The organism is Priestia sp. SIMBA_032 (assembly GCF_046535215.1).
Taxonomy (GTDB): domain Bacteria; phylum Bacillota; class Bacilli; order Bacillales; family Bacillaceae_H; genus Priestia; species Priestia aryabhattai.
Genome location: NZ_JAWRXD010000003.1, coordinates 345170 through 575855 on the forward strand (window position 1 = coordinate 345170; position 230686 = coordinate 575855).

Below are 230686 nucleotides of genomic sequence, written 5' to 3' on the forward strand. Positions count from 1 at the left end.
CTTTGTTGATTTGAGGCTTTAATTCGTTTAATGCCTCTTCAGCGCCTTTTGGCTTCATCGCTAGAATAAAAACGTCAATGTCATCTGTTTTCAGCTCGCTGCGCTTTACTGCTTTGATACCATATCTATTTTCAAGTTCGTGCAGTCGCGCATCATTGCTTCGATTCGTTACGATAATATTTTCAGTGGGTAATTTCTTTGCATTGACCATACCAGAAATCATCGCTTCTGCCATTGATCCAGCACCTAAAAAAGCAACTTTTTGTTTTTGATCCATCAAATCTCCCCTGTCATTTGTTCGTATTTTTGTTCTCGTTTCTTTCAACGGTTCCTATAGTAACATGCTGAAAAAGAGTGTCAAGTTGAATTTAACCGTTTTTTTCCTCCTTGAGCGTATAACCTTATGCGCATGTAAGCGTAAACAAAACTTTTTTAAATATTTTTTTCTGCAAAAAAAACCGATTTTTTTTATAAAAATACGTTTATATAAAGAAAATCGGGGCATATTATATAGTTTGGACTTTAAAATTTTTTGCGAAAAATAGAGGAATTTTGAAAACGTTATTTGAACAATATAATAGGTTTGCTAAAATGAACCTATGTACCAGCATCTTGGTTTTTTTTTGAAAAATTTACTTTTGATGTAAACCACACCGTGCTGTCGACATTAAAATAAACAAAACGACATACAATCTAGGAAGTATCGAAACATTATTGGAGGTTCTATTATGAAGAACAACTCGTTTTCTACAGTTCCATCGTCTTCAGAAGGAATAGAGAAACAGGATTTACACGTTGTGGGAATTGGCGCTTCTGCCGGAGGGTTAGAAGCTATTGAGCAGTTTTTCGCTAATATGCCTTCATCAAATGGAATGGCGTTTATTATTGTGCAGCACCTTTCCTCTAAATATAAAAGTTTTATGCCAGAACTTTTAGCAAAAAAAACAGGAATGAATATCAAACTGACACAAGACGGGATGACTTTACAAGAAGACACAATTTATTTAAATCCTCCCCATCATTATGTGACGGTTGTGGATCATACTCTTCACCTTCGTCCTTATGAAAAAATTGATCAGGTAAAGTATCCGATTGACGCCTTTTTTCATTCTCTGGCTGCTTCAAAAAAACACCGGTGCACAGCCATTATTTTATCGGGCAAAGGAAATGATGGAACAGGAGGAGCAAAAACGATACGAGAGTGCGGCGGAACTGTACTTGTACAAGATGAAAGCACAGCAAAGTACAGAGATATGCCTCTAAGCGCTATTGATGCCCACCTTGCTGATTATATTCTTTCTCCTGCTGATATGCCTGACCTTGTGCAAACGCATGTCAGCCAAACTGAATTTACATATAATGAAGAAACGCTGCAATACATTTATTCATTAATAAAGAAGAAAACAGGCATCGACTTCTCTATGTACAAAAAAAACACGGTGCTGCGACGACTTGAAAAGAGAATGGCCTTACTCGATCCGCCCTCTCAAACGATGGAAGAATACCGGGACTATTTATGTAAAGAAGCCGAAGAAATCGTCGAACTGCAGCGAGACTTGCTGATTGGAGTGACGCAATTTCTTAGAGATAAAGAAGCATTCTCTATTATTGAAGAACAAGTCATCCCTCAATTAGTTGAAAGAAAGATTCATAGTCAAGAAGATGAAATCCGCATCTGGGTAGCAGGTTGTTCTACTGGTCAAGAAGCATACACGTTAGCTATTTTGCTTCATGACTATTTATCAACAATCAACCGTTATTTCGATGTCCGAATCTTTGCTACGGACATCGATCGTCATGCAATCAAAAGAGCGAGCCAAGGCATTTATGAAGAAGCGGAAGTTCATTCCTTCTCAGCAGCTCAGATTAATGAATATTTTGAGCAAACAAAACACGGTGGTTATCAAGTAAAAAAAATAATCAGGAAAATGATTGTTTTTGCCCCGCATAATATAGGAAAAGACTCGCCTTTTGTAAACGTTGATTTAATTAGCTGTCGAAATATGATGATTTACTTCCAAGCTGAACTGCAGCAGCGCATTTTGTCTCTTTTTCATTTTTCTTTGACAGAAGAAGGCGTACTTTTTTTAGGGCCTAGTGAAACAACGGGAAATTTGTCTGATTTGTTCCGCCCTATCAACAGTAAGTGGAAAATATTTAAGCGTTCAGGACAGCCCAGCCGACAAATTACGGGAGCTTTTAATCTTTCAAAATCCAACTTGCATGAAGGTGATTTTTCTAGCGTACCGCTGCCAAGTCAACTTTATAAGCCGCTTCCTTCACTCAAACTAGATGAGATGTATCAGTCAATGATTGATCACTTTATGAGCCCTTGCCTTGTATTAAATGAATACAACGAAGTGATCTTTTGTTCAAAAGAAGCGACTCAGCTTATTAACGTTCCTGTTGGAAAAATCAATTATACAATTTTTAAAATGGTTCCCGTTCACGTCTCTTTAGCCATTGGAGCAGCTATTAAACGCGTCAAAGAACAAGGTATGAGCATATGCTGTCAGCACATTGAGTTTGTCATAAACAACGTTCAGCGCCGTTTTAATATTACGATATCAGCTCTTCCAACAAATCACTCTCTTTACTTACTTATGTTTGATGAACAGACAGATAGTGCCGTTATTGATAAGGAAGAGCCCATGTTTCTTAATCAAACAAGCTCTATTAGTGAGCTTGTAGTAGATTTAGAGCAAGAGCTTCATTACACGCAGCAGCATTTGCAAACAACGATTGAAGAGCTAGAAACAGCAAATGAAGAGCTAAAGTCCACGAATGAAGAACTGATTGCTTCCAATGAAGAGCTGCAGTCCACAAATGAAGAATTGCAGTCTGTTAATGAAGAGTTAATTAGTGTTAATAATCAGTACGAGCGAAAGATTGAAGAATTAACGGACTTGAATAATGATATTGATAATTTATTAATCAGTACCACTATTGCTACCATCTTTTTAGACGAGCAGCTGAATATTAAATTATTTACGCCGGAAACGAAAACAGTGATCAACGTTCTTCATCAAGATATCGGAAGACCTTTCTTTCATATTTCGCATAACTTTAGATATGACCATCTAATCGAGGACGCAATGCACGTTTTAAGAACAAATAATACCCTTCAAAAAGAAATTCAAAGCTACGATAACCAATGGTATAGCATGAAAATGATGCCTTATCGTACGAACGAGAATTTAATTAACGGTGTAGTTATTACGTTTATTAATATTACAGAAATTAAACGATCAAATGAAGAATTGGCTATTACATCATTTGCAGTAGCTCACAGTCCTACGGGCATTTTTATTACCGACCATCAAGGTAAAATTAAGTACATTAATCAAAAATTCATGGAGCAAAAGCATGCGCCGCAAGAAGTATTTGGGCTGCACCTCTATGACTTATATACAAAAAAGCTAGGCGTTAAAAGATTCCCTAAGATTTGGAATGAAGTATATAGAGGAGAAAAATGGAACGGAGAAATTTCCTACGTTCAAGAAGACGGAGAAACCGTTTGGGAACAGTTAGCCTTAATGCCTGTTAAAAATGATCAAGACGAAATCATCCATTACATTGGGTTAAGCGAAGACATTTCACAGCGCAAACAGTCGGAAATGATGCTCAAAAATTCAGAGATGCTGTCAGCACTTGGACAGCTGGCTGCCGGCATTGCCCATGAAATACGAAACCCTCTTACATCATTAAAGGGCTTTTTACAGCTTATGATGCAAGAAGAAACGTATAAAAAAGAATATATGGATGTCATGATGTCCGAATTTAACCGCTTAGAACTGATTATTAGCGAACTGCTCATTCTAGCCAAACCCGAAGTCGTAAAATATGAAAATAAGCAGATAAATTTAATTCTTCAAGACGTATGTACACTTCTGCATACACAGGCCATTCTTAAAAACATTACTATTTCAACAGATTTTGAAGAAAAATTACCTGTTGTTCATTGCATTGAAAAAGATATGAAACAAGTATTTATCAACATGGTGAAAAATTCTATTGAAGCGATGGATGACCCTGGGTCTATTCTGGTGGTATCTAAATTTGATCCAGATACAAATCAAGTAGTCGTCCAAGTGATAGATGAAGGAAAAGGCATGCCGAAAGATCGATTAACACGAATTGGCGAGCCTTTCTATACAACAAAAGAAAAAGGAACAGGATTAGGATTGATGGTGAGTCATAAAATCATTAGTAATCATAAAGGAAGCATTTCGTATGATAGTGAAGAAGGAAAAGGAACAACAGTAGAAATTCGATTGCCGCTTTCTTAATGTACTTTGTTCTTCTGTCTTAAACAGTCAAGCTCCTGATTAATTAAATCTTGAATGTCAAACAAATGTGTAGAGACCAATTCAATATATTCTCCTTTTCCTGCTTCAATTACGTCGGAGCGGATAATACTCAAGAGGTCTTGAATGGTTAGCACATTTGTTTTCATTTCTCGAAAATGACGCTGAAGATCAACTAGCTGCATTTTTTTCGCCGTTTCTACATCTGTTTCCCTGACTGAAAAATTTTGGCTTACTTGTGATGAGTCTTGCATAAGCATAGAGCGAAACTGTTGAAGAGTTGATTGAACACTCGTCATATGCTCGTGAATAGGATAGCAGAAAACAGCGTGCAGCGAATGATAGGCTTCAGGCTTAAAATGAAAATCAAAAAGAGCAACCGGGTTAGAAAACGTGCGCATATTTACTTCAATTTGCACTTCTTCCTTTCCCTGGAGTGCTCTTTTTACTTTTTCTTGACTGTCTTCATCAACTAGATCTAAAAAGTTCTGAACAGGCGGGAAATTTTTCGTGACGCTTGGTGTAAATTCAATTATTTCGTTGTCTTTATTAAGTAAAAACATTGGAACCGGAATGTGTTGAATCGGCAAACTGATCATATTTCTTCCCCCATTACTAACATTTTATCTTGCGTCGAACTTTCTTTATTGTTGATTAGAAGCCAGTCTTTAAAAGCTTGAATATGATTAATGAATATGGTTTTTGAAGATCCTGAAGCCGATAAGTCATGCGTATTGAGAAGCCTTCTGCCTACTAATACAAGAGGACTTTGCGGCATGTTTTCAATCTCAGCAATGTATTTTTGTAAATCAGGCAGCAAATGCACTTGTGAGACGGACAACCATACTGCATCAGGGTCCCACTTCTCGATACTTTTTAAAGCGAACGGTAGCGGCAAATTGGCTCCTAAGTTTTTCACTTCCCATCCATGTTCTCTCATAAGTCCTGCAATCATTTTAATGCCTAAGTAATGCTCTTCTCCTTCAATGCAAAAAAGAAGGGCCCGATTACGCTGAAGCAATTGCTGCTGTGAAAGCTGAAAGCGAGTTAACACATAGTCACAGGCTGCAGTAGCCAAATGCTCGTCCGCGACTGAAATTTTATTTTCTTTCCACCTTTTCCCTATCTCATACATCGCTTCTGTCAGAAACATATATACGTCGGTTGAAGAATGACCTTCTTCTATATATAGCAATGAGCAGCCAGCTTTTTTGAACGTCTCCTTCTAGCAAACAATCAGCTAAAGCCGCTACATTACGAGAGTAAACGATAAGATCACGCCCTTTTCCTAAAGTTACAATAAATCTCTAGGCAAAACTTCCTTTTTGCACGATGGACAACATGCGTAGACGCCTTTATTTTCATCATAATCTACGTTCATCGGCTGCTTGCATGCTTTACATACAGCATGTACGTAGTTTAAATATTTTTCTACTAATAAACGTGTTGCCCCACTTGTTTTCCCGCAATAATAGCAAATAAACCTTACTTTTCCTTTTTTTGTTATCTCTACTTCTCGCATATGCTGACAGGACTCACAGCGATCCCAGCTGCGAAGGTAATCGCTCAAAGAATATTGTGGTTTATTTGTTTCTATATACATTTTTGTTTCTTGATTTCTTATTTTATCTTCCGTAAAGTCAATTGACCGAAGAAGCTGTTTAGCACCTAGCTTTGACTCAATTCTAGCTGCCATAAATGCTTCATTCTTTCCGCCATAAGGCATATTGATCCATATAGTGGATTCATCGATAATAAGCAGTGACATCGGAACAGGCGATGAAGTGATATGAGCACCGTCAATTCGAACTTCTTTTGGTTCACGAGTAAGAACGGTCACTTCTCCTTTAAACGAATGTAACATATCCCGTATTTCTTGAGAGACAAGGGAAGCATAAGGAATACACAATAAAATCTGCTGCTGAGCTTGATATAAGTCTTTTTTTAACTGACTGCTGTTCGATGGATGGTACCAAACCAATTTAGGATGCTGAATGACTTCTTTTAAAAATTGCTGAGGTTGGTATACTTTTTGACTTTCGTTAAAGTGGTTGACCAATTTCCATAACGCTCGCTCTTTTGGTACACGCTGCTGGACAAACGACTCGTCTGAAAGCATCATAAACTTCCCTTTTGAACGCGTCACCGCTACATTTACTAATCGGTCGCTATTTTCATTTGTTAAAAGTAAACCTGGTTTCGACTGCGGCTTTGTATCGACCGTATCAAAAATCATGATATCTCGTTCTGCGCCTTGAAATTTGTGTACGGTTGCTGCAATTATACCGCTAGCTGGTTCAATATCTTGAAGAAATGCATTGACCAATTTAGCTTGAGACTTATAAGGAGTTACATAGCCAATAGTAGCCGAAGAAGCTTTGCGTGCCCGCAGCATCAAACTTACCGCCAAAACAGCCGTTATCACATTGTAGCGTGAACCGGAAACAACATCTCGCATAGCGGAAGCATGCAACTGACCAATGTTAAGCATAAGCGCTGCTTCATGAGCAAACGGCCGGCTGCTTGCTACTGCTTCTCGACTTGTTGTGACAGATGGATGGTCCCCTACTCGATTGCTGTAAATATAGCGATTTGTAAAAGCGGAGATATCTTTATGCATTCTTCTTTGCTTTGTCAACATAAAAAGATGCGGGTGTATCTCACCGCTTTCTACTTGCTCTACAAGTCCTGTCTGCTCAAATAAATCTCGCTGCAGCCACTTCTTCACTTCGGCATGAGAAGATTGAGATACCGGGGGAAGCTGTTTAAAATCGCCGCATACGACAATTCGTTTTCCTAACGCAGCTGCAAAAGCAATTTGCGGTGCATATGCCATGCTAATTTCGTCTACCACAACCATATCAAATTCACTTTGATAAAGTAATCGGTCAATAGCCGCTTTTGATAAGGTAGTGCCTACAATATACGCTTGATTAAAAACATTTTTCTCCGCTTCAATCCACTTGTTACGAAGGGCGTTTAGCTTTTTGTTCACTTGCTGAAGCTGGTGAGCTCTATTAGGATACCTGCTTAAGTAAACTCGTTCTTCTTGTAGCTCCCGCATCTCCTGAGCTAAATCCGGATCATCTTCTCCAATGACTTCTTCTACTTTTATATTTTCTAAGCCGCTGCTTTTTGTTGCTCCGTATCGAATAAGTTTTCCTTTTTTCCAAGCTTCTTTCTTTTTTAACTGACGTGCAGTTTCTTGCAGTAAACCGTCCACCGCTGCATTACTGTGAGATAATAAAAGAATCCGCTTTGATTTCCGGTAATAGCTTGCCGCGATTTTGGACAGCGTATATGTTTTTCCCGTTCCAGGAGGCCCCCAAATATAAGTAGTACGGTTATAACGCGCGCGCAGCAACACTTCATGAAGAGCATTCTTAGACGTATACTCCTTATGACGAACAGGACTATTACCTCTCATAAGACGTTTGATTCTCACTATTTTTTGCTTGTAATCTTTCGCTTCCGTGAGTCTATCAATAAGAGCCTGCAATAATTCCCATGGTTCGTTATATATATCGAGTTCGTCTACTTCTTGTCCAATAAACGCATCTATTTTAAGGTACAAATCAAGCCCTTCTGTTCCGATAACTTCTCCTTTACTTTCTTTATGCTGGTGGACAAGGCGTACCTGAGCTCCATCAAAAAGGTATAAATCGGCTGTGCGTTCAAACCGGTAAAGATACGCATCTCCCTGCTGCCCTAAGTATTCTCCTTTTCCTACCGTATACTTTTCTCCGCCGTGTTTCTTCATATAATTAATCTCAATTGAAAGTGCGCGCACCCATGCTTTTAAATATGAAGAGATAGAGCGTTTTTCCATAGATGTCTAACTCCCTTTTCATCCGTTCATTTCTAACTTGTCTATTCTATCATGTCATTTGAATATAGCATAGCTTCTTTCTTCTTCATTTTTATAAAAGCAGAACACCTTTTTTGCTATTCTATCTCTCCAGATAAATTAAGACTTTTTTCATCATAATTGTAAAAAAAACGCGTTTTTTCTATAACTTTAGACGTATTGTTACAAACTTGTAATATAAAACCTACCATTTTGTCATGAGTTTGTTACATATTGCTGATAGAATAAGAGACAACTATTGGAAATAAAGGAGAATTATTAGATGAAAAAACACATTTTTACATTAGGGGCCACAGCTTTAGTATCAATTGGAATTGCAGACGCAGCATCGGCTGACACAGACACACATAAAGTAAAAGCTGGAGAAACGTTATTCAGCATCTCAAAGCAGCATAATGTAACAGTTGAAGACTTAAAAAAGTGGAATGGTCTTTCTTCGACATTAATCTATGCAAACCAAACATTACAAATTGGATCTACATCTACTGACTCTTCATCTAGTTCAACTCCAACTACAACATCTTCAAATCATACATATACAGTAAAATCAGGTGACACGCTTTATCGTATCGCTAAAAACACCGGTACTTCTGTACAGCAGCTAAAAGATTGGAATAACTTATCTAGTCATTTAATTTATGTGAATCAAGTATTAAAAATAAGCGGAACAGGAACAGTTTCGTCATCACCTTCAGCACCTGTACAAGAAAAAACAAACGAAACGCAGGCATCCCCGGCTCCTAGCAACAGTAAAAGCTACAAAGTTCAGCCTGGAGATACAATGTGGAGCGTAGCACAGCGACACGGCATTGCAATTTCTCAATTAAAACAGTGGAATAACTTATCGTCTAATACGATTTACATTAATCAAGTGCTACAAGTAGGCGGACAAGCTGCAGCTCAAGCAAAACCATCAACGCCAGCGACTACTGCTCCTTCAACACCGTCGACTTCAACGCCGGCACCTGCTCCAGCGCAAGAAAGTAAGTCGGTTTCGAAAGAGATTACAGTTGAAGCAACAGCCTATACTGCTTACTGTGCGGGCTGCAGCGGAATCACTGCTACAGGCATCGACCTAAGGTCAAATCCTAATCGAAAAGTAATTGCAGTTGATCCTCGCGTGATTCCATTAGGTTCTCGCGTATACGTAGAAGGTTACGGAGAAGCAATTGCTGGAGATACTGGCGGTGCGATTAAAGGTACTCGCGTTGATTTATTTATGGCATCTCAAAGCTCAGCTTTAAATTGGGGACGCAAAACGGTAAAACTTCAAATTTTAGATTAATCACTAAAAGCAGAAGCGTGTTAATCGCTTCTGCTTTTTAATTTTTTTTCAAACATAATCATATCGATAGCTTGCAGGCCATTCTCGTAAATCGGTGGAACGTACTGCAAAAAGAAATTCTTTTTGACACCCCTTTGATAAAAGCCTGCCTTTTTATAAAATGCTATGTTTTCAAGACTGGAGTCCGCTGTTCCTACAATCATTTTAGAATAATGGTTACCTTCATACAGTACTTCTAACTTTTTAATAACTTTGCTGCCGATTCCTTTTCCTCTGTATGCTTCTTTTAAACCGATATTCTTTACTTCTACTGCCGATTCCTCTTCATCGATGAGGCACTGCACAACTCCTATTTCGCTCTTTTCATACACAATGGTAAATAAAGAACCTTCATTTATATACGACTTCACCACTTTTTCGTCTTCATCCCCTATTAATAGCAGGTTTAAATAGGAAGCGCGCCGGTCTTTATCAATTTCAATAAGATCGATACACATTTTCATCCTCCAAAAAATAAGTCAATAATATTGCTGCCTCTTGAAGATGATTTATTATATAGCTCTGAATACCCGCAGCTCGTGCAATATACCACTGTAAAGTGATTGTGCTGAACATCTAAGTATCTAGACAGTCCCGTTCCCGTTGTAGCAATTTCTTTTGTTTTTGCTTCTGTATGCCCGCATTTTATACAACCGTTTTTCCCCATTGTCGTACTCCTTTATAAATAAAATAACTTCTTATTTATATAAACGGACAGAAAAGGAAAAAGTTTCGTTTAATTGATAAATAAAGGAAAGTAAGAAACCGCATCTCCAACAGAAGATGCGGTTTCTTACTTTTAATATCGACGAGATGACTGTACACTCGATTTCTATAACAGCAATTCTCTTTTCATAATTTCAACGTTTTTCTGATGACATTGTGCGGTGAAGTCAGAGGGAAACGCCAGTTTATCATTCAGCTTATCGAGCGCTTCTTTACTGTCTTCTTTCACTGCAGCGTGCAGTTCGTCTAAATAAGAGCTGGCCATCTCCACTCGTCTTTGAATTTCAGCTCGGTGATGTGTCGTTTTCCCGTGCCCGGGAACTAGCGTTAGATTTTGGTGCTTGGCTAAAATATGTCGCGCAGTCGCAAGCGTGTCGCGGTAATCGTTTACACTTTCATATATGTACGGATATTCAAAATCCGATAAATAATCCCCTGCAATCCATATCGAATCATCGACAATCATAAATAGGCCATCGTTCGTATGACCTTTTGCAAAATAACAGGTAATGGATGTTTCACCTAAAGCAATGTGCTGTTCATTTTCGGTTACCACAATATCCAGCTCCGGGAATATAATATCATGAGATCTTTTTATATAATAGTCATGATCAAACTGCTTAATCATTTGAACTTTTTCTTCTTTGTCCGGATGATGTTCTAAAAATTTGCTGCCGATAAAGGTGGCATTTAATTCTAAGAAAGCGCCATATCCAATGACGTGATCAAAATCTCCGTGAGTAAAAAACACGTACAGGTTGCGACGATTTAAGATCTCTTGAACATGCTGTTTAATTTCATTAATTTCGTGAGGAAGCCATGTTGGATCAACAACAATGACACAGTCTTTTGTTTCAATCACTGCAGATGTTGTTTGAAATAGCGCGCTTTCAAAAACCGTCATTTGCTCCGTTTTATATTGAATCATCGAGAACAGCTCCTTATTTTTTCTATCACCTTTATTATAGCGGAAATAGAAAGGTAAGGGCGCGTATGACGGTTTATAAAACGAAACTATGCAAGATGTGATAAAATGCGGAACCAGCCAAATAATGAAATCCAAATAGGAATACTAAATAAGGTTCCCCAAAATAAACCTTTCAAAAAGTTCCCTTGATTCATTCTGATATTCCTCACCTTCATCGTATGTTGGTTCTTAGTCTAGCGCAGCTTAATGAAATTTTAGTGAAAAATAAAAAAAGAAGCAGCAGCTTCTTTTTTTATTTATTATAAAATTGGTGATCGTACTTAATTTTCGGCAGCTCGCGTACTTCCTGCGACATTTCCGTTCCGCACATCGGACAGTTATAATCAACCGTAACAAAATCTTCTCTCATCCACCCATTACATGATTCAGATTGACACGCATATACAGTCGTATCCATCATTTGATCTACTTCTTCTTCTACGGCTTTTTTTGCAAAATACATGTGCACAGCTCCCTTTTTTTCTTAGTATATGTAAAATTCCCATTTTTTATTTACGGCTTGATTACTTTTTCATCCGGCGTTATTGGACACCACTATTTAATTGTGTATAATTAAATAAAAAGCAATAGACTGGAGGCAACATGAATGGAACAACTTTATAAGCAGCTGCAGCTAGAAAATCAGCTTTGTTTCTCAATTTACGCCACGTCTCGAGAAATTACAAAGGTGTACAAGCCGCTGCTCGACAAATTAGGAGTAACTTATCCGCAGTATTTAGCCCTTCTTGTTTTATGGGAACATGAAACACTCAGCGTGAAAAAAATGGGCGAACTTTTGTATTTGGATTCAGGCACTCTTACTCCTATGCTAAAAAGAATGCAGGATCAAGAATTAGTGATTCGTCAGCGTTCTCATGAAGATGAGCGCGTTGTTTTTATTAGTTTAACCGAAAAAGGAAAAAACTTACGTGATAAAGCTTGTCATATTCCAGAAGAAGTTTTTAGTATGACGAATAAGTCACAGGGAGAATTAGAAAAACTGAAAGAAACCCTGCAGGAGTTATTGCAATCATTGCATACGTACAATCAAAAATAGACCATATAAAATTGCACATAAAAAAACGCCTGGATTTAAGAAAAATCCAGGCGTTTTTTTATTTACTCAGCCGTTGTATTTAACGTTACGTTAACATTTCCACGCGTTGCTTTAGAATACGGGCAGAATTGATGTGCATCTTCTACTAGCTTCTCAGCTACTTCTTGTGAAACGCCTTTAATATGAGCGTTTAACACCACGCCAATTTTAAAGCCATCATCAGTGTGGTCTTTTAGTAGACTTACTTCTGCAGTAATAGACGAATCAATGTCTTTTTTTTGTTTCTTAGCGATTAAATTTAAAGCACCGTCAAAACAAGCAGAATATCCTGCCGCAAACAGCTGCTCGGGATTTGTTCCTTCTTCTTTGTTATTTGGAGAAGGATTTACAAGGGTTAAATCAATAATACCATCATCTGATTTAACTCGACCCTCTCGGCCTCCAACCGCTGTTGCTTTAGATGTAAATAGTACGTCTGACATAAGATCACCTCATAGATTATTTTATGTAATTTCATTGCAGACAATCAAAAAAGTCGCAATCAAATTCATTTTGTAATCACTTTGATTACCGTGATAGTAATTTACTTCCCCTTCTATAATGAGTGTAAACCTATTATTTTATACAAAAAAAGAGAGTTACCTCTCTTCTTTTCCTCTTTGTTTTTTTAAACCGCTTTGAATAATGTTATCTCCATATTTTTCACGCAAACTTTCGACTGCTTTGTATAAAGGCTCTTTTTTTGCTTGTTCTCCGTATGTAAACAAATCCAGCTGTTCTTCTTCTTGGAGCTGGTGGCTCACTTGAAGAGCTGCTACGCCCAATAAACGAATCGGTTCTCCGTTCCAATGCTTTTGAAATAATACCGCACTGTAATGAAAAAGATCGTTTTGCTCGCTAATTGCTTTTGAAATAGTTTGGCTTCGAGTAATGGTTTTAAAATCACTATATCGTATCGTTAGTTGAATCGTTTTGCTTACAACTTTTTTCGCTTTCATACGAGAGCTTACAGAATGCGATAGTTTATTTAAAATAGGCAGAACTTCATGTTCATCTACTGCATTTTGAGATAGCGTCGTAGAGTTTCCAATAGATTTAAACTGTGATTGGCGATCAGGGTTCACCTGTCGATCATCTTGGCCCCGCGCTCGGTCTCTCATCACTTCTCCTTTTACTCCGAGAGTTTGCTTAAGAAGACCGGGAGCGGCGTTTGCTAGATCACCGACCGTCACAATCTTAATCGCATTTAGCTTTTCAGCTGTCTTCTTACCGATTCCGTTCATTTCCTCTACGGCTTTTGGCCAAAGAACTGTTTGAACATCTCTTTTTCGAAGGACGGTAATTCCTAAAGGTTTTTGCATATCACTTGCCGTTTTAGCTAAAAATTTATTCGGTGCGATTCCAATTGACACAGGAATTTGCAGCGCCTGTATTAAATGCTGCTGAATGGACTTTGCTATGTCAAGAGGAGAGCCTAATTCAGCACAGTTCGTAATATCCAAATAGCCTTCATCAATTGAAGCGGGCTCTAAAAGAGGTGAAATGGTTACTAAATAATCAAACATGTTTTTGGACACTTGGCGATATAATGGAAAATTAGGTTTTATAACAACCAGCTCGGGGCATTTTCTTTTCGCTTCCCAAAGAGGCATAGGCGCATACACTCCGCGTTTACGAGCAATATAGTTACAGGTTACAACAATTCCTCTTCGTTCTTTTGGATTGCCAGCAATAGCAAGAGGCTTATCTTTGAGCGTATGATCATGTGCGGTTTCAACAGATGCATAAAAAGCATTGGCATCAATATGAAGAATAACTTTGCCGTTTTTAGGGTACATCATTTTCATACTATCACCTCTTTCTGTATAATTAATCCCCGAAAGAAGAACGTACATTCTTATTTATTATAACTCTTTTTTCCTAAGTTGTGCGCACCTATACTTTATTTTTATTTTGAGCGAACACTGTGTGTCACTCTCTCGTATTCTAATGAAGAAAGGAGGAAGAAAATTTGATTGATCAGCTTATCGGAGCCATTAACCAATTAGGCTACGGATATTTCTTTTTTATCATTTTAGTCGGAGCCAACCTTACTCCGATTCCTGACCCGGTATATATTATGCTTGCAGGCAGTCAGGCTACGTCTCCATCCGTTCAGTATATTCCAGCTTTTATACTTACCTACAGCGGCATGATGCTTAGCTTATACCTTAAATTTTTGATAGCCAGCCTGTTTTCAGCTCAGGCGCTTGCGCTATTAAAACGCCCGCGATGGGAAAAGAATGTCATGAAAGTTGAGCGAACGATTCAAGAATATGGATCTCACGCCATCATCGCAAGCTACTTTTTACCAGGAATGCGGCATGTGATGCCTTTTTTTCTCGGAGCAAGCGGAATGAAGCATCGTCATTACATTAAAGTCTCATTTTCTTTTGGTTTCATTTGGACGCTCGTTTTATTTATTTTCGGTTCCTTTTTTAATACGACATCTTCTTATACTGATGTGATTGAGATCACTTTAGCTTTTTGTGCGATCAGTTTGATTATCTATGCCGTCCAAAGAAGAAAAATACGAAAAAAACAGCAGTAGTTTGTGTAAAAAAGTTCTTTTTCACAAACTGCTGCTGTTTCATTTATATTAAATGACTTCATTATATTCCTTCACAAAGTATTTGCGCGCGCGGTAAAGAGCAGATTTTAACGTAGTCATCTGCATATTTAATAACTCGGCAATTTCTTCATATTTAAATCCTAATCCATATTTTAATAGAAGCAAATTGCGATACTTAGGATTCAATTGATTTAAAATCGCCTGACATTCAGCCGCTTCTTCATTTCTAAGGACCTGCTGAATAGGCGTATACATAACGGGTTCTTCTTTGTAAGAAGACGTATAGCGGTCTTTCACCATTTTACGCCTTCCTAAGTCACAGCGTTTATTTAATGCGACGCGAAACATCCAAGCTTTTATTTTTTCAGGATCGACCATTTCTTGTTTTTCTAAATATTTTAATGCTACTTCTTGCGTAATATCTTCGGCGTCTTGTCTATTCACACCATTTTTTAATAAATAAGCCAGCACCTGATTTAAATAATCTTGTAATTCCTCGCCGCACATAATAAGTTCTCCCTTGTTATTTTAGTTTTTCTTTTAGTTCGTTTGGCAGCTCATTTTCATTCAACATGTAAACCTGAGGAGTATCTACTTGATCTTTGTAATAAAAAGCAACAAGATAATCTCCCGTGTCTCGTAAGTTCGCATGTTGAAGAAGTGTTTCTACCTGCTGATTATTTTTTACTTTAATTGCTTTCTCATCCTTCGTTAGAGATGTAAACTCTTCTTGAAGACGATAATCGTTTTTAAGATGAGAAGAATTTTTAAACACTTCGGTTTTTTCTACGTCCTTTGGCATGAGACGAGCACGTTCATATAAATGCTCTTTTTTCAGCCATGCTTCTACTTCGCTATAAGACTTATCCCAAGATGCAGTTTGTACGTACTGTCCTTTTCCATCCATAAACTCAATTGAAGCCCAGCTTTCTTTTGTGCTGTACATTTCATCAAACGTTTCGTTCATCATCGACTGTTTGACTACGTGTATAAGTTCTTGTACTTTACCTGGATTTGTAATGTTGATTGAATTTGACTTTCCTGAAACAGAAAAACTCACGCTTTTAATTTTATCCATATTTTTTGTTCGTAAAAGCGGATGGAAATTTTCTTTGTATTCTTTTGTTTCTGCAATTTCTTTATAAAAAGCTTTATAGTCTGAAAATGGAATAAAGTATTCTCGGACCATTTGTTTTCCATTTTTTAATTTATAAGCAAATACAGCCATTTTACCGTTTCTGCTTTCTATTTCACTTTGTTTATCAGGATCCAGCTTCTTATCTTTAGATGCTGTAATTTGTTTTTGCAGCTGACGAACGCTCTGAATCGTTTCTTTGCTTGTATAGTAATATGGAGCTTCATAATAGCCATTCATTCCATTTGCATAGTTTTCAGGTTTATCAGTCAATGGATATATATCTTCATCGAAATATACACTTTCAATCTCTGAAGCTGCTGGCACTTTAGTAGAATAGCCAAACACATCTAGATGAATGATGAAGCCCACAATAGCTGCAGCTATAACAAACCCTAGATACCCTTTCCATTTCGTAAAGATGCGCCACGTTTTATTTAAAATAATTTGAGCAACTGTATAGCCTATTAATGAACCAATAATATAGCCCACGACCATCCATGAAAATTCACCTTTCATACTAATAAAGTAAAATCCGCCTAACATGAGTGAACAAGCAGTTACTCCGTATACGAATACCGGTTTTAACCAGCTAACTGAAATGGTTTGCGTAGCAGCTTCTACTTTTCTTTTTTGGTAGGTGATTAAAGCAATGATGTAAAATAAGACAATGAGTCCAATATAGACAAATGCACTAGTAGAAAAGCTTTTATGAGCTACCATTTGCGCTACGTGTGAAAATGGAACAAGGCTGTCAACATTTTTGTTCACGTAATAGTCATACGCATAGCCGTACCAGTAAAACTTTACATTGGATATAGCTAAATAAGAGATTCCTCCGGGTAGAAGAAATAGAACGTATAAAAAGATTCCTTGAAGGACAGACATGCCGGTGAACATTCCCGCTAAAACAGTTCCAGTCAGCACAAATAAGTTAATTAAAATACTGTAACCGACCCAGCTTAGAACATCTCTTGTTGTATAAACATTCTCAACCGTTAAAACTCCTTTAACAGCAAAAGTAACGACTCCCGTAATTAAAATAGGAACAACTAAAACCAACGCGCCGAGAAGCATATTTTGATGAAAAAGCGTAGAACGTTTAATTGGTAAACTATGAATATAGTCAGCCGCAATCTTCGTTTGTATATATCTAAATAGGAAAATACCAAGTAATACTGGTACAACAAACATAAACACAAATTCCAGCCCATCCAATACGTTAAATAACGTGTCTGGTTTCTCTATATAAGGCTCTACCTTGCCTGTGAAAGTGAAAATCAGTTGTAAAGGTAAAGCGAACAGCAGTACTAGCAAGTATACAAGCCCAATCCATCCCACATTTCTCATGGATTGAATCCACATGCCGCGGTTAAACGATGATGTTTTCGATTGCATAACCCACATCCCCCATTTCATAAATAAAGATTTCTTCCAGCGTAAGTGGCAAGATGTCAAAAATTAAAGGCTTATACGATCGGACTTTGTTGACTAAGTGATTTTCTTTTCCTCGAACAATACAAAGCAAGACGCTTCCTCGTTGTTCTTGATATAAAATGTCTAGCGTGTCATAAAGCGCTAGCGGCACATCTCCTTCAAATGCAACTTGAATTTTGTGCACGTCTGATTTTAAATCATCCAGCTCTTTTTCAATTAATAATTGACCGTGATGCAAGATGCCTACATGATCACACAGATCTTCCACTTCTCGCAGGTTATGTGACGAAATTAAAATCGTCATTTCCCGTTCTGCCACGTCTTGAACAAGGAGGTTTTTAATTTTTTGCCGCATTACCGCATCTAAACCGTCGAGCGGCTCATCTAAGATAAGTACATCAGGCATAGCAGACAGCGCTAACCAAAAACCTACTTGTCGCTGCATTCCCTTGGACATTCTATGTACCTTTTTATGTAATTGAATTGGGAAAGCTTCTTTTAACTTTTGAAACCGCTCTTCGTTCCAAGTCGGATAGACGCTTCTATAAAAAGACGCTAATTGCTTAATCGTTGTTTGAGGGAAAAAGTAAAGAGAATCTGGCATAAAAATAAGACGTTCTTTTAAACCAACGTTTTCAAACACTTCCTCACCATCTATTGCGATTTTCCCATGATCTTGCTTATAAATACCTGCAATGATTTTTAATAGCGTTGTTTTTCCTGCCCCGTTGGAGCCAAGCAGTCCGTAAATAGATCCTTTTTTTATAGAAAGCGTGACGTCTCTTAGAGCTTCCATTTCTTCAAACTCTTTTTTTATCGCCTTCAGTTCAATCACTATCGCTTCCTCCTTTTACTGCTTTTTCAGCCTGTGAAATAAGTGATAGAATTTCATCTTTATCCATCCCTAAATACATAGCTTCTGCCAACAGCTTTACTAATTCTTCTTTCATCTTTTTCACCTTCTCGTTATTTAGTGTATCAACTTGAGGCGTTACAAAACTTCCTTTGCCTGGAACTGAATAAATATAGTTTTGATGTTCTAGTTCACGATACGCTTTTTGAATTGTATTTGGATTAATCGTTAATTCTTTTGCTAACAGCCGAACAGATGGAAGCTTTTGATCGGCCTTAAAGACTTCATGAATAATAAGCTCTTTCAATTTATCTACTAATTGCTCGTATATCGGCTTACGACTACGAATATCTAAATCGAACATAGTGTCTGCCTCCCTTCATCTACCCAAAATCATGATGTGTGTACTAGGTGTATTAACTGTATTACTTATCGCATTACAGTTAATATTATAGTATGTTTTTTGGAAAAAACAAGTACTTTTTTTACTTTTGTTACAAATAGATGACAAAAAAGTGTTTAATAGCTTTATAGATGAAATGCAAATAGCTGTAAATAAATTGCGCGGGCTGCCTTTGTTATAAGCCAAAGTACTCCTTTAAATCAGCACCTCATTTTGTTTTTCTTACCTAGATACCTCTAGTTATTACCATAATAATGTTTTATAATGTTTATAATTAATTTTTTTAATATAAAAGGAGCCCTACTCTATGTACTATGATGCATTAAAGACGTTTGTTTCTGTTGTAGAAGAGCAAAGCTTTACAAAAGCTGCGGAAAAATTAATGATTTCACAGCCAAGCGTAAGCGTACACATCAAAAATCTTGAAAAAGAATTTCAAACTTCCCTGTTCCTGCGTTCACCTAAAATGTTAAAAATCACACCCAGCGGCGAAATTTTATACGATCGTGCTAAACAAATGATTCAAATATATGAGCATACGAAACGAGATATTTATGAACACCATCACCGTGTCAAAGGAATGCTAACGATTGGCGCCAGTTTTACGATTGGCGAATATATTCTTCCTTCTTTTTTAGCAAAGCTTCGTGAACAGTATCCTGATATTGATGTAGAAGTAACTATCGGTAATACAAAGGAAATTGCTCAGCTTGTTCGTCATTTCAAAGTAGATGTAGGACTTATTGAAGGACACACGGAAGAGTCCGACTTACATATTCAGTCCTTTATGGACGATGAACTTGCCATCGTTGCGTCAGTCGATCACCCTTTAGCTCAGCTTAAAAAAGTAGAAATTGATGATTTACAAAATCAGCGGTGGGTAGCGCGTGAAAAAGGCTCTGGAACAAGAGAATATTTAGATCACGTTCTAATGTCCAACGGTTTAAAAATGAAAAGCATGCTAACGATAAGCAGCAATCAAGGAATTAAAGAAGCAATTGTTCATAATTTAGGAATGTCTGTACTGTCGCTTTGCGCTATTAAAGAAGATGTAGCACAAAAGCACCTATCGATTCTCAACGTTAACACCGCTCCTTTTAAGCGCCGTTTTTCTTATATCTATCCTGCTAACAGCGCTCATAAAAAAGTGGCGGAGCTTTTTATTCAGCTTTTAAACTAAAAAAGACTTTCCACACTGAGTGGAAAGTCTTTTTTAGTAAATAGCCATACATGTCTTTACATTCTTTTTTAGTGAACATGCGTCTGCTGAGCCGGCATTTTTGACAAACGAACAGCTAAGAAAAAGGCTGTGGTAAGAAATACGCCAATTAAAGCAATCACACCTTTCCAGCCGTACGCACTCCAGCATAATCCAGCCACCGTCCCTCCAATGCTTGATCCTGCATAGTAAAAAAACAAATACAAAGACGAAGCCTGAGCTTTGTCATGCGTTGCTCTTCTTCCTACCCAGCTGCTTGCAATGGAGTGACTTCCGAAAAAGCCAAAAGTCAGCAGCAAAAGCCCGGTAATTTTTATCCATAAAACCGGATGCAGCGTAACGATTGAACCTATAAGCGTAACAGCAATCGTACATAACAGCACTTTTTTCCGGCCATATCGATCCGCCAGCGTCCCCATCCAGACTGAGCTGAATACTCCAACAAAGAAAATAACAAAAATAAAACTTACAAGCGTATGATTCCAAGAATACGGAGGAGCGGATAAAGCGTATCCAATATAATTGTATAAAGCTACGTTACTTCCAAGCAGTGCAAAACCAATAGCAAAAAGACAAAGCATTCCTTTATCTTGAAGATGACTGCGAAGAGAGCCGGTAAGCTGCCTAAGTTCAAATGACCGGGAAGTAAAGTTCTGTGAATCAGGCAAGTTCATAAAAAAAACAAATGTAGCCAATAAGCTGATTGCGCTTACAACATCAAGAGCTACAGACCAGTTGAAATACTCCGTGAGCACTCCTGTCATAAGTCTTCCCGCTACGCCTCCAAAAGCGTTTCCGCTTATATAAATCCCCATCGCTTTTCCTAAACTCCCGGGTTCAATTTCTTCTCCTAAGTAAGCCATAGCCACAGAAGGCAGCCCTGCTAACACGATTCCTTGAATAACGCGAAAAACTAACAGCGTTTCAAAGGTAGAGCTAAATGCAGTCATGATGCATAGCAATGACGCAAAAATTAACGATAGGCCCATCAGTTTCTTTCGTCCCCACACTTCCGATAAAGAACCTAAAAAAAGCATACTAACCGCAAGCGTGATCGTTGTTAAAGAAAGAGATAAACTCGCAAACGCCGGGGATATACCAAATTCTCTAGAAAATTCGGGTAAAATGGCCTGTGTACAATATAAAATCGAAAATGTGTTGAAGCCTGCTGCAAAAAGTGCAACATTTGTTTTGCGAAAAGCTGATGTTCCAATTACGGTATAACTCACAGTTGGTCACTTCCTTTTTTCTCTAAAAAAAGCATATCACGGTTTTTTTATTCTGTATAATTCATTATGTAAATCGTTTTCATGCATTTCAGTAATGAGTGAAATAAACAAATATAGAAGGACAAACCTGATTATTTTTTAAACAGCTGCATGCGAGAAAGAAGATATTATCCTTTCCCGTTTTACACAAGCATAAAAAAGTTGAGCCAATTTTTCATGGCTCAACTTTTTTAATCTAATACATAAGATGCTAATACTTTTTGCACGTCGTAAATGCTTTTATCTTTACGAAATTCTTTTGAAATCGGCGCGCTAGAACCCGATACCCAAATATTCAATTCCGCATCTAAATCGAACGTTCCAGCCGTTTCTACGCTAAAATGGGTAATCGTCTTATAAGGAATGGAATGATAATCTGTTTTCTTTCCCGTCACTCCTTGCTTATCAACGATAATTAAGCGTTTCGTCGTAAACACCATTAAATCGCGAATGACTTTATACGCTTGTTCCACTCGCTCGTTGGCAATTAAAATGTTTTGTAAATCTTTTTCAGTTCCTCTTATATCTGCTTCTGATGCATTTCCTAATAGTCCATCTAATATACCCATGCTTATCACTCCTTTCTATCTACACTACCGCATTTTGTTCTGTCTGGAAACCCAAAACGTTTTTTTAATGAATTAATTTACTTTCACGCGCTTTTTTTGTTAATTTTGCACTCGTTTTACTAAGAGGCTTATGAAGGAAAATACCAACCAACAGCACGCCAAGCCAAATGCAAAGTAGAACCGTAACGTCTTTTCTTACAATATCCGCTAACATGCCTCCTACAACTTCCCTCATCATGCTTATTGCGTAGGTAAATGGCAAAAACGGATTGAGTGCTTGGAAAAAAGCAGGCACGACTTGAATCGGAAATGTACCGCCTGCAGCTGAAAGCTGAAGTACAAGCAAAACAATCGCCATCGCTTTTCCTGCATTGCCAAATATCGCTACAAGCGTATAGACAATCGTCATAAACACGAAACTGCATAGCAAGCCTAAAAAGATAAAAGGCACTTTATCTACGACGTACGTTTTGATTACAAATAAATCGCCTAGCGTCACAATAAAAGCTTGTACAAGAGCAATAGACAAAAACGTTAAAAGTCTTCCAAGATAGACTTCATAGCTTTTAAACCGCTCTTCATCTGTTACTTCTACGCTTAAAATCGAAACTAACAGCAAAGCTCCGACCCACAAGCAAAGCGTTGTGTAAAACGGCGACATAGCCGAGCCGTAGTTCGGAATGGGATAAAGCCTTTCTTCTTTTAAAAGAACCGGTTTAGCAAAAAAATCACTTTCTTTTTGCACATCGTTTTTTAACAAATTAATAATATCTTCAATGTTTTCTTTTCGCTGAAATTCTCGTATCTTCTCCGCTATATTGTGCACGTTTTGTTCAATTCGCGGAAAGTCTTTTGTTATTTTCTCAAGCTCCTGCTGCCCAAGCAAAATGCCACTCGCTGTTTTAGACAGCATATTCGAAACATCAGGCATGCTTTTATTGGCTTCCTCAAGCAGTGAATTTGCGCTTGCCGTTTTATCTTTTGCCTCTTTGATTGCTTGTTCAACAGCGGGCACAATCGTAGAAGAATACGAATTCGTTAACGTATTTAATCTTGAAACCGCTTGGTCGGTGCGTGAGCTGAATCTATCAAGCACACTTGGATCTGGTGCATCTCCATTTTTTGTTTGTTGCTGCAAGTCGTTTACATCCGAAAGCTGCTGCTGTAAAAGCCCATTTACATTTTTTACGTCATTAATAACAGGTGAAAGAACTTTTTGTTGAGATAATGCATTTAAATCTGTAAGAAGCGTAAGAATCTCTCCTGTGTCAGAAATTTGTTTTGTTAACTGCACTTTTAGCTGTTCTGCTGCTGCGCTGACTTCAGCCGGTGCGATATCTTTTTCCATCAGCTGATTCTTCAGTTCTTGCACTCCGAGAGCTCGTTGTTGAACACGGTGCAGCGTTTCGTTGATCGTCGGCTCGGCGGTTTTTAAAACTTCGTCGCTTTTAGTTAAAAACGTATTGAGCTGCTGAGTCATCTGTGCGCCGTCAGCTGTTAATCTCTCTACTTCAGGAAGAGCAGCCTGAGCTTTCGATACAATAGCTCCAGCTTTTTGAGTAGTGTCATTCGCTTCATTAATTACTTTTTTGATTTCAGGAAGACGATTTTCGAGCTCAAAAATTCGTTGTTCAACTTGTTGAATAGTCGGCAAATCCCGCTGCAATGTAATACCTAGTTCGTTGAACAGTGAAAAAATGGCTCCATTCGCTGTTTTGACGAATTTTTCACTGATCTGTTGTGTTAAGCTGCTGGCTCCTTTGCTTGTAATTTTAGGAGCCACGGCGTTTATTTTTTCGTTTACTTTGTAAATAATGACCGGCTTTTCCAAACGATCTTGAAGAACGGTACCAAGCTTTTGCGAAAAATCTTTTGGAATAACAATACTTGCATAATAGTCTCCGTGCTTTACTCCATGATCAGCTTTTTCTTTTGAGACAAACGTCCATCCAAGCGTTTTATTTTTCTTTAACGTTGCAATAATATCTTTTCCCACGTTTATATGCTGACCTCTTATCGTAGAACCTTCGTCTTCGCTCGTTACTGCAATGGCAATACCTTCAGTCCGCCCGTATGGATCCCAAGATGCTTTTATATTAAACCATGCATAAAAAGACGGCAGAATCATAAGCGTCAGCACAATGATAATCATCGCCCAATTGGTGAAAATTCTTTTTAAATCCCGCGTATAAATATAAACAGTATTTTTCATATGTCCCACCCAGTTTTATTGTTACAAGTTAGCTTATCCATGTTCGAAGAAACATATTTCTGATACTATAGAAAAAGTTAGATATGGTTTTAGTAGAAAGGATGATGAACATGACAGAAAGACTTTATTATAGCAATCCCTACACAAAAACGTGGGAAACAGAAGTAACAGAGACGCGCGCTCTTTCAAATGGCTACGCTTTAACATTAAAACAAACTGCTTTTTATCCAGAAGGCGGCGGACAGCCTTCTGATTACGGTACTATTGCCGGAATTAAGGTAAAAGATGTGTACGAAGAAAATGGAGAAGTCTATCACCTCGTTGATACGCTCCCTGTACAAACGAACATCACGTGTGAAATTGACTGGAATCGCCGCTTTGATCATATGCAGCAGCATAGCGGACAGCACTTACTTTCAGCTCTATTAATCGATACATACGATATTCACACCGTTAGCTTTCATTTAGGAAGCGACGCTGTCTCTATTGATTTAAATGTACCTCAGTTATCTCATGAGCAGCTCTTACACATTGAAAAAATTGTAAACGATGCTATTTACAGCAACCGCCCCATTAAAACGTACGAAGTGAAAAAGGAAGACTTACGTACTCTTGCGCTTCGCAAAGTGCCCGAGCTAGAAGACGAAGTGGTACGCATCGTAGAAATTGACGGGATTGATGTTTCTGCCTGCTGCGGTACTCATGTGAACCAAATTGGTGAACTGGGTCTCATTAAACTTACAAAAACAGAAAAGCAGCGCGGCAATACACGCCTCTTTTTTAAATGCGGTATGCGTGCCTTAGCTGATTATCAGCAGTCTCAAGAAATCGTAGCAGAACTTAGTAATAAATTCAGTACAAGCCGTGAATTAGTTGTAGAACGAATTAAAAAATTGGAGACTGAACAAAAAGAACTGCAAAAACAGCTAGAAGAATTAAAAAATGAAAATGCAGCTTATCTAGCAAGTGAATTAGAAGCCAAAAAAGAAGGAACATTCCTGTACCATCACTTTGAAAACCGTACACTAAAAGATGTGCAAACTTTGACAAAGCAGCTTCTTCAAACACCTGATACGACGCTTCTTTTTTCTTTGTCAAGCGATCAAAAAGTCTTACTTGCCCACAGCGGCAGTGAGGTAAAATGCGGAGAGCTTTATAAAGAGCTTCTTCCGCTTTACGATGGAAAAGGCGGCGGCGGCCCAAAACAAGCCCAAGCCAGCTTTTCATCTTCTGAAAATATGAACGCATTTCTTAGCGCAGTAAAAGGAAAAATAACTGGAGCATAACATAAAGCCTGTCTTTAAAAAGACAGGCTTTTTCCACTCAATCAGCTTACTAAATAGCCAATTAATAATCCAATTGATAAAGTAAATCCAAAAAATGTATTTGTTTGCGCGGTTGCTTTCATTGCAATAAGCTCTCCGCGTACAAATGCTTGTACGGCTTGAATTGGCTTAGGTGCACTAAGAAACACTAAGAAAATCCAAGGACTAATATCGAAGAATACCACTAATGCAACGGTCCAAATATACGCAATGCCAAACAAAGCAGCTAAAAATCTAATCGCATTTTTAGAACCTAATAAAATGGCTAGCGTACGACGTCCGCCTTTTGTATCTTCTTCTATATCACGAATGTTGTTAGACAAATTAATCGCACCTACTAAAATCGCAATCGGAAGTGATACAAAGATGCTTTCAGACGTTACTGTATTCGTTTGAATAAAAAATGAAATCAATACGAACATCGCGCCCATGCAAAGACCTGAAAATAATTCTCCAAACGGCGTATACGCAATCGGAAGCGGTCCGCCCGTATACAAATAACCAATCGCCATACCTACTAATCCAACTAAAGCAAGCCACCAGCTGCTGTTTGCACATATATATACACCTAAAATAAGAGCAATTCCATAAGAAATCAGTGCTAAATTTAATACCGTTTTCGGTTTCATGCCGTGTCTGACGATGGCTCCTCCGATACCTACGGAGTCTTCTGTGTCTAACCCGCGTTTAAAATCATAGTACTCGTTAAATAAGTTCGTCGCAATTTGAATCCACAAACATGAAAAAAGCATCGCAAGAAACATCCAAACGTTCACATGGCCATAAAACATGGCTAGAACTGTTCCAATTAAAACCGGTACAAACGATGCTGTTAGCGTATGAGGACGGGTTAATTGCCACAAAATCTTCCCTTTACTGTACTGCTCGACTGCAGCTTTGTTTTCTTTGTTATGACTTGTCATCATCCTCTTCCCTTCTATTACGAACCGTATCTCTATTTAAAAGTGCTGCTTTTAATATAACGAATGATAGCAAACTTACTCTAATACAATACACGTCCGCCCAACAAAAAAATCACGGAACTCTTTAAAATATCAGTTCCATTCTATATCATAATAATTTATTCGTCTTTTTACAAGATGACCGCTTATACATTTCCGATTTTTTTCTGCAAAAATCTGCTTTGACGCAGAAATTTATAGAAAAAAGATAAAAAGCCTATCCGAAAAATAAGATTGAAACATAAAGAAATGCATCCAATCTAAAGACAAATAAATGAGATACATGAGCTGAACCAATTGTTACACCTCAGTTGATTTCCGTGTAGGACGTCGCTTTCTGCGTGGTCTCACCTGTTCCGCTTTTCCCACAGGAGTCTTTGCCTTGCCCTCCAATCAACTGCTAGAAGGAACGAAACACATGAAAGCTACCTTCACAATAAAAAAAGCCGAACCAATTGGATTCTCAATCAAAAATCCAAATCGTTCGGACCTTTCTTTAACTAAAATACGTTCTTAGAAGCCACTTTTTATCACTACATCTTAGTAATTAAAATCTTCGTCCCCATGTCTTCTGCGGAATCTTTTATGAAAACACGAATCGCATATCGCATGATCATGATTCCAAGGAAGGTCTTTAGAACACGCACTGCATGTTCTTTTAAATTTTTTCATATCTTTTCTTAATACGTTATGGATTTTATCGGTAAGCTCTTCTCGTACACGCTCCCAGTAAATAGCCTCTGGCCTTCTGTCCATTCGATATAAAAATAAAAGATGCAGGCCAATCGCCTTATAAGACAGCTCTAATTTTTCGAGTGAGCCTTCTATCATCCGTGGTTCAGGTAACTCTTCTCTGTTAACAATCGCATTCATGCTGGCAACCCACTGCTTTTTCAAAGAGCTTTCTTTTGCTGAAAACGGCAGCTGCAAGTAGCCGTATAAATCAACAATGGGCATTTTCGCCTCAATAAGCGTGTCTTTCACTTCCTCATAAAGCTCACGTTCTTGTGCCAGGTTTGATTTTTGTGTACCTTTTGGATTTTTAAATTTAGCCCACATGTCAAAAAACGTTCCGAGGTCATGATGATATTCTTTAAATCTTCTTAGCATATCTGAAGTAGGCGCAATTGAAAATTTGCTGATTTGCTCGTCTGTTGAAAATAACAGTTCTCTCATTTGTTTTGCATCTTTAGCGAATGCAACTTCTCCAACATTGTAGAGCCCCTTCCTTCCAGCACGACCTGCAATCTGCTTTAACTCTTGAGAAGTCAGCAACCTCCGCTTTTGCCCGTCAAATTTCATGTTTTCTAAAAGAACAATTCGTCTAATCGGCAGGTTTAATCCCATTCCAATCGCATCTGTAGACACAATGACATTTGTTTCTCTATTAATAAACTGCTCAATTTGTTTTCTTCTCGTTTCAGGCGGCATACTTCCATAAATCACGCTCACTTTATGACCATCTTTTTCTAGCTTAGCCGCTGTCTGGAGCACTTTTTTACGCGAGAAAACAATTAAAGCATCTGCGGGTTTCACTTGTTCAATTTTGAAATTTCGAAGATCTACTTTTAAAGGTATATCTCTTTCGTACTCATGAATTTCTGAGATAACACCGTCTAACATCTCTTCTAACATACTTCGAATGCTTAAACTCCCGATCACATGAACTTGTTTGGCATTAGCTCGGGTGATGGCTTTATACCATGAAAACCCCCGATCTCGGTCTTGAATCATCTGTGCTTCATCAATTACCGTTACATCGCCATGTTCTAATTCGCTAAACATTTCTACGGTACCGGCCATATGCTGAGCGTCTTCAACAATCTTTTCTTCTTCACCTGTTTTTAACGAACAAGCAACTCCGTCTTTGTTCAGCTTTTCAAAAACTTCTAAAGCTAACAGGCGAAGCGGCGCTAAGTAACTACCCGAAGCAGCTTTTTTTAATGACTTTAATGCTGTATACGTTTTTCCTGTGTTTGTATCACCGAGATGAAGAATGTATTCCGTTTCTTTTCTTGGATCCATTTCGTATTCTGCACCAAAAATATAATTTAACTGTCGCTGTTCTTCTTCAATCAGCTTTTTCTTTTCTTCACGTTCACGTTCTTGTTGTAATCGTCTTTCTTCCAGCTGCTGTGCATATCGCTTTTTATGCTCTTCGATCGTTAAGTTGTGATCTGAAACTTCTAGTACATCGGAAAGCCTTTCTTCTACGATCATTTTTTTATATTCATAGACCAAATCTGATAAATTACTTCTGAGTGCTTTTATAATATCCATTCGTGTTACCGAAGCATTTGTATAAGATTTATATTCTTCTTTAAATGAAGCAGGAAGGTCATCCATAATCATAGTTGGAATAATTTCATAAATCTTATCTGTGATAAATACCTCGTATACATCTTCATACGTTTCAAACAAGATAATCGTTGAATATCTGTCTAATTCTGAGCTTACATTCCCGGTAAGCTCTTGAAAAAAGTCATGAACCGTTTCATAATCATGACGTGTTAAATCACCGTTTTCTATTAATTCATCTTCAAGCTCAGTATGCGGTGCATAGTTTTCAATATATTTTGAGTTTGTTTCAATATCTTTTGATAGCTGATGTGAAAGCTGTTCTCTTATATGTAGGTAATACAGCTCTTTATTCACTTCCAAAATAGGAGCTGATTCTAAATTTAACTGCAATTGATATCTGGCTTTTCGATCATTAATACTTTGCTGTCTTTCTTTCTCTTTTCTTTCTTCTTCTTTTTTGGCAAATTCGGCTCTTGCTTCTCCGTATAGTGATAGCCACTCTGCTTTATTGCCATTTCCGTATTGCTCTTTTACCCAAGAAAAAGCATCAAACTCCATACCTTTTCTCGTTTCTTTAGCAAATAACTTATCTATAGCTTGAGGTTTATACCCTTTCACCTCAAAGCCTTTCTCTGTTAAATATGACTTTCTATTTTTTTTAGATACAGAAGAAACAACTGCTTTTCTCCACGTAGTCCCCCAGGCCTTTTTAATAAAAGAGTGCCTGTCTGTTAAATAAGTCTCAAAATCCGGACATTCGTCTTGTTCACCTATTACGCTTTTTATATCCTGTAGTAATGTATGTTTAGTTTTTTCAATGGCCCTGCTTTGAATAGCCTCTAATTCGAGCATAAAATTCTCCTTTGGAAAGTTTTCCTACATTTATTATAGGAAAGACCCTTGAGAGAATCAAATACATGTTATTACTTTATTTTTAGCTAGATCAAGAACCTCTCTCCTTCTTGCTTTTGCTTATTCCTTAGCTATTTTTAACACAAAAAGCTCCTTTAAATAGGAGCTTTTTGATAATTAAGTCCATTTTAAATGTATATCAAGCATTTTTATCGATTCCCTTTGAGTAAGGGATTGAGACTTGTGAAAGTTTGGTTAACAATGCATGTAAAACACCTGTAAATAAAAAAGCTAAGATCGTTGCACCAGTGGCTAGTGGGTGAACGTACGTAAAATAGTAGGCAAATACAGCCCCCACTATATAAGACACATACACATGAAGGTTAAAGCCTTTTGTATACCAGTACAGTTTATTTTCTTTTTCTAAAATAGCTGAAACGTCATAGTGTTTTCGGCGAATGATATAATAATCAACAAGAACAATCGCAATAATAGGAATAAATAATACGCCGATCATAAGCAAAAAGCTTTGAAAATTTGTCATTAACCACTCTTTTAATAAAGAACCTAGAACTGTGACAACTCCCATGGTTAGTGCCGGTATCCAGAACCTCTGCTTTGGAAAAATAGATAAATAAGACATTGTCGCGCTATACAATACCATTACGTTGGTTGACAGCACCGATAAAAAAATTACGATGGCAGCTACTAACCCTAACAGCGGGCTATATGCGCCAATTAAATTTACCGGGTCATACGTTTGCGTCATATTTCCGAGAATTGAAAAACCAGAAACCGTTGCGCCTAACCCCATCGCAATTAAAGTTGCGACATTATATCCTAAATAAGTTCCCACGATGCCCGTTTTTTCAGATTTACAGTTTCGGTTATAATCGCAAACAATAGGAATCCACGTAAAAGCTGTAGCTACTACAATATCAAAAGCTAACATTCCTGTAATACTAGGATTTTCGCTTGCTTTCATTTGAATTAATTTTACTGAATCAAATTCGATAAACAAATAGCTAAACACAACGGTTGCTAAAGTGACCATAAGCGTAGCTACTAATTTTTCCGTTGCTTCAATGCCCTTATGTCCGTATATAGAAATAGCTACTACCAACACTTGAGTAAGAATTGTAAATAGATTGATATTGCTGTAACCGGTCAAAAAAGTAATGGCATGATTTAAACTTAGCCCTGCCATGTAGGCTTGAATCCACGCCCAGCCGATTAATGTAATAAGATTAACAGCAGCAGGAAGCATAGCTCCTCTTTGTCCAAAAGATGGTCTCATCAAAACCATGGTTGGAAGACCGGTTCGAGTTCCGATATTCCCCATCAACACGAGCGGTATGGCACCAACTAAAGAGCCAAGCACAATAATAAATAATGCCTTTAAAAAGTTCATATCGGGTACAAACAGCATTCCGGTAAAAACGGTCGTTACTACCACATTGGCTCCTATCCACATGGAAAATGTAGAGAAGAAGCCCATACTTCTTTTATTCATTGCAATCGGCTGCACATCATCATGGGCGAGACCACTTTTTGTTGTCATTCCTATTCCACCTTTCACTTTTATTGATACCAGTTGGCTCGAGCTAGCTTGGAATTTGTATTCACATGTTTTGTTTCAGTAAAAGCAGCTAATCCTGATGGACCTAACTCCCGGCCAATGCCGCTTTCTTTAAAACCGCCCCACGCCGTTTCAATATGAGGCGTATGGTAGCCGTTGATCCAAATCGTTCCCGCTTGAAGATGTTCAGCAACTCGCTCTGCTTTCATTAAATCATTCGTTAAAATTCCTGCAGCTAAACCAAATCTTGTGCCGTTGGCAAGTGCTATGGCTTCTTCTTCACTTGAAAAAGATTGAACGGTAATGACCGGACCAAATATTTCTTCTTGTACGACTTTCATATGCTGCTCCACATCGACGAGCACCGCCGGCTTTATATAGTTTCCATCTTCGCAGTCAATTAACGTTCCTCCTGTTAATAAATTCGCGCCTTCTTCTTGACCTAACTTGACAAAATCCTGTATTTTGTTCAGATGCTCCTTGCTAATAACCGGACCCATCTCTGTTTCTTCTCTGAAGGGGTTACCAATTTTTATAGCAGCAACAGCCTCCGTAAGAGCAGAAAGAAACAGCTTATAAATAGATTCATGTACGAGTATACGCGATGAAGCTACACACACTTGTCCTTGATTAAAAAACGAGCCAAACATTGTCCAGTCTACTGCAATATCAATTTCACTGTCTTCAAAAATAAGAAGCGGAGATTTCCCTCCTAGTTCAAGCGAAACTCTTTTCATCTCTTTTGCGCACTGCTGATAAATACGTTTACCTGTTTCTGATCCACCTGTAAAAGAGACTTTAGCTACGTCTTTGTGTTCAACAAGGGCACTTCCCACTTTACCGTCTCCTGTAAGTAAATTAAACACGCCTTCTGGTATACCAGCTTTTTCACATAGTGAGGCTAACTTTAAAAAAGAAAGTGGCGTTAATTCTGACGGCTTAAACACTACCGCATTTCCAGCTGCTAAGGCAGGAGCCACCTTCCACATACCAAGCAGCAAAGGGAAATTCCAAGGAACAATTAGCGCGCATACGCCGATAGGTTCTTGAATGATTTTACTGTTTGTATCGTCGAACATGTCCTTTGTCCACGGCTGATTTTCTTCTATTAAATTTGCGTAATATCTTAAACAATTAATCGTATCTTCAATATCTAACTGTGCTTCTTTTATCGGTTTGCCAGTATTTAATGTTTCTGTTTCAGCGAATATACTCGTTTCATTTTCTAATAAATTTGCTAGTTTCTTAAGCACCTTTACACGCAGTGATTTATTTTTCTTCCATTCACTTTGTTCAAAAGCCTGCTTTGCTTTACCTACTGCTTCCTCTACTTGTTGAAGCGACGAATCAAATACTTTCGCTATAATCTTATTGGTTGCTGGGTTGAGTATTTCTCTTTTACATGGTTTTGCTTGCTTCTTATCTACTGTTACATTTACTTGCTCGTTCATAGTCCAACACTCCCTATAGAAAACTCGTATATAAAAATGGGAAGATAATAGTACCTTCCCACTTTTACCGTCTTGTTTATATTTAGTCGCGTGCTTTCACTAACAGCGTTTCTTCTTCTTTTGCTTTTTTTCTTAACGCAATAAGCGTGATAAATTCATAAACAATATTAGCGGCCGCTGCTGCTGTAATTTGTCCATGGTCATAAGCTGGCAGTACTTCTACTAAATCAAAGCCGACAAAATCTATATTTGTTAACCCGCGGACAAATTGAAGGGCATCGTCAATACTTGCACCTGATACTTCAGGCGTTCCTGTTCCTGGTGCGTAAACTGGATCTAAAAAGTCAATGTCAAACGACAAAAACACGGGTCCTTCTCCTACACGCTTATGAATAATATCTAGCATTCTTTCAACGCCGATTTTTTTATATTCATTTGTCGTATACAGAGCTAGACCTAAGTTCTTTGCATCTTCTAAATCTTCAATGCCGTAAAGACCGCCTCGCATACCGATTTGAATCGAGCGGGACACGTCGATTAATCCTTCTTCAATTGCTCTTCTGAATACCGTGCCGTGATTGTATTTTTGTTCGAAATAACTATCCCACGTATCAGAATGAGCATCAAACTGTAAAAGCGCTACCGGTCCGTGTTTTTTCGCAATCGCACGAAGTTCACCAAGCGTCATTGAATGATCGCCTCCTAATGAAATAGGAATAATTCCTTCATTCACAACCGGCGTTAACCCTTCTTCAATTTTTTTATATGTTTCTAAAATATACCCGGGAACAACTGACAAATCCCCGTAGTCTACGCCTGAAATGTAATCAAAAATATTAATCTTTTGTTCTGGGTTATACGGACGAAGCAAAATGGAGAAATCTCGAATAGCTTCCGGTCCAAAACGTGCTCCTGTTCGAAAAGACTGCCCTGAATCAAATGGAATACCTGTCACAATAAAATCCATCTCTGAATTTACTTGTTCTACATACGGAAGTCTCATAAATGTTCGAGGTCCGCAAAAACGCGGAGATTCAAATGAATTTTTCGGCTGATATTTTGGCATGCTTTATTCCTCCTAATGGTTTTCATTCAGTAGCGCCGTGTCAACATATTAGATACTGACGCTTTTTATTTAGATACTTTTTATTCATGCAAAATGCATGCCAATTTTTATCGCCCTATTTAGGCAACTATGGACGATTTTTAATTCATAATAGAATCAAAACAAAAAAACTGATTCAGTATTGAATCAGCTAATTCATTTTGAATTAAATTTCCCTTATTTAATATGGTACTTTCGTAAACGTCTTACGACCGTAGGCTGGCTGATTCCTAATGCATTTGCCATTTCATACGTTGTTTGACACTGGCGATAAGCACGAATCAGCCAGTTTTTCTCCACTTCTGCAAGTGCTTGCTGAAGCGTCATTCCCTGAGAGGTTAACGTATCAAGAGTCTCCCATTCTTCTTTTTCACTTCTGATATTTTCTGAGTAAAACGGGAGGTCTTGAAGAGAGATGCTGTTTTCATCCGTTGTTAATACAAGGCGTTCAATTGTATTTTCAAGCTCGCGAACATTTCCAGGCCACGGATGTTCAAGAAGTAGATTTAATGCTTCTGCGTGAAAAAATTTCTTCATGTTATATTTTTCATTTTGTTTATGTAATACATGATAAAGCAGTGCTGTGATGTCTTCTTTTCGCTCGCGAAGCGGAGGAATAGTAATCGGAATAACGTGCAAGCGATAAAATAAATCTTCGCGAAACGTTCCTTTTTTGACCATTTCCTCAAGCGGCTGATTGGTTGCTACAATTAGCCTGAAGTTTACGTGGTTGGCTCTTTCACTTCCAATTTTGGTGACTGTTTTTTCTTGCAGTACTTTTAACAGCTTTACTTGCATATCAAGAGGAAGTTCCCCTATTTCATCTAAAAAAAGCGTACCGTTATGAGCTAATTCAAACTTTCCTATTTTCCCTTTTGTACTTGCACCTGTAAAAGATCCTGCTTCGTAGCCAAACATTTCAGATTCAAACAAACTAGACGGAATGGCTCCGCAGTTAATTTCAATAAACGGCTCTTCTTTTCGTTCACTTCCATAGTGTAAAGCACGGGCAAAAGCCGTTTTACCAACACCCGATTCACCTAGCAACACAACCGTTGCATCGCTGTCTGCCACACGATTAATAATCGACCATACCTTTTTCATCGATTCACTTCGTATGACCATCTCATTTGACTGCTGTTCCCGAAGCTCTTCCACTTCTAGCTGATATGTTTTCATTTTCACTTCGAGTTGCTGATAATCTTCTTTTAAGCGCTGAAGCTCTGTTAAATCATGCGAAAAGCTGATGACTCTTTTCATACACTGATGTTCATCATACACGGGAATACCGGTTGCCATTACAACTTTACCCGTTTCTGTTTTTTGCATCAGCTGTACTTCTTTCTTTTTCTTTAATACTTCAATCGTAACGGAAGGTGAGAATATCCCGCGATTTTGCAGTTCATATACGGTTTGTCCGACTAAGTTTGACACGTCATACCCGTATATATCGCGGCAGTTTTGACTCGCTCGTAAAATACACCCTTTTTCATCAGTGATAACGATATTATCGTGAGAAGCATGCAAAATAGCTTCAAGCTCTCGTTCAATCATTCCCATTCACTCCTCCTTTTTATTCAATCTGATTTTTCTAACATTTATAGCTTTTATTTTATCAGTAAACTCCCTTATTCAACACAAAAAGCTCCTTTAATAGGAGCTTTTCGTTCAAGATAACTGCTTCATTTTTTGTTTAAACAACGCTACTTTTATCATAAAATAAGTGATGTTTTCAGGTAATTCTTCTTTGATTGGTTTTAATTTTTCATCGCCTACTGAGGAAGCAACTTCTAAAATAAGCTGTTCGTCCTCCTCTGAAAGAAAAGGTGCCCAGTCAATTTCTTTTTCTTCTTCTGCACATTTAAACAAGTGATTTTCAATGGTAATACGGCTCAATTCACGTTCTTCAGCAATTTCATCTAACGATTTTCCTTGCTGAAATAGCTCATACGTCATTAAGTGAGAGCCTTCTTTTGATGAAGCTCTTGCTTTTTTCGGAGCAGGTGCAGACACTTCTCGCTTTCGATCTGGATGTTCTTCACAAAACTGTTTAATTTCAGTCGTGAATCGTTCTCCGTATCGCTCTTGTTTTTGTTCTCCCACTCCTTTTACAGTGGCGAACTGTTCAATAGTTACCGGAAGTTTTGCACACATATCATGAAGAGTGTCGTCTGAGAAAATGACAAAAGGAGGCACACCTGCTTCGTCTGCTAGCTGCTTTCGAACAGAGCGCAAATGAGCAAACAGCTCGTCGTCTTGGACAATTTGCTTCACTTCCATTTGTTCTTTTCTCATCACTTTTTCCGTACCAAGAAGTACACCTTTTCCTTTGGCCGCTACGGATAAAGTAGGAAATGACCCTTGTCCTACTAAAATAAACTGCTCTGAAATCAAATACTCGATAAAATCGCTCACTTCTTTAGCAGACCGGTCGCTCATGACGCCGTACGTTTTCAGTTTATCAAAACCAAAATCAATTACTTTTTTATTTCGAGAACCCGTTAACACTTGAGCAATCATCATTTTACCGAAACGTTCACCCATACGAATCATACAAGACAACACTTTTTGCGTATCAACCGTTACGTCTACTTCCACCCGATCATCCGTACAGTTGCTGCAGCGGCCGCACTCATGCGCTTCACTTTCTCCAAAATAATGAAGAATATACGCCTGCAAGCAGCCTTCTGTATGACAGTAGTTCACCATACTTTGCAGCTTTTCAAGATCTTGAATCTGCTTTTTAGGATTCGACGTTGACTGTTCAATTAAAAAGCGCTGCACGCGAATATCTTGAGGTGAATAAAGCACGATACACTCACTTGGAAGTCCGTCACGACCAGCACGTCCTGCTTCTTGGTAATAACTTTCCATATTTTTCGGAAGCTGATAGTGAAGAACGAAGCGAATATTCGATTTATCGATTCCCATTCCAAAGGCGGACGTGGCTATCATTACCTGAACATCATCTTGAAGAAAGCGATTTTGCTCTTCATCACGGCTGTTCGCATTCATACCGGCATGGTATTTTGATACGTTAACTCCTGATTTTTGCAATCTAGCATGAAGCTCTTCAACATCTTTACGCGTAGCAGCATAAATAATGCCTGCTTCTTGGTCATTTTTACGGATATACTGATTGATATAGCTGATTCGATCCTGGCCTTTTACAACAGCGAACGATAAATTTTCACGTTCAAACCCAGTCATTACCGTGTACTCTTCATCAATGTGAAGAGCTCGGCAAATATCTTCACGTACTTGAGGCGTAGCAGTAGCCGTCAGCCCCATCACAATCGGAGCATTAGACAGCTTGCTGATCAGTTCACTGATGCGCAAGTAACTCGGTCTGAAATCATGGCCCCACTGTGAAATACAGTGCGCTTCATCTACCGCTACAAGCGGAATAGGAAGCATTTGAAGCTGTTCTAAAAACTGCGGAGACTCCAGTCGCTCCGGTGCTACATAAAGTAACTTATACTCACCAAGAGCGACTTCTTCCAAGCGCTGCTGTACTTCCATATGCGTCAGCGAGCTGTTAATATACGTGGCCGGAATACCAGCTGCGTTCAGCGTATCCACTTGGTCTTTCATCAAAGAAATCAACGGAGAAATAACCAGTGTTGTTCCTTCTAAAAGCAATGAAGGAATCTGATAACAAAGCGACTTCCCTCCACCTGTTGGCATAATACAAGCGGTGTTGTGCCCTTCTAAAACATAACGTATCGACTCTTCCTGTCCTTTTCGAAACGAATCATAGCCAAAATAGGACTGTAAATGTGTTAAAGCTTGTTCAAATTGCAAAATAGCGTCCTCCTTTAAAATAAGTAGAAATAGTAGTTGAGGGATTCATTGGAAGGAATTAAGACGTAGGGTTTTATTTTATCAAATCTTAGGGGAAGTTGCACAGAATTCGTTGATTTAAGGATATAGCAAAAATGATAAGCGAAAAGCCCTCAATTTGTAACTCTCTTTCCTATCACAAACAGTCTTTTTATGTATGTCAGGACTCCTTTCCTAAAAATCTTTCCCCATTCCATTCTTTTTTCCTGTATACTTAAAGATAGGAAAGAGGTGCTTATCACGAGACATCCTGTAGAAACGATTTATTATTTAGAAAATCCACAGCGTAATATTTCAACATATGCTTCCACAACTCAGTTAACGGTTGAGTCTGTTGTGAAAGATGTGTTTGGTGTTGCTTGCGTAGCAGATATTAAAATTATGCTTCAATATAATAAAGAATTCCGCAAAAGTATCACTCAATTACACAATGCAATGGACGATGATCTTACGTTAGAAATGGTTTTTCGAGTTGCTTCAAAAGAAGATTTGCTTCGATTTAAAAAAAGTTTACTTGAAAGTAGTTTAGATGACGCAGAAACGTCAATAGATTGTCCATTCAGCGCAACCATTCAATTACAAGATGGTCGTTATACATGGAACGAGTCTACTTCTGTTTATGAAAAACAAAAAGAACGTCTTTCATCTTAAATTTCTCTATTTTCATGTATGCAAAAAGCCTGGATCTTAAGTGTTTAAGATCTAGGCTTTTTGCAGTTTGTACTGTACCTTAAAAGGTCAAAAAAAAAACGATGCAGGAAAAAGGCTGGCTAAAGCTGCTTTCCGCTTATTCTTCGCCAGATTCTCCTTAAAACTAACAGCGCTTTTCCCTCTTTTTCTATGTTAGACTTTTCAACTCAATTTCAGTAAATAGGTTTTATCACTTCCAATAACGTGTATACATAAAGCAAGAGGATAAGTTACTTAAACTTCTCTTCATTACTCAACGTATTCGAGAAAGTTGTCTATCATACAAGGAGGTTTTTTGAAATGGTAAATGTAAAAGTAGTTGAAAATGGCGTACAGGCAAAAGATACAATCGAACAATTTTTGCGTGAAGGATTTACAAAGGACGAAGTTTATTTACTTGCACACCATCAAGATCGCTCCGAGGATTTAACAGCTGCAACAAATACAAATAATATCGGTCTTTCTGAACAAGGTGTTTTTGATGCCATTGCGAATGTGTTTCGTTCTCGAGGAGACGAGCTTCGTGCTAAAATGCGTTCATTAGGATTATCACAGCCGGAAGCTGAACGCTATGAAGAAGAATTAGATCACGGTAAAGTAATCGTCGTTGCTTCAAAAGTTGCTTGATCTAAAAGCCCTACAGCAGGGCTTTTTTATTTTTTTCCTCTCTTCTTACCCTTTCATTAAAGAAGGCATTCATACATATGATTATGAAGATAAGAGTTACTGCGAGGAGTGATATATTTGATTATAGGAATTGAGTATACAAAACGTGTAAAAGATGGATTGATTGTTAAAAATATTCCTTACAAGGTACACGATAAACCTTGTGATGAAGGCTGCTGTAAAAATAATAAAACGATAGGCGTCAGAGACAAATTAAGAGTTAATTGGTTGTTAAACGTTTTTATGCCTAGCAAAAATATAACGGTATTTGATTATAAATATTGGTCAGAGGAACTAACTTCGTTATGGAGAGAGCATCGGAGAAAAACTGTATAATACTCAAGATAAAAAAATCTCCTTAATGAGCAAGGAGATTTTTTTCTATCGACTTTATCTTCTAGCACCAACCTATTTATCAAGCATTTCAACATTTTTTATACCTTTAGATGTTGGTACCATAACCATTATAAATTGCTGCGTAGGATGCTTTTCCTTCCACTCAGAATAACCAATTTTATATGTAACATTTCCTAGCTGTGTTTATCCTTTTCTGCTGAAGGCAATAATGAAGATGCATAAACTATATAAAGGGTGAAAAGTTATGATTAACGTCATTGAGACACTAATTGATTATATAAAGAACTCTTCTACAGATGATCCGCCCCCTCGCCCACATGTCGGTGAGACTATGGGATGTTGGCTGTACTTCACTGCTTTAGCGGAAGAAATACCTGCCTTAGAAACTTGTCTTAATACAACAACCAACAGTGAACTGTTTAAGCTTGCTCAAGACTCAAAAAACCTGGCTGAATCTCAGATTGATACACTAAAAAAATTAATGATTAAAGAAGGAATTCCCCTTCCTGAAATACCGGCTACCAAGCCGAAATCGGACCCTAACAGTATTCCATTAGGAGCAAAAGCCACGGATTCTGAAATCGCTAACTTAATATCTATAAAAATCGCCTCTAATATCGTCATGTGCAGCACGAATATGGGACAATCTATTAGAACCGATATTGGATTAATGTGGTTGAAATTCCACACTGAAAAGGTCATATTAGGATCAAAAGTAAAAATTCTAATGCAGCAAAAAGGATGGCTCAAAATTCCGCCTTATTATTATCCACCTGGAGCCCCTCATAACTCTAATTGAAGTGTTCTTAGGTAAGCAGCATAAATAACCTTACATCCAACACATTTAACGAGGTGCTTGAACATGGATTTCCCTACAATTCATACAAATTTTTGGGACGCAGTCATTGGTGTTCCTGTCGTATTAATCATAACACAGCTGATCAAGTGGCTTTTTCATCCTAAAAAGCAGTATGTTCCGACTATTGCTTTAGCTGTCGGCGTGCTGTTTTCAGTATTTATCAGTCACCCTCATCATATTATTGCCGGGTTGTTTATGGGATATTTTTATGGATACGCCGCAATTGGCAGCTATGCCGGTCTCAAAACAACGTGGAGAACAATTAGAAAAGATACGTCACCTTATTCATCAGACTAAAAAACCAGCGACATATTCGCTGGTTTTTAACCTTCACTACTTATTTCTTCTGCTCCTAGCTCTTTGGCTAAGTGAACAACCGATTGATTGATTTTCCATACGTAATAAATGTTGTGCAGCAACTGCAGATGCTGTAAGTTTCTTGATTGAACGGACGTATCAAAATAATCTAAAGATTGTTCAATTTTTTGTCTTACATCTTCAAGCGTGTATACATACGTTCCTCTTTCTCCTCGCAGCGCTTTTTCAAGCTGAGTGAAATTGCTTGCCACTTTCTCTTCCACTTCCTTGACTATACCCTGAAATTCTACTTCTTTATAAAAAGCTTCGTTTCTAGTAGAAGATGCTACTAAATGCTTGGCGTAATAATTAATGGCGGTGAAAACGGTCAAAAATTGCTGAAGACGTGAACGGCCAACGAAACCTTTGATAATAGGATCTGAATCGACATGAAGCTGTTTTAGCTTTTTTTCTAATTCCATTCCTTTATCAGCTAAATTGGCAAATGCGTACTGCTTCGTAAAACGATGTAAATAGGTATGAACAAATTCTTTTAAAGCCGCTACGTATTCTACTGAAGTGTCGGTTATTTTATCTCTTGTTCTTTTAGGAAACACAAGAGCAGAACGGCTAAGGCAATTCCAACTCCTACAACTGTATCTAATACGCGAGCTAGTAATAAACTTTCTGAAATCCCGCCAAGAAGCATGTCATACATAAAGGCCAGCATCATCGTAATCCAAAAGCTCATAAACGAATACGTAATAGGAAAGAAATAAAAAGCCATAAACACACAGATAAAAAGAAGCGTTACTTCAAGTATCCCGGGTGAGACAAAGCTTGCGACAACAAAGCCAACAGCTGCTCCTAAAAGCGTTCCTACGCTTCGCTGCACGGCTTTTACAAACGTACTTCCTATCGTTTCTGTACCGAGAAGCACTAAATAGCCTGCTAACAGCGCCCAATATTGATGCGATGGAGATAAAAACGAGCCAAATATTAATGTCGCAACGGCAGTGATGACCGCTTGAATAGACTTTTTCGTAGACGGTTTTAATCCTTTTTCTTCATCATTATCCTCTTTGTCTTCTTGTTCTTCTGCTTCTTTTTGAGGCTGTTTTTCTTGTTTCACAATTGCCTGCTGCAGCTCATAGGCTTCATCAATGACATGATTTGATATCGTTTCGATACGGCGGATTAAGTAAAGCCAGTCTTTATACCTTTTGTCTTGAGGTTCGAGTTCGCTTAATTTTTGACGCAGCTCTTGCAGATGCTGAGCTGCATCCGTTAAGGAATGAGTAGGATTTTCATTTAATACCTCTGCTTCGCGAATCGATTCCACTAGCTTTAATAGCACCTGCTGAATATCAAAATGATTAAATGCCTTTAATTCACTGAGCTTTCGAATCGCCGGGGAATATGTCTGGAGCAGCATAACTGTATCAAATACATAAAGGCGCATTTGTTCAGCTGTTACGCCAGGCCATATGTCGTGGGGATCTGTATTTCCAAGCTCTTCTGAGGCTACACGGGTATACTCCGCTAGTTTTTTAATATTTCGGTTATACTGTTTGATTTGAGGTGGTTCAATACTTCTCTTTTGAATTAACTCAATAATTAAATCAAGCACCAGATTAACTTGAATATGAAACGATTTCATTGAAGATCTCAGCACGTTGGCAGGTCGGTCTTTAAAGATAACAAAATTATAGATAAATACACAGCAGGCTCCTACTATGACGCCAGCTAACAGCCAAGGCAGCTGAGAGAATGTAACGTGTAAAATAGAAGCAAAATAAAACGACATAAATGCTACCATCGACAGAGAGAAATAGCGAATACCAAATTTCTGTAAATAAAAAGACAAAAACACTAGCAGAACGAGAAAAACATTTTCTGCTTGTCCATATCGTGATAGAAACGAGCCAATGCCGAGAGAAACGGCACTAGAAAGTGCTACTAAGCCTGTTGTCACTTTTTTTGCTTTTGTTGTTTCATCATTCACAACCAATATACCCATCAGGCCGATTACGCCCGATAAAATAGCAGCGGTAATTTGTGAGCTTCCCGCTGCTTTTAATACAATCAGCATAATAACGACCGCTGTAATGACGCTGATTGTAGCTTTAGAAGCCGTTTTGAGCCTTTTTCGTCCAGGATCTGCAGCGACTAAGCGGCTAAACCAATATGAGAAAATAAACACCCTCTCCTTTCGTTCTGTAGAGTTCTTTGTAGAAAGAGTAATATTATTACTTACACCCTTTTTTATTCTTTTCTATCGTATGTAAGGCACGTTTTTCCACCATAACATTGCGAACGGCTAAAGAGCTAAACAAATGCTTAAAAACACATCTGTTTTTTGTCAGATGTGTTTTTAAGCGATAATGGTTCATTACAGTGTAAGAGAAGAAATTTCCCACCCGTTTGTTAACGGATTTCTTTTTAAAGTAAAAACCATCGTTGTCTTTTGAGCCCCTTTATCTTCGTAATAAATAAGACAATCTACGGCGATTTTCTCTTTTGTTTTATACTTTTTTGCATGAAATAAGGCCGTTTTATAATAAATAGTGGAGATACTATGCAGTTTTGTCCATAGCTTATGCTCTTGCTTCACGCGCAAAACCGGCTGCATTAAGGCATCGTCATCTTGCTTTAATCCCGTTAAAAACATATTGACGACTTCTGCCGGCTCAGCTTTTAATGCATATTCATCAAGCTTTCCTCCTGCTTTTAATACCATTAACTGATGACTTGGATCCACATTTTGAGACTTGTGAGTCGTACTTCCTGCAAAATGAATGCAAAAATGACCGGGGAACCCATTGTCAAGCGCACCGGCTCCGTGAGGCATTCCATTCATGGAAGCTGCAAGCATTTGGCCTTTAAACGGAATAAGAACAGCTCTTCGGTTCCAGCTCCATTTTCCATTATATAAGTGCTTCATTACTTTCGTATCTTGACGTGTAAGCGGCTGAACATCTGCATGGTGTGAGCCTGCTCTTCGCTGCACATAAAAGTAAAAACCGGTTTCTACATCAATAACTTTAAATTTTTTCCCCTTTGGCAGTAAGCTTTCTACACGTTTCCACTTTAATACTTTTCCTGTATCACTTACCGGAAAGTACGTAAGGTTTTCTTCTGCTTTCATCTTTTGGGGATGCACAAAAAAACTAATAAGCATAAAGACTAAAATCATCAATTTTGTCATTGTCTACCCTCATTACCTTGTAGTTTCTCTATGTAATATGCGAAAGTACACATACAATTATAAATAGAAATTTTTACACGCTCGACTCATGGAAAATAATACAAAAAAGAGCTTGTGAATCCTATACATTAAACGGTTCATTTTATTCATACTAACAGGTGAAAGCGAGGTATATGATATGAATTTCACTTGGATGGTTGGACTTTTAATGCTCATTCAACCTCTTTCTTCACAAGACCACCTATCTATTACTCATGACGGTAAACCAATTGAACGGATTGAACGGGACAAAGTGGCAGTACCTCTTCTTCCTGTACCTATGGTTGATCATGATCGATACAACCTTCTTCTAAAAGAATTGGATAAAAAAACATATAGAGAGCCCATAAATGCCCGCATTGATAAAAGCGGACAAATTGTTCCTGAGCAAGCGGGTGTCAAACTATATCATAAAGATTTTGCGGAGAAATTTTATACTTATTTTTTTAATGGCGGTACGTCAACACTAGAAATCCCGACGCTTCCTGTTCCGCCTCGCGTGGATAAGGAGCTGCTTGCAACGATTCGAATTAAGCAAATCGGTCATTATCATACGGGATTTAACCCTCGTAATAAAAATCGTTCTCACAATATTTCTCTTGCGGCCAAATCACTAGACAGCAGCGTCATATTTCCTGGGGAAGTTTTCTCTTTTAATCAAACCGTTGGAAAAAGAACGGCAGCAAAAGGATATATGCGTGCGCCAATCATTGTAAAAGGAGAGTATTCTGAAGGAGTTGGAGGAGGGATTTGCCAAGTTTCTTCTACCTTATTTAACGCCGTCGATAACGCTGGCGTCACAATTACGCAGCGTTACTCACACAGCCGCAGTGTTTCCTACGTACCTCCTGGGCGAGACGCTACCGTCAGCTGGTATGGACCTGACTTTCATTTTAAAAATACGTACAGTGATCCTTTGTTGATTCGAGCGCAGGTACACGGGGGAGTCGTAAGCGTGGCCATTTACTCTACTGATGCGATTGAATATAAGCCTCGCCGCGTGCCTTGGGCTTCTATTGACCAATTGCCGAAAGAGAAAAAAATTGAATCACATGTTGATACTGAGCCTGCTGACTAATCATCTGTTCCAGCTTTTTATAATGAACACAAAATAGCCTAAAGGGTATCCTTTAGGCTATTCAGTGATATAATTAGCAGCCGTAGTAGCCACCGTAACCACCGCTATAACAACTACATCCGATAATTACTAATAGAATAAATAATACAACTAATAAAGCGAAACCAGAACCAAATCCACATCCAGCATTAGACATACAAGCACTCCCTTTCAACGTAATTTTCTGTTGCTAAAACAAAGAAGGTTCAAACATGGGGTGTTTCTCATGGATAGCTTATTGTATGTCTGCCTAGACGTTTTGGTTTACTTTTCTGCTCATTTTTTAAAAATTGGGCTTGTTTTCATCTTTACAGCTCGGAAAATGTAATTCCGCAAAAGTAAAGCTCATTTCCACTCTTCCTTTAAAATCGCATAATAATATTCATCCCACCATCCTTTTTCGGTTGGAATACATTTTTTAAAATACCCTTCTCTTCTCATCCCGATCTTCTCCATAACACGATAAGAAGGCGTGTTTTCAGGTTGACAAGTAGCAATAATCCGATGCAGTTTCATTGTGTTAAAGCCATAGTCCACTATTGCTTTTGCTGCTTCTGAAGCATATCCTTTCTGATAATAGAGAGAATTAAATACCCAGCCAATTTCATAAGTATGGTCCCCAAAATAGGTAAAAAAGACGATATGACCAATTAAATTTTTTTCGTTTTTTAATAAAACTGGAAAATTTTTAACATTTCCTTTCATATTTTCATTTACAAATTTCTTCGCATCATCCTTACTAAAAACACCTTCTGGTATGTACTTCATGACATGAGCATCAGATGTATATGCGTAGACATCTTGCCAATCTTCATATTTAAATTTGCGTATTAGTAATCTGTTAGTCTCAATATTCATGTCGTTCTCCCCTATCTCAAAGCTATCTTTTATACACTTGTTTCGATAGTGAAGATATAAAAACCTCTTTGCACCAAGTTACTGTTGTTTTTGTTGCCGCTTCTTTAAAAGAAGATAAAGCGACTCTGTGAAAAAGAAAAATAAAAGAGAAAAAAGGACAAATAATTCGGCCAACTCCGTTACACGAAACGGGCTTAAAGCATTGTATAGTTATAGTGCCTGCAGTACGTTCTTTCCTTGAAAAAGATCAATTCCTACAGAAAGAGCGATCGCTGATCCAAATGGCAGCAGGCTAACTCCAATAATTTTCATCATTTTCTCTCCTCACCTAATCTTTACTTACCTCATAGGGTCGTCATTTTTATTTACCGTCATGCAAAAGATGCTTTGTTAAAAATTACATAATTATACGGTTTTTGGTCAAATTAATAAAAACTATAGTAAGGGTGCTTTCATTTATGCCTTCGTTCTTTAAAAATCAAACAAGCAGTGAACAAGCAGAGTCTTCTTTTAAGAATTTGCTTTCTGAGAACCTTACCTTTATTAATAGGTACAGCTACTTTATTTAAAATTATCGAGGTGATGTTCGTGTATATATGGTTTTATGATCATTTTGTTAATACCATCTTATTTCCGCTTACTTGTATCATGCTAGTATGCCTGTCATTAGGACTGTATGCATACTTTAAGCTGAAAAAAATGAAAAATTGATAATAAATAGATGGCTATTTCTCGCACTCAAAACATGAAAGATACAACAAGATAAAAAGCAACTGTTATTCCCGCTGCAATTAAAGCTGGCTTTAATTTGTACTTGGCATATTCAATAACAGATAAATCTAATATTTTGGCGATGGTATTCGTATCGTCGCTTAAAGGTGAAGAAAATGCTCCAAAGGAACCGCTCGCAAACACCGCACCGATAATTAATGGCAAAGAAAGATCTGCAGAACTTGCAAGCGATACGCCAAGCGGCATTAAAATCCCCCACGTTCCCCAAGCAGACCCGATAAAGTAAGAAATAGCAGCTCCAAACACAAACATAAAAGGAGTGACAAACATTTGAGGAATCCACTTGGAATGTGCCGTCACAAAATTTGAAAAACCTAAGTCTTCTGTAACAGCGGATAATCCCCATACTACCGATAACAGCAGAATAACGGACATTAAGTCATTGCCTCCTGTAATAAAACCATTAAGCAAATTCTGTAATGTAAAGCGCTGAAATAAGAAAAAAATGAGGGTAATTAACGTAGTGATAATTAAAGCTACTACCATCGCTTCTAACACGTCTGCTTTAATAAATGCTTCAAAAAAGGTGTGGCTCTTGTGATGCCCGCTCCACCATGTTAAAAATAAGGTAAGTGAAATCACAATAAGTAAAGGTACTAACAAATTCCAAGGCTTAGAAGGCAAATCCTTCGACACGCAAGGATGACAATCATGCCAATCTTTTTCGTCTTCTTCCTCTAGCTTCATAGGAGCCGTAGATGTTGAATGATGAAAAAAGCTGAAATAAATCCCTACTAGAATAATCACAATCGAAAAGAAGTTATAAGGAATGCTTTGAATAAACAAAGAATAAGCGTCTTGTTTTATGCCTTGATGATCAATTGCCATTTGAATGATTGAGACCATATACCCTACAAATGCCGTTGCCACAGGAATTAAGACAATAACAGGAGTAGCAGTTGTTTCAATAACAAACCCTAGCTCTGCTGTCGTCATTTTCACCTTTTTGAGTAGTGCTCTCATGATGGGCGCGATCGTCACAAAACGAAATGTGGGAGCACTGAATGTTCCCATGGTTGAAACATAGGTTAAAATAAGAGCTTTTTTTCTTGTATCAATTCTTTCTGCAGCTGTTTCCACAAAACCTTTAACTCCTCCAGCCATCTTAATCATTCCGATAAGCCCTGAAAACGCGTATAAAAAGACGACGATTTCTATATTACTTTTATTTCTAAGAGCTTGTACAACGTAGTGAAGTAGCTTTTCAACACCTCCGACAATCGAATGTTCAATCAAATAAGCACCTACTAATAAGCCTAAAAACAACCCTGGCAGCACTTGTTTGGTAAAAATAGCTATGGGAATAACAATTAAAAACGGTATAATTGAAAACCAACTAGATTCCATAGGACTCTCCCCTATCTTAAAGACCATATTAGATGTCTTCACGTATCATTCATTAGCTTTTAATGTAACCCCAATATTATGTGTATATTCACGAAAACAACACGTATAAGCAGCATTGCTTTAATAAACTATTTCTAATTAAAAACCGCATCGTAAAAATCTTTATTTCTACAACAAAAAAAGCAGTTTGCACATGCAAACTGCTTTTGAAAAGAAGCGGAAGACGAGGTTCGAACTCGCGACCCCCACCTTGGCAAGGTGGTGTTCTACCACTGAACTACTTCCGCGCGTATATGAAAGTAAAGATGCGGGTGAAGGGACTTGAACCCCCACGTCATAAGACACTAGATCCTAAGTCTAGCGCGTCTGCCAATTCCGCCACACCCGCGTGTGAATTAAAAGATAACTCCAAAATGGCAGGGGCAGTAGGAATCGAACCCACACTGACGGTTTTGGAGACCGTAGTTCTACCTTTAAACTATGCCCCTAGAAATGATTTCTTCAAAAGAACCTCGTTTATTGACGACGCTATATTATAATAAAACATATATGAAATTTCGTCAATAGGTCTTTTTAAGAATCATGACTAGTACTAGCGATTTCAAAAAACTGTGAGGCATATCACAGCTTTTTATACTCCCCTCCGCCAGTTGCAGTAGCTTTTAATTCTACCATTGATTTTCAGTAAAAGCCTTTTTTAGGCACAGGGCGGAACTATACAAAATGTCTCCAAAATCGCGTGAAGACTGAAAGGATATGTAGGAGTGCAGATTTTACAGGAGGGACATTTTTTTGAGAATCCGTATTAAAACCCACAGGTTCTCCCTCGTTTCCCACAAGCGTACTGTGAGAAATCTTAGTTTCAATAGCTCCTGTTAGCTCGGCTGCAAATTCTTCACTATCTATCATAACCATGGATTCAGTATTTAAAAATACTGAACGTGAATCTAAGTTAAAAGAACCAACTGCACTTAAACGCTGATCATAAACAACAGATTTCCCGTGAATTGAATAAGGCTTTTGATATTCATAAAGCTTTGAACCAGCTTTTATAACGCGATTCTTTACTCCCAAGTATGCAGAAAAAGCCATAGCATTTGGAGTGGATGTAATCGAATTAGTTAAAATAATTCTTTGCACTTTAGATTTTACTGACTTATCTATATACTGTTCCATCTCTTTTGTTGGTACAATATAAGGACTTTGAACGACAATGGATTTTTCAGCTTGCTGGGAAAGCTTAATAAACGTTTTCCATATGAAAGGGCTTTTATTCATTCGTTGAATAGGATTTGTAATAAAAGAAACCTTTCTTGTAGGCATGGTTGATTCTCTCCATACAATATAAGGATGGACAAAAGGTTCGTTTGCTCTTTTGGCCTCTTCGTATTGATCTATTAACAATTTCTTTCCTGAAAGGCCACGAAATTCTTTAGTCTTCTTGAGCTTTGGAAAAGCTTTGCGTGTATACGGGTGGTTCCATAATTTCTCTACATACTTCTCCATTGAGAGAATGACACTATTACTTTCTTGCTTTGTGTTATAAATTAGCACATCACGGTCATAAACAAAATTTTTATTTGGTTGACTGGCCAAGTATTTATCTCCAATATTTCGTCCTCCACTAATACCTAATTGGCCATCGACTACTATTATTTTATCGTGAAGACGATTATGCCATGTCCAAGGTTTAAGAATAGTAAAGGGCTCATAGTACTTTAATTCAATATTATTGTGGAAAGCTAGAGCATACAGAACATTTTTTCTCTTGCCTTTTAACCCATGAGAGATCCCGTCTAACAGCACTCGAATACGTATACCTCGGTCGGCAGCTTCGAACAAAGCGCCCATAAGTAAATCCGAAGAACGACCTTTACCTATGGAAAAGTACGCAATATCGATTGTATGCCTCGCTTCTTGAATCATCTGCATCCGAACAAGCCCTGAAAAATAACCGTTTTCCAAAAGCATAACGCGGTCTGTGGATTCTTTCTTTCCGTAAAAATTCTCAGTATTCATTACTTTTAAGTCTTTTCCCTGGTGCAAAGGGACATAAAACAGTACCACTGCAGTTACGAATATATATATGAAGTACAATACGGCAATCATTATTAGTATATTTATTAGCATGTTTCCTGTCACAATCCCTTTCCATTCTTATCGTTTCTTTTTATTAGGATTCTTACTTTTTTAACTTCTATACCTTTTAAAATAAGAATGAAATGATGGATTATTTGTTACACCACTGTTGATTTCCGTGCAAGACTTCGCCTTTCCCTCCAAACGACAGCTAGAAGTAATTGTATAAATGAAACCTACGTTTACACTACCAATAAAAAAAGCAGAAGTTCATTATCTTCTGCTTTTGCAATTTAATTTATACCCTACTGTGAACCTGCTCTAAGTAAAAGAGCGGCTCTTTTATTGATTAAGATCGTTTTCCATATCTTTTATATCTTGCTGAAACTCGCTTAAACGCTGACGCTGTGTTTCAGAAGCATTTTCAAGCGCGTTCTCGATTTGCTGAGAGGCTTCATTTACTTCACCTATCGCTTGCTTCGCTTCATGTCCATACGATGCATCATTTTTAGCTTCATTTGCCTGTTCATATGCATCTACTGCTTCTTTATGCCCTTGCTGTGCTGCTTGAAACGATTGTTGTTTATCTTTATTGTATGGGAATTTTTTCATCATAGTGCTCCTTTTCATTTTTTCACTCTTTAGTGTGGCATTTTTCTACTTATTCATACGGCGTTTCAATAGGTTAAAGCTGTATGAATATTCCTCATAACAAACCCCCTCAATCATTTAAGAGCTCTAAAAAATATCTTCTATCTTCTGAAATACTTTCTATATTTTACAGAAATGTATAATCACTTTCTTTAGCGGACATCATACGAATAGTTTATCTGAACGAAAAAATGTATCGGGGTTGACTGCATGCACTTGTTTCTTTCCTTTTTGATCATTTGTGCAGGGATTATATGGGTGGAAATAAAAAGATTACCTCAACATTCTCATAAAAAGGAACGGAAAATTTTTATTGTATTCATGACAATCAGTATCATGATCGCTTTTGCAAAAATCTTTCGGCTGCCTCTACCGAACCCTTCTGATTGGGTAGAAGTAATGTTTCAGCCTTTAAGTCACTTATTATTCCGTTGGATCACTTAATTAGTGTACATGGCAAAAGGATGTGCTCATTTGCTTAATGAAATCAATATTTCAGCTGCGCAGTTTCGCAAATTAGTAACTTTGTATAGCCTCGGAAGCACAATTATTGTTGTGCCTGCCGCTATTACAGCTGATGCTCATCAAGATACCTGCATTGCAGCACTCTTCGGAGTAGCATCAGGAATTGGCTTAGTTTTGCTTTTTACCTCACTAGGAAAAATGTTTCCCACGCTTACACTGATGGAAATGAACGAAAAAATTTTAGGCAAACTGTTTGGAAAGATTGTGTCTGCTGTTTTTGTGTGATCTAATTTATTTATCAGCAGTCAAGTTCTTTACTATGTAGGAAACTTTCTTCAAGGAATTGAAGTAGTCATTGCCATTTTGTGGTTTATTACTCTCTTTTTTAAGCTTTGCATTTACTTTTACACTACTCTTTTGGGGTTTGCTAATGTATTTCATATAAAGGACTACAAGCTATTTTCTTTTCCAGTGGCACTCATTATGATTGCACTTTCCCTTATTGTGTATCCAAGCGTTTCTTATCAAAAGAGTTTGGATACAAAAACGTGAATCCCCTATAGTTTTTTCGTAGGAGCTTTATATCCTTTTATTCTTCTTATCATAGGATGGATCCGCTTTAGACCTGCTAAAATAAAAATAAAAAAGATAATAAAATCCACATAAAAAAAGCAGGTAGTCACCTGCTTTTTTATGCTTGAAGCGCTTGAAGGCCTGCTTGGTTTAAAAAATGCCAAGGCTTATTAAAGTGGGGTTGAAAGAAAAAGTCCATAAAGCCAAGCTCATCGATCGTCATTTCTTGCTGTACGCATACAGACAATGTATTGATTGCTTGAGTGGCATCAATTTTAGAAATAACCTGTGCTCCTACAATTCGTCTCGTTTCTTCTTCATATACTACTTTTAACATAATATTTTCGTACGTTGGCATGAATTCTGGTCGGTTATTTTCTGATATTGTGATACTTTTCACATTCATATCAAAAAGAGAAGCGGCTGTTTCTGTTATGCCGGTAGATGCAACATTGTAATCATAAATATGCAACCCTGATGTTCCTTGTGTTCCCATATACTTAATCGTCGGCTTAACAAGATTTTGAGCTACTAATGTTCCCATTCTAACCGCATTTGTAGCAAGCGGAATATAGGCATGTTTCTTAATCGGATTGTAGTAAATCGCACAGCTATCTCCGGCAGCAAATATATCTTTTTTGCTTGTTTGCATATATTCATCAACCACAATTGCGCCATTTGGAAGCATGTCGACCTGTCCTTTTACTAAATCTGTATTTGGACGGAAGCCAACACACAAAATCACAAGATCCGCTTCGTATTCGCCTTCAGTTGTCACTACTTTTTCAACAGATCCCTCACTGCCTGCAAATTTAGTGACTGCTTGGTTTAATGCTAATGTGACTCCGCGATTTTCAAACTCAGTTTCCATTAGGTTCGTAAATTCTGGATCAAGATATTTATTTAAAATGCGATCCGCACTATCAATAAACGTGACTTCTTTTCCATACACTTCGAAGGCTTCTACTAATTCTGCACCAATATAACCCGCACCAATTACAGCTATTTTCTTCGCTTGTTTTGCTTTTTCAATGATATGATTGGCATGCTGATAGTTTTTACAAAGCACAATATTATTTAAATCGATGCCTTCAAGGATTGGAATAATCGGCCATGATCCAGTTGTCATCACTAATTTATCAAATGTATCTTCAAATTCTTCGTTTGTTTCTAAATTTCGCACTGCTATTTTTTTGTCTTCTGTATCAATATTCGTAACTTCATGTTTCATTTTCATATTTACACCCATCTCTTGCAATTCAGACGGTGAAGAGTAAAATAAGCCATTTGCATCTTTTACGACCCCGCCTACATAGAGCGCAATTCCACAAGACAAAAATGAAACATTATCATTTCGCTCATAAACTGTAATTTTAGCTTCTGGATAAAGTTCTGCCATATTTTTTACTGCTGCTGTTCCTGCATGTGTACACCCTACTACTGCAATTTTCATAGATGATATCCCCCTTAGGATTATAGAAAATATGATATTGTGAAGTTTTTCACATATATTGTGAAATGTTTCACATATCTTTTACAATTCTTATTATACAAACATGTTTGTCCTTTTTCAAGAGATATGCGAAAAAAATCACATACTTTTTTAAAAAAATATGCTACAGAGTTCTTTAAACAGCTTTGAAGCTTGATATGGTGCGCTTTATTCGCTGATACGCTGCTGATGAAAAACTTCATCAGCTTGTTTTTTTACGTAGAAGCTCACTATCCAATGCACTCTCCATCAAAAAATAAGATCGATAAAAGAGCCATTGCTAAAATAGTTACACGGATTCCGCTTACAAGCAAGTCTTCTATATAAACTGATAGAAAAGTAAAAAATATATCTATAAAAGCTGCAGATGTTACAAATAGTACTTTATTCAGTCTGGCATTCTTCATTAAAAAAGTGAGTGCCTTTGAAAAAAGCTCTGTGATAGAGCCAAATACAAAAATAAACATAGGGCCCAGTAGGACTCATATTTCACTCCCATTACTCTAAGGAAACCTATAAAACCAAAAAAGTAGCTTCCCATTAAGATAGCTAAAATGATTAGTACCATCGTTCCTACTATAAAGAACGCGATTAACCGATTCATTCCCCTGCTTTTTCTTTTCATTGTTCCACGCCACCTTGCTTACTCATCACTTAATCCATATTATACTAAAAAAGTGCGATACCATGGTATCGCACTTTTCTACGTTAATTATCTTTTTTATCTTGAAGAGCTTGTTTTAAAGCATCCCCCAAGCTTGAACCAAACGCTCCGTCATCGTTGTATTTGTTAAGAAGCTTTCGTTCTTCTCGCTTTGAAATCTTTTTCTTTTTGTCCTCAGCTTTTTCCACTACTTGACATGAACGACACTGGAAGTACGTCCCAGCTTTTCCTGAATGAATTTCCATTCGTTTATGACACTGCGGACAGCGTCGGTTCGATAATTTAGGGTCTTTTGCGCGTCTATAGCTGCACTCAAGGCTTGAACAAACAAGCACTCTTCCTTGCTTTGTTTTCTTTTCTTTTAAGAAAGAACCGCATTCCGGGCATTTGGAGCCCGTTAAATTATGAGGTTTGTACGTTTGATTACTTGTTTTCACTTGCTTGACAAGCTTTTCTGTTTGTTCGCGAATATTCGTTAAAAACTCTTTTGCATTTCCTTTTCCTTTAGCAATTGCTTCTAAGTCACGTTCCCATTTAGCCGTAAGCTCAGGAGACTTTAACTCGTCTGCTACTAGGTCAATCAGCTGCTTCCCTTTTTTGGTTGCATGCAGACGATTGTTTTGGCGATCAATGGATTCGTTTTGCAGAAGCTTTTCAATAATATCTGCACGTGTTGCCGGCGTGCCTAAATTATGTTTTTCCATTTGTCCAAGAAGATCTGCTTCTGTATAGCGCTGCGGCGGCTCTGTAAATGCACTTTTCATCGTCACATTCTGAATGAGCGGCTTGCTGCCTTCTTTCATATCAGGCAGCTTCACCGTTGCTTCTGAGTCTCCACCAGAAACTTTTTTGAAGCCTGCATTCACGACTTGCTTTCCGCTTGCTACTAACTGTTCCCCGTTTACTTCAAGCTCTGCTTTAACCACTTCATACTCATATGCAGGATAAAATAATGAAATAAATCGCTTTGCAATTAAGTCATACAGCTTTCGTTCATCAGCTGATAGATCTTGTAAAAACACAGGCTGATCCGTCACGATAATAGCATGGTGATCACTTACTTTTTCATTATTAACCACTCGTTTTGGCAGCTGTGCATTTCTTAAAATTGGACGAACCTCTTCTTTATATACAGCAGAGATGCTTTCCAAACGCTCTTTCATAGTAGAAACCATATCTGTTGTTAAATAACGGGAATCTGTACGTGGATACGTGACTAACTTATGCTGTTCATATAGCTTTTGAAGTACATTCAATGTCTTCTTAGCAGAGAAATTAAAGCGTTTGTTAGCATCTCGCTGCAGTTCGTTTAAGTCATAAGGAAGCGGCTGCGCTTCTTTATGCATTTTGCGCTTAATTGTTTTTACAACTGCCTCGCCTGATAATTTTGAGTGCAGCTCTTTTGCGCGTTTTTCATCAAAAATGCGCTTTTCATTGCCCTTTTGCCAAGCTGCTTCAAAAGATGAAAACTGAGCTGTAAGCGTCCAATATTCACTAGGTTTGAATGTATTGATTACCTGTTCACGCTCAATTATCATCGCAAGGGTCGGTGTTTGTACCCTTCCTGCCGATAATGGTTCTTCGTATTTAGTCGTTAACGCTCTCGTTACGTTTAAACCGATAAGCCAATCAGCTTCTGAACGGCAAACCGCTGAGTCATACAAGCGGTTAAACTCTTTTCCTGGCTTTAACTGTTTAAACCCATCACGAATTGCTTTATCCGTTTGAGACGAAATCCAAAGGCGTTTAAACGGCTTGTTCCAGCGTACTTTTTCCATAATCCAGCGCGCTACAAGTTCTCCTTCACGCCCTGCATCAGTCGCAATAATTAACTCTCCAATATCCTTTCTTTTTGCTAGATCGGATACTGTGCGAAACTGAGAGCTCACTTTACGAATTACTTTCAATTTCATTTTCTCAGGCATGATTGGCAGATCTTCTAATCGCCATGTTTTATATTGGTTATCATAATCCTCTGGTGTTTGTAATTCAACTAAATGACCAAGTGCCCATGTTACGACATACTTTGGCCCTTCAATATACCCTTTTTTTGTTTGTGTGCTGCCAAGTACGCGCGCAAGATCACGTGCTACACTTGGCTTTTCTGCTAATACAAGTGATTTCATTTTATGTATACCTCCAATTCACTTGTTCCATTATACATGATTGCATACCTTTTGTACGACTTCAGGATTAAGTTTACATAACACGATTATAATAAATAAAGCTGAAGAATTTCTCTTCAGCTTCTAGCTACTTCTTTTTATAAAATAGGCGTGAAATAATTAGACCGATAGCTCCTAAGACGATAAATAACAAGGCCCTGATAGCCATTGGGATAAAAGGTAAATCATATAAAACGAGTTTAAAAAGTGTTAAGAACAAAATACCTACGCCGACATACGTTGATGTTTTAAACGTTTTAAGTGATCCTATAATGAATGCAGCAATGGACAGCACTAGCCAAACGGCCGTCATAATAAGCGTTTGTATATTAGCGGAAAGATCAATGGTTCCAGCGACCGTCACTTGCGTTGCAAAAATTAAAGAAAGAATAGAAAAAATAATACTTCCTCCAATTTTGAACGTATCGTGCTCATCTTCTTTTGTTTTTTGAATGCTGATCCATATAAATACTAGAATAGACGCTAACACGATAAGCCAATTTAATGTAGGAAGAGACAGCACTTCTTCGATTGGTGTAACTAAGATATACGTGGCGCTCAGTATATAAATCGTATAAGAAAACAGTTGATGAAGAAGATTTTTATACGTCATGGCTATATAGTAAACAGCCAGCCCTTGAATGACATATAAAATCACTCCTTCTCTTAAATCGACGAGCTGATGAATAAAAAACGCTACTGCAACAATTAAATAGGTAATAAAAAATTCAAATTTCTCTTTAGAACTTCTTGCTGCGTAAGCACCTAATGCGTAAATAATAACTAACGCAAGCAGCACCAGTGTAGTCATGCCATCGTTGAAAACGGCGAGCAGCCAGCCGTACGTAACTGCTAAACTCGATAAAAGGGTAAACGCATATATTTGCAGTACGGACTTTGATAGAAAAAAGCTAGAAAGTAAGCATAAATGCTGAATAAGAATCGCCATACCTAATAACTCTTTTACACCATTATCACCAACAAACGAGTAATAAATGAGTAGCGTAAGATTTAATAGTATAGCCGAAAGCACATATAAAATAGAATATTTTTGTTTGACTGCCACATATAAAAAGACTATATACAGAAGGGTTTCATAGCCGATGAAAACAAGCGCATTAGGCGAATTACTTTCAATTAGAAACGGAACTAGTACGCCTCCCACAGCGCTAATAATCCCCAATGCCTGCGAACGATAAAAGACTGTTGCTGCAATTCCTAAGATGATCCAAGTCGCATTTAGCATAAAAGCCAGCATTGGTCCTGCTAAATGGTATAGGCTATGCATGGCAAACGTCGTTAACATGAGAATAGGAATAGCTCCTCCTACAAGTACTTGCCCGAGCACCAGCCTGCTCTTTTTAATTTGAAAATGACCTGTCACAGCAAAACCTATCGAAACCACAAAGCCGAGAACAACTTTTGCTTTTTCATTCATTAACCCATAGTCAGAGGCTGCTTTAAATCCCCATAGCACGCCAATAATAAACACAAAAATAAAAATTCTCGGCAGCCATGTTTGAAAAAAAACTTTTTCCCAATCAACAGGCTCTTCTATTGCCTGTGAGCTTTTAGCTACTGTTTGAGCAGGACGTTTAGCGGTCTCCTGGCGCTGCTTGGGAGGAGCATGAACTGCTGGTCTTGGAGAATTTGTTTTATATACGAGCGACTTTAGCTTGGCTACGTCTTCTTCTAAACTGCTTATTTTTCGTTCAAGCTCTTTTATTCTTTCTTTTTCCATATTTCCTCACCCTTTCTCTTTAAAGTATTTGTGATTTTTATATGTATATCTTACACAAACTAACTATTATACCATTAAAAGGAATGCCACTTAGAAACATTCTATTTTTAACAAAAAAAAATACAGCGCCCTTTTCAAAAGAAAAGTTCGTTGTATAGGATGTACCGCATTTTTTTATGTCACTTTCTCGCTGTATGTACTATGAAACCCCGCTTCGATGTGGGCTACTTGAAAACTATGGTGACCAATTAAATATTTAACAATATCTACACGATCAATTTTACCGGGCTTATTGTTCATTGCTTCTCGCACCATAGATTGAAACGTTTCTTTGCAAAACTTTTTTTCATGAAGTAGAATCGTTTCACAATACTCTTCATGGTCTCCCTCTGAAATACGATAATAATGCATTTCTTTCACCCCTTTTTAATGTTATACCTATTACATACCCCAAATATTGCTATTTTAACAAATTAATTTTACTATTCTTCATTTTTCCATTTATATATGGTTTACAGCGCAACGTTTCGAAACTCATCGTTATAAATGCTAATTTGAAGACGCTGAGAAAAACGTTCTTCTTCAATGTAGGTCTCAGGCATTAATCCAACAGGATATACCTTCGGGTTTTCGCCACTTCCTAATATGTATACATACATCTTTCCTTCGTTTGTATATCGAACCTTCGTCGAAATACCTCCTTGCCCTTGAAGAGGCGCATAAACAGCTCTTACATTATCTCTAATTTCTTGTACGAACCCATGTAGTTCAACATCCGAATCGTAATAGTGGTTTGCTTCATACAAGCCGTAAATACGAGACTTATCGATATCACATAATATGTTCCAAAATTCAGATAAATCTTCTTGGAACAACACTTGAATAAAATTTCGTGCAGCTTCTTGCTGTTCTTTTGTTAATTCTTTTGTTAGCGCAAACTCTTCATTTTTTAACATCTCAGTCACCTCCCTTATGTATGTAATACGACAAGAGATACAAATAACCTCTTTTTTCAGCTTATTAGCAACCAATTTATTTTTTACATTAAAAAGTGAAAAGCTATCTCGACTAAGATGTCAAAATAACTTTTCAATTACTGTAGAATAATTACGTAAAATACTCGATTTTCGCATTTGGAAAATACTGATCAATGTAATATTCCAACGTCTCTCTTAATTCTTGTTCTTCATCTTTTGCGTATACATACTTTCCAATTCCGTAACGCCCCCATTTGTAGCGGCGCTCTTCTTCATTCATTTCAAGCTTTGTTTTCGGATAGTTTTTCTCTATCACCCGTTTGGCTGGCTTGGTAAAGCGATGCTGAATCATTTCGAATGTAATATCATCTCTTGACTCTTCAGGTATAGAAGCATCAAGCTTTTCAAACAACTGACGATACCCCTCCTGCCATCCCTCATGAATATAAATAGGAGCAACAATAAAGCCAAGTGGATATCCGGCTTTTGCGACTTTATTAGCAGCTTCAATCCGGTAATCGAGAGGAGATGTACCAGGTTCAAAATTTTTAATGACATAATCCGCATTTATGCTAAAGCGAAAGCGCGTGCGGCCATTATGCTTAGCATCCAATAAGTGATCCACGTGATGAAACTTAGTCACGAAGCGCAGTTGACCTAGTTCACTTTCCCCAAAATATTCAATCGCGTGCTTTAATGAATGTGTTAAATGGTCAATTCCTACGATATCAGATGTACAAGCCGCTTCAAATCGTGTTATTTGAGGGGCTCTTTCCTGCATATATTGCTCTGCTTGACCTAATATTTCTTCAACATTCACGTACGTGCGAATATATGGTTTGCTTCCCATTGTTGTCTGCAAATAACAATAGTGACAGTGCCCCATACACCCTGTTGCAAACGGTATTGCATATTCAGCTGACGGTTTAGATGTATCAAATTTCAAGGTTTTACGCACGCCAACTACTAAAGTGGACTTGGCATTGCGGTATTTTTGCAAATCATTTTTTCCCGGTATATTACGCACTTGATTATGAGAAGTTGTTTGACGAATCTCAATTCCCATCTTCTCAAACTTTTCTTTTAATTGAACACCAAGCGGGTACTCCATTGCCCCTGGCTCAATGTATACTAATTGAGGTACAAAAGGTTTTATCATCATGTACACTTCCTTTTTTCTAATACTAATAGCGTTTGAAAAATAAAAAGACTCTATCCGTGGTAATTATTTTTCAAACAAAAAAGACTCTCTGTTTAAGGAGAGCCTTGCGTCAATCATATTGTTCATAATCAAATATCTTGTTATACATTTTCTCTGCTTCTTCATACGTTGAATACACGGCATCATCTTCAGCTAACAAATGATAAGACTCATGCAGAAACAGCGCTTTTTCACCTTTGTTTTCAGGATGTTCAACAATTTCAGCTTGATTAATATTGGCAACGTTCGCCGTATGAGGGTTTCGGTAAATAACAAATACTTGATCTCCCACTTGATATTCTTTTTTCTCCACGATCATCATCCTTTTCTTCTTTCTTTACTCGTATGATGTCCGCTTTTACTCATTTTATCCGGTAAACACACCTCATGGCATCATCAAGAATTCATACGCTTTTACGCTCAATAAACCGAAAAGGGAGCTCAATTTTCTGAGTCGCCTTGTTTCCGACTAATGTAAAAAGCGTTTCTCCCATCTCTTTAAGAGGAAGTTCGATCGTGGTAATTTGTAAATATGAAGAAAGCGGATGATTATCAAAACCAATAATAGCTAAATCTCCTGGAACTGACATACCAGCTTGTTCGCACTGAGCTTTTATTCCGATAGCGACTTGATCGTTTGTTACTAAAAGCGCCTGAGGCCGATTTTTCATCTGCACCAATTTTTTTACTACTTTTTCACCATCCGTCACGTTCAAACAGCCTTGAAAAACCCATTCTGAATGATAAGGCTGATTTATTCCTTTTATATATTCTTTGTATGCTTGTTGCCTCTGTTGACTATTTGTCCCCGTCATTCTTCCGATGCAATAGCCAATTTCCGTATATCCTTTTTCTTTTAAATACAGGAGCGCCTGCTTAAAAGCTGCGTAATGATCAACGTATACGGAGCGAATAGAACGATTCTGTACGTTTTCGCACACGGCTATCGGCCCGTACTGCTGATAATATTCAATCGTGCTCCAGCTGCTTGCTCTAGAACAAATAATGACTCCATCAACCTGCTTTGTTTTCAGCATATGAAGCGCTTCTTCTTCTTTTTTTACATCATAGTTCGTCTGACAAATAACAAGCTGATACTGCTTTTCTAACGCTTGAAAGGCGACTCCTTCTAAAAGCAGGCTGAAATAAGGATGATTAATAAAAGGCAAAACGACGGCAATCATATTTGTTTTCCCTTTTGATAAGTGAACGGCATTAATGTTTTGTTCGTAATTAAGTTCTTGAATAACCTGCTCTACTAGCCGGCGCTTTTCTTCTTTTACATACGGATGATGATTTAGCACCCGGGATACAGTCGAAACAGATACACCAGCTTTTTTTGCGATATCTCGGATATTTGTCATATTTTCACCTTTTTCTCTTGCGCTGAAACGCGTTTCATACTTTATTCTCATTATAAAGTGAAATTGCAATAAGCTAAACCCGTTACCATCGTGTTTTTATTCATTTACGTAAGGAGGTCATTTCATGGGTATTTTATTGTTTATTTTATTATGCGGAATTGAAATTGGAGGAGCGGCTTATGCACTTAAACAAAATGAGACGCTTTGGAAGGAGTTAGATGAAGAAAAGCCGACTGATTTTTTCAAACAGTAAAAAACCCTTAAAAAGAACATTCTTTTTAAGGGTTTGGTATTACGCAGCTTCTTTAGATGATTTTGATTTTTTATTTAAACGAGGAAAGCCAATTACAATCGCAATGATCCCGCAAACCGCTGTTAACATTGGATAGAATGTAAATGGAATAATCTCAATCGGTGACACTTTAGCAAATCCTGCTGCAAGAAGCATTTGTGCGCCGTAAGGGATAAGCCCTTGAACGCTGCACGAAAACAAGTCGAGCAGACTGGCTGATTTGCGATTATCAATTGAATACTTATCAGAGATTTCTTTTGCTAACGGACCTGCCGTAATAATTGAAATCGTGTTATTAGCCGTGGCTAAATTGGTTAAACTTACTAACCCGGCGATACTGAATTCTCCGCCTTTTTTCGTTTGAATGCGTCGTGTTAATAAGTTCAATAAGAACTGAATACCGCCGTTATAGCGAATGAGCTCAACCATTCCGCCAATTAACAGAGATAAAATAATTAATTCCGACATTCCGCCAATACCTTCTGTTACAGTTTTAGCAAAAGAAGAAAGCGTGTAGCTTCCGTCAGCTAATCCGATTACGCCGGCTAGCACAATTCCTCCGGTTAAAATGCTTAATACGTTTGCACCAAATATGGCAGCAACTAGTACGCCGACATAAGGCAAGATTTTAAACCAGCTAAAATCTTTAATTTCCACTGATGATGTATTGCCTAGCGTCATGACAAGTAATAAAATCACCGTAACAATCGCTGCAGGAAGGACAATAAAAAAGTTTACTTTTAATTTATCTGACATATTTGTTTTTTGCGTACGAACTGCTGCAATGGTCGTATCAGAGATTACAGATAAATTATCTCCAAACATTGCACCACCAACAACGGCAGCAATTGCCAATGTAATGGATACATGAGCCTGCTCACTGATTCCTACAGCGATAGGCCCTAACGCAGCGATTGTTCCCATTGACGTTCCCATCGAAATTGAAATGAATGCGCCAATAACAAAGATTCCGACTACCACTAAGCTTTGCGGAAGCACAGACAGAGCTAAGTTTACCGTTGAATCAACAGCTCCCATGCCTTTGGCAACTTCTGAAAAAGCACCTGCTAAAATAAAAATAAGTACCATAATAATGATATCAGGATGCCCTGCTCCTTTAGCAAAACGTTCAACTTTTACATTAAGTGAATCTTTGCGGTTCATAGCCAGCGCCACAATGGCTGCAATGATAATGGCTACTAATACAGGCAGCTTATAAAAATCTCCCGTTATAATTCCTGATCCGACAAACAGGACTAAAAAGACGCCCAGCGGTAACAGCGCCCAGCCGTTTCCTTTTTGTTGTTCCATTCTTAACACCTCTTGTTTACGTAATAAAAAAAGACCTCTTCTTATTGATAAGAAGAGGTCTCTTATTTGTATCATAAGATTACCCTTCTCATCTTCCAAACGAAACATCGTCTGCTGGATTTGGCACCGCACTGCGTACAGCCAGTTGCCGAGACATCGTAGGGCCAGTCCCTCCGTCTCTCTTGATAAGAAGTTTGTAGTTGTTTTAAAAATAGTCTTTCACTACTGTAATCTCTTTTTATTTAATTGTCAAATGCTATTTCAGAAAAATATATAGTGCGAAAATTCTCACATCAGTTAGCTACGTCACGTTTCAAAAACGCTGCCCATGCCACGCCCATAAAGAAGACAAAGTGTGCAACTAAAATGAAGATTGAAAATGGAATCGTCATGCCGTCAAACATCGTCTTCATTCCATCCATATACTGCACAAAGTTTGTGTTGGCAAACAGTAGAAATTTCCCCCACCATAAACCAAACTCTGATACTATTCCAGTTACTGCTTTCGCTCCGATACTTACGACAATAGCTAGACTTGAAGCAAGCGCGCTGTTTCTGAATAAAGACGACAGCATAAATGCGAACGTCATCATCATAAACGTTTCCATATACGCACTGTCATACGTAAGCGTAATGTTTTTAAGCAGCTGCGCATCTCCTTCTAGACTGGCAAAGCCAAAGAACAATGCTCCCCATACAAACGAAAAAAGCAAATAGCTCAGCAAGTAATACAAACTAATTAAAATGAGCGTTATGTACTTGGATGCTAAAATCGTTGAACGTCTAGCCGGGCGAATTAAAAGAAGCTTAATAGTACCTGATTCAAACTCTTTTGCAACCATTGACCCTCCAACAGCAAGCGCAAAAAATTGAACAAGAATCAGCATACCTGAACTAAATGACAGGAAATTCAAGATGTTGTCTTCTGTTCCTGCACTGTTTGCTACTTTCTTCATTAAAAGAGCCATACAAAGAGTTAAAATGCCGATTGTGATAAACGTGATTTTTGTACTTCTTTTGTGAAACCATTTCATGTGTTCATTTTGAATTAACTTAATCATGGTGCTCTCCTTCCGTAACGGACATAAACGAATCTTCAAGCGTCTCATACACAGGGGTAATTCTGTAGACTAAAATATCGCTGTCCACTAATTTTTTATTTACAGCTGGAATTTGTTCTTTTACGATCGCCACGTCGATACTATGTGATCTCATCGTTACTTCAAATTCTTGTGATAAAAGTTCCGCTGCTTTTTGCACGTCAGACACTTCAAATTCTACGTACATTCCTTGATCTTGACGATTTGGAGATAGATCTTGAACGGCTTTTAACTCACCGTCTTGAATGATGCCAACGCGGTCACATAATGCTTCTACTTCTTTTAATAAGTGGCTCGCGATTAAAATTGAAATTCCTTCTTCCCTGCAAAGCGTTTGTAAATATGTACGAAATTCTCTCATTCCCGCTGGGTCTAGACCATTTGTTGGTTCGTCTAGTAAAAGCAATGCAGGCTTATGTAAAATAGCTTGAGCTACTCCTAAACGCTGTCTCATCCCAAGAGAATACGTCTTCACTTTTGCATGAATGCTGTTTTCAAGCTTTACTAGCGCAATCACTTCATCCAAGCGTTCTGCTGTGATTCCTTCATGCATATTAGCAAAGTGTTTTAAATTTTGATAGCCCGTCAGATAATCATAAAACTCAGGGTTTTCAATAATCGCTCCAATTGATTTCATAGCTGATGTAAACTGTTCTTTTAAAGGAAACCCATTGACGGTAATTGTCCCCTTTGTTTCTTTAATGAGTCCTACAACGGTACGAATTAGCGTTGTTTTTCCAGATCCGTTTGGACCAAGCAATCCGAAAATCTCACCGCGCTCAACCGATAAGGATACATCATGCAAAATGGTTTTCTTCCCAATTACTTTACTGACATGATCTACTTGCAGCACTGTTTCTGTCATCATGTACATCCTTTCTTTAATTAGCAATACGCCTTCTATTGTTTCTCTTTTTTAACTATTTGTCTACTATAACCTTATTTTTGGAAAAGTAGCCCATTCAAATCATTCGTATTATCCGCTTACATTTGATAAAATAAAACAAATCTTAGTTAGAGGAGGACTTCTACATAATGAACTTAACCGTATACCTTGCCGGGCAAATTCACGATAACTGGCGAGACGAAATTAAAAACCAAGCAGAACAATTAAATCTTCCCCTTACCTTTGTCGGTCCCATGACAGACCATGACCGCTCCGACAACATTGGAGAAGAAATTTTAGGAAAACAGCCTAACGCTGTCTTAAAAGATGAAGCTGCTTCCCAAATTAATAATTTACGCACGCAGGTGCTCCTTAAAAAATCTGATGTGGTCATTGCTTTGTTTGGTGAAAAATACAAGCAGTGGAACAGCGCAATGGATGCGTCAACAGCCATTGCATTAGATAAACCGCTAATTTTGGTTCGCCCTGAAAAACTGCACCATCCGCTTAAAGAACTGTCAAACAAAGCCCAAGTTGTAGTCGAAACGCCAGAACAGGCTCTTCAAGCATTAGCTTATATTTTTGAATAATAAATAAGAGCTGTCCAAAAGTGGCAGCTCTTATTTATTATTTATTGAGGGCTCCGTACGAAGCATGTGATGAGTATTTCTTTGGGGGGATTTTTTCATTTTTGACATAAAGATAAACAAAGTTATAGTCGGGTGCTTACTTTTTTGACCCGGATGCTCCATAATCTTTAATCGTTAACTTCACATCATAATTAATTGGCACTTCACTAAATGTTTGATCCCAATTGTCTTTAACCCTCATCCATACTCTGGGCCTCTTAATTCTCAATTGATTTCCGAAACCTGCAACATCAACTTTATATTTTGTTTGCATTTTTTCTAATACGTTTCTTACCAAGTGCTTTACTTTTTTTTCTGAAGTTTTTTGCGCGTTCTGCAAAAATTGATTGTTAAAAGAGCTCCCTGAGGTCATCCAACTTTCAGATAGCCTTCCCACTGATTCAATGTGTACATCAAAAGAGATATTATTTCCTTTAACATGAGGTTGAATGTGACTTTTCATAGACTCTATTTCATATACAATCAGCTGACCGGTCTTTTTATCAAAGCTTTTTACTAGGCCACCTTTTCCTTTACCTGTAATCCAAGTCAGACCATCTAGTTCTTCTTCATTCAAAAAACCAATCATTTTGTTTGTTTTTCCTTTAATTATACCTGCACCCGCAAATTTGATTTCTCCATTTGCTGATACTACATTTTGCAACAGAAAACTAGACCGTGATTGGATTTTGCTCTCTAGTTTAATAAGCGGTATAGGAGGTAAAATTCTCGTTGTTCGATAGGCATTTTCTACCATTGTAGACAAACGAAATGCTGGAATCTCTCCTGCTGTTTTTGATTCGAGTGTGTCGCTTGCTCTCCCTTTACTAATAAACATCAGACAACTTGGTCTAAAATCATTGTCACGAAGACTTTGATCCACTAATTGTTCCAAACTATACGATCGTGCAAGGGCCTCACCGATAACCATCACTTTCATATGGGGACTAGTTAAAGGAGTATCACTTCTTAAAGATAATTCACGAAGCATTTGAAAAGCAGAATCTCCTGTTTCAGACACATTCACATAAGATTTCTGTTGAGGACCTCCTTGTTTAGTGGTTGAACTTGCCACTTGTGGGGTGATAAGTTGATAGGTTGACGTAATCAGGTTCTTTCTCGCATATCCCCCTCCTTGTTCATCAAATTCTTTTTCAATCATGGACTCCTTCCCCTTATCGAGCGCCACACCTACCCCTAAACTTCGTTCTTCAATTTCATGACTACTCCAGCAGCCCGTCAAAGGAACGAGCAAAAAAACAGAGAGAAAAACCAATAAAAACTGTACGTGATTAAAGGTTTGTTTCATACTTTCTCCCCTTTACTTTTGAAATAATGAGAAGAAGCAACGGCAAAAGGCCAAATAAAACTAAGGCAGCGTTGCCAACCATATCCCCTACTTTAAATACATCATTGATGTTTTTGGGAATCATGGAAATAAGATAAATAACGGGAAGCACGCCATACATAAATGGATGAATATTCTTTTGGAAAAGTTGAGATAGTCCTAATGAAGCAGCGTAATGGTTAACAGTAAAAGAAGTAAACATTTGCATAATCCATACCACCAGCAACAGAGAATCAAATCGTTCAAAAATCAAACCGGTCAGCTCAAAACTTCGTATCAAATCAAGTGTGGGCCATGTTCTTGTAACTACCCCATCAACCGATAACGCTCCAATCACCATTACAACAGTAATCACATAAATGAATAAAGGAATAGTAATTCCAACTAGTACAGCTTTTCCTGCTTTGTGTGGTTCTTTCATAAAAGCTAAAATGATTAACATGATTTCAGGACCGGTGAATGCAAGAGCAGTTGTTTTTATGCCTTTTAGCACCGGGGTGATACCTGAACCTAGTACCGGGCGCAGATTGTCTACTTCAAATATTTTGATACTCATAAAAGCAACAAGTAAAAAAAGAATAACTGTAATAGGTAATATAATCTCAAATAGACGAGCGATTGGATTTATCCCCCCTCTGATTAGGTAGAGACTTGCCCACATAAAGGGCATAATAATAGCCCATTTAGGGGTTCCTTCCAACAATAGATATCCTGTTACTTCTGCCAATGAACGAACATGAAACCCACCAAGTACTAAAAAATAACCAATTATGAAGAAGCTAAATAACTTGCCTATCCATTTCCCTACAATTTCTTGGCTGTATTGATAAAAGGTTTTTTCAGGGAAGCGTTGACTTAATTTCACCATAATTACTCCTGCTATCATGGCAATTATTCCGCCTAAAATAACACTTAACCAAACATCTGGTGTTTTTACTTGTTCCGCAACTGTCCGGGGCAAGGTAAGAATTCCTGTTCCAAGTATAAAATTGATAACAACCACAGTTGCTTGAGGTGTCGTAATACGATCGTTTGAATTGATCATTACCCACAGCTCACTTCCTTTCATCATAAGCTACCCTTTTCGCAGAGGATCTTTGGTGTGCATCATCTTTGGACGTCGTTTCATCATCATCAGAGGCATACGGACTACCAAGTCTTTCCATTCACTTAAACGATAAGGAACAGCTGGACTCATATAAGGTACGCCGAAACTTTTTAGTTTCACTAGATGGCTCATCATAAAAAGGAAAAATAAGATGACGCCATATAATCCAAGTATGGCAGCACAAAGCATGGCTACAAACCGAAGAATACGCAATGTGATTCCTACACTATATTGCGGAATAGAAAACGATGAAATGGCAGTTAACGCCACTACAATCACCAAAATAGGGCTAACGATTCCTGCCTGCACCGCAGCTTCTCCAATGATTAACCCACCGACAATGCCCATTGCTGGACCAATTGGTTTCGGCAATCGGAGTCCGGCTTCTCTCAAAATTTCGATTGATAGTTCCATAAATAAGGCTTCGATAAGAGCGGGAAACGGAACACCAGATCTTGATCCTATAATAGAAATAGCTAACTTAGTCGGAATTAATCCTGGATGAAATGAAATAAACGCAATATACAAAGCCGGTGTAAAAAGGGAAAGAACCACTGCAATATAACGAAGAAAACGAATGAATGTACCGGGAATCCACCTTTCATAATAATCTTCCGGCGACTGTAACATCATGCTAAACGTAACGGGAGCAATCAAAGCAAAAGGCGTCCCGTCTAATAAAATGGCTACTCTCCCTTCCATCAAAGCAGCAATTACACGATCAGGACGCTCCGTATTCTGCACCTGAGGAAAGGGACTAAGGTAATTATCTTCAATGAGTTGTTCCACATATCCTGACTCCGGTACATTATCAAGGTCAATTTTTTTAATTCGTTTTTCTACTTCTTCAACTAGTTCTGGATCAATAATTTCCTTTATGTAAGCAACAATTAAATCTTTTTTGGAACGCTTTCCTACTTGAAATTTCACCAGTGACAAATTTTCAATATCTCCGCTTCCTCTTAATAAAGAAGTGTTATCACTTAAAGATTCAGTGAAGCCTACTCTTGGCCCTCTCACTAATGCTTCTGATACGGGCTCTTCAATCGTCCTTGTTTTCACTTTGCTTGTACCAAGAATTAAAGCAGGTGATAACCCGTCAATTAAAAGAGCCGTAGATCCTGTTAAGACTTTTGATGTTACTTCTTTAATGGAATGAACCTCTTCTACATCACTGATTGATAATACTTGGCTTTTAATAAACTGTTTTGAAAGGCTTTCCTTTACGTAAAGCTGATCCTGTTGATATTCTTTTGAAAAATCAGCCATCAATGATGACAAAATATGTTTTTCAATAAGATCTTTATCTGATAGCCCCTCTACAAAAATAATAGCTGCCTGAATGCCGGTGCGCCCTATAATAAACTCCCGAAAATGAACGTCGGAGTTATGACCAATTTCATTTTTAACTGCTTTTAGAGTTAAAGATAAATGATCCGTAACATGATTAGATGAATTTTGAGGTGTAAATTCTTGTTTGTTTTCCATCTCGTTCGCATGGTTTCCTATTTTTTTTACTGTTGATCTCCATTTTTTCACTTTCATCACTCTTCCTCTGAATTACGAATCCCGCTTAATAATTTGTAGATTATATACGGGATGAAAAAAACCAAAACTGCTTGGATAAAAACTGGCCCGTCTGGAAGATAGGAAACAACTAATTCCCACATGATAATCACCCTATTTATGTCTATAACAAAGCAATTCTAGAAATAAGCATCCGTAAAATATCAGTGTTTACTTCGTAGAAATTCTTTTATTTACCAGGTAGTATTATTCTTCTTTTTGTTTCTTATACAAAGGAATACAACATCCATCATAAAAATGAAAAAGAGCTTACTACTGAAGGCTTAGACATGCTGGTTTGCCGCTCAATGTTTTGGTGAATGCTAGAACAATCAAGTTTTACCGCTCAAAAAATCCCTTAAATGGTTGACGAGTGCTTAAAGTGTCGGTTACACTTTATGTTTGAAATATTGTATTCATATCGCTCTTATATAAAAAGAATGGTATAATTTTATAGATATTGAATTTGGAGGACTGCTCATACATGATTACAGTTAGTAATGTAAGTTTACGATTTGGCGACCGAAAGTTATTTGAAGATGTGAATATTAAATTCACGCCTGGTAACTGTTATGGATTAATCGGCGCAAACGGTGCTGGAAAATCAACGTTTTTAAAAATTTTATCTGGTGAAATTGAATCTCAAACTGGTGATGTACATATGGGCCCTGGCGAACGCCTTGCTGTCTTAAAACAGAACCACTTCGAATATGAAGATCAAGAAGTTATGAAAACCGTTATTATGGGGCACGCTCGCCTTTATGAAGTAATGCAAGAAAAAGATGCTATTTATATGAAAGCAGACTTCACAGATGAAGACGGAATGAAAGCAGCTGAGCTTGAAGGTGAATTTGCTGAATTAAACGGTTGGGAAGCAGAATCAGAAGCAGCTATTCTTTTAAAAGGATTAGGTATTTCTGAAGATCTTCACGCCAAAAAAATGGCTGAACTAACGGGTAGTGAGAAAGTAAAAGTGCTTCTTGCACAAGCTTTATTCGGAAAACCTGATGTATTACTTTTAGATGAGCCTACGAATAACTTGGATATTCAAGCAATTCAATGGTTAGAAGAGTTCTTAATTAATTTTGAAAACACAGTCATTGTTGTATCTCATGACCGTCACTTCTTAAACAAAGTATGTACGCACATTGCTGACCTTGACTTCAGTAAAATCCAAGTCTACGTTGGTAACTATGATTTCTGGTATGAATCAAGTCAATTAGCACAAAAAATGGCGTCAGATGCGAACAAGAAAAAAGAAGAAAAAATTAAAGAGCTTCAAGCCTTTATCGCTCGCTTTAGCGCAAATGCATCGAAATCAAAACAAGCAACGTCTCGTAAAAAATTGCTTGATAAAATTTCATTAGATGACATTCGTCCTTCTTCTCGTCGTTACCCATACGTGAACTTCACGCCGGAACGTGAGATTGGAAATGACGTACTTCGCGTTGAAGGTCTAACAAAAACAATTGACGGCGTAAAAGTGCTTGATAATGTAAGCTTTATTATGAATAAAGATGACAAAATTGCTCTTGTAGGCCGCAACGAACTTGCAAATTCAACATTAATGAAGATTTTAATGGGTGAAATGGAAGCAGACAGCGGTACGTACAAATGGGGTGTAACAACGTCTCAAGCCTTTTTCCCAAAAGACAACTCCGAGTACTTTGAAAACGGAGATTTAAACTTAGTAGACTGGCTGCGTCAGTATTCACCTAATGATCAAAGCGAAAGCTTCTTACGCGGTTTCTTAGGTAGAATGCTATTCTCTGGTGAAGAAGTATTGAAAAAAGCAAACGTTCTTTCTGGAGGAGAAAAAGTTCGCTGTATGCTTTCTAAAATGATGCTAAGCGGTTCAAACGTTCTTTTACTAGACGATCCTACGAATCACCTTGACTTAGAATCAATTACAGCACTAAACAATGGACTTATCAGCTACAAAGGTTCAATGATTTTCACATCTCATGACCATCAGTTCGTTGAAACGATTGCAAATCGTGTAATTGAAATTACGCCAAACGGAGTAGTTGACAAGCAAATGACGTACGATGAGTATTTAGAAGACAGCAACCTGCAAAAACAAGTAGCAGGCATGTACGCTTAATAAAAAAAATCCCTTTCTTTAAAGAAAGGGGTTTTTTTTATATTTGGACCTCTTGATTTAACGATGACTTCGGAGAATACGTTAAAAAAGCTAGGCTAGCAAATACTAGTGCTGCTCCGCATATGTTCACCAAAGTCAGGGATTCCCCCAGCAAAAAGACGCCAAGTAAAAAAGCGGTAACGGGCTCTGCTAACGATAACGTCACGGCGGTAGACGCATGCACCGACTTGAGTGCTGTAGAAAATAATACATAAGCAAGAGCCGTCGTAAGTATTCCTAAGTGAAGTGCAATCCCCATTCCATTTAAAGAAACTAGCCAGCTCATATCATACATAAACCAGCATGGGATTAGTAGAACAGCAGCGGCTGTGAACACAAGAGAAGCGCCTACTTGCGGATCAACATGCTGAACAATTTTTTTATTAACAGTCGTATAGCAAGCAAAAGACGCCCCTGCTCCTATCGCCATACCCAAACCTATCACGTCGATTTGACTATCTTTTTTTAACAACAAGCTGCAGCACCCTATAATACCCGTAAACGTAGCAAGCAACCACTTTTTTGCAGGTTTCTTGCGGTACACTATGTAATCTAACACTCCTGACAAAAGCGGCGCACTCCCAATTGCCACCATTGTTCCTACTGCAACGCCCGTTTTGATAACGGCTGAAAAAAACAGCGGCTGATAAGCGGCCATACTTGCTGCGGCAACCGCAAGAGGCAGGATAGGAAGACGTCCTACGTGCAATTTCTTTTTTTGTATAAGACAAGCTGTAAAAAGCGACAGTCCCCCTACAGCTAAACGTACGGCTCCAATAGCCACAGAATGCGCTCCAGCAGATGCTAAAGCTTGGGCAGTCCCTGTTGTTCCCCATAGTACAGCTGCACATAAAATAAGTATTTTTGATAATGAAGTATTCATATTTTCATCTCCTTTCTTTTATCATAGCTAAAAGAAAGAAAAAAGCTTTTTCGCTTTTATGATTTTATTTGTCTGTTTTTAAGATACTTCGATATTGCGTCGGTGAGACTCCTTCTTGTTTTGCAAACCATTTTGTAAATGAAGACAAGCTGTGATAGCCGACTTCATGCGCAATATACGTTATCGAATAGCTGCTCTCTTTTAACAATTCTTTTGCTTTATTTAAACGTATACGCGCTACATAGCTTTGAGGCGAATAGCCCGTTTTTTGTTTAAACCAAGCGGAAAAATAGGCAGGATGATAATTTTCCAGCTTAGCAAGACTTTCGATGTTTAGCTCTTGATTAAAGTTAGCATGAAGATAATCAATGGATTTAAACGTTTGTTTCTTTGGCAAATAATGCTGAACATAACGGACTAAATCTTCAAGCGCCCCCCTGTCAGTGCTTTTTTGAAGCCTATCAAGTAAAAGGTAGCGAATTGCTTTCCACGTTGAATCCCATTGAATAAAAGCTGCTTGTTGAGAAAGATGCGCACTTTCTGTAAACTTCAACGGAATATCAACAACCAAACATTCATTTGTATTTTTAGCTTGATACGTATGCAGCTGACGAGGTGGAATGTAAAAGCATCCTTCTTGCAGCGTTAAGTGCTGCTCACTTGCTTGAATATTAAGAGCACCTGCTAGCGGAAACAAAAGCTGACTGTAGTTATGATCATGAGTATGAGGTGAATAGCTGTAGGCTCTTTTTTCGCAAATAATTTCACGTAGCGTATCCATATTGTACTCCTTTCCTTATTTCCTATCTCATAGAAGCTCTTCTATGCCGTTCAAAACGGTTTCCAGCGCCCTTAACGATTCTACTGGAGAATACAAAACATCCAATGAATGATCGGCATTTTCGATGACTGCAATATTCATTGTGTTTGTTTTTAGTTGATGGACTGCTTTAGTATAATAGTGATCATGACTCCCTATTACAATAAGACCTTTGTGAGTATAAGTATTTTCTAGTAAACTTTTAAACAGTTCTGTCCTTGTTAAAAGCGGCGTCAGTAAAAGCATCACTGCATCTTTGTAAGCATCATCTTTCATCATTCGCTGAATCAGCGGAATTGTGCCAATCGATTTTCCTGCAAATATGATATTTTTATAGTCATCGTGAGATAAAACGTCTTGCAGCACGAGATCAATGTCTTTCATCATAACGTCTGCAATCTCCTCTGTAGGCTTTGTCATGAGCTCTTTTGAATATGTATAGTGAATATGAACCACATCAATTTCGTGTTTTAGCATCAGCATCGTTACATAATACAACAGCGGCTTTTCGTACGTATAGCCCAGGCCTGAAAACATAAAGCAAATGCGAGGCCCTCCTGTTTTAATATGTGTATAGGTTACCTTATTAGTTTGGTTGCTTACACTTTTTTGATTTACGTGCATGTCACTCCTCCTTTTTAAATATTCTAACATTTAATTCCATAAAAAAACCCCATCTTTTCTTAAAAAAATGAGGATTGAAGAAATAGCTCTGCAAGAAGTTCGTAAGACTTCTTTTTCGCTTCATAATCATGGATATTTGTAATAATTAAAAATTCGTCGTTATCGTATTTTTGCTGCAGCTGAGTTAGTCCTTTTTTTACTACAGCAGGATTTCCTATGATCATACGCGGACGATTAGTGCTTATTTTTTTAAGCTCTTCTTCTGAATAAGAACGATTGTGCACTTCTTCTATCGATGAGACCGTTGTATCTCCGCCTTTGGCTACTTTCAGCAGCCAATCATCCAACGTTTTAGCATGCTGCTCGGCTTCTTCTGTTGTTTCAGCACATACAACGAATACGCATACGTTGGTGTTAGGCTTTGATTGATAGGAAGAAGGGATAAATTCTTCTTTATAATGACGAATGGCTTCTTGTCCACCAACTGAATAAATAAAGTGTCCAAACGTAAAAGAGATGCCCAGCTCAGCAGCTGATCTTGCTCCTCTTTTATTGATACCAAGATGCCACAGTTCTGGTTTTGTTTCACTTAACGGATAAGCTGTCACCCCGTAATACGGATGGTCAGACGGCAAATTATGCTCAAGATGTCCTTTTAACGCCTGAATTTGACGAGGAAATTCATTGAGGCTTTTACGGATTCCATCTGTAAGTGCTAGCCTCGTCAGCGCATCTCCTCCCGGCGAGCGTCCAAGACCTAAATCAATTCGATTCGGAAACAGGTTTTCAAGCAGTTGAGCATCTTCTGCTACTTTATACGGACTGTATTGAGGAAGAAGGACTCCTCCAGATCCAATTCTGATTCGGCTCGTTTGAGATGCCAAGTGAGTCATTAAAAGTGTCGGAGATGAGCCTGCAAGACCGTTCGTATTATGATGTTCCGCTACCCAAAAGCGATGGTAGCCTAACTCTTCGGTTAATTTAGCGAGCTCCACAGTGCGTTTCAATGCTTCCTTTGGTGTTGATCCGCTTGAAACAGGAGACTGATCCAATACGCTTAGCTTAATCATAGCTGATTCTTCCTTTCGATTTTCAATTTCTATTGTATCTATTGTAGGAGAAAAATATGAATTCGTCTTGAAATTTGCTTCACGCTCATAGAAAAAAGCAAACGCTACCCTGCGCTTGCTTTTTCTTTTCCTTATTTTGCTTCGTGCATTTCTTTCACACGCTTATCGCTCGGTAACAGCCACGTTAACAGCCCTAGGATTGGAAGATAGCTGCAAAACAGCATGATAAACTGAAGGCTGAAGACATCGGCTAATTTACCGAATACAACAGCTCCTAAAGCTCCCATGCCAAAAGCAAGCCCTACAATCAAGCCGGAAACCAAGCCAATTTTCCCCGGCATCAGCTCCTGAGCATAGACGACCGTTACGCTGAAACTTGACTGAAGAATAAAGCCGATTAATACTAAAAGAGGTGCCGCCACTCCGAGAGAAACGTGAGGAAGTAATAAAGTAAACGGTACTGACCCTAACATAGAAAACAATAAAATATTTCGTTTTCCGAAACGATCGGCAAGCGGACCTCCAAAGAATGTTCCAAATACCCCTGCAATCATAAATAAAAAAACGTAAAGCTGAGCGCTTTTGATAGGCAAATTAAATTTTTCAATGATATAAAACTGAAAGAAATTAAGGATGCCTGCTCCGTACCATGAACGTGCAAAAACAAGAAAAATTAAAAGTCCAACCGCCAAAATAATTTGCTTGTTCATCGTAAATGAAGTATCTGACTGCTTTTTCTTCAAGCGTTGGCGAGTAGCTAATTCTGATTTATACCATTTAGACACGCTGTATAAAACCACTACGCCTATACCTGCAATTAATGTAAACCAAATCGTTCCAAACTGACCAAGTCCGATAAAGATAAATGCCGTAAACAGCGGAGCCATCGACTGTCCCGTATTTCCGCCAACTTGATAAATAGACTGCGCCAGCCCCCGTTTTCCTCCTGCTGCCATATACGCTACGCGAGAACCTTCGGGATGAAAAATAGCGGATCCGAATCCTACAAATAAGACAGATATAATCACAAAATAAAAATTCGGCGCTAAAGCAAGCCCAACCATACCAATCATGCTTAAACACATTGCAATTGGCAATAAAAACGGCGAGGGACGCTTATCGGCAAATACGCCGAACACCGGCTGCATAATCGATGACGTCATGTTCAAAGCAAAGGCAATCCAGCCGATTTGCGTGTAGTTTAAATTCATCGATTTTTCAAGGACAGGAAAAAGTGCCGGTATAACGGACTGCATACAATCATTTAGGAAATGCCCTAAACTAATCGCAAATAAAATACGGTAAATCGTCGCCGGCTGCGCTTGCTGCGTTCGTGCTGCTTCTTGCATTCGTAACCCTTCTTTCTTATTTAATCTACATTAAAACTGTTAAAGTCTTACAATGTCTTTTTCTATTATACAGTGAAAAGTAAGATTGTAGTTGTTTTCTTTTTTATAAAAAAGGGAAAATTGCCTGTGAGGTGAGAACAGTGAAAAAACATGTGCATATGATTGTCGACGGACGCGTTCAAGGGGTTGGGTTCCGACACTACACGCAGCTAAAAGCAATGGAATGCTCCATTAACGGATGGGTACGAAATCGAGATGATCAAAAAGTAGAGATTGATGCTGAAGGTGAAGAAAGTAACATCGAAAAGTTTATTGAAGAAATTAAAAAAGGTCCCTCTCCGTTTGCTTCTGTTAGCAATGTGGAAATAAAGGTAGTCAACACTCCTTCTCACACCCATTCTTTTCGAGTGAAGTACAGTTAAAAAACTCGCTAAATCAAGATAATTTTTGATAAAATGGAAAAGTAAGCGATTTTATATTTTCTACATATAAGGGGGAAAAAACGATGGTTGAAAACAAAATTGTGTTAATTACAGGTGCAGCTCAAGGTATTGGTTATCAAATTGGTGAGCGCTTTGCTGAAGACGGAGCGACTGTTGTCTTAACTGACTTGAATGAAGATGGAGTTAAGAAAGCAGCAGACAAATTGAAGACAAAAGGCTACGAAGCATTAGGCATTAAAGCAGATGTGACAAATGAAAGTGACATTGAACAAATGATTGCTCAAACGGTTGAAACTTACGGCCGCCTTGATGTATTAATTAACAATGCCGGCATGCAATTTGTTTCCCCGCTCGAAGAATTTCCTACTGAAAAATTTGAACTTTTAACGAAAATTATGCTGGTTGCACCTTTTGTTGCGACTAAGCATGCGTTTCCTATTATGAAAAAGCAAAAATTCGGCCGCATTTTGAACATGTCTTCCATTAACGGATTGATTGGTTTCTCAGGAAAAGCGGCATACAACAGTGCTAAGCACGGCGTGATTGGCTTAACGAAAGTGGCTGCTCTTGAAGGTGCGGAGCACGGCATTACGGTAAATGCGCTTTGCCCTGGTTATGTTGATACGCCGCTTGTTCAAAATCAATTAAAAGATTTGGCACGTACGCGAAATGTAGCGCTTGAAAAAGTACTAGAAGAAGTCATTTATCCTCTTGTTCCTCAAAAACGCTTGCTTGCTGTCGATGAAATTGCAGATTATGCAATGTTTTTAGCAAGTGATTTAGCAAAAGGCGTAACCGGTCAAGCTGCTGTGATCGATGGAGGATATACGGCTCAATAAAAAAAGAGTGTCAGTTACACTGACACTCTTTTTTTATTTATTTAATTTCAAATTCTCCTAAAGAACCAGTCGTCTGACCTGCTTTTACTGCTTCTGCGTATAAATAATACGTTCCTGCTGGAAGAGCTTCACCATTAATTTTTCCGTCCCACGTTGCGCTAGAGAATCCTTTTCCTACATTCGTATACGAACTTAACAATTCGCCTTTTTCTAGCGTTGCATCGTAAATGTAATAGCTAAGTTTCTCTGCTCCTCCTGGTAAATAACTGCCGTATTCAAATGAGCCATTTCCAAGTACATCTACATAAGCAGAAGTGACGCGAGGATAGTCCGGCTCTTTTACAAATAAGATCGTTGGAACATCATACGTTTCTTTATTGTTACTTACCGTAATTGTGCCTTCATAATAGCCAGGAGATAATTTTCCCGCATCTACTTTTACATTGAGATTTACTTTTTGCGTTTTTCCTGCATTAACAACTAAATCATTTGTTGATTTAACGTCAATTGCTTGATGGCTTTTCTTAAATTTTACTTTGACCGAGTATTTTTGACTGTGATTTGATAGATTTTTAATCTTAAAGCTTTGTTTTTCTACTTGTTTCCCTTTATCTTTATAAAAGACACCATACGAGTGACTTCCTGGGGTAATAAGCGTCTTCGCTTTAATTGCATCTACTACGCGCATGCTTCCTGCACCCTGCGTATTATGAGGGTAAATGAGCCCATTGCGGTCACGAAGAAGTTCCGTTGTGTTCATTAAAGATGCTTTTACGTCTTCTACTTTATAATTTGGATGTGCCTGTAAAATTAACGCTGCTGCTCCTGCTACGTGCGGCGCGGCCATACTTGTTCCTTGTTTTGATCCATATCCGTGAGGGTTGCTTGGATCATTGGTTGGCACTGTACTGATAATATCTACTCCTGGTGCCGAAATGTCCGGCTTAATCATCCATGTATCCACAACCGGTCCGCGAGATGAAAAGTCAGCCATTGTTTCGTCGACTGTCTGATCAAATGTTGCGTTAAAAGAGCCCGTGACGGATCCTTTTGCTAAAGAAGCTACCAAAGCTTGTCCATCGGCTTTTGATAGGCGAAGACTCGGCAGAGATGTACCTGGAATATCAGGGATTGTTCCTTCTACGTTGTTGTAAATCACCGTTGCAGCAGCACCGGCTTTTTTCGCATTGTCAACTTTATCTACAAACGCAATGTCACCGCGAGAAATAACCGCTACTTTTCCTTTTACATCCTTTCCTTCAAAGTCTTCTGGCTTTCCGAGTCCGACAGGTACAAAGTCATACGTTTTACCGCTTGCATCCAGTAACGCCTTGTCATTTGGAAAGCCCATTACTTCAGCTGACGCATAGCTTGCATTATCTACAGTTAACGTCGTTTTATACAAATTGTAAGGAAGCTGAGTCGCACCGACTGAAATAGCTTCACGAGACGTTCCCGGAGAACCTACTGTCCAGTTGGCTGGTCCGCTGTTTCCATTTGATGTAACAGCTACGACTCCCTCTTCCATTGCCCAATCTAATGCAATACTCGTTGCCAAGTCCGGATTATTAATCGTATCTCCAAGCGACAGGTTCATTACATCCGCTCCGTCTTCTACCGCACGTTCAATACCGGCGATCACGTCTTCGGTTGTACCCGTTCCTCCTGGACCTAGTACACGATATGCAAGTAAATGAGCATCAGGAGCTACCCCTTTAATTTTCCCGTCTGCTGCAATTGTTCCCGCTACGTGCGTACCGTGCGTTGTCGCTTCTCCTTTTGGATCTCCAGCTGGCGTTTCTTGAGGGTCTTTGTCATCGTCAACAAAATCCCATCCTTTATATTTCTCAAACGCTGATTTTAAATCCGGATGGTCGTAATCAACGCCTGTATCAATAACGGCTACGGTCATATTTTTACCTGTATACCCTGATTTCCACGCTTGATCTGCTCCCACATAGTAAATGCTTTTATCCATTTCAGAACCGTATTCTTCTGCGCTCACTTCTTTGGATTTCACTTCCGTTGTATGATATTCAACGCTTGGATAAATAGCTTTTACTCCCGGTAAACTTGCTACTTTTTCAAGGTCATTAGCCGGAAGTTCCGCTGAAAACCCGGAAAACACTTGATCGTATTCCCGCTTTACTTTTGAAGTTTTCGAAGCTTTTGAAAGCTCTTTTTTCACTTCGTCACGCGCTTTTTTAATCTTTCCTTTACTTTGTGCTATTCCTTTTTTCTTTGCTTCCGCTACAGACTCTTCATTTAACTCCACAATAACTTTTACTTTTTTAGCCGACTTTAAGTTATAGTCTCCTTGAATTTTAACTAGAGACGGTTCAAGCGCCGGCTTTGAATTTCCGTTAGCAGATGCTCCCATTGCAAAAGAAGATAAAGCAACCGAAAATGCTACTGTACTCAATACAGCCCGAATTGATACTTTTTTCATCGTTTTCCCTCTCCATTTCTCTCTATAATTCGTGCAACTATGTATGCCTTCATCCCCAGAACATACGCATCTTTTACTTAGCTAATGAGCTAAAAACTAGAATAGTATGGAAGTTCTATATATTACTATAAAATCCTTGAGTCTATGGAATCATTTTGTATTCTCTTATAAACTAAGCACTACTGCTCAAAAACGAAGAATTTTGTCTGTTTTTTGCTTTTTCAGCACTTTTTTATTCCTAAAATTATGAAGGGATTAGATGAATATACAAGAATACTGACGAATTTCTGTTAATTTGGCCGTTTCTATAAGATACTCATTCCTACTTTCTTTTCGTTTGCTTATAAGTTTTTTTATTATTTTAAGAAAATTGTTCTTATAAGCGTTTTTTATTTTATAAATTTATTATTTAGAACATAGTTTAATTTAATATAAAATATCGCACTTAATTAAATGAAATTTTTAAAAATTACGAATAATAAAAGTAGTTCATGCAGATACTAACGTCAACGCTCGCACAAAGGGAGGCATGATTATGATAGATTTAAATTTCATCCTACTCATCCTTGATCTTCTCTCATCTCTTGTCACTATTGGCATCTACTTTACAACTAAGTAAGTACCTAACCTTCTCTTTACTCTTCTAGCGCCTGCACTTAAGCTATTAAAAAAAGAAGCAAGCCAATTTTTACTGGCTTGCTTCAACTATATAATAAAGTAGTTAAAGTGGAAGGGATTTATCCGCGTCTTCCGCCTCTGCCACCTCGTTTTGATTCAGTGCTGCGTTTTAGTGTAGATAAATTATCTTCACTATCTTTTAAGAAACGCGCCATTTTTTGTTCGAAGTTTTCCTTTGGTTGGAAGTTGCTTTTAGAACGATTATCATTATTTCTTGCCTGACGTGGCGGGCGTTGTGAATAAGAAGATGAGGGTCTTTCAGGTTTATCTATTGCTTTTTTAATCGATAATCCAATTTTTCCGTCTTTCTCATTAACGACTTTCACTTCAATTTCTTGACCAACTTTAAGATGGTCATTAATGTCTTTTACATAGCTGTCAGCTACCTCACTAATATGTACAAGCCCAGTTTGACCTCCAGGTAATTCTACAAATGCTCCAAAATTAGTAATACCTGTTACTTTACCTTGTACCTTGCTACCTACTTCAACTGCCATAAAAAATGTTCCTCCTCAATAATATTAAAAGCACTTCATTATACCAAAGTGCGTAAGAATAACAAAGTGTGTATGAGAAAACAATTCGTTAAATTACACTTTTTCCGCCTCTTTTTTGTTTTTTGAAAGAAATCAGTCAAAATAATGCCCATATTAGATATCCCTAATATGGGCATTTCTCTCATTTCCACCATTCATCAAACATGCTAGCCGGTAACTGACGCTTATGTTCAGTAATACGATAGCGGTGTTCAATTTTTACAGCGGCTTCTTGTGATACTTCTTTTCCTTCCAAATAATCGTCTAGTTCATCATAAGAAATTCCTAGTTCCGTTTCATCAGATTGACCAGGACTATTATCTAATAAGTCAGCTGTTGGTACTTTTTCGTACAATCGTTTATCTGCACCTAATTCTTTTAGCAATGCTTTTCCTTGACGTTTTGTTAATCCCGTTAGTGGCAGCACGTCTGCTCCGCCATCCCCGTATTTTGTAAAAAAGCCTGTTACTGCTTCTGCTGCATGATCGGTTCCGATAACTAAAAGGCCGTTTTCTCCTCCGATTGCATACTGTACAATCATACGCGTACGTGCTTTGACATTTCCTTTATGAAAATCAGACAGCGCTATATCTGTAGCACCTGTAAACGAGCTTTCAAATGCTTCCACCGTATTTTTAATATTAAACGTATATGTTTCATTAGGTTTAATAAATTCTAGTGACGCCTTCGCATCCGCTTCATCATGCTGCGTGCCATGAGGCAAGCGAACGGCTACAAATTTTGCTTCATACTCTTCTTTTCGCAATTCGTCTACAGCAATCTGCGCTAATCGTCCAGCTAAGCTAGAGTCCTGCCCTCCGCTTATACCTAATACAAAGCCTTTTGCATTTGCTGACTTTAGGTAGTTTTTCAGAAAATCAACGCGGGCACGAATTTCTTGTGCTGGATCAATTTCAGATTTCACATGTAACTCTTTTCTTATTTTTTCTTGCATGTCTGACATGATACATGCTCTCCTTCCATTATATGTAGATTTCTCACTGATACAATCCATGTTTTTTACTATAAAAATAACAGAGATCAGGCATTAAATATCTTGGTTCTCCGCCCCGGGCAAATTCTTGACGAATATAAGTAGAGCTGATTTCCATCGCCAGCCCCTTATCAAGAAGCTGAAACCGTCCGTCGTCATAATTTCGAAGCAAAGGAGAATGACTAATAGCTTTCAACATGTCTATTCCCTCTCTTGCCATGATGATAAACTGGTTTTCACTAATAAGTTCATTTGCTTTCTTCCACTTGCCTTCACCAATATCTTGCAGTAAGTCGGCTCCCATAATAAAAAATAAGTCAGCGTGTGGGAGCAATTTTTTAAAGTGCTCCATAGTGTAGTATGTGTAATGATAGCCGGGCAATACGTCTAGCTCATACGGATCGAGCAAAAATTTCGGGTTGTCTTTAATCGCTAAGCTAACCATATTTACACGGTGCTCATCGGACGTTTGAAGCTTTTTATCTGTTCGTTTGTGCGATGAAGGCAAAAAGATAATAGCATCTAGCTTCTTTCGATGCGCAACCGTTGATGCGGTCCAAAGGTGAACATTGGTAACCGGATCAAAAGAAGAACCATAAATACCAATTTTCGCTCCTTTTTCTAAAAGCTTATCTATTTTTTTATCAGGGTTTAGCTGTTGAAAATAAGCAAGCGTATCTGACATGTCTCCAGCTCCCTACTATTTTTTATTTAGGGCTTCTGCTACTTTTTGTTTTACGTACGCAATTTGACGCGTTTTATTTTCCCAACATTTTTCGCTCAAATCTACTGGATATTCTTCAGGATTGCGCGTTCGCTTATATTCATCCCAAAGCAGCTCTAAATTATCTTTTACGTACTGCTGAATTTCCTGAAGTTCTTCTGTTTCATACACAAGCTCTCCGTTTACAAAGATATCATGATGGAGTTCTTTTGCCTCAAAATTTGTGACGAATTTACTGATAAACGTATGAACAGGATGGAACATTTTTAAACGTTCTTCGCTTTGAGGATCTTCGTCTTCCATCGTGATATAATCCCCTTCAGATTTCCCATTCAAATTATTAATAATACGATATACGCGCTTTAATCCTGGTGTACTCACTTTTTCAGGATTTGCGCTAATTTTAATCGTATCCATCATCTCGCCATTTTCTCCTTCAATAGAAACGAGTTTATACACTGCACCAAGCGCGGGCTGATCATATGCAGTAATGAGCTTAGTACCAATCCCCCACATGTCTATTTGTGCCCCTTGCGACTTTAAATGCATAATCGTATCTTCATCTAAATCGTTGGAAGCAACAATTTTTGTCTCTGTAAACCCTGCTTCATCTAACATTTGACGAGCTTTTTTAGACAAATATGTTAAATCGCCGCTGTCTAAGCGAATCGCTGTAAAATTAATTTTATCGCCTAATTCTTTTGCTACCTTAATGGCGTTAGGAACTCCTGATTTTAACGTATCGTACGTATCAACTAGAAACACGCAGTTTTTATGGCGACGAGCATATTTATGAAATGCAATGTATTCGTCTTTATAAGCTTGCACCATCGCATGAGCATGCGTTCCTGCAACTGGAATTCCAAATTTCTTTCCTGCTCGCACGTTAGAAGTAGCACCAAATCCGCCAATATAGGCTGCTCTTGTTCCCCAAATGGCAGCATCCATTTCTTGAGCGCGTCGTGTTCCAAACTCCATTGCCACTTGATCTCCTACTACGTGTTTGATTCGGGCTGCTTTTGTTGCAATTAGCGTTTGGTAATTCACAATATTTAAAATCGCTGTTTCTACAAGCTGAGCTTCAATTAATGGTGCTTCTACACGTAAAATTGGTTCATTATGAAACACAAGCTCACCTTCACGCATACATCGAATCGTTCCAGTAAACGTAAGGTCTTTTAAGTAAGCTAAATAATCTTCTTTAAAACCTAATTCTTCGTGCAAGTAGGTTAAATCTGATTCGCTAAATTTAAATGCTTTAATATATTCAATAATTCTTTCTAATCCAGCGAAAACAGCATAGCCATTTCCAAAAGGAAGTTTGCGGAAGAAAACTTCAAAAACAGCCTTCTTTTGATGAATATTATCTTCCCAGTACGTTTCTCCCATATTAATTTGATATAAATCGGTGTGTAGCATTACGCTGTCATCTGTAAACATATTCATTGATTTCCTCCACTTTTATGTCCTTAAATAATTTCTGCTCCGAGGCAAGATTTAAAATGTTCAAGCGCCCACTCATGACCTTTTTGATTAAAGCTTGCTACAGCTTTTTCATAAATATAAATAGCAAATCCTTTATTATAGGCATCTACTGCTGTATGAAGTACACAGATATCCGTACATACACCTGCTAAGTAGACATCGGTAATTTGTCTTTCTCGCAGTTTAATCTCCAAATCTGTTCCAGCAAATGCGCTGTATCTCGTTTTATTCATCCATTCTACATTTGCCTTTGATTGATACATATTATATAAATCATTTAACTTTCCGTATAGCTTTCTTCCCGCAGAACCTTCAATATTATGAGGCGGAAACAGCGCTGATTCTGGATGCAAGGAATCATTTTCTTTATGAAAATCAATGGCAAACACGACATACTCGTCTTGCTCAATAAATTGACGCGTGATTTCGCCTATGGATGTTTCAATTTGTTGCCCTGGTTCTCCGCATGTCAAAGCTCCGTTTTCAGCTACAAAATCATTTGTATAATCGATGTTAATCAGTGCTTTTTTCATCATGTTTCCCCCTCATACGTAAAAATTAACAGTTAACATATTGTTAATTATTTGAATTGAAAGTTTTTCTTTTAATAGCGTGCTGTATAGATTGGCTTCATCACATTCATTTCAACAAACCGGTAGAGCTTTGTTGGTTTTTTAGACGTTCTCGTCGTTGTTTTTCCGTCTACTTCTTCAATAAATGGCAGCATTCTTATTTTTCGTGCAAACGCCTGATCACTTTTAATCGCTGCATCATCCGTTACGGTAAGCAGCACAGCCTGCAGCTCAGAGTATGTAAACTGAGAAGGCAGAAATTTCTGGGCAATAGTCGTTTGCAATAAATCTTTCTTAATTTCCTTGATTGCATCTCGAATGATGATTTCATGATCAAAAGCTAAAGGCAATGAAAAGATTTCATCTATTTTAAATAATTCAACTCGAGCAGCATCATCATTCGCTTTTCGCTTTATTAGACTATCTTCTGGAACGATTGCATAATGTGCGTTTGTAATGACCCATCCTCTATCGTCCCTGCCAGGCTCATCATAGACACCATAGTGTTTTAGATGAATATCTTTTACGCCCGTTTCTTCTTCGAGCTCTCTTTTGGCCGCTTCAAAAGCTGATTCATCAGGATGGACAAATCCGCCGGGAAGCGCCCACTTTCCTGCTTCGCTGTTCTTTTCTCCCTCTGCATTCACCATTGCTCGTTGGATAAGCATTAATTTCAAACTCATTTTAGGTGGTTTGTATGGTTCTTTTTCTTCCGTCACAATCGTAAATACAGCAATATCTGACGTATAGCCATAGGGTTTAGGGTATTCTTTTTTCGTTTGATTCGTCATTGCTTTATTGTTCGACATTCATCATTTCTCCTGATCGCTCTTTTTACAATTAACAATATGATTAATGTTAATTATATTTGTTTTATGGAAAATGTCAATACTTTTCCCGCTAATTATAAAGAGAAGGTAATTTATGTTGTAAATAACGTTATGTTTCGTATTTTTTAGAGTTTATATGCATAAAAAGCCGAGTGAAGAAGTTCTAATTTGCCTCCTCCCTCAGCTTTTTTTCCTTTTAATTAACGTGCTGCTAAACCAATCATCATTTTACCGTCTTTAAAATATTCAATTACATAGTCAACAGACGGACAGTAAATAAATGCTTCTTCTGTCAGATCAGCTGTTTGCTGAAAAAACAGTAAAGCCTGAGCTAAATCGACGCTTACAGCTTTAGTTGCTCGTTTCCAGAATAAAACAACCTGATGTTCTTTTATATTCATCTCTTGAAGCCATTTTTTGATTTCTTCAATATGCCGGGTGGACTTTTTAATTAATACTTTTCTCCAATTAATTTGCATGATTGTTAAAAAAGGAAAGGTGTTTGAAAGTTTTTCGAAGTAAATGCTTGTCTGCCTTTTTGTTAGCAAATCTGCACTGTTACCCAATGTTTGAATATAATGTTCTACTTTTGTCATAATCATCCTCCAGTCGAAATTGGAGTTTGCTAGAATTTTCAGGAACGATCTCTACTCTTCTTGCTAAAAATCCTGCAGCTTTCCAACCGTGCTTTTTCTCAACAATTTTGAAGTTTCACCTTTTTATACAAATTATTCAAAATAATTTGTGTATTTTAGTTTACCATAAAACTTAACCTTTGACTTTGATTATATAGAACCTTATTTGTGTTTTGTCCAAAGAGCGAATTCCATAGAAGAAAAGCTATAAAAAAGTTGACATTAACATTTATAAAAGTTAATATACTTACTAAAAGTAACTTAATTGCATATAACAAACAAGGTGAAGAAAATGAACTATCAAACAGATGTGTGTATAATAGGAGCCGGACCAGGCGGTGCTCTACTGGCCTATCTACTGGCTAAACAAAATATATCAACTATACTGATAGAGAGATCTGACGAGCTTGGAAAAGAATTTCGAGGCGAACATTTAAATGAAGATGGAGAAATGATTCTTAAGAAACATCATATATTTGAAGAAATTGAAAGCTTAGGCCTCCTTCGAATGTCTAGGGTCGAATACTGGAAGGATGGACATATATTCAAAACGGTAGAATCTGAACTTGGACATGCAGGAATTCATGTTCCACAGCAGCATCTCCTTCAGTCTATAAATAGCCAAGCAAGCATCCATCCCTCCTACAAGCTTATGCTGGGCACAAAGGTAACGGAGCTAATGCAGAATGAAAAAGGACAATATACTGGAATAAAAGCTCAGCAAAAAGGCCGGGGTGAAATAATAGTTGAAAGTAAAATCATTATTGGAGCAGATGGTCGATATTCAACTGTTCGCAAACTCGCGCACATAAAAAACAATATCCACAATCATGGATACGATTTGCTTTGGGCGAAAATTCCTGCACCAGCCAATTGGGAGCCTTCTATTAAATTTGCACTTGTAAAACAGCAGCAGGTGGCGCTTTTTTCTCAAGCAAAAGGCTTTGTTCAAATCGGATGGAATATTGAAAAAGGCAGCTATCCTGCTCTTCGAAAACAATCGTTTAGACCGTTTATTCAGCGTTTAATAGACGCTTTCCCTAGCTTAAACCTTTCAATAGAAAGGTTTATTACGTCGTGGTCAGACTTTACGCTTCTTTCTGTGCAAAGCAGCATAAGCGAAGTATGGTCAAAGCATCACCTGTTATTATTAGGGGATGCTGCGCATACGATGACTCCTACTGGCGCTTTTGGATTAAACGAGTCATTAAAAGATGCTGACTTACTGTCTGACTTACTGCATCAAGTTTTTTATCAAAACAAAGAGATTTCAGAAACATTGAGACAGTTTGAACAGAAAAGAAAGCCTAAATTAATAACTCTTGAACGTATTCAGTTTCAGCGAGAAAAAGAATTCTCGTCCCATTTTATTTCTTCTTAAGCCTAAAAAAAGAGATTCCATAGATAAATGGGATCTCTTTTTTGCAATCATGATTTTTTAGCAGTTGTGCTATGTACGTTCTCTTTTATGTATTTCCGCGAAGTTAATCTTGCTTTGCCCGCTGCCATTTTTGAAATTCAAGAAATTGTTTAAACTGCTCTTTGCTTATTCCTGACTCCGCTGCTTCTTTTGCTAACTCAAGCCACTCATTATCAATATCCAACGATTCAGATTTATCCATAGGCTCATGAATCAATCTATCAATACTCACGTTCAATGAGGTAGAAATTTTGTTTAGAAATTGAATAGATGGGTTGAGCTGAATTCCTCTTTCTACTGAAGATATGTACGATTTAGCAACACCCGCTCGGTTTGCAAGTTCTGTTAGCGATATTCCCTGTTTCGTTCTGAGATCTCGAATACGTTGGCCAATTGTCATTTTAATCACCCTTACTAATGCTTACTTACCGATAATAATACCATAATTTCACTTTACCGTGCATTATAAATAAACGTTCTTACCATAAAGGGGTGATTATACATCTAAAAAAGGGTGATTATGCATCTAGTGAAAATAGCTTGAGACTGGTTATAAAGTTTATTTATACTTGGGAACGATTTATTCCCTTATCATTGTATCGGCTAAGCATTTGAACTAATGCTTTGTAAAAATTGTCTAACTTCCTCGATGCTTATACCTGTTTGTTTTGCTTCCATTATGAGCATAACCCATTCTAAGTCTAACGTATTTTCGTCTTTAAAATTCATAATTCTCCTCCTTTCTCCTTTTTTCGAAATTGATAACGTTTTCTTTTTTCTGTTTTTGGGCTTTCTCCCTTATTTCTCACTATGGTTTTACAGTATAATGGATATTACTAGAACATTAGACATTTTTTAATTACTAAAAAGCACCTATTTTTTTGAAATTTTTGTCTATTATTATCATAATAATTTTACCGTTACACAAACGCTACAGTTAGACACTAGGAGGATTGTTTTTATGCCTTTTCTGCATACGGCGACAGAAAAAATTTACTATGAAGTTCATTCGCCCGTATTCACTGACCAGACAGACACCATAATGATGATTCATTCTGTTATCACTGATCATACGGTTTTTGATTCTATTACTGCAGAATTAACCCAACATTATTCTGTGATTCAATACGATTTGAGAGAGACAGGAAATAGCGCCTCCACTACAGGGGAGATATCGTTTGAGGCTCATATTGAAGATCTTTTCCACTTATTACATACGTTACATATAAAAAAATGTTACTTAGTTGGAGTGGGATTTGGAGGACAAATCGCTGTTAAATTTGCTGCTCGCTATAAATTTCTTATTGAAGGACTGATACTATTGTCTCTTCCTTTTTATTCAGATAGCACGCTTCAAAAGATTAAGAGATGTTACAACGAAGAAAGTAAAAACCAAATACCGGTAGAAAAAATTTTCGAATTAGGCAAACTAGAGAGTCTGGAACCTACAAACATACAACAGGTAATTGAAAGACTAAAAAAAATGGATTCCGGGGTATATTTCCGTTTTCTTAAACTATCTCTTACAGACAATCTATTTCAAGAGTTGACTAGTATTTCACTTCCTGTACTCACTTTATCTGGCCAACATGATTTGCTTCTTTCATCACAGTATCTGATTTCAAAAACGATGTTTTTAAAAAATTACAGTCATATGACCATACCTAACGCTCATTCTTCATTTCTAGTAAAAGAAAAAACAGCTTTACTCAAAGAGATTGTTATAGATTTTATTAAAAGTAATACACAACAATTGCCTTCTTTAAAGAATGATCCTATGAAAATACTTAAGAACTGGGAAAGTGACACAGCTATAGATATACAAAAAGATTTTCATGTACATACACCCTCTCTTAAAGTAGATTTTTTGTACTCTTTTTCCGTCTATGTAAATGGCCAGCTTATTACAGAAGGCTGGAATAAGCGCTTTGCTCAAGAAATTTTACTATATCTTATTTTTCATCATTCTATCAGCCGAGAACAGCTATGCGAAGCGCTGTGGCCTGATGTACCTTTAAGCAATGCCAAAAAGAATTTACGCGTCTACTTGTCTCATTTAAAAAAGTTATTGAACGCAGAAAAGGAAGAGCCAGTTTTACTTGTTAACAGGCAGCTCATTTCTTTAAACGCCGATGTGTCGAGCGATGGATTAGACTTACTAACTGACCTTCAGTGGATTACCGAACAGTCTGACCCGGCATTGAAATTTAAGGAAGCTGAACAGCGACTGCACCAATTAGTTCCTCATTATTTAACAACGATTTATGACGATTGGTTCCTTGATATCCGAGTAAAAATAGAGATTATTCTTCTTGACTTATTAATCTGGATGAAAGAATGGCTTTGTGAGAATGGAAAAGTTTCAAAAGCCGTATTTTTACTCATTAAATTTATTGATTTAGTAGAAGAAAAGGAATTCATTTATGATGAAATTGTCGATTGCTATATCAAGCTCGATAACAATGAAAAATCAGAGTACTGGCTCGATCAAAAAATGCGGTATTTATTTGAATAAAAAGGATGTGAATGCATGAATTCGTACTGTGAGATGGTGTTTAATCAAATACACGTCAACATCCATTCTCTAACCACAATCATTAATGACGTTACAGAAGAAGAGCTTGCTTATCGTCCCCTCCCTCACAAGCGGTCTATTCAAGAGCTGCTGCAGCATTTATGTCTCATTTGCAGTGCAGACTATTATATTTCCTTAGGCTACTCTGCAGATAAAATGAATGACTTTTATCTGCAGCATCCAGCTTATACAAAGCTTGAACTCAAAGCAGCTTTAGTAGAGGGCTTCAATCAGCTAAAAGCAGTTTACTCTTCTTTTGACGAGCGAAAGCTATTTTCACTGCAGACATCCTATTGGGGATGCACGTATACATGTTTTGAGTGGCTGCTTGAAATTCAGTCTCATTTATACCATCACCGTGCAGAACTGTATACGCTTCTAACCTGTTACCGCAGAAACGGATTGGATGTAGTGCTTTTTGAGTGATATAATTTTTCACTCTCTATATTTTCGTAGCTTTTTAGAGGCCTAAAGGAAGCTTCTTTTATTTGTTTACCATTTTCTATCCATTATGAAATATAATAGGAGAAATAGTAATAGCTTTTGGATATAGAAAGCATTAAAAGAAAATGAGGTTGGATTATGAGAGAAACAATCGTTGTAGCTTTAAAGAAAATTGAAGAAGATTACGACGTAAAAGTATTATACGCTTGTGAATCTGGAAGTAGAGCGTGGGACTTTCCATCTAAAGATAGCGATTATGATGTTAGATTTATTTATATTCATAAGAGGAATAAATATTTAAGCATTGATCCAATGGGGGTAGGTAAAAAGCGAGATGTAATAGAGCTACCTATTAATGACCTATTAGATGTTAGCGGCTGGGACTTAACCAAGACGTTAAAACTTTTTAGAAAATCAAACCCACCCTTACTAGAATGGATGCAATCAAACATTGTATATTACAAGGCGTATTCAACATTTGATAAAATGAAAGAACTACATTCTAACATCTTTACTCCTACTTCTTGTATATACCACTATTTAAATATGGCTAGAAATAACTTTCGAGAGTATTTACAAGGTGACGAAGTAAAAATCAAAAAATATTTTTATGTTTTAAGACCTGTGCTAGCTGCTAAGTGGATTGAGCAACATAACGAATTTCCTCCACTAGAATTTCCTATTCTCTTAGAGAAACTGTTACCAGAAGGAGAATTAAAAGAAGAGGTTAGCAAGCTGTTAAAGCGTAAAATTAGTGGTGATGAGTTAGATTTAGAACCACGCATCAATGTTATCAATGAATTTTTAAACTTAGAAATTGACCGTTTAGACAAATACGTCAGAACTTTATCCGTAGAATTAGATGACCCTACATATGAATTAGATCAATTGTTTAGAGATACTTTAGACGAAGTTTGGAACTAAGTATAAAACAAAAAGGCTTATCCCTAATGCAAGTAGCAGCAGATAAGCCTTTTATTTATAATTTCTATTAAAGCGGTATATTATTATTCGTATTTTTTGTTTCATTTAAATAGCTCTCCACATATATTTGTTCTGCATCTGTAGCATTTTTAATTCCATCCTCCGGACTAAATTCAATGCTTCTCCTTATGGCTACACGATCTGCAATGTAACCCATTGCTAACAAAAAAACTATACATCCGCCTGCCCACAGCCACATTGTCATTTTAATCCCCCCTTTTTAACTTTAATATTACAATTTCATTACCTCTTAAAAATTTGATTAGTTTTACTCTCCCCTCCTTTTACTGACCTAGCAAAAGGATTAATTTCATAAGTTAAATCGCTTCAGGTCCCTTTTTTTTCTTTAGTTCACCTAGCGTCGCGTAATACAGCATATATCCTCCGACTGTATATTAAACGTTTTTCCGCAAAAAGGAATTTAAATTAAAATCCCCTATACTTATTATACGTTATAGCACGAAGAAAAGTTTCAGAAAATTACATTAATAATTTTTGAGTTGATTTTCAACAAATCTGATTATAGCTTTTTGTGTTTCATCCTAAATAATTTCAAAAATACAAAGTTACTGCTACCAATTTATCTACAAAGCATTCGAGGCTTTACGCCGCTTCAATCAGATCTACTATTATTGCCAGGTGCATTAATTATGATGCCGACTATGACTGAATGTATAAACCAATTACCTCAACATTTAATTTCGCACGGTACAGCTTTAAATAATACAATTCGTCAAGTTGCAGGTTTGATTGGTACTGCTATACTTGTTACGATTATGACGCAACAAATTACGGAATACCTCGCTAACTACACCAATACATTAAGTTCTTAAGTAGCCAAACTTAGTCAATTAGGTACTAGCGGTATTATGTCGCTATACGCTAAAGCAATAAAAACTTCGACTATAGATGGCATTAACGATGCATTCTTATTTGCTACATTATCAGGTCTGGTTGCACTTTTACTCTCTTTCTTCTTGCGTACACCAAAGATCAATAGAGAGAAATAATAAAAAGCCGTTTCTTTGGTTAAGAAACGGCTTTTTATTTTAACATATAATTCTATACTTAGAGTTAATTTGATATCCCCCCCTATTTCTGATTCAAAATAATAAATTTACAATTTTTGTAGCGCACTGACTTGTTTTTCTAAAGTGGGAATTAACCATTCTCTTCATAAAAATAGTACTATTTTCAAGAGGAATCTTTTATTTCTCCTGAAGATAGTACTACACTATATTAGATAACCTTTATTTTTGTTTTAATTGTATAATATGTATCTGCTATGAGTCCTACTGCAAGTCCGCTAATCATCCCGTACGGTAATACACCTGGTACATTTTGATAAAAAGTGCCGATTAACATTGCAGCTAGGATGCCGAAAAGTACGCCTATCACAATATGCGAACCAAACTTCACCTGTTTTGCGGTATACATTCTTCCTCCTCCTCACTTTTTTTCCATTATATCACAACAGCATCGTTTATTTAATGATAACTGAGCGAGGAATGCGAATGTAATAAAACTGTAACTTTATATAACTATTTTAATACTACTCTTCTGGCGAATAAAATGTCATATGAGGCTTTTCTTCTTGATAATACGCTAAACGGTCTTGGAGCGTACCGGTGTGAAATTCAAATTTATGACCGTCCGGATCCGTAAAATAAATAGATTTTCTGTCTCTTTCGTCGCGGTTTCTTCCCGGTAAGATGGTTACATTATGCTGTTTTAACAGTTCTCTTGCTTCGTCAAAGTTTTCAATAGAAATAGAAAACGCTAAATGAGTATACGAATACTGAATGTCTGATCTAGGGATATTTTCTTCTTTGTTTAACGCCAGCCACAGTCCATTCAGACTAAAGTAAGCGGTGGACTTTCCTTTTACTAAAAGTTCCGCTCCCAGCACTTTCTGATAAAATATGATGGATTGTTCTAAATTTGACACAGAAAAGCACATATGATTAATTCCTTGAATCATCTTTACCCCTCGCTTTCTAGAAAAAAGCACTTCTTTCCATTACATAAATTTCCTTTTAACATCTATTTTACTGAAAAAACATACTTTTTGCCATGTAAAGAGCTACTCCCCAAATCATACATGCAGAGGCCTTATTGACCCAAATCATTATTTTCCCATTTGAATCCATTTTTCCTACTGCTTTTCCTGCAAAAGCTAAGGATAAAAACCATATCCACGAAACGGATATCGTCACCAGCGTAAAAACCCATTTTTCTTTTCCGCTGTATAGTATAGAATTTGTTCCAATCACGCCCATAATATCCATCAGCGCATGGGGATTTAGCAGAGATACAGAAGCAGCAAATAAAATTTGTGCTTTTACCGTCATCCCTTCCTTTACTGACGTTTTTGAAGGTTCGCTCTTCCACGTCACAAAGCCCATATACGCTAAAAAAAGAAGACCTATTCCAAAAATAAGCGTTTGAAAAAATGAAAAAGAAGCGGCTACTGCCGAAACTCCCAGCACTGCAACTACAATTAAAATCGTATCACAAACAGAAGCCGTCACCACTACGGGAAGCGCCTGTTTAAAGGTTCGTTGATTTGCTCCTTGATTAAAAACAAATACATTTTGTACTCCTAAAGGTAAAATCAAACCGAGTGCTAACAACAAAGCATGCATAACCACTGTAAACATATTACTCTCTCCTTTCTCTTTCATCTTACAATTGACGTACCCTGTTGTCTCCATCCAAGTTTTGATTTATAATACCAACCAAATTACAAAAAGGTGGTATCACATGAATTGGATTCCAGATCCGGCTGATAAAAAGCCAATGCACAAACAAATTCAAGAGTATATGAAAGAGAAAATCATAAATGGAGAGTGGCCTATTGGAACTAAAATTCCTTCGCAGCGTCATTTAGCTGCTAGCTTTTCTGTAAATAGAAGCACGGTGGTGACAGCAACCGAAAACTTAATTGCTGAAGGACTGCTCAGCGGAAACAAAGGCGGTGGCACCAAAGTCATTAACAATACGTGGAGCTTACTAGCATCAGGTTCTCACATGAACTGGAATTCGTATGTAGAAGCAGGAATATACCAACCAAATTCTCCGACTATCCGCCATATTAACGAAGCTGAATTTCAACCAGGCATTATTCGTTTAGGAACTGGAGAGTTAGCACCTGACCTGCTTCCTTCCCATCAGCTTTCCGAGCTATTCAGCGGAATGAAACATAGAAGCGTACACTTGGGCTACGAGCATCCAAAAGGCAACGAGGCACTGCGACAAGAGTTAGTCAAGCATGTAAAAAAACGAGGCATTGAAACTTCTCCTTCATCTATTTTAATTGTATCCGGTTCACTTCAAGCCCTTCAGTTAATTTCAATCGGCCTGCTGCCTCCAGGTGCCAATATATTAGCTGAAAAGCCTTCTTATCTTTATTCTCTACCGTTATTTCAGTCCGCACAAATGAAAATAACGGGCATTTCGTTAGATGAAGAAGGAATGCATTTAGCTTCATTAAAAGACCAGCACGAAAAAGAAAAAGGCACAGCTTTATATACAATACCGAACTTTCATAACCCCACCAATGTAACGATGAGTGAAAAAAGGCGCCAAGAGCTGCTTCGCCAGTGTGAAAGAATGCATTTGCCTATTATTGAAGATGATGCTTACGGAGAGCTTTGGTTCCATTCACCGCCTCCACTTTCGTTAAAAGCTCAAGATAAAAATGGAATGGTTCTTTATTTAGGAACGTTCTCTAAAACATTCAGTCCAGGATTTCGAATTGGATGGATTATAGGGCCTGAACATGTAATTGAGCGATTAGCTGACCTTAAAATGCAAGTTGACTATGGAGCCAGTTCCTTATCTCAATGGGCCGCTGCTGAAGCTCTCAAAACCGGAATCTATGACAAGCATGTGGCCAGCGTACGTTATAAATTAAAAGAAAAATCTCAGCAAACACTGGCTATTCTAGAGAAGTACTTGAAGAATCTCGCTGTGTGGAATGCTCCGAGCGGTGGTTTTTATTTTTGGCTTACGCTGCATAAGCCTGTTTCGATGCGAAAGTTATTTAAGCGCTGTCTCGACGAAGGAGTTCTTTTAAATCCAGGCGCATTGTATGACCATGAGACATCACAGCATATCAGAATATCCTTTTCTTATGCGACGCTTGCAGAATTTGAATACGGCATCAAAATAGTCGCAAAAAGCCTTAAGAATCTTTACAAGTAATTCTTAAGGCTTTCTTGTGTTAACGGCAGCTTTATAAAAAAAGTGAGCTTATTATGCTGAAGATCCGCTCGTATCTCTCCTTGATGCAGCTGAATAATTTGTTTTGCAATAGCCAGTCCTAAACCTGAACCATTCGCGTCCGTTCTTGATTCATCACCTCGATAAAATCGATCAAACAACTTTTCTACCTCAATTTTTTCACTGATGTTAATGCTGTTCCTAAAAGAAATAACTATGTAGTCCTCGTAAATTTCCTGATTCGCCTCTAATACGGAAGGCTTTTTGCTGTATTTCTTGACATTTTCGAGTAAGTTTTGAAATACTCTTGCCATTTTTTCCACATCAATAAATGCATTCCATTCACAAGCAAAGTTCGTCTGAATATCAATGCCTTCTCTTGTTAAAATTGGCTCGTACTCTCCTATTACCTGTTGAAGCAAACGTTTCATATCGACCTCATTTCGTTGAAGCTGAAGATCAGGACTCGTTAATTTTGTATAGTCGAACAATTCTTCAATTAAATCAGTTAAGTATTTTGCTTTTGAATCAACAATATATAAGTAGCTATCTAATGTTTCATCATCCATACTTTCTCTTTTTTTAATTAAATCCAGGTACCCAACGATGGATGTTAACGGCGTGCGCAAATCGTGAGATACACTGGATATTAGCTCATTTTTCACTTGCTCCAGTTCTCGTTCACGATCAAATTTTGTACGAAGCTGCGCAGACATTTTGTTAATGTTTTGACTTAATTCAGCCAGTTCATCTTTTCCTCGTACATGGATGGTTGCGCCTAAATCTCCATTTGAAATTTTTTGAACTTGTTTAGAGATTTCTTTCAGATAACGAATATGAGAACGAATAAGTGCTAAAAAAACAAAAACAAAGACCACAACGGCGATAAAGAAAAGTCCAAACGCCAATACATTATATGCAGGGACATTCATTTTCTCTTCTTGTATATACCTCCTCAAAACAAGCCTAGCAATTAAAATAAAAATTAAATTGGTAGCCAAAAAACTTATAATGATAGCAAAAAGAAGCTTTACACTTATTCTTCTCATATCCTGTATCCTACGCCCCATATGGTTTTAATATAAATCGGTTTTTTCGGATTATCCTCAATTTTTTCGCGGATTTTTGTAATATGGACCATTACGGTATTATCCGATTTAAACGCATCTTCTTGCCACACGGATTCATATATTTTCCCCATACTCATCACTGTTCCTTTGTTGCGTGCCAGCAGTTCTAAAATATCAAACTCTTTTGGCGTTAAACGAACTTCTTGGCCGCGCACAAATACAAGGCGAGTGCTGCGGTTAATTTCCAAATCGCCAATTTGAATAACGCCACGCTCAGCGCGTTCATTGTATTTTTTGTAGCGTCTAATTTGTGATTTTACTCGTGCGATGAGTTCGAGAGGATTAAATGGTTTTGTTAAGTAATCATCTGCGCCTGCTGTTAGACCAGAAATTTTGTCCATATCTTCTGACTTAGCCGACAGCATAATAATGGGCATGTTTTTTTCTTCACGTATTTTAAAAGCGGCGTCGATTCCATTCATATGCGGCATCATAATATCTAATATAATTAAATCTACTTCTTGTTCCTCTAAAAGCGCTAATCCAGATACAGCATTAGAAACTTTCAGCGCTTCAAATCCTTCATTTTCTAAATAAATAGCAATTAAATTACGAATTTGCTCATCGTCATCTATAATTAAAATTCTGTCTTTCATTTACAAACTCCTTATATCCCATTCTTTTCGCATGTAAAAATGTATGCGGGAGGAACGTTTCTCCACTCTTTTTCAACTTTAATATGCGGAAAAAACGTGCGAATTAACTCTTTTTTTAAATTCGTATACTGAAACGTAATAAATTTCCCTTCATTAGCTAATACACTTCGCGTGTTTTGTAAAATACAGTCTGACACTTCAGACGTCAAAGAAGCAAAAGGAAGACCTGATAGTACGTAATCTACTTTTGGAATACCATACTGTATCAAGTACTTTTGAACATGTTCAGCCGAGCCGTGTATTACATACACATTTTTTTCATCTCTTACTTGTTCCTTTACTTTTTCGTAAAAATGCCGATTGTATTCGATAAGAAGCAAAGTTGTACAAGCGCTTCGTCTTCTTATTAATTCATGAGTGAAAACTCCGGTTCCTGGCCCGTACTCTACTATACAGTCTGCATGTTCAAAATCAATCCCTTTTACCATTTTTTTCGCTAAGTGCGTAGAGCTCGGCAAAAGTGCGCCTACCGTTCGCGGCTGGTGAAAATATTGATACATAAAAGCTAAATTCATTTTCTATTCCTTCTTTCTACTCTTTCTTTCTAGAATAGAAAAAAAATCTAAAGAAACGTTAAGTAAATTTCTTAAGAATTCTTAAGAAAACAAAAAGGAGGATGGGACATAACGGAATTAACCCAATCTAAAGACGAGCAAATCGGATTAATAAACTGATATGGATTGCTCGTTTAAAAGATAATTTATCGTAAATAACATCCGCTATTTAAATCGAAGGTGGCTCCTGTATAATGTTTTGCTTGAGGGCTCAGTAAAAAAAGAACCGTATCTGCCACGTCTTGAGGCGTAACAAAGCTTGGAATCAGCTGATGAGCGATGTATTCATTTTTGCGCCAATCTGGAATATTTTTCATCATATCGGTATTTACCATTGTAGGTGCTACGGCGTTCACCCGGATATAAGGAGAAAAATTCATCGCACAGCTCTTGGTTAATCCTAGTATTGCTGCTTTAGACATTCCATATATAGCATCGGAGCTTCCTTCCATTCCTGACACGGAGGATATATTGATAATCGCTCCTTCTATTTCCTTTTTCATTAATAATTCGCCAAAGTACTTGGAGAAATAAACATATCCTTTAATATTAATATCCATTACAAAATCTATTTCATTTTCTTCATAGTCCAATAAATTTTTCCCTAAATACACGCCTGCATTATTAACTAACCCATACAAACTTTTATCTTTTATTTGATAAAAAAGATCTTTTACATCGTTTCCTTTTTTAACATCTACTACGTGTGTTTCAATATGGCCCTTTGTATCTTCAGCTAGCTGTTTCAAAGCTCCATCGTTAATATCACAAGCAATAACTGAATAGCCCTTCGACACACACTCTTTCACAATTTCTTTGCCAATTCCAGAACCTGCACCCGTAACGATTATCCATTTTTCTTTCATCTCGACACCTCTTATTCACTTCTGTTAGACATACTTGTTATGTAAATATTCAAATATTTATTGTACCATTATTTTCTATATAGACATCCCTTTTTTGCGTTCTTTTTTAGCTTACCTGACAAAGCGCGTATAGTTTTTTATACGAGTGATAACGATAAGAAAGTACATTATTTCAAACAAGAAAGAGATGATAAGACGTGGCAAAAGTACTTTATATTACAGCTCATCCTCACGATGAGTCTCAATCATTCAGTATGGCAACTGGAAAAGCATTTATCGATGCTTACAAAGAGCACAATTCAAGTGACGAAGTTGTACATATTGACCTTTATAAAGAAAATATCCCTCATATTGATGCGGATGTATTTAGCGGCTGGGGCAAACTTCAGTCTGGCTCTGAACTTTCCTCTCATGAACAGGAGAAAGTCAATCGCCTTGCAGAATTGAGCGAACAGTTTGTATCAGCGGACAAATATGTTTTTGTAACGCCTATGTGGAACTTTTCGTTTCCACCGGTTATGAAAGCCTATTTAGACTCTGTAGCCGTAGCGGGTAAGTCATTTAAATACACGGCAGAGGGTCCGGTTGGGCTATTAACGGATAAAAAAGCGCTTCATATTCAAGCGCGCGGAGGCATTTATTCTGAAGGTCCTGCAGCTGATATGGAAATGGGGCATCGTTATATTGGGATTATGATGAATTTCTTCGGAGTACCTTCGTTAGACGGCATTTTTGTGGAAGGGCATAACGCAATGCCAGATAAAGCTCAAGAAATTAAAGAAAAAGGAATAGCAGAAGCAAAAAAACTTGCCCAAACTTTTTAATATAAAGAGGCTGTAACAAAATATTTTAATTGAAGGAAGATCCGAACGAAGACTCGAGACCCTTAATGGAGCATCAACTTTGTTCGGATTTTTCTGTTGGTAAGATGAACGTAGCTTTCATGCATGGTGGCTGCTTCCAGTAGTTAATTGGAGGGCAAGGCGAAGACTCCTGCGGGAAAAGTGGAACAGATGAGACCCCACAGGCGCGTAAGCGACGAGGAGGCTCATCGGCCGCCCGCGGAAAGCAAAGCCTTGCACGGAAATTAACTGCGATGTAACAAACCATTCATACTGGATCATTTATCCCGTTTGTTCGTCTTTCGATGGAAGTGATTTCGTTATGTCTAAGTCTCTTTTCTACGCAAAAAAACTTTCTCTTTCCTTTTCGATCCACCTGTCCATTTCTCTATCACTTTTTTCTACAAGTCTGTTAACGAGAATATCATGCCAAATATAATTTTCAAGTAAATTAATGTTGACTGCGTTATTTGTATAGTACGCCATTTCTTTATGACCATAAATCATTTCACTGCTGTCAACAGATATAATAAACCAGTTTTGATTCCCAATGTTTTCGGTATAGCTTGTATGGCGGTGCCGGTCAAATTCCTCCATCGCTTCATCTTGTTCAAACACAATTCCTTTTAGTGTGACGCTCTCCCTTAGCTGTAATAAAAGAGGCTTCAATTCATTATAAATATCGGGCCAAAGCGAGATGACAATTTTATTTTTTGCTTTTAACAATAGCGACTCACAAAAAGCAAGAATGGCTGTTTCTCCTTTCATCGTCATAACCCGGCTTTCTTCTATAGACTCTGCAGCTTCAAGACGTTTAAGCGTTTCGCTAACGTCTTCATACGTTTCGTTCCATTTTTTTTGCAGCGAATGCAAAAAAGCATCGACGGGCAACGACGTGTACTGGGTGCCATCATTACTCTCTTCTTTTAACACCATGCCTTTTTCCTCTAGTGTTTGTAAAATATCGTATACACGCGCTCTTGGCACACCTGAATGTTTACTAATACTATAAGCAGTGGAAGATCCTTTTTTGACAAGCGTCACATATACTTTTGATTCGTACTGATTAAATCCAAGCGACTGCAGCTGCTGAATAATATTTTCCATAAAGGAAACCTCCCTGTTTTTTAAGTTATTTGAAATTTTTATCATTTACATATTTACAACTGCTTTTTATATAGTTACTATTTAAGTAGTCACTATATATTATGACATGAGGAAGGTGCTTTATGGAAGAATTAAGTTTACAGATTGTTCTTTTGCTTTTACTATTTGGTTTTTTAGCCGCATTCATTGACTCTGTAGTTGGCGGAGGCGGTTTAATTTCAACGCCTGCTCTTTTATTTTTAGGCCTGCCTCCCGCTGCTGCCTTAGCTACAAATAAATTAGCCGGAACGATGGGCGTATTAACGAGTACCATTCGATTTGTAAAATCCGGAAAAGTCGACTTTCGCGTCGTAGGTAAATGGTTTCCTTTTGTATTTATTGGTTCTTTAGGAGGTTCAATCACCGTTCATTTTCTATCCTCTGCTTTTTTGAAACCTGTTATTTTGATTCTCCTTGTTTTAGTTGCTATTTATACAATCTTCAAAAAAAACTGGGGCACCACGTCTACGTATAAGCCGCTGTCTATTAAGAAACTTATTTTCTTTACCGCACTTATTTTTATTATTGGCTTTTACGATGGATTTTTAGGAGCAGGCACAGGTTCATTTATTTTATTTGCTTTTTTATTTATGGGGTTTGATTTCCTGCAGTCAGCAGGCAGCGCAAAATTTTTAAATTTCGGCAGTAACTTAGGTGCTTTGCTTGTGTTTTTATATTTCGATTCTGTTGTATTTTCTTACGGATTAATTATGGGGTTTGCCATGATCGTAGGTTCTTTTGTCGGGTCAAATGTCGCTCTATCAAAAGGCGTGACGTACGTCAGATCGCTTTTTATCCTTGTCACTTTAAGCCTTATTAGCAAAAACATATTCGATTATGTGAATCAGTACAAATAGATCAATGGTTTATTTTGCTGATCTTTGCACTTATTTTTGTCAAAAATACGTTTTTTTCTGCTTCAGAGAACGCTGCTGAGACTCTAGCAACGTCAGATGTTCCAAAAGCCGCGGCTACTTTCAAAGAGGGAAACAATCAGCAGGACGGAGTCATTATTCAAAAATATCGCAAACAGCTAGATGCAGCGCAGAAAAAAAACGACGAAAAAGCGACGAAAGAAATACAAGAAAAAATTTATGAAGACGGAAGACAGGCGGCACTAAACTTTTTACCGCGCAATAAATTTCAAAGAGCTTTTTCCCAGCCTTCTAAAAAATCGGCCGATGACATTTATAATTTTCTAGTTGCCCAAGTGGGTTTTGGAGGTTATGATTCTCTTTATCAAGAAACAACAGCCACAAAAAAAGAAGCAGCATCTTCTACTGATGAATTAAATATGAGTGGCATTCAAGCTAAAACCGCTGCACTTACATACGGTACACCAGCACAAAGAGAGCAGCTGCTTGTTACAAGTCTTGCCTATGACTTAAGCAGCGTAGGCGTCATTTCTTCCGATACAGCTAAAGATATTGATAAAAAAGCTACTCATATGCTGGAAGTTAGAAAAGAAGGAATAAATGCCGCGATGCAAGAATAGTTTTGCGAAGTGGAAAGCAGCAGGTCAAACTGCTGTTTTTTTATTCTGAATAACGTTTAGGCACTTCACTATTTTAATAGCCGATCATTTAATAACACTGGTTAAAGCTTTCATACAATGATATAAAAATGGAGGTAATTTCTATGAAAGAAGCGATTGTTTATCAATACGATGCGTTCAGTACGCGCCCTAATAAAGGAAACCCTGCAGGAATTGTGTTTAACGGAGATGATTTTTCAGCTGAAGAAATGCAGATGATTGCTTATCAAGTACAGTTTAACGAAACGGCTTTTATCATGAAGTCTTCCCGCGCTGATTTGCGAATTCGATATTTTACACCCGGACAAGAAGCAGATTTGTGCGGTCATGCGACCGTCGCTTCTCTTTATGCTTTATACAGTAAAAACAAACTTCCAAAAACTACATTTACAGTGGAAACAAATGCTGGAATTTTGCCGATGACTGTACAGAATAGAAACGGACAACCTGTTATCACCATGAGTCAAGCCTCTCCGCAGTTTCATCCGTTTTCAGGTTCAAAAGAAAAACTGGCAAAAGCTCTTAATCTTCATATTGATGACCTTGATCAAAGACTTCCTATTGTATATGGAAGTACAGGGAACTGGACGCTTATTGTACCTTTAAAAAGTTTAGATGCCTGTAAAAAGATGAAGCCTAATCAAGAAGATTTCCCTCACATATTAACAGATATGCCAAAAGCATCTATTCATCCCTTTTGTTTTGAAACGATTCACTCAGGAGCTCATATGCACGGAAGACATTTCTCTTCACCATTTTCGGGTACGGTAGAAGATGCTGTAACTGGAACAGCTTCTGGCGTGATGGGCGCCTATTATGCGAGATATGTGGATCAGCAAAAAAACGATCGCTGGCAATTTGTGATTGAGCAAGGACAGGAAATAGATAGAGATGGATTCGTTCATGTAGAAATTACAAAAAAAGAGAATACGTATGGTGTGGTAATCGCAGGAGAAGCTGCCTATGTAACAAAGCAAATCGTTTCTCTTTCTTAATAAAAACGTGTCCGCCTGTTTGGCGAACACGTTTTTTTTGTTTAATAAATAATAGCCTGTACGCTCATTATTGTAACGGTTAAAATAAGAATCACGTTCCCTATAATTAACCACGGCTTTGCGCTTCCTCTTCTACCTTTAATAGCCGTGATTAGTCCAGCAATGGGCAATAAAGCCATAATGATGACCCAAATTTTACGAAGAATGCTGGAATCCAAATAAAAACCAAACTGCATCATCGCAAATAACACGACTGTAATAAGGAAGAAAAGTGTAGGCACAGCTAAATGAATGCCTCTTGGTCTCATTGAGTAGTACACAACATCACTTTCTTTCTATGTAAAATCTTACGTAAAATAACGTTATCATTTACACAGAGTTTTGACAACTTTTTGAAGGATTTTGTCAACAAACTTTAATAATCTAGAAGAAATTACTTCTCATTCAGCTGCCCGAAGACTGCCGGAAGTGCAGAAATAACGTCGCTTGCTAACATATCTATCATTGTATGCCCCTGATCGAGCAGCACATCCGCTGCTTTTCCATGAACATATACCGCATTGCTTATTGCTTCTTGAAGAGAATCATGCTGCATGATAAAAGCGAGGATGATCCCTGTTAACGTGTCACCCGTTCCGCCTTTCGCAAGTCCTGCGTTTCCAGTGGTATTTACATATTGTTTTCCGTCAGGTGTTGTAACAATCGTATTTGGACCTTTTAATACAAGGTACACACCATTTTCCACTGCGTATTGTCTAGATATTAAAAATCGATTTTCTTCTACTTCTGAGATTGATGTATCCACGAGTCTAGCCATTTCTCCCGGATGAGGTGTTAAAATCGTTGCGTGTTCTCTTTCTTTTACTTCTTTCATCAAATCTGGCAGATGAAAAAGAGCATCTGCGTCGATTACAACAGAAACCGGCTGTTGAAGCACTTGCTCGACAACTTTCTTGGTTTCTTTCGTTCTCCCAAGCCCCGGTCCCACTGCAATTGCATCATACTTTGCTTCTTCTAAAGGAATCTCGCCTGCAAAAAAGCCATCTTTGCTTGGACATGGCTTGTACATCACTTCCAACATGTGAGCAGCTGCAATCGCATGAATATCACTCGGAAGCGCAAGAGTTAAAAGCCCTGCTCCGCTTGTGAGTGCTGCTTTTGACGTTAGCATTGGCGCTCCGGGTGTTTGGAGTGAACCCCCTATTACGATTCCTTTTCCATGCGTACCTTTATTGGACGAAGCATTCCGAATGGGAAAAGATTGTTTAATATGCTGAGTTGACCATATCTCTTTAAGAGATGAGCTTTTTTCAATTGCTAGCGGCGGAATACCGATATCTACTACAATCAATTCACCGTAGCTTTCTTTGCTCGGGTATGTAAATGCCGTGATTTTTGGCTGTTGAAGCGTAATCGTAGCATCTGCACGTACCGTAAGCTCTTGCTTCTGTTCCATTACTCCACTTGGGACATCGATGCTGTATATGTAAGCATTAGAGTCGTTTATTTTTTTTATAATGTCATCGTAAGGAGATTTAATGCTGCCTTTTACGCCTATACCTAATAAACAATCAATAAGGACCGTATACTTTTTCACAGAGAAGTTGTCTCCCACCGATTGCCACGCGAATCCAGCATTTTCATAGATGATCATTGCTTTTTGAGCTGCGTCTTTTATTTTTTCCCGTGCAGGAACTACCCAGACGTCAACTTCATAGCCCTTTGACTTCAAAGCACGGGCAATAACAAAGCCGTCTCCTCCGTTGTTTCCTGTTCCTATAAGCAGCCCTATTTTTTCATATTTTTCGATTCGCTCACTCAGCACGTTTGCAGCAGCCCGCCCGGCATTTTCCATAAGGGACTCTTCACTCATCCCAATTGTATTCATCATATAATCATCTACTTGATACATCTCTTGATTCGTTACAATTCTCATTATGCTGCCCCTTACTGAAACGGAAATGGTTCGTCTGTATTTACCGTTCCTTTTATTTTCGTTATAGTTAATTGTTCTCCTTTCACCCAATCTTCAAACGAGAAAATAAGAGGCTTTGCTTTTCGTCCAATCCCCACAATAACTTGCAATGTCTCCGGTACATACGCCACTGTATGAAGAGTTCCAGCAGAATTCCGGTAATCTTCTTTAAAAATACCGTATTCATCTTCATTAAATAAAGAGAAAGCTTCAAGAGGCGATAGCTTTTTTTCAATATGATCTCGAATATGATCGAGCCTTTCCCTTGACTCTACCAAATGATGACGATTTTCTTCGACCAGCTGATTAAAATGGTTCGTACACCCCATCATCGTTCCTCTTTGTACATGAACCCCTCGTCCAGATGCTTCGACTACTGCTCCCTGTCCGCTGCGGTCATAAATGGAATAATTAAACGCATGACGATGGGGTGCCCTTTCTAAAATAGCAATAGCCTCTTCTGTCGTTTCGCATGTTTCTAAAATAAACCGAGCGAGCGTACAGCAAATAAATCCGTTCGTTTGACGGCGGCGATTAACAAAATGATAGCCAATTGCTAATCCTTTTTCGTTCATTCCATCCATTCGCCCAATCATTCTCGTCCCAAACCCGACGCTTGCATATCCTTCATTTGGCTGAAAAAGCAAAAATCGACCTTCGTACGTTTTAGGATGATAATCGTAGTTTCGCACATACACGCCGTGCTGCATAAGAGCAGAACATCCCGTTTTCTTCCACTCTTGCTGATACCCGCTGTACTCATGTATAACGTCTTCAAGAGGCCAATCTAAGCCTTCTGCTAAGCCCACTAGCTCATCCCACAGTCCGGGAGCAAATAAGTCGTAATAATGACGAGCTTCTTTTGCTATCGTTTGATAGCTTCGTAATGAACGTTTTCTTCTTTTTTGATGATTTTCAAACAGCTTTGTCCCTTTATGTAATTCCCCTTGCATTTTACCAAGCTCTCGGTAAGAGCCTCGCCCTTGAATAACTTCTACCTGTATTTCTTTCACTTCTATCACTCCAATTTTCCAGTACCTTTATTGTGCAGCAAGCGCTCTATTCTTTGCAACTTTCTCTTCTCATAGAACTCTCTTCCTTTGAATACAGTTATAAAGAAACAGGTCGAAAGATTGAAAAGCATTATCATAAGAGGTGATCATATTGCTAAAGGAAGTTCAGCTAGAGATTCAGCGAAGAATCGCCTATCTGCGCCCAACACAAAAAAATGACGGGTCATTTCGCTACTGTTTTGAAACAGGCGTCATGCCTGATGCGTTTTTAATTATGCTTCTTCGCACCTTTGATTTAGATAAAGAAGTGTTGATTAAACAATTAACCGAACGGATCGTTTCCCTTCAAAATGAAGATGGTCTTTGGACATTGTTTGATGATGAAGAACATAACTTATCCGCCACTATTCAAGCTTATACAGCTCTTTTATATTCAGGCTATTACCAAAAAAACGACCGGATTTTGCGAAAAGCAGAAAGATATATTATAGACTCAGGAGGCATTTCTCGCGCTCATTTTCTCACAAGATGGATGCTTTGTGTTAACGGCTTATACGAGTGGCCAAAGCTATTTTACCTCCCGCTTTCTCTTTTGCTCGTGCCTACCTATGTACCGCTTAATTTTTATGAATTGAGCACCTATGCCAGAATTCACTTCGTTCCGATGATGGTAGCGGGAAACAAGAAATTTTCACTTACTTCTAGGCACACACCTTCTCTTTCTCATTTAGATGTAAGAGAACAGAAACAGGAATCGGATGAAACGGCTCAAGAATCACGCGCTTCTATTTTTTTAGTCGACCATTTAAAACAGCTGGCTTCTTTACCTTCTTACATCCACAAGCTTGGTTATCAAGCAGCCGAGCGTTACATGCTGGAAAGAATCGAAAAAGATGGTACACTCTACAGCTACGCCACCTCTACTTTTTTTATGATTTACGGTCTTTTGGCTCTTGGCTATAAAAAAGATTCATTTGTAGTTCAAAAAGCAATTGACGGTATTTGTTCACTACTTAGTACATGCGGCGGCCACGTGCACGTAGAAAACTCCACGTCAACCGTTTGGGATACCGCTCTGCTCTCTTACGCTCTACAAGAAGCAGGTGTACCGCAGCAAGATCCCATGATTAAAGGCACAACTCGCTACTTAAAGAAAAGACAGCATACAAAGCTTGGAGACTGGCAGTTTCATAATCCAAATACAGCACCTGGAGGCTGGGGATTTTCCGATATTAATACGAATAACCCTGACTTAGACGACACGTCTGCTGCTATCAGAGCTCTTTCTAGAAGAGCGCAAACCGATACAGATTATTTGGAGTCTTGGCAAAGAGGCATTAACTGGTTGTTGTCCATGCAAAACAAAGACGGGGGTTTTGCTGCATTTGAAAAAAATACCGACTCTATTTTATTTACTTATCTGCCGCTTGAAAATGCAAAAGATGCAGCGACGGATCCGGCTACTGCCGATTTAACCGGTCGAGTGCTTGAGTGCCTCGGAAACTTTGCCGGTATGAATAAATCCCATCCTTCGATTAAAGCTGCAGTAAAATGGCTGTTCGATCATCAGTTGGATAACGGGAGCTGGTACGGGCGGTGGGGTGTTTGCTACATTTACGGAACGTGGGCCGCTATTACGGGACTCCGTGCTGTAGGAATTTCTGCTTCTGATCCGCGTATCATCAAAGCCATCAATTGGCTCAAAAGCATTCAACAAGAAGACGGCGGATTCGGAGAATCATGCTATAGCGCTTCTTTAAAAAAATATGTGCCTTTAGCCTTTAGCACTCCTTCTCAAACGGCTTGGGCTCTCGATGCTTTAATGACAATATGTCCGTTAAAAGATCGAGCCGTTGAAAAAGGAATTAAATTTTTACTGAATCCAAATCTTACCGAGCAGCAAATTCATTATCCCACGGGAATTGGTCTTCCTGGACAATTTTATATTCAGTACCACAGCTACAATGATATTTTTCCTCTTCTTGCACTTGCCCACTACGCAAAAAAACATTCTTCGTAAAGAAACAGCGCCTATAGCTGTTTCTTTTTATATATAAAAGCAGGTTTTTTTAGGAAACAAGTGGAATACCTTTTTAATGTTAGGAAAGAAAGGATGCATCAAATGAATAATGTTTCACCACTTTTAAAAGGAAAAAACGTGATACTAAGAAAACCAAAAGACAGCGATGTAAATGACTATTTAGCATGCAAGCAAACAAAAGAACTTATTCGCATGTACGGAGGCGATACCCGAAACTTAAAACCTCTTACATTACAAGATGCCAAGCGGCACGTCGAGTACATAAAGTCTCAAAAGCTGAATTGGTGTATTGAATATCAGCAGCGCTTTGTTGGAGAAGCCCGGCTGACCGTTAACGAATACGACCGGCGCGCACGGTATGCAATTGGTTTATTTGATTCTTCCGTTTGGAATCAAGGGCTCGGTACTGAAGTTACAAAATTGGTACTTGCGCACGCATTTGAACACCTTCACTTGCATAGAGTCGATTTACGAGTGCTCGAATACAACCATAGAGCCATTGCTTGTTATGAAAAATGCGGTTTTGTAAAAGAAGGAATAGAGCGTGAAGGTGCTTTTATTGAAGAAGCATTTCAGACAGATCTTATCATGAGTATACTCGAACAAGAGTATTATCAGCTTTAGAGAAGAGAACCAGCTGTCATCATCGTACTTCTTTAAAAGTTCGTATAGCCCAAGCCTTTTGTGAATAAAGTAACATAACGATATAACCAAAGGAGCCAACGATGACAACTTATGATTCCTCTTCTTTTGTATTTGTAACCATTGATAAACATGACATTGCTGCTTTTTTACTAATTGATATTATTTGCAGCACCACTATTTATGTGGCATGTAAACATTATCTCCACAATGAGCTTGTTTCAATTGCAAGCAGCGCTCTTTTTCCCATGGTATGTAAGAGAGTTTCTCGACGCTGACTCAGCTTTTTACCGGTTCTTTTAATGACAGCCAAGTGCGTTCCTTCTGCTGCTGAATCTCTACGGAGTGATTAAAAAATTTAGAAAGATGCGGCTCAGTGAGCTGGTCTTTCGTTTTTCCAGAAGAAAACACTTCTCCTTGGCGCATACAGAGCGTATGGGTAAAGCAAGGCAAAATTTCTTCTACATGGTGAGTAACATAAATAAGCGTAGGAGCTTTTGGCTGATCTGCCATTTTTGCAATCAGCTGAAGAAGCTGTTCTCGGGCCATTATATCTAGACCTGTACATGGCTCATCAAGTATTAAAAGCTTTGGTGAAGCCATAAGAGCTCGGGCAATTAGCACTCGCTGGCGCTCTCCTTGAGAAAGTGTTCCGTAGGCCTGATTTTGTAAATCTTCACAATTTAGCAGCTTCATTAATTCTATGGCTTGGTTCATATCTTTTTGCTCCACTTGTTCATATAACCCAATAGATGCAAATTTTCCGCTTAAAATCATTTCTACAACCGTATCGTCATCTCGAAACCGCTGTTGAAGCGAAGAGCTTACCCATCCAATTTCTTTTCTGAGCTCAGAGAGATTTGTTTCTCCAAATTTCCTTGAAAGAACTTCTACCTCACCTTTTGTAGGCCAGATATATCCGTTGATGATATTTAAAAGCGTCGTTTTTCCAGAACCATTCAATCCAAGCAAACACCAGTGTTCCCCTTTTTCCACTGACCACGACACGCTTTTTAAAATTTCTTTTTCTGCTCGTTTTACCGAAACGTTCTTAATGTTGATCATGCTAACACTCCTTTACTTTCATTTTTCATTATATATACTATAAAAGAATAATGATTTATCCCATTTGTTAACTTGCTTTTCTTTTTTCATGCCAATTCTTTCAGCTACTTTAATCGATCGGTAATTGGCCGGATCTATTAAAGATATAATCTTCTGAAATTTCAGCGTATTAAGTCCGTAATCTAGGCAAGCTTTTGCTGCTTCACTCGCATAGCCTTTTCCCCAGCAGCTGCGTAAAAATAAATAGCCAAGCTCTGAGTCTACCTTGCCGTCCACTTTTTGAAGAACCATGCCGCACTGCCCTAGAAACTCTCCATTCTGTTTATCCTCAGCAATCCACATACTGATACCGTATGTTTGATAATGCTGCTTCATCCATTGAATCCAGCGATATGTGTCCTGTTCATTTTTAGTAGAAGAATAATACTTCATGGTTTCAGCATCTTCAAAGATTTTCATTAAATTACCTGCATCGCTTTCAGCCATAGCTCGCAGCGTCATTCGCTCTGTCTCAATAATCGTATGAATCCTCTCCTTTCTTCCATTTCATAGCATCATACCTTTATTATCCGCTACTACTTTCTTTTCGTAAAGTTTTCCTTTTTTATTTAAATGAAACAGAAAAAAGGCACCAAAAAAGGCTGCTAAACACAGCCCTTTAATCTGGATCACACGTTTTCCCGTATCGTAATACGTTATATATAGCACGTCCATCACTTGCAGATGTTTCTGTATACTGAATTGGCAGCAGTGAAAAAATAACATAATAGACTGAAAAATAAACAAACTGATAGCAAAATATATCTTCAGGCAAAATATTAGCCATAATTAATCCATTTATTATAAAAATAGTAAGTAAATTAAACAGTACACCACCCGCATACACCACTGCATGGGAAAAGCGACTGTCGTTTTTAAGATTTTCATATTTACAAAACGAGTCTAGAAAATAGACTGACTTAATTTTAAACTTCCCCATTTTAAGAATCGTTTTCCCCCGCCCAATAGTAAAATCGACCTTCCCTCCGAAAATAATTGCCATGACGGAATGCCCCAGCTGATGAACAAATGATACAAGTGGCAATACAAGACAGAATGACCACACAAACTTTGGAAGATCATTTAACCCAAACACGTTTATCCCTCCTTTTTGTTTCTTCTCTCTACTTTTCCTCCCCGTTTTCACTTAAAACTACATTTAAATTCTTTTTTAAAACTCATACGAAATAACTAGTATATATATCATTTCTTGTGACCTAGATAAAACCCAATGTATGTAACTTATGAAAAATACATTTTCCGAAAAACAGTTGGCGTCACGTTTTCCTGTTCTTTGAAGCGCTTGATAAAATAGCTTGGATGTTCATACCCTACTTGTCTTGCTATATCTTGTACAGAGATTTGGTTGTTTTTAAGCAGCAGTTTCTTTGCTTTTTGAATCCGCACGCGCGTGACGTATTCAAATGGCCGGATGCCAAGAGATTGTTGAAAGAGCAAACACGTATACTGCTCCGTTACGTTGAGCTGCTGCGCCAGTACTTCTAGCGTTAACGGCTGATGATAGTATTCCTCGATATAACGAAGGACTGGGTTTAGCTGAGTAATTTGCTGCAGGCGACTTTTGCTTTCTATATATACGCTGTCTTGGCGAAGTTTTAAAATGACGCTATATAGTAGTTCAGAGCACTGCATGGTGCTAGAGGTATGATTTTCTTCTAAACGATTCATTAGTTCTTGAAGCATCCTGTAAAGACTTTCAGCATTTGTAAGGACGATTTTTCCCGAATTAATAAATTGAAGAGAAAGCATAATATCATCAATCACACTTCCGTTAAAAGAAACCCAGCATACTTGCCATTCGCTCGTAACGGGGTAGTATTCGTGCGGAACGTGCGGCGTCAGAAACATCCCTTCATTTTCTTTTATAATATAAACCTCGTCATTTACACGAAGTTCGCCTCTTCCTTTTATACATTGAATCCATTGATAATCAGGAAACTCTCCCTGACGGTTAATATGCGTTTGATGTCTCCAGCTTCCAGCGCTTGTAACATAAAATGGCAGTTTCATATCTTCATCTGAAAGAGCCGGAAAGTACATACGGTCCATATTACTTCCCCCTTTCTATGTGAATATAGTTATATTATCATGAAAATAATTAGATTGATAAGGTTTTCAGAAAACGTTATCATTTTCATATAAACTAATAACCTAGTAATTTAGAAATGAGGGATCGACATGTTAAAAACCGGCAAGAAATTTAATTATACAGCACCTGCAAACGGATATCCTGAATGGAATAACAACCCTGAAATTTTTCAATTGAACCGTTCGAAAGCACACGCTTTACTAATGCCTTATCAAACGGTCGAAGAGGCCTTAAAAAATGATAGAAAATCTTCTGTTTACTACCAAAGTTTAAATGGAAGCTGGTACTTTCATTTTGCTGAAAATGCAGATGGCCGCGTCAAAAACTTTTTCGCTCCTGAATTTTCATATAAGAAATGGGACTCTATTTCAGTTCCTTCACACTGGCAGCTGCAAGGATATGATTATCCTCAATATACAAACGTGACGTACCCTTGGGTTGAAAACGAAAACCTCGAACCTCCTTTTGCACCGACTAAATATAACCCTGTCGGTCAGTACGTCCGTACTTTTACACCTAAATCCGAATGGAAAGATCAGCCGGTGTACGTCAGCTTCCAAGGCGTCGAATCTGCTTTTTACGTATGGGTTAACGGTGAGTTTGTTGGATACAGCGAAGACAGCTTTACTCCAGCTGAATTTGATATAACTTCTTACCTTCAAGATGGTGAAAATACGATAGCAGTAGAAGTATATCGCTGGAGTGACGCAAGCTGGCTTGAAGACCAAGATTTTTGGCGAATGAGCGGCATCTTCCGAGATGTGTATCTTTACTCTACTCCATCGGTTCACATCTATGACTTTAGCGTTCGTTCGTCGCTTGATAACAACTACGAAGATGGTGAACTTAGCGTTTCAGCTGATATTTTAAATTACTTTCAGCACGATACTCAAGATCTAACATTTGAAGTCATGCTGTATGACGCGAATGGCCAAGAAGTACTACAAGCTCCGCTGCAAACAAATGTAAGTGTAAGCGATCAATATACAGCATCCTTACGTACGCACATTAAAAGCCCTGCAAAGTGGAGCGCAGAAAGTCCTAATTTGTATACTCTTGTACTCAGTTTAAAGAATTCTGCTGGTTCTATTATCGAAACAGAAAGCTGTAAAGTTGGCTTCCGTACGTTTGAACTAAAAAATGGCCTCATGACAATCAACGGCAAGCGCATTGTACTTCGAGGAGTGAATCGCCACGAATTTGATTCAGCAAGGGGCCGGGCAGGCATCACACGCGAAGACATGATTCACGATATTTTGCTGATGAAACAGCATAATATTAACGCGGTGCGTACATCTCATTATCCTAACGATTCAGTATGGTATGAGCTATGTGATGAATACGGACTGTACGTTATTGACGAAACCAATTTAGAAACGCACGGAACGTGGACTTATTTACAAGAAGGTGAGCAAAAAGCCGTTCCAGGAAGCAAGCCAGAATGGAAAGAAAACGTATTAGATCGCTGTCGTTCAATGTACGAACGTGACAAAAACCACCCTTCTATCATTATTTGGTCGCTTGGCAATGAATCATTTGGCGGAGAAAATTTTCAGCATATGTATACCTTTTTTAAAGAAAAAGATTCCACTCGACTTGTTCATTATGAAGGAATCTTCCATCACCGCGACTATGATGCTTCTAATATAGAAAGCACGATGTACGTTAAGCCAGCAGATGTAGAGCGCTATGCATTAATGAATCCAAAAAAACCTTATATTCTGTGTGAATACAGTCATGCGATGGGCAATTCTTGCGGAAATCTGTACAAATACTGGGACTTGTTCGATCAATATCCAATCTTGCAGGGCGGTTTTATATGGGACTGGAAAGATCAAGCTCTTCAAACAACAGCAGAAGACGGTGCTTCTTACTTAGCTTACGGCGGAGATTTTGGTGATACGCCTAACGACGGTAACTTCTGCGGAAACGGCTTAATCTTTGCTGATGGGACAGCTAGCCCCAAAATTGCAGAAGTAAAAAAATGCTATCAGCCCGTAAAGTGGACAGCAGTCGACGCTTCTAAAAGAAAATTTGCCGTTCAAAACAAACACCTGTTTACAAACTTGAACGCCTTTGATTTTGTTTGGACGGTTGAAAAAAACGGTGAACTCGTTGAAAAACATGCGTCTCTTTTAAATGTAGCTCCTGATGGTACAAACGAACTGACGCTTTCTTATCCTCTTTACGAGCAAGAAAACGAAACTGATGAATTTGTTTTGACTCTTTCTCTCAGATTATCCAAAGATACAGCTTGGGCTTCAGCTGGATATGAAGTGGCGTACGAACAGTTTGTACTGCCTGCAAAAACCGCTGTACCTTCAGTAAAAGCTGCTTATCCTGCTTTATCAGTTGACCAAAACGAACAAACGCTTACGGTTACAGGAACTAACTTCGCGGCTATTTTTGACAAGCGAAAAGGACAGTTTATCTCTTACACCTACGAGCACACCGAGCTGCTTGCGTCGGGTTTCCGTCCGAATTTTTGGCGTGCAGTAACCGATAATGACCTCGGGAATAAACTGCATGAAAGATGTCAAACGTGGCGTCAAGCAAGTTTAGAGCAGCATGTGCAAAAAGTAACTGTTCAGCCGCAAATTGACTTTGTTATCATTTCGGTTGAACTAGCTTTAGATAACTCTCTTGCTTCTTGCTATGTAACGTATACGCTATATAACGATGGTGAAATGAAGATTGAACAATCTTTAGCACCTTCTGAGGAAATGCCTGAAATTCCTGAAATCGGCATGCTGTTTACGATGAATGCGGCTTTTGATTCTTTAACGTGGTACGGCAGAGGCCCTCATGAAAATTATTGGGATCGTAAAACTGGAGCTAAGCTTGGCCTTCATAATGGCAGTGTAAAAGAGCAAGTTACACCGTATTTACGCCCTCAAGAATGCGGAAACAAAACAGATGTTAGATGGGCAACTATTACAAACGATCAAGGACGCGGCTTTTTACTAAAAGGTTTGCCAACAGTCGAGCTGAATGCTTTACCTTACTCACCTTTTGAACTGGAGGCTTACGATCATTTTCACAAATTGCCGTCAAGCGATTCAGTAATCGTTCGGGTTAACTACAAGCAAATGGGCGTTGGCGGAGACGACAGCTGGGGAGCTAAAACACATCCTGATTACACACTATATGCCAACCGCTCGTATACAAACACGTTTACGCTAAAACCTCTATAAAAGTAAAAAGGACTTTCATTTGAAAGTCCTTTTTACTTATGATGTCACCTCCGGCTTTCGCTGAGAAAGCAAAAATACCGTAGCGATAATAAGAATTGTACCTAACCACTCCGTCCATCCAAAGGTCACATGAAGCCATAGAACAGAGAGCGCCGCTGCTGATAAAGGCTCTGCTGACGCAAGAACGATGGCTTCAGAAGCGCTAATATGCTTCAAGCTTTCCAAATAGCAATAAAATGCAATGAGCGTTCCGAAGATAATTACAAATAGCACCGCACACAGCGACAATAACGACCACTCACCGGCTATATGCCACGGCGGATGAATAAATGAAAAACTTACACCGCCTATCACCATTCCCCAGCCTACTACTTCAACTGAGCTCCATTTTGCAAGAAGGCGTTTAGGCTGAAGCGTATAAAAAGCAGACGTCACAGCTGCTCCAATCCCCCAAAACAACGCCCATCCTGTAATAGACAGCTCGTTAAAATTTCCGCTTGTTGCAAGAAAAAATGTCCCCGTTATGACGAGCGCAACAGAAATCATTTCTACCTTCACCGGCCACTTTCTTGCTTGCAGGGCTAAATAGCCAATAATAAATATTGGCGACGTATATTGAAGCACTGTAGCTGTAGCAGCGTTTCCTGCTTCAATAGCTGCAAAATATGTATACTGTACGCCGAGCATACCGATTACACCAAACAAAAGCAACGAAGTCCTCTCTTCTTTTGTTTTCCAAATCGCAAAAATATTGCGCTGCTTAGAGGCTATTGCCAAAAGCAGCAATCCGGATACTAGCATACGGACGACGACTAGCCACTCTGCGTTAAAACCTTTATGCTGAAATAAATATTGTGCTACCGTGCCAGATACCCCCCACATCGTAGCGCCAATGATTACAAGCAGCAGCCCCCATGCTCTTTTAGATGATGTTTGAACTCCTTCCACTTGCCATTCCTTCTCTCTTTTTCATATATATTTAACTTACCTCTCTCCTCTTTAACGGTCAATAGCAAAAAAAGTCGAAGCAATATGCTTCGACTTTTTTAAATACTTTTGTGAAGTAATTTCTTGAGTAAAGGAAATAGCACATCGGGAAGTTCTTCGATGTTTGGTACTAGAATACTATATTTCCCGTACATATTTTGAATGGTTTTCTTTTGTCCTTCATCAATTTCACCGTTCGATAAAAAGACGTTGATGACTTCAATTCCATGTTTTCGTGCTTCTAATACCGCTTCGTGCGTATCTACAATACCATTTTGTTCATATCCCATAGCAGCTGGTTCACCGTCTGAAAACACAAGTAAAAACTTCTGCTGCTCAGAACGCTGAAGCAAGCGACGTGTCATATGGCGAATGGCAAATCCATCACGGTTGTCTTCTTCAGGCTCAAGCTGCATAATTTCAGGACCGCTTTTACGCTTTAATGATGCTTGAAAGTCCATAACCGTCTGCAGGTAGTTAGGCTGGCTTGTTTCGGTAGCATCATTTGTATCTTCCCAAAATCCTACAATTTGATGAGGCACCATAACAGATTTTAATGCTTCATGAAATAGCGTAATCCCGAGCTTCGTTTCATCCATTTTGTCGTACATCGATGCGGAACAGTCAACTAAAAGAGAGAAGACAGCATCAATTTGTGCAGAATCTTCATCTTTTTTATAAAACAAACGAGGATTATCATCCGTCCATAGTTTTAGAAGTTTTTTATTTAATCGGCCAAAGTGCAGCTCGCTTCTAGGAAGCGTTTTTTTATGTTCAAGCGTTTTTTCAATCATTTGCTTTAATTTCTTTTGATACGATGCAATGATTTTTTTATTTTCATCATACTGAACAACATGATCTTCGTTCGGAAGTTTAGAATCTATAAAAACAGCATAGGCATGCTTATTTTCTTTCCCATACTCATAATCTGCTTCTCCGTCTTTTTCCGGATGCGTTTGCTCCATGGCTTCGATTTGAGAGTAATCGTTCCGCGATGTTTTTTGAGAAGATCCTTGCACCATTCCCATTGCTTGATCTCCGTCGTCGCCTTCACGAACACCATCGCCTAGCATATCTGTTTTTGAACCTTGATCCATATCAAACTGCAGAAAACTTTGCGTCGCTTCGCTTGTCTCTCGATGCCACATTTCCATTTTCTCTTCGTGAATATCTTCATCTCCGTCTTTTTCATGCTCTAAAATATCATCGTTAACTAATGAATCTTTGCGTTTTAAATCTTCAAAGGTTACCCCTTCTTCTAACTGATCATACTGGAGTTCAGCCAAGAAGAAATAAGTATTAAGCATATCTTTTTCGATAATATCATCAAAAATATCTACAAGTTCAAGGCAGATGCGCGATACATCTTTTGTCGTTTTAGCTTCATATACATTTGTTAGCTGTCTGCGAATAAAAGGCATCGCTAAGTTAATCGATTCACTCATTGAAGGAATCTCTTCAAACGGATTTTCAGCCGTCAATAGCAAGTAAATGCCGTTAAAAAGTGCATCCGTATACACGCTTTTTGTTAAATTTGCGCTCATTTGTGTAGCAAAATATTTTCTGTAGAGATTTCTTCTGACTGCGAAGGCTTTTTTCGTTCCAGGACGTTCGCGTTTGCATACTTCTTCTAAACGAATATCTTCAAACAGCATAAACAGCTGCTTAGCTAAGCCAGGTACCGACGTTTTATTTATTTTCTTTAAATATGCATTAATTTCTTTGAAGTTTGAATGCTTATAGCTTCCAATACTTCTTAAAAATACATCACTTTTTAAGCCGTACACTTTGTCTTCTTCTGGACGGTTATCCCAAAAGTGACTGAGATAAATAATGCCGTGTACAGGATCATAATAAGAAGAAACGCGATACTCTACTTCAATTTCATCATTTTTTGTTAATGTTTTCGTTAAATCTGCCAGCTCCATATAGAGAAAGGAATCTACATTTTTGTCGTTAAATTTAATAAATCGCATAGCGCCACTCCTTACTCAAATAATGTTTCAGCAATATTTTGAATGGCGGCTTTTTCCCTTTCATCTTCTAGCTTTTCAATAATACCGCGTTTAATCGCGCGAAGAGGCGGCATATAAAGAGCTAAATCACACGTATCAATAAGCGCACGAATAGACGCAGCTTCTTCTGATACATGGCCGCTTTGAACTTGAGTAATTAAATCTGCAGAGAGCGTGACAAATTTATCAATTAACTTTTCGTCTTTTAACTGAGACTGAGACATTAGAACTTGCTTTAAGCTGCTCCCTTGAATATATGGCACTTCAATGACAACAAAACGATTTTTTAATGCTTCGTTTAATGGAACAGTGCCAACGTACCCTTCGTTAATAGCCGCTACTACGCCGAATGTTTGCTGACCGCGCACTACATCTCCAGTGAATGGGTTTGTAATCATTTTCCGGTAGTCAAGTACCCCGTTTAAAATAGGAAGCGTTTCAGGTTTCGCCATGTTAATTTCATCAATATATAATAAATGGCCTTTTTTCATTGCCTGAATAACAGGTCCTTCTACAAACTCGATACCTGTTTTACCTTCTTGTTCAGAAATTGTTTTAAAGCCAAGCAGCGCTTCTGCATCTAAATCAACCGAGCAGTTAACGCTATGCATCGGCTGAGAAAATAAATGCGACAGCGTTTCAGCAAGCTTGGTTTTACCTGAACCTGTCGGCCCTTTTAAAAGTACGTTTTTCCCTAGTGACAAGGCAATAATGGCATCTTCTAAAATATCTGCTTCTTCTGCTGTATAGCCTCCTTTTCCGATTAATAGCTGATCAGCATGAGACAGATTTTCATATTTACGATTCGCTAAAAGCGAAAGAACCTCTTTTGGTAATGATAATTGTGATAATTGAATTGACATAACAAAAAATCCTTTCTTTCTGCATACTTTCTATAGTTTACTAAAAAACATTCTTCTTCTCAAAGAATTGCTTTACCTATGCGTTTTTCTCAGGTTTCCGATAGAAAAATCGCCGTCTTTACACATATATTCAGTAAAAAAAAGTAGGTTATTCACCTACTTTTTTACGATTTTATAGTTTTTATGATTAACGACTGTTTTCATGGATTCGCCCGTTTCAGCATCTTTCCCAAAATCGACGATAACCGAATTGTCTCGCACTACCATAACAATTCCTTTAAATCCTTTATAGTCGCCTTTTTTAGGCTGAATCGTATCGCCAACTTTAGCCGCTTTGACTTTAGGTGCTTGTTCTTCTGTACCTTGTGTATTTTCTACGTCCATCATGACCCCACCTTTTCCAATTTACCGTGTTTTTTATAAGTGAAAACACAATTTAATTTACTTTTTGTTGAAAATACTTAGTTTATTTTCCCACAAACATCCATGGTTAAACACCATGTGTTTGTCCATTTTCATTTTGCAAACAAACGCTGTATTTTTTATTATGTATGTAGCTGTTTTTTGTAAGAGCACATCCTTGTTCTATCATAACATTTTCTGTTTCCTTCGAACACCAATTACCCTTTAGTTTTTTAAAAAAATGACAAATTACATGGAATTATGTCGAATTTCATATGATTTTCTTTTTAGTATGATAAGCTATATATCGTATTTTAAGCATCTTTTATCTATTACATACGATTTTTGATAAAAAAAATCGAAACTTTTATCCATAAATTGCGTTGATTAAATGAAAGGGGGAGAAAATGGCACAACAGCATAACTTTGAACACATTTATAAACAGCACATGCATGATTTGCTGCGCTATCTTCTCTCTCTTACTCGCAGAAAAGAATCAGCGGAAGATTTAATGCAGGAGACCTTTTACCGGGCACTTTTACACTTAGAAACGTATAAAGGCGAGGAAGTGAAGCCTTGGCTGTTCAAAATTGCTTATCACGCCTTTATTGACTGGTATCGAAAAGAAAAAAAACGCCCTACTGTCGAAATAGAAGAATGGCACTTTACTCCTCAGCCAAGTGCTGAAGAACAAGTGATGATTCAAAGTGAAATCGACGGCTGGCTTTCCGATGTATCTGCTTTGCCTCCCGCTAAGCAGAATATTGTACTGTTACGAGATTATCATGGCTTCACATATGAAGAGATTGCAGAAATGACTGGCTTTACTCTGTCAAAAGTGAAAATGGACTTGTATCGTGGTCGTCAACAATTGAAAAAAAGAAAGGAAGAGGACGGATGAGCTGTCAAGATATGAAGCATCAATGGGAAAAATATAAAAACGGCACTTTGACAGACAAAGAAGCAGAAACACTTGAACAACATACGGAAAATTGTGAAGCATGCTCAGCTCATTTAGAGCACTTGCTAACCGAAGATGAACCGTTATCGCCAACTCCATCAACTACTTCCCTAAGTGACGATACGATGTTGGATAATAAAAAAATTAAAAAGTCCATTTATATGGCCAAATGGAAGCAGCGCCTTTCAAATGTGACAACTGTCATTAGCTCTGTCGTTCTGCTATGGGTTGTCGGCAGCTTTTTATCCATTGTATATTATCATCAATCAAAAACCGAATACATAAACAGCGTCAATCAAGCGGCTATCGAATCTGCTTTTCCGAACGTTCATATACGTGAAACCACTTCTGATACACAGTCCTTTTTCCGAATGCAGTCGCAAATGGAAGCTTATAAGCAAATTGGACGTGAAGAGCAGGCCATTGGGACGTTTACATTTCATCAGCTGTTTGATAAAACGAGCGAAGTAGAAAAAGAATTTTCCGGCGGTAAATACGATCTTAACCTTTCCTTTGTCTATCCTGATTCAAAAAAATTAAAGCAGCATGCACAAGAGTATAGAGAATGGACGAACGAAACATGGAATGCATTAGAAAATCTGCCAAAAGGAACGGTAAGCGAAGTGGCTATTTCTTTTGATGATACGTATTCGCTAAAAGAAGTTCAGCAAAAAATGAACGCCATCGACAGCCGTGATTTTTCTACCTCTTGGTACGCGCTTAATACAGGGAACGAACAAAAAACAAGCACAAAAGAGGAGCCATTAATTGACTTAACATCAACATTTGGCTTTCCAGAGTTTTTAGACTTGCCTTACGAGCACAAAGGAAATCAAACGCACTCTACTAGCAAGTCGAACGTTTTAAATATGATGAAACTATTAGCCGATAATGAAGAAACGGTCCAAAAAGTTCGTCAGCTAGACCATTCCGATTTGTTGCTAAAGCAGCGATATTCTTATGTAAAGAAACATGGCGTCGGTGTGTACGGTGTTGTGATTACAGGACCTACCAAAAAGCTTCTGAAATTTAAAAATGATCCATCTATCACCTATGCGTCACTTGGAGATGTAGAACTATGGAATTGGTTCAACCGCCCTTCATCCGGCACGTTAATGAATCAGTAACAAGCACTTGAAAGCAAGTGCTTGTTTTTATTTTATTTCTTCGTTAATTCTTCAAACCTTTCTACAGCTTCGCTTTTATCAAATGAACTAAACCATCGATAGTCTTGGTCATCTAAAATACGATAGTGCTGACTAATCATATTTTGCTGCAGACGAAAAGAACCTTCTCTTTGAATCTCTTTCCACCATACTCTTCCACCGAGCGTTTTATCTTTTGGAGAAGATACGCCATTGTGAGCAATGATTTCTACTACTTCTAAGGGGACATCTCCTAAAACCGATTGAAGGATTTCACTATCACGAAACAAACCGCATACTGCAACAGTGGTCGTCCACCCTGCTTCCGTGCGCCCTTTTTCAATTTGAACCAATGTTTTTTTTGAAATACCAATGACTTCGGCCATTCTGTCTTGTGAATAGTTTCTTTCTAAACGAATTAATCGTATTTTATCCGATACTGATTTAATCACTTCTTGTTTATTCATTTTTACAGCCCTTTCTTTCTATACACGCACATTTCTTTAGTGTAATATTACACCTAATTAAAGAATAGTTTCAAGCGTTTCCTTTCATCACAAGACGGGGAAATATACTGAAATGGTTTTTGTATACTAAAACCATTAAAAGGAGTTGAGAATATGTATATCATTGTATGGGCTATGCTGGTACTATACGCCTTGCTGCTAGCTCCGGGAGCAGGCGCCGCTGATGATTTGCTGTTTAAAAACCTTATTACAGGAAATTTTCAACAGGTAGATCCGCTCGTGGTTATGGTATTCTCTTTTTTAGGACTTTTCCCAGTATTGTTCATGGTAATGATCTGTAAAAAAGATACGTACAAACTGCCTGGATGGCCATTTTCTCTTTCATCATTTGCGCTTGGAGCTTTTTCTCTTTTGTTCTATTATCATTGGAAAGAACAAAAAGTTCGAACTCGTTCGCGTATTCCTTCACGTTTCATTGCCATCATTTCTTCTCGTTTATGGATTGGACTATGCTTAGCACTCACGATTGCAGGTTACGTATACGGACTATCCGTAGGTTCAATAAAAGCTTATGGAGATGCTTTTATGCAGTCACAGCTTGTTAGCGTGATGACCGCTGATTTTTTTGTTTTAACGTGGCTTTCTTACTCCGTTATGACAAAAGAAAGGATAGCATCCCGGCCTTACCTTCTTTTATGTTTCATTCCAGTTGCCGGCCCTTTTCTTATTTTGTTACTGGATAACCGCCAACATATTAGAGAAGAAAAACTTTAAATAAAAGTCTTGCGTTCCATTCATTATTCCGTTATAATCATTTCTTGTACGATAAAAGTTGATTAATTAGAAAACATTTATATATCGGCATCTTATTTACATTTGTTATACATACCTGCGCTGTGCGTATACTCATGTTGTCTTAAACCTTTGAGTGTTAAAAGGGAGCTCAAAATTTAGCTGCAGATAGCACGCCCTTCTTGGGACGCTAAACCCGGCTATGAGAGCACCCACCTAGTAGATCTGGGTATTTAAGACACTTAGGGTTACGGCAGTGCGGGGTTATTTTTTAGTTAGCTGTAGCTAGCTTTTTTTTATTTTTCAATTTATTAGTTTACATAATTATTTTATTGTTAACTTATATTTTTTTTAGACATGTATGTTTTATTTATCTTCGATTGAGGAACATAAAAAGTAATAAAGGAGATGGATAAAATGAATGAACAAAAAATTGCTAAAAAAGTAAATGAAGTATTAGAAGGAAATCGTGTAGGAACATTAGCCACAGTTGTAAGCAACAAACCCCACTCTCGCTATATGACATTTTTCAGCGATGAAGATGGTATCGCTCTTTACACACCAACAAATATCAATACACATAAGGCAGAAGAAATCGAAGCCAATCCGAACGTACACGTACTATTGGGCTACAGCGGCGAAGGATATGGCGATCAATACTTAGAATTATCTGGGACAGCTGTTCTTCGTACTGGTGATCAATTAAAAGAACGTATATGGAACGATCACATGAAAGAATGGTTTGACGGTCCAAATGACCCTGAGTATGTTGTTCTGGAAATTACGCCAAACGAAATTCGCTTTATGAATGAAGGCGAAGAAACTCCTCAAACTGTTCAGCTATAATAAAAAAAGCGCACACTGTGCGCTTTTTTTTATTTTCCTACCGCTTCTTTCAATTGAGCTGCTTTTTCTTTTGGAGACGCTGCTAAGCTAATCGCGGTAATAATAGAAACGCCATCTGCACCTGCTTCTACTACTTGTTTGGCATTTTCAGGCGTGATGCCACCGATTCCTACAATTGGAAAGTCAATATTCTGGTTTCGCACTTCTTCAATTAATTTTGTACCTTGCACTGCTTTTGCGTCTTTTTTTGTAGAAGTAGGAAAAACCGGTCCCATTCCTACATAATCCGCCCCGTCTTTTATCGCTTGCTGCAGCTCTTGTATATTATGAACAGAGACCCCCACAATTCCTTTTCCTATTTTTTCTCGAACAATATGAGCTTTTTCATCTTCTTGTCCAATATGAACGCCATCTGCTTGTAAACGAATCGCTAAGTCAAGATCATCATTCACAACAAAAGGAACGTTGTGCTGCTGACAAATTTGCTGAAGTTCCTTCGCCAGCTGATATTTCGCTTCTCCTGTTAGGGCACCTTCGCCTTTTTCACGAAATTGAAACACGGTAACGCCGCCTTCAATTGCTTCTTTCAACACTTCTTTCGGATCTTTTGTACAGTTATTGCTGCCCATTATAAAATAAACTTGCAGCAGCTTTTTGATTTCTTCGTTTGTCATTTTCCGGCTCCTTTTAACGTTGATGTACTCTTGCATATGATTCAATATCCTGCCCAGATAAAAGATGAAGCTGATTTAACAGCTCAATTTGAAAGCTCCCCGGCCCTTCTTCACTTTTTTTCGCTGCGGCGATTTCACCTGCCACTCCGTAAAAACTTAAAGCAGCAACGCTTGCCTCGACATATTCTTTTTCTACAGCAGCGAAAGCTCCTATAATTGATGTTAACAGACATCCAGTACCCGTCACTTTCGTAAATAACGGGTGGCCGTTGTCTACTGTATACGTTGTGTTTCCATCCGTGATTACATCTTGTTTACCCGTAATAACAATCACTGTATCTAATTTGTTCGCTGCTTTCTCAGCAAGTTCAATGACGTCTCCTTGCCCTTCTAATGAATCAACGCCTTTAATGAGCCATGACTCGCCTACTACGTTCGCAACTTCAGCAGCGTTACCGCGAATCACGGCAATATTTAATTCTTCTACAAGCTGACGTGCTACTTCTGTACGAAAAGGTGTCGCTCCCGCTCCTACAGGATCGAAAATAATCGGCACGCCGTTTTCATTTGCTGATTTTCCTGCTATTCTCATCGCTTCTACTTCTTGAGCCGTCAGTGTACCCATATTTAAGACAAGCGCTCCGGCGATTCGAGCCATGTCAGCCACTTCTTCCTTCGCATACGCCATAACAGGTGACGCTCCTAGAGCAAGCAGTCCATTTGCTGTAAAATTGGTTACCACAACATTCGTAATATTATGAACAAGCGGACTTGTATCTCTTACTTTTTCTAATTGAGCTGAAATTTTACTAATATCCATGTTCTCTCACTCTTTTCATTTAGTTTTAACACTGCAAAAAAAGACAAAAAAGCACTTTGCGCATGCAAGGTGCTTTGGTATGTACTCACATTCCCTGCGCTGGCATTATCCAACAGGTTCAAATGGTCAACAGGCGCCCCTGTACTCTCAGCCTGCCCCGCGCAAGCTCCCATACTATTCTTGTTACGTTTAAAGTTTACTATTAACTTTTTTTATTTGCAACCATTTCACTGTTTTGCCGATAAAATAAAGCTTCACTATAGGCTGAGTGGTATTGTAAATCTTATAGCTTTACTAAAAGCAGCAGTAAAAGATCTCCAGTAAGCTACTGGAGGTCTTCTATCCCTTAAAAATTCTATCATTTTTTCCTTTTCGTTATTTCTCTTGAATCGCTTGATTTCTCACAGCTGCTTTTCGGTCCTTCCCTGCTCTTAAAGATAAAAGAAAACAAAGCAGCAGTACAAGTGCAGCTGATACGTACGGATAATTAATGTTTATATCAAAGAGAAAGCCTGCTACAACGGGTCCCATAATATTCCCCAGACTTGTATAAGCAGAGTTTAGTCCGGCTACATACCCTTGGTCGTCTTGTGCCATCATCGACATTTGCGTGCTGATTGCCGGACGTAAAATATCTGTTGCTAAAAAGACGATAAATGTCACAACAATAATAAGCCAGTACGTGTGCACAAATAGCGTAAGTAAAATAAAAAGTCCCGTCATCATCAAGCAAAACGAAATCACTCTTTTTTCACCAAACTTATTTAAAATCCAGCCAAAAATCGTAACCTGCACTACAGCCCCTGCAATAGAGCCAAACGTAATAACAAACGCAATATCTTTTGGCGTAAAGCTAAATTTATGATCCACAAATAGTGAAAAGATCGTTTCATAATTGGATAATCCAAACGATGTCACAAAAACGATAATTAAACTTAAAAAATAAGGTTCTTTATAGGAATTCATAAGCTGCAGCAGCAGCCGATCTTCTTTTGGATTCTCATTATTTGAAACAGCATGATTTTGTACAGGACGAGACTCTGGCAAAACAAAAAGCGTAATCACTGCAGCCAAGCCTCCTGCTACTGCGGCCATATAAAACGGTACGCGCATACCGTATTCAGCTAAAAAGCCTCCGATACCGGGCCCGATAATAAATCCTGTTGTAATCGCCGCCGTCACATAGCCCATTCCTTTAGCGCGTTCTTTAGCAGACGTCACGTCCGCTGTATAGGCCATAACAGCAGGCATAATAAGCGCGGCCCCGACCCCGCCTAGCATTCTGGATACAAATAATAAAAGAGGTATACTCACTGAACCAAAGAACCATTCAGACAAGGCAAAAACAATCATTCCCGCTACAATAATTTTCTTTCTTCCTAATGAATCTGATAACCGCCCCGCTAAAGGTGAAAACAGAAATTGAGTTAGTGAAAACACCGCTACTAAAAGCCCCATCACGCTGCCGTTGATATGAAGCTCCGTCATATATGTTGGCATAATTGGAATAACGAGACCGATTCCCGTAAAGATAATAAAGATATTTAGCATGAGCAGCAAAATCGCCGCTCGATTTCTTAACAATAATGACATATAAACCTCCTGGTTACAAAAATACTGAACGTTCGGTCTATAAAAACACAAAATAATGAGGGATTACTCATTACCGCAATAAGCATCCCCGATTATTTAAGAAGACCTTGCTATAATTCCGTTTAAAAATACATCGATTGCGGAACGGTAAAGCTGCAGGGCATTTTCCGTACTCATTTTTCGAGACATGCGGCTCATTCCAACAAACAGCCCTTCTAAAACCACTGCAAGCTGCTCTGCATTTTTATGAGAAAACTCGCCTTCATCGATGCCTTGTTGCAAAAGTTCGCGGTTAAACTCCACGTGTCGTTTCACCATCTCATCAATTCGCTCTTCGATGTCGCTGCCCTTTTCTTCGTTGTTAAAAAACTCATCGGCAGCTTTCGTAAGAGGATGATTCAAATCATCTAAAATGATTTGCTCCGCTATTCCAAAAAGCTTATCTCTTGTTGTTTTGTAAAGAGACTCTCTTTCTCTCCAGTTTCGTTCCCACTCAAGATCCCATTCGTCTATTAAATAAAGAAAAAGCCCTTCTTTACTTTTAAAGTGATAATAAATATTCCCTTTACTGCTTCCCGTAGCTTCTACAATTTCCTCAATAGATGTAGCTTTATAGCCTTTTTGAGAAAACAATGCCTTAGCGGCATCTGCCACTTTTCTTTTGGTTTGTTCACTTTGAAGCTTTTTTTTATTCAAGCTATTTCCACCGCCCCGTACATTAATTATTTATACTGAACATTCGTTTTGTATTATCTGACACCTATACTACATAGGAAAAACCTTTTTGTCTAGTGAGAAAACCTAGTTTATACCTTTTTATATGAATCATGACCAAAACAAAGCCTTTTAAAAAAGCTTTGCCTAAAAAGCTTACTTGCTAACAGGATAAATGACAGCTGCTTGTCCCTACTGTTTGCATACAAATACAAAAATCATCTGCGCCTTCTTTCCCGTCTTTTAATCATTCAATTTCTTTGTCATAAATACACTGTATGGATCTTCTTTGTAGGTGGAAAACGGGTCGCACTCGTAAAATCCAAAACTGGCGTATAGCTTTCTAGCCGGTTCAAAAGGGGGTGCGGATCCTGTTTCTAAGCTTAAGCGTCGGTACCCTCGTTTTTTTGCTTCATTTATTATGTACTGCAGCAGCTCTCTAGCAATTCCTTTCCGCAAATGGGCGGTAGCTGTTCGCATCGATTTAATTTCTCCGTGATGCTCATCTAGCTCTTTTATAGCCCCGCACCCTGCTAGCTGACTTCCTTCCCACACGCTCCAAAACGTAATATCACGCTGTTTTAAACTTTCAATATCTAGAGCATGAATACTTTCAGGGGGCGAATGTAAGTTCATTCCTTGAAGGTGAGAACTTACTAGTTCAATAACTTCATCTTTCGTTAAATGGTCTCTTTTTATTGTAATCATCTTCTCTTCCTTCCTGCTACTAAGGGGTGGTCAACTACAAACCGACTTATGAATAAATTCACTGTCGACCTTTAAAAATCCTTTTATACACTCCCTTCTTTTTCTCCAGTTATTAAAACAGACTTTGCCAAGCAGATGTTTCATACATTGTTAAACGGAGGTGAAATTCGTTGAAGAAAGCTTTATTTTGTCTTGTCCCTCTTTTGTTTTTATTATCCGCCTGCTTTAGTGATCCTGTTCAAGATGATTTAATCGATTATAACAATCAAGATTTAAAAAAAGCCGCTCAGCTTGAAAAAGAAGCGATTGACGCATACGATTCTGTTACAGGCGCTAACTACACAAGTGACGCTGTTATGTACGATACGATGACGAGTGAAGTCATTCCTACCTATCGTAAATTTGTTGACGAACTGGAAAACATCGATGTAGAAACCGACGATCTTCGAAAGGTTCATGAAGGCTATATAAAGGCTGCCAATACCCAGTATAATGCTTTTATTAAAATTGTCAGCGCTTTGGAAAAGCAGGACCGCAACCTTATTGCTGAGGCAAACGCTATGCTTGATGAGGCACGAAAAGGCATACGCGATTACAATGCAGCTATTAAAAAGCTGGCTAAAGAACATGATGTGAAAATTGAAGAACCAAAAACACAGCGAGAAAACAGCCTATAGTTTTGATGCAAAAAGAAGGTCTCTAAAAATAGTAAGAGACCTTCTTTCGTATGCTGTTTCAATTTCTCCACGTTCGTGCGATAAATGAAGAAGAGTATTAGGAAATATTGCTTAACGATGCATAATAAGAGGCAATAATTTCTTCATCTGAGTGCGGAATTTCGTTGCCTTTTACAAGCTGAGCGCCGTTAATACAGCCGCTTGTGAGTAAAATAATATCATTCGGCTTTCCTAAAGAAAGAGACTTTAATACTCCTTCTGTTCGAGTAGGGGCACGGTGAATATTACTTGCGCTTGGATTTGAAAAACCCGTCATTACTTGATCTACAATTACGTTCGGATCATGGTGACCTGGATGATCAACAGTTACGACAATTTCATCTGCTTTCCCTTCAATGACACGCGCCATTTTAGGCATTTTATTAAAATCTCGAATACCGATCCCTGCAATCATGACAATTAGCTGGTTATACTCCATCTTTTTTACTTCTTCTACTAAACGCGTAAGAGCAACAGGCGTATGGGCATAGTCTAAAATCACTTTTTGGTTATTAGGACCTTCTATCACTTGAAAGCGCCCTTCTGGACTTTCCAATTGAGGAAGCACGCTAATAATATCCTCAATGTGGTATTCAAAGTGAAGAGCTGTACCAATGGCTGCTAGCACGTTAGCAATGTTGTAATCGCCATATACAGACACTGCTACTTTGTATGACTGTCCTTTATACAGTAAATCAAAGAAAGAGCCCCCTTCTTTGACAGTAATATTTTTTGCTTGCAGAGTGGCCTCCGCATTATTTAATAAGCTATACATGACTTTAGGTCCTTCAAATAGCCTACTTAAGTCTTTACCCATGTCCTGATCATCTATATTAATAACGGCATGTTTGGCCTGTTGAAATAATTTCATCTTGCATTTTTTATAGTGCTCAAACGTTTTATGATACTCCAGATGCTCTTCTGAAAGATTTGTGTGAATGGCTACATCAAAATAAATATTTTCTACTCGCTGCTGATCAATCGCAATTGAAGATACTTCCATCACTGCCGCTTCATCGCCTCTTGTATACAAATCATAAAAAATTTTATGCAAGTCTACCGATTCAGGTGTTGTAGGCGTACTTTTTTTATAAACTAACTTCTTCTTTGATGACCAAATGCCGGTCGTGCCAATCGATCCTGTCGGCAATTCTAAAAGGGTTAAAAGCGACCTTACGTAAGCTGCTACGGTTGTTTTACCATTTGTGCCTGTAACGCCAATTGTCTCAATTTTTTCATCCGTATAATCAAAATACATTTTAGAAAAAGACGCCATTACTTTGCGAACGTCGTCAACAGCTAAAAACGTACAGTGAGAATACTGAGTGCTCAAAAGACGCAGCTCCTCAATGCTTGTCCCAAAGACTGCTACGGCTCCTCTAGCTATAGCTTCTTTAATATATTGATGTCCATCTTCATTTTCACCTTTTATACTAAAAAATACTGATCCGGCGTGAACCTGCTTTGAATGATATGTGAGATGGTTGATCGTTTGAGATGCAGGCCCAAAAATATGTTTAATTGATAAGTTCATTAATGTATCAAAGTGGATGTTCATAGCTATTCCTCACAGTGTATAAATTTTGTTTTTAATATGTTCTAAAATCCCTTAAATACTCTTTGAAGGATATTTTTTCTTTATTTCCATTTATAAAGAACTTTCTACAATTCAATCTTTTTATTTTGCTTTCATGTGTAGAACAAAAATAAAGAAAAGACGGATCACTATTTTTCAAAACTAAAAGTATGTAAAATATGGATGGACTGTGTATATCATACCAGCAGCAAAAACGAAGGATTGTAGTAAAATATTCCCTCTACACGTGCAAAACGAAACCATTCTTTAAAATAATTTCATAGATTAAGTTGAATCATGATAAATACTTGAACGTGGGGTAAGAAAGATTACTGTATTGATCAGTGCCTCCCTTTGCAAAATAACAAAGAAAACATCATAATAAAAGATGCGCATAACAGCGTGAATGACTCTGTTTTGAAAGGATGGACTACAGCAAATGACGCGTTCTCTTTTAGCGATTGAACCACTTCCTCTTTTATTTTACCAACAGCCTACACTTGAATTAGCTCAGTCGCTGTTAGGATGTCTTCTTGTTCACGAAACGGCAGAAGGAACTGCATCTGGTTTTATTGTAGAAACTGAGGCTTATAAAGGGCCTTTCGACCGAGCAGCTCATAGCTTTAATAACCGGCGCACAAAAAGAACGGAGGTAATGTTCGGCCCTCCTGGTCATGCCTATACGCATACAATGCATACACATTGTTTACTCAATGTTGTAAGCAGCGACATCGATTGTCCAGAAGGCGTCCTCATCCGAGCTATTGAGCCATTTAGCGGAAAAAATTTGATGAAACATAGACGTCGAGGGATGGAAAATGAAATAAATTGGACAAACGGTCCTGGGAAACTAACAAAAGCACTAGGGGTTTCAATGGATTTGTACGGTCATGATTTAACCAGCCCTCCTCTTTATATTGCTCGTGGCTTCACTCCTTCAGAGATTTCCGCCGGACCTCGCGTTGGCATTGATAATTCAGGTGAAGCGAAGGATTACCCTTGGCGCTTTTGGGTTGCCAATCACCCGTTTGTATCGAAATTCAGGTAAACAAAAGGCGAATTGATTTATTAACGAAAATAAAAGAAGCACCTCTTTTTAGAGATGCTTCTTTTTGCTTACGCCCACCACATTTGTGAGGGAGTTTCTTCAATTAATACACTTTGTAAGTTTGTAACCGCGCGTTTAAATCCTTCTTCAATCGACATGATTGGATCTTCGTGCTCAATGCTGACTACATAATCGTATCCGTATGTGCGAAGTGCACTCATCATATCAGACCACTCTTTTACATCATGTCCGCATCCTACGGATCTAAACGTCCATGCACGCGTTTGGACTTCTCCATATGGCTGCATATCCGTCAGGCCGTACATGTTAATATTATCCTGGTCCAAGTACGTATCCTTTGCATGGAAATGATGAATCGCATTTTCTTTTGCTAAAATTTTAATAGCTCCTACCGGATCAATTCCTTGCCACCATAAATGACTTGGATCAAGGTTAGCGCCAATCGCTGGACTTGTTTTTTCTCGAAGCTTTAGGAGCGTATACGGAGTATGAACTAAAAATCCGCCGTGAAGTTCTAAACCAATTTTCACATTATGCTCCTCCGCTAGTTCTCCAATTTCTTTCCAATAAGGAACAAGCTTATTTTCCCATTGCCAATTCAATACGTCTCCATACTCGTTAGGCCAAGGAGTAACAGGCCAGTTTGGGTACTTCGCTTCTTCGTGATCTCCAGCTGTTCCAGAGAAACAGTTAACCACTGGAACAGCTACTAATGATGCTAGTTGAATGGTCTTGCGAAGCGTTTCGTCAGATTCTTTTGCAAAACTTGCCTCAGGTGAAATAGGATTGCCGTGGCAGCTAAATGCGCTGATTGTAAGTCCGCGGTCTTTTATCTGCTTCATATATGCTTCTCTTTTTTCTTCATCTTCAAGCAGCTCATCTAGCGGACAATGGCTGTTTCCCGGATAGCCGCCCGTTCCGATTTCAACAGCATGAAGACCTGCTGCTTTTACTTTATCTAACATCTCTTCAAAAGAAAGATCCGCAAATAAGACCGTGAATACTCCAAGTTTCATTTTAATTTCCCCCTGTGCGATATATTTCGTCAATAATAGCGGAGACTTGAAGCGCTTCTTGTGGCTTTACCACTAATTCAGCATTTCCTTTACACGCTTCAACGAAATTTTTAGCCTGACTTAAGCTGTAATCATCTTCTCCATCTATCCATGGTGACGTGCTGTTCATGAGCATACCGTTTTTAGACGTGTATAGTTCAAACGGAAACAAGCTTAAGCCGCCCTCTACCCCTGATATGCTTACGTGCTCTTCATCATCTGCGATATTAGCAGCCCAAGAAGTTTCTAAAAGAAGCGACGCTCCATTTTCAAATTTAATATAGGCCGTTACATGATCATCCACGCTGAATGATTCATGATCAAATGTTCCCCATTGATTTAATTGGTTAGGCGTTTTACTCAGGTCATTATATGTACTTCCCAATACTTCAGTATGCTTTGGATTTCCCATTAGCCAAAGCGTTAAATCAAGCAAATGGCAGCCGTAATCAATTAAACTGCCTCCTCCTTGAAGATCTTTGTTCGTAAATACCCCCCAGCCGGGAACCTTTCGGCGACGCATTGCTCTGACACGTGCAACTAATGGTCGACCTACCTCTGTCATCATTTTTTTCGCAGCCTGCGCTTCTTTCATGAATCGGTAATGATAGGCAATCGCTAACTGCTTACCTGATTCTCTAGCAGCAGCAAGCATTTCTTCACCTTGCTCTTTAGACATCGCCATTGGCTTTTCACATAGGACGTGAACGCCTGCTTTTAGCGCTTCTACTGCAAACTCGGCGTGAAATTTATTGGGTGTACAAATACATACAGCATCCACTTCTTTAAACATATCTTTGTAATCAACAAATACGTGAGGGATATTATGCTCATTGGCTACCTCTGTGGCTCTTTCACTATTAATATCGCTAAGCCCCCAAATCACACATTCATCACCCAGTTGTTTGAATGCCGGGATATGCCTGCTTACAGCAATCCCTCCTGCTCCGATTATGCCAATTCTCACGTTTTTCACCTCTTACACGCGCGTAATTTGTTTCGTTTGACTTGATTTTAAAGCTGCTAAAATAACAGCAAGTGATTTTAATCCTTCTTCACCAGGAACAGGAGATTCTTTATCTTCTGCAACTGCATCTACAAATTGTTCAATGACGTGAGAATTACTTTGTCCGCCTTCATCGTTCGACTGGATTTTTCCTAATTCATAGTTCACCACTTCACCGGTTGCATATTGTGCAACTAATGAATACGTCGGATCGTCTTCTAAACGAAGAATTCCTTTCTCTCCGTAAACAATCGTGGAGTTATCTTCTTTTCCATTGTAAGCCCAGCTTGCCGCAAGCGTCCCGATAATCCCGCTTTCCGTTTTTAATACGCACACAGCATTGTCGTCTACATTTGCAAAGTCTTTTGCATTGCTTTCCACAAATGCACCGACTTCTACAATTTCTTCACTCAATATGTAGCGAAGCATATCGGTTTTATGAACGCCTAAATCACCCATAGCACCAATAAACGCTTCGTCTTTTTTGAAGAACCAGCTGTCTTTTCCGTCCACGCTCCACCCTTCAGGGCCACCGTGGCCAAAAGCCGTACGGAAACTATAAATTTTACCGATTTCCCCGTTTTCAATAAGCTCACGAGCTTTTTGATGAGAAGCTACAAAGCGCTGATTATGTCCGATCATTAGTTTTTTACCGTTTGTTTTTGCTGCTTCAATCATTGCTTTCGCTTCTTCTTCTGATGTTGCCATCGGCTTTTCACACAGAACATGAACTCCGCTGTTTAACGCTGCAACCGAAATAGGCGCATGAAGATAATTGGGCGTACATACGCTCACTGCTTCCACTGTACCGCTTGCTAAAAGTTCTTCATAGCTTGTATACGCTTTTACACCGTACTGCTGTGCTACACTGTTTGCACGTTCTGTGTTTATATCGCAAACGGCTACTAATTCTACTTGTTCATTCATCTTATATTCTGGTAAGTGACGGTGTTGCGCAATGCTTCCGCACCCAATAACGCCAATTTTTACTTTTGCCATCTTTCCTATCCCCTTTGCTTAAGCATTATTAATTAGTTTTTAACAGCGATTGATTCAAGCGGTTGCGCATTGCCGTAAACAGGACGTTTTCTCTCTGCTGGCTTCGCCCATTTAATAGCATTCATAATGACACGCTGAATGTCTTTGTTATGGTATGTTGGATATGTTTCATGTCCAGGTCTGAAATAAAATACTTTTCCGTTTCCGCGTTTGTACGTGCAGCCGCTTCTGAAAATTTCTCCGCCTTCAAACCAGCTCGTGAAAATCAGTTCATCAGGTGCTGGAATATCAAAGTGCTCTCCGTACATTTCTTCGCGCTCCAGCTCGATAAATTCACCAATACCTTCCACAATCGGATGGCTCGGTTCTACTACCCACAAGCGCTCTTTTTCATCTGCTTCACGCCATTTTAAGTCGCAGCTTGTGCCCATTAACGTTTTAAAAATCTTAGAAAAGTGACCTGAATGTAAGACAATAAGCCCCATACCATCCAGCACGCGCTGCTTTACTTTCTCAACGATGTCGTCTTTTACTTCGTCATGCGCTAAATGACCCCACCATACTAAAACATCCGTTTGATTTAATACTTCTTCAGTCAACCCGTGTTCTACTTCGTCTAATGTTGCTGTGTGCGTGCGAAACCCTCCTTCTTCTAAAAAAGAAGCGATGGCACCGTGGATGCCTTCAGAGTAAATTTCTCTTACAACTGGATTTTTCTGTTCATGACGATTTTCATTCCATACTGTAACGTTAATCATTTTCATATCCCCTTTTTTTGTGAATGCTAACTTATATCCCCTTTTTTGATAAATGCTAAACTTTGGTTAACCGGTTAACTTACTGTGGTTCACCCGCGCCTAGCAGTCGAATCTCGAATAATAAGTTCAACCGATAATTTTACATGTTGCAGCGTGCTGAAACGGTGTTCAATTGCTTGAATAACAGATGTCGCGGCGACGACTCCTTTGTTAAATACATCTTGACGAATGGTTGTTAGACTTGGAGATGCATAGCTACTAAAGGTTATGTCATCAAACCCTACGATTGAGTATTCCTGCGGAATTTTTTTCCCCTTTTCTTGCAGTGCTTTCATAATTCCAAGCGCCAGCGTATCAGAGGATGCAAAAACCGCCCGAATATCCTTATGATCTTGCAGCAGCTTGTTTCCTAAATTGTAACCGTTATCAAACGAACTTTCGTTCACTTCAAAAACAAACGTCTTTGATGGTGTAATGCCCGCTTCTTTTAATGCTTTCTCGTAGCCTATATACCTCTTTTTATCCACTGGACTGTTGACGAGGTGATGAGCAACAAAGGCAATTTCTTTGTGCCCCAAACTCACTAAATGTGTTGTAGCTAGATATCCTCCATACTCATCGTCTACAGAAATATGATGATAATCACGTTCGTACCTTTCGTATGTATCTACTAGCACAATCGGGTTCGATAACGCTTTCATTTTCTCATACAATCGATGCGGGAAGGCTCCTAAAAATAGAAGACCATCAATATTTCTCGTTCGAATCCATTTTAGGCAATCAGCGGGGCTACTCACTCCAGATATGACTAGATCATAACCATGCTTACGGATTACATATTCAATTCCACTAATCATTTCACTGTAATAATGGTTATCTTTAAATATAGTAGAAAGTGAATCATCTGTAAGCGGGAACATTACGCCAATCATATTTGACTTTTGTTTCGAAAGACTAACGGCGGTTAAATTTGGTTCGTAGTTTAATTCTTTTACCGCTGTTAAAATTCGCTCTTTTGTTTCATCGGATACTTTGTTAATTCCGTTTAAGACGTAAGATACTGAAGCTGCAGATACTCCTGCATGCTTTGCTACATCACGAATCGTTATCTTTTCTCCCATAAAATCTCTCCAGTTAAACGGTTAACTATTTACTCGTTCATTATAATTCACTCCTTTATTATCAGTCAACGTATTTTTCAAATTATCTGTTAACTATTATAATATCTTCCTAGATTGGTATGTTTTAAGCAGTGACAACACGTATTGACACCTGTTAATCTTTGAAACGTACATATAAAGTTCGGTGCACAGCACGCACCGATCCGTGATAAAAGGGGCGTTCAAAAGGATTTCAGGAGGTACTTACTTTATGTTTAAGAAACTAGCAATTATTGGAGCACTAGCAGTTCCTATGTTCGGCATGAGTCACGGGGCAAATGCCGCTGAAACAACCCATCGCGTAAAAGCCGGAGAGACTCTTTACAAGATTGGCGCTGAATACGGCGTTACGGTTAAACAGTTAAAAGAAGCGAATCACAAATCTACCGACTCTATTAATGCAAATGAAACATTAACAATCCCTAACTCTATTAGCGAAAGCGATAAAGAATTGTTAGCTCGCCTTGTACAAGCTGAAGCAAAAGGCGAACCTTACGCTGGCAAAGTGGCTGTAGCAACAGTCGTTTTAAACCGCGTGGATAGCGATTCTTTCCCAAACTCTATTCATGATGTCATTTATCAGGGCACACAGTTTACACCTGTACAAAACGGTGAAATTAATAAAGCAGCGGATGCCGAAGCAAAAAAAGCTGTAAATGAAGCACTAGCGTTTAGGGGGCAAGGAAAAGGTTCGTTATTCTTCTTTAATCCAGATAAAACAAGCGACCAATGGCTTCGTCAAAAACAGGTTACGATTACAATCGGAAATCACGTTTTTGCAAAATAAACAAAAAAAGCACTCAGATGAGTGCTTTTTTTAATATGCAACAAGTAAGCTTAATAGAACAGCTATAATAATAATAGGCAATACGTATTTAACTAGAAAGAACCATGCGTTAAATAATTTAGCACCTTTTGTACTTCCTGAAATAAACTCTTCATACACGGCTTCTTTTTTCATTTTAAATGTCACAAAAATTGCAATGGCTAAACTTCCAAGAGGCAGCATTAAGTTGCTCACAAAAAAGTCAGCTACGTCAAATATACTTCTGCCAAAAAGTGAGACGTGTTTTAGCACACCAAACGAAAGCGCTGATGGAATACCTACTACAAACACAAGAATCCCTGATAAAGAAGCGTAGCGAGTTCGTTTTGTCTGATCATCTTTGGTTAAAGCAGCTACGATAATTTCCAGCAGTGAAAAAGCAGACGTAAGCGTAGCAAATAGAAATAAAATTAAAAACAGTGCTAAAAAGACGGTACCAAACGGCATTTTCTGAAATACTGTTGGCAAGACCACAAACAAAAGTCCAGGTCCTTCAGTTGGCTTTAATCCAAACGAAAAAACGGCTGGAAAAATAGCCAAGCCCGCCAGTAGCGAAACAAACAAGTTCAAAATAGCAATGGTGCCCGCTGAACGCGTCAAGCTTACTTTTTTTCCTAAATAAGAGCTATATGTCACCATGCAGGATAATCCCACGCAAAGCGAGAAAAACGACTGACCGAGCGCATAGAGCACAGATGACCCTGTAATGGCTGAAAAATCGGGTTTTAAAAAGAACTTTACTCCGTCCATTGCCCCATCTAACGTTAAAGAACGCACCACGATAATGATAAAACAGATAAATAACAGCGGCATCATGTATTTATTAGCACGCTCTATTCCTTTCTGTACGCCTTTTGAAATAACAAACACTGTAATTAATAAAAACAGCGCCTGTGCACCTAATACTACATAAGGTTGGCTAATGACGGCATTGAACAACGGACCGTACTCTTTTCCGCTTAGCATACCGGTTACGCTCATAATCGTATATAAAATCACCCAGCCGCCAACGACGCTGTAAAAGGAAAGCAAAACGACACAGCTCAGTACTCCAAGCCTGCCAATCCATACCCAAGCGGATTTTGGAGCAATTGCCTTATAAGCACTAATCGCTTCTTTTCCCGTATGTCTTCCAATGATAAATTCTGCCAACAGAAGCGGCAATCCAATAAAAATCGTAAATAAAATAAACAACGCAAAAAATGCTCCACCGCCACTGGTTCCCGTTACGTATGGAAACTTCCATATCGCTCCTAGACCAATTGCTGCCCCAGCAGATGCTAAAATAAAACCGAGGCGTGAAGACCACTGATTTCCTTTACTCATATAATGTTACTCTCTCCTCTTCTAAACTCAAAACTCACCTGATTAGTACTGTACCATAAATGCAGAAGAAAATCATTCCCGTTTTACTTTTTTCTATAAAACGATATCTATATAGAATAGAAAAAATGAAGAAGCAGCTGCTTCTTCATTTTAAGTTTGATGTTTCTATTCAAAAATCATTCTCTGTACGATGATTCGTCTCCACGATAGGCTTCTTGATTTGATATTTCTTCAATATGCATATGCCCTTCCCTCTCTAAACGAAGAACTGTACGCTCTGCATCTTCATAGCTCTCGCATGTCACTTGTTTATATTCCATATCATCTTTATCTGTGTAAGCAACTAAATATGTTTCCATTTTAACTCCTCCTATATAACCTATATGTAACGTATTTTGCCTTTTTCGTTTATTTCTAAACATATAGGCTCCAAACATAATGCCTAGCATACTATAATAGCGGAACTTCAATTTAAAAAGTTGAATTTTTCATTATGCACCGATGCAACATGGAGGTTACGCTTATGACATTTATTTTATCATTCGTACCAATTGTTGTTCCTTTTGGTATTTTAATTAGCTTAATTGCTTTTACAGCTGCTTTTTTACAATCAAAAGAGCATCATAAGAAGCTCTAGCTTATAAAAGCTAGAGCTTCTTTTTAAAAACGTCTATAGCGTTTAACCAGCCCCACAATAATAGCAATTGCTATTAATACAACGGAAATGATGACAGTAATGACAATTAGCTGATTTCCACTTTGCTTCACTGCAATAGCAATATAAGCCCAAATAAAAACAAGCGGATAAACAGCGTCTCGGTTTTTTAATGTAAACATAATGCCTAGCGCAGCCCCTACCAGCAGCATAATAATCGTCCATGCTAACTCGTTTAGGCCAAGCAAGCGTTGTATTCCATTTGCTTGAAATACGACAAACACATTAACAATAGTTGCAACAGAAATCCATCCAAGATAAAGAGAAATCGGCAGACGCATAAACCATGTCGTCATCCGAGAATGCTGAATAACGGAATACACAATCATTAATGTACCTAAAATCAAGAGTATGACTAAAAGTGATAACTTATAGTAATCGTTTTGGAAAATAAAGATCCACGCACTATTTAACAAACAGTTTAGAAAAAACCAAATGCCGATACGTGCGTATATTTCCTTTTGATCTTCTCTTGCAAAAAATTGACGTATAACCCAAATAGTTAATAATAAATAAATAACGCCCCAGATAGCAAAGGCATAACCGGCTGGTGTAAACAACGTAGGAACTTGCGCAGAAGCTTCTCCCGTTGTTTTTCCTCCTATTGGAATGGCATTTGCTAAATAATTCACAAGTAGTGTAATAGCCAAGCATACTGCATTTAATACAGCATACAAACGAAATTTTGCCATTTTGTTCTCTCCTTTCTTCTATTTATATGGGAATATTCCGGAGACGAAAACGGCTCTTCCCTTCATTAATACCTCTTCTCCCCTAAAAATATGCATTTTTAAACAAAAATGATTAAAAATAGCTTCAAGAAGCTACCTCTTTAAGAGATAAAAACGGTTAGAGAACAATTTTCCGTAACGCTTTCTATTTTTCAGAATATATGGTAAGTTAAACATAGACTAATAGGAAGTCCACTAGGGGTGCCCACCGGCTGAGACAAGTTTTCTTGATCCCTTTGAACCTGATCTGGCTCATACCAGCGTAGGAAAGTGGCAATGTTCAGTTTTGTACTGTCCTTTGCCACTCCGTTTATAAAACGGAGTGTTTTTTATTTCCTTTATGTGCTTGTTTGTGACTTCCTCATATTAAAGGAGGATTTTGATGTCATTTTCATCTCAATTAAGACAAGAAGCAAACTATATTTACGAAGCTATTTTTAACCACCCTTTTATTAAAGGAATTGCTGAAGGAAACGTGCCAAAAGAAGCGCTTATTCACTACGTTTCTCAAGACTACGAATACTTAACAGCATTTGTCCGCATTTACGGCGCTGCTTTAACAAAATGCCGCACGCGTACCGAAATGGAAGCCTTTAATGCCGGCATTTCTACGGTTTTACATAGTGAAGTACACCCCCATAATAATTTTTGTGAAGTAGCAGGCGTACGCTACGAAGACCTCCACACTGAGGCTCTTTCACCAACGGCCAGCCACTACATTAACCATATGACAAGCGTTGCGCATACAGGCAGCTTAGCGGAAATCATTGCCGTGCTTCTTCCATGTCCATGGACGTACGTTGAAATTGGCCAGCGCATTACAGAACAAGTAAATCCATCTCCTTCTCATCCTTTTTATGAATGGATTCAGTTTTATAATAATGAAGAAATGAATAGCACAACACAATGGTTTTGTAACAAGCTTGATGAATTTGCCGAACAAGCGACTGAAGAAGAACGTAATCGTATGAAAGATCACTTCATCAAAAGCTGTGAACTGGAGTATTTATTTTGGGAAATGGCGTATACGCAGGAAAAATGGCCGCTTTCTCAGCTTTCACTTTCAAAATAACGAAAAAGCCTCCTATCAGGAGGCTTTTTATTTCAATAATTTTTTAATCATTTTCAAGTTTTGTTTCTCTGAAGGATAGCGGAATGAAAAATCAAACTTGGTTGTTTGAGCCAGCATGCTTTTAAAATGAGAAAATGTCTGAAAGCTGTCTTTTCCATGATATTGACCCGTACCGCTTTCTCCTACTCCGCCAAAGGGTAAATATGGCGTAGCGATATGCATAAGCGTATCATTTATACAGCCTCCTCCAAATGAAAGACGCTCCGTTATGACGTTTTGTACATCTTCATTTTCTGTAAACAAGTAAAGAGCGAGCGGCTTAGCTTTTTCTTGAACTTTATGAATAACTTCGTCTAGCGTTTCGTATTCAATCATAGGAAGAATCGGCCCAAAAATTTCTTCTTGCATAACATCTGATGTCCAGCTTACTTCACTTAATACCGTAGGTTCTATTGTAAGCGTGCTTTTATTGTACCCGCCTCCAACTGTAGCGTTTCCGTCTTTTAAAAACTCAACTAGCCGTGTAAAATGGCGCTCACTGACAATACGGCCGTAGCGGTCGCTTTCGAGCGGATTACTGCCATAAAATTGATAAATCGCTTCGCGAAGTTTCTCTACCAGCTGCGCTTTTACCTTTTTATGCACGAGCAAATAATCAGGAGCAACACACGTTTGGCCTGCATTCATTCCTTTACCAAACATAATTCGCTTCGCTGCAAGATCTAGGTTTGCATCTTCATGTACAATGCACGGACTTTTCCCTCCTAGCTCAAGCGTGACGGGAATAAGCTGCTTCCCTGCTTCTTGCATAATAATTTTCCCTACATTTACACTTCCCGTAAAAAAAATATAATCAAGCGGCTGTTTTAAAAGCAGGCTTGTGGTTTCTACAGCTCCTTCAATCACCGTCACAAATGCTGGATCAAAAGCCTCAGCTAGTAATTCTTGTATAACGCGAGATACGCTAGGCGTTAATTCAGAAGGCTTAATAATGGCCGTGTTCCCAGCGGCAATAGCTCCTACTAAAGGGGACAGCGCTAATTGAAACGGATAGTTCCACGGAGCAATAATTAACGCGACTCCATACGGTTCAGGAACAATTTTTCCTTTAGAGCCCACGTGTGTTAAAGCAGTTTTTACTTTTTTAGGCTTCATCCATTTTGCTAAATGCTTAAGCGTAAATCGAATTTCCTCTAGTAAAATCCCAATTTCCGACGTGTAGGCCTCTACTTCAGATTTATTTAAATCTTGTTTTAAAGCATCCATAATTCTCTGCTCGTTTTGTTTGACTGCGTCTCTTAGCTTATTCAGCGCTTGAATACGGCTGTTGATACTCTTTGTTTGTTGCGCATAGAAATACTGCTTTTGTGTAGAGACCATATGTTCAATGACCGTTTCATCTGTGATATAGAATCGCTCGTGGTTCATCTCTTTCATCTCCCTATAAACATTCGGCTTCAACTGTAGCAAGCAAGCTTTTTAATAGCTCAACTGCCTCACTTAAAGCTAATGAATAATATCTCTGCGTTCCTTTTTGCTCAATTTGCACAAGCTTTTGATCGCGTAAAATTTTCAAATGATGAGAAATTGCTGGTCTTGATAGCGTAGACTCATTTGCAATTTCATTAACGGTTAAAGGCTCTTTTTCGGCGAGCAGCAAAATAATATCTTGTCTTGCTGAATCACTTAGAGCCTGAAAAATAGGAATGCTGGCACGAAATAACTCGACTGCTTTTTCACTCATGTATATTCTCCTTTATTTAATTTCTTGTGTTCTTCGGACAACGGATGTAAGCCACTTTCTTGGCACGAAGCGCGGGATGAACGTAGCAAGACGAAACTGTACCCCTGGTACGATAACCGTCTGCCCTTTCATAAATTTTTTATAGCCAACTTTCGTTACTGTTTCTACATCCATTGCACCGCTTTGAAAAAGCTTGGAGTTGCTTAGCTGGGCTCGGTCGCTAAAACCAGTTTTAGTTGGACCCGGGCATAGAGCACTTACCGTTACATTGGTACCTCTTAATTCATTTTCAAGGGCCTCTGTGAAAGATAATACGTACGCTTTTGTTGCGTAATATACCGTCATAAGCGGTCCCGGCATAAATGCAGCAACAGATGCAATGTTTAAAATTTTTCCGCGATTTCTTTTGACCATATCTGGCAAAAATAATTTTGTTAAATGAGTTAATGCTCGAATATTTAAATCAATCATGTTTAACTCTTCGTCTAAAGCTGTTTCAATAAATTTGCCGTATAGTCCAAAACCGGCATTGTTCACTAAATAATCAACGTGCATTTTTTTATTTTTAAGTTCTTCATATAATGACTGTATCTCTTCTTCTCTTGATAAATCCTTAACAACCGTTATGGCTTCAATATTATAAGTAGACTTTAAATTCTCTCCAATAGCTGCTAGTGTATCAGCGCTTCTGGCAACTAAAATTACAGGATGCCCATCCTTTGCGAATTGATAAGCTAACTCTTTACCTATTCCTCCCGACGCACCGGTGATGAGCGCATAATGCTGTGCCATAGTGTTCACTCCTTATGTTTAAATGTTCAAGAACTTAAACATTTAAACATATCTTATAGGATTCATTTTTTCCCGTCAACTGTTTTCTATACTCTCCTTTTCTTTTGTGTTTTCCATTTTTGCCATTTGCGCATTTCTGTACATTTTTTTACAAAATATGCGTTTTCTTTACATAGAAGGCTAATGTCGTCTAGTTTTGACAACCTTTGTCACCTAGCAGGAAAACAAGTGAAGATATGGTGAATACAACATACAACAAATAATCCATTACATAGTTGGATGAAAATAGATAAGGGAGGAAATGAAAAATGATGGAGACATATACAATAAAAAAAGTAAGTGACCAATTAGAGGTAGAAAAGAAAACGCTAAAACAATGGGAAAAATTATTGGGCAGCTATTTAACAATTGAACGAGTAGATGGGGCCCGTGTCTATACAGAGGAACAAATTGAATTATTTAATGATATTAAACAGCTGTTTGATGAACAGTGTACGTTAGATGAAGTGAAAGAATATGTTCAGCTGCTGATAAAGGAACAAGAAGAGCAGGAACATTTAGTGATGGAATCAGAGGCAGCGGTTTCAAAAGAAGAAGAACCAGCAAAGTTGAAAACTGCTAAAAAAGAAAACGTCATTGATTTTCAAGAACACTCCAATAAACAAATGAAGCAAGAAAAGAAAAAAGCTGCTGAAAAGCAGGAAAGCATTTCAGAGAATAAGCAAGAAAAGACCCCTCCTATACCTGAAGCACGATTAGCTACTGAAGAAGAAAAGCAGGCTATTTCTGCTTCTATTGAAGAACCAAAACCAAACGACCTTGTCGTGAATGAAAAAGAGCTGCTTCAAGGGGAACTAGTAGAAGCTGTTCGCCGCTATGAAGATGTGTTTGAAGTGCTTGATACGTTTAAAGCTGATTTGTTAAAAGAAATGCGAGAAGGAATGCGAAATGAAGTTCGGGAAGAAATTGTCGGAGAAGTAAAAAAAGAGCTTGAAAAAAGTGCTACTCAAACTGTAGAAATGGTGGAGTCGGTCGGGGCATATATCTCTGAGTCTTCAGAACGCAGCGCAAGAGATGTAGAAAATATGTCTAAAAAAATTATCCGTTCTAACGAAAAGTCGTTTGATGAGGTCACTTCTTTGATTGAAGATTATTCAACAATTGCTGAAGAAAAAACAGAGGATATGCGCCTGTTCATGAAAGATGTAATGGAGAATGCGGATGAATCCTCTAAAGAAATGCAGTATTTATTAGACCGATTCTCAAGCAATTCTACCGTTGCGATGAATCAAGTAAAATTTATGGTTGAAAAATTAAATAATTCTTCAACTAATACGACAGAAGAGCTTCGTGATTTAATTGATTCGATGAATGAAGAACGAGTCTATTATTTAAAAGAAATGGAGAAAGAACGTAAGCTTCATCGTCAAAGCGTAGCTGAACGCGAAGAAATGTTTAGTGATTTTGTCCAAACCTTTAGACAAACCGCCGCTGCTGATATGAAGCGAAAACGGAAGTGGTGGAAGCTGTTTCTCTCCTGAAAACACCGGCCCTATGGTAATAGGGCCGGTGTTTTTTGATGGTATAAACACTAGTAGTTTGTCTGGACGAAACGTTAAGGTAACCTATGCTGATGAGACGTTATACTTTGAAAAACATGATAGCCGCTTACCGATACGCCTATAGTTCCTGCTCCCGGAAACACTGTATCTCCGCACAGCCACAGCCCTTGTAAGCCAGATCGATGCGAAATGCTGTTGAACAAAGCATGATCTAACGTTTGCGGAAAGCCTCCCACTCCGCCGTTTGGGCGAGAAGTGAACCTTTCCCATGCTTTAGGAGCGCCTGAAATTTGATGCTCTGCTTCTTCAATGTTAGGAATGATGGTTTTAATTCCTGCTATCATTTTTTTCTCAAGAACTTGTTTTTGAACATCATAATCTTCTTTGTTACGCCACTTGCTAAGCTCAATGTGAGTAGACGCTGTAATTGTACGCTTGCCTTCCGGCGCACGAAAACGATCATCAGGATGAGATACGGAGATAAATAAATGATTTCCTTCCGTCATCTCGCCTTGTTCGGATTGAAGCACTTGCTGAAACAACTCTACCTTCTGTGGCAAATCACCTTCATCAATCGCAACATACATCGAAAACGTTCCCCACTGAGAAAGCTCGCTTTTTTCTTTGGCCCGCTTATGGATATGTTGGTAATCTTCATCATGCAGTAAAGACTTTAGGCTTTGAATTGGCGCGTTGCATACAACGTCTGAAGCACGGTAGCGGTTACCTCTATGATCATGCACTATCCACTCATCGTTATCACGCTCTATTTTTACTACTTTCCTTCCTAGAGTCGTTTTCCCTCCGTTGGCTTTAATAGATTTTTGCAGCGCTTCTGCGACTTTGTATAAGCCACCGTTCACATAGAAAGCTCCTTCGTGATAAATATCCAACGCTAGACATCCGATAAGCATTGAACAGTTCTCACTCGTTGTCTGCATGCTGTCTATTAATTGACCATCAATAAAATGAAGAAAGTCCGTTTCGTCTAGCAAACTGTGTTTTTTTAGTAAATGACTAAACGATCGATAAAAATAAGGTAATAACTTCACAGACCCAAGATTTAACGAACTTACCAGCCTACTCCACTCGCCGATTGTCTGAGGAGGAAGAACCGGCAGCGGCCGCATGAGCTTGCGAATTTCTTTTGCAACTCTAAAAATACTTTCATAGAAGCTCCTAATATTCTTCGCTTTATGAGGAAATTGTTTTTGAAGATAGGAAATATGCTGATACCGGTCTTGATAATAAATCAGTGCACGATGAGGAAGATGCACGTTCATAATTTTTTCAAGAGGAATCTTTTCAATTTCCAGATCAAGGTACGTGCTGATTCGCTCATGTATCCCTCCGCGCTCAAATCCCATTCCAAGCGTCGTTCCAACAGGAAATGTATAAAGATGGCGCTGAAATTTCCCGGCACAGCCTCCCCACTCTCGAGAAGCTTCTAAAACCGTCACTTCATAGCCATGTTTAGATAAAAGCGCTCCCGCTGTTAACCCACCTATTCCTCCGCCTATTACAACAACTTGCTTATGCATATTTTCACCTTCTTTAGCTCCTTTCTTCTATTGTGCAAAAAAAAGAAGCTCACCGCAATTTAGAAGCGGCTCGTTACGGCAATAAAAAAGCCGTGAATGATCTCACAGCCTTTTGACTTATTTCGTAATCACTCCACAAACAATTCGATCTCCTGAGTTTCCTGAAGGATCCGTTGTGTAATCGTCTACTTTGTCATGTATCACTAGTGCCGATCCATCCATATCCATAAGAGAATTCGGCTTTCCTTCTTGCAGCGTGACAAGAGAAGCAAAAATTTCGGTATCTACTTTTCCATTTGGCGCAACTTCTAGGTTGGGCAAGTCACCTGCATGCGGGCCTTTTGTATTTTTAAAGCCATGTTCACGTTTAAAAGGATTAAAATGGGCCCCTGCTGTTTTAAAATCCGGCACCTCACATTTTCCTATTTCATGAATATGAAATCCATGTCTCCCAGGTGAAAGTCCTTGAGCATTCAGTTTAATTTGCACACCGTTCTTTGCTTCTGTCAGCGTAGCCTCTCCTACTTTTTTACCTGACGTATTCGTTAAATCCACTTTAACAGGTTCTACCGATACTTCGCTTGTTTCTTTCGCTTCCTCTGCTTTCAAATGGTTTTCATGAGCGTTATTTTGCTCTTTTACCATACTGCATGCTCCCAGCAGTAATAAAATAAAGACCACGCATCCGTTCATTATCCACTTTTGCATCCGTGATTCCTCCTTTTGCTTATTTATCACCATCCTTTCACTATTTTCCTTTTTTTAGACATAAAAAAGAGGATGGGACAAAAGTATTTTAGTGGAAGGAAAATCTGGACAAGTTGGATTTTTTACGGTGATGATGAACGTAGGTTTCATCTAGATAGGTGCTTCTAGCTGTTGATTGGAGAGCAAGACGAAGACTCCTGCGGGAAAATCAGCATAGATGAGACCCCGCAGGAGCATAAGCGACGAGGAGGCTCATCGGCCGCCCGCGGAAAGCGAAGTCTTGCACAGAATTCAACAGCGGGGTCACAAGCGATTCATACTAGCTCATTGATCCTCTTTTTTCGCTTTTAGATTCGATTGATGTAGTTATGTCTCAACCTCGCCCGTTTTTTCACTTTTTTCTTCGCTGGAACGTCTTACTTTTGTTTAAAGTTGTATTCTTTTTCCGTTCCGTTTGAAAAACGAACTTCTAATTCAAACGACTGAAAATCTTTTTTTAGATCAAACGCATCGATTACTTCCTTTTTTACATCTTCATCGGGCGTGCGCTGATCAAAATTTAACTTTTTAAATTTTGAAGATAATTTATTAAAAGCTTTGTCTCCGTTCAAGTGCTCATCGTTAATATTATCGTCCACTTTGGCTTCTATCTCATCATTTTCATTTTCATAGTCGGCTTCATAATCATTGTTGAGCCCCTTATAATCTACTTCTAAATCAAATTTTGAAAAGTTAAAAGATGTGTTTTCACTTTGATTATCATAGCTCATCGGCGTTCCGCCATTTGTCACGCCTTGTTTATTTTGAGCTTCTCTTGCCGGTGCTGCATCATCATTGTGGCATGCTGAAAGTACGCTAATACCTATAAGGGAAAAGAATATGAAAAAGGGTCGTTTCTTCACTGTGTTTCCTCCTTTTAGTTCACTCTTCCTTCCCTTTATGTCCACAACTCTGATTTTTATACGCCTTCACTAGAAAACCCCGCTCTCTAAAAAGAAAGCAGGGTTTTTCGTCTTGTTTATTTTACATTCGAATAAGAAATACTGTACATGCTGTTAAAATACGTATTGTAAAGAGCTTGAACAGCACGGTCTAAAGCGTCTGCCTTCACACCAAACATCATGCTCACCTCAGAAGAACCTTGGTTGATCATTTCAAGATTCACTTCAGCACGGGCAAAAGCTTCTGTAGCTTTTGCTGCAATTCCTACTGTGCTATTCATTCCCTCTCCTACTACCATAACCATAGCAAGATCACGCTCAATAAAGATTTCATCTACTCCAAGTTCTTTTTCAATTCGAGCAAATACACGCTTTTCCACATCTGGCGTAAGCTGATGCTCGCGCATGATGACAGAGATATTATCAATTCCTGAAGGGGTATGTTCGTATGAAATGCCTTCATCTTCTAAAATTTCAAGCAATCTTCTGCCAAAACCAATTTCACGGTTTAATAAGTATTTGCTCACATGAATGTTGCAAAAACCTTTGTCCCCAGCGATTCCGACCACCGGCGTATCGCCGTGAGGACGCTCAGCTACAATAAATGTACCCTTTGCTTCAGGATTATTTGTATTCTTTACACATACAGGAATGCCTAGTTTATAAACCGGCTCTAGCGCTTCATCATGGAAGACAGAAAAACCTGCGTAAGAGAGTTCACGCATTTCTCTGTATGTGACTTCTTTCATTTCATGAGGCTTTTCCACAAGTCGTGGATCTACGCTATAAATAGCATCTACGTCAGTAAAGTTTTCATACAAGTCAGCTTTGACTCCTGCTGCTACAATTGAACCTGTAATATCTGACCCACCGCGTGAGAACGTAACCATGTTTCCTTCTTGAGAGTAGCCAAAGAATCCTGGAATCACCAAAATGCCCGAACGCTCTCTTAGCTGCGGTAGTTTTTCATAAGACAGTGGAAGCACTCTTGCTCTTCCGGGTTCATCAGAAACAAAAATACCTGCTTCTTTTGGATTTACATAATGAGCTTCAAACCCTAAATGGTTTAAATAAGCAGCCATTACCTTTGCGTTATTATCTTCTCCGCTCGCTTTTAGACAGTCTAATAAGCGAAACGGATCGTTTTTATGTAAATCAATAAGTGATTGTAAATTCGTAATAATGTCCGTAATAATCGTTTCCGGCATAGACAAGTCCACAGCAATTTCACGATAGCGATCAATTACTTGCCCAAACTCATCGACGTAATCTTCTCCAAGCTGTATTTTGGCAGAAAGTGCGATTAGCAAATCTGTCATTTTTGTGTCTTCTCCGTATCGCTTGCCCGGAGCGGATACAACTACCAGCTTTCTCTCTTTATCAGACGTTACAATATGCGCAACCTGTTTAAATTTCTCTGCGCTTGCAACTGAACTCCCGCCAAACTTCGCAACCTTCATGTTTGAGACACTTCCTTACTTTGTTTTTAATATTCGATTATTGTACCATATTTTATCAAGTAGAAAAGCTTATCTATCTAACTTTTCTAAAAATTAAAGGAATACTACTGTAATTGTACTCCCATAAAGAACAAATGTCTATCAGAAAAACACAAAAAGACTGATTTTACATCATGTAAAATCAGTCTTTATTTGTTATTCTGCTTTTGGCTTTTTTAATACACCTACAAGGACCGCTGTTACAATTGCACCAATTAAAATTGCTAGTGCGTATAAAAGAGGATTTCCTTGTACAATTCCGATAACGAATACGCCGCCGTGTGGTGCTGGTAAACCGATGTGGAACATCATTGTTAAAGCACCTGCTACTGCAGCACCGATAACCGATGCGGGAATAACACGGCCTGGGTCAGCTGCTGCGAATGGAATCGCACCTTCTGTGATAAATGAAAGACCCATTACATAACACGTTTTACCTGTTTCACGCTCTTGGCGAGTAAATTTGTTTTTGAACAAAGTTGTCGCAATAGCCATACCTAATGGCGGAACCATACCGCCTGCCATAATCGCTGCGTGTGGCGCATAGTTTCCAGCATCAATCATTGCAATACCAAATGTAAAGGCTGCTTTGTTAATAGGACCACCCATATCAATAGCCATCATACCGCCTAAGATAATACCTAATAATACTAAGTTACCTGTACCAAATCCACTTAACCAGTGCGTTAATCCTTTGTTAATTGCACTAACTGGCTCATTTACAACATAAAGCATAATCAATCCTGAGATAAAAATCCCAAATAGCGGATAAAGAAGAACTGGCTTAATTCCATCAAGCGCTTGCGGTAAACCGCTGAATAATTTCTTTAATCCCACTACTACATAACCCGCTAAGAAACCAGCGATTAAGCCACCTAAGAAACCGCCTCCGCCAGAAGCTGCTAAAAGACCTGCAACCATACCAGGAGCTAAACCAGGACGATCAGCAATACTCATTGCAATGAACCCTGCTAGTACCGGTACTAGTAAGAAGAATGCATTATCTCCGCCAATTGTTTTTAGCGCCGCTGCAAATGCATTGTACGTTGGATCTTTCGGTTCTGCTGAGTGAATACCAAACATAAACGAGATGGCAATTAAGATCCCGCCCCCTACAACAAACGGAAGCATTGCTGATACACCGCTCATTAGATGTTTGTAAAACCCTGTACGCTCTGATCCTTTACTTTCTCCGCCTTCTTTGCTGCCACCGCCACCGCTGTATACAGGAGCATCTCCTTTTAACGCGCGGTTAATTAATTCTTCAGGCTTGCGAATTCCTTCAGCTACTGGAACTTGAATAACTTTTTTACCTGCAAAACGTTCCATTTCTACTTGCTTGTCCGCTGCAACAATAATGGCGGTAGCGTTTTCAATTTCTTCCTTCGTCAACGCGTTTTTAACACCGCTGGAACCATTTGTTTCAACTTTGAGCGTCACGTTCATATCTTTCGCTTTTGCTTTTAGGCTGTCCGCTGCCATATATGTGTGGGCAATTCCTGTTGGACAAGCTGTTACAGCAAGTACTAATTGATCTGAAGCTGTATCCACTTCTTCTTCTGGCGCTTCTTTTTCAGTTTCTTTATCATCAATTGCTTTAATGACTTCATCAATTGATGATGCCGTTAGCAACGTTTTTCGGAACGATTCGTCCATTAATAACGTAGACAAACGAGATAGTGTTTCCAAGTGAGCATTATTCGCGCCTTCACTCGCTGCAATCATGAAGAATAGGTGTGCAGGCTGTCCGTCTAATGATTCATAATCGATACCTTCTGTTGAGCGTCCAAATGCAATGGCCGGTGTTTTTACCGAGCTTGTTTTCGCATGCGGAATGGCGATGCCTTCCCCAATTCCCGTTGTACTTTGAGACTCACGGTTTAAAATTGCTTCTTTATAGCCAGCTCGGTCGCTTAAGCGACCAGCTTCGTCTAATTTTCCAACTAACTCATCAATAACATCAGCTTTTGACGTGCTTTTCAAATCAAGAATGATTGTATCTTTTTTTAATAGTTCTGTAATTCTCATTCTCGGTTCCCCCTACTCTACCTTTGTGATTGACACTTGTTCACGAAGCGTCTTTACATCTTCTGCTGTACATAATTCAAGTGAGAATGCTGTGGCACTTCCTGAAGCAACTCCTGTTTGAAAGGCTTCTAATAAATCCCCTTGCTTTACATAAGAAGCTATAAATCCAGCTACAAGTGAATCGCCAGCTCCAACAGAATTTTTCACTGTTCCTTTAGGGACTGTGGCACTGTAGACACCGCTTTCGTTAATAAGAAGTGCTCCATCGCCTGCCATGGATACAACGACGTTTTGCGCTCCTTGTTCCACGAGTTTTTTACCATATACTAGCGCATCTTCTGCACTGTTTACTTCTACATCAAACAATTCTGCAAGTTCATGATGATTCGGTTTGATAAAAAACGGCTTGTGAGACACGACGTCTAGCAAGGTTTTTCCACTTGCATCTACTACAACTTTTACTCCGTTCGCTGCTGCTAGTTCAGTTAATGTTTCATACACAGATCCTGGAAGCGTTTTCGGTATACTCCCTGCTAATACGAAGATATCGCCTTCAGTCATTTGCTTTACTTGAGTCAATAAAGACTGAAGCGCTTCGTCTGTAATAGCAGGTCCTTGACCGTTAATTTCTGTTTCTTTTTCCGTTTTTAACTTTACGTTAATGCGGGTATCTCCATCAACTCTTGTAAAAGCTGTTTCAATATTCTCCGCTTTTAAGTAGTCTTCAATATAGGTTCCTGTAAAGCCGGCTACAAAACCGAGAGCTTTATTATCAACACCTAATCGCTTTAAAACGCGAGAGACGTTAATGCCTTTTCCTCCTGGAAACTTGGCTTCATTCGTTGTGCGGTTCAGCCCGCCTTCTTCGAATGCTGAAACATGTACTACGTAATCAACGGATGGGTTCAACGTACATGTATAAATCATGATTTCACAACCTTTATGTCTGTTTTGTTTGCATACTGTATAAGTACATCGCTAGGTACGTCATTTGTTATAATTTTTGCTTCATGTAAATCGGCTATTTTCGCAAAACTTGTTTCAAAAAACTTAGTAGAATCTGATAAAATATAAGATTCTCTAGACAGCTTCATTGCCGTTTGCTTAATTAATGCTTCTTCTGGATCGGGAGTTGTATATCCATATTGATGATGAATCCCATTCGCTCCCATAAAGCACTTGTCAAAACGATACTGCTCAAGACTTAAAAGAGCTCCATTCCCAATTAAAGCGCCCGTTTTATGTTTAACAGATCCTCCAATTAAATAGAGGGTGATACCTTGTTCTAGCATCGGGTTTAAATGCATTAAACCATTTGTCACGACAACTACGTCTTTTTGCTTTAAAAAAGGAATCATTTCATACGTTGTAGTTCCTGCATCTAAAAAAATACAGTCACCTTCATTTATAATGGAAGCCGCATACTCTGCAATGTTTCGTTTATCTTGAACATTTTTAGCAGATTTTTCGATAACGCTCAGTTCAATTCGTTTACTGCGAATAAGCGAAGCGCCACCGTGAACACGTTTGAGCATTTGCTCTTCTTCTAGTTGACTTAAGTCTCTTCTAATTGTGGATTCCGAAGCGCCTGTAACTTCGATAAACTCTTGCACTTTTACAAGTTCTTTCTCTTTTAAAAGTTTTAAGATTAGTTGATGTCTCTCCGGCGTTAACATGTTCTAGCTCCTTTTTTAAAAAAGCGTTTTCATTTATTTCATGTACTTACTTTATCACGGTTTACATTCAAAATCAATCATAAAAAATCAAAAACATTCATTTTTTTAATTACAAAATAAATTTTTTTGAACGAATAATTAGTTTTGCGTTTGTTTTAATGATAGTTTATACAAAAGGAAATAAGCTGGTAATTCAAGAATTTGTCTACTTTTCTCATTATATGTAAAGGTTTTCTTGCACTTAATTAGTTATGACTGTTTTTGACTATTTATTGACCGATTGAATTTTTCCTGACTGAATTATGTTTAGCTTGTCCTGTTTTAATGAGAGCCTATACATCAAAAAAGTTGTCCACCTTTTTGGACAACTCGAAGTGACCCATCATTTAAATAAAAACAGAAGCATATATAATATAGAAGCAAGGGCAGAAGAAATAGCTAAACTTGAGATAAAACGAACGAGTCTTTTTTTAATGAACTGCGTTAATTCAATTTCTCTTACTTGAGTTTTTTCATTTTGCATACAATATCCCTTCTTTAATCAAAATTTCCTAGTAGCTAAAAGTTACTACTCCCAGAATATGCTTTTATGTATTGTATGCAAGCGTTAAAAAAAAGATACAAATCGAACAAAAAAGCTACTCTTAGCTAGAGTAGCTTTCATCTTTCCATACATCTGCTTCAATTACTGCATCCGCTCGAATCGAATACGTATAACAAGGCCCTGTCACCATCAGCATATTCGATTGCAGCAAGACTTTATCGATCGTCACTCGTTCATATCTTTGAATATGTCCTGCTTCATAGACGTGAAGCGTTACTGGATGATGCTCCGAGTAACTGTTCATAATGACATTTTCAATATGCTCAATCTTTTCTTTTTTCAACCCTAAAGACTGCTTATGCGCCTCGGGACTGTACATTTTCTTCATTTTCTCTAAATGCTCAGGCATTACTAACTTCGCATACTGTTTTAATTCATCTTGATACACGTTCATTCTCCCCCTTGACTCTTGCTTCTATTTTACCGAACGAACATTCTCATTGCAAAACTTTTTAATCAAAATAAAAGCAAACAATTCATTTTTTCATACTCCATAAAAACTGTCAAAAGATTTTATGTTGATAGCAGAAACTGATTTTTTAAAAAATAATAATATCCCATCTTTAATTCAGCCTCTAGAGTTGGTATAATACATTGTCATGACTGTGTTTTCGGAGTTTTTGATGATTGGAGGTAACGTTCATGATTAATAAAATAAAAGAAATTATCCTCATTATTCTAGGAAGCCTGATTTTCGCACTGGCCATTAATTACTTTGCTATTCCAAATGAATTAGCAGAAGGCGGCGTAACCGGTGTAACAATGATTACCTATTATGTACTAGGCTGGTCTCCGGGTATCACAAACTTTATATTAAACGGTTTGCTGGTACTGATCGGATACAAATTGCTTCACAAACGTGTGATTGCTTACACAATTATATGTATTATTTTCACATCTCTATTCCTGCATATAACTGAAGGACTGGGAAATCCTCTTGACGATACGCTACTGGGGGCTATTTTTGCTGGGATTTTAGCTGGAGTAGGACTCGGACTTGTATTTAGAGGAGGCGGAACTTCTGGAGGCTCTGCAGTTATCGCCCGTTTAGCTAATCAATATCTAGACTGGAATATTAGCAAAACGATGCTAGCAATTGATTTATTAGTTGTAGCAAGCGCTTATTTTGTCATCGGTGGAGAAAAGACGATGTATACGGTTATTTCTCTTTATATTGGAACAAAGGTGCTTGATTATATCATTGAAGGACTCAACCCCCGCAAAGCAATCACCATTATTTCACACCGTTCAGCTGAAGTAGCCGAACAAGTCAATAAAAAGATGCAGCGCGGCGTCACTGTCTTTTCTGCTCATGGAAGCTATACAAAAGAAGCAAAAGACGTATTGTACGTAGTTGTGAACAAACAAGAACTGCTAGAGTTAAAGCGCATTATTCATAAAGTCGACGAACAAGCTTTTGTGGTCGTACACGATGTGCGCGACGTCTTTGGAGTAGGTTTTACCATTCCAAAAGCCAGCTGAAAACCCACTGTAAAAAAGCGGGTTTTTTCTATTATATATGTTGGCGCTGAAAATACAGTGAACCTGCTGTTATAAAAAGAAAAAATTTTCTTATAACGACAATAAAAAGCTCTGTCATGAAAAACAAAAAAACTAAAAGGCGATGCCTTTTAGTTTTTTTGTTTACACCTCCATTTAATTAACAAGCCGCAGTGCGTTAATCCTCCCCCAAACCCATAGAGAATAAGAAGGTCATTTTCCTGTACTTTTCCTGTCATTATTCCTTCGTTTAAAGCAAGCGGAATAGAAGCTGAAGATGTATTTCCACAGTATTGCACACTCGTTAACGTTTTATCCATTGAAACACCTGTTTTAGCACAAATAGCTTCAATCATTCGAAGGTTTGCGCTATGTGGAATAAACCAGTTTACATCAGAAAGAGAAATAGGTGTATTTTGTAATAAGGCTTCTACTCCCTTTGGAACCGTCCGGACGGCAAAACGATACACTTCACGTCCGTTTTGAACTAAATTCCCGCTCGAGTTAACTTCTTTTCCTGAAAGAGTATTAGATAAGTTAGAACGATATAAATTTATCCCCCCGCTTCCGTCCGTTCCGTAATAAGAGCCTAAGAAACTTGGATTATACTCATCGTACTCTACAAGCATAGCTCCCGCTCCGTCACCAAACAGCACGCATGTGGCCCGGTCCGTATAATCTGTAATTTTCGACATGACTTCAGCACCAATAACTAAAATCTTTTTATGCAATCCCGACGTCACTAAGCCGTTCGCCACATGAAGTCCATATGTAAAACCGGCGCATGCGGCACTTAGATCAAATGCAGCAGCTTGATCAATGTGAAAATAATCCTGAACCTGACATGCTACGCTAGGAAAAAAGTGATCAGGCGTTGTTGTCGAAACAATAATTGCATCTACATCTTCTATTTTTACATCATATCGGCTAAGCAAATTTTCAACGGCTTGAATGGCAAGTGTGGACGTGTATTCGCCTTCTCCTGCAATTCGTCGTTCTCTCATTCCTGTACGCTGTACAATCCATTCGTCACTTGTATCAACCATTTCTTTTAAATGGTCGTTCGTTAATTTTTGCTTTGGTGTATATATCCCCATTCCCGTAATTCTAGCTTTTGACTGTATCATTTCTCCACCTCAAATCAGTTGATACTTAATTATAACACCTACCTTTAATATCTGATACTAATTTATTGTTAGATAAAAAGCGTAAAGGCATACCCTTTACGCTTTTTATTAAATAGAATAATCTTCTGGAATAAATACTTTTAGCTGCTTAGGCTTTACATACACCTGCTCTCCTACTTGAAGGTTGAGGACTTTATAGTGCTCCTTGCTCAATTCAGCTTCTAAAAATTCTTCTGCATCTTCTCTTTTTAATTCAATTTGCACGATAGGCCCTATCACATGAATATGGCTAACGGTTGCAGAAACGGCATCTGCGCTTGTTTTTATCTTTTCAAGGTGAATATCATGAGGTCGCACATATCCAACAGCTGCTTCTTCATTTCTTCCGCTAAATTCTGGAACATCCATTTCAAAGCTTCCTTGTTGTAGTTTCCCTTTATGAATGCGGCCCTTGAATAAATTGACGTTTCCTAAAAAATCGTACACAAATGGACTGTTAGGATGATCATATACTTCTTCAGGACTTCCAATCTGCTCAATTTGCCCGTTATTCATCACAACAATACGATCAGCTACATCTAAGGCTTCTTCTTGATCATGCGTAACGAAAATACTCGTAATATGAAAATCATTATGCAATTTACGCAGCCATCTGCGTAAATCCTTGCGAACTTTTGCATCCAGAGCGCCAAAAGGTTCATCTAATAGCAGTACTTTCGGTTCTACTGCTAACGCTCGAGCAAGCGCTACTCGCTGGCGCTGTCCGCCCGATAATTGAGAGGGATAGCGATTTGCAAGCGGCTCTAGTTTAACAAGCTGCAGCAGCTCGGTTACTTTCTTGTTAATGTCTGTTTTAGAAGGTCTTGTTTTTTTAGGTCGTACTTTCAAACCATACGCAATGTTATCAAACACCGTCATATGCCTGAACAAAGCATAGTGTTGAAAAACAAACCCTACATTCCGCTCTTTTGGATTTACGTGCGTAATTTCCTTTCCGTCAAATAAAATAGCTCCTTGATCAAGATGTTCAAGACCGGCAATGATGCGAAGCAAAGATGTTTTTCCAGAACCGGACGGACCGAGTAAAGCTACTAATTCACCCGTTTGAATATCAATGTTAATAGAATCTAGCGCTTTAAAATCACCAAAGTTCTTTGATACGTGCTTAATATGGATACTCATCTCATAAGCTCCTTCCTATTTAAATATGTTTGGATTTCCACTCAATAATATTTTTTATAATCAATGTAAAAATAGCTAAAATTGACATTAAAGATGCTACCGCAAACGCTGCTGCAAATTGATATTCATTGTAGAGAATTTCAATATGAAGAGGCATCGTATTTGTCATTCCTCGAATGTGCCCCGAAACAACCGAAACAGCTCCAAACTCCCCAATTGCACGCGCATTACATAAAATAATGCCATATAATAAGCCCCATTTAATATTAGGTAACGTCACTAGAAAAAAAGTTTTGAAACCGCTGGCTCCTAACGTTAACGACGCTTCTTCTTCGGCTGACCCTTGAGCTTGCATGAGTGGAATCAATTCTTTGGCAACAAACGGGAGCGTTACAAAAAGGGTAGCTAATATAATACCGGGAATAGCAAATACAATTTTGATGTCGTGATTAAACAGCCACTCTCCGAATAACCCTTGTGCACCAAATAATAAAATAAAAACCAATCCAGCAATAACAGGCGAAACGGCAAACGGTAAATCAATAAGCGTAATTAAAATATTCTTTCCTTTAAAATCAAACTTCGTAATTAACCATGCAGCTACCACGCCAAAAACGGCATTTAAAGGAACGGTAATAAGCACAACAATTAGCGTTAGTTTAATAGCAGCTAAAGCATCTGGATTCGTAATCGCAGCGAGATACGTTTCCAACCCTTTTTGAAAAGCTGTCATAAAAATGGTGATGAGCGGGAGCACTAAGAATAGAGCTAAAAAAGCCAGTGCAATAAATGTAAGCAGCCACTGGACGACTTTGGGCTCTTTTAAACTAGAATGATTAAGTTTAACAGTCGTTTTTGCACGCTGCATTGGAACATGTCCTGCCAATGTCACCCCTCCTTAACTATGTACAAATTTACGATTTGTCCACCATTGAATAATATTAATAAGTAATAACAGAAAAAATGATACCACCAGCATGACTGATGCAATAGCAGTAGCGCCCGCATAATCGTACTGTTCGAGTTTTGTCATAATTATAAGCGGCGTAATTTCAGTTTTCATCGGCATATTTCCAGCAATAAAAACAACCGACCCATATTCTCCAAGCGCTCTTGCGAATGAAAGAGAAAAACCTGTTAAAACAGCAGGCACCAGCTCCGGAAAAATAACTTTTCTGAACGTTTGCATGCGGCTGGCTCCTAAACTAGCAGATGCTTCTTCGATCTCTGCATTAAAGTTTTGCAATACCGGCTGCACCATTCGGACTACAAACGGCAGGCCAATAAACGTAAGAGCGATAATAATTCCGATAGGCGTAAATGCGATTTTAAACGTAAATAATTGACCAAGCCATCCTTTCGGAACGTAAAGAGTGGTCAAGGCAATGCCGGCAACAGCTGTTGGCAAGGCAAACGGCAAATCCACAAGTCCGTCAATAAACCTCTTTCCAGGAAAATGATACCTCACTAATACCCACGCAATAATGGTTCCAAAAATAACATTAATGATGCCGGCTGCAAATGCTGCTCCAAAGCTTAATTTATACGATGCTACTACTCTAGGGTCTGTAACAGTTTTAATAAATTCGCTCCACCCCATAGATGCCGTATTTAAAAAAATCATAGATAACGGAAAAAGAACAAGGATGCTTGCATAAAACATCGTAAAACCTAAAGAAAGCCCAAACCCTGGTAAGATGCTTTTCTTTTTCTTCTGTCGTTGTAACACGCTCACGTCTTACACCTCTCTCTGCTTTCAAGATACATGTACACAGAAGATACGAATCACCATTCGTATCTTCCTCGTTCTACTTTGTTAATGAATCATATTACTTTGGCTGATAAATCTGATCGAATGTTCCTCCATCGTTAAAATGCGTTTCTTGAGCTTTTTTCCATCCACCAAAATCTTTAATGGTGACTAGGTTAAGAGATGGAAATTGATCTTTGTGTTTCTCTAATACTTTTTCATTTCGAGGGCGATAGTAGTTTTCCGCTGCGATTTCCTGGCCTTTTTCTGTATATAGATATTTCAAATATGCTTTTGCTACCTTTGTCGTGCCTTTCTTTTCAGCTACTTTATCTACTACAGCAACAGGCGGCTCTGCTAAAATACTTAATGACGGTGTGACAATTTCAAATTTATCCTTTCCTAGCTCATTTAACGATAAGTAAGCTTCGTTTTCCCATGCAATTAACACGTCTCCAATGCCTCGTTCTACAAAGGTAGTTGTAGCTCCGCGTGCGCCTGAGTCTAACACTTCGACGTTTCCATAAAGCTTACTCATGAAGTCTTCAATCTTTTTATTATCTCCGTTATATTTATCCTTCGCGTATGCCCAAGCCGCTAAATAATTCCAGCGTGCGCCTCCAGAAGTTTTTGGATTTGGCGTAATAACAGATGTACCTTTTTTCGTTAAATCATCCCAATCTTTAATTCCTTTTGGATTTCCTTTACGAACTAAAAAAACAATCGTTGATGTGTATGGTGTAGAATTATGAGCCAATTCTTTTTCCCAGTCTTTGTTTAATAATTGGCGAGTTTGAGCGATTTCATCAATATCGTAAGCAAGCGCCAGCGTTACTACATCCGCTTCTAAACCGTCAATAACTGCTCGGCCTTGCTTACCAGAGCCACCGTGTGATTGCTGGATAGTGACGTCTTGCCCTGTTTTATCTTTCCAATAAGACGCAAAGCTCTTATTGAACTCCTGATAAAGCTCACGTGTAGGATCATATGAAACGTTTAAAAGTTCTACCGGTTTTTTTGAATCGTTTTTACTCGCAGAACTATCTTTCCCTGCTGTTTCAGTAGATTTTCCATTGCCGCAACCTGCTAGCACCACGAGCAGTGCTGTCAGCACCATTAAAAACTGAACTGCTTTTTTCTTCATGTTTTACTCCCCTTTTTATAAAAAAATACAAAAAGGCCGCTATCTCTTTGAAAAGAGAAGCAGCCTTCAGTTAGTCTGATCAGCGTATATGCTCTTAAATTATTCTTATTAAATTTATTAGTAAAAATAAAAAGAAGATACTTTCTGAAAAGACAATTTATTCTTGTTTTTATAATAAACATACTTTACCTATTAGTCAACTAGGTTTTTAATCTTTTTTACACTTATTTTAGTTCTTTTTACGTGCTTTCCTTACTTACTGCGTGCCTGATACTCTTTTTCTAAGTCAGAGAGTGTAAGTTCAAAAAGATGATGGTTTTCTTTTTTGTAAATCCCTTTTTTCAGTAACTCTTCAATGAGGTATTGTTTTCTTTGCCGCACCGCTGCTCGTAATAAATTTTCCATCTTTTCTCCTCCTATTATATTAATTTAAGAATAAAAAAAAGACTCCTAACACAGGTCAGAAGCCTTCGGTAATCCGATCAGCACAGGAATGAAACTGTCAGATCTTCATAATTTTAAAAAATGTCATACTCATAAAGCTTATAATCCACCTTGAATTTGAAAGATTCTAAATCTTTGTCTCAAAAGAAAGTCATTCCTTTTTCAACCACGCATATTTTCTATATTTAACAAAGCACTTTTTTGCCGCCTACTGTCAAGACGTCGCTAACTAGACCAGTCCTTCTGGCTTTCTCAAAAAAATATTCAATTAGGCTTACTTGTGGCTGGCTACTTTGCTTTTAGCTAAAAAGCGGTTTTTTTCCGTACTGTCTACTTGAGTAATTTGTCCGTCGTGAAGAGTAATTAATACAGATCCATAGTTAATTTCAGTCAGTAGTTTAACGATATAATCTAATTTTTCTTGTGTAATTGAAGCCATTTTATCATTCTCCTATTCATAAATAATTTTATATTTTAGTTACAATTGAATAAACAACACGAACAACATCTATAAGTACTTGTATAATGAGCAGAAGATAAATGCATGGTAATCCTCCCCATATGTTCATTTGAAAATTGAGATATTAATAGCCACAGTCGCTGTACAGAAAAAGCCCACACTAGTAGCGAACGAGTATGAGCCTTCGGTTGACCGATCAGCCTCTTTAGCATCCCAATTTTTTCAAAAGATTTATACTATCTATATTATTTACACTTTACCTATATGTCAAGTAGGGATTAAAAAAATAAATAGATAGTATTAATTTTTTTTATATCTTTGACCTATTAAAAAAGACTCATCTGCATGAACTTACACAGACGAGTCTTTTTTAGTCCTATTTTTTTGGATAGGCAGAGTTATCGTAAAGATGCTTCCTTGTTCTTTTTTGCTATCAACACGTATTGCGCCCTCATGCAGCCGAACAATTTTTTTGGTAATTGCTAGACCAAGCCCGCTTCCTTTTAACGTTCTCGATTTATCTACTTTATAAAAGCTTTCAAAAATATATTTTTGATCTTCTTCGGCAATACCAATTCCATTGTCCTTTATTTTCACGTCTATTTCTTCGTTTTTTTGATGAATGGATATTTTCACAAATCCATGTTCAGGCGTATATTTAACAGCATTTGTTACTAAATTCAGCCAAACTTGCTCTAACAAATCTTTATCTGCTTCCATTTGAACATTGGATAAATCAAGGTCAATTTCTATGTTCTTTTTTGTCCACTGAGGTTCTAAAGCCATCACTACATGCCTGATTTGTTCATCTAACCGGTAGTGCTGCAGCATTAGCGTTTGATGTTCAGAGTCTAGAGAAGCAAGCTTTAGCAAATTGGAACTAAGCTGAGATAGTCTTGTACTTTCTTTTTCAATAATCGTTAAATATTGTATCTTTTTATCTTCACTGACGATATCATCTTTAAGTGCCGCTGAAAAACCGCGAATTGAAGTAAGCGGTGATTGAATTTCATGTGAAACGCTAGCAATAAACTCTTGCCTCATCGTTTCTATTTTATTTAATTCTTTAGTCATTTGGTTAAAGTTTTTAGTTAACAGACCGATTTCATCATTCGCTGCGTGCTCGACTTGCACATTGTATTCGCCTCGTCCGACAACTTTCATCGCTGTACTGAGACGCTTAATCGGTTTAATAATAATCGTTGAAACATACGCAAACAATACAATACCTACTAATAAAATCGTAATAAGCTGGATATTTTGAACATCTTGAATAACTGAAAATTGCCGCTGTGGATGAGACTGAATAAATAGAGCATACGATCGTCCATTTTCTATAAAAGGAAGACCCACTACGTTTGGCTGTGGATGATCACCTTTTTCCTCGTTTAAATTAGAATAACGCTTCCCGTCTAATACTTGATCTACTTCTTTCGGTGTAATTGGAATAGGCGGTCCCGGCTGTCCTAACACTTTTTCTTTATGCTGATCATCAATAATAATAAACGAAAAATGAATAAATGATGAATTAGATAAAAACCTTGCAGCTTTGTCGGAGTCTTCTGCTCCATACAAATCGATAAAATCTTCTCCCATCTTCACCATATCCTGACCTAATCGCATTTCGAGCTTCTGCTTGCTAAGAAATGTCGTGACGACAACGGTAATCACAACGCTCAATAAAATCGTAATGATGAACGACAGAACCAGCTTTACATAAATTGATTTCACGTTAACACCCTTCTGCTCTATAGCCTAGTCCGCGAATTGTTTTGATTTCCATACCGACGTTTTTCATATGATTAAGCCTCTCTCGCAGACGTTTTATGTGAACGTCTACCGTGCGCTCATCTCCTTCATAATCATATCCCCAAATTAATTGAATAAGCTGATCACGAGTGAAAATCTTTCCTGGAGAACTAACTAACGTGAACAGTAATTCAAACTCTTTTAGCGGCAGCTGTTCGCTTGTTTCTCCTGCACTCATCTCTAATTTGGTACGGTCTAATTTTATATTCCCCATATAGATTACATTGTTAGCTTCTACGCGGTACCTGCGTAAAAGAGCCTTTACACGAGCAACCATTTCCTGAGGATCAAAAGGCTTCACAACATAGTCGTCTGTTCCGATATCAAACCCTTTTAGTTTATCATGCGATTCGCCTCTAGCTGTTACCATCAAAACCGGTATATCAAAATACTCCTTAATTTCCTTTGTTAGTTCCCATCCGTCTTTAAATGGCATCATGATATCAACGACTGCTAGATCAATTCGAAACTCTTCCATTTTCACCCATGCTTCTTCACCATCTGCTGCTTTTATAATTTTAAATCCTTGATTTTCCAAATATAATGATATCAGCTCTCGAATATGTTGATCATCATCTGCAACTAATATTTGAATCATACATGTCTCTCCCTATTCCTAAGTTTGTCCAGCTTTTACGCACAGTAAGCTCTCTGTTTATACCAAACAGAGAGCCGCATAAGATCATACAATGATTTTATACTCCAAATATGAACTGAATATGAACAAACTGATTAAATCTTATTAGCTGAAGTTGTTTGCTCGTTCTTTTTCTACAATTCCCTCCAAATACGATAAAAACGTTTGACGTAAATCTCTGCGCTTTAACGCCACTTCTACCATCGCTTTCATATAGCCTACCTTATCTCCAATATCAAAGCGCTGCCCTTCGAGTTCAAGAGCAAACAATCGCTCTTTTTCACATACCACGCGCAGTGCATCTGTTAATTGTAATTCATTTCCTACCCCTCTTTCAATCGTTTTTAGATAAGAAAAAATAGAAGGATTTAAAATGTAGCGGCCCATAACGGCAATAGTTGACGGAGCTTGTTCTATCGATGGTTTTTCAATCAAGTCATTCACTTCATGAAGGCCGCCGGATTTATTTTTCGGCTGAATGATGCCGTATTTTGATACTTCTTCAATATCCACTTTTTTAACTCCAATAACTGATTGACTAGTCGTTTCATACGCTTGAATCATCTGTTTGAGCGCAGGCTCTTCAGAAGTCATAATATCGTCTCCAAGAAGAACAGCAAACGGCTCACCTCCAATGAACTGTTCGGCACAAAGAATAGCATGCCCAAGCCCTAACGGCTCTCTTTGACGAATATAGTGAATGCTTGCCATTGATGAAATCCTTTGTACTTCTTTTAACATGTCAAACTTATGCTTTTCTTCAAGCATTTGCTCTAATTCAATTGATTTATCGAAATGGTCTTCAATTGATTTTTTGTTTCGGCCTGTAATAAAAATAATACTTTCAATGCCTGATTTCACAGCTTCTTCTACAATATATTGTACAGCAGGCTTATCGACAATTGGCAGCATTTCTTTCGGCTGCGCTTTTGTCGCCGGCAAAAATCGAGTTCCTAAACCGCCTACTGGAATAACTGCTTTTTTTATCGTCATATATGAATCCCTCTTTCTTTTTTAGTAGTAAATACAAATAATTTAGTGCCAATAAAATTGATACCGACACTTACGATTGTGATCAAAAGTTTACTGATTAGCAGCGGTATACCCCATTTATTATATAGAACAGTCAACAGAAAAGATGTTAGGGATAAAGTGATTAAATTCACGACCACGAATGAGATCACTTCACGTTTACTGCTTTTTTCTTTTTTCTTAAACGTCCACTTACGATTCATGACATAACTGTTTAAAATCCCCGCGCTATATGAAAGCCACTGCGCTAATATATAGTTCACACCGATTGTTGTTAAAAGTGCGTATACTACAAAATCAATCAGTGTATTTACAACTCCTACTAACGCAAATTTAATAAAGGATGGCCATTTGTTAGTCACGAAGTGATACTTCCTTGCGTGTTTCAAGCTGATACTTTTCACGGATGATATAGAGTGGACGATTTTTTGTTTCATCGTAGATGCGGCCAATATATTCTCCAATCATACCGAGAATAATTAAAATGATGCCGCTAAAGAATAGCTGAATGACAATTAACGACGACCACCCGGTGATGGTACTGTCTGTAAATAACTTCAAATACAGCACCACTAAAAGATAAATAAAACCGATACCAGATAGCGTTACACCAGCATAGCTAGCTAGCTTCAGCGGTTTATAGGAGAAAGACGTAATGCCATCCATTGAAAGCTTCAGCATCTTTTTCAAAGGATATTTCGACTCCCCCGCCAAGCGCTCGTCTCGCTCATATTCTACTGCTATTTGCTTAAAGCCCACCCAGCTTACTAATCCGCGAACAAAGCGATTTTTTTCTTGAATGCTATTCATTTGATTGCATACTTTACGATCTAGCAAGCGGAAATCCCCTGTATCGAGAGGAATATCAATATCAGTCATTGCACGTAAAAAGCGATAAAACATAGCCGCTGTTTGCTTTTTAAAATATGTTTCTCCTTTTCGCTTTGTACGCTTAGCGTATACAACGTCAAACCCTTGCTTCCATTTTTCAATCATCTCTAAAATCAATTCGGGCGGGTCTTGCAAATCAGCATCAATTACAACAACCGCCTCTCCTCTTGCATGATCCATACCAGCTGTAATAGCAATTTGATGACCAAAGTTACGGGCAAAATCTAATAAAACAACGTCCGGATCTTGCCCGCTGTATGCTTTAATGATTTCTGCCGTTCGGTCTCTACTGCCATCGTTCACGAAAAGAAGCTCGTAAGCTTCTTTCGTTGAACGCATCACTTCTGTGAGACGGCGGTAGGTTTCATGAATCACTTCTTCTTCGTTGTAGACAGGAACAACAATAGAATATTTAATAACTGAACTCATGTTCATGTCCTCCTTATTTAAGCGTTATTTCGTATAATGTTCCATTTCCAGATGGTCCTTGCTGAGAACTTAATGAAGTAGACTGCCATTTGGAAGAAGGAATCTCTTTACTGTTTTCTTTAATCCACGTGATAACGTCAGATTGGCCTCCCTTGCCCATTCCAGACAAGTAGAAATATTTCACTTCACCTTTTTTAATCATGGCTTTTAATTTACTCACCGTTAGAATTGGATCTGAACCGCTAAATCCTCCCATTGCCATGACTGGTTTGCCCGTTTCGATAATGTAAGGCGCAGCTGAAGTTGAATCCGTTGTGGCAAACAAATATTTTTCACCTGTATTATTTTTTGTTAAATAGTTTAGTAGCTTTTTGTTTACTTCTGCGTTCATCCCTCCACTCTTTCGTTTTGAAGAAGATGCTTTGCTTAAAGTGCTATTTGGCATTTGCATTTGACCACTGTTTGAAGAACCGCTTGGCGGCTGCATTTGACCATTATTGGACGAACCGCCCGGCATTTGCAGCTGACCGCCGTTCGATGAACCGCTTGGCAGCTGCATTTGATTGTTTGATGATGAATTGCCGCTAGAGCTTCCTGGAGGCTGCATACCATTAAAGCCAGATTGTTTGCTATTTGTAGCTGTGCTTGGAGGTCCTCCCATACCGCTTGAAGAATCAGGACCTGCTGCTGGAAGCATGCTATTTCCACCATAAATAATTGGGGTCATCGCCCAATACGCCGGCATTGCGAGCAAGACAACCAACGCTGCGGCTCCTAGGTAATTCGTCAAAGAATTTTTACGTTCTTTACGAACAGCTAAAACAAGAGCTAAAATGACGCCTAGTGCTCCTACACCTGCAATTGGCGCTACGCCGATTGAGCTGACATAAGGAGACATAATATATACTTGAAGTGCTGCTGTTGTTAAAATACCACCTGGCAGCAGCCATGATTTCCAGCCATTACGCTGTTTGTACATGCTCCATAAAGCTACCGCTCCCGCTCCTGCAAATGCGGCGATTGGAGGTGCCAGCATAATTAAATAATACTGATGAAAAAATCCTGCGATACTAAAAAAGACAGCTACTGGTAGCAGCCACGCTAACCAAAATAAACTTTCTTTTTGTTTTGTCGTGTAAGGCCCTTTAAATTTCACTCCGGCAAATAGACCCACGATTGAAAAGATTACAAATGGTAATAACCAGCTGATTTGATCTGATAACCCTTTTTGGAACAATCGGAATGGACCAGGATTCCCCGTGTTGAACATTCCGTTTTGATTCCCTCCGCCTGGAGCCTGCATCTTTTGAGAAGAACTGCTCTTTCTTTGATTTGAGCTTTGTGAAGAATCGGAACTTGAATTACTAGTTTGTTTCGTTTCACTGCTTGCTGTTTGCTGTTGAGTTTGAGCAGGCTGTTTATGACTGCTTCCCGTTACGCTTGTATTTCCCGTTAAACGATTAATACCGTTATACCCGAAAGCAAGCTCTAGAACTGAATTTGTTTGACTGCTTCCCATGTAAGGCCGCTTATCAGCAGAAGTTGAATCCACTACAACTGCCCATGAGACAGAAACGGCGAGCATCAGTGCAGTCGCTGTTGTTAAAAAAGCAATTTTCTTTTTCCATGTAATTTTGGTTGCCACTACATAGAAAACATAAAATGCTGGTAAAACCATGTATGCCTGAAGCATTTTCATATTAAAGGCAACACCAATCATCGCAAAAGCTGCTAACACCCAGCCAAATTTAGCCGTACGCACAGCACGAAACAACATCCATGTTGCTACTAATAATGTAAACACAAGCATACTATCAATATTATTTGTTCGGCTTACCGCCGGTACAATTGGCGTCAGAGCCATGGCAAGAGCAGCAAACCTGCCAGCCCATACGCCAAACGTACGTTTTACGAGTACGTATAGTAAAAGAACTGAACCGATGCCAGCTAATGCTTGTGGTAAAATGACGCTCCATCCGTGAAACCCAAATATTTTGGCACTAATTGTCTGAATCCAAAACACAACCGGCGGCTTATCAATGGTTACATAACCTCCGGGATCAAAAGATGCGTAAAAGAAATTATGAAAACTTTGAAGCATACTTTTGACAGCTGCCGTGTAATAAGCGTTGGCGTATTCATCTGTCCAAATTTTAAATAAGTTCAAAAACGCTGCAATTAAAACAATTGGAACTAAAAATAAGTCTATTCTTTTTTTGTTTGAAGTCCGTTCTTCTTTCACTTCACTGTTCATGTGTTTCATTTCACTCCTTCGTAATTTCTGACTTTAGTCTAACAAGCATATGTGAACTGATTATGAACAGTAAAAATAATTTTTTATTTTTTAAAAAGCTATTTGACCTCTTACGCTCAGCAATGAAATATTTTACAATTAAAGAATCAAGTACATGAAATGAAAAGTGTCTTTCTTGGACGCTGCAGCTTCTATGAAACATTATTATCAACAATTCATTCACTTCTTGCTGAGAAAGGAGACAACTTTATGATTCAAGTAAAAGATATATACGGAAATTTACCCACACTAGAAACAGAAAGACTCCGATTGCGGAAAGTTACCAAAAAAGATGTGCGTGACATGTTTGAATATGCCTCAAATGAAAAGGTAAGCAGATATGTAAATTGGGAAAAGCACCGAAAACTTAAAGATACAAAAGAGTTTGTTTCCTTCGTTTTAAAGCAGTACAGCAACCAATCCATTTCTCCTTGGGCTATGGAAATCAAAGCCTTGAAAAAATGTATTGGCACCATTGACTTTGTCACTTGGAACCCTACTCATCGCATTGCGGAAATTGGCTATGCGATTTCTGAAGCATATTGGAATAAGGGATTTGTTACGGAAGCAGCTGAAAAAGTAATTGCTTTTGGATTTGAAGAAATGGATCTAGTGCGCATTCAGGCGAGGTGCTTTGTTGAAAATGCCGCTTCTGAGAAAGTGATGAAAAAAATCGGTATGTCTTATGAAGGAACAATTCGAAAAGCCATGTTTATTAAGGGAGCTCATCAAGACTTAAAGTTATATTCAATCTTGCAAGAAGAATATACGCGCAACGCGTAGAAAATGTATAAAATACTTTCCATAACATAGGCTAACTTCAACACTAACTCTTTCTTTTGAGGTGAACAATGTTGGAGCAAGCAATTCAGCATTTAGACTTATCTGCACATGGTTTGTGGTTTCCGATTACCGTTAGTTTATGTTTATTTATTCTTGCCCTTGTTTTATTTAAACGACAGCTAACTTGGCGAGATTTTTATATCACGTTTAGCGTAGTTGGATTTGTCGGATGGCTTTGTGATGTTATCATTACGCGTGTTTTTAACATGCTTGATTTGGGAGATCCAAAAGTTACAGGACTTGGAGATATTCTAAGCTATACGTTTACTCCACCTTCCCTTTCCATTTTATTTTTAGCTTACTTAACAGCTAAAAATAAATGGGTTTTATCCCTTCTCTTTTGCGCTGGTTCACTACTTATAGAATACGGAATGATTAAAAGTGGCTATATGCATTTAAACAGCTGGTTTTTTATCTATTCAATAGTGGTATACTTCCTCGTTTATGCTTTTGTGCTACCATGGCATATCGCATTTATTAAGTAAAAAAGCGGATGTTGATTAACATCCGCTTTTTTACTATGCAATTACGTTCTGCCTGCTGAAATGCATATTTATGGCCGGTTATTTTATGCGTTGTGGTGACAAATGCGTGCGGCTATGTTCTTCAGGACGTGTAAACCCAATCTTTAAAAGAGCCGCTTCTAAATTTGCTTCTGTTTTAATTTGATTAAAATCAATTCCTAGTTTGACTACCGTTTGGGCAATTTCCGGTCGTATCCCCGTTATAATAGCTTCTACTCCCACCAATTTGAGAGAGCGATGAATTTTAAAAAGATTGTCTGCTACCATTGTATCAATAATCACGACACCTGAAATATCCAAAATAAGATAAGATAATTGAAGGCTTGTCCCTTTTTTCAAGCAGGTTTCCATAATAACTTGCGAGCGGTGGGTATCAATTTCTCCAATAATCGGCATAATAGCGATTCCTTTTGTAACAGGTACGAGCGGAACTGAAAGTTCTTCTAGTGACGTATAAGCTAAATTCATCATATATCGATTATGCTCGTCATAAATTTGACCAAAAACACATGTTACCGTATCTAAAAGCGGATCAATTCGTTCACTGACATGCAGCATGGTAATTGCAGCAAACTGATGCTCCTCTAGTTCTCCTGTAAATACATCCCAAATAACGCTGCGATAGATTGGAAGGATACCCAGTGCTTTTTCTAAAGGAATATTTTTTTCCACTGCATATTTACCCGTATCAAGTGCCCATTCTTTAACAAGTTTAAGTACAGCCTCCTGTTCTTCAAACAAAGACCTTCCAAAGTATTCCATAATCGACACTCGCCACTTCAGAATTTTCTTTTCTTTCAATTCCTCTAGACTTAGCGTATGTGTAGCATCTAAACGTTCGGCTAATTTTTCAGACAAGCTATATTTATGTTCAAGAATCTTTTTTCCTATATACACGAGCTCCTCTTTCATAAAATACGTTCAGCTCCTCTTTTCTGCTATTTTTACTGCGTATATAACTTTGACTAAGCCTACTTACCCGTCCGACATTGACTAGCCTTCCTAAGAATAACAAAAAAGCGGTTATTTTATGAATTTTCTTTCTTTTTATTATAGTACCCGAGTAAGAGCCGCACAACTTAAAATTTGCTGCAGACAAAACTTATGCTTTCGTATAAAAAAAAAACAATCTTGTTCCAATTAGAACAAGATTGTTTTTTTATTCACTTTCTTTTATCTCACCTTATACTTGGAATAGCCAGACAACAATCGGTCCAAAAACCGATCCTAGTACAGCACTTAACGTCATTGATACTGAACTCATCGATACCGTTAGTTCACCGTATTCAAATGCTTTAGAAGTTCCTAGCGCATGGGAAGCGCTGCCCAGTGCAATTCCTTTTCCTAAAGAACTCTTGATCCGAATCCATTTTAAAAGTATCGGTCCAAGAATTACTCCCGAAAAACCTGCGATCATAACAAATACCACGGTCATCGATGGAACACCCCCTAGTCCTGTGGCAATTTGAATAGCTACCGGAGTAGTAATAGATTTAGGAATAATGGATAAAATCAGGCTTCGATCAACGCCAAATACTTCAGCAAACACAAGTCCGCTGATCATGCCTGCGAATAACCCTACAAATACCCCTCCAATAATAGGAACGCTGTATTTTACTAGCATCTCACGTTGTTTATAGAGCGGATACGCTAATGCAACAACCGCTGGTCCTAGAAGTGAATTAATCCATTTGCCTCCAATCATATACTCATCATAGGAAACATGAAAAGCAAGCAAAAGAAGAATAACGAATATGGTTGTAGTTAAAACAGGAATAAGAATCGGATAAGAGAATCGTACGTATACTTTTGCCATGACTAGATACAAAGCAACTGTAGCTAAGATTATAAAGACCGCGATAAAGAATTCTTGCACTGTTGTTTCTCCTTTCGTTTGTTCGCTTTCTTTTCTAAAAGTTGGCTGGCAGCCCCCGCGGCAGCCATCGTAATGATTGTACTAAGCACAATAATTAAAAACAAAATCGCTCCGCTGCTTGAAAGAAGCGAAGGATAATTCATCACTCCTGCCATAGCTGGTATGAATAATAAAGGTAAAAAAGATAACAAGAAGCTTGCTCCGTCTTCGATCACTTTGATGGGAACAATTTTGCACGTTAAGCAAATGAGCATTAAAATTAAGCCTATAATACTGCCTGGGATAGGCAGGTGAAGTATGTGGTGAACAGCTTCGCCAATCATAGAAAAAGCATAAAGAATCGCGATTTGTAAAATGATTCGTATCACTTTCATTATAGGTCACTGTCCTATAGATAAAGAACAGTTGTCCTCCTCTCTTTACTTTGTCATGTTGTCTAACATTTAACTATATAAACATCCTTTACTTTACTTACTTTTACTTGTACTATACAACTATATATACATTTGTATTATACAAGTATATATTTCTTTGTCAATGAATGATTTTGTAAGGAGAGATTATAATGCAAGAAAAAAATTCAATTGAATTGATTGAATATGAACTTACTACCTTTATTAGACGAGCCGTCTATCTTGATAATTCTGAAAATAAAATAGGAAATCTAGAAAGATCAGCTTATTTATTATTGCGGCAATTAGATGAATTTGGACCAGCTCGTGTAAAAGAGCTAGCAGAAGCATTTAAACTCGACATTTCAACTCTGTCTAGACAAGCTGCTGCTTTAGAAAACAAAAAGCTTATTTCCCGCTCTTCTGATCCTTCGGATGGACGCGTCAGCCTATTTGACATCACACCACGTGGAAAACGCATGCTGCAAACTGATAAACAAATGCGCCTTGAACGCTATCATAGTATGTTAAAAAAATGGTCAAGTGAAGAAAAGGAGCTGTTTGGCAAACTACTAATGCGGATGAATGACGCATTTATCGATTAAATAGAAATTTATAAAAATTAGGCTGCTGCTGCAAGGTGTTTGTCCCTGTCTCTTTTCTCTTTCTTGCATTTAATGTAAAGAGACTATTGAAAAGGATGTATGATTATGTCTGCTCCGAACAAACGGAAAGCCACGCCCTGCCTCTTCCCCGGCTATAAATGGTGTGGTCCCGGCTGCAGTGGGCCCGGCTGTCCTGTAAATGATGTAGACTGCTGCTGTAAATACCATGATTTATGCTATGAAGATTACGGATCATGCCGCTCATGTGATGAGCAATTCCTTGACTGTCTTTGCTCCAAAGCAAATCCGTACAGTTTAAAAGGAAGACAGGCATACGCTATGTATACCTATATGCGGCTGAAGTTAGCTTTAAAACAATATGACTAAACAGAAAAGAGGTGAATTAAAAAATTCATCTCTTTTTTATGCCATTTTATCCGTATGAATCCAAAAGCGTTGAACAACAGCTCCGTTCTCTTCTATATAATCCTCGTCTTGTATACCACCGTTTGCCAGAATAGTTCGACGAGAAGCCGTGTTCCAATCATCACACACAACTAATGCACGTTGAACTCCCAGCTTTTTAATTTCTTGAAGAGATAACTTCAGTAGCAGCTTCGCATATCCTTTTTGTCTTTCGCTTGGTCGAATACCATACCCTATATGTCCTCCGCTGTTTCGCAGTATTTCACTTAGCTCATGGCGGATATTAACTACGCCTATTACTTTTTCGTGATGCATTAGCCAGTAGGTGGAATCGGGTACATATCCTTTTTTTAATCCGATCCCTTTTTCTGCATCTAACAACTCTTGAACCATTTTTTCAAAGTAAGCAGGATCTTTAGCAATTACCCATGGAATCATTTTTTCTCCGCTTGCTTTCCATTCATGATAAAAGCTCATATAAGCCTTTTTATAAGCTGCATCCGGTTTCATTAAAACAGCGGTTTCCACGTACCTTCCCCCTTTTTGTTTATTATGTTTATACTACCGATTTTTCCCAACAAATGAAAGGGAATAATTTACGTGATGCGATCGTTGTATGAGCTTAGTTATAAGGTATGTAACAAAAAGCACTCAATGAATGTTCATTGAGTGCTTTTTGTTCTACTGCCGGTTGTTTAAATAAACTCCTTAAAGAACCTAGTTACTTTTGCAAGGGTATACAGTAAGGTACGCTTCATAACAGGCTCTTCTTTCTTTTGGATTTCAGGAGGTTTCACCCAGCGCTTGTCATTGGCAACAAGAATACTTTTATCCATTTTGTTTTCCATTGCCGTCGTCAACTCTTTTGCGAATTTTTGACTATCGATAATGACCATTGATTCGTTATTCAAAAATGTAGAACGGGAATCTAAATTAAAAGAGCCTACGGCGCTAAGTCTTTGATCATAAATCACAGACTTTGCATGGATCGAATAAGGTCCTTGGTATTCGTAAAGCTTTACACCTGTCTTCATAATCGTATCACGCATACTGATATACCCGGAAAAAGCCAACACATTGGGCGTAGATGTAACTGAATTTGTGAGTAGCGTCCATTGAACGTCTGGCTTCTTTTTCATGACTGTATACTTTCTCATCGCATTGGTAGGCACCACATAAGGACTTTGAATAAGAACAGAGCGGTTAGCTCCTTCTGCCAGGTTAATAAACGTTTTCCACATAAAAGGTCGTTTATTAAAGCGTTCAATTGGATTATGAATAAAAGAAACACGCTTTGTAGGAACGGTGGAATCATTCCAATTAATCTTAGGCGTCGCAAACGTTTCTCCTACTTGCTTAGCTTTATCATATTGCTGCAGCAGCAAAGCTTTCATCCTCTTTCCCTGATCGACCTGGTACTGTGTGAGATGATGAAAAGCTTTTTTAGTGTAAGGATGAGCCCATAATTCATTTATATAATTTTGCATTTGAGTGATGACGCTATCTTGTTTATGTTTGCTGTTTGTAATAAAGACATCACGATCATAGACGAAGTCTGGAGGAGGCTTTTTAGCCAAATATTTGTCCCCTATATTCCGTCCCCCTATTATGCCTAGCTGTCCGTCTACAACCATTATTTTGTCATGCATACGATTTTGCCACGCCCAAGGTTTAAACAATTGAAACGGCTCGTAATAGTTCACTTCAATATTAGGATGTGAAGCTAATGCATAGAGCACGCCTCTTCGGTTTCCCCGTAAGCCGTTAGCTATCCCATCTAAAAGAACGCGAGTATGGACGCCTCGATCAGCTGCTTTAAAAAGAGCGGCCATAATTAAATCCGTTGACTCTCCTTTTCCTATTGAGTAATAAGCAATATCAATCGATTTCTCAGCTTCTTGAATCATTTGAATACGAACTCTTCCCGCCTCATAACCATCTTCAAGAAGTCTCACTCGGTCCGTAGACTCACTGTGACCAAAAAAGCTAGCCGGTTTAATTGAGGTCGTTTCCTCTCCTGTTTTTAAAGGTATATAAAAGAGAACCACCGCCGTTATAACCACATACAGAATATATAAAGATAAAATAATAAGTAATCCTTTGAATGCTATTTTTATCATCGCAACTCCAGCTTTTTGTCTTTTTCTGTTATCGTTCACAAATAATGATCATTACATGCAAAAAACTGCTTCTTTGATTGCTTTATGCTTTGTTCTTTTGACACATTTATTTTTTCTGATTCACTATTTGTATAGTATGCTAGTACATATCATAGAAAAAAGGATGATGGTGATGGAGGAATATTCTTTTCGTTTTCATATTACAGACTCTTACCCTTTGCAAAATGAAAACGATAAAATAGAAGCTGTTGTACGCACCAAAATCAAGCATGCGGAGCAAGGATGCTTGTATGAGGGTTATCTTCGTGTTCATATCACTAAAATCGGGGTGTTTCCTGTAGCAAAAGATATTGCTGAAGCGATTGGCGTTCGTTCGCTTCGTCAGCAATTAGCGGCCGAGTTAAAAAGATACGTGCGGCCGCACCGCAATTTTTTATAACTTTATCCAAACATTTGTCCAAGTGGACTTTCATCTGCAATAATATCTTGAATAGCATAGATAGAAATTGGAAAGTAAGGAATTCCATATACATAAGGAGCCAGATCATACAGCTGATAAAATAGTACAAGCGATTTATCGGCGATATAAAAATCTTGATCTGGTTTAATTCCTTTATATTCTCCAAGAACCATAATATCACGCTCTTTTATTTGCTCTCCTACTATTTTAGAAAGAACACTCACGTAATCACTGTCTTTTTTAAATAAATCTTTTAGTTGATACGTTTTTGCAGTCAGCACATTAAACGTTAACGGAACGACCACGGTCAATCCGTGCGCTCCCCCGGAATAAGCAAAATTGACAAGCGTTAAGCTGAGCACATTTCGCTCGTTTGTTTTCAACTCATAATAACCCGTTTCTTCTGTATCCGGATTTTCTCCATATCCCTGCTGACGTATTAATTCATTCGTACGCTGCAAGATTTTACTGTTAATGCTGTGCTGAACAGCTTGATTAGTCAAATGAACAGCTGGATAGTAAACGTTTAATTTTTTCTTCACCATTTGTTGAGAATATATGGTTGCAGGTAACGTAACCATGGTTTCCTCCTCTTTTTATACAGATTGTTACATTCTATTCTTTTAGCTTTCATTCCATTACTGAAGCAAAAAAAACCCGTGCGTATATGCACGGGGTTTTTTGCTTTTTATTATTTTACGCTGTTAATTGTTTTAGCAGCGTCTACCGTATTTTTTAATAGCATTGTGATGGTCATCGGACCAACGCCGCCTGGTACTGGTGTGATATAGCCTGCTACTTCTAAAGCCGCTTCGTAATCAACGTCACCAACGAGCTTGCCATTTTCCATTGTGTTGCCTACATCAATTACAATGGCACCCGGCTTAATATCATCTGCTTTGATAAGTCTAGGTTGTCCTACAGCTGACACAAGAATATCAGCTTGTTTTGTTAAAGCAGATAAATCTTTTGTGCGAGAGTGAGCAATTGTTACCGTTGCACTTTCTTGAAGTAACAGCATGGATACTGGTTTACCAACAATATTGCTTCGTCCAATTACTACCGCATGTTTACCTGAAATTTCTTCACCTGAACGTTTAATTAACTCAACGATACCGTGTGGTGTACATGGTAAATAGCACTCATCGCCAATGACCATATTCCCTACGCTTACTGGATGGAAGCCATCTACATCTTTTTTAGGAGATACAGCATTTAATACTGCCTTTTCATCAATATGTTTTGGTAATGGAAGTTGAATAAGAATACCATGAACAGATGGATTTCCATTCAAGTGATGGATTTCGTTTAAAAGTTCTTCTTCAGTAATCGTTACGTCACGTTTGATAATTTCAGATGCAACACCGATTTCTTCACAAGCCTTTGCTTTTGCTTTTACATATGATTGCGAAGCAGGATTTTCTCCTACTAAAATCACGGTTAAACCAGGAACGATACCTTTTGTTTTTAATTGAGCTACCTCTTCTTTTAATGCGGCGCGCAGTTCTTGCGCTACTTCTTTTCCTTTAATTACTTTCGCTGTCATGATGTTTTTTGCTCCTTTCAACTGTAGCCATTTAATAAATGTACGAATTATAGTTATTAATCTAACACAAAAGTTCGGTTTTGTTCAATGTTTTTATTATTTTTATTTTAAATAGGTGAAAATAAATAACAAATAACGTATATTCCGTTCTTATCGTACTATAATATTTTGTATTCACCAAAGCTGTTTTTATTCAAATGTTGCCGTTCCAAATTAAAAACCGCACCTTCGGCACGGTTTTCGACGATTTATTTTTCTGTTGATATGCTTTTCTTTGTAGTCAACGGCAGCACGTCTTCCTCTGTTTTTAGATCCTTTACATGCATTTCCTTGAGAGGCACACTTATTTTCTTATTTTTCGGAGGTTCTTCAAAATTCTCCACCCAATCACATAGCAGTTCAAATCCTTGATACACATAAGGCAGGAGAGGCTGAAGCTTTCGATCTGGGTCAATTTGATGATTCCAGACTAAGCTATCAATGTGGTTTCCATTTTCAATTACATAGTGACGATGAAGGTTCTGCTTACCAGAATCTTTTACCAGTTGTTCATAAGGATAAGCATGAATATCCGGAAAAATAAGAGCATCTAACGACCCTGTAATGCTTATCAATGGAACGGAAATATCACCTGTATTTTCAATTTCACGAACTTTTTGCTTAACATCTTGCGGTCTTTCTTGATAATCATACTTTTCAAAAATAGAATCTAACGAACGATCTCTAACTCCGTTTTCAAAAAGCGTCAAGTATTTTTGCCATGGAATGCTTCCAGGTGCTTGACCGTCAAACTCATCTCTATATATATTAAGCGTTAAAAACCAATAATACTGGTCATGATATGGCCATAGAAACTCCGATCCTTTTGGCAAACCTGCCTGATACAACCGGTTCAAAGCTTCTTTTTGCGATTCACCTACCGTGTACAGTGCTTCTTCGGCATGATTTACAACAGGTGTTAAGGAAGTAATTAAGTTATCGTAATCAGCTCGCCACATAACCCCTTCCCATTCAACCCCTCCATTAAAAAGCTGAGGTTCTCCATTTTTTCCGTCGTTTTCTAAAGCATAGCGAACAACATAACCCCCGTTAGAAATACCTAACGCATACGTTTTTATATCGAAATATTCTGTCACTTCTTTTTGAAGTTTGTGACGATAATTTTCAAACAAAAATCTCTGAGCAATTTTTGTCACTTCTCGGTATTGAATATGCCACTTTCTAATGGAGTCTTCTTCTTTGACTAGAGCGTTCTTTGCTTTAGCAAATGGATCATCTCTCATTTCTTCTCCCTGTGTCCCTTTATCAGAAGCAGCAAACGCAAACCCTTTTGCCAACACATAGTCGCTGAACAGTAAATCCGTTGATTTCTCATCTCTGGTAGCTGGAACTCCCGACATAACTAACTTTCCATTCCAGTCATCAGGAATTCGAATGAGAAATTTACCACCATCAACTTCACCTTCTACTTGAACTCCTGTTATTTCTTCAGGCTGATACATGTAATACCATCCATTTTTATCTTCTTTTGTTCCCCAATAGATAGGAGCCAGCCCAATGTTCCCATAGGCAGTCGCTGCTTGAAATTGAAGAGGGTTTTTAGTCGTTAACCAGTTTCCATACTTACCGTCAAACGTTGTGATATTCAAGTGATAACCTCCATTCATAGTTGCTTTTGAAGACAATCTTCGGGGACTGTACACGCATAATTTTAGCTAAATATTACCATCCATTTCTCAAAAAGTACATTAAAACGCCTTTCTTGCAGAAAGAAAGTAGACATTTATCACATCTGAGCCCATAGTGCCGTATAATATTGAAATTTATTCAAAAAAAGGAGTGTCAATGACTATGAGTTCGTTTAATTCTTCAAAACTCTCTACGACTCTCATTCCCCCTGCTACTTCCTCCTATCCGGTTTCCGGAAGAAAATATACTCTTACTCATTCGGATACAACCGGTCAGCTTTTTTTAAGCATCGGATGCTCATATAACAACAAGGCGATAGATAAAAATATGCGTGATGAAGTACTAGCTGCTCTTCACGTAACAGACCGACAAGCAGTTATTCAAGGCGAAGTTTTTGTTAGCGGAGGGGAGTTCAGCCGCGAGCAAGCACAGCTTCGTTATCATATTTTCCGCCGGGAGCTTCCGCTTGCTTTAGAAGCAATATTTTACGGAGACCAAGCGTTTTTTCAACGTTATCCAGACTTGCTAAATACACCGATTTACATTTATTTTGTATCGACTTATCAAGAATTTAGAGGGTGGTCCTATTATCAAACTCCTAAATTTTATTTAAAACAAACATGCAGCAGCTAGCACTCTAGTGCATAAACTAATGGGAAATGAATGAGGAAGGTGTGAATGTCTCATGTACAGTCAATGGGTTTACCCCTATATGCCCCGCTACTACCATCCAGTAGTTCCTACTACGAATGAAAATTATTTAGAACCTTATAGATACAATGAAGACTTATTTTCTTATATCCTGCATGAGGAAGAGGAAGTTAGATCTACACGCGATGTAGACAGAGTGATGAAAATTTTAAAACGCCAGTATCAGTCCATCTACAGAGATGCTCAACGAGGCGGGATGGATAGCAAACTAACAGAATACTTATTTCGTTCCATTGTAAGGTTTGTTGATGATAACTATAACAATTACAGCGGATCTATTAATGAACGCGTCGAAAAAGCCGTGCGACAGCTGAAAAAACGTGATCCCTGGATATTTGAACTTTTTAACTTATACAGCGTTTCCCCCGCTTCACAAGTTCGAATTACTAACACGATTTTAACCGTTTCATTTGAAAATTTACGTAGAGGAAATGACGTACCAAATCCTAGATAAACAAAAAACCGCCACAGTTGTGACGGTTTTTTGTTATGGTAATACAGTTGCTCCCATTAGATGGCTATCAACTTGTTTAGCTACTTCACGACCTTCATGAATAGCCCATACGATTAAACTTTGTCCACGACGAGCATCACCAGCAGCAAAAACACCTTCAACATTTGTTTTGTAATTTCCATACGCTGCATCTACGCGACGATTTTTCGTTTCAACACCAAACGCTGATAGAACCGGGTGCTCTGGACCTTCAAACCCAATTGCAATAAAGACAAGCTGAGCTGGCCATACTTTTTCTGTTCCTGGAATTTCAGTAAAGATGTACTGTCCATTTTCACCTTTTACTTTTTCCATTTGCACCGTATGAAGTTCTTTCAGATTGCCTTGCTCATCTGCCACAATTTTTTTCGTTTGAATTGAATATTCACGTGGATCGTCCCCAAATTTCGCCTGTGCTTCTTCATAAGCATATTCAAGATTAAATACATGTGGATATTCAGGCCACATATTATCTGCCGTACGCTCAGCAGGAAGCTGAGGATGTTTACCAAACTGAACAACGCTGCGGCATTTTTGACGAAGAGCAGTAGCTACACAGTCAGCTCCTGTGTCTCCCCCTCCAATAACAATAACGTCTTTTCCTTCAGCATCAATAAATTGACCATCTTTGAAGTTAGAGTCTAAAAGGCTTTTTGTTGAAGTTGTTAAGTAGTCCATTGCAAAGTGAACTCCTTTTGCTTCACGACCTTCTAATACTAGATCTCTTTGCTTCTGAGCTCCTGTACACAAAATCACAGCATCATATTGTTCTTTTAACTCTTCAGCAGTAATGTCTTTTCCAACTTCCGTATTCGTTACAAAATCAATACCTTCTTGTGTCAATAAGCGAACACGTCTTTCCACTACTTCTTTATCTAGCTTCATATTTGGGATTCCATATGTTAATAAACCGCCGGCACGATCTGCTCTTTCATATACCGTTACTGAATGACCCGCTTGGTTCAGCTGATCTGCGCTCGCTAAGCCTGCTGGCCCAGAGCCGATAACAGCAATTTTTTTGCCTGTTCTTTTCTCCGGAATACGCGGAGTAATCCACCCATTCTCAAAGCCTTTATCAATAATAGCGCGTTCGATATTCTTTATCGAAACCGCTGGATCTGAAATAGCAAGCGTACAGGAACCTTCACACGGAGCAGGACAAACTCGTCCTGTAAACTCCGGGAAGTTGTTCGTTTTCATTAAACGCTCTAAGGCTTCTTTCCAGCGTCCTTTATAAACTAAATCATTCCACTCTGGAATTAAGTTATAGATTGGACATCCAGAAGTAAAAGCATTAATATCCATTCCCATGTGGCAAAAAGGTGTGCCACAATCCATACATCGTGCTCCTTGACGGCTTAGCGCTTCATCAGATAAAGGAGCAGCATACTCTTTCCAATCACCTAAACGTTTTAACGGGTCACGTTCCTTCCCTTTTTCACGTTTGATTTCCATAAATCCTGTTGGTTTTCCCATCGTACTCTCCCCTTTCTTACTGAGCTACCGCTTCTTGTTGTTTTGCCGATGCTTTCTTTTCTTGTTTTGCATTTTCCTCAAACGCACTCATAGCTGCTTCTTCTTCCGTTAATCCAGCTGCTTTTTGCTCTTCAATGCGATTCATCATGCGTTTATAATCATTCGGAATCACTTTTACAAGTTTCGAAAGCGATTCTTCCCAATTTTCTAATACAAATGCTGCTTTATGACTGTCAGTATATTTTAGATGATTTGTAATCATCTCTTTTACTTCTTCTGCTTCTTCTCCTTTTAAGCTCTCAAACCCAATCATATCTTTATTACAAAGGTTTTTGAATGCTTCTTGATCATCAGCAAATACGTAAGCAATACCGCCAGACATTCCTGCACCAAAGTTTTTACCTACATCACCTAATACGACAACACGTCCGCCAGTCATATATTCACAGCCATGATCGCCAATTCCTTCAACCACTACGTTCACACCGCTGTTACGAACCGCAAAACGTTCTCCTGCTAGCCCGCTAACATAAGCTTCACCGCTTGTTGCACCGTAAAATGCCACGTTCCCGACGATAACATTTTCACCTGACACAGCTGTTGTTTCCTTAGGTGGCGCAACAATGATTTTACCTCCTGATAATCCTTTACCGATATAATCATTTGCATCTCCAGTTAGATACATAGACATTCCTTTTGGAACAAATGCACCAAAACTTTGTCCTGCAGAGCCAGTGAATCGAAGAGTAATCGTATCTTCTGGCAGACCTTTTTCACCGTAACGTTTTGTAACTTCACTTCCTACAATTGTTCCAGCTACACGATTAATATTAGAAATTGGCAGTTCTAACTCAACTTGATACTTATGCTCGATTGCTTGCTGTACCGCAGGCAAGATTTTTTGCATATCAAGAGATTCGTCAATTTTATGGTTTTGAGGTGTTTTAAAGGTACGTACACCTTCAGCTTGATATAAAAGAGTTGTTAAGTCTAAGTGCTGCGCCTTCCAGTGATTTTTTGCACGTTCGCTAACGCTTAATACGTCTGTACGCCCAACCATTTCATCCACTGTTTTAAATCCAAGTTCAGCCATAATTTCGCGCACTTCTTGTGCAACAAATTTCATATAGTTAACGATGTGATCCGCTTCTCCTAGGAACTTTTTACGAAGCTCTGGGTTTTGTGTTGCCACTCCAACTGGACATGTATCTAAGTGACATGCACGCATCATGATACAGCCTAAAACAATTAAAGGGGCCGTAGCAAAACCAAACTCTTCTGCTCCTAAAAGTGCTGCCATGACTACATCTTTACCCGTCATTAATTTCCCGTCTGTTTCAAGCACTACCTTTTCGCGAAGACCGTTTAACATAAGCGTTTGATGAGCTTCTGCTAAGCCAAGTTCCCACGGTAGTCCCGTATGTTTAATACTTGTTTTTGGAGATGCTCCCGTACCTCCGTCGTAACCGCTAATAACAATAACATCCGCTACTCCTTTTGCTACTCCGGCAGCAATCGTTCCTACTCCTGCTTTTGAAACGAGTTTGACGCTGATTCGTGCATCACGGTTTATATTTTTTAAGTCATGAATAAGCTGTGCTAAATCTTCAATCGAGTAAATATCGTGGTGTGGAGGAGGTGAAATTAAGCCTACTCCTGGCGTTGATCCACGCACATCTGCTACCCATGGATATACTTTGTTTCCTGGAAGCTGACCGCCTTCTCCGGGTTTTGCACCTTGTGCCATTTTAATTTGAAGCTCAGCCGCATTCACAAGGTAATGACTTTTCACTCCAAAACGGCCAGAAGCAATCTGTTTAATCGCACTGCGGCGATTATCTCCATTTTCATCCACAGTGTAGCGGCTAGGATGCTCGCCACCTTCTCCACTGTTACTGCGTGCGCCTAAACGGTTCATCGCAATCGCTAATGTTTCATGAGCTTCTTGACTTAAAGATCCAAACGACATAGCACCTGATTTAAAACGTCTTACAATCGAATCAACTGATTCCACTTCATCAATGGAGATAGATGAACGCGTCCCATTAAACGAGAATAGGTTGCGCAAGAAACCGATGCGTTCTTCATTAGCCGATTCAGAGAATTTTTTAAATAAGCTGTAATCTCCCTTACGGCAAGCCCACTGCAGAGTGTGAATTGTTTTTGGATTAAACGCATGATGCTCGCCCGTGTGTCTCCACTGGAAGTCGCTTCCTGACTCTAACGTTTGCTCAATTGTTTCAATATAAGCATTGTCATGACGCGTTTTCGCTTCTTTTGCAATAACATCTAAACCAATACCGCCAAGCTGCGAAGCAGTACCTGTAAAATATTGCTCGATAACCTCTGCACTGATTCCAACTGCTTCAAAAATTTGTGCGCCGCGATAACTTTGCACCGTTGAAATACCCATTTTAGACATTACTTTTACGACACCTTCAGTAACGGCTTTTACATATTTCTCAACAGCATAGTCATATGATACGTTCAGCGTACCTGCGTTAATTTCATTTTGGTATGTTGCAAAAGTAAGATATGGATTAATTGCGTCTGCGCCGTAACCAATAAGCGCTGCAAAATGGTGCACTTCACGCGCTTCTCCTGTTTCCACTACAATGCTCGCCTTTGTACGGTTTCCTTTTCGCACTAGGTGCTGATGCAGCCCGCTGACCGCTAATAAAGCTGGAATAGCTACAGATTGAGCTCCCGCTTCACGGTCTGTCAGAACAAGAATGCTAGCACCTGCGTTAATTGCCGCTTCAGCTTCAGCAAATATGCGATCAAGATCTGCTTTTAAATCATTTGTAAACACAGCAGATATAACAGCACTTTTGAAATCTGGATGAATGGCAGACTTCAGCTGATGAGTTTGATCGTTTGTTAAAACCGGCGTCTCAAGCTGAATTCGATGAATGTTTTCTTTGGTTGGATGCAGTAAATTCCCTTCTGCACCAAGCAATGTCATTGTCGATGTAACCAACTGTTCACGAATAGCATCAATCGGTGGATTCGTTACTTGAGCAAACAGCTGCTTAAAGTAATTGAACAGCGATTGAGGACGATCGGACAACACGGCTAATGGAGTATCATTACCCATTGAACCAAGCGGATCTTTTCCTTCTGTAATAACTGGAACTAAATATTTATGAATATCTTCATACGTGTAGCCAAATGACTTCTGGCGAATAACCAAATCATCAAAGTATTCAGATTTTTCCTCTTGCACTTCTGGCAACGTTACCAGCTGTTCATCTAACCACTCTTGATAAGGCTCAGCCTGTGCCATTTCAGATTTAATTTCTTCGTCTGAAATAATTCGGCCCTCCTCTAAATCGATTAGAAGCATTTTACCTGGGCTTAAACGATCTTTATATAACACATTTTCATCTTCAACATCAATGACGCCTACTTCTGATGAAAGTATGATGTAATCATCTTTTGTAACATAATAGCGAGCAGGGCGTAAACCGTTACGGTCTAAAATAGCACCGATTTGCTTTCCATCCGTAAACGAAATAGCAGTCGGACCATCCCATGGCTCCATTAATGCGCTATGATACTCATAGAAAGCACGTTTTTCTTTTGACATGTGCGGATTCTCAGACCAAGGCTCTGGAATAAGCATCATCGCTGCATGCGCTGGCTTGCGGCCGGCCAATACAAAGAACTCTAGCGCATTATCTAACATGGATGAGTCGCTTCCTTCAGCATCTAAAATTGGAAGGACCTTCGGCAAATCCTTACCAAATGCTTCCGAAACAAACTGCTGTTCACGCGCTCTCATCCAGTTTTGATTACCGCGAAGCGTATTGATTTCACCGTTGTGAATTAAATAACGGTTTGGATGTGCTCTTTCCCAGCTTGGGAACGTGTTTGTGCTAAAGCGAGAATGCACTAAAGCAAACGCTGAAGTAAAGTCTTCATCTTGTAGGTCAAGATAAAAAGCATCAACTTGCTCAGGCGTTAATAACCCTTTGTACACAATTGTTCTGCTTGAAAGGCTCGTGAAATAAAAACGGTTCTGACGCGCCTGCGCCCAATTTTCCGCTTGCTTGCGAATAACATACAGCTTGCGTTCAAACGCTAAGTCATCTTGAATACTGTCATTTGCCCCAATAAATACTTGTCGTACGTACGGACAGCTTTCTTTTGCAACTTTTCCGATTTTTCCGACATTTACAGGTACACTTCTCCAACCTAGTAACGTTTGTCCCTCTTCTTCAATTAATTTATTAATATAAGCTTCGATTTCTCGGCGCTCGTCTTCGTTATTTGAGAAAAAGATCATTCCAACTCCATAACGACCTTTTTCTGGCAAGTTCAATTCAACGCATGTCTTTTTAAAGAACGCGTGTGGAATTTGTACCATTAATCCAGCTCCATCTCCTGTTAGCGGATCGCTTCCCTGTCCGCCTCGATGGTCAAGCTGGCAAAGCATATTTAGTCCTTTTTTAACGATATCATGTGACGCTACGCCTTTCAATTGAGCGTATAGTCCGATTCCACATGCATCGTGCTCAAATTCAGGACGGTAGAGACCTTGAGCTTTTGGCATTTGATTGTATGTCATCTTCTTCTCCCCCGTTCGTTTTCTTTATCTTTTTAAGATCACCTGTTTACATTGTAAGTTTTCAAATCAATATAAACAATATATAATTTAGATAAAACTAATCTAATTTTGATATATATAGATGGAGGATGCTTATGGAACTGCGTCAATTACGCTATTTTATGGAAGTTGCAAAAAGAGAACACGTATCTGAGGCGGCAGAATATCTGCATGTAGCTCAATCAGCAATCAGCCGTCAAATCGCGAACCTGGAATCTGAGCTAGGTGTTAGTTTATTCAAACGCGAAGGAAGAAATGTCAAGTTAACAGCAATAGGAAAAGTCTTTCTTGAGCATACGGAGACGGCTATGAAAGCTATTGACTATGCGAAAGAACAAATTGATGAATACCTGGATCCCGAAAGAGGGACGATTAAAATCGGATTTCCAACAAGCCTTGCTAGTCACCTTCTTCCTACTATTATATCAGCCTTTAAAGAAGAACACCCAAATGTTGCTTTTCACCTTAGACAGGGTTCGTACAAATTTTTAATTGAATCGGTTAAAAAAAGAGATATTAATATCGCTTTTTTAGGCCCTGTACCTGTAGAGGACCAGAGTATAGAAGGGCATATTCTATTCACTGAAAATCTTTTAGCCCTTGTTCCTTCTCATCATCCGCTCGCTGAACGGGATAACATCCGGCTGCGGGATTTAAGAAATGAAAATTTCGTGCTGTTTCCCAAAGGATTCATTTTACATAAAATGGCCTTTGACGCTTGCAAACAAGCAGGATTCATGCCCAATATTTCATCTGAAGGAGAAGATTTAGATGCGATTAAAGGTCTTGTATCCGCAGGAATCGGCGTCACGCTTCTTCCCGAAAGCACAGTGTCTGAAACGACTCCTCGTTTTACGACTAAACTTCCTATTCATACGCCGCAGCTTCAGCGTACAGTCGGGATGATTATTCCTAGAAATCGTGATTTAGCACCTTCTGATAAAATTTTTTATAAGTTTGTTAAAACCTTTTTTGAACGGTTGGAGCAGTATAAATAAGAGAGGCCCCCTGCCTCTCTTATTCTTTTCTTTACACACTATTTCTCAGCTGGTCAATTCTATAAATAGATCTTCTTTTCCCTTAAAGCTAACAGGCATTGACGCTTACTGGACTCTTTCTTATACTGAAGTAACTGACTAAAAAGAAACAAGGTGACTGCTATGGATTTTAAAATTAATTTTTTATCATTTTACGTAATACAAGTAGAAGGAAAAGAAGAACAGGCCTCTAAACAATATAAGCATTTTCAAACGCTTGATACGGAAGAATATGAAGAAAATTCCATTAAAGATTTTTTAGACGGTGAATTTAAAAAAATTGTAAAACGCAAAGTAGAGCGACACCCTAAAGCAGAACAAGTGCCTACAAAGCTTGGGTATTTTATAGTTGAACCAGGACACGCACTAGACTCAAACCCTAATTATAATTTATTTCACCGCACCCGTTTTGCCACAACCAAAGAAGAATTTGAAGAAAACAGCGAACAGTTTATCAATGCATACCTTGATACTGCAGCCGTTCGAGGAGGAGCATTTTTAGTTGTATCTGCTGTTCCAAGAAAATATTTTGATCATGCTTTTGTGTTTATTTTAAAATGTGACTTTGAACCAAAAGTGGCTTCAATTTCAGATGAATCAACCCTTATTCGCCACGTAGAGATGGCGATTACTACTAAAAACATGAAATCCATTCAATACCCCTACATGCCTGAAGAAGGCATGGTGGAAGAAAGTGAACTCGTCATACACCAAGCGTCTCACGCCCGTTACTTTGAAGACTTTTTAAAATTCATTGACTACAACGAGCCGATGCCTGAGATTATGAAAACACAAGTGATGGATATGGTGCGTGAACACGTCAGCGAAACGTTTGAAGCAGAAAGCGTAGAACTTGAACAGTTTGAATCAGACATGGAACTGTGGGCAACAAGTGAAAAGCGTGAGCTTCAAGAACGTTTAGATACCCATCAAGTTATGGAAGCTGCTGCTCATATCGTCGAGCATACCCCTGATGCAGAGCTTAAAATGAAGCTTGGCGAAACAGAGATTAAAGGGCTGCTAGCTGATTTTGGTGAAAATATTCATTTAGCAAAAGTGAACGGACGCTACGTGGCATTAATTGAAGCGGAATCGATTCTGTTTGAAAAAGGCGCGTCTCCGATTGAGTTTCATAAGCCAGGTGATTTGCACGGGATTATTGAGAAAATTAGCAGTAAGAAATGGGAAGAATAAATAAAAGACAGAGAGCACAATGCAGCTCTCTGTCTTTTATTTAACTGAAAAAGTAGCTCTATTTATCCACCTTAATTCTCTACTAATTGGCTCACCGCAACATTTTGTTCATTTTCAGGCTGACCTAGCGGATAAATTCTTGCCGTATCATTTTCTTCGCTTACATGTTGAATATAAACAGCCGTATCGTTATACGTAACGTTAGCCATAACGGGTGAATCAGCAATTTGTTTTGCTCGCTGCTTGTCCACGTTTCTTCCCCCCTCTATGCTAATATACATATAAGGTTTGCTTAAAGAATGAATGATATTCGCCGTTTAGAATAGTTCTAGCGCTTTTTAGCGGTGCGGTAGCCAAGGTAAAAGATAAAAGAAGTATAGATAATAAATACAGCTCCAGCCAGCAAGATCATTTTGTGATGATGCCAAAGGTTTACATATGTTTTGATGAAGATCCCTTTTGTAAGTAAAATATATTGATACACAATAAAACCAACCACCAAAGCAAGAAACAGCACTCGAAACAAACGAATGAAATCAATGTTAGATAAAGCGGAAGCAACTTTTACCCAGGGCGATATAGGAGGCTGCGCTTTTTTGGTGCTGCGGCTCTTCGGCTTCTGTTTCTTTGCAGGCGGAGCTTTTGATTCTTCTATTTTAGGTGCTGGTTTTTGTTTCCCTTGAGCCATCGGTCACTTTCCCTCTTTCTTAAATAAAGTGTCTAAAAAAGAAGCTTTTCTATTTTGCATATTCAAGAAAGAGGCAGCTATCTCCTTTTCGCTTTTAAAAATACTTTCCTTTTTAAATACAGAATGTATTTAGGTATGTGCCTATAGCATTTTTCTTATCCTCGCATACGTTATATCGTGTTTGATTTGAATTTACTTTTTAAGAGGAGCGGTGCCCTAATGAACCCTTATTATTTCAACCCTGGATATATTCCTCAGCAAGTTGATTACTCAGTTCAACAATACTATCCCCCTTACGTACCACAGCATGAAGAATACGATGAAAGACAGCAGCTTCAAAATCTTGGAGGATTTGAACGAAGAATTCGTGCCCTTGAGAGACAAAATGAGGAGCAAGTCAGAGAAATTACTCGTTTAAATCGAGTTGTGGAGCGACATACTGACCGTATAAACAGATTAAATCAGCGCTTACGCAATGTAGAGAGAAGACTTAACATTCCATTTACAGCAAGCCAGGACGGATTTTAAACTCATCTTAAGCATTCCCGTTTCTTTTGAGCGAGAATGCTTTTTTACATGTCTTCCGTCGTTTTTGATAGCACGAAGGATATTTGATTAAACTTTACATAAAATAAAAGTTGACTATGAAAAAGAAAAGGAGAAAATCACATGAAATCCCCTGTTGTTATTTGTCCTAACTGTCATTCTCAAAAAGAGCTTGCTACCGTTTTAACTGCTCAGTCCAATCAAAACGTTATCTATACATGCTCAGCTTGCGGCTATAAGCTGGCAAACATTAAAACAAGCAAAGGATAACCAGTATCTCTCACCTCACTTAGTACCTATACTCAATACGTTCTTCTGTGCACATACAAAAATTAACGTTTACGTAAATGTTATTAATTTTGTATACTGATAGTATTATGGGAAAGGGAGTTGAAAAAGTTGAAGTTTAAAATGAAGGAGCGCGGGCAGCTGCATTTAAGTCCCGAAGGAAAACAATTGATTTTAGACTTATACGAATCAAATATAATGGAATCTGTAAATGAAGCTTTGGATGCTGAAACAAGAAGCTTTCACAGTGGAAAAGCCGATGGGATACAGGCTATCCTACTTCTTTTAGGGGTACAGCTAGAAGAAAACACTTCACAATCATAAATGAATGCCCTATAAAAACCATAAAAGCAGACGCACTCTTCTGGTGAATGCGCCTGCTTTTTATGATTCTTCCTGCTCAAATTTTACAATTGCAGCCTTAGCACGATCTCTCAGTGACAGAAGGTCAGACTCTACTTTTAAGATATTTTTCTTTTTCTGTTCAATCAGCTTGAGCTGCTCTTCTACCGTATGTAACACTTGCTCTAACTTTTCTTTTTGTTGACTTGTTCCTTTCACTTGCCTATAATCCATCTTTTGTATTTCAAGAGTATCACTTAAAGCAAGAAATTCCTGTAATTCTTGAAGTGAAAAACCCATGACTTCTTTGGCATTCGTAATTTTCTTTAAGAATTCTACGTGTTCTTCGGTGTAGAGACGAAATCCACCTTCACTTCTTGGAGGTGCTGGCATCAGTCCAATTTGTTCGTAATAACGAATCGTACGTTTTGTTAAACCGCTTTTCTTCGCTACATCGTCTATTTTTAGTTCACTCATTTTTAAATCCCCTTTAATCAATTAACAATGTCAACTTTTCGTACTTGTTACTATTATACACTAACGCTAGATATCTCAAAACAAATCGGAACAGATGTGCACTTATTTAAAAATAAATAAGCAATTTCCTTACCCTTTTTTAGAGTAAAAAAATTGCTTATACAGTATATGCTGGGTTCTTTTCTCTAAAACCTTATCATAAATGCCGTTTTTGTTAATTTACGATTTAGCATACAAATTAATAAATTTGTTTTTGAGACTTCTTATTTCTATCGACTAAATGTTTATTAACTTGTATGTAGCCTTCTCTTTCTGTACTAGCCCCGCCTGCGCTGAGTACACCGATAGCCACGCATGCTATCCACCTAGTTTCATTATAACAGAAAGCGCTTACATGATAAAGTGTTATGATTTAATTTCTAAAAAGTTATAAATAAAATCAGCAGGTCTTTTTCTAGCCCCTGCTGATTTGTTAAATAGAACCGGCGGCGATACAGCTTTACAAAATAGTAAATAGGTCGTCTTAATAAGCTATTTTATAAATCAAAAACCGTTCATATGGATTTTCACGATCCAACTCTGGCAGTATTACCTCTTCTTTTAAAGTGAAAGAAGGGTGTTTTTCGAGATGATGGAGATAATCCTCCGAACTATAATACAAAATCAAATCAATCTCGCGCTTATTCTCTTCCCACGAAAGCAAAATATTGTTCACTACTTGGATAAAAATTTGAATTGAAAAAGGATTAAAAAAATAAAAGCAGTTGTCTAGTGGATGAATCTTATATTCCTGGGCTAAACAACACTGAAAATGAATATGACGTTTTCGGCCCTTGGCTTTTTTTAAATAGCGCCTCTGATTATCTATGGCCTGCTCATAAAAGTGCTCATTCATTTCTATCCCTACAGCGGTGGCATTACATAGGTTGTTCACATAAAAATTCAGCCTTCCTTTCCCACACCCGAAGTCGACAATTCTATCGCTGCTTGTTAGCTCATACTGAGTGAAAAGTGTTTCTAATGCACTATAAGGTGTGGGTTCATAACGATGGTAATGAAATGAATCATTAAATCCCTTTTGTTCTCCCGTTGTTTTTATATTTAATAAAGCGTCATAATATTGCTCATTCATGGCCAATCTCCTGTTTATAGTTGTTGAAAAAGAGAAAGAAGGACAAAAGTCCTTCTCTTTTTTCTCACTCTACTTTCACACGCATTTCTGATATTTTAAGACCAATCTCTTCGATTAACTGCACAGCTTCCGCTCGTTTTTGATTATCTAATGTGCTAATTTCTGGTATATCTACACTTTTCAAATATCGATAAGAGGCTTTAAGTCGTTCTAAGGTATCTTCTTGGTCAAACTTTTTCATGATTATCTCCTCCAGTTTATGTAGTTACTATATGTATACCACAAACATGTCCGTAATAAATCTAACCTGTTTAATAAATACTAAACGTATCTGATTTATCTAAGAGGAAATGCACTTCTAATAGCTGATATATACTCAAAAAATTCCTGGGTTTTAGAATTTTTACGTTCATTTCTCGTGTTAGTTGCAAAAAAAGCTTCTCTTTGCGCTTTACTTATCTCAATTTGCACACCCATCCGCCTAGCTGTTTTATTGGTTATATTTCTAGGGCTTGTACCGGAAAAAGGCTCTTGATCTGATAAAATTTCTGTACTAAAGCCTTTGGAAACAAGCGCTTCATGTACTTTGGACCTTAACGCTTTGTCAGCACCGCCGATTTTAGTGTGTTTTTCACTTTTATCATTGTATCCATGAAAAGATACTGCATAGTCTTCTTTCGAGATAATAGTTAGCGCATGAGGTTCATCAAAATGAGTGGATGTGATATGAAGGTCGGCATTTCCTGATTTCTTTAACCCTTCAAATATATAGTACGAGTATTCGTTTCCTGCTAGTCCAACAGCAAGTTCGGATGTTCCAGTTTCGATACCTCCGCCGTGTATTGCGAGCATAATAATGTTAGAAGGTCTGATTTCAAATTGAATTTTGTAGTCTTGGTTGTATACTTCATAAGAGGCAAGTTCAGAGAAGCTAGCATATTTATCTGGCATCATATATCCTCCTTGTGAATAAGACATAGTAAATAAACTTATTAGTCTTTTCTTTAATGTACCACATCTTTTCTTTCATCACATACTATGTGATTGCAATTACCAATAAATATGGTACGATTAAGTTCGAGTTTCTTGCTCGTTAAAAGTTCACCAGATAGTCAAATTTTTCATTTTTAAGCATTCCATTTTTATCTTATAATAAAGGATGTACTTATTTTCAATTGGTAATTCGACATTATTCTTTGTTTTTTTAAAAAGTTCAAGGAATGTTAACAAATTTTACGAGCAACCTTGATGTAATTACGATATTTTTTTGTTAAAATAGTTTAGTTGATTAATAAAGATTATGTTTATTCATGTAAGAATAAGCTCAAAAAGGAGAATTGCTGTGAAAAATACCGAAGTTATCACAAAGGAATCACTTCCTATCAATCAGTATTTTTCCCGGGAAGTAATCAGTGCTATTATAAAAACTGGGATTATTAAATCGAACTCACTAGGAATGGTTGCTGGGCTTTGTCTCGCAATTGCTGTTAACAACTTAAGCTTTGTGACACAAATTCCTATCATTATTTTGGCTTTAATTGGGACATCCTTTGTCGTAGGAGGAGCTGGGGCAGTTAATAACTTCTATGACCGTGATATTGATGCAATCATGAAACGTACGAAAGACAGACCGACGGTAACAGGAGCGGTCAACCCTAAATTTGCTCTATGGTTAGGACTGGCTTTATTTGTTATCGGTGTAGGTATTTTATTTTTAGTTTCTAACATGGCCGCCATTATGGGTATTTTAGGATTTTTCTTTTATGTAGTGCCTTATACTATGCTTACAAAACGTACAACTATTTATAATACCGAAGTCGGAAGTATTTCTGGAGCTATGCCTCCAATCATTGGCTGGGCCGCTATTTCACCAGACTTATTTCATCCGGTAGCAATTGGATTGTTTGTATTTATGTTTTTATGGCAGCCTCCTCACTTCTACGCTATTGCGATTAGAAGACTTGAGGAATATAAAGCCGCAGGTGTTCCGATGCTTCCTGTAGTAAAAGGGATCCGTCGTTCCAAAGTCCAAACGCTTGTATACCTAGTTATTTTACTAGCAGCATCTTTCTTATTTTTATCGTTTAGTAAAATTATCGCATTTACAACGTTCGTTTTAACACTAGTGTGGATGCTTCTTGGGATTGTTGGATTTAAAAAATTAGAAGATACAAAATGGGCTACTTTAATGTTTGTGTTCTCATTGAACCATCTTACGATTATTTTTGCCCTGATGATTATACTGTCATTTTTTAAATAATAAACGTTCAAAAGCAGGTAGCTATCAGCTACCTGCTTTTATACTAGATACATCTTTTGCTTTCAGTGAAATCATTCCTCCGTATCTCGCCGAAACTGCTCCACCTAACGCGTTGGCAAACATTGTGTACTGCTTCCGTGACTCCTCACTTTCAGGCAAACCTTTTTCATGAATACACCAGAGAATTCCTGCCATAAATGCATCACCCGCTCCCGTCGTGTCTATCGCCTGCACTTCATTTGCACTCACATGAAGCGCTTGATTTGCAGTAACGGCTACTGCCCCATTTTCTCCTTGAGTGACCCATACGTACGGAATATGGTACGCTCTCAGTTTTTCTAGGCTTTCTGTCAGGTCTGTTGAATTCATCAAAAATAGGAGCTCATCTTGAGAGATTTTCAAAATATCTGTTTCATACAAAAACTGTGTTGCGGTATTTCTACATGCTGATTCACTTTCCCATCTTTTCATTCGGATATTTGGATCAAACGCTACCAGCATACGATGTTTTTTTGCGAGCTTCACAGCTTCTTTTGTAGTTTCCTGGGAAATCGGATGAAACAACGTGCCTGATCCAAAATAAAAAATCGCTGCCTGCTCAAATAAAGCTTCCTGCAGCTCATGTTTATATATTTGCTCATGAGGTGTAGAATCTATATAGGAATAAAAGTAACGATCTCCTTCTTTACTTTTATGTACATATACTTCACAAACTTTTTTAATCTCCGATGTTACACAGCCGCTTTGGTTTACTCCTTCAATTAAAAGCTTCTTTCTTACAAAATCACTTGTTTCATCACTGCCTAACTTGCAGATATAATATGCTTTTGCTCCTAGCTTCTGAACTCCAACTGCTACATTAACGGTTGTGCCTCCTAAAAAAGGGTCAAAGTCAGTATTAGATTCATTTTTTGCGATAAAATCAATAAATGCCTCACCGTATGAAATAATTCCTTTTTTCACGTTAATCCTCACCTTCTTTCTTCTGTCTCCCAACGCATTTGATGCATACACACGCTTTTCCTCTGCTTTCTAAAGGAATTTGTTTAAACAGATCAGAAGTAAAAACTTTCTGCATGCACCAACACTTTTCTATTTCTCTGCCTTGTACAGAAGCACAGTTATTTCTCTCTCCGCAGATAGGACATGTGCTATCATCACCTGAAAATGCCATAAATTCCTCTCCTTTTTTCTATGCAGTTGTATAGGTTATCCCTATTAGTATACAAGAGGTAGTTAAAATGCGCTTTCTGCTTTTTGATATTTTCGTTTTCAACTTCTCTTATTCTTGATACTATACATATAAAGGAAATAACATATTGCGAAAGGAGCCTTTATGACGACACATTTATTTCACCAAAAACCCTTTGCTACATGGATGCGTGAATATCCTTTATTAACACCTTTAATCAATAAACAGGAAATACTTTGGATAAATCCTTATTTAAAACTTACTCAAGAAGCACTTTCATCTCTTTCTTTACATACCAAAGATATAAAAGATGCAAAAGAGCGACTTTCTCGCTTTTCTTCTTTTCTTCAAATCGCTTTTCCGGAGCTAAAAGCATCAAAAGGAATCATTGAATCACCTCTTCAAGAAATTACGTATATGAAAGACTATTTAAATCAACAAATGAATAACAAGCTGCAAGGGACATTGCTCATGAAATGCGATCATGATCTTCCCATATCAGGTTCTATTAAAGCAAGAGGTGGCATTTATGAAGTATTAAAATTTGCTGAAAGTCTTGCTATCAAAGAAGGACTGCTTACCGAGGAAGACAGCTACGCTCTTCTAGCTGAAGAACGATGTAAAAAGTTATTTTCTTCTTATTCTATTGCAGTAGGATCTACCGGTAATTTAGGTTTAAGCATTGGTATTATAAGTGCCGCTCTCGGCTTTAACGTCACCGTACATATGTCAGCCGATGCGAAGAAATGGAAAAAAGATCTGCTTCGTTCGAAAGGCGTAACCGTTATTGAATATCAGTCTGACTACGGAAAAGCCGTGGAAGAAGGACGAAAGCAAGCCGAAGCAGACCCCGCCTGTCATTTTATTGACGATGAGCAGTCTAGAGATTTATTTCTTGGTTATTCCGTTGCGGCTTTACGTTTGAAAAAGCAGCTAGCCGAGCAGCAAATTCAAGTAGACGCCGAACACCCTTTGTTTGTCTATTTACCTTGCGGAGTAGGCGGAGGTCCTGGCGGTATTACGTTTGGATTAAAAGCAATATACGGTGATCACGTTCACTGCTTTTTTGCTGAACCTACTCACTCCCCTTGCATGCTGCTTGGATTAATGACCGAGCTGCATGATGGCATTTCCGTTACGGATATTGGACTTGATAACGTAACAGCTGCCGATGGACTAGCTGTAGGAAGGCCATCTAGCTTTGTAGGCGAAACGATAAAATCGCTTATTAGCGGAATTTATACTGTAGAAGATGATCAGCTTTTCCGATTTATTTATGAGTTAGCCAATCGTCAAAATATGTATATAGAACCTTCAGCAGCGGCTGGTTTACAAGGACCTCTTCACCTGATGGAAAGCGGGTCTTCATATATACAAGCGCAAGCACTAGAAAACAATATGTCAAAAGCTACTCACCTTGTATGGTCAACTGGAGGTAGTATGGTGCCAGCTGAGGTGATGAATAGCTATTACGAGCAAGGAAAAAATTTAATGAATGGATAACGTCAAAAGGCATGGAGAACAATGATGTTCTTCATGCCTTTTTAGAAGAAGTAGCTCGCAGAAAGATAGGATGCCAAATTTCAAATGGAAAATATCCCGACTTATAGCTGCCGCTTGTACCCATAGTTGAAATTTTTATTTTCCTGTACCCTTTTTTCCATAAAAAGGTGCCTGCAAACACCTCAATTTGTTCCACTTTCTTTCTTCTTATAATCGTTGTTTTTCGTGTTAAAAACTGCGAGCGAATACTGACAAATACCTCGTCCATCATTAAGCCGCCTTGGCGATACCCTAACCAGTGAATAAGTACGTACGCAAGGCATAGCACGGCAATAACCCACACGAACATTGATTTCCAAAAGCTGATGCCAATCCCTGCTGCTACAAATAACAAGATCGGTAACAGTAATGGATACCACGCATATTGAATCGCTGTATTTCTTGGACACTTTACATATTCATAGTGCGGTACATATACATTCATTAACGCTGAAATCTCTTTTTGCTGGATAAAGGGGTGTAAATAGACCTTTTCTTTTAAATCAGAGGTTACGACGTTTAACGAAACGGAAGACCATCCAAATAAGCGTCGAACCAACCCTTCCTCTATCGTAACAGCCTGTATTTTATGAAAAGGAATCGTAAGTGATTTCTTATTTAACAATCCGTATTTAATATGTAGATAATGATCGTAGCGTTCAACTGTAAAACCACCAAATCGTATTACATATAAAACGATAGACAGCAAATAAGCAAGCACCACAATTACAGCCACTAATATAAATAAACCAAGCATCGATTGATGAATCACTTCTTCGTAAGCTGTCTTTACCCAACGGTTGATATACGTATCAATATACTGATAGAGAAAACCAAGAGCAGCAAATATATAGCCAAAATTCCCGGAAAACGCAGCAGCTAACGCCAGCTGTTTCACCGACACTTTCATCATACGTTCAGGACTTTTTTCTCTTATTTCCGGCTGACTTCCTGACAGCTTTAACGTATCTTTAAGATGGTGCGCTTCTTTTAGTGAAATACCAGATAAATCAATTTCAGCATCCGTACCGCTGCTGGCCGTGTCAATACGAAGCCGGGCTAAGTGAAGAATTCTAAAAACAAACGGCTGATCTAACTGAATCGATTGAATGCGATTTCGTTGAATAAATCGTTTTTCTTTTTTAAAAATCCCTTTATGCAGACGCACTTCCGTTTCCGTTACTTCATAACGAAATTCCCTCCAAGTAAAAAAAGCAAATAAAGCGACTACACCTCCTGCTAATAGCGTTGCCCACCAATATGTAAACAACAGGTGCCGATTGACAATAAATACAAACACAAAAGGCAGGATATTATTTTTTATATGTTCAATAAATGCTATTGCAATATATAGCGGATGCAGCCGCTTACTCATCTTCATCATCTACCTCTGCTAGTCTAGCAATATACTCCCGCAGTGCTTCAGCATCTCTTTGTCCAAGTGCAGGAATTTCAACACTTCCAGCGGCTGTGATGATTTTAACAGATGCCAAGTCAAATTTTCGAAAAATCGGCCCTGTCAACGTTTCAACATGCTGCACTTTCACAAGCGGGATTTTCGTATGATACCAGATGAATAGCCCTCTTTGTACATCAATTTGAGTATCTGTTACTTCATATGAATATACATTCATATATACATTTGGAGCTATAATTGTATATATGATAAAGCTCACGACTAATAGTCCAGCTGATATCCATCCAATAATTGACCACCAATCAAAAAAATGAACGAGTAGAAAATAACCCGCTGTTGCCAGAAGCCACAGGCTATGCGTAAAAATGGATTGCCAGCGCATCGCTTTTTTAGCCTCGAGGGGCAATTTGCCCTTTAAATGTTCAAACTCCATAAAAACTCCTTTCTCTACCTTTTTTACTATTTCTATTACTATATTACGTTAAAAAAGGAAAAAAGTTTCATAGTTTGCTATTTTCTTATTATTTTTTGATAAAAAACAAACAAGGCTGCCTATTTCAAGGCAGCCTTGTTTGTTATCGATAAACTCCGTCTTTCTCTCCGTGTACAACAGCCGCTCTTTCAACTGCTTCAGATACTGCTTCATGTACAGCTAGATTAAGAGGGTGAGGAACTAAATCGCCTTGACGCGTTGAATTCGCAATGGCTTCAGCTGCAGCTACAAGCATCGTATGCGTAATATCGCGCACACCTGCATTTAACACTCCTCTGAAAATACCTGGGAAGCCAAGCACATTATTCACTGACCTTCCGTCAGTAGCGTAAATAGCTCCTGCTTCAAGAGCATCTTCAGGTTCAATTTCTGGCCTTGGATTAGAAAGTGCTAGAATAATTTGCCCTTTTCGGATCCATTCTTTTTGTATTAAGCCAGGTACACCAGTTGTCGCAATAACAATATCACAGTTCTCCATAAGCTCTTCTAATGAATCTGCTACTTTTCCACCGTAGCTGACTAAGCGCTCATTCGCTTCAGGAGACTTATCAGCTCCTATCACCTGTTTGACACCGTAAGCCATGAACATTCTGCAAGTAGCGATACCGGCAGCTCCTAAGCCAATCTGCCCTACTTTTGCTTCTTTCAAATTCACACCTGTGCTGCGACAAGCTGAGATAGCTGCTGCTAGCGTCACAACTGCTGTTCCGTGTTGATCATCATGCATAACTGGAATATCGAGCTCTTCTTTTAAACGTTCTTCAATTTCAAAGCAGTGAGGCGATCCTATATCTTCTAGTAAAATACCGCCAAATCCCGGGGAAATATTTTTAACCGTTTGAATGATTTCTTCCGGCTCATTTACATTCAATAAAATAGGGATAGCGTTTACATTGGCAAGCTGATCAAATAACGCGGCTTTTCCTTCCATAACGGGCATTCCTGCAACTGGACCAATATTTCCTAATCCTAATATAGCGGTGCCATCCGTTACAATTGCAACCGTGTTTCCAATGCTCGTATAAATTTTCGCTTTGTCCGGCTGTTCTTGAATAGCACGGCAAACGTTTGCTACGCCTGGTGTATACACTCTTCTTAAGTCAGCGATCGACTCAATTTTCATTTTGCTTTTCATTTGAATTTTACCGCCTTCATGCGCATGAAGAACTTCATCTGATACTGTATGTAAAATAATTCCTTCTAAACTGCGAACCGCTTCAAGCAATTCCTCAAGCTGGTCTTCACTTTCTACTTGAACCGTAATGCTTCTCATGGTGTAGTTATGCCCTACTTTAACGGTTTCAACCTCGCCAATATCTCCTCCAACATTTCCGATAGCTGTTGCTACTCTTCCTAAGTTTCCCGGTACAGTCGGTGTTTGTACCATTAATGTGCGTATTAAATTATTCATCATATCCCCATATCCCCCTTGTCCTAATCCTGCAAGTACGTATGCTTACTAAATGAAGCGTTTAAAACGGTCGAATTCCCCATAAGTTCATGTTATCTACTTATCTTACAAGTAGATTTATTCGTACTATCTTTTCCATCAAAGGAAAAGAAATAGATAACGCTTTCAAACAGACGTTTCGCTTTGATTATAAGCAAAGTTTTTAGAATAATCAAGCGATGGCATTGTGAAAATTCATAAATTATTAAGAAGGAATTTGTTCTTCATAAACAGAAAAGACTTATATAGAGAAGAAACAAAGGAGTGAAGCAATTGAAATCAATTTGTGTGTTTGCAGGATCAAGCGCTGGAATAAAAACAGAATATAAAGAGGCCGCCGTCTCGCTAGGGCGCTACATGGCCAAAAAAAACTACCGGCTGATTTACGGAGGCTCACGAATGGGTCTGATGGGAGAAGTTGCAAATGAAATGCTTCAGCATGGAGGCGAAGTCATTGGTATTATGCCCCGCGGTTTGTTTAGCGGTGAAATTGTTCATACCGCGCTGACAGAGCTTATCGAAGTAGAGAGCATGCATGAGCGAAAAGCAACTATGCACGAGTTAGCTGATGCTTATATTGCACTTCCTGGAGGTTTCGGAACGTTTGAAGAGTTGTTTGAAGCTCTTTGCTGGGCTCAAATTGGTATACATAAAAAACCAGTAGGGTTATTAAATGTGAACGGCTACTACAACCCGCTTATGCAAATGGTTCAGCATGCCGTAGATGAAGGATTTTCTACGGATTCTGCTATTCGTCTAATCAACATTTCTGATACTCCCGAACAGCTCATCTCTTCAATGGACACTTACACGTCTCCTTCAGAGGACCAAAAATGGAACACTGAAAGCTAAAAAGCAAGCGCATCATTTGCGCTCGCTTTTCAGGCGTTATTAAAAGCAATTTCGTATTTTTTTACACCAAAAACAAAAGGGCTATCTATTGGCTTTAAAGACTGATTCTGAACTTTGGAAAATCCCCCTTTTTCTAGTAATTTAGCAAAGGCAATTTTCCCTTCCATTCTTGCTAACGGTGCTCCTAAGCAAAAATGGATGCCAAATCCAAAGCTTACGTGAGGATTCGTTTTACGATGTACGACAAAAGTGTTAGACCGTTCAAACTTAGCTGAATCTCTATTTGCACTTGCTGCCCAGCTAATTACCTGCTGCCCTTTTTTAATTTTACACTCTCCAAGTTCTACATCTTCAGCGGCTATGCGTCCAATCGCTTGAATAGGAGGATAATAGCGAAGCGTTTCTTCCACGAGATTCGGAACTAGCGATATATCTTGACGAACTTCATTCTGCACGTCTACGTCTTCTGTCATATACCGGACTCCGTTCGTAATTAAGTTTGTTGTTGTTTCATTGCCTGCTACTAGCAACAGAATACAAAACCCTAGTACTTCCTCTTCTGTTAAATGTTCGCCGTCAATTTCTGCTTCTAAAAGCAGCGAAATAAGATCTTCTTGTTTATTTTTCTGACGCTCGGCGATAATTTCTTTAAAATATCCTTGTAAAAAAAGCACACCGTCATTACGCTTTTGCATCATTTTTGCAAAAGCTTCGTCTGAATTATTTTCGGCACCGCTCACTAAGTCATCGGAGTACTTTTTAAACAGTGCTCGGTCTTGTATTGGTACTCCTAGCAGCTCTGCTATTACAATAATCGGCAGTGGTCCAGCAAAGTCTTCTACTATATCAAACTTTTCTTTGCTGCTTACTTCATCTAATAAATAATCTGCAATCTCTTCAATATGACCCTCCAAGTGTTGAATAGCTCTTGGCGTAAAAGCTTTGTTTACTAAATTTCGTAACTTTGTATGTTTTGGAGGATCCATCATTAAGATACTTTCTTGGCGTTCTTCCATTGCTCGTTTGGATGAAAAAAGCGACGGGTTTTTTAAAATATACTTTACTGTTTCATAATCAAATACATCCCAGCAGTTTCGGCTTTCATCGTAACGAATAGGTGCTTCTTGACGCAGGCTATTATAAATATCAAATGGGTAAAGCTGCTGTTCAACGGATTTAATTTCTTGCATAGGAATTAAATTAGCATAACGATTTTCTCTTTTCACTGCTTTTGGATTCATCTCATCTTCCTTCTTTCGTTTAAAAGTAAAACTCGGTAATGTTTTTAATCGACTATAGATAAAAGAATTTTTTTCCATCTTTTATCTTTTGATAAGCCTATCACAAGGTTTTTTCACTTTCAACGGACATAATCAGAAAATTTTGTCAATTATACCGAAGACTTATTTTATTTAAGGTCTAAATAAGTGACTTTTTCCCATTTTTTCAGTTCATTTATCTTGTTTCATAATAATCATAGAGATGGTTAAACTACAATTAAGTACGTAAGAAAGTAGGGATCTCATGTGATGGATGCCCTTATGTGGGGTGGTGTCTCAGGCTCAGCTGTATTAATTGGTGCTATTATAGCTATTTTTGTACCTTTAAAAAAACAGTTGACTGCTTATATTATGGCTTTTGGCACGGGCGTTTTGTTAGGAGCTGCCGCTTACGAGCTTATTCAAGATTCGGTAAAAGAAGCGGGAATTATTCCTTCTTCTTTAGGCTTCTTAACAGGTGCAGGACTCTTTACTCTTCTTGACATGACCTTAGCTAAAAAAGGCGCTCACAAAAGAAAACGTTCTAACCACCTTGTGCCCGCCAGCTCGGGACTAGCCATTTTTATTGGTACTATTATGGATGCTATACCTGAGTCACTTATGATTGGCGCAAGTTTGATTGAACAGCACCACGTTAGCTGGCTGCTTGTGGTCTCTATTTTTATCAGCAATATACCAGAAGGAATCTCCGGGACAAGCGGACTACTAAAAAGTCAATACAGCCAAAAGAAAATTTTTTCATTATGGCTTTCAGTTTTTTTTATATCAGCTCTTTGCTCTTGGATTGGATACTTATTTCTTCAAGACGCTACCCCAAACATGATGGGTTTTATTGCCTCATTCGCCGGAGGTGGAATTGTGGCAATGGTTGCTTCTACGATGTTGCCGGAAGCTTTTGAAGAAGGTGGCCCTGTTATTGGTTTTATTGCTTCATTAGGTTTATTAACTTCTATTATTTTGGATTATCTGTCTTTTTAATGAATAAACTTATATTTTGTATGAAACAAAATATATAGGTCTTTCGTCTTTACAAGTAGATATAAACAAAAGGGGTTACCATTATGAAAAAAATATATGCTTCTCTTACACTTTGCACAGTGTTCACTTGGCTATCAGGGTGTGCCTATGCACCTCATAATAATCTGTCTGCCGAAAGAGTCTCTGCTTCTTCTATTCATCATACTTCTTCTTTAGAACGTGATACTTCAATAGAAGAAATTACAAATAAACTTCCAGGACACGTTTATTTAAAAGGTATAGCCTTTCAAGATACGCAAAAACCTTACTACTTAGCAATTAACTACGCTGCAACAGATAATCAGCATATGTTTGAAAAAGGCTGGACGTCTGTTAAAACCAAACGTACACTTTTGCATAACGCAACCATTTTACTTTCTGCCGTGCAAAATGTTGACAGCGTTCACTTTACTATTAATACGACTGTTCCTCAGACAATCACAATTACTCGAAAAGAGTTAACCGACTTCTACGGAACAGATCTGCGGAATTATAATGACGCGAATCAAGTATGGAAAGAAAAATACGAAGGGCAGCAAGAAAAAATTGATAAATTTTATGATGCACATCCTATTACAGAAATGCAGTAAAAGCGGCCCATGGGCCGCTTTTTAAAGTTGTTTTTTCATAAACACCTGCTCAAGTTTGATTCCTTCATCTGTATATAAATCTTGAAAGCCAAATGATTTTAACATTTTCACGAGTAAGCTATTCCTTTTTTAAAAAGATCATAAGCTAAAAAAGCATCAATAACATTCTAAATTTTTGTGGTTTTTAAAAGAAAGGAAAGAGACATACCCTTTATACACCCTGTCTCTTCCTTTTCTGTTACCACTCTATTCTATTGTTTTTTAACCTCTACATCCGAAGCTTTCACAAACGCATAGCGGTGATTAAAATAAATTTGATAATATTCATCTTTTCCAACGATCATTTTGTGATCGTTTGGATTTATTGTAAAAGTGGGTGCATAGTAATAGTCACTCTTTACTTTTTCTACCCCTACGTACACCTGATTCGGAGAGATTGTATACTGAAGTGGGACCATGTCTTTAACCGGGATATCAGAAGGGTAGGCTGAAGCTTCCGGGAAAGCTCCTCCGTACACTTGAATGCTTTTTTTTCCTGCTTTTGGCGTTAATAATATGCCCGTACCTTTACTCGTATTTTGATTATGCGGATTATAAAACCACGCTTTTTGTCCTCCGTACCAAATCGCTGTCCATTCTCCTTTTGTCTCAGCCACTGCGTACGTTTGTCCAGTTACAGCTTTGCTTCCCCAGTCTAACGTTTGTTTCGTTCCTGGCCCTGAAGCTGCAGGCTCATTCAGTAGCGGTGAATCATCGCTAGGAGCTTGATGCAAATACACAAAATTGGCCGGCTGCTTTGGTGCATCTGATACCTCTGGCTGATTGTTTTTAAAGACAGGATTAATTGTAACGGCTAGTTTGCTTGTATGCTGGTGCTCGACTGGGCTTCCTACTAAATCCATATAGTGCCCCCAATCCCAAAACGGCCCAGGATCTGAATGCATACCTGATTGAGCCTTAGGAGACAAACCCGGTACCTCGTCATGACCGATAATATGAGCTCGATCTAATGGAATATTATATTCTTTGGCAAGGTGGCGTACGAGCCTTGCTGAAGAACGGTACATTTCTTCTGTAAACCACGTGGATCCTTCAAGGGCGAACCCTTCATGTTCGATTCCAATACTGTGTGTATTAAAATACCAGTTTCCTGCATGCCATGCTACATCTTTGTTATCAATCATCTGTGCAACATGGCCATCACTTGAACGTATAACATAGTTTGCAGCTGCTCTATTAGGATTAGCAAACAAATCAATCGTTCCATCATAACTTACTTCTGTATCATGAATAACAATATAGCGAACATCTGATTTTTGACGATTTGCAATATCATAGTTTCCGTAATCTGAAGGACTTTCGCTGAATTTCCCGTAAAAAGCAGGGATGTATTCACATTTTAAAGATGCCGGACAATCCGCTTTATTCGTATTGGAATTTTCAGCACGAGGAATCGACATATCTATATTTTGAGGAGAAATTTTAAGATGCTGTCCGCCTGATGTTGTACGCTCTGCTCCTTTTTCCAGCGTTTCATATACATCATCGGCAAATACTTGAGCGTTTTCTTTATCCTGAGAAGAACTGTAAGCGGCGACTGCGTCGTACCATTTCTGATCAGTAGACGGTACGTTTCCATTTTTGTCTTTTGCAATAAAAGCTAGTACAGCAGCGCCACCGCGGATATTTTGCACAGAATCGCTTTTTAATATTTCTTTATCTGACTTAAGCAGCTTAGCAGCTAAGGAGAGGGTTTGCTGTTTGTCATATGCTGGTTGTGAAGACGCAGTTCCGTTTCCTTTTCCATCCTCTAAAGAAGGGATGTCTGTTAAATGCATCAGACCGTATCCCCCGGCTGCGCTAGGTTTTCCATTATGACTTTCCCAGCGCGACTTGTTGTAGGAAATTGCTTTTAAAAGCGAAGCTGGCACACCAAATTCTTTAGATGCTTGTGCAAATGCCAGCTCCAAGGAATCCGACTGATTCTCTGCAGCATGAGCGACTGCAGGCGCTTGTAGCGTGTGAATAGGCGTATAACCTGTACACATAACCCCGGTTGCAAGCATGGCTATCCCTATCTTGTGTAGTTTTAATCGTTTTTTTAGTTTCAAACGTATTCCTCCCCCGTAAAGTATGTAAATGAGGTAAATAAAGACATAACATGACTTTACCTCGTTCTCAACCATTTCGTCTTCTTTCTTTCTATTCCCTTGAGACAATAGTCTAGAAGATTCGAAAGAGTTACTAGGAGGAAAGATGTGGTACGACGCAAAATTGATAAAAATCATCCCTCTTCTTTAAAGCTGCGCTATCAAAAATGCTTGAGGACAACAGCGGCACATTTATCCCTTTTGCTACCTTTTTAATAAAGCAGCAATATTGTAGATAATGACATTCCTTCTATAATTCAACTATTACTAAACCAAATTTCTTAATTTACCAGTTTTTTAACAGACTGTACGTTCGATATTTTAGTAACTTTTCACCATAGTTAACCATGAAAAAGGTTGCTATTATTAAAGATAAGAGAATGTTTACATATGATTGAACGCAGCAAGAACTGCTCTTGAAAGGAGATACCTTATGAGAGGACACAGCATTCCAGCAATTAAGTTGAATGAAGAAGAAAAAGAAAAACTAGAGGAACTTATTGAACACTATAATTTAAAACGAACGTCTCTCATTCGAAAATTTATTATGGATGGAAAAGTTAAGCCGCCTTTAATCAGCAAGGAAGCAGGTGTGGAACTATTAGTTAACCTGCGAAAAATTGAGTCTGAGCTAAGCCGGCTAAGCAATAATATGCATCAAATCGCAAAGTATTTACATAAACCAAAAGATAAGCAAAATCATTCACAGAACCTTGAAGAAATCCTGTTAGAAATGATGAAAAAACAAAAACATGTGCAAGAAGATGTAGAAACTATTTCAGAGCAGCTTAGTGATCATTTATACGTTAAATAGAGAAAAAACGCTCTTTTCATTTCAGAAAAGAGCGTTTTTTATAAAGAAGTAGGAATTTAAATACTTTTTTTCATGCCGCACTTTGCGCATGTACGGATAAAAATAAAGTTTTTTACTAAGCTTTTAAATTTTACATGTCCACAGTTATCGCATCTGCCTGCAACTTTATCCGGAAACTCCTCATATACATATACTTTTGTTAAGTCAATCGCTTCTTGTTGCTCTTCCATTTCCATCACACCTTTATGCATCTTTACGATTCAGCTCTTTATATTCTATCAAAAATAAGTAAAATTACTAGGGTGAAAGCTTCAAAAAACAAGCAGGTTTTTTCACTATTTTTTTATCCGTTCAGCTTTGTACCACCATTTTTCTCTATCTAAAAATGCTTTTACATTCAGTATTTTTTTATCGCGAAGGGTAATGATGGCTGCCGCAACTCCTTCTTTGGAAAAGGTTACGGCTGTTTCTAATTTCTCTTTTGTTACAAACCCTTTTAATGTTTCCATATTCTCTTTTGTTAATTCCGCAGTTGTGATGGTTTCTCCTTCAATGATTGTATCTTTTTTTTCAATAAAATGTTGTCCATCCATCATCCAGGCTGCACGCGTTTCCCCATAAACTTGAAAGAGGGTATTCTTTTTTAAATAACCTGTTCTCTCTGACATATTTGCATCCTTATATGTCTCTGTATCCTCGGTTGTTTTTATCCATAAAGGTTTATACAAAAAAGTAGGCTTTTGAAAACCTTCCTCGTCAGAATCTCCCACAGGATTTGTAGATTTAGACTCCAGGTTTAAAAACTGCGCAATCCCTTTTGCATATGCCACCCCCATATCTTTTAGAAATTGAGGATTTTTTAAGAGCTTTGCATCGTGTTCTGTATCAATAAACCCGATTTCAGTTAGTACAGACGGCATATAGGAACGTCTTAACACACTATGATTAGCCAATTTCCTGCCTCGGTTAAAGTGATTGTATTTAGTGAGAACAAATTTCACATGATCGTGAATATCGTTTCGTAACACAATGGTTTGGTTATTTATATTTTTGCTGTAAATAAAATCTTCATATCCCGTTTCGCCGCCTGAGTTTATATGAATAGATAAGTATACATCAGCACCCCACGCATTGGCTTTGTTGACCCGTTCATTTAATGACAAAAACACATCGGCTGTACGCGTTGTACAAAGAGAAAATCCTTCATAGTGAGTAGAAAGAAAAGAGATGATGTACTGTTGAACGGCTAACACTAAGTTTTTTTCATATAACCCGCTGGCGACAGCCCCTAGATCTGCCCCTCCGTGACCTGCATCTAAATAAATTTTTTTCATATAACCTGTCTCCTCCTTATCCGTAGCATATGCATGAATAAGCGAAGACGTTTGTTATATAAAACTACTTTTATGTATAAAGCTTTTTGCTATGACTCATTTAGAAGTCTTTACAACTGATTTACCATAGCTGGTAACATCAAAATATGTATTTGATCCATCGTCTTCATTGATCACAACATCTAAGTCATGAAAATAACGATGAAGCTCTTTTAACAGTGCTTGATCTTTCGTCTGCTCTAGCTGTCCAGCGAGCTTCTCCATATGCTCAAAGTCTTTCTTTAAAACAGAATCTTTTACTTCAATCGTGCCAATCGTATTTTTAATGGCTGTCGCTTCTTCTTGTACAGCAGCCCAGTCTGGATGCTCAATGGCACTCCACCCCGTCAAATCATTTAGTACGTCATGATGTTCGGCAATAAAGTCTTTTGCCTGCTGATCGCTGCTTTCCAGCTTATCAACTTTTTGTTGATCCACTTTAATGGCACTTGCCTTTATACTTTGCTGTGATAAAAAAGGAATTTTTCCGTTTTGGTACAATATCCACCCTGTCGCTCCTCCCCCGACTAAAAAAACGGATAAAGATACCGAAATGATCATACGCTTCTTCTTACTTTTATGTCTTTTTTCCATTTGACTCCTTTCCGGGTATTCAAAACCCTTTAGGCCTTATGAACTGAAACGAATAACCTGCAAAAAGAATTTTACCATATTTTTAATATTAAAAATATTAAAAAAGAGACTCCTTCGAGTCTCTTTGAATCCACTTCAGTTAACTTTTACCTGTGTGTAGCGATTTTTAGGAACATTCAACTGCAAGTTACTTCTTAACGTACTCCCTTCGTATTCTGTACGATACAGGCCTCTTTCTTGCAGTATCGGTACAACATGTTCAACAAATTCATCTAAGCCATGCGGAACGCTTGAATGAATAATAAAGCCGTCAGCTCCTTTTTCTTCAAACCACTGTTCCATCAAATTAGCGATATGCTCTGGCGTCCCAATAAATTGTGTTTTAGGTGTAGCAATTCGCAGCGCTGCTTCTCGGAGTGTCCACTTATATTTTTTGGCGTTTCCTTTAATTTTGTCGGTTGTACTCCGGAAACTATTACTTCCTATATCCCCTAAGTCAGGAAATGCCTCATCTAATGGAAACTGTGAAAAATCAAAATGATCGAAAAAGCGTCCTAAATAGTTTAGCGCATGTTCAATTGTCACCAATTGAGCAAGTTCTTCATATTTTCTTTCGGCTTCTTCGGTTGTACTACCAATAATAGGACCTATTCCCGGGAAAATTAAAAGTTCGTTTTCATTGCGTCCTTGCGCTGCGGCTCTTGATTTTACATCTTGGTAAAAAGCTTTTGCTTCTTCTAAATTGTCTTGTCCCGTAAACACTGCGTCAGCCGTTTTCGCTGCTAAATCTCTTCCGCTTTCAGAAGAGCCTGCTTGAAACACTACGGGCTGCCCCTGAGCTGAGCGGCCAATGTTTAACGGGCCTTCTACAGAAAAAAATTCGCCTTTGTGGTGCAAGCGGTGCAGCTTTTTCTCTTCAAAAAACTGTCCGGTTTCTTTATTTCGAATAAATGCATCATCTTCCCAAGAATCCCATAATCCCTTTGTTACTTCTAGAAACTCTTCAGCTATTCTATAGCGTTTATCATGAGTAGGGTGCTCTTTTCCATAGTTAAGCGCAGATCCTTCTAAGGGAGATGTGACAACATTCCATCCCGCTCGACCGCTGCTAATATGATCAAGCGAAGCAAATTGTCTAGCCACCGTAAACGGCTCGCTATACGAAGTCGATAGAGTGCCTACTAAACCAATATGAGAAGTGACAGAAGCAAGTGCTGATAGAATAGTAAGAGGTTCAAAACGATTCAAAAAATGCGGAAGCGATTTTTCATTAATATATAACCCATCGGCAATGAATACTAAATCAAATTTTCCTTCTTCCGCTTTTTGAGCCTGCTGCTTGTAAAAACCTAAATTAACGCTGGCATCTGACAAAATTTCAGGGTGTCTCCACGCCCCCATATTTCCTCCGACTCCATGAATAATAGCCCCTAGCTTTAATTGTCTTTGATGTGTCATATTACCATTCTCCTTTTTCATAGCCATTCATAAATTCCCGTAATTGATTGGTTAAACCGCCTGCTCCAAAGCGAAGGACTCCTTCTTTTTCTGTCTTTCTTTCATTTGCTTCTTGTGCAAATTGCAAAAAAGCGATAATGTGAACTCTTCTAGGGTGAATATTTTCAATTCCTTCGTCATAAAACCATTGATCAATTGTATTGTAAATCCCTTTATTGACTCTGAATTGACTGTGGCACCAATTAAAAAACTGAAGATCAGGCAAATTTAAATACCGCGCTTTCCCTAGCTTGGAAGCGGTATGTTCACTAGATACATAGCCCATATGTTGAAATCTTTGCTTAACTTGTAGCGTATCAGCTTTAATTTGATGCTTTAAAAACTCAATAGAAGGGAACTTTTTCTCTCCTCGCACCCGAAAGATCACGTCGCATTGAACTGTTTCTCCATAAATAACGTCGTTAAAATCCAAAATATGAACCTCAAATGTTTTAGATAGTTCCGATCCAAATGTCGGCTTAACGCCCACATTCATAACTCCTATATGTTCAAGTCCCCGCAGATGAACGAGGACACCATACACGCCATTTTTTAATTCTTCATGCTGAGTATCTATATTAGCTGTTGGAAAACCCAAATGTCTTCCTTGCTGCCTTCCAAGTACAACCTGGCCTTTTATAATAAGTTTTTTGCTTGTTTTAGCTTTTAATGCTCCTCTATTCACTACGTTCACCCTTCTTCCCTTAAGTCTAGTTAAAAATAAAAGGTTCTTTGCACAATGCGTGACATTGTGCAAAGAACCTCTAGTGATCTAGTCGGTTTGTTTAATTTGATGATTTCATCATATACTTATTATTCCTATGAGTCAAGTAGGCTTTAAATTAAAATATTAGATTGTTTTTTCATAAACATAAGAGTAAGGAGAATGCGTTGGGTTGATACGCTTGAAAAATTGCTTTGTTCGATCTTCTTTTGGGTTTAAAAATATGTCTTCAGGATGACCTTGTTCGACAATTTTTCCTCCGTCCATAAACACCACGTGATTAGAGACTTCACGGGCAAAACTCATTTCGTGCGTAACAATGATCATTGTAATTCCTTCTTCAGCAATTTTACGAATAACAGACAGTACTTCACCCACCAGTTCAGGGTCCAAAGCAGACGTCGGCTCATCAAATAAAATGACTTCAGGATTTAAAGCAAGCGCTCTAGCAATGCCCACTCGCTGCTGTTGACCTCCTGATAACTGACTTGGATAAGCATTTGCTTTTTCAGCCAGCCCCACTTTTTCAAGGACGTCTAAACTGCGTTGTTTCGCTTCTTCCTTTGGCAGCTTTTGAACAATAACTAGCCCCTCCATAATATTTTCAATAACGGTTTTGTGTTTGAACAAATTGTATTGTTGAAAAACCATCGTTGTTTTTTGTCGAAGAGTTAAAATGTCTTTGCGGTTTGGCTTTTGGCACTGAACCGTAAATTGATCAATCGAAACTTCTCCTTCATCTGCTTTTTCTAAGAAATTAATGCAGCGTAAAAACGTAGTCTTTCCAGAACCACTCGGTCCTAAAATGGTCACAACGTCGCCTTTTTTAACAATTAAATCAATACCGTCCAATACTGTATTATCACCAAATGTTTTTTTTATATTTGTTAGTGCAATCATACAACCCCTCCTCGATTATAAACCGTTAATTTTCGTTCAAGCAGCGCTGTTATCCCTTCTATTAACATCGTCAGCATCCAATAAATAAGAGCAGCAGCAATATAGGCTTCTAAAAACTTGAGATTATTCGAAGCTACGATATTAGCAGCACCGTTTAGCTCTTTTTGCGATACGATGAATGCGATAGAAGACGTATGCAAAAAGCCGATGAAAATATTACATAAATTCGGTAAAGACAAAGCAAACGCCTGTGGAAAAACAATTCGTTTCATTGATTGAAAACGATTCATCCCAATGGCATACGCAGCCTCAATTTGTCCTTTTTCTACAGCTAACAAACCAGAGCGAATAATCTCTGACATATAAGCTCCCGCTGTAAAAGACAAAGCGATTAATACAAATACGACAATAGGAATGCTGTTTGCATTGAAGCCCCATCCATAGTAACTCGCTAGTTTATTAATAAATAGCGGAAACCCTAGGTAAATAACCATAATATGAAGAATAGCAGGCGTTCCTCGGAAAAATGATACGTATACATTGGCAATTGGCGTTATTATTTTTACTGAATTGATTCTTACAGCCGCAACAGCAATACCAATAAGCAATCCGCCTAGTAATGGACCGGTGGCAATAAGGAGCGTTAAAGGTAATGCCTTTAAAATTTCTACAAATGCTGTCCATATAAACGGTACATCAATAATCATGTTTACACCTCTTTTAGTAAGCTCGTTTTATACATGAACAGGCTGATCATGTTTTTGCAGCTTCTGTTCTGATTTCACAAAAAATTTCTCTAATATAATCGCCACCAAATAATAAATAATAGCAAGTGCGATATATACCTCCACTGCATGAGCCGTTGCAGCGATAATGGTATCTCCTCTTCCCATCATATCCATCACACCAATGGTAAAGGCTAAAGACGTATCTTTTAAGGACCCAATCACAAGGTTTCCAAAGTTAGGAAAGGCTACAACGAGAGCTTGCGGCAGCACAATTCGAGTGAACGTTTGTTTTCCGCTCATTCCTATACTATACGCTGCTTCAGTTTGCCCTTTATCTACACTATTAATGGCACCTCGCATCATTTCAGAAAAAGACGACGCCGTGCTCAGTGAATATGTGATAATCACAAATACAAGCGGAGCCATTCTTGAAACGTCAATATGAATCAATTGTAAAAGGGCAGGTATTCCGTAAAAAACTAAAAATAATTGAATTAAAATAGGCGTCCCCCTCATAAAAGAAATATAAACTGCTGCTATTTGACTTAACACCGGCACTTTATAAATACGAGGCAGCGCAATAAACAACCCTAAGGTACTGCCAATCACAAGTGAAGCAATTAAAATCCAAATTGTAATATGCAAATAAGACAATAATTGAGGAATAGAGGTAAAAATCAGCTCTATATCAAATGCTTTTCCCATCTTTTTCTCTCCTTTGTTTCCCTCTGCAGGTAGCGAAAGGACCCAAGTTCAAGGCTTGGGTCACAGTAAGTGCTTTAGTTATTTCCAGCTGCTTTTGTATAATCTTCTCCCAGCCATTTTTTGCTTAATTTTGTCAATGTTCCGTCTTCTTTTATTTCTTTTAGCGCTTTATCCACATCTTTTTGTAAACCTGTTTCATTTTTGCGAAGCATAAAATATACTTTTGAATTTGAAATAGCAAGCCCTACAACTTTTTGCTCTGCGTCCGCTTGTTTATTGACAAAGTCAACTGCAAACGGCGTACTAATCGTGGCATCTGCACGCCCTGTTTTCAGCTGCGTTTTTGTATCATCAGATCCTTGGCCTGAATAGACGATGTTAATTTTATTTCCATGTTCTTTGTTATACTTATCGATTAAATTAGCAGAGTTACTCGTTGCTCCTACAATTACCTTCTTACCACTCAAATCTTTAATTGATTTAATTGACGTATTTTTTTCATTTACAACTACATGCAGCGGAAAGATATTATAAGGTTCTTTATTAAACAGGAACTTTTGTTTTCTTTCTTCATTCACTTCCATCTGATGGGCGACCAAATCAATTTTGTTGGATTCCAAGCTTAAAAGTAAATTAGAGAAATCCATCGTTTTAAATTCAAACTTATAGTTTGGAAGACGTTTGTCTATTTCTTTAACAAGCTCTACATCATACCCTGTTAGATTTCCTTTATCATCAAGAAAGCAAATGTTCGGAAATTGCGTACCCGTTCCTACAATAATTTTTTGCACTTTGTCTTTGCTTGCGTTAGCTGCTGTTTCTTTATTAGATGTTCCGCAAGCGGCTAATAATAAAAGAAGTGATAAAAAGATAGCTGTCAGCTGTAGTTTTTTCATGTGTTTGGTCCCTCACTATGTCTCAAAATAATTTATTGTTTTAATGAATGAATAAAATGGATGTTTCAGCTATTTAACCATTGGTGAATAGTCTTTAATCAACTTTTCTATTTGTTCATAATCTTTTTCAATGACTCCTTTAAACTGCCTCTTATCTCCAATTTCAACGACCGGTACATGACGAATACCGTATTTAATTTCAAGTAGATCTCGCAAATAATCTTTTCCTTCTACATCGATACTTTTATATTGATAGCCTTTTTCATGAAAATATGTTTTTAGTTCTTCGCAATGATGACAACCTTTTCGATTCCATAATAAAATTTTTACTGACATGGTTTCTCCTCTTTTCTTTTAAATTGTTAATTGGCTTGTTGTAACTCTTTGTGTTTTTCTACCTCATATCTTTCGGGATGTAAGATTTTCCTTAAGAATACGCCTTTTCCTTCTTCTCCTTGATCGACTTCAAAAAAGCGTTCATACCCTTTTCTTTCATACATAGGAATCAACCATGGGTGCTGATCAGAAGTAGCTAATGTAACGGCAGGAGCCCCCAGTTGATCTCGAATAACCGTTTCTTCAACCCACGTTAAGAGTTTAGAACCTACTCCTTTCTTTTTAACCAAAGGATCTACCGCAAACCACCATAAGAAAGGCCAGTTCGTTATTTCTCTATACGTTCTTGCTGTAATCGTAGCTACGATTTTTTCATCACTTTCCAGTACGTAGCAGCGGCTGTTTTGAATGTTTTCTTTGACAAGTTCAATCGTTGCCGTCGCGGCAGGAAACTTAATTCCTAGCTTTCGAATCGGCTCATATGCTCGAAGCGTTAAATCTAACAGCTCTTCAGCATCTTCTACGGTTGCTAATCGAAATAATTCACTCATTTTCTTCACCTCATTTTATAAATGTTTGAAGGGATAGATTACCTTTGTAAATCAGCTCATCCACCGCTTCCTTTAAACGACTTTTGGCATTCGCATTGTTAATACCTGTAGAAGCGACGTATTCATGCAGCAGAAAAAGACTGCTGAGCCAAAAAGGTCTACCTAAAAAAGACGCTAAAAGCTTTAAATCATACTTAGCTTTTAGTAAAGAATTCACATTTTCACCAATAAGAATTGGCAGAATTATTTTTTTATGCAATAAACCTTCTGGCAATATTTTTGTTAGCCGTTCAAAACACTGTACGTATGTTTCATTTACTCCAGATAACAGAACGACAATACTTTTAGCTTGGTTCACTTTTGAAATACATGCCTTTACTTCTTTCTGCGCTTCCTGCTTCAAAGCGTGTACATCATGATACAAAATAGCTTCTGCGTGCACGCCTTTTGAGGTTAAGCAAGCTTCTAGCTCATCTTTCACTGAGGCTATTTGTTGATAATTATGAGAGCTTCCGTTATATAAAATACATACATCGCTCACTTTATTCCCCTCCTTTTTACAGCAAAAAGGCTCCTGGAGTTTCCTCAGGAGCCTTTGGTAGACCAATCAGCTTTAACTGTTTCTTTGATAAAACCGGAGAATGAAGTGAAGTGTCTTTGAAACATACTCACTTAATTCTTATTTATCCAAGTTGTTTTATCGGCTTTTCTGTTTGATGATTCAACTATATAGCCTCAAAATGGCAAAGTCAACTTATTTTTCAAAAAATATTTTTCTTTCAAAAAACTCTTTTCATCTGGAAAATCCTTTGCTAAAATTAATCCCAATTATTCTTACCTTTTTTATCAACTTTAAGGAGTGTTTTTAGTGAAATTAAGTATTTTAGATCAAAGCCCACGTTATGAAGGTGAGCGTGCTGAAGATGCATTTCAGCATACTATACAATTAGCCCAGCTAGCAGAAGAACTTGGCTACCACCGCTTTTGGGTAGCGGAGCATCATGACTCTGAACATGTTGTAGGATCATCACCTGAAGTGTTAATTTCTCACCTGCTCGCTAAAACGCATCATATCCGTATCGGCTCAGGCGGTGTTATGCTTCAGCACTACAGCCCTTATAAAGTAGCAGAAAATTTTAATGTTTTAGCCTCATTATCTCCAAATCGCATCGATCTTGGAATCGGTAGAGCACCAGGAGGACTACCTCATTCTACTCAAGCCTTGCAACAAAACTCTCAGCCCACTAAGTCCTTAACAGACAAACTGATAGCACTTAAACAATACCTAAACGATACGCTGCCAAAAGATCACCCTCTTTACGGTTTAAAAGCCTATCCAAGGCCGGAAAAATCAGCAGATATATTTTTACTGGGAGCAAGTGCTTCAAGCGCAGAGCTTGCGGGTTCATTAAACCTTCCTTATGTATTTGCTCAATTCATTAATGGTGATCAAAAAGTGCTAGAAGAAGCGATTTCTGTCTATAATCAGCACGTTTCATCCCATGCACGCTCGCTTGTCGTTGCGCTTTCCGTCATCGTAGCGGACACCTTAGAAGAAGCAAAAACATTAGCATCCAGCACAAAAATATTTAAAGTATACTTACAGAATGGCAAGTCCGCTACACTAGGCTCCAAAGAAAAAGCGGAAGAGTTTGGTCAACAGTCCAAAGAAAGCTATCGAATTGAAGAAAAAGAAGCAAACATTATATACGGTACAAAAGAAACCGTTCGTCAAAAACTTCAAGCTTTGAAACAGGCGTTTTCTATTGATGAATTTATCATACTTACTGCTATTCAAAATTTCGAACAAAAAAAGCGATCTTACACGCTCTTAAAAGAAGCTTTCCACAAAGGAAACGCGCAGAAAACCAATGAAACTCTAGCTGCTTACTAAGCTAGAAGCTGGGACAAAAGAATTTTAGCCGACGTAAAAAAACGAACAAATAATTAAATTTCTGATTATTTGTTCGTTTTTTTTATTATTAAAATAAATGTAGCTTTCATGTGTTTAGTTGCTTCTAGCTGTTGATTGAAGGGCAAGACGGAGACTCCTGCGGGAAAAGCGAAAAGAATGAGACCCCGCGGAAAACGAAGTCTTGCACGGAAATCAACAGCGATGTAACAAGTCATCCATACTAGATCATCTAGCCCATTTGTTCGTCTATAGATTCGAGTGATTTCGTTATGTCCCATTTTCTTTGTTTGCTTTATTTACGAGGAGTTCAAACAAAGTATACGCATGCTTCTTTTTTTCAAAAAATCATTAAATTGAATCAAACGTTTTTTTATAGTACCATATGAAGATATGAGTCTAGTAGAAGAAGGGAATTTACAAATATGCCTTACAAAATGATTGTTTTAGATTTGGATGATACACTATTATGCGATGATCACACTATTTCTCCGCGCACGAAAGAAGCTTTAATGAAGGCGCAAGAATCAGGAGTGAAAGTTGTACTTGCTTCTGGACGACCAACTTACGGAATGGTTCATATCGCCAAAGAACTGGAGTTAGAAAAGTACGGAAGCTTTATTTTATCGTTTAATGGGGCAAAAATCATTAATTGCCTAACAAATGAAGAGCTATTTAGCAGCACATTATCTCCGAGAACCGTTGCACGTCTTAACGATATTAGCCGCGAAGAAGGCGTTTTAATTCATACGTACGTTGGAGATGAAATTATAACCGAAGTAGAAAATAAATTTACGGATATTGAAAGTGATATTACAGGTCTGCCAATCCGTGTTGTTTCATCTTTTACTGCTGCCGTTACAGAACCTGTTGTAAAAGTACTCATGCTTGCAGAACCGGAAATGCTGGTTCACGTTGAAAAGAAACTTCAAAAGCAGCTTCAAGGAGAGCTAAGCGTAATGCGATCTAAACCATACTTCCTTGAATTTACAGAAGAAGGCGTCACTAAAGGGACAAGTCTCCACTTATTAATTCAACAGCTTGGCATTACACGCGATGAAGTGATTGCCATTGGCGACAGTTATAATGATCTTGCCATGATAGAATTTGCTGGACTTGGCGTAGCAATGGGAAATGCTCCTGAAGATATTAAAGAAAAAGCCAACCACGTAACAGATACAAACATGAACGACGGTGTGGCAAAAATTGTGGAAGAATTTATTTTAAAACCTGTTAGCATTTCATAAGACAAAAAAAGCAGCTCGCATGACACGAGCTGCTTTTTTGTTTTGATTTTATACTCCTAAAAGTTTCATAAGAAGCGTAGCTAAAATAACTGTGGAAGCGCCTCCAAGTCTTGTTGCTACTTGAGCAAATGGCATAAGTGACATACGGTTGGAAGCTGATAAAATCGCTACGTCTCCCGTACCTCCTAAACCGCTGTGACAGCCGGTTACAATTGCAGCGTCTACAGGATGCATTTTCATCATTTTGCCTACAAAATAACCCGTTGCTACCATAGCAATAACAACTGCTGCACATACGACTACATAACCTGGTGTAACAATTTTCACTACATCTTCAAGAGGGATATACAAAATTCCTAGCCCTACCATTAACGGCCATGTTAAGCTCGTAGAAATGAATTTGTACATGTGATAAGCACCTTGCTCCATTTTAGCAGGCATTACTTGTAAACATTTGACTAGCGTTGCCGCTACGATCATTAAAACTGGACCTGGAATTCCTAAAAACTTATGTGCTAAGCCTCCGAAAATAAAGAAACTACATGCAATTAAAAGACCTGCGCCCATTAACGAAAAATCTACTGGTTTCTTGATATTTGTATCTTCTGAGATGCCATCTCCGCCTTTTGTCTTCACAAGAACTCCATTGCCTGTTAATTCTGGCTTTTTCTCTCCTAGACGTTTCATTAAGCCAGCACATACGATAGCAACGATGTTTCCAATAACAGCAGCTGGAATCATTTGCGACACAAAAGATTCAGCTGAACTACCTAAAATTTGAGAATAAGCAAGTGAGAGTGGTAAAATACCTTCACCAATCCCTCCTCCAATAATTGGTACAACAATATAGAAAAATGTATGTTTTGCTCCGTAACCAAATAATATCCCAACAGCTACGCCTGCAGCTACAGCGGCTAGCGTACCTAATACAAGCGGTACGAACATACGTGTAAAGCCTTGAATTAAAACTTTACGGTTCATACCAAGAATACTTCCGGCTACTAAACAAGAAATATAAAGGTATAAAAAGTTTGATGTTTTCATCAAAGTTGTTACCGCTTCCATAGACGCGGGATTTAAAACATTATAAAAAACTAATACGGAAGGTACAAGCAGTGATAAAATAGCTGGTCCGCCAATATCTTTTAAAATCGGAATTTTTAATCCTAAATCACCAAGCAGCATTCCCATTACCATAATAATCGCAAATCCGCCAATCATATCTGGAGGAAGCTCGTTGTAAACGGCCGCTCCATATACAATTAATGCAAGTAAAACGTATAGCGGCAGAGGAATAACTCCTACTTTAATATTGTTGAGTCGGTTCCAAAAACCCTTATTTTCAGGCTGTGAATCTTGAGTAAACGTTTCCAATTTACGTGCTGTATTCATCTCATAACCCCCTGTGGTTCTAATATAGAGAATCATACACAAGTTTTAAAAAACTATATACGTTATGTAACTTAAGAATTCTTTTTGTAACTAAAAAAAGCACAGCTTCTTTTTTCAGAAGCTGTGCTTTTTCTATCTAAAAATTAAGCATTTACTGTTTCTAAAGCTTTAATTTCTTTGTATGTTGGTTCCCACATTGCTGCTTTTACTGCCGCTTTAATATCTGATGGAACTTCTTTTGCAACGCCATCTTTAATTGCTGCGTTAGCAACCGCTAAAGCAACGTTATATGATACTTCACGTAATTCTTCTACGCGTGGTAGTAATGAAGCGCCTGGTTTGCTGCTGTCTACCATCTCAGCTACAGCGTGTGCACATGCTGCGAACATGCTGTCTGTAATAACTTCTGCTTTTACCACGATTGATCCAAGACCAAGACCTGGGAAGACAAAAGCATTATTAGATTGACCAATTTCATATTCTACACCATCGTAGTTAACTGGTTCAAATGGACTGCCAGTTGCTACAAGTGCTTTTCCTTCTGTCCAATTTAATAGATTTTCAGGAGTAGCTTCCGCAAGCGGAGTCGGATTTGACATTGGTAAAATAGCTGGGCGTTCTACATGCTTCGCCATTTCTTTTACGATTTCTTCTGAGAATGCACCTGCTACACCAGACGTACCAATTAAGATTGTCGGCTTAACTTGTCTGACAACTTCTAAAAGAGAAATTTTGTCTTCTTCACGATTCCAGTCCTTCACTTCTTCTGCTTTTCGTGCATAAGGCGTTTGGAAACCTAATAAGTCGTCCATGTCATCTGTTAAAAGGCCTCGGAAATCGACTGCCCAGAAGTTTTTGTATGCTTCATCTTCTGTGATCCCGTCTAATACCATTGCATCACGTACTTGATCTGCAATACCGATACCTGCTGTACCTGGTCCAAAGATTAAAACACGGTGGTCACGAAGTGGCATTTTAGACACTTGAACTGCTGAGAAAATAGCGGCAAGCGTTACGGCACCTGTTCCTTGAATATCATCATTAAACGTTAGAATTTCTTTTCCGTACTTGTTAATAATTTTACGAGCATTTACATTACCGAAATCTTCCCAGTGTAACAGTGCATTAGGGAATATTTCAAGAGATTTTGAAATGAATTGATCTACGAAATGATCATAGCGCTCACCGCGGATACGTTCATGACGGTTTCCGATATATAAAGGATCATTTAATAATTTTTCATTGTTTGTTCCTACATCAAGAACAACTGGAAGTACTCTGCTTGGATCAATTCCTGCTGCAGCTGTGTACACGGCTAATTTACCGATAGCAATATTAATACCACCCACGCCCCAGTCACCAATTCCTAAAATACTTTCTGAATCTGTAATAACCATTAAATCAATGTCTTCACTATTTGCATCGATATTTTTAAGAGCTTCTTCAATGCCTTCTACATTATCGATTGACAAGTATACACCACCCGGACGGCGATATTCATGGCTGTATTCTTGGATTGCTTGTCCAACTGTTGGTGTATAAACAACCGGAAGCATTTCTTTTAAGTGATCTTGCAATAAACGATAAAATAATACAGCATTACGGTTCTGTAAATCGTTTAAATACACATTCTTACCAAGGTTATCTGCCTGAGCTAAAAATTGCTCATATGCACGTTTTGCCTGCTCATCTAAAGTTAAAGTCATTGGAGGAAGTAAACCTTCTAATCCCAACGTTTTACGCTCTTCTTTTGTAAAAGCTACTCCTTTGTTTAACATTGGAGCTCCTAAAATTTCTTTCCCACGTAAAGTCGTTTCAATTGTTTCATTATCTGCAAAAAATACGTTGCGCATACGACTATCTTCCTTTCTGTAGACTTGTATGACAAGCATACAAGTTGGTTAGATTTAAGTAATTGATAACTTATATGGATATTACTCATATTATTCAAATGTCCGTTAACTTTTTATGAATAGCTTGCTAATTCATTTGACAATAGTATATTTTATGCCTATCTATTTCTGCTGTCAACTATTTTAGTAGAGCAATTTTTTAGTTATAAAGAGGTTGAAATTTCTGAATTTAATATCTTTTATCAATTTTCTTTTTATATAGGTACTAAGAACCCTCTTTGTTCTATTCATCTCTTTTTGAAAGCTAAAATAATCCTTTAATATGGAAAAAATGTTTAATTATAAAAAATTTATTTTGAAATAATTTTAGTTTGCCTATAAAAGAATATTTTTTATTTTTTTGTCTATGCTGATTAGTGAATTACTATGAATATTCTTTCCTTTCTATCTATACATATAAACTACATAGTTCTTTTTTATAATAATGGAGGTCATTGTATGTTAAAACCAGATACAGCTATTATTTTTGGATTTCTTATCGAAGAAGCGGCCAGTCGATTAGACGATCAAGAAATTAAAGAAATTGCGGCTAAAGAGCTAGAAAATGGAGAATTGGTGTTTGAAGAAGCCAATTATTTTTATAAACGCTTTTTTATCCCTGCTTCTTCTGAATTAAGACAAGCTCTTCGCCGAGAGGTGTTATCGCTTCATTTAACATTAAATCAAATCAAAAATGCTCATGGCAACGGATCCATGTCTAAGATTGCTCATATGCATCAAATTATTGCAGAAACTGAAAAATCAACAAACGAACTTAACAGACTTTTAAATCTTGCGTTCTATGAGGGTGAAGACGATCAGACCTACGCCTCCTTCATGAATATTTTTTCAAATAAATCATAAGAAAAACCGTCCTTACGGACGGTTTTTCTTATTGAACACCTTTCATTAAACGCTGAATTTTTGGCGAAATCATTAGCACGATTACTCCTAAAATAACCGACACTCCGCCCAATGCAGCAAAATAAACAACTTGCGAAATGTTTTCATAGTATTGAACAAGCTGAGCATTGATTGCCTGCGCCGCTGCGCTTGTTAAGAACCATAAACTCATCGTTTGAGCAGAAAACGCTGCAGGTGCTAGTTTTGTTGTAGTTGATAATCCTACTGGTGATAAACAAAGCTCTCCAACTACAACTAAGAAGAAGCTTAACACTAACCAAAGCGGGCTCGCTAACGTTTCATTTCCATGAATACTAGCTGGAATAACCATGACGAGGAAAGAAAGCCCTGCAAACAATAGTCCTAATGAAAATTTCTTTGGTGTAGAAGGCTGTCTGTTTCCTAATTTCACCCAAATCGCTGCAAAAACTGGAGCAAATATAATAATGAATAACGGATTTAACGATTGGAACCAGCCAACTGGAATTTTAAAGCCGCCATACGTTAGCTGTGTATGATCTTTTGCATACGTTGCTAAAATTGTTGACCCCTGCTCTTGAATTGCCCAGAACATTACTCCAGAAATAAAAAGAGGGATATAAGCCAATACGCGTGAACGCTCATCAGCTGTTGTCTTGGGACTCTTATACATAACCACAAAGTAAATAATAGGAATAACAATCGCTAAAATACTTACAAATAAAATAACGCCTTCAACTGTTAAAATACCTGCTAAAGAAGTCAGTACAATAAAGATAGCAAGTACAACTACAGCAAATGCAATAGTACCAAATACTTTTTTGCGTTCTTCTGGTTTTAAAGGGTTTGGAACTTGTCTACCTGCACGACCTAAGGTTTTACCTCGTGTAGCCATAAATACAATTAGACCTAAAAGCATTCCTACTGCTGCGATTCCAAAACCTAAGTGATAATTATATTTTTCCCCTACTGTTGAAACAACTAGCGGTGCGATAAATGCACCTGCATTTACACCCATATAGAAGATACTAAATCCAGCATCTCGACGGTTATCAGTCGGGCTATACATATCACCTACAACGCTCGAAACGTTGGGTTTTAATAAACCTGTTCCAATAATAATTAAGAACATTGAAATAAACAGCGCTGTTACACCTGCTGGCAATGCAAGCACTAAATGTCCCAGCATAATAAATATACCGCCGTAAAACACCGTATTAGACGTACCTAAAATGCGGTCTGCAATCCAACCGCCAATAATTCCAGACATATAAACAAGGGAACCATAAATAGAAAAGATCGCTAAAGCGGTTCCTTGTTCCATTCCTAATCCACCATTTGCAATTGTATCGTACATGTACAATACAAGTAGCGCACGCATTCCATAGTATGAAAAACGCTCCCAGAACTCTGTAAAGAACAAGGTAAATAACCCTTTAGGATGTCCGAAGAATCCTTTTTGAGGAACTGTTTCATACACTTTTTCTCTCTCTACCGACATATTCCTTAACCTCTCTTTCAACCGTAAACCATCATAGACAAAACTATCAAAAAATTATGATGATATAAAAAAATAGAAACAAGAAAATTTTATTCTTATAAAATGATTCTGTCAATATCAGAATTTTACAATGAGTGCATAAAATAAGGTTTTCCATTATAAAATTGCACCTATAAAAAGCTTTAAATCAAGATTTCTTTTCTTAAAATATCTTTTTGAAAATTTTTTTATACAAAACCCTTGATTATAAAGCATCTGATTATCTACTTTTCATACAAGCAGATAATATTTTTCTTTTTGGGAATTTTTTCTTTATATTAAAAAAGAGGCTTTATTATTTTTTCATTATGCTTTCCTCAACTAAAAATATACTTTTTTAAAATAATAAAATCCTCTTTAAAAATGCCTATTTTGTTATAGTAGATACTCTTTTTTCACCTATGTAATACCTTTAATATAAGTCATCCTGATTTTTTTATGTAAAAAAAAGAGATAAAAGGTTTATTTTTTACCTCTTTTTGCACTGCACCTACAATTTTACGTATTCACCGTTTACCATTTGTCCTTTGTGAAGAGGAACCACACCTTCTTCTTTAGTGTATACAATCGTTCCTCTATTAATGGTAGTTAAAACAACGCTGTTAAATACCGTCCCTTCATATATACTGTGCTTATGTTTGAAAACCATTCCTTCTTTTGTCACTTTTTCAGTTTGATCCAGATCCACGATAACCAAATCCGCATCAGATCCTAGCAAAATGCTTCCTTTTTTAGGATATAAACCGAATCGTTTAGCTGGATTGGTTGATACAAGCTTTGAAATGCGAGAAAGAGAAATTCCTCTATTAATGGCTCCCTCACTAATCATTGCTTGCAAAGAGTACTGACCGCCTGATATTCCACCCCAGACTTTAAATAAATCATTCTGATGAGCAGTTTTTAACTCAATCGGGCAAGGAGAATGATCAGAAGAAATCATATCTACTTCTTCTGATTGAATACAAGCCCATAATTTTTCTTTTTGACTTCTGCTGCGAAGAGGAGGTGCACACTTAGCCGTTACACCAATTTCTTCAAAGTCTTCCTCTGTAAAAAGTAAATAATGCGGACAAGTTTCCAGCGTAACGTTCATTCCATTCTTCTTTGCTTCCGTAATAAGCTGCACTGCTTCATAGCTGCTAATGTGTACAAAGTGAAGCGGACATCCCGTTTTTTTACCATACTCAAGCGCTTGCTTTACTGCGTTTACTTCTGCTAGAACAGGTCGCGTTTCTAAATAATCTTTAATAGCAGTTTGCTTTTGCTTCTGTTTAGCCTGTTCAAGCTTTTGTATTAAATCATTTCTTTCAGCATGCAGGGCAAGCACCTTGTTTAGTTTCGCAATCTCTTTCATTCCTTCGTATAATGTGAGGTCATCTGAGAAATCAAATTCAGAACCGGCTTCTGACATAAATGCTTTAAAACCTATTACACCCGAATGAGCCATCTTAGCTAACTCTTCTTTATTACCAGGAACCAACCCTCCCCATAGACCATAATCTACTACCGACTTTTGATCAGCCAGCGTTTTCTTTTCCCACAGCGCTGATTCTGTTACGGTAGGAGGAACGCCGTTTAATGGCATATCAAAATATGTAGTGCAGCCTCCTGCAGCCATAGATGCTGAACCGTAGTCAAACCCTTCCCAATGGTCTCGGCTCGGTTCATCAAAATGCACGTGAATATCAATCATTCCAGGCAGAACATATTTGCCTTTAGCATCTACGTATTTTTTGGCTGGTATGCTAACACCATGCGCTATTTCTGCAATCTTTCCTTTTTTAATACCTATATCTGCTTTTACTATTTGGTCTTCTAATACGACCGAGCCATCCCGAATAATTAAATCGTACATGTTATCAAACTCCCCTTTATTTAACTACTCCATCTTCTTATTAAACGAAGCAGTCTGCTATTGTTCTATCATGCACTGTTTCCTTTAAAAAGTCTTTATCCTTGTAAAGAAACCTGACACAGGCACTCGTTATTACGTCAGTTAATGTAACTGAATTATCTGAGTTTTTAACTCGCCATTTTGTCTAAACTTTTCTTTTTGATTTGGTCACTTTCACTAAATAAAAAGAGATTGAGACATAACTAAATCACCGGACAGATAGAAGCAACTGCATACATGAAGCCTACGTCCACTCTAACCATAAAAAAATCCGACCGAGTTTGATTCCCTATTAAGAATCAAACTCGGTCGGATCTTCCTTCAACTAATTTTGCCACAGCCTCTTTTAACTCTTTTTCACTTTTTGTGACATTGGCAACCTTACTGTAAATGTACTTCCTTTTTCTTGTTCACTTTCTACATCAATTTTCCCTTTATGTGTTTCTACGATCCATTTAGCGATGGCTAGGCCTAGCCCATGACCTCCCATTTGACGAGATCGCGATTTGTCAGCACGATAAAAGCGGTCAAAAATCCGATCCTTTTCGTCAGGATGAATTCCAACTCCTGTATCCCGTACTTTTAATATACATTCACTCCCATGCTGAACCACTTGAATGTTTACACTTCCATGAGGAGTCGTATATTTAATCGCATTATCTAACAAAATGTAAATCAGCTGAGTTAGACGCTCTTGATCTCCAGTTACAACTAGTTTTTCCGGTGTATCCAGCTGCAAATCAATATGTTTAGAAATCGCTAGGGTTTCAACGGATTCCATTACCTTTTGCACCGCGTCTGTAATATCAAAGGGCATCATTGCTTTTTCTACTTTATTAGAGTCTGAGCGTGCAAGCGTAAGCAAATCACTGACGAGACTCGTCATGCGCTTCACTTCAGCTTTCATATTATTGATTAATTTTTTAGAAAAAGGATCTTCTGTTACTTCCTCCTGCATTTCTAAAGCGTTGATAGAAGAAAGCATAACGCTAAGCGGCGTTCTTAACTCATGGGACGCATCCGCCACAAACTCTTTTTGCTTTTGGAAAGCTGTTTCAATTGGGACCATCGCACGTTTTGACATTAAGCGGCTGATATAAATGGCTACTCCTACAAACAGTACGGTAAGGCTCAGCATAATAATGAGGAGCCACTTTAACAACTGATAAAGAAACGAAACGTCTTTTCCAATATAAAGCATCCCTAAAAATTGGCCTTTATAAAAAATAGGTTCCCCCGCCATCATTAAATCAATATCTATTTTGCCTTCTCCGTTTTGCCCTTTTACTCCTTCAATGTGTTCAAAACTAGGACGTGGGGCTTTTATTCGTTCTTTTCGCACCTCATTTTCAATAGGGATCCATCCATCAATTAAATCTAACAAGTTAGAGCGAAGACGCTCACTCGCTTCGTTGCCCATAATAAGGTCCCCTTCAGGACTGATGACATAATAAAAAAACTGATCTTCACCGGCTACGACAATGTTTTTGTACTCTTCTTTCGACTGTTGATTCGAGCTGTTTACCGCTTGTTTAATTAAGATGCTTTGGACAATTCGAGACTCTTGTTTTAACATGCTATTTAAGTTTTGCTGCTGACTGTTGGATACAACCACATACACCAATGCATAAACAATAAATACGAATAAAAGCAGAAACAGCATTAGCAATGCGCTGTATCGGAATGTTAAACGATTTTGCGTCTGGCTGAATAAATCTTGCTTTACTTTTTGTTTTACTTTCTGTTTAGCCCTCGTAAGAAGTTTAGCTTTCAATTTTGTAGCCTACTCCACGAATGCTTTGAATAAGATCTTGTTTGTTGAATTTCTCTAGTTTTTTCCGCAAAAGTTTAACCGTCGCATCAATCGTTTTAATCGAAACATCTGATTCATATCCCCATACCCTGTCTAAAATAATATCTCGAGAAAGAACTTGTCCTTTGTTTTTCACTAAAAAATCTAGCAGTTGAAATTCACGAGGACTTAATTGAATAAACTCCTCGTCAAACTGCACGGTTTGACTTGCTCTTTTTAATATCATGCTGGCAATCTCTACTTCTTCTTCTAAGATTGGTGCATAATTACGACGAGCCAAAGCGCGAAGCCTTGCAAGCAGCTCGTCAATTTCAAATGGCTTAATAACGTAATCATCCGCTCCCGCATCTAAGCCTTGTATACGATCTTGAACCGCATCTTTTGCTGTTAACATAAGAATAGCTCCGGCGTATCCTTCTTTTCTTAGACGTTTACATACATCGATTCCGTCTCCATTGGGCATCATCCAGTCAAGAATTAACACATCATAATGCGCTTCAGATGCATAATCATATGCATCATTCCCTTCCGTCACCCATTCGACGTTATATCCTCCTTTTTTCTTCAGCATATAACTAACTAATTCACCTAGCTGCAAATCATCTTCTGCTAGCAGTACGTTCATTCTGCGTAACTCCTTCCTTCATTTGATACATTTCCCTGCATCCTTTTGTTTACTTTATTATACAAAAAGAATCAGCAGAAACAAGCTGCCTCTACTGATCACTTTTCATTTTGATTTTCCCTACCTGTATTAAGAATGGGCGCCAACTGCTGTTCAGCAGTTCGCGTCTTTTGTACTTTTATGAATGACTAACGATTTGATTTGAATATGAAGGATTTGATCCATTAACAGTTTCTGTGACCTTTACAACACGCCGGCATATTTCAGCTCGTACACCTCTGTGCTTTAATTGTTCGACGATTTTTTCTAATTTGCTATAAGACGCTGTTTGTTTCATATCCATCCCCTCATTTCGTTAAGGTATTATTTATGAATCAAGTTTGTTTGTAATATCATACTTTTTCTTTAGCTTTTGTAACCATGTTGGATACTCTGTTTGGTATTTTTGATCAAGCAGCGTTTGCTTAATTTTTGCTTTGCTGTTTTCATATGTTGCTTTTTGCGCTTCTTTTTTGCCTGTTACTTTAATAATGTGATAACCGTATTCTGTTTTAACAGGATCACTTACTTCATTTACCTTCATAGAAAATGCTTTGTTGGCAAAAGCTTCGACCATATCACCTTTTTTGAAGTATCCAAGGTCTCCGCCATTCGATTTAGAAGCTGTATCTGTTGAATATTCTTTTGCTAGCTTCGCAAAATCTTCTCCTTTATCAAGCTTTGCCTTTACTTCTTTTGCTGTTTTTTCGTCTGCTACTAAGATGTGGCTAGCTTTCACCTGTGCTTCTGTAGCTAATGAATCTTTATTTTGATTAAAGTACGATTTCATTTCACTATCTTTAATATTAATAGTCGACTCGACCATTTTTTTTGCTTCAATATTCGTCTTTAAATCTTTTTTCAGCTCTGACAATTTTACACCGCTAGATGCTAATGCTTGATTTAGGGCATCTTCTCCACCGTACTGACTTTTAAGGTTTTCTAATTCAGCATTAATTTCTTTATCGGTTACTTTAATATTTTGTTTAGCTGCTTCTTTTGAAATGACTTTTTGTTCGATTAGTGAATCAAGGACGCTTGATCCTCCTTGAGCAAGAAGAGCATCGTACAGCTGATCTTTTGTGA

Annotated in this window: 229 protein-coding genes, 3 tRNA genes, 1 other RNA gene, 2 pseudogenes and 3 riboswitches (2 of these 238 cut by a window edge); of the genes and pseudogenes, 66 read left to right on the top strand and 169 right to left on the bottom strand. The window is 38.2% G+C overall.

What is annotated here, in order from left to right; translation table 11 throughout:
- A protein-coding gene (gene proC, locus SB717_RS11940; protein WP_410903788.1) for a pyrroline-5-carboxylate reductase crosses the window boundary here: on the bottom strand, nt 1-277 show its 5' end (the start). It extends 566 nt beyond the left edge of the window; only the first 277 of its 843 coding nucleotides appear in the window; the start codon lies at nt 275-277; the stop codon falls past the left edge of the window.
- A gap of 451 nt (nt 278-728) precedes the next feature.
- On the opposite strand from proC, the gene SB717_RS11945 reads away from it, so the two are divergent.
- On the top strand, nt 729-4289 hold the full coding sequence (locus SB717_RS11945) for a CheR family methyltransferase (RefSeq protein ID WP_410903789.1): 3561 nt from the start codon (nt 729-731) through the stop codon (nt 4287-4289).
- Here SB717_RS11945 and SB717_RS11950 read toward each other — a convergent pair.
- The 3 genes from SB717_RS11950 to SB717_RS11960 form a co-directional block, all read right to left on the bottom strand.
- The gene (locus SB717_RS11950; protein ID WP_410903790.1) at nt 4286-4906 is read right to left on the bottom strand and encodes a hypothetical protein; all 621 of its coding nucleotides are present in this window, start codon (nt 4904-4906) and stop codon (nt 4286-4288) included. The two genes, SB717_RS11945 and SB717_RS11950, sit on opposite strands and share 4 nt — an antisense overlap.
- Nucleotides 4903-5502: a cobalamin B12-binding domain-containing protein gene (locus tag SB717_RS11955; RefSeq protein WP_410903791.1), complete on the bottom strand. Its 600-nt coding sequence runs from the start codon at nt 5500-5502 to the stop codon at nt 4903-4905. The genes SB717_RS11950 and SB717_RS11955 overlap by 4 nt, the downstream gene beginning before the upstream one ends.
- 99 nt (nt 5503-5601) lie before the next feature.
- Nucleotides 5602-8136 carry an AAA domain-containing protein gene (locus SB717_RS11960; protein WP_410903792.1) on the bottom strand — a complete coding sequence of 845 codons (2535 nt, stop codon included), beginning with the start codon at nt 8134-8136 and terminating at the stop codon, nt 5602-5604.
- A gap of 301 nt (nt 8137-8437) precedes the next feature.
- Between SB717_RS11960 and SB717_RS11965 the strand changes: the two genes are divergently transcribed.
- The gene (locus tag SB717_RS11965; RefSeq protein WP_410903793.1) at nt 8438-9460 is read left to right on the top strand and encodes a LysM peptidoglycan-binding and 3D domain-containing protein; all 1023 of its coding nucleotides are present in this window, start codon (nt 8438-8440) and stop codon (nt 9458-9460) included.
- 20 nt (nt 9461-9480) lie between these two features.
- On the opposite strand, the gene SB717_RS11970 is transcribed toward SB717_RS11965, so the two are convergent.
- The 4 genes from SB717_RS11970 to SB717_RS11985 form a co-directional block, all read right to left on the bottom strand.
- Entirely contained in the window at nt 9481-9957 is a 477-nt protein-coding gene (locus SB717_RS11970; RefSeq protein WP_029714767.1) for a GNAT family N-acetyltransferase, read from the bottom strand.
- A gap of 2 nt (nt 9958-9959) precedes the next feature.
- Nucleotides 9960-10166, bottom strand: a complete 207-nt coding sequence (locus SB717_RS11975; protein WP_013083089.1) for a zinc ribbon domain-containing protein — start codon at nt 10164-10166, stop codon at nt 9960-9962.
- Between the two features lie 165 nt (nt 10167-10331).
- Nucleotides 10332-11153, bottom strand: coding sequence for an MBL fold metallo-hydrolase (locus tag SB717_RS11980; protein WP_410903794.1), 822 nt, complete (start codon nt 11151-11153; stop codon nt 10332-10334).
- Nucleotides 11154-11445: 292 nt separating this feature from the next.
- Entirely contained in the window at nt 11446-11655 is a 210-nt protein-coding gene (locus SB717_RS11985; RefSeq protein ID WP_013056977.1) for a cold-shock protein, read from the bottom strand.
- 144 nt (nt 11656-11799) lie between these two features.
- On the opposite strand from SB717_RS11985, the gene SB717_RS11990 reads away from it, so the two are divergent.
- Entirely contained in the window at nt 11800-12249 is a 450-nt protein-coding gene (locus SB717_RS11990) for a MarR family winged helix-turn-helix transcriptional regulator (RefSeq protein ID WP_025752335.1), read from the top strand.
- Between the two features lie 62 nt (nt 12250-12311).
- Here SB717_RS11990 and SB717_RS11995 read toward each other — a convergent pair whose 3' ends face one another.
- Together SB717_RS11995 and SB717_RS12000 are read right to left on the bottom strand one after the other, a co-directional pair.
- The gene (locus tag SB717_RS11995; protein WP_074681372.1) at nt 12312-12731 is read right to left on the bottom strand and encodes an organic hydroperoxide resistance protein; all 420 of its coding nucleotides are present in this window, start codon (nt 12729-12731) and stop codon (nt 12312-12314) included.
- Between the two features lie 156 nt (nt 12732-12887).
- Nucleotides 12888-14096, bottom strand: coding sequence for a DNA polymerase IV (locus tag SB717_RS12000; protein WP_410903795.1), 1209 nt, complete (start codon nt 14094-14096; stop codon nt 12888-12890).
- 164 nt (nt 14097-14260) lie between these two features.
- Here SB717_RS12000 and SB717_RS12005 point away from each other — a divergent pair, with 164 nt between their 5' ends.
- The gene (locus tag SB717_RS12005; RefSeq protein ID WP_074681376.1) at nt 14261-14839 is read left to right on the top strand and encodes a DedA family protein; all 579 of its coding nucleotides are present in this window, start codon (nt 14261-14263) and stop codon (nt 14837-14839) included.
- Nucleotides 14840-14887: 48 nt separating this feature from the next.
- On the opposite strand, the gene SB717_RS12010 is transcribed toward SB717_RS12005, so the two are convergent.
- The 4 genes from SB717_RS12010 to SB717_RS12025 are packed head-to-tail and all read right to left on the bottom strand — an operon-like array spanning nt 14888 to nt 18649.
- Nucleotides 14888-15367, bottom strand: a complete 480-nt coding sequence (locus SB717_RS12010; RefSeq protein ID WP_074681378.1) for an RNA polymerase sigma factor — start codon at nt 15365-15367, stop codon at nt 14888-14890.
- A gap of 16 nt (nt 15368-15383) precedes the next feature.
- Nucleotides 15384-17393: a DUF6449 domain-containing protein gene (locus SB717_RS12015; RefSeq protein WP_098620840.1), complete on the bottom strand. Its 2010-nt coding sequence runs from the start codon at nt 17391-17393 to the stop codon at nt 15384-15386.
- A complete protein-coding gene (locus SB717_RS12020) occupies nt 17368-18267 on the bottom strand; it encodes an ABC transporter ATP-binding protein (protein ID WP_074681382.1) in 900 nt (299 codons plus the stop codon). Before SB717_RS12020 ends, SB717_RS12015 begins: the two co-directional genes overlap by 26 nt.
- A complete protein-coding gene (locus SB717_RS12025; protein WP_013083081.1) occupies nt 18260-18649 on the bottom strand; it encodes a GntR family transcriptional regulator in 390 nt (129 codons plus the stop codon). Before SB717_RS12025 ends, SB717_RS12020 begins: the two co-directional genes overlap by 8 nt.
- Nucleotides 18650-18995: 346 nt before the next feature.
- Here SB717_RS12025 and SB717_RS12030 point away from each other — a divergent pair, with 346 nt between their 5' ends.
- Nucleotides 18996-19868 (top strand): selenium metabolism-associated LysR family transcriptional regulator, encoded by an 873-nt coding sequence (locus SB717_RS12030; RefSeq protein ID WP_028408587.1) that lies wholly within the window; start codon nt 18996-18998, stop codon nt 19866-19868.
- A 68-nt stretch (nt 19869-19936) separates the two neighbouring features.
- Here the strand turns inward: SB717_RS12030 and SB717_RS12035 are convergent, their stop codons facing one another.
- The 3 genes from SB717_RS12035 to SB717_RS12045 form a co-directional block, all read right to left on the bottom strand.
- Nucleotides 19937-21136: an MFS transporter gene (locus SB717_RS12035; protein ID WP_074681384.1), complete on the bottom strand. Its 1200-nt coding sequence runs from the start codon at nt 21134-21136 to the stop codon at nt 19937-19939.
- 230 nt (nt 21137-21366) lie between these two features.
- A complete protein-coding gene (locus SB717_RS12040) occupies nt 21367-21744 on the bottom strand; it encodes a PH domain-containing protein (protein ID WP_014460184.1) in 378 nt (125 codons plus the stop codon).
- 64 nt (nt 21745-21808) lie between these two features.
- Nucleotides 21809-23956, bottom strand: a complete 2148-nt coding sequence (locus tag SB717_RS12045; RefSeq protein ID WP_074681386.1) for a YhgE/Pip domain-containing protein — start codon at nt 23954-23956, stop codon at nt 21809-21811.
- 110 nt (nt 23957-24066) lie between these two features.
- Between SB717_RS12045 and SB717_RS12050 the strand changes: the two genes are divergently transcribed.
- Complete coding sequence (locus tag SB717_RS12050; RefSeq protein ID WP_410903796.1) at nt 24067-25242, top strand: alanyl-tRNA editing protein; 1176 nt, start codon at nt 24067-24069, stop codon at nt 25240-25242.
- Between the two features lie 41 nt (nt 25243-25283).
- Here the strand turns inward: SB717_RS12050 and SB717_RS12055 are convergent, their stop codons facing one another.
- From SB717_RS12055 to recQ, 7 genes are all read right to left on the bottom strand, one after another.
- Nucleotides 25284-26204 (bottom strand): 1,4-dihydroxy-2-naphthoate polyprenyltransferase, encoded by a 921-nt coding sequence (locus SB717_RS12055; RefSeq protein ID WP_025752322.1) that lies wholly within the window; start codon nt 26202-26204, stop codon nt 25284-25286.
- Nucleotides 26205-26783: 579 nt separating this feature from the next.
- The gene (locus SB717_RS12060) at nt 26784-29396 is read right to left on the bottom strand and encodes a helicase-related protein (RefSeq protein ID WP_410903797.1); all 2613 of its coding nucleotides are present in this window, start codon (nt 29394-29396) and stop codon (nt 26784-26786) included.
- 199 nt (nt 29397-29595) lie between these two features.
- Complete coding sequence (locus SB717_RS12065; protein WP_410903798.1) at nt 29596-30957, bottom strand: purine-cytosine permease family protein; 1362 nt, start codon at nt 30955-30957, stop codon at nt 29596-29598.
- 20 nt (nt 30958-30977) lie between these two features.
- Nucleotides 30978-32426 (bottom strand): aldehyde dehydrogenase family protein, encoded by a 1449-nt coding sequence (locus tag SB717_RS12070; RefSeq protein ID WP_074681394.1) that lies wholly within the window; start codon nt 32424-32426, stop codon nt 30978-30980.
- A gap of 82 nt (nt 32427-32508) precedes the next feature.
- Entirely contained in the window at nt 32509-33492 is a 984-nt protein-coding gene (gene speB, locus SB717_RS12075) for an agmatinase (protein WP_074681396.1), read from the bottom strand.
- 216 nt (nt 33493-33708) lie between these two features.
- On the bottom strand, nt 33709-35091 hold the full coding sequence (locus SB717_RS12080; protein ID WP_074681398.1) for a sigma-54 interaction domain-containing protein: 1383 nt from the start codon (nt 35089-35091) through the stop codon (nt 33709-33711).
- A gap of 108 nt (nt 35092-35199) precedes the next feature.
- Nucleotides 35200-37335, bottom strand: a complete 2136-nt coding sequence (gene recQ / locus SB717_RS12085) for a DNA helicase RecQ (protein ID WP_410903799.1) — start codon at nt 37333-37335, stop codon at nt 35200-35202.
- 270 nt (nt 37336-37605) lie between these two features.
- On the opposite strand from recQ, the gene SB717_RS12090 reads away from it, so the two are divergent.
- The 5 genes from SB717_RS12090 to SB717_RS12110 all read left to right on the top strand — a co-directional run bounded on the left by SB717_RS12090 (nt 37606) and on the right by SB717_RS12110 (nt 40243).
- Complete coding sequence (locus SB717_RS12090) at nt 37606-38025, top strand: hypothetical protein (RefSeq protein WP_074681402.1); 420 nt, start codon at nt 37606-37608, stop codon at nt 38023-38025.
- Between the two features lie 339 nt (nt 38026-38364).
- The gene (locus SB717_RS12095) at nt 38365-38691 is read left to right on the top strand and encodes a YflT domain-containing protein (protein WP_013056955.1); all 327 of its coding nucleotides are present in this window, start codon (nt 38365-38367) and stop codon (nt 38689-38691) included.
- Between the two features lie 108 nt (nt 38692-38799).
- Nucleotides 38800-39066 (top strand): hypothetical protein, encoded by a 267-nt coding sequence (locus SB717_RS12100; RefSeq protein WP_259345840.1) that lies wholly within the window; start codon nt 38800-38802, stop codon nt 39064-39066.
- A gap of 265 nt (nt 39067-39331) precedes the next feature.
- Nucleotides 39332-39886, top strand: coding sequence for a DUF3231 family protein (locus SB717_RS12105; protein ID WP_182005464.1), 555 nt, complete (start codon nt 39332-39334; stop codon nt 39884-39886).
- Nucleotides 39887-39949: 63 nt separating this feature from the next.
- Nucleotides 39950-40243, top strand: coding sequence for a hypothetical protein (locus SB717_RS12110; RefSeq protein WP_410903800.1), 294 nt, complete (start codon nt 39950-39952; stop codon nt 40241-40243).
- Between the two features lie 26 nt (nt 40244-40269).
- Here SB717_RS12110 and SB717_RS12115 read toward each other — a convergent pair whose 3' ends face one another.
- The 3 genes from SB717_RS12115 to SB717_RS12125 form a co-directional block, all read right to left on the bottom strand.
- Nucleotides 40270-40860 carry a hypothetical protein gene (locus SB717_RS12115; protein WP_410903801.1) on the bottom strand — a complete coding sequence of 197 codons (591 nt, stop codon included), beginning with the start codon at nt 40858-40860 and terminating at the stop codon, nt 40270-40272.
- A complete protein-coding gene (locus SB717_RS12120) occupies nt 40830-42446 on the bottom strand; it encodes an FUSC family protein (protein ID WP_410903802.1) in 1617 nt (538 codons plus the stop codon). Before SB717_RS12120 ends, SB717_RS12115 begins: the two co-directional genes overlap by 31 nt.
- Before the next feature lie 189 nt (nt 42447-42635).
- Nucleotides 42636-43451 (bottom strand): hypothetical protein, encoded by an 816-nt coding sequence (locus SB717_RS12125; protein WP_074681410.1) that lies wholly within the window; start codon nt 43449-43451, stop codon nt 42636-42638.
- Nucleotides 43452-43629: 178 nt separating this feature from the next.
- Here SB717_RS12125 and SB717_RS12130 point away from each other — a divergent pair, with 178 nt between their 5' ends.
- Complete coding sequence (locus SB717_RS12130) at nt 43630-44568, top strand: VanW family protein (RefSeq protein WP_410903803.1); 939 nt, start codon at nt 43630-43632, stop codon at nt 44566-44568.
- 73 nt (nt 44569-44641) lie between these two features.
- On the opposite strand, the gene SB717_RS12135 is transcribed toward SB717_RS12130, so the two are convergent.
- The 9 genes and pseudogenes from SB717_RS12135 to SB717_RS12170 form a co-directional block, all read right to left on the bottom strand.
- A complete protein-coding gene (locus SB717_RS12135) occupies nt 44642-44764 on the bottom strand; it encodes a YjcZ family sporulation protein (protein ID WP_013083059.1) in 123 nt (40 codons plus the stop codon).
- A 188-nt stretch (nt 44765-44952) separates the two neighbouring features.
- A complete protein-coding gene (locus SB717_RS12140; protein WP_074681414.1) occupies nt 44953-45465 on the bottom strand; it encodes a GNAT family N-acetyltransferase in 513 nt (170 codons plus the stop codon).
- A gap of 78 nt (nt 45466-45543) precedes the next feature.
- Nucleotides 45544-45780: pseudogene (locus SB717_RS40235) on the bottom strand (YczF family membrane protein).
- Nucleotides 45781-46203: 423 nt separating this feature from the next.
- Nucleotides 46204-47604: a Na+/H+ antiporter NhaC family protein gene (locus SB717_RS12145; protein WP_410903804.1), complete on the bottom strand. Its 1401-nt coding sequence runs from the start codon at nt 47602-47604 to the stop codon at nt 46204-46206.
- Nucleotides 47605-47819: 215 nt separating this feature from the next.
- Nucleotides 47820-47891: transfer RNA gene (locus tag SB717_RS12150), tRNA-Gly, on the bottom strand.
- A gap of 19 nt (nt 47892-47910) precedes the next feature.
- Nucleotides 47911-47992 (bottom strand) — tRNA-Leu (locus SB717_RS12155).
- A gap of 26 nt (nt 47993-48018) precedes the next feature.
- Nucleotides 48019-48092, bottom strand: a tRNA-Trp gene (locus SB717_RS12160).
- Between the two features lie 226 nt (nt 48093-48318).
- Nucleotides 48319-49713 carry a phospholipase D-like domain-containing protein gene (locus tag SB717_RS12165; RefSeq protein WP_410903975.1) on the bottom strand — a complete coding sequence of 465 codons (1395 nt, stop codon included), beginning with the start codon at nt 49711-49713 and terminating at the stop codon, nt 48319-48321.
- A gap of 312 nt (nt 49714-50025) precedes the next feature.
- Nucleotides 50026-50295: a hypothetical protein gene (locus tag SB717_RS12170; RefSeq protein WP_074681420.1), complete on the bottom strand. Its 270-nt coding sequence runs from the start codon at nt 50293-50295 to the stop codon at nt 50026-50028.
- 513 nt (nt 50296-50808) lie between these two features.
- On the opposite strand from SB717_RS12170, the gene SB717_RS12175 reads away from it, so the two are divergent.
- Nucleotides 50809-51084 (top strand): GerAB/ArcD/ProY family transporter, encoded by a 276-nt coding sequence (locus tag SB717_RS12175; protein WP_410903805.1) that lies wholly within the window; start codon nt 50809-50811, stop codon nt 51082-51084.
- Nucleotides 51085-51096: 12 nt separating this feature from the next.
- Nucleotides 51097-51351 (top strand): GerAB/ArcD/ProY family transporter, encoded by a 255-nt coding sequence (locus SB717_RS12180; RefSeq protein WP_410903976.1) that lies wholly within the window; start codon nt 51097-51099, stop codon nt 51349-51351.
- A gap of 139 nt (nt 51352-51490) precedes the next feature.
- Here SB717_RS12180 and SB717_RS12185 read toward each other — a convergent pair whose 3' ends face one another.
- From SB717_RS12185 to SB717_RS12225, 9 genes are all read right to left on the bottom strand, one after another.
- A complete protein-coding gene (locus tag SB717_RS12185) occupies nt 51491-52825 on the bottom strand; it encodes an FAD-dependent oxidoreductase (RefSeq protein WP_410903806.1) in 1335 nt (444 codons plus the stop codon).
- Between the two features lie 445 nt (nt 52826-53270).
- Nucleotides 53271-53489 (bottom strand): YrvL family regulatory protein, encoded by a 219-nt coding sequence (locus SB717_RS40240; RefSeq protein ID WP_486360770.1) that lies wholly within the window; start codon nt 53487-53489, stop codon nt 53271-53273.
- 83 nt (nt 53490-53572) lie between these two features.
- Nucleotides 53573-55654 (bottom strand): DNA topoisomerase III, encoded by a 2082-nt coding sequence (locus SB717_RS12195; RefSeq protein WP_074681426.1) that lies wholly within the window; start codon nt 55652-55654, stop codon nt 53573-53575.
- A gap of 127 nt (nt 55655-55781) precedes the next feature.
- A complete protein-coding gene (locus SB717_RS12200; protein WP_410903807.1) occupies nt 55782-57434 on the bottom strand; it encodes a DUF2339 domain-containing protein in 1653 nt (550 codons plus the stop codon).
- A gap of 174 nt (nt 57435-57608) precedes the next feature.
- The gene (locus SB717_RS12205; protein ID WP_013056931.1) at nt 57609-57845 is read right to left on the bottom strand and encodes a hypothetical protein; all 237 of its coding nucleotides are present in this window, start codon (nt 57843-57845) and stop codon (nt 57609-57611) included.
- Between the two features lie 101 nt (nt 57846-57946).
- Nucleotides 57947-58390 carry a hypothetical protein gene (locus tag SB717_RS12210; RefSeq protein ID WP_028413454.1) on the bottom strand — a complete coding sequence of 148 codons (444 nt, stop codon included), beginning with the start codon at nt 58388-58390 and terminating at the stop codon, nt 57947-57949.
- 151 nt (nt 58391-58541) lie between these two features.
- Nucleotides 58542-59570, bottom strand: coding sequence for a spore photoproduct lyase (gene splB / locus SB717_RS12215; RefSeq protein ID WP_063671499.1), 1029 nt, complete (start codon nt 59568-59570; stop codon nt 58542-58544).
- Between the two features lie 112 nt (nt 59571-59682).
- Nucleotides 59683-59931 (bottom strand): transcriptional regulator SplA domain-containing protein, encoded by a 249-nt coding sequence (locus tag SB717_RS12220; RefSeq protein WP_016764006.1) that lies wholly within the window; start codon nt 59929-59931, stop codon nt 59683-59685.
- Between the two features lie 85 nt (nt 59932-60016).
- Entirely contained in the window at nt 60017-60976 is a 960-nt protein-coding gene (locus tag SB717_RS12225) for a LacI family DNA-binding transcriptional regulator (protein ID WP_074681430.1), read from the bottom strand.
- Nucleotides 60977-61100: 124 nt separating this feature from the next.
- Between SB717_RS12225 and SB717_RS12230 the strand changes: the two genes are divergently transcribed.
- Nucleotides 61101-61229, top strand: coding sequence for a hypothetical protein (locus tag SB717_RS12230; RefSeq protein WP_255256027.1), 129 nt, complete (start codon nt 61101-61103; stop codon nt 61227-61229).
- A gap of 39 nt (nt 61230-61268) precedes the next feature.
- On the opposite strand, the gene SB717_RS12235 is transcribed toward SB717_RS12230, so the two are convergent.
- The 3 genes from SB717_RS12235 to SB717_RS12245 form a co-directional block, all read right to left on the bottom strand.
- The gene (locus SB717_RS12235) at nt 61269-62579 is read right to left on the bottom strand and encodes a Na+/H+ antiporter NhaC family protein (protein ID WP_074681432.1); all 1311 of its coding nucleotides are present in this window, start codon (nt 62577-62579) and stop codon (nt 61269-61271) included.
- A gap of 85 nt (nt 62580-62664) precedes the next feature.
- Nucleotides 62665-62771: riboswitch (SAM riboswitch) on the bottom strand.
- Nucleotides 62772-62872: 101 nt separating this feature from the next.
- Nucleotides 62873-63640 carry an ABC transporter permease gene (locus tag SB717_RS12240; RefSeq protein WP_410903808.1) on the bottom strand — a complete coding sequence of 256 codons (768 nt, stop codon included), beginning with the start codon at nt 63638-63640 and terminating at the stop codon, nt 62873-62875.
- Nucleotides 63633-64544, bottom strand: a complete 912-nt coding sequence (locus SB717_RS12245; RefSeq protein WP_410903977.1) for an ABC transporter ATP-binding protein — start codon at nt 64542-64544, stop codon at nt 63633-63635. The genes SB717_RS12240 and SB717_RS12245 overlap by 8 nt, the downstream gene beginning before the upstream one ends.
- A gap of 170 nt (nt 64545-64714) precedes the next feature.
- Here SB717_RS12245 and SB717_RS12250 point away from each other — a divergent pair, with 170 nt between their 5' ends.
- Entirely contained in the window at nt 64715-65155 is a 441-nt protein-coding gene (locus SB717_RS12250; protein WP_074681439.1) for a YtoQ family protein, read from the top strand.
- A 136-nt stretch (nt 65156-65291) separates the two neighbouring features.
- Here the strand turns inward: SB717_RS12250 and SB717_RS12255 are convergent, their stop codons facing one another.
- The 3 genes from SB717_RS12255 to SB717_RS12265 are packed head-to-tail and all read right to left on the bottom strand — an operon-like array spanning nt 65292 to nt 69195.
- Complete coding sequence (locus SB717_RS12255) at nt 65292-66503, bottom strand: Ger(x)C family spore germination protein (RefSeq protein WP_216889434.1); 1212 nt, start codon at nt 66501-66503, stop codon at nt 65292-65294.
- Nucleotides 66487-67614 carry a spore germination protein gene (locus SB717_RS12260; protein ID WP_410903809.1) on the bottom strand — a complete coding sequence of 376 codons (1128 nt, stop codon included), beginning with the start codon at nt 67612-67614 and terminating at the stop codon, nt 66487-66489. Before SB717_RS12260 ends, SB717_RS12255 begins: the two co-directional genes overlap by 17 nt.
- 3 nt (nt 67615-67617) lie before the next feature.
- Nucleotides 67618-69195 carry a spore germination protein gene (locus SB717_RS12265; protein ID WP_410903810.1) on the bottom strand — a complete coding sequence of 526 codons (1578 nt, stop codon included), beginning with the start codon at nt 69193-69195 and terminating at the stop codon, nt 67618-67620.
- A gap of 505 nt (nt 69196-69700) precedes the next feature.
- On the opposite strand from SB717_RS12265, the gene SB717_RS12270 reads away from it, so the two are divergent.
- A complete protein-coding gene (locus tag SB717_RS12270) occupies nt 69701-71320 on the top strand; it encodes an ABC-F family ATP-binding cassette domain-containing protein (RefSeq protein WP_013056918.1) in 1620 nt (539 codons plus the stop codon).
- 37 nt (nt 71321-71357) lie between these two features.
- On the opposite strand, the gene SB717_RS12275 is transcribed toward SB717_RS12270, so the two are convergent.
- The 5 genes from SB717_RS12275 to SB717_RS12295 all read right to left on the bottom strand — a co-directional run bounded on the left by SB717_RS12275 (nt 71358) and on the right by SB717_RS12295 (nt 76105).
- Nucleotides 71358-72242 carry a DMT family transporter gene (locus SB717_RS12275; protein ID WP_098620865.1) on the bottom strand — a complete coding sequence of 295 codons (885 nt, stop codon included), beginning with the start codon at nt 72240-72242 and terminating at the stop codon, nt 71358-71360.
- A gap of 64 nt (nt 72243-72306) precedes the next feature.
- Complete coding sequence (locus SB717_RS12280) at nt 72307-73023, bottom strand: helix-turn-helix transcriptional regulator (RefSeq protein WP_410903811.1); 717 nt, start codon at nt 73021-73023, stop codon at nt 72307-72309.
- A gap of 27 nt (nt 73024-73050) precedes the next feature.
- Nucleotides 73051-73686, bottom strand: a complete 636-nt coding sequence (locus SB717_RS12285; RefSeq protein ID WP_410903812.1) for an alpha/beta family hydrolase — start codon at nt 73684-73686, stop codon at nt 73051-73053.
- Nucleotides 73687-73745: 59 nt separating this feature from the next.
- On the bottom strand, nt 73746-74756 hold the full coding sequence (locus tag SB717_RS12290; protein ID WP_410903813.1) for an LLM class flavin-dependent oxidoreductase: 1011 nt from the start codon (nt 74754-74756) through the stop codon (nt 73746-73748).
- Between the two features lie 131 nt (nt 74757-74887).
- Nucleotides 74888-76105: an MFS transporter gene (locus tag SB717_RS12295; protein ID WP_074681455.1), complete on the bottom strand. Its 1218-nt coding sequence runs from the start codon at nt 76103-76105 to the stop codon at nt 74888-74890.
- Nucleotides 76106-76245: 140 nt separating this feature from the next.
- Here SB717_RS12295 and SB717_RS12300 point away from each other — a divergent pair, with 140 nt between their 5' ends.
- Both SB717_RS12300 and SB717_RS12305 read left to right on the top strand, forming a co-directional pair.
- Complete coding sequence (locus tag SB717_RS12300) at nt 76246-76527, top strand: acylphosphatase (RefSeq protein WP_410903814.1); 282 nt, start codon at nt 76246-76248, stop codon at nt 76525-76527.
- An 83-nt stretch (nt 76528-76610) separates the two neighbouring features.
- Complete coding sequence (locus SB717_RS12305; RefSeq protein WP_074681459.1) at nt 76611-77387, top strand: 3-hydroxybutyrate dehydrogenase; 777 nt, start codon at nt 76611-76613, stop codon at nt 77385-77387.
- A gap of 37 nt (nt 77388-77424) precedes the next feature.
- Here SB717_RS12305 and SB717_RS12310 read toward each other — a convergent pair whose 3' ends face one another.
- The 8 genes from SB717_RS12310 to SB717_RS12345 form a co-directional block, all read right to left on the bottom strand.
- Nucleotides 77425-79836, bottom strand: coding sequence for a S8 family serine peptidase (locus SB717_RS12310; RefSeq protein WP_410903815.1), 2412 nt, complete (start codon nt 79834-79836; stop codon nt 77425-77427).
- 737 nt (nt 79837-80573) lie between these two features.
- Nucleotides 80574-81011, bottom strand: a complete 438-nt coding sequence (locus SB717_RS12315) for a S1 domain-containing RNA-binding protein (protein ID WP_013056909.1) — start codon at nt 81009-81011, stop codon at nt 80574-80576.
- A gap of 181 nt (nt 81012-81192) precedes the next feature.
- On the bottom strand, nt 81193-82014 hold the full coding sequence (gene nadE, locus SB717_RS12320) for an ammonia-dependent NAD(+) synthetase (RefSeq protein WP_098620871.1): 822 nt from the start codon (nt 82012-82014) through the stop codon (nt 81193-81195).
- Nucleotides 82015-82048: 34 nt separating this feature from the next.
- Complete coding sequence (gene nadD, locus SB717_RS12325; protein WP_074681465.1) at nt 82049-82729, bottom strand: nicotinate (nicotinamide) nucleotide adenylyltransferase; 681 nt, start codon at nt 82727-82729, stop codon at nt 82049-82051.
- Nucleotides 82730-82744: 15 nt separating this feature from the next.
- Nucleotides 82745-84214, bottom strand: a complete 1470-nt coding sequence (locus tag SB717_RS12330; RefSeq protein ID WP_016763992.1) for a nicotinate phosphoribosyltransferase — start codon at nt 84212-84214, stop codon at nt 82745-82747.
- Nucleotides 84215-84237: 23 nt separating this feature from the next.
- On the bottom strand, nt 84238-84786 hold the full coding sequence (locus SB717_RS12335) for a cysteine hydrolase family protein (RefSeq protein ID WP_074681467.1): 549 nt from the start codon (nt 84784-84786) through the stop codon (nt 84238-84240).
- Between the two features lie 71 nt (nt 84787-84857).
- Nucleotides 84858-85634, bottom strand: a complete 777-nt coding sequence (locus tag SB717_RS12340) for an NUDIX domain-containing protein (RefSeq protein ID WP_057236878.1) — start codon at nt 85632-85634, stop codon at nt 84858-84860.
- A 221-nt stretch (nt 85635-85855) separates the two neighbouring features.
- Nucleotides 85856-86251: a CDI toxin immunity protein gene (locus tag SB717_RS12345; RefSeq protein WP_013056903.1), complete on the bottom strand. Its 396-nt coding sequence runs from the start codon at nt 86249-86251 to the stop codon at nt 85856-85858.
- A 331-nt stretch (nt 86252-86582) separates the two neighbouring features.
- On the opposite strand from SB717_RS12345, the gene SB717_RS12350 reads away from it, so the two are divergent.
- On the top strand, nt 86583-87671 hold the full coding sequence (locus tag SB717_RS12350) for an FAD-dependent monooxygenase (RefSeq protein ID WP_074681471.1): 1089 nt from the start codon (nt 86583-86585) through the stop codon (nt 87669-87671).
- Nucleotides 87672-87774: 103 nt separating this feature from the next.
- On the opposite strand, the gene SB717_RS12355 is transcribed toward SB717_RS12350, so the two are convergent.
- Complete coding sequence (locus SB717_RS12355) at nt 87775-88110, bottom strand: helix-turn-helix domain-containing protein (RefSeq protein WP_050688748.1); 336 nt, start codon at nt 88108-88110, stop codon at nt 87775-87777.
- A gap of 203 nt (nt 88111-88313) precedes the next feature.
- Nucleotides 88314-88439: an anti-repressor SinI family protein gene (locus SB717_RS12360; protein WP_013083022.1), complete on the bottom strand. Its 126-nt coding sequence runs from the start codon at nt 88437-88439 to the stop codon at nt 88314-88316.
- A 232-nt stretch (nt 88440-88671) separates the two neighbouring features.
- Between SB717_RS12360 and SB717_RS12365 the strand changes: the two genes are divergently transcribed.
- The 3 genes from SB717_RS12365 (at nt 88672) to SB717_RS12375 (ending at nt 91653) form a co-directional block, all read left to right on the top strand.
- Entirely contained in the window at nt 88672-90225 is a 1554-nt protein-coding gene (locus SB717_RS12365) for an alpha/beta hydrolase (RefSeq protein WP_410903816.1), read from the top strand.
- 15 nt (nt 90226-90240) lie between these two features.
- Nucleotides 90241-90711 carry a DinB family protein gene (locus SB717_RS12370; protein ID WP_410903818.1) on the top strand — a complete coding sequence of 157 codons (471 nt, stop codon included), beginning with the start codon at nt 90241-90243 and terminating at the stop codon, nt 90709-90711.
- Nucleotides 90712-90867: 156 nt separating this feature from the next.
- Nucleotides 90868-91653 carry a nucleotidyltransferase domain-containing protein gene (locus SB717_RS12375; RefSeq protein WP_410903819.1) on the top strand — a complete coding sequence of 262 codons (786 nt, stop codon included), beginning with the start codon at nt 90868-90870 and terminating at the stop codon, nt 91651-91653.
- A 67-nt stretch (nt 91654-91720) separates the two neighbouring features.
- Here the strand turns inward: SB717_RS12375 and SB717_RS12380 are convergent, their stop codons facing one another.
- Nucleotides 91721-91918, bottom strand: coding sequence for a hypothetical protein (locus SB717_RS12380; protein ID WP_013083020.1), 198 nt, complete (start codon nt 91916-91918; stop codon nt 91721-91723).
- A gap of 361 nt (nt 91919-92279) precedes the next feature.
- On the opposite strand from SB717_RS12380, the pseudogene SB717_RS40245 reads away from it, so the two are divergent.
- Nucleotides 92280-92543: pseudogene (locus SB717_RS40245) on the top strand (hypothetical protein); the annotation flags it as partial.
- 409 nt (nt 92544-92952) lie between these two features.
- Here the strand turns inward: SB717_RS40245 and SB717_RS12390 are convergent.
- The 3 genes from SB717_RS12390 to SB717_RS12400 all read right to left on the bottom strand — a co-directional run bounded on the left by SB717_RS12390 (nt 92953) and on the right by SB717_RS12400 (nt 94373).
- Nucleotides 92953-93150 (bottom strand): hypothetical protein, encoded by a 198-nt coding sequence (locus SB717_RS12390; protein WP_016763981.1) that lies wholly within the window; start codon nt 93148-93150, stop codon nt 92953-92955.
- A 115-nt stretch (nt 93151-93265) separates the two neighbouring features.
- Nucleotides 93266-93694, bottom strand: coding sequence for a metallothiol transferase FosB (gene fosB, locus SB717_RS12395; protein WP_029715142.1), 429 nt, complete (start codon nt 93692-93694; stop codon nt 93266-93268).
- A gap of 67 nt (nt 93695-93761) precedes the next feature.
- Nucleotides 93762-94373: a LysE/ArgO family amino acid transporter gene (locus tag SB717_RS12400; protein ID WP_074681477.1), complete on the bottom strand. Its 612-nt coding sequence runs from the start codon at nt 94371-94373 to the stop codon at nt 93762-93764.
- Nucleotides 94374-94476: 103 nt separating this feature from the next.
- Here SB717_RS12400 and SB717_RS12405 point away from each other — a divergent pair, with 103 nt between their 5' ends.
- Nucleotides 94477-95919 carry an aminotransferase-like domain-containing protein gene (locus SB717_RS12405; RefSeq protein WP_410903820.1) on the top strand — a complete coding sequence of 481 codons (1443 nt, stop codon included), beginning with the start codon at nt 94477-94479 and terminating at the stop codon, nt 95917-95919.
- Here the strand turns inward: SB717_RS12405 and SB717_RS12410 are convergent.
- The 4 genes from SB717_RS12410 to SB717_RS12425 all read right to left on the bottom strand — a co-directional run bounded on the left by SB717_RS12410 (nt 95910) and on the right by SB717_RS12425 (nt 99143).
- The gene (locus SB717_RS12410) at nt 95910-96986 is read right to left on the bottom strand and encodes a HAMP domain-containing sensor histidine kinase (RefSeq protein WP_410903821.1); all 1077 of its coding nucleotides are present in this window, start codon (nt 96984-96986) and stop codon (nt 95910-95912) included. The genes SB717_RS12405 and SB717_RS12410 overlap by 10 nt on opposite strands.
- Nucleotides 96983-97663 carry a response regulator transcription factor gene (locus tag SB717_RS12415; protein ID WP_074681483.1) on the bottom strand — a complete coding sequence of 227 codons (681 nt, stop codon included), beginning with the start codon at nt 97661-97663 and terminating at the stop codon, nt 96983-96985. Before SB717_RS12415 ends, SB717_RS12410 begins: the two co-directional genes overlap by 4 nt.
- A gap of 11 nt (nt 97664-97674) precedes the next feature.
- A complete protein-coding gene (locus tag SB717_RS12420) occupies nt 97675-98238 on the bottom strand; it encodes a class I SAM-dependent methyltransferase (RefSeq protein WP_074681485.1) in 564 nt (187 codons plus the stop codon).
- 185 nt (nt 98239-98423) lie between these two features.
- A complete protein-coding gene (locus SB717_RS12425; protein WP_410903822.1) occupies nt 98424-99143 on the bottom strand; it encodes an SDR family NAD(P)-dependent oxidoreductase in 720 nt (239 codons plus the stop codon).
- Between the two features lie 197 nt (nt 99144-99340).
- On the opposite strand from SB717_RS12425, the gene SB717_RS12430 reads away from it, so the two are divergent.
- On the top strand, nt 99341-99967 hold the full coding sequence (locus SB717_RS12430; protein WP_013083009.1) for an FMN-dependent NADH-azoreductase: 627 nt from the start codon (nt 99341-99343) through the stop codon (nt 99965-99967).
- Nucleotides 99968-100324: 357 nt separating this feature from the next.
- Here SB717_RS12430 and SB717_RS12435 read toward each other — a convergent pair whose 3' ends face one another.
- Nucleotides 100325-101092 carry a TrmB family transcriptional regulator gene (locus SB717_RS12435; RefSeq protein WP_057243734.1) on the bottom strand — a complete coding sequence of 256 codons (768 nt, stop codon included), beginning with the start codon at nt 101090-101092 and terminating at the stop codon, nt 100325-100327.
- A gap of 122 nt (nt 101093-101214) precedes the next feature.
- On the opposite strand from SB717_RS12435, the gene SB717_RS12440 reads away from it, so the two are divergent.
- The 3 genes from SB717_RS12440 to SB717_RS12450 all read left to right on the top strand — a co-directional run bounded on the left by SB717_RS12440 (nt 101215) and on the right by SB717_RS12450 (nt 103660).
- Entirely contained in the window at nt 101215-101988 is a 774-nt protein-coding gene (locus SB717_RS12440) for a sulfite exporter TauE/SafE family protein (RefSeq protein ID WP_057243735.1), read from the top strand.
- A gap of 14 nt (nt 101989-102002) precedes the next feature.
- Nucleotides 102003-102626, top strand: a complete 624-nt coding sequence (locus SB717_RS12445) for a hypothetical protein (RefSeq protein ID WP_410903823.1) — start codon at nt 102003-102005, stop codon at nt 102624-102626.
- Nucleotides 102627-102769: 143 nt separating this feature from the next.
- Nucleotides 102770-103660: a PhzF family phenazine biosynthesis isomerase gene (locus tag SB717_RS12450; RefSeq protein ID WP_410903824.1), complete on the top strand. Its 891-nt coding sequence runs from the start codon at nt 102770-102772 to the stop codon at nt 103658-103660.
- Between the two features lie 41 nt (nt 103661-103701).
- Here the strand turns inward: SB717_RS12450 and SB717_RS12455 are convergent, their stop codons facing one another.
- From SB717_RS12455 to SB717_RS12465, 3 genes are all read right to left on the bottom strand, one after another.
- Complete coding sequence (locus SB717_RS12455; RefSeq protein ID WP_223260155.1) at nt 103702-103980, bottom strand: hypothetical protein; 279 nt, start codon at nt 103978-103980, stop codon at nt 103702-103704.
- Between the two features lie 113 nt (nt 103981-104093).
- Nucleotides 104094-105596 (bottom strand): NAD(P)H-hydrate dehydratase, encoded by a 1503-nt coding sequence (locus SB717_RS12460; protein WP_410903825.1) that lies wholly within the window; start codon nt 105594-105596, stop codon nt 104094-104096.
- A gap of 11 nt (nt 105597-105607) precedes the next feature.
- The gene (locus tag SB717_RS12465) at nt 105608-106648 is read right to left on the bottom strand and encodes a C45 family autoproteolytic acyltransferase/hydrolase (protein WP_410903826.1); all 1041 of its coding nucleotides are present in this window, start codon (nt 106646-106648) and stop codon (nt 105608-105610) included.
- 142 nt (nt 106649-106790) lie between these two features.
- Here SB717_RS12465 and SB717_RS12470 point away from each other — a divergent pair, with 142 nt between their 5' ends.
- From SB717_RS12470 to SB717_RS12480, 3 genes are all read left to right on the top strand, one after another.
- The gene (locus SB717_RS12470) at nt 106791-108668 is read left to right on the top strand and encodes a terpene cyclase/mutase family protein (RefSeq protein WP_410903827.1); all 1878 of its coding nucleotides are present in this window, start codon (nt 106791-106793) and stop codon (nt 108666-108668) included.
- Between the two features lie 102 nt (nt 108669-108770).
- The gene (locus tag SB717_RS12475; RefSeq protein ID WP_410903828.1) at nt 108771-109313 is read left to right on the top strand and encodes a GNAT family N-acetyltransferase; all 543 of its coding nucleotides are present in this window, start codon (nt 108771-108773) and stop codon (nt 109311-109313) included.
- A gap of 101 nt (nt 109314-109414) precedes the next feature.
- The gene (locus tag SB717_RS12480; RefSeq protein ID WP_335539395.1) at nt 109415-109609 is read left to right on the top strand and encodes a hypothetical protein; all 195 of its coding nucleotides are present in this window, start codon (nt 109415-109417) and stop codon (nt 109607-109609) included.
- 1 nt (nt 109610) lies between these two features.
- Here the strand turns inward: SB717_RS12480 and SB717_RS12485 are convergent, their stop codons facing one another.
- The 4 genes from SB717_RS12485 to SB717_RS12500 all read right to left on the bottom strand — a co-directional run bounded on the left by SB717_RS12485 (nt 109611) and on the right by SB717_RS12500 (nt 112505).
- Nucleotides 109611-110396 carry an ABC transporter ATP-binding protein gene (locus SB717_RS12485; RefSeq protein ID WP_074681503.1) on the bottom strand — a complete coding sequence of 262 codons (786 nt, stop codon included), beginning with the start codon at nt 110394-110396 and terminating at the stop codon, nt 109611-109613.
- An 18-nt stretch (nt 110397-110414) separates the two neighbouring features.
- Nucleotides 110415-110897: a GNAT family N-acetyltransferase gene (locus tag SB717_RS12490; protein ID WP_074681505.1), complete on the bottom strand. Its 483-nt coding sequence runs from the start codon at nt 110895-110897 to the stop codon at nt 110415-110417.
- 157 nt (nt 110898-111054) lie between these two features.
- Nucleotides 111055-111531 (bottom strand): site-2 protease family protein, encoded by a 477-nt coding sequence (locus SB717_RS12495; RefSeq protein ID WP_028413498.1) that lies wholly within the window; start codon nt 111529-111531, stop codon nt 111055-111057.
- Nucleotides 111532-111677: 146 nt separating this feature from the next.
- Complete coding sequence (locus tag SB717_RS12500) at nt 111678-112505, bottom strand: AraC family transcriptional regulator (protein ID WP_114895170.1); 828 nt, start codon at nt 112503-112505, stop codon at nt 111678-111680.
- Nucleotides 112506-112634: 129 nt separating this feature from the next.
- Between SB717_RS12500 and lacZ the strand changes: the two genes are divergently transcribed.
- Complete coding sequence (gene lacZ, locus SB717_RS12505) at nt 112635-115739, top strand: beta-galactosidase, LacZ type (RefSeq protein ID WP_410903829.1); 3105 nt, start codon at nt 112635-112637, stop codon at nt 115737-115739.
- 36 nt (nt 115740-115775) lie between these two features.
- On the opposite strand, the gene SB717_RS12510 is transcribed toward lacZ, so the two are convergent.
- From SB717_RS12510 to SB717_RS12525, 4 genes are all read right to left on the bottom strand, one after another.
- Complete coding sequence (locus SB717_RS12510) at nt 115776-116687, bottom strand: EamA family transporter (RefSeq protein WP_029714657.1); 912 nt, start codon at nt 116685-116687, stop codon at nt 115776-115778.
- 98 nt (nt 116688-116785) lie between these two features.
- Nucleotides 116786-118702, bottom strand: coding sequence for a vWA domain-containing protein (locus SB717_RS12515; RefSeq protein WP_410903830.1), 1917 nt, complete (start codon nt 118700-118702; stop codon nt 116786-116788).
- A gap of 11 nt (nt 118703-118713) precedes the next feature.
- Nucleotides 118714-119604: an ATP-binding protein gene (locus tag SB717_RS12520; RefSeq protein ID WP_014460283.1), complete on the bottom strand. Its 891-nt coding sequence runs from the start codon at nt 119602-119604 to the stop codon at nt 118714-118716.
- A 156-nt stretch (nt 119605-119760) separates the two neighbouring features.
- Nucleotides 119761-119991 carry a YkvS family protein gene (locus SB717_RS12525; RefSeq protein WP_013056869.1) on the bottom strand — a complete coding sequence of 77 codons (231 nt, stop codon included), beginning with the start codon at nt 119989-119991 and terminating at the stop codon, nt 119761-119763.
- A 422-nt stretch (nt 119992-120413) separates the two neighbouring features.
- Between SB717_RS12525 and SB717_RS12530 the strand changes: the two genes are divergently transcribed.
- Together SB717_RS12530 and SB717_RS12535 are read left to right on the top strand one after the other, a co-directional pair.
- Nucleotides 120414-120908 carry an RNA polymerase sigma factor gene (locus SB717_RS12530; protein ID WP_013056868.1) on the top strand — a complete coding sequence of 165 codons (495 nt, stop codon included), beginning with the start codon at nt 120414-120416 and terminating at the stop codon, nt 120906-120908.
- Nucleotides 120905-122095: an anti-sigma factor gene (locus SB717_RS12535; protein ID WP_410903831.1), complete on the top strand. Its 1191-nt coding sequence runs from the start codon at nt 120905-120907 to the stop codon at nt 122093-122095. Before SB717_RS12530 ends, SB717_RS12535 begins: the two co-directional genes overlap by 4 nt.
- 32 nt (nt 122096-122127) lie before the next feature.
- Here SB717_RS12535 and SB717_RS12540 read toward each other — a convergent pair whose 3' ends face one another.
- Entirely contained in the window at nt 122128-122580 is a 453-nt protein-coding gene (locus SB717_RS12540) for a helix-turn-helix transcriptional regulator (RefSeq protein ID WP_074681519.1), read from the bottom strand.
- Between the two features lie 153 nt (nt 122581-122733).
- On the opposite strand from SB717_RS12540, the gene SB717_RS12545 reads away from it, so the two are divergent.
- From SB717_RS12545 to SB717_RS12555, 3 genes are all read left to right on the top strand, one after another.
- Nucleotides 122734-123354 carry a hypothetical protein gene (locus tag SB717_RS12545; protein WP_410903832.1) on the top strand — a complete coding sequence of 207 codons (621 nt, stop codon included), beginning with the start codon at nt 122734-122736 and terminating at the stop codon, nt 123352-123354.
- A gap of 109 nt (nt 123355-123463) precedes the next feature.
- Nucleotides 123464-123641: non-coding RNA, 6S RNA (gene ssrS, locus SB717_RS12550), on the top strand.
- A gap of 148 nt (nt 123642-123789) precedes the next feature.
- Complete coding sequence (locus SB717_RS12555; RefSeq protein WP_410903833.1) at nt 123790-124218, top strand: pyridoxamine 5'-phosphate oxidase family protein; 429 nt, start codon at nt 123790-123792, stop codon at nt 124216-124218.
- Between the two features lie 29 nt (nt 124219-124247).
- Here the strand turns inward: SB717_RS12555 and thiE are convergent, their stop codons facing one another.
- From thiE to SB717_RS12580, 5 genes are all read right to left on the bottom strand, one after another.
- The gene (thiE, locus tag SB717_RS12560) at nt 124248-124892 is read right to left on the bottom strand and encodes a thiamine phosphate synthase (RefSeq protein WP_029715064.1); all 645 of its coding nucleotides are present in this window, start codon (nt 124890-124892) and stop codon (nt 124248-124250) included.
- Between the two features lie 13 nt (nt 124893-124905).
- The gene (thiM, locus tag SB717_RS12565; protein WP_410903834.1) at nt 124906-125712 is read right to left on the bottom strand and encodes a hydroxyethylthiazole kinase; all 807 of its coding nucleotides are present in this window, start codon (nt 125710-125712) and stop codon (nt 124906-124908) included.
- Between the two features lie 74 nt (nt 125713-125786).
- Nucleotides 125787-125895: riboswitch (TPP riboswitch) on the bottom strand.
- A gap of 192 nt (nt 125896-126087) precedes the next feature.
- Nucleotides 126088-127305 carry an MFS transporter gene (locus SB717_RS12570; RefSeq protein ID WP_410903835.1) on the bottom strand — a complete coding sequence of 406 codons (1218 nt, stop codon included), beginning with the start codon at nt 127303-127305 and terminating at the stop codon, nt 126088-126090.
- A gap of 96 nt (nt 127306-127401) precedes the next feature.
- Entirely contained in the window at nt 127402-128001 is a 600-nt protein-coding gene (locus tag SB717_RS12575) for a TetR/AcrR family transcriptional regulator (RefSeq protein WP_410903836.1), read from the bottom strand.
- A 261-nt stretch (nt 128002-128262) separates the two neighbouring features.
- On the bottom strand, nt 128263-128727 hold the full coding sequence (locus tag SB717_RS12580; RefSeq protein WP_074681527.1) for a GNAT family N-acetyltransferase: 465 nt from the start codon (nt 128725-128727) through the stop codon (nt 128263-128265).
- 170 nt (nt 128728-128897) lie between these two features.
- Here SB717_RS12580 and SB717_RS12585 point away from each other — a divergent pair, with 170 nt between their 5' ends.
- Entirely contained in the window at nt 128898-129404 is a 507-nt protein-coding gene (locus tag SB717_RS12585; RefSeq protein ID WP_410903837.1) for a hypothetical protein, read from the top strand.
- 97 nt (nt 129405-129501) lie between these two features.
- On the opposite strand, the gene SB717_RS12590 is transcribed toward SB717_RS12585, so the two are convergent.
- Nucleotides 129502-131001 (bottom strand): UDP-N-acetylmuramoyl-L-alanyl-D-glutamate--2,6-diaminopimelate ligase, encoded by a 1500-nt coding sequence (locus tag SB717_RS12590; RefSeq protein WP_410903838.1) that lies wholly within the window; start codon nt 130999-131001, stop codon nt 129502-129504.
- 457 nt (nt 131002-131458) lie between these two features.
- On the opposite strand from SB717_RS12590, the gene SB717_RS12595 reads away from it, so the two are divergent.
- Nucleotides 131459-132067, top strand: coding sequence for a DNA-3-methyladenine glycosylase (locus tag SB717_RS12595; RefSeq protein ID WP_182005516.1), 609 nt, complete (start codon nt 131459-131461; stop codon nt 132065-132067).
- A 68-nt stretch (nt 132068-132135) separates the two neighbouring features.
- Here SB717_RS12595 and SB717_RS12600 read toward each other — a convergent pair whose 3' ends face one another.
- The 5 genes from SB717_RS12600 to SB717_RS12620 form a co-directional block, all read right to left on the bottom strand.
- Nucleotides 132136-133104, bottom strand: coding sequence for a sugar phosphate isomerase/epimerase family protein (locus tag SB717_RS12600; RefSeq protein ID WP_074681533.1), 969 nt, complete (start codon nt 133102-133104; stop codon nt 132136-132138).
- Between the two features lies 1 nt (nt 133105).
- Complete coding sequence (locus SB717_RS12605; protein ID WP_410903839.1) at nt 133106-134110, bottom strand: Gfo/Idh/MocA family protein; 1005 nt, start codon at nt 134108-134110, stop codon at nt 133106-133108.
- A gap of 12 nt (nt 134111-134122) precedes the next feature.
- A complete protein-coding gene (locus tag SB717_RS12610) occupies nt 134123-135148 on the bottom strand; it encodes a Gfo/Idh/MocA family protein (protein ID WP_074681537.1) in 1026 nt (341 codons plus the stop codon).
- A gap of 32 nt (nt 135149-135180) precedes the next feature.
- Nucleotides 135181-135906: a ThuA domain-containing protein gene (locus SB717_RS12615; RefSeq protein ID WP_028413517.1), complete on the bottom strand. Its 726-nt coding sequence runs from the start codon at nt 135904-135906 to the stop codon at nt 135181-135183.
- An 89-nt stretch (nt 135907-135995) separates the two neighbouring features.
- Complete coding sequence (locus SB717_RS12620; protein ID WP_182005521.1) at nt 135996-137027, bottom strand: LacI family DNA-binding transcriptional regulator; 1032 nt, start codon at nt 137025-137027, stop codon at nt 135996-135998.
- A 250-nt stretch (nt 137028-137277) separates the two neighbouring features.
- On the opposite strand from SB717_RS12620, the gene SB717_RS12625 reads away from it, so the two are divergent.
- A complete protein-coding gene (locus SB717_RS12625) occupies nt 137278-137853 on the top strand; it encodes a cell wall hydrolase (RefSeq protein ID WP_028408694.1) in 576 nt (191 codons plus the stop codon).
- Nucleotides 137854-137883: 30 nt separating this feature from the next.
- Here SB717_RS12625 and SB717_RS12630 read toward each other — a convergent pair whose 3' ends face one another.
- The 3 genes from SB717_RS12630 to SB717_RS12640 all read right to left on the bottom strand — a co-directional run bounded on the left by SB717_RS12630 (nt 137884) and on the right by SB717_RS12640 (nt 140625).
- The gene (locus SB717_RS12630) at nt 137884-139218 is read right to left on the bottom strand and encodes a sodium-dependent transporter (protein ID WP_410903840.1); all 1335 of its coding nucleotides are present in this window, start codon (nt 139216-139218) and stop codon (nt 137884-137886) included.
- A gap of 176 nt (nt 139219-139394) precedes the next feature.
- Nucleotides 139395-139577 (bottom strand): hypothetical protein, encoded by a 183-nt coding sequence (locus tag SB717_RS12635; protein ID WP_013056847.1) that lies wholly within the window; start codon nt 139575-139577, stop codon nt 139395-139397.
- 301 nt (nt 139578-139878) lie between these two features.
- Nucleotides 139879-140625 (bottom strand): tryptophan-rich sensory protein, encoded by a 747-nt coding sequence (locus SB717_RS12640; RefSeq protein WP_410903841.1) that lies wholly within the window; start codon nt 140623-140625, stop codon nt 139879-139881.
- A gap of 226 nt (nt 140626-140851) precedes the next feature.
- A riboswitch (TPP riboswitch) is annotated at nt 140852-140950 on the top strand.
- A 96-nt stretch (nt 140951-141046) separates the two neighbouring features.
- On the opposite strand from SB717_RS12640, the gene tenA reads away from it, so the two are divergent.
- Entirely contained in the window at nt 141047-141736 is a 690-nt protein-coding gene (tenA, locus tag SB717_RS12645) for a thiaminase II (protein WP_410903842.1), read from the top strand.
- Nucleotides 141737-141763: 27 nt separating this feature from the next.
- On the opposite strand, the gene SB717_RS12650 is transcribed toward tenA, so the two are convergent.
- Genes SB717_RS12650 through SB717_RS12660 form a run of 3 tightly spaced genes read right to left on the bottom strand, consistent with a single transcriptional unit; the run spans nt 141764 to nt 144272 of the window.
- Nucleotides 141764-143164, bottom strand: a complete 1401-nt coding sequence (locus SB717_RS12650) for an aldehyde dehydrogenase (RefSeq protein ID WP_410903843.1) — start codon at nt 143162-143164, stop codon at nt 141764-141766.
- A 13-nt stretch (nt 143165-143177) separates the two neighbouring features.
- Nucleotides 143178-143480, bottom strand: a complete 303-nt coding sequence (locus SB717_RS12655; protein ID WP_029715041.1) for an ArsR/SmtB family transcription factor — start codon at nt 143478-143480, stop codon at nt 143178-143180.
- Nucleotides 143481-143492: 12 nt separating this feature from the next.
- Nucleotides 143493-144272, bottom strand: a complete 780-nt coding sequence (locus SB717_RS12660; protein WP_029715042.1) for an SDR family NAD(P)-dependent oxidoreductase — start codon at nt 144270-144272, stop codon at nt 143493-143495.
- Between the two features lie 308 nt (nt 144273-144580).
- Here SB717_RS12660 and SB717_RS12665 point away from each other — a divergent pair, with 308 nt between their 5' ends.
- On the top strand, nt 144581-145813 hold the full coding sequence (locus tag SB717_RS12665) for a helix-turn-helix domain-containing protein (protein ID WP_028413525.1): 1233 nt from the start codon (nt 144581-144583) through the stop codon (nt 145811-145813).
- 74 nt (nt 145814-145887) lie between these two features.
- Here SB717_RS12665 and SB717_RS12670 read toward each other — a convergent pair whose 3' ends face one another.
- Together SB717_RS12670 and SB717_RS12675 are read right to left on the bottom strand one after the other, a co-directional pair.
- Nucleotides 145888-147375 (bottom strand): FAD-dependent oxidoreductase, encoded by a 1488-nt coding sequence (locus SB717_RS12670; protein WP_410903844.1) that lies wholly within the window; start codon nt 147373-147375, stop codon nt 145888-145890.
- 117 nt (nt 147376-147492) lie between these two features.
- Complete coding sequence (locus SB717_RS12675; RefSeq protein ID WP_074681552.1) at nt 147493-148083, bottom strand: superoxide dismutase family protein; 591 nt, start codon at nt 148081-148083, stop codon at nt 147493-147495.
- Between the two features lie 171 nt (nt 148084-148254).
- On the opposite strand from SB717_RS12675, the gene SB717_RS12680 reads away from it, so the two are divergent.
- Nucleotides 148255-148434, top strand: coding sequence for a hypothetical protein (locus SB717_RS12680; protein WP_029714976.1), 180 nt, complete (start codon nt 148255-148257; stop codon nt 148432-148434).
- Between the two features lie 65 nt (nt 148435-148499).
- On the opposite strand, the gene SB717_RS12685 is transcribed toward SB717_RS12680, so the two are convergent.
- The 7 genes from SB717_RS12685 to SB717_RS12715 form a co-directional block, all read right to left on the bottom strand.
- A complete protein-coding gene (locus tag SB717_RS12685; protein WP_029714975.1) occupies nt 148500-148985 on the bottom strand; it encodes a YusW family protein in 486 nt (161 codons plus the stop codon).
- A 116-nt stretch (nt 148986-149101) separates the two neighbouring features.
- Nucleotides 149102-150484, bottom strand: a complete 1383-nt coding sequence (locus SB717_RS12690) for an aspartate kinase (protein ID WP_410903845.1) — start codon at nt 150482-150484, stop codon at nt 149102-149104.
- A 195-nt stretch (nt 150485-150679) separates the two neighbouring features.
- Nucleotides 150680-152551 carry a PTS fructose transporter subunit IIABC gene (locus tag SB717_RS12695; RefSeq protein ID WP_410903846.1) on the bottom strand — a complete coding sequence of 624 codons (1872 nt, stop codon included), beginning with the start codon at nt 152549-152551 and terminating at the stop codon, nt 150680-150682.
- A gap of 12 nt (nt 152552-152563) precedes the next feature.
- Complete coding sequence (pfkB, locus tag SB717_RS12700) at nt 152564-153478, bottom strand: 1-phosphofructokinase (protein ID WP_029714974.1); 915 nt, start codon at nt 153476-153478, stop codon at nt 152564-152566.
- Complete coding sequence (locus tag SB717_RS12705; RefSeq protein WP_013056834.1) at nt 153475-154227, bottom strand: DeoR/GlpR family DNA-binding transcription regulator; 753 nt, start codon at nt 154225-154227, stop codon at nt 153475-153477. Before SB717_RS12705 ends, pfkB begins: the two co-directional genes overlap by 4 nt.
- 382 nt (nt 154228-154609) lie before the next feature.
- A complete protein-coding gene (locus SB717_RS12710; protein WP_013056833.1) occupies nt 154610-154750 on the bottom strand; it encodes a hypothetical protein in 141 nt (46 codons plus the stop codon).
- Between the two features lie 121 nt (nt 154751-154871).
- Entirely contained in the window at nt 154872-155225 is a 354-nt protein-coding gene (locus tag SB717_RS12715) for a YolD-like family protein (RefSeq protein ID WP_029714972.1), read from the bottom strand.
- Nucleotides 155226-155473: 248 nt separating this feature from the next.
- Between SB717_RS12715 and SB717_RS12720 the strand changes: the two genes are divergently transcribed.
- A complete protein-coding gene (locus tag SB717_RS12720; protein WP_028413534.1) occupies nt 155474-156313 on the top strand; it encodes a YitT family protein in 840 nt (279 codons plus the stop codon).
- A gap of 149 nt (nt 156314-156462) precedes the next feature.
- On the opposite strand, the gene SB717_RS12725 is transcribed toward SB717_RS12720, so the two are convergent.
- The 13 genes from SB717_RS12725 to SB717_RS12785 form a co-directional block, all read right to left on the bottom strand.
- The gene (locus tag SB717_RS12725) at nt 156463-157458 is read right to left on the bottom strand and encodes a ketoacyl-ACP synthase III (protein ID WP_074681554.1); all 996 of its coding nucleotides are present in this window, start codon (nt 157456-157458) and stop codon (nt 156463-156465) included.
- A gap of 108 nt (nt 157459-157566) precedes the next feature.
- Nucleotides 157567-158640 carry a sulfate/molybdate ABC transporter ATP-binding protein gene (locus SB717_RS12730; protein WP_410903847.1) on the bottom strand — a complete coding sequence of 358 codons (1074 nt, stop codon included), beginning with the start codon at nt 158638-158640 and terminating at the stop codon, nt 157567-157569.
- A gap of 19 nt (nt 158641-158659) precedes the next feature.
- On the bottom strand, nt 158660-159526 hold the full coding sequence (cysW, locus tag SB717_RS12735; RefSeq protein ID WP_029714032.1) for a sulfate ABC transporter permease subunit CysW: 867 nt from the start codon (nt 159524-159526) through the stop codon (nt 158660-158662).
- A gap of 12 nt (nt 159527-159538) precedes the next feature.
- Nucleotides 159539-160375, bottom strand: coding sequence for a sulfate ABC transporter permease subunit CysT (gene cysT, locus SB717_RS12740; protein ID WP_029714034.1), 837 nt, complete (start codon nt 160373-160375; stop codon nt 159539-159541).
- A gap of 94 nt (nt 160376-160469) precedes the next feature.
- Complete coding sequence (locus SB717_RS12745; protein WP_115653740.1) at nt 160470-161534, bottom strand: sulfate ABC transporter substrate-binding protein; 1065 nt, start codon at nt 161532-161534, stop codon at nt 160470-160472.
- A 252-nt stretch (nt 161535-161786) separates the two neighbouring features.
- A complete protein-coding gene (locus SB717_RS12750; RefSeq protein WP_013056825.1) occupies nt 161787-161939 on the bottom strand; it encodes a Fur-regulated basic protein FbpA in 153 nt (50 codons plus the stop codon).
- Nucleotides 161940-162252: 313 nt separating this feature from the next.
- On the bottom strand, nt 162253-162417 hold the full coding sequence (locus SB717_RS12755) for a YezD family protein (protein WP_013056824.1): 165 nt from the start codon (nt 162415-162417) through the stop codon (nt 162253-162255).
- Nucleotides 162418-162789: 372 nt separating this feature from the next.
- On the bottom strand, nt 162790-164169 hold the full coding sequence (locus SB717_RS12760; RefSeq protein ID WP_410903848.1) for a sensor histidine kinase: 1380 nt from the start codon (nt 164167-164169) through the stop codon (nt 162790-162792).
- Between the two features lies 1 nt (nt 164170).
- Nucleotides 164171-164845 (bottom strand): response regulator transcription factor, encoded by a 675-nt coding sequence (locus tag SB717_RS12765; RefSeq protein WP_029714038.1) that lies wholly within the window; start codon nt 164843-164845, stop codon nt 164171-164173.
- 144 nt (nt 164846-164989) lie between these two features.
- Nucleotides 164990-165877, bottom strand: coding sequence for a UTP--glucose-1-phosphate uridylyltransferase GalU (gene galU / locus SB717_RS12770; protein WP_410903849.1), 888 nt, complete (start codon nt 165875-165877; stop codon nt 164990-164992).
- Complete coding sequence (locus SB717_RS12775; protein WP_410903850.1) at nt 165874-166278, bottom strand: GtrA family protein; 405 nt, start codon at nt 166276-166278, stop codon at nt 165874-165876. Before SB717_RS12775 ends, galU begins: the two co-directional genes overlap by 4 nt.
- Complete coding sequence (locus tag SB717_RS12780; RefSeq protein WP_410903851.1) at nt 166271-167236, bottom strand: glycosyltransferase family 2 protein; 966 nt, start codon at nt 167234-167236, stop codon at nt 166271-166273. Before SB717_RS12780 ends, SB717_RS12775 begins: the two co-directional genes overlap by 8 nt.
- Before the next feature lie 13 nt (nt 167237-167249).
- A complete protein-coding gene (locus SB717_RS12785; protein WP_410903852.1) occupies nt 167250-169499 on the bottom strand; it encodes a glycosyltransferase family 39 protein in 2250 nt (749 codons plus the stop codon).
- A gap of 240 nt (nt 169500-169739) precedes the next feature.
- On the opposite strand from SB717_RS12785, the gene SB717_RS12790 reads away from it, so the two are divergent.
- Both SB717_RS12790 and SB717_RS12795 read left to right on the top strand, forming a co-directional pair.
- Nucleotides 169740-170312: a GNAT family N-acetyltransferase gene (locus tag SB717_RS12790; protein ID WP_410903853.1), complete on the top strand. Its 573-nt coding sequence runs from the start codon at nt 169740-169742 to the stop codon at nt 170310-170312.
- A 68-nt stretch (nt 170313-170380) separates the two neighbouring features.
- The gene (locus SB717_RS12795) at nt 170381-170857 is read left to right on the top strand and encodes a hypothetical protein (protein ID WP_410903854.1); all 477 of its coding nucleotides are present in this window, start codon (nt 170381-170383) and stop codon (nt 170855-170857) included.
- Nucleotides 170858-170935: 78 nt separating this feature from the next.
- Here SB717_RS12795 and SB717_RS12800 read toward each other — a convergent pair whose 3' ends face one another.
- The 3 genes from SB717_RS12800 to SB717_RS12810 all read right to left on the bottom strand — a co-directional run bounded on the left by SB717_RS12800 (nt 170936) and on the right by SB717_RS12810 (nt 173146).
- Nucleotides 170936-171808 carry an STAS domain-containing protein gene (locus SB717_RS12800; protein WP_251461975.1) on the bottom strand — a complete coding sequence of 291 codons (873 nt, stop codon included), beginning with the start codon at nt 171806-171808 and terminating at the stop codon, nt 170936-170938.
- A 271-nt stretch (nt 171809-172079) separates the two neighbouring features.
- Nucleotides 172080-172712, bottom strand: coding sequence for an LrgB family protein (locus tag SB717_RS12805; protein WP_234483613.1), 633 nt, complete (start codon nt 172710-172712; stop codon nt 172080-172082).
- 29 nt (nt 172713-172741) lie between these two features.
- Nucleotides 172742-173146 carry a CidA/LrgA family protein gene (locus SB717_RS12810; RefSeq protein WP_013082940.1) on the bottom strand — a complete coding sequence of 135 codons (405 nt, stop codon included), beginning with the start codon at nt 173144-173146 and terminating at the stop codon, nt 172742-172744.
- Nucleotides 173147-173337: 191 nt separating this feature from the next.
- On the opposite strand from SB717_RS12810, the gene SB717_RS12815 reads away from it, so the two are divergent.
- Both SB717_RS12815 and SB717_RS12820 read left to right on the top strand, forming a co-directional pair.
- Nucleotides 173338-173769, top strand: a complete 432-nt coding sequence (locus tag SB717_RS12815; protein ID WP_016763912.1) for a MarR family winged helix-turn-helix transcriptional regulator — start codon at nt 173338-173340, stop codon at nt 173767-173769.
- A gap of 105 nt (nt 173770-173874) precedes the next feature.
- A complete protein-coding gene (locus SB717_RS12820; protein WP_410903855.1) occupies nt 173875-174156 on the top strand; it encodes a phospholipase in 282 nt (93 codons plus the stop codon).
- 36 nt (nt 174157-174192) lie between these two features.
- Here SB717_RS12820 and SB717_RS12825 read toward each other — a convergent pair whose 3' ends face one another.
- Together SB717_RS12825 and SB717_RS12830 are read right to left on the bottom strand one after the other, a co-directional pair.
- On the bottom strand, nt 174193-174705 hold the full coding sequence (locus SB717_RS12825) for a GNAT family N-acetyltransferase (RefSeq protein ID WP_410903979.1): 513 nt from the start codon (nt 174703-174705) through the stop codon (nt 174193-174195).
- A gap of 185 nt (nt 174706-174890) precedes the next feature.
- The gene (locus SB717_RS12830; RefSeq protein WP_410903857.1) at nt 174891-176315 is read right to left on the bottom strand and encodes a phospholipase D-like domain-containing protein; all 1425 of its coding nucleotides are present in this window, start codon (nt 176313-176315) and stop codon (nt 174891-174893) included.
- A gap of 172 nt (nt 176316-176487) precedes the next feature.
- Between SB717_RS12830 and SB717_RS12835 the strand changes: the two genes are divergently transcribed.
- On the top strand, nt 176488-176754 hold the full coding sequence (locus tag SB717_RS12835; RefSeq protein ID WP_029714056.1) for a hypothetical protein: 267 nt from the start codon (nt 176488-176490) through the stop codon (nt 176752-176754).
- A 2-nt stretch (nt 176755-176756) separates the two neighbouring features.
- Here the strand turns inward: SB717_RS12835 and SB717_RS12840 are convergent, their stop codons facing one another.
- The 3 genes from SB717_RS12840 to SB717_RS12850 all read right to left on the bottom strand — a co-directional run bounded on the left by SB717_RS12840 (nt 176757) and on the right by SB717_RS12850 (nt 179970).
- On the bottom strand, nt 176757-177356 hold the full coding sequence (locus SB717_RS12840) for a DUF3298 and DUF4163 domain-containing protein (protein WP_410903858.1): 600 nt from the start codon (nt 177354-177356) through the stop codon (nt 176757-176759).
- Between the two features lie 110 nt (nt 177357-177466).
- A complete protein-coding gene (folD, locus tag SB717_RS12845) occupies nt 177467-178321 on the bottom strand; it encodes a bifunctional methylenetetrahydrofolate dehydrogenase/methenyltetrahydrofolate cyclohydrolase FolD (protein WP_029714058.1) in 855 nt (284 codons plus the stop codon).
- A gap of 248 nt (nt 178322-178569) precedes the next feature.
- On the bottom strand, nt 178570-179970 hold the full coding sequence (locus tag SB717_RS12850) for an alpha/beta hydrolase (RefSeq protein WP_410903859.1): 1401 nt from the start codon (nt 179968-179970) through the stop codon (nt 178570-178572).
- 202 nt (nt 179971-180172) lie between these two features.
- Between SB717_RS12850 and SB717_RS12855 the strand changes: the two genes are divergently transcribed.
- Together SB717_RS12855 and SB717_RS12860 are read left to right on the top strand one after the other, a co-directional pair.
- Nucleotides 180173-180643: a staygreen family protein gene (locus SB717_RS12855; RefSeq protein ID WP_410903860.1), complete on the top strand. Its 471-nt coding sequence runs from the start codon at nt 180173-180175 to the stop codon at nt 180641-180643.
- A 52-nt stretch (nt 180644-180695) separates the two neighbouring features.
- Nucleotides 180696-181175: a hypothetical protein gene (locus SB717_RS12860; protein WP_074681930.1), complete on the top strand. Its 480-nt coding sequence runs from the start codon at nt 180696-180698 to the stop codon at nt 181173-181175.
- A 33-nt stretch (nt 181176-181208) separates the two neighbouring features.
- On the opposite strand, the gene gltD is transcribed toward SB717_RS12860, so the two are convergent.
- Both gltD and gltB read right to left on the bottom strand, forming a co-directional pair.
- On the bottom strand, nt 181209-182690 hold the full coding sequence (gltD, locus tag SB717_RS12865) for a glutamate synthase small subunit (RefSeq protein WP_013082931.1): 1482 nt from the start codon (nt 182688-182690) through the stop codon (nt 181209-181211).
- Between the two features lie 16 nt (nt 182691-182706).
- Entirely contained in the window at nt 182707-187260 is a 4554-nt protein-coding gene (gltB, locus tag SB717_RS12870; protein ID WP_410903862.1) for a glutamate synthase large subunit, read from the bottom strand.
- 134 nt (nt 187261-187394) lie between these two features.
- On the opposite strand from gltB, the gene gltC reads away from it, so the two are divergent.
- Both gltC and SB717_RS12880 read left to right on the top strand, forming a co-directional pair.
- Complete coding sequence (gene gltC, locus SB717_RS12875) at nt 187395-188297, top strand: glutamate biosynthesis transcriptional regulator GltC (protein WP_029714063.1); 903 nt, start codon at nt 187395-187397, stop codon at nt 188295-188297.
- A 162-nt stretch (nt 188298-188459) separates the two neighbouring features.
- Nucleotides 188460-189530 (top strand): DUF3900 domain-containing protein, encoded by a 1071-nt coding sequence (locus SB717_RS12880; RefSeq protein ID WP_029714064.1) that lies wholly within the window; start codon nt 188460-188462, stop codon nt 189528-189530.
- A gap of 71 nt (nt 189531-189601) precedes the next feature.
- Here SB717_RS12880 and SB717_RS12885 read toward each other — a convergent pair whose 3' ends face one another.
- Nucleotides 189602-189781 (bottom strand): small acid-soluble spore protein H, encoded by a 180-nt coding sequence (locus SB717_RS12885; protein ID WP_028413564.1) that lies wholly within the window; start codon nt 189779-189781, stop codon nt 189602-189604.
- 77 nt (nt 189782-189858) lie between these two features.
- A complete protein-coding gene (locus SB717_RS12890; protein ID WP_029714067.1) occupies nt 189859-190218 on the bottom strand; it encodes a hypothetical protein in 360 nt (119 codons plus the stop codon).
- A gap of 219 nt (nt 190219-190437) precedes the next feature.
- On the opposite strand from SB717_RS12890, the gene SB717_RS12895 reads away from it, so the two are divergent.
- The 3 genes from SB717_RS12895 (at nt 190438) to SB717_RS12905 (ending at nt 191376) form a co-directional block, all read left to right on the top strand.
- Nucleotides 190438-190746, top strand: a complete 309-nt coding sequence (locus SB717_RS12895; RefSeq protein WP_013056797.1) for a flagellar hook-associated protein FlgK — start codon at nt 190438-190440, stop codon at nt 190744-190746.
- 141 nt (nt 190747-190887) lie between these two features.
- Nucleotides 190888-191034 (top strand): hypothetical protein, encoded by a 147-nt coding sequence (locus SB717_RS12900; protein ID WP_074681936.1) that lies wholly within the window; start codon nt 190888-190890, stop codon nt 191032-191034.
- Nucleotides 191035-191163: 129 nt separating this feature from the next.
- Nucleotides 191164-191376 carry a hypothetical protein gene (locus SB717_RS12905; protein ID WP_029714069.1) on the top strand — a complete coding sequence of 71 codons (213 nt, stop codon included), beginning with the start codon at nt 191164-191166 and terminating at the stop codon, nt 191374-191376.
- A 60-nt stretch (nt 191377-191436) separates the two neighbouring features.
- Here the strand turns inward: SB717_RS12905 and SB717_RS12910 are convergent, their stop codons facing one another.
- From SB717_RS12910 to SB717_RS12925, 4 genes are all read right to left on the bottom strand, one after another.
- Complete coding sequence (locus SB717_RS12910; RefSeq protein ID WP_029714070.1) at nt 191437-191871, bottom strand: MerR family transcriptional regulator; 435 nt, start codon at nt 191869-191871, stop codon at nt 191437-191439.
- A gap of 523 nt (nt 191872-192394) precedes the next feature.
- The gene (locus tag SB717_RS12915; RefSeq protein WP_410903863.1) at nt 192395-193003 is read right to left on the bottom strand and encodes an SAM-dependent methyltransferase; all 609 of its coding nucleotides are present in this window, start codon (nt 193001-193003) and stop codon (nt 192395-192397) included.
- A gap of 64 nt (nt 193004-193067) precedes the next feature.
- Nucleotides 193068-193244, bottom strand: coding sequence for a hypothetical protein (locus tag SB717_RS12920; protein ID WP_169746649.1), 177 nt, complete (start codon nt 193242-193244; stop codon nt 193068-193070).
- A gap of 95 nt (nt 193245-193339) precedes the next feature.
- The gene (locus SB717_RS12925) at nt 193340-193957 is read right to left on the bottom strand and encodes a poly-gamma-glutamate hydrolase family protein (protein ID WP_410903864.1); all 618 of its coding nucleotides are present in this window, start codon (nt 193955-193957) and stop codon (nt 193340-193342) included.
- A 388-nt stretch (nt 193958-194345) separates the two neighbouring features.
- Here SB717_RS12925 and cyoE point away from each other — a divergent pair, with 388 nt between their 5' ends.
- On the top strand, nt 194346-195263 hold the full coding sequence (cyoE, locus tag SB717_RS12930) for a heme o synthase (RefSeq protein ID WP_410903865.1): 918 nt from the start codon (nt 194346-194348) through the stop codon (nt 195261-195263).
- Between the two features lie 24 nt (nt 195264-195287).
- Here cyoE and SB717_RS12935 read toward each other — a convergent pair whose 3' ends face one another.
- Both SB717_RS12935 and SB717_RS12940 read right to left on the bottom strand, forming a co-directional pair.
- On the bottom strand, nt 195288-196226 hold the full coding sequence (locus SB717_RS12935; RefSeq protein ID WP_029714076.1) for a carbohydrate kinase family protein: 939 nt from the start codon (nt 196224-196226) through the stop codon (nt 195288-195290).
- Between the two features lies 1 nt (nt 196227).
- Entirely contained in the window at nt 196228-196437 is a 210-nt protein-coding gene (locus SB717_RS12940; RefSeq protein WP_029714077.1) for a cysteine-rich CWC family protein, read from the bottom strand.
- 162 nt (nt 196438-196599) lie between these two features.
- On the opposite strand from SB717_RS12940, the gene dsdA reads away from it, so the two are divergent.
- Nucleotides 196600-197958: a D-serine ammonia-lyase gene (gene dsdA, locus SB717_RS12945; RefSeq protein WP_410903866.1), complete on the top strand. Its 1359-nt coding sequence runs from the start codon at nt 196600-196602 to the stop codon at nt 197956-197958.
- 31 nt (nt 197959-197989) lie between these two features.
- On the opposite strand, the gene SB717_RS12950 is transcribed toward dsdA, so the two are convergent.
- From SB717_RS12950 to SB717_RS12960, 3 genes are all read right to left on the bottom strand, one after another.
- Entirely contained in the window at nt 197990-199372 is a 1383-nt protein-coding gene (locus tag SB717_RS12950) for a PH domain-containing protein (protein ID WP_410903867.1), read from the bottom strand.
- Nucleotides 199365-199847 carry a PH domain-containing protein gene (locus tag SB717_RS12955; RefSeq protein WP_029714080.1) on the bottom strand — a complete coding sequence of 161 codons (483 nt, stop codon included), beginning with the start codon at nt 199845-199847 and terminating at the stop codon, nt 199365-199367. The genes SB717_RS12950 and SB717_RS12955 overlap by 8 nt, the downstream gene beginning before the upstream one ends.
- Before the next feature lie 142 nt (nt 199848-199989).
- Nucleotides 199990-201321 (bottom strand): NAD-dependent malic enzyme, encoded by a 1332-nt coding sequence (locus SB717_RS12960; protein WP_049817056.1) that lies wholly within the window; start codon nt 201319-201321, stop codon nt 199990-199992.
- Between the two features lie 309 nt (nt 201322-201630).
- Here SB717_RS12960 and SB717_RS12965 point away from each other — a divergent pair, with 309 nt between their 5' ends.
- Nucleotides 201631-202209, top strand: a complete 579-nt coding sequence (locus SB717_RS12965) for an LOG family protein (protein WP_410903868.1) — start codon at nt 201631-201633, stop codon at nt 202207-202209.
- Between the two features lie 29 nt (nt 202210-202238).
- Here the strand turns inward: SB717_RS12965 and SB717_RS12970 are convergent, their stop codons facing one another.
- Entirely contained in the window at nt 202239-203450 is a 1212-nt protein-coding gene (locus SB717_RS12970; RefSeq protein WP_410903869.1) for a cytochrome P450, read from the bottom strand.
- Between the two features lie 285 nt (nt 203451-203735).
- Here SB717_RS12970 and SB717_RS12975 point away from each other — a divergent pair, with 285 nt between their 5' ends.
- The gene (locus tag SB717_RS12975) at nt 203736-204467 is read left to right on the top strand and encodes a ZIP family metal transporter (protein ID WP_182005557.1); all 732 of its coding nucleotides are present in this window, start codon (nt 203736-203738) and stop codon (nt 204465-204467) included.
- An 83-nt stretch (nt 204468-204550) separates the two neighbouring features.
- Complete coding sequence (locus SB717_RS12980; RefSeq protein WP_029714085.1) at nt 204551-205096, top strand: DUF4825 domain-containing protein; 546 nt, start codon at nt 204551-204553, stop codon at nt 205094-205096.
- Nucleotides 205097-205347: 251 nt separating this feature from the next.
- Here the strand turns inward: SB717_RS12980 and SB717_RS12985 are convergent, their stop codons facing one another.
- Nucleotides 205348-207207, bottom strand: coding sequence for an N-acetylmuramoyl-L-alanine amidase (locus tag SB717_RS12985; RefSeq protein WP_410903870.1), 1860 nt, complete (start codon nt 207205-207207; stop codon nt 205348-205350).
- Between the two features lie 472 nt (nt 207208-207679).
- On the opposite strand from SB717_RS12985, the gene SB717_RS12990 reads away from it, so the two are divergent.
- Nucleotides 207680-208060 carry a plasmid mobilization protein gene (locus SB717_RS12990; protein ID WP_410903871.1) on the top strand — a complete coding sequence of 127 codons (381 nt, stop codon included), beginning with the start codon at nt 207680-207682 and terminating at the stop codon, nt 208058-208060.
- Between the two features lie 56 nt (nt 208061-208116).
- On the opposite strand, the gene SB717_RS12995 is transcribed toward SB717_RS12990, so the two are convergent.
- From SB717_RS12995 to SB717_RS13050, 12 genes are all read right to left on the bottom strand, one after another.
- Entirely contained in the window at nt 208117-208296 is a 180-nt protein-coding gene (locus tag SB717_RS12995) for a DUF8096 family protein (RefSeq protein WP_410903980.1), read from the bottom strand.
- A 99-nt stretch (nt 208297-208395) separates the two neighbouring features.
- Nucleotides 208396-209394, bottom strand: a complete 999-nt coding sequence (locus SB717_RS13000; protein ID WP_410903872.1) for an N-acetylmuramoyl-L-alanine amidase family protein — start codon at nt 209392-209394, stop codon at nt 208396-208398.
- A 96-nt stretch (nt 209395-209490) separates the two neighbouring features.
- Complete coding sequence (locus SB717_RS13005; RefSeq protein ID WP_410903873.1) at nt 209491-210027, bottom strand: hypothetical protein; 537 nt, start codon at nt 210025-210027, stop codon at nt 209491-209493.
- A gap of 135 nt (nt 210028-210162) precedes the next feature.
- Nucleotides 210163-211485, bottom strand: coding sequence for an LLM class flavin-dependent oxidoreductase (locus SB717_RS13010; RefSeq protein WP_410903874.1), 1323 nt, complete (start codon nt 211483-211485; stop codon nt 210163-210165).
- Between the two features lies 1 nt (nt 211486).
- Entirely contained in the window at nt 211487-212209 is a 723-nt protein-coding gene (locus SB717_RS13015; RefSeq protein WP_410903875.1) for a riboflavin kinase, read from the bottom strand.
- Nucleotides 212210-212374: 165 nt separating this feature from the next.
- Nucleotides 212375-213148 carry an amino acid ABC transporter ATP-binding protein gene (locus tag SB717_RS13020; protein WP_029714092.1) on the bottom strand — a complete coding sequence of 258 codons (774 nt, stop codon included), beginning with the start codon at nt 213146-213148 and terminating at the stop codon, nt 212375-212377.
- On the bottom strand, nt 213145-213855 hold the full coding sequence (locus tag SB717_RS13025) for an amino acid ABC transporter permease (protein ID WP_410903876.1): 711 nt from the start codon (nt 213853-213855) through the stop codon (nt 213145-213147). The genes SB717_RS13020 and SB717_RS13025 overlap by 4 nt, the downstream gene beginning before the upstream one ends.
- A 27-nt stretch (nt 213856-213882) precedes the next feature.
- Nucleotides 213883-214581, bottom strand: coding sequence for an amino acid ABC transporter permease (locus SB717_RS13030; RefSeq protein ID WP_377519405.1), 699 nt, complete (start codon nt 214579-214581; stop codon nt 213883-213885).
- A gap of 74 nt (nt 214582-214655) precedes the next feature.
- Nucleotides 214656-215477 (bottom strand): amino acid ABC transporter substrate-binding protein, encoded by an 822-nt coding sequence (locus tag SB717_RS13035; protein ID WP_410903877.1) that lies wholly within the window; start codon nt 215475-215477, stop codon nt 214656-214658.
- A 69-nt stretch (nt 215478-215546) separates the two neighbouring features.
- Entirely contained in the window at nt 215547-215813 is a 267-nt protein-coding gene (locus SB717_RS13040) for a glutaredoxin family protein (protein ID WP_410903878.1), read from the bottom strand.
- 26 nt (nt 215814-215839) lie between these two features.
- Nucleotides 215840-216364, bottom strand: a complete 525-nt coding sequence (locus tag SB717_RS13045; protein ID WP_074681966.1) for a GNAT family N-acetyltransferase — start codon at nt 216362-216364, stop codon at nt 215840-215842.
- 10 nt (nt 216365-216374) lie between these two features.
- Nucleotides 216375-216905, bottom strand: a complete 531-nt coding sequence (locus SB717_RS13050) for a hypothetical protein (RefSeq protein WP_410903879.1) — start codon at nt 216903-216905, stop codon at nt 216375-216377.
- 327 nt (nt 216906-217232) lie between these two features.
- Here SB717_RS13050 and SB717_RS13055 point away from each other — a divergent pair, with 327 nt between their 5' ends.
- Together SB717_RS13055 and SB717_RS13060 are read left to right on the top strand one after the other, a co-directional pair.
- On the top strand, nt 217233-218258 hold the full coding sequence (locus SB717_RS13055; RefSeq protein ID WP_410903880.1) for an LLM class flavin-dependent oxidoreductase: 1026 nt from the start codon (nt 217233-217235) through the stop codon (nt 218256-218258).
- 443 nt (nt 218259-218701) lie between these two features.
- A complete protein-coding gene (locus SB717_RS13060; protein ID WP_410903881.1) occupies nt 218702-219523 on the top strand; it encodes a Cof-type HAD-IIB family hydrolase in 822 nt (273 codons plus the stop codon).
- A gap of 48 nt (nt 219524-219571) precedes the next feature.
- On the opposite strand, the gene SB717_RS13065 is transcribed toward SB717_RS13060, so the two are convergent.
- Nucleotides 219572-220915 carry a 2-hydroxycarboxylate transporter family protein gene (locus tag SB717_RS13065; RefSeq protein ID WP_074681974.1) on the bottom strand — a complete coding sequence of 448 codons (1344 nt, stop codon included), beginning with the start codon at nt 220913-220915 and terminating at the stop codon, nt 219572-219574.
- A gap of 143 nt (nt 220916-221058) precedes the next feature.
- Nucleotides 221059-222768, bottom strand: a complete 1710-nt coding sequence (locus SB717_RS13070; RefSeq protein WP_410903882.1) for an NAD-dependent malic enzyme — start codon at nt 222766-222768, stop codon at nt 221059-221061.
- Nucleotides 222769-223266: 498 nt separating this feature from the next.
- Here SB717_RS13070 and SB717_RS13075 point away from each other — a divergent pair, with 498 nt between their 5' ends.
- Entirely contained in the window at nt 223267-223671 is a 405-nt protein-coding gene (locus tag SB717_RS13075; RefSeq protein WP_029714106.1) for a hypothetical protein, read from the top strand.
- A 28-nt stretch (nt 223672-223699) separates the two neighbouring features.
- On the opposite strand, the gene SB717_RS13080 is transcribed toward SB717_RS13075, so the two are convergent.
- The 6 genes from SB717_RS13080 to SB717_RS13105 all read right to left on the bottom strand — a co-directional run.
- Nucleotides 223700-225190 carry a peptide MFS transporter gene (locus SB717_RS13080; protein WP_029714107.1) on the bottom strand — a complete coding sequence of 497 codons (1491 nt, stop codon included), beginning with the start codon at nt 225188-225190 and terminating at the stop codon, nt 223700-223702.
- A gap of 529 nt (nt 225191-225719) precedes the next feature.
- Nucleotides 225720-227084 carry an allantoinase gene (locus tag SB717_RS13085; protein ID WP_410903883.1) on the bottom strand — a complete coding sequence of 455 codons (1365 nt, stop codon included), beginning with the start codon at nt 227082-227084 and terminating at the stop codon, nt 225720-225722.
- Nucleotides 227085-227469: 385 nt separating this feature from the next.
- Nucleotides 227470-228897 carry a sensor histidine kinase gene (locus SB717_RS13090; protein ID WP_029714109.1) on the bottom strand — a complete coding sequence of 476 codons (1428 nt, stop codon included), beginning with the start codon at nt 228895-228897 and terminating at the stop codon, nt 227470-227472.
- Nucleotides 228887-229561 (bottom strand): response regulator transcription factor, encoded by a 675-nt coding sequence (locus SB717_RS13095; RefSeq protein ID WP_028413601.1) that lies wholly within the window; start codon nt 229559-229561, stop codon nt 228887-228889. Before SB717_RS13095 ends, SB717_RS13090 begins: the two co-directional genes overlap by 11 nt.
- A gap of 178 nt (nt 229562-229739) precedes the next feature.
- Entirely contained in the window at nt 229740-229898 is a 159-nt protein-coding gene (locus tag SB717_RS13100; RefSeq protein ID WP_155017217.1) for a hypothetical protein, read from the bottom strand.
- 30 nt (nt 229899-229928) lie between these two features.
- Nucleotides 229929-230686, bottom strand: the 3' portion of a protein-coding gene (locus SB717_RS13105) for a peptidylprolyl isomerase (protein ID WP_057237069.1). Its footprint extends 118 nt past the window's final position; 758 of the gene's 876 nt are visible here — the last part of the coding sequence; its start codon lies beyond the right edge, outside the window; the stop codon is at nt 229929-229931.

Bases quoted from the DNA above. Each gene is read 5' to 3' on its own strand.
- SB717_RS11945 (WP_410903789.1), top strand. From the start codon at position 729: ATGAAGAACAACTCGTTTTCTACAGTTCCATCGTCTTCAGAAGGAATA.
- SB717_RS11950 (WP_410903790.1), bottom strand. From the start codon at position 4,906: ATGATCAGTTTGCCGATTCAACACATTCCGGTTCCAATGTTTTTACTT.
- SB717_RS11960 (WP_410903792.1), bottom strand. From the start codon at position 8,136: ATGGAAAAACGCTCTATCTCTTCATATTTAAAAGCATGGGTGCGCGCA.
- SB717_RS11965 (WP_410903793.1), top strand. From the start codon at position 8,438: ATGAAAAAACACATTTTTACATTAGGGGCCACAGCTTTAGTATCAATT.
- SB717_RS11970 (WP_029714767.1), bottom strand. From the start codon at position 9,957: ATGTGTATCGATCTTATTGAAATTGATAAAGACCGGCGCGCTTCCTAT.
- SB717_RS11975 (WP_013083089.1), bottom strand. From the start codon at position 10,166: ATGGGGAAAAACGGTTGTATAAAATGCGGGCATACAGAAGCAAAAACA.
- SB717_RS11980 (WP_410903794.1), bottom strand. From the start codon at position 11,153: ATGATTCAATATAAAACGGAGCAAATGACGGTTTTTGAAAGCGCGCTA.
- SB717_RS11985 (WP_013056977.1), bottom strand. From the start codon at position 11,655: ATGTATTTTGCAAAAAAAGCCGTAGAAGAAGAAGTAGATCAAATGATG.
- SB717_RS11990 (WP_025752335.1), top strand. From the start codon at position 11,800: ATGGAACAACTTTATAAGCAGCTGCAGCTAGAAAATCAGCTTTGTTTC.
- SB717_RS11995 (WP_074681372.1), bottom strand. From the start codon at position 12,731: ATGTCAGACGTACTATTTACATCTAAAGCAACAGCGGTTGGAGGCCGA.
- SB717_RS12000 (WP_410903795.1), bottom strand. From the start codon at position 14,096: ATGAAAATGATGTACCCTAAAAACGGCAAAGTTATTCTTCATATTGAT.
- SB717_RS12010 (WP_074681378.1), bottom strand. From the start codon at position 15,367: ATGTGCGGCGAGGAATTACAAGATTATTTAAATCAGGTGCTGGCTTAT.
- SB717_RS12015 (WP_098620840.1), bottom strand. From the start codon at position 17,393: ATGCAATCGAAAACATCATCGTTTAACCGCGGCATGTGGATTCAATCC.
- SB717_RS12025 (WP_013083081.1), bottom strand. From the start codon at position 18,649: ATGTTCGATTTAGATATTCGTAGTCGTAAGCCGATATACGAGCAATTA.
- SB717_RS12030 (WP_028408587.1), top strand. From the start codon at position 18,996: ATGTACTATGATGCATTAAAGACGTTTGTTTCTGTTGTAGAAGAGCAA.
- SB717_RS12040 (WP_014460184.1), bottom strand. From the start codon at position 21,744: ATGGGTATATTAGATGGACTATTAGGAAATGCATCAGAAGCAGATATA.
- SB717_RS12045 (WP_074681386.1), bottom strand. From the start codon at position 23,956: ATGAAAAATACTGTTTATATTTATACGCGGGATTTAAAAAGAATTTTC.
- SB717_RS12050 (WP_410903796.1), top strand. From the start codon at position 24,067: ATGACAGAAAGACTTTATTATAGCAATCCCTACACAAAAACGTGGGAA.
- SB717_RS12055 (WP_025752322.1), bottom strand. From the start codon at position 26,204: ATGACAAGTCATAACAAAGAAAACAAAGCTGCAGTCGAGCAGTACAGT.
- SB717_RS12060 (WP_410903797.1), bottom strand. From the start codon at position 29,396: ATGCTCGAATTAGAGGCTATTCAAAGCAGGGCCATTGAAAAAACTAAA.
- SB717_RS12065 (WP_410903798.1), bottom strand. From the start codon at position 30,957: ATGACAACAAAAAGTGGTCTCGCCCATGATGATGTGCAGCCGATTGCA.
- SB717_RS12070 (WP_074681394.1), bottom strand. From the start codon at position 32,426: ATGAACGAGCAAGTAAATGTAACAGTAGATAAGAAGCAAGCAAAACCA.
- speB (WP_074681396.1), bottom strand. From the start codon at position 33,492: ATGCCAAAATATCAGCCGAAAAATTCATTTGAATCTCCGCGTTTTTGC.
- SB717_RS12080 (WP_074681398.1), bottom strand. From the start codon at position 35,091: ATGGGAATGATTGAACGAGAGCTTGAAGCTATTTTGCATGCTTCTCAC.
- SB717_RS12095 (WP_013056955.1), top strand. From the start codon at position 38,365: ATGGTAAATGTAAAAGTAGTTGAAAATGGCGTACAGGCAAAAGATACA.
- SB717_RS12105 (WP_182005464.1), top strand. From the start codon at position 39,332: ATGATTAACGTCATTGAGACACTAATTGATTATATAAAGAACTCTTCT.
- SB717_RS12110 (WP_410903800.1), top strand. From the start codon at position 39,950: ATGGATTTCCCTACAATTCATACAAATTTTTGGGACGCAGTCATTGGT.
- SB717_RS12125 (WP_074681410.1), bottom strand. From the start codon at position 43,451: ATGACAAAATTGATGATTTTAGTCTTTATGCTTATTAGTTTTTTTGTG.
- SB717_RS12130 (WP_410903803.1), top strand. From the start codon at position 43,630: ATGAATTTCACTTGGATGGTTGGACTTTTAATGCTCATTCAACCTCTT.
- SB717_RS12135 (WP_013083059.1), bottom strand. From the start codon at position 44,764: ATGTCTAATGCTGGATGTGGATTTGGTTCTGGTTTCGCTTTATTAGTT.
- SB717_RS12140 (WP_074681414.1), bottom strand. From the start codon at position 45,465: ATGAATATTGAGACTAACAGATTACTAATACGCAAATTTAAATATGAA.
- SB717_RS12145 (WP_410903804.1), bottom strand. From the start codon at position 47,604: ATGGAATCTAGTTGGTTTTCAATTATACCGTTTTTAATTGTTATTCCC.
- SB717_RS12165 (WP_410903975.1), bottom strand. From the start codon at position 49,713: ATGATTGCCGTATTGTACTTCATATATATATTCGTAACTGCAGTGGTA.
- SB717_RS12170 (WP_074681420.1), bottom strand. From the start codon at position 50,295: ATGAAAAAATTCCCATACAATAAAGATAAACAACAATCGTTTCAAGCA.
- SB717_RS12185 (WP_410903806.1), bottom strand. From the start codon at position 52,825: ATGAAAATTGCAGTAGTAGGGTGTACACATGCAGGAACAGCAGCAGTA.
- SB717_RS40240 (WP_486360770.1), bottom strand. From the start codon at position 53,489: ATGAAAAGAAAAAGCAGGGGAATGAATCGGTTAATCGCGTTCTTTATA.
- SB717_RS12195 (WP_074681426.1), bottom strand. From the start codon at position 55,654: ATGAAATCACTTGTATTAGCAGAAAAGCCAAGTGTAGCACGTGATCTT.
- SB717_RS12200 (WP_410903807.1), bottom strand. From the start codon at position 57,434: ATGGAAAAAGAAAGAATAAAAGAGCTTGAACGAAAAATAAGCAGTTTA.
- SB717_RS12205 (WP_013056931.1), bottom strand. From the start codon at position 57,845: ATGCATTATTATCGTATTTCAGAGGGAGACCATGAAGAGTATTGTGAA.
- SB717_RS12210 (WP_028413454.1), bottom strand. From the start codon at position 58,390: ATGTTAAAAAATGAAGAGTTTGCGCTAACAAAAGAATTAACAAAAGAA.
- splB (WP_063671499.1), bottom strand. From the start codon at position 59,570: ATGATAAAACCTTTTGTACCTCAATTAGTATACATTGAGCCAGGGGCA.
- SB717_RS12220 (WP_016764006.1), bottom strand. From the start codon at position 59,931: ATGATCGTGGAGAAAAAAGAATATCAAGTGGGAGATCAAGTATTTGTT.
- SB717_RS12225 (WP_074681430.1), bottom strand. From the start codon at position 60,976: ATGACAAATATCCGAGATATCGCAAAAAAAGCTGGTGTATCTGTTTCG.
- SB717_RS12230 (WP_255256027.1), top strand. From the start codon at position 61,101: ATGGGTATTTTATTGTTTATTTTATTATGCGGAATTGAAATTGGAGGA.
- SB717_RS12235 (WP_074681432.1), bottom strand. From the start codon at position 62,579: ATGGAACAACAAAAAGGAAACGGCTGGGCGCTGTTACCGCTGGGCGTC.
- SB717_RS12240 (WP_410903808.1), bottom strand. From the start codon at position 63,640: ATGATTAAGTTAATTCAAAATGAACACATGAAATGGTTTCACAAAAGA.
- SB717_RS12245 (WP_410903977.1), bottom strand. From the start codon at position 64,544: ATGACAGAAACAGTGCTGCAAGTAGATCATGTCAGTAAAGTAATTGGG.
- SB717_RS12250 (WP_074681439.1), top strand. From the start codon at position 64,715: ATGAACTTAACCGTATACCTTGCCGGGCAAATTCACGATAACTGGCGA.
- SB717_RS12255 (WP_216889434.1), bottom strand. From the start codon at position 66,503: ATGAAACAAACCTTTAATCACGTACAGTTTTTATTGGTTTTTCTCTCT.
- SB717_RS12260 (WP_410903809.1), bottom strand. From the start codon at position 67,614: ATGATGAAAGGAAGTGAGCTGTGGGTAATGATCAATTCAAACGATCGT.
- SB717_RS12265 (WP_410903810.1), bottom strand. From the start codon at position 69,195: ATGAAAGTGAAAAAATGGAGATCAACAGTAAAAAAAATAGGAAACCAT.
- SB717_RS12270 (WP_013056918.1), top strand. From the start codon at position 69,701: ATGATTACAGTTAGTAATGTAAGTTTACGATTTGGCGACCGAAAGTTA.
- SB717_RS12275 (WP_098620865.1), bottom strand. From the start codon at position 72,242: ATGAATACTTCATTATCAAAAATACTTATTTTATGTGCAGCTGTACTA.
- SB717_RS12280 (WP_410903811.1), bottom strand. From the start codon at position 73,023: ATGGATACGCTACGTGAAATTATTTGCGAAAAAAGAGCCTACAGCTAT.
- SB717_RS12285 (WP_410903812.1), bottom strand. From the start codon at position 73,686: ATGCACGTAAATCAAAAAAGTGTAAGCAACCAAACTAATAAGGTAACC.
- SB717_RS12290 (WP_410903813.1), bottom strand. From the start codon at position 74,756: ATGATTAAGCTAAGCGTATTGGATCAGTCTCCTGTTTCAAGCGGATCA.
- SB717_RS12295 (WP_074681455.1), bottom strand. From the start codon at position 76,105: ATGCAAGAAGCAGCACGAACGCAGCAAGCGCAGCCGGCGACGATTTAC.
- SB717_RS12305 (WP_074681459.1), top strand. From the start codon at position 76,611: ATGGTTGAAAACAAAATTGTGTTAATTACAGGTGCAGCTCAAGGTATT.
- SB717_RS12310 (WP_410903815.1), bottom strand. From the start codon at position 79,836: ATGAAAAAAGTATCAATTCGGGCTGTATTGAGTACAGTAGCATTTTCG.
- SB717_RS12315 (WP_013056909.1), bottom strand. From the start codon at position 81,011: ATGGCAGTTGAAGTAGGTAGCAAGGTACAAGGTAAAGTAACAGGTATT.
- nadE (WP_098620871.1), bottom strand. From the start codon at position 82,014: ATGTCAGACATGCAAGAAAAAATAAGAAAAGAGTTACATGTGAAATCT.
- nadD (WP_074681465.1), bottom strand. From the start codon at position 82,729: ATGTCAGATACGCTTGCTTATTTTCAACAGCTAAACCCTGATAAAAAA.
- SB717_RS12330 (WP_016763992.1), bottom strand. From the start codon at position 84,214: ATGAATATGTTTACAGATGACAGCGTAATGCTACACACCGATTTATAT.
- SB717_RS12335 (WP_074681467.1), bottom strand. From the start codon at position 84,786: ATGAAAAAAGCACTGATTAACATCGATTATACAAATGATTTTGTAGCT.
- SB717_RS12340 (WP_057236878.1), bottom strand. From the start codon at position 85,634: ATGTCGAACAATAAAGCAATGACGAATCAAACGAAAAAAGAATACCCT.
- SB717_RS12345 (WP_013056903.1), bottom strand. From the start codon at position 86,251: ATGACAAAAGTAGAACATTATATTCAAACATTGGGTAACAGTGCAGAT.
- SB717_RS12350 (WP_074681471.1), top strand. From the start codon at position 86,583: ATGAACTATCAAACAGATGTGTGTATAATAGGAGCCGGACCAGGCGGT.
- SB717_RS12355 (WP_050688748.1), bottom strand. From the start codon at position 88,110: ATGACAATTGGCCAACGTATTCGAGATCTCAGAACGAAACAGGGAATA.
- SB717_RS12360 (WP_013083022.1), bottom strand. From the start codon at position 88,439: ATGAATTTTAAAGACGAAAATACGTTAGACTTAGAATGGGTTATGCTC.
- SB717_RS12365 (WP_410903816.1), top strand. From the start codon at position 88,672: ATGCCTTTTCTGCATACGGCGACAGAAAAAATTTACTATGAAGTTCAT.
- SB717_RS12370 (WP_410903818.1), top strand. From the start codon at position 90,241: ATGAATTCGTACTGTGAGATGGTGTTTAATCAAATACACGTCAACATC.
- SB717_RS12375 (WP_410903819.1), top strand. From the start codon at position 90,868: ATGAGAGAAACAATCGTTGTAGCTTTAAAGAAAATTGAAGAAGATTAC.
- SB717_RS12380 (WP_013083020.1), bottom strand. From the start codon at position 91,918: ATGACAATGTGGCTGTGGGCAGGCGGATGTATAGTTTTTTTGTTAGCA.
- SB717_RS12390 (WP_016763981.1), bottom strand. From the start codon at position 93,150: ATGTATACCGCAAAACAGGTGAAGTTTGGTTCGCATATTGTGATAGGC.
- fosB (WP_029715142.1), bottom strand. From the start codon at position 93,694: ATGATTCAAGGAATTAATCATATGTGCTTTTCTGTGTCAAATTTAGAA.
- SB717_RS12400 (WP_074681477.1), bottom strand. From the start codon at position 94,373: ATGTTTACAGTGGTTATGCATGCTTTGTTGTTAGCACTCGGTTTGATT.
- SB717_RS12405 (WP_410903820.1), top strand. From the start codon at position 94,477: ATGAATTGGATTCCAGATCCGGCTGATAAAAAGCCAATGCACAAACAA.
- SB717_RS12410 (WP_410903821.1), bottom strand. From the start codon at position 96,986: ATGAGAAGAATAAGTGTAAAGCTTCTTTTTGCTATCATTATAAGTTTT.
- SB717_RS12415 (WP_074681483.1), bottom strand. From the start codon at position 97,663: ATGAAAGACAGAATTTTAATTATAGATGACGATGAGCAAATTCGTAAT.
- SB717_RS12420 (WP_074681485.1), bottom strand. From the start codon at position 98,238: ATGAATTTAGCTTTTATGTATCAATATTTTCACCAGCCGCGAACGGTA.
- SB717_RS12425 (WP_410903822.1), bottom strand. From the start codon at position 99,143: ATGAAAGAAAAATGGATAATCGTTACGGGTGCAGGTTCTGGAATTGGC.
- SB717_RS12435 (WP_057243734.1), bottom strand. From the start codon at position 101,092: ATGGAAAATATTATTCAGCAGCTGCAGTCGCTTGGATTTAATCAGTAC.
- SB717_RS12440 (WP_057243735.1), top strand. From the start codon at position 101,215: ATGGAAGAATTAAGTTTACAGATTGTTCTTTTGCTTTTACTATTTGGT.
- SB717_RS12450 (WP_410903824.1), top strand. From the start codon at position 102,770: ATGAAAGAAGCGATTGTTTATCAATACGATGCGTTCAGTACGCGCCCT.
- SB717_RS12460 (WP_410903825.1), bottom strand. From the start codon at position 105,596: ATGAGAATTGTAACGAATCAAGAGATGTATCAAGTAGATGATTATATG.
- SB717_RS12475 (WP_410903828.1), top strand. From the start codon at position 108,771: ATGAATAATGTTTCACCACTTTTAAAAGGAAAAAACGTGATACTAAGA.
- SB717_RS12480 (WP_335539395.1), top strand. From the start codon at position 109,415: ATGACAACTTATGATTCCTCTTCTTTTGTATTTGTAACCATTGATAAA.
- SB717_RS12485 (WP_074681503.1), bottom strand. From the start codon at position 110,396: ATGATCAACATTAAGAACGTTTCGGTAAAACGAGCAGAAAAAGAAATT.
- SB717_RS12490 (WP_074681505.1), bottom strand. From the start codon at position 110,897: ATGACGCTGCGAGCTATGGCTGAAAGCGATGCAGGTAATTTAATGAAA.
- SB717_RS12500 (WP_114895170.1), bottom strand. From the start codon at position 112,505: ATGGACCGTATGTACTTTCCGGCTCTTTCAGATGAAGATATGAAACTG.
- lacZ (WP_410903829.1), top strand. From the start codon at position 112,635: ATGTTAAAAACCGGCAAGAAATTTAATTATACAGCACCTGCAAACGGA.
- SB717_RS12515 (WP_410903830.1), bottom strand. From the start codon at position 118,702: ATGCGATTTATTAAATTTAACGACAAAAATGTAGATTCCTTTCTCTAT.
- SB717_RS12520 (WP_014460283.1), bottom strand. From the start codon at position 119,604: ATGTCAATTCAATTATCACAATTATCATTACCAAAAGAGGTTCTTTCG.
- SB717_RS12525 (WP_013056869.1), bottom strand. From the start codon at position 119,991: ATGATGGACGTAGAAAATACACAAGGTACAGAAGAACAAGCACCTAAA.
- SB717_RS12530 (WP_013056868.1), top strand. From the start codon at position 120,414: ATGGCACAACAGCATAACTTTGAACACATTTATAAACAGCACATGCAT.
- SB717_RS12535 (WP_410903831.1), top strand. From the start codon at position 120,905: ATGAGCTGTCAAGATATGAAGCATCAATGGGAAAAATATAAAAACGGC.
- SB717_RS12540 (WP_074681519.1), bottom strand. From the start codon at position 122,580: ATGAATAAACAAGAAGTGATTAAATCAGTATCGGATAAAATACGATTA.
- SB717_RS12545 (WP_410903832.1), top strand. From the start codon at position 122,734: ATGTATATCATTGTATGGGCTATGCTGGTACTATACGCCTTGCTGCTA.
- SB717_RS12555 (WP_410903833.1), top strand. From the start codon at position 123,790: ATGAATGAACAAAAAATTGCTAAAAAAGTAAATGAAGTATTAGAAGGA.
- thiE (WP_029715064.1), bottom strand. From the start codon at position 124,892: ATGACAAACGAAGAAATCAAAAAGCTGCTGCAAGTTTATTTTATAATG.
- thiM (WP_410903834.1), bottom strand. From the start codon at position 125,712: ATGGATATTAGTAAAATTTCAGCTCAATTAGAAAAAGTAAGAGATACA.
- SB717_RS12570 (WP_410903835.1), bottom strand. From the start codon at position 127,305: ATGTCATTATTGTTAAGAAATCGAGCGGCGATTTTGCTGCTCATGCTA.
- SB717_RS12580 (WP_074681527.1), bottom strand. From the start codon at position 128,727: ATGATTACAATAAAAAGAGACCATTTAACGAAAGATGAAGTTATTGAA.
- SB717_RS12590 (WP_410903838.1), bottom strand. From the start codon at position 131,001: ATGAACATCCACTTTGATACATTAATGAACTTATCAATTAAACATATT.
- SB717_RS12595 (WP_182005516.1), top strand. From the start codon at position 131,459: ATGACGCGTTCTCTTTTAGCGATTGAACCACTTCCTCTTTTATTTTAC.
- SB717_RS12600 (WP_074681533.1), bottom strand. From the start codon at position 133,104: ATGAAACTTGGAGTATTCACGGTCTTATTTGCGGATCTTTCTTTTGAA.
- SB717_RS12610 (WP_074681537.1), bottom strand. From the start codon at position 135,148: ATGGCAAAAGTAAAAATTGGCGTTATTGGGTGCGGAAGCATTGCGCAA.
- SB717_RS12615 (WP_028413517.1), bottom strand. From the start codon at position 135,906: ATGATTAACGTTACAGTATGGAATGAAAATCGTCATGAACAGAAAAAT.
- SB717_RS12620 (WP_182005521.1), bottom strand. From the start codon at position 137,027: ATGGGAGAAAAGATAACGATTCGTGATGTAGCAAAGCATGCAGGAGTA.
- SB717_RS12625 (WP_028408694.1), top strand. From the start codon at position 137,278: ATGTTTAAGAAACTAGCAATTATTGGAGCACTAGCAGTTCCTATGTTC.
- SB717_RS12630 (WP_410903840.1), bottom strand. From the start codon at position 139,218: ATGAGTAAAGGAAATCAGTGGTCTTCACGCCTCGGTTTTATTTTAGCA.
- SB717_RS12635 (WP_013056847.1), bottom strand. From the start codon at position 139,577: ATGGAAACATATTTAGTTGCTTACACAGATAAAGATGATATGGAATAT.
- SB717_RS12640 (WP_410903841.1), bottom strand. From the start codon at position 140,625: ATGGCAAAATTTCGTTTGTATGCTGTATTAAATGCAGTATGCTTGGCT.
- tenA (WP_410903842.1), top strand. From the start codon at position 141,047: ATGTCATTTTCATCTCAATTAAGACAAGAAGCAAACTATATTTACGAA.
- SB717_RS12650 (WP_410903843.1), bottom strand. From the start codon at position 143,164: ATGAACCACGAGCGATTCTATATCACAGATGAAACGGTCATTGAACAT.
- SB717_RS12655 (WP_029715041.1), bottom strand. From the start codon at position 143,480: ATGAGTGAAAAAGCAGTCGAGTTATTTCGTGCCAGCATTCCTATTTTT.
- SB717_RS12660 (WP_029715042.1), bottom strand. From the start codon at position 144,272: ATGGCACAGCATTATGCGCTCATCACCGGTGCGTCGGGAGGAATAGGT.
- SB717_RS12665 (WP_028413525.1), top strand. From the start codon at position 144,581: ATGATGGAGACATATACAATAAAAAAAGTAAGTGACCAATTAGAGGTA.
- SB717_RS12670 (WP_410903844.1), bottom strand. From the start codon at position 147,375: ATGCATAAGCAAGTTGTTGTAATAGGCGGAGGAATAGGTGGGTTAACA.
- SB717_RS12675 (WP_074681552.1), bottom strand. From the start codon at position 148,083: ATGCAAAAGTGGATAATGAACGGATGCGTGGTCTTTATTTTATTACTG.
- SB717_RS12690 (WP_410903845.1), bottom strand. From the start codon at position 150,484: ATGAAGGTTGCGAAGTTTGGCGGGAGTTCAGTTGCAAGCGCAGAGAAA.
- SB717_RS12695 (WP_410903846.1), bottom strand. From the start codon at position 152,551: ATGAGAATTACAGAACTATTAAAAAAAGATACAATCATTCTTGATTTG.
- pfkB (WP_029714974.1), bottom strand. From the start codon at position 153,478: ATGATTTATACATGTACGTTGAACCCATCCGTTGATTACGTAGTACAT.
- SB717_RS12705 (WP_013056834.1), bottom strand. From the start codon at position 154,227: ATGTTAACGCCGGAGAGACATCAACTAATCTTAAAACTTTTAAAAGAG.
- SB717_RS12710 (WP_013056833.1), bottom strand. From the start codon at position 154,750: ATGCAAAATGAAAAAACTCAAGTAAGAGAAATTGAATTAACGCAGTTC.
- SB717_RS12715 (WP_029714972.1), bottom strand. From the start codon at position 155,225: ATGAACGTGTATCAAGATGAATTAAAACAGTATGCGAAGTTAGTAATG.
- SB717_RS12720 (WP_028413534.1), top strand. From the start codon at position 155,474: ATGATTAATAAAATAAAAGAAATTATCCTCATTATTCTAGGAAGCCTG.
- SB717_RS12725 (WP_074681554.1), bottom strand. From the start codon at position 157,458: ATGATACAGTCAAAAGCTAGAATTACGGGAATGGGGATATATACACCA.
- SB717_RS12730 (WP_410903847.1), bottom strand. From the start codon at position 158,640: ATGAGTATCCATATTAAGCACGTATCAAAGAACTTTGGTGATTTTAAA.
- SB717_RS12745 (WP_115653740.1), bottom strand. From the start codon at position 161,534: ATGAAGAAAAAAGCAGTTCAGTTTTTAATGGTGCTGACAGCACTGCTC.
- SB717_RS12750 (WP_013056825.1), bottom strand. From the start codon at position 161,939: ATGGAAAATTTATTACGAGCAGCGGTGCGGCAAAGAAAACAATACCTC.
- SB717_RS12755 (WP_013056824.1), bottom strand. From the start codon at position 162,417: ATGGCTTCAATTACACAAGAAAAATTAGATTATATCGTTAAACTACTG.
- SB717_RS12765 (WP_029714038.1), bottom strand. From the start codon at position 164,845: ATGATTCAAATATTAGTTGCAGATGATGATCAACATATTCGAGAGCTG.
- galU (WP_410903849.1), bottom strand. From the start codon at position 165,877: ATGACGATAAAAAAAGCAGTTATTCCAGTAGGCGGTTTAGGAACTCGA.
- SB717_RS12780 (WP_410903851.1), bottom strand. From the start codon at position 167,236: ATGAGTTCAGTTATTAAATATTCTATTGTTGTTCCTGTCTACAACGAA.
- SB717_RS12785 (WP_410903852.1), bottom strand. From the start codon at position 169,499: ATGAAACACATGAACAGTGAAGTGAAAGAAGAACGGACTTCAAACAAA.
- SB717_RS12790 (WP_410903853.1), top strand. From the start codon at position 169,740: ATGATTCAAGTAAAAGATATATACGGAAATTTACCCACACTAGAAACA.
- SB717_RS12795 (WP_410903854.1), top strand. From the start codon at position 170,381: ATGTTGGAGCAAGCAATTCAGCATTTAGACTTATCTGCACATGGTTTG.
- SB717_RS12800 (WP_251461975.1), bottom strand. From the start codon at position 171,808: ATGAAAGAGGAGCTCGTGTATATAGGAAAAAAGATTCTTGAACATAAA.
- SB717_RS12805 (WP_234483613.1), bottom strand. From the start codon at position 172,712: ATGGCAAAAGTATACGTACGATTCTCTTATCCGATTCTTATTCCTGTT.
- SB717_RS12810 (WP_013082940.1), bottom strand. From the start codon at position 173,146: ATGAAAGTGATACGAATCATTTTACAAATCGCGATTCTTTATGCTTTT.
- SB717_RS12815 (WP_016763912.1), top strand. From the start codon at position 173,338: ATGCAAGAAAAAAATTCAATTGAATTGATTGAATATGAACTTACTACC.
- SB717_RS12820 (WP_410903855.1), top strand. From the start codon at position 173,875: ATGTCTGCTCCGAACAAACGGAAAGCCACGCCCTGCCTCTTCCCCGGC.
- SB717_RS12825 (WP_410903979.1), bottom strand. From the start codon at position 174,705: ATGAAACCGGATGCAGCTTATAAAAAGGCTTATATGAGCTTTTATCAT.
- SB717_RS12830 (WP_410903857.1), bottom strand. From the start codon at position 176,315: ATGATAAAAATAGCATTCAAAGGATTACTTATTATTTTATCTTTATAT.
- SB717_RS12835 (WP_029714056.1), top strand. From the start codon at position 176,488: ATGGAGGAATATTCTTTTCGTTTTCATATTACAGACTCTTACCCTTTG.
- SB717_RS12840 (WP_410903858.1), bottom strand. From the start codon at position 177,356: ATGGTTACGTTACCTGCAACCATATATTCTCAACAAATGGTGAAGAAA.
- folD (WP_029714058.1), bottom strand. From the start codon at position 178,321: ATGACAGCGAAAGTAATTAAAGGAAAAGAAGTAGCGCAAGAACTGCGC.
- SB717_RS12855 (WP_410903860.1), top strand. From the start codon at position 180,173: ATGAGTTCGTTTAATTCTTCAAAACTCTCTACGACTCTCATTCCCCCT.
- SB717_RS12860 (WP_074681930.1), top strand. From the start codon at position 180,696: ATGTACAGTCAATGGGTTTACCCCTATATGCCCCGCTACTACCATCCA.
- gltD (WP_013082931.1), bottom strand. From the start codon at position 182,690: ATGGGAAAACCAACAGGATTTATGGAAATCAAACGTGAAAAAGGGAAG.
- gltB (WP_410903862.1), bottom strand. From the start codon at position 187,260: ATGACATACAATCAAATGCCAAAAGCTCAAGGTCTCTACCGTCCTGAA.
- gltC (WP_029714063.1), top strand. From the start codon at position 187,395: ATGGAACTGCGTCAATTACGCTATTTTATGGAAGTTGCAAAAAGAGAA.
- SB717_RS12880 (WP_029714064.1), top strand. From the start codon at position 188,460: ATGGATTTTAAAATTAATTTTTTATCATTTTACGTAATACAAGTAGAA.
- SB717_RS12890 (WP_029714067.1), bottom strand. From the start codon at position 190,218: ATGGCTCAAGGGAAACAAAAACCAGCACCTAAAATAGAAGAATCAAAA.
- SB717_RS12895 (WP_013056797.1), top strand. From the start codon at position 190,438: ATGAACCCTTATTATTTCAACCCTGGATATATTCCTCAGCAAGTTGAT.
- SB717_RS12900 (WP_074681936.1), top strand. From the start codon at position 190,888: ATGAAATCCCCTGTTGTTATTTGTCCTAACTGTCATTCTCAAAAAGAG.
- SB717_RS12910 (WP_029714070.1), bottom strand. From the start codon at position 191,871: ATGAGTGAACTAAAAATAGACGATGTAGCGAAGAAAAGCGGTTTAACA.
- SB717_RS12915 (WP_410903863.1), bottom strand. From the start codon at position 193,003: ATGAATGAGCAATATTATGACGCTTTATTAAATATAAAAACAACGGGA.
- SB717_RS12920 (WP_169746649.1), bottom strand. From the start codon at position 193,244: ATGAAAAAGTTTGACCAAGAAGATACCTTAGAACGACTTAAAGCCTCT.
- SB717_RS12925 (WP_410903864.1), bottom strand. From the start codon at position 193,957: ATGATGCCAGATAAATATGCTAGCTTCTCTGAACTTGCCTCTTATGAA.
- SB717_RS12940 (WP_029714077.1), bottom strand. From the start codon at position 196,437: ATGGCATTTTCAGGTGATGATAGCACATGTCCTATCTGCGGAGAGAGA.
- dsdA (WP_410903866.1), top strand. From the start codon at position 196,600: ATGACGACACATTTATTTCACCAAAAACCCTTTGCTACATGGATGCGT.
- SB717_RS12950 (WP_410903867.1), bottom strand. From the start codon at position 199,372: ATGAGTAAGCGGCTGCATCCGCTATATATTGCAATAGCATTTATTGAA.
- SB717_RS12955 (WP_029714080.1), bottom strand. From the start codon at position 199,847: ATGGAGTTTGAACATTTAAAGGGCAAATTGCCCCTCGAGGCTAAAAAA.
- SB717_RS12960 (WP_049817056.1), bottom strand. From the start codon at position 201,321: ATGATGAATAATTTAATACGCACATTAATGGTACAAACACCGACTGTA.
- SB717_RS12970 (WP_410903869.1), bottom strand. From the start codon at position 203,450: ATGAATCCAAAAGCAGTGAAAAGAGAAAATCGTTATGCTAATTTAATT.
- SB717_RS12980 (WP_029714085.1), top strand. From the start codon at position 204,551: ATGAAAAAAATATATGCTTCTCTTACACTTTGCACAGTGTTCACTTGG.
- SB717_RS12990 (WP_410903871.1), top strand. From the start codon at position 207,680: ATGAGAGGACACAGCATTCCAGCAATTAAGTTGAATGAAGAAGAAAAA.
- SB717_RS12995 (WP_410903980.1), bottom strand. From the start codon at position 208,296: ATGGAAATGGAAGAGCAACAAGAAGCGATTGACTTAACAAAAGTATAT.
- SB717_RS13000 (WP_410903872.1), bottom strand. From the start codon at position 209,394: ATGAAAAAAATTTATTTAGATGCAGGTCACGGAGGGGCAGATCTAGGG.
- SB717_RS13005 (WP_410903873.1), bottom strand. From the start codon at position 210,027: ATGGAAAAAAGACATAAAAGTAAGAAGAAGCGTATGATCATTTCGGTA.
- SB717_RS13010 (WP_410903874.1), bottom strand. From the start codon at position 211,485: ATGACACATCAAAGACAATTAAAGCTAGGGGCTATTATTCATGGAGTC.
- SB717_RS13020 (WP_029714092.1), bottom strand. From the start codon at position 213,148: ATGATTGCACTAACAAATATAAAAAAAACATTTGGTGATAATACAGTA.
- SB717_RS13025 (WP_410903876.1), bottom strand. From the start codon at position 213,855: ATGATTATTGATGTACCGTTTATATGGACAGCATTTGTAGAAATTTTA.
- SB717_RS13030 (WP_377519405.1), bottom strand. From the start codon at position 214,581: ATGGGAAAAGCATTTGATATAGAGCTGATTTTTACCTCTATTCCTCAA.
- SB717_RS13035 (WP_410903877.1), bottom strand. From the start codon at position 215,477: ATGAAAAAACTACAGCTGACAGCTATCTTTTTATCACTTCTTTTATTA.
- SB717_RS13040 (WP_410903878.1), bottom strand. From the start codon at position 215,813: ATGTCAGTAAAAATTTTATTATGGAATCGAAAAGGTTGTCATCATTGC.
- SB717_RS13045 (WP_074681966.1), bottom strand. From the start codon at position 216,364: ATGAGTGAATTATTTCGATTAGCAACCGTAGAAGATGCTGAAGAGCTG.
- SB717_RS13060 (WP_410903881.1), top strand. From the start codon at position 218,702: ATGCCTTACAAAATGATTGTTTTAGATTTGGATGATACACTATTATGC.
- SB717_RS13065 (WP_074681974.1), bottom strand. From the start codon at position 220,915: ATGAATACAGCACGTAAATTGGAAACGTTTACTCAAGATTCACAGCCT.
- SB717_RS13070 (WP_410903882.1), bottom strand. From the start codon at position 222,768: ATGCGCAACGTATTTTTTGCAGATAATGAAACAATTGAAACGACTTTA.
- SB717_RS13075 (WP_029714106.1), top strand. From the start codon at position 223,267: ATGTTAAAACCAGATACAGCTATTATTTTTGGATTTCTTATCGAAGAA.
- SB717_RS13080 (WP_029714107.1), bottom strand. From the start codon at position 225,190: ATGTCGGTAGAGAGAGAAAAAGTGTATGAAACAGTTCCTCAAAAAGGA.
- SB717_RS13085 (WP_410903883.1), bottom strand. From the start codon at position 227,084: ATGTACGATTTAATTATTCGGGATGGCTCGGTCGTATTAGAAGACCAA.
- SB717_RS13095 (WP_028413601.1), bottom strand. From the start codon at position 229,561: ATGAACGTACTGCTAGCAGAAGATGATTTGCAGCTAGGTGAATTAGTT.
- SB717_RS13100 (WP_155017217.1), bottom strand. From the start codon at position 229,898: ATGAAACAAACAGCGTCTTATAGCAAATTAGAAAAAATCGTCGAACAA.